The organism is Mesorhizobium sp. WSM4871 (assembly GCF_055811295.1).
This window is the reverse complement of the sequence record NZ_JBVVPU010000002.1, coordinates 405793-631679: the sequence shown is the minus strand read 5'-3', so window position 1 is coordinate 631679 and position 225887 is coordinate 405793. Positions and strand designations below refer to the sequence as shown.

At 63.7% G+C, this 225887-nt stretch carries 218 protein-coding genes and 2 tRNA genes (1 of these 220 running past the window's edge); 118 read left to right on the top strand and 102 right to left on the bottom strand.

Annotated features, from left to right (window positions below):
- From AC0L2H_RS06425 to AC0L2H_RS06380, 10 genes are all read right to left on the bottom strand, one after another.
- Positions 1–846, bottom strand: partial view of a zinc-dependent alcohol dehydrogenase gene (locus AC0L2H_RS06425; protein WP_473589412.1) — the 5' portion only. Its footprint begins 132 nt before the window's first position; 846 of the gene's 978 nt are visible here — the first part of the coding sequence; it begins with the start codon at positions 844–846; its stop codon lies off the left edge, out of view.
- Positions 847–865: 19 nt separating this feature from the next.
- Positions 866–1882, bottom strand: coding sequence for a Gfo/Idh/MocA family protein (locus tag AC0L2H_RS06420; protein WP_473589411.1), 1017 nt, complete (start codon positions 1880–1882; stop codon positions 866–868).
- Positions 1883–1930: 48 nt separating this feature from the next.
- Positions 1931–2710, bottom strand: coding sequence for an SDR family NAD(P)-dependent oxidoreductase (locus AC0L2H_RS06415; RefSeq protein ID WP_473589410.1), 780 nt, complete (start codon positions 2708–2710; stop codon positions 1931–1933).
- 56 nt (positions 2711–2766) lie between these two features.
- Positions 2767–3834: a 2,3-butanediol dehydrogenase gene (locus AC0L2H_RS06410; RefSeq protein ID WP_473589409.1), complete on the bottom strand. Its 1068-nt coding sequence runs from the start codon at positions 3832–3834 to the stop codon at positions 2767–2769.
- A gap of 22 nt (positions 3835–3856) precedes the next feature.
- Positions 3857–4624: an SDR family NAD(P)-dependent oxidoreductase gene (locus tag AC0L2H_RS06405; protein ID WP_473589408.1), complete on the bottom strand. Its 768-nt coding sequence runs from the start codon at positions 4622–4624 to the stop codon at positions 3857–3859.
- 57 nt (positions 4625–4681) lie between these two features.
- Positions 4682–5650 (bottom strand): ABC transporter permease, encoded by a 969-nt coding sequence (locus tag AC0L2H_RS06400; protein WP_473589407.1) that lies wholly within the window; start codon positions 5648–5650, stop codon positions 4682–4684.
- Complete coding sequence (locus tag AC0L2H_RS06395; RefSeq protein WP_473589406.1) at positions 5650–6612, bottom strand: ABC transporter permease; 963 nt, start codon at positions 6610–6612, stop codon at positions 5650–5652. The genes AC0L2H_RS06400 and AC0L2H_RS06395 overlap by 1 nt, the downstream gene beginning before the upstream one ends.
- The gene (locus AC0L2H_RS06390; protein ID WP_473589405.1) at positions 6609–8129 is read right to left on the bottom strand and encodes a sugar ABC transporter ATP-binding protein; all 1521 of its coding nucleotides are present in this window, start codon (positions 8127–8129) and stop codon (positions 6609–6611) included. The genes AC0L2H_RS06395 and AC0L2H_RS06390 overlap by 4 nt, the downstream gene beginning before the upstream one ends.
- 68 nt (positions 8130–8197) lie before the next feature.
- On the bottom strand, positions 8198–9352 hold the full coding sequence (locus AC0L2H_RS06385) for an ABC transporter substrate-binding protein (RefSeq protein ID WP_097574645.1): 1155 nt from the start codon (positions 9350–9352) through the stop codon (positions 8198–8200).
- A gap of 231 nt (positions 9353–9583) precedes the next feature.
- Positions 9584–11335, bottom strand: coding sequence for an extracellular solute-binding protein (locus tag AC0L2H_RS06380; RefSeq protein WP_473589404.1), 1752 nt, complete (start codon positions 11333–11335; stop codon positions 9584–9586).
- A gap of 478 nt (positions 11336–11813) precedes the next feature.
- On the opposite strand from AC0L2H_RS06380, the gene AC0L2H_RS06375 reads away from it, so the two are divergent.
- Genes AC0L2H_RS06375 through AC0L2H_RS06350 form a run of 6 tightly spaced genes read left to right on the top strand, consistent with a single transcriptional unit; the run spans position 11814 to position 18595 of the window.
- A complete protein-coding gene (locus AC0L2H_RS06375) occupies positions 11814–12842 on the top strand; it encodes a thiamine pyrophosphate-dependent dehydrogenase E1 component subunit alpha (protein WP_473589403.1) in 1029 nt (342 codons plus the stop codon).
- Positions 12830–13819, top strand: a complete 990-nt coding sequence (locus AC0L2H_RS06370) for an alpha-ketoacid dehydrogenase subunit beta (RefSeq protein WP_473589402.1) — start codon at positions 12830–12832, stop codon at positions 13817–13819. Before AC0L2H_RS06375 ends, AC0L2H_RS06370 begins: the two co-directional genes overlap by 13 nt.
- On the top strand, positions 13816–15159 hold the full coding sequence (locus AC0L2H_RS06365; RefSeq protein ID WP_473589401.1) for a dihydrolipoamide acetyltransferase family protein: 1344 nt from the start codon (positions 13816–13818) through the stop codon (positions 15157–15159). Before AC0L2H_RS06370 ends, AC0L2H_RS06365 begins: the two co-directional genes overlap by 4 nt.
- Before the next feature lie 38 nt (positions 15160–15197).
- Positions 15198–16451, top strand: coding sequence for a M24 family metallopeptidase (locus AC0L2H_RS06360; RefSeq protein ID WP_097574640.1), 1254 nt, complete (start codon positions 15198–15200; stop codon positions 16449–16451).
- 20 nt (positions 16452–16471) lie between these two features.
- Complete coding sequence (locus AC0L2H_RS06355; RefSeq protein WP_473589400.1) at positions 16472–17656, top strand: CobW family GTP-binding protein; 1185 nt, start codon at positions 16472–16474, stop codon at positions 17654–17656.
- A 51-nt stretch (positions 17657–17707) separates the two neighbouring features.
- Positions 17708–18595: an NAD(P)-dependent oxidoreductase gene (locus AC0L2H_RS06350; protein ID WP_473589399.1), complete on the top strand. Its 888-nt coding sequence runs from the start codon at positions 17708–17710 to the stop codon at positions 18593–18595.
- 13 nt (positions 18596–18608) lie between these two features.
- Here the strand turns inward: AC0L2H_RS06350 and AC0L2H_RS06345 are convergent, their stop codons facing one another.
- The 6 genes from AC0L2H_RS06345 to AC0L2H_RS06320 form a co-directional block, all read right to left on the bottom strand.
- Complete coding sequence (locus tag AC0L2H_RS06345) at positions 18609–19412, bottom strand: SDR family NAD(P)-dependent oxidoreductase (RefSeq protein WP_473589398.1); 804 nt, start codon at positions 19410–19412, stop codon at positions 18609–18611.
- Between the two features lie 74 nt (positions 19413–19486).
- Positions 19487–20503: an ABC transporter permease gene (locus AC0L2H_RS06340; RefSeq protein WP_473589397.1), complete on the bottom strand. Its 1017-nt coding sequence runs from the start codon at positions 20501–20503 to the stop codon at positions 19487–19489.
- A 1-nt stretch (position 20504) separates the two neighbouring features.
- The gene (locus AC0L2H_RS06335; protein WP_473589396.1) at positions 20505–22013 is read right to left on the bottom strand and encodes a sugar ABC transporter ATP-binding protein; all 1509 of its coding nucleotides are present in this window, start codon (positions 22011–22013) and stop codon (positions 20505–20507) included.
- An 83-nt stretch (positions 22014–22096) separates the two neighbouring features.
- Positions 22097–23140, bottom strand: a complete 1044-nt coding sequence (locus AC0L2H_RS06330) for a sugar ABC transporter substrate-binding protein (protein ID WP_473589395.1) — start codon at positions 23138–23140, stop codon at positions 22097–22099.
- Between the two features lie 232 nt (positions 23141–23372).
- Positions 23373–24173 carry an SDR family NAD(P)-dependent oxidoreductase gene (locus tag AC0L2H_RS06325; RefSeq protein ID WP_473589394.1) on the bottom strand — a complete coding sequence of 267 codons (801 nt, stop codon included), beginning with the start codon at positions 24171–24173 and terminating at the stop codon, positions 23373–23375.
- Positions 24174–24202: 29 nt separating this feature from the next.
- Positions 24203–25075, bottom strand: coding sequence for a sugar phosphate isomerase/epimerase family protein (locus AC0L2H_RS06320; RefSeq protein WP_473589393.1), 873 nt, complete (start codon positions 25073–25075; stop codon positions 24203–24205).
- A 283-nt stretch (positions 25076–25358) separates the two neighbouring features.
- On the opposite strand from AC0L2H_RS06320, the gene AC0L2H_RS06315 reads away from it, so the two are divergent.
- A complete protein-coding gene (locus tag AC0L2H_RS06315) occupies positions 25359–26429 on the top strand; it encodes an SDR family oxidoreductase (RefSeq protein ID WP_473589392.1) in 1071 nt (356 codons plus the stop codon).
- Positions 26430–26551: 122 nt separating this feature from the next.
- Positions 26552–27070, top strand: coding sequence for a GNAT family N-acetyltransferase (locus AC0L2H_RS06310; RefSeq protein WP_473589391.1), 519 nt, complete (start codon positions 26552–26554; stop codon positions 27068–27070).
- Here the strand turns inward: AC0L2H_RS06310 and nagA are convergent.
- Genes nagA through AC0L2H_RS06290 form a run of 4 tightly spaced genes read right to left on the bottom strand, consistent with a single transcriptional unit; the run spans position 27067 to position 30936 of the window.
- Positions 27067–28251 (bottom strand): N-acetylglucosamine-6-phosphate deacetylase, encoded by a 1185-nt coding sequence (nagA, locus tag AC0L2H_RS06305; protein WP_473589390.1) that lies wholly within the window; start codon positions 28249–28251, stop codon positions 27067–27069. The genes AC0L2H_RS06310 and nagA overlap by 4 nt on opposite strands.
- Positions 28248–29279 carry an SIS domain-containing protein gene (locus AC0L2H_RS06300; RefSeq protein WP_473589389.1) on the bottom strand — a complete coding sequence of 344 codons (1032 nt, stop codon included), beginning with the start codon at positions 29277–29279 and terminating at the stop codon, positions 28248–28250. Before AC0L2H_RS06300 ends, nagA begins: the two co-directional genes overlap by 4 nt.
- On the bottom strand, positions 29276–30058 hold the full coding sequence (locus AC0L2H_RS06295; protein WP_473589388.1) for a GntR family transcriptional regulator: 783 nt from the start codon (positions 30056–30058) through the stop codon (positions 29276–29278). The genes AC0L2H_RS06300 and AC0L2H_RS06295 overlap by 4 nt, the downstream gene beginning before the upstream one ends.
- Positions 30055–30936: a glucosamine kinase nucleotide-binding domain-containing protein gene (locus AC0L2H_RS06290; RefSeq protein WP_473589387.1), complete on the bottom strand. Its 882-nt coding sequence runs from the start codon at positions 30934–30936 to the stop codon at positions 30055–30057. Before AC0L2H_RS06290 ends, AC0L2H_RS06295 begins: the two co-directional genes overlap by 4 nt.
- A gap of 199 nt (positions 30937–31135) precedes the next feature.
- On the opposite strand from AC0L2H_RS06290, the gene AC0L2H_RS06285 reads away from it, so the two are divergent.
- The 7 genes from AC0L2H_RS06285 to AC0L2H_RS06255 all read left to right on the top strand — a co-directional run bounded on the left by AC0L2H_RS06285 (position 31136) and on the right by AC0L2H_RS06255 (position 38427).
- Entirely contained in the window at positions 31136–32086 is a 951-nt protein-coding gene (locus AC0L2H_RS06285; RefSeq protein ID WP_473589386.1) for an N-acetylmuramic acid 6-phosphate etherase, read from the top strand.
- A 117-nt stretch (positions 32087–32203) separates the two neighbouring features.
- A complete protein-coding gene (locus AC0L2H_RS06280; protein ID WP_473589385.1) occupies positions 32204–33463 on the top strand; it encodes an ABC transporter substrate-binding protein in 1260 nt (419 codons plus the stop codon).
- 245 nt (positions 33464–33708) lie between these two features.
- Entirely contained in the window at positions 33709–34632 is a 924-nt protein-coding gene (locus tag AC0L2H_RS06275; RefSeq protein WP_473589384.1) for a carbohydrate ABC transporter permease, read from the top strand.
- Between the two features lie 209 nt (positions 34633–34841).
- A complete protein-coding gene (locus AC0L2H_RS06270; protein WP_097577214.1) occupies positions 34842–35681 on the top strand; it encodes a carbohydrate ABC transporter permease in 840 nt (279 codons plus the stop codon).
- Positions 35678–36145: a DUF4304 domain-containing protein gene (locus tag AC0L2H_RS06265; protein WP_473589383.1), complete on the top strand. Its 468-nt coding sequence runs from the start codon at positions 35678–35680 to the stop codon at positions 36143–36145. Before AC0L2H_RS06270 ends, AC0L2H_RS06265 begins: the two co-directional genes overlap by 4 nt.
- Position 36146: 1 nt before the next feature.
- Positions 36147–37202: a Gfo/Idh/MocA family protein gene (locus tag AC0L2H_RS06260; RefSeq protein WP_473589382.1), complete on the top strand. Its 1056-nt coding sequence runs from the start codon at positions 36147–36149 to the stop codon at positions 37200–37202.
- A gap of 226 nt (positions 37203–37428) precedes the next feature.
- Positions 37429–38427 carry an ABC transporter ATP-binding protein gene (locus AC0L2H_RS06255; protein ID WP_473589381.1) on the top strand — a complete coding sequence of 333 codons (999 nt, stop codon included), beginning with the start codon at positions 37429–37431 and terminating at the stop codon, positions 38425–38427.
- 106 nt (positions 38428–38533) lie between these two features.
- On the opposite strand, the gene AC0L2H_RS06250 is transcribed toward AC0L2H_RS06255, so the two are convergent.
- The 5 genes from AC0L2H_RS06250 to AC0L2H_RS06230 form a co-directional block, all read right to left on the bottom strand.
- Positions 38534–39379, bottom strand: coding sequence for a fumarylacetoacetate hydrolase family protein (locus AC0L2H_RS06250; protein ID WP_473589380.1), 846 nt, complete (start codon positions 39377–39379; stop codon positions 38534–38536).
- Between the two features lie 165 nt (positions 39380–39544).
- A complete protein-coding gene (locus tag AC0L2H_RS06245; protein WP_473589379.1) occupies positions 39545–40276 on the bottom strand; it encodes an SDR family oxidoreductase in 732 nt (243 codons plus the stop codon).
- Between the two features lie 184 nt (positions 40277–40460).
- A complete protein-coding gene (locus AC0L2H_RS06240; RefSeq protein ID WP_473589378.1) occupies positions 40461–42833 on the bottom strand; it encodes an aldehyde dehydrogenase family protein in 2373 nt (790 codons plus the stop codon).
- 236 nt (positions 42834–43069) lie between these two features.
- A complete protein-coding gene (gene deoC / locus AC0L2H_RS06235) occupies positions 43070–44125 on the bottom strand; it encodes a deoxyribose-phosphate aldolase (protein WP_473589377.1) in 1056 nt (351 codons plus the stop codon).
- Positions 44126–44276: 151 nt separating this feature from the next.
- Positions 44277–45104, bottom strand: a complete 828-nt coding sequence (locus AC0L2H_RS06230) for a ferredoxin--NADP reductase (RefSeq protein ID WP_473589376.1) — start codon at positions 45102–45104, stop codon at positions 44277–44279.
- 210 nt (positions 45105–45314) lie between these two features.
- On the opposite strand from AC0L2H_RS06230, the gene AC0L2H_RS06225 reads away from it, so the two are divergent.
- The 5 genes from AC0L2H_RS06225 to AC0L2H_RS06205 all read left to right on the top strand — a co-directional run bounded on the left by AC0L2H_RS06225 (position 45315) and on the right by AC0L2H_RS06205 (position 51907).
- On the top strand, positions 45315–47399 hold the full coding sequence (locus AC0L2H_RS06225; RefSeq protein WP_473589375.1) for a hydantoinase/oxoprolinase family protein: 2085 nt from the start codon (positions 45315–45317) through the stop codon (positions 47397–47399).
- A gap of 2 nt (positions 47400–47401) precedes the next feature.
- Entirely contained in the window at positions 47402–49129 is a 1728-nt protein-coding gene (locus AC0L2H_RS06220; RefSeq protein ID WP_473589374.1) for a hydantoinase B/oxoprolinase family protein, read from the top strand.
- Positions 49101–49844 carry a hypothetical protein gene (locus AC0L2H_RS06215; protein ID WP_473589373.1) on the top strand — a complete coding sequence of 248 codons (744 nt, stop codon included), beginning with the start codon at positions 49101–49103 and terminating at the stop codon, positions 49842–49844. Before AC0L2H_RS06220 ends, AC0L2H_RS06215 begins: the two co-directional genes overlap by 29 nt.
- 104 nt (positions 49845–49948) lie before the next feature.
- Positions 49949–50725: an ABC transporter substrate-binding protein gene (locus AC0L2H_RS06210; RefSeq protein ID WP_473589372.1), complete on the top strand. Its 777-nt coding sequence runs from the start codon at positions 49949–49951 to the stop codon at positions 50723–50725.
- 66 nt (positions 50726–50791) lie between these two features.
- A complete protein-coding gene (locus AC0L2H_RS06205; RefSeq protein ID WP_473589371.1) occupies positions 50792–51907 on the top strand; it encodes an aminomethyl transferase family protein in 1116 nt (371 codons plus the stop codon).
- Between the two features lie 18 nt (positions 51908–51925).
- Here AC0L2H_RS06205 and AC0L2H_RS06200 read toward each other — a convergent pair whose 3' ends face one another.
- Positions 51926–53095, bottom strand: a complete 1170-nt coding sequence (locus tag AC0L2H_RS06200) for an ATP-NAD kinase family protein (protein ID WP_473589370.1) — start codon at positions 53093–53095, stop codon at positions 51926–51928.
- 176 nt (positions 53096–53271) lie between these two features.
- On the opposite strand from AC0L2H_RS06200, the gene gcvPA reads away from it, so the two are divergent.
- Positions 53272–54672 carry an aminomethyl-transferring glycine dehydrogenase subunit GcvPA gene (gene gcvPA / locus AC0L2H_RS06195; protein WP_473589369.1) on the top strand — a complete coding sequence of 467 codons (1401 nt, stop codon included), beginning with the start codon at positions 53272–53274 and terminating at the stop codon, positions 54670–54672.
- Positions 54669–56222: an aminomethyl-transferring glycine dehydrogenase subunit GcvPB gene (gcvPB, locus tag AC0L2H_RS06190; protein ID WP_473589368.1), complete on the top strand. Its 1554-nt coding sequence runs from the start codon at positions 54669–54671 to the stop codon at positions 56220–56222. Before gcvPA ends, gcvPB begins: the two co-directional genes overlap by 4 nt.
- 382 nt (positions 56223–56604) lie before the next feature.
- On the opposite strand, the gene AC0L2H_RS06185 is transcribed toward gcvPB, so the two are convergent.
- The 9 genes from AC0L2H_RS06185 to AC0L2H_RS06145 all read right to left on the bottom strand — a co-directional run bounded on the left by AC0L2H_RS06185 (position 56605) and on the right by AC0L2H_RS06145 (position 66298).
- The gene (locus AC0L2H_RS06185; RefSeq protein ID WP_473589367.1) at positions 56605–57348 is read right to left on the bottom strand and encodes an SDR family NAD(P)-dependent oxidoreductase; all 744 of its coding nucleotides are present in this window, start codon (positions 57346–57348) and stop codon (positions 56605–56607) included.
- 2 nt (positions 57349–57350) lie between these two features.
- A complete protein-coding gene (locus tag AC0L2H_RS06180) occupies positions 57351–58133 on the bottom strand; it encodes an SDR family oxidoreductase (RefSeq protein ID WP_473589366.1) in 783 nt (260 codons plus the stop codon).
- 9 nt (positions 58134–58142) lie between these two features.
- Positions 58143–59573, bottom strand: coding sequence for a diaminopimelate decarboxylase family protein (locus AC0L2H_RS06175; RefSeq protein ID WP_473589365.1), 1431 nt, complete (start codon positions 59571–59573; stop codon positions 58143–58145).
- 46 nt (positions 59574–59619) lie between these two features.
- On the bottom strand, positions 59620–60525 hold the full coding sequence (locus AC0L2H_RS06170; protein ID WP_107652519.1) for a dihydrodipicolinate synthase family protein: 906 nt from the start codon (positions 60523–60525) through the stop codon (positions 59620–59622).
- A 34-nt stretch (positions 60526–60559) separates the two neighbouring features.
- A complete protein-coding gene (locus AC0L2H_RS06165) occupies positions 60560–61966 on the bottom strand; it encodes an aminotransferase (RefSeq protein ID WP_473589364.1) in 1407 nt (468 codons plus the stop codon).
- Between the two features lie 20 nt (positions 61967–61986).
- On the bottom strand, positions 61987–63096 hold the full coding sequence (locus AC0L2H_RS06160) for an ABC transporter ATP-binding protein (RefSeq protein WP_473589478.1): 1110 nt from the start codon (positions 63094–63096) through the stop codon (positions 61987–61989).
- Between the two features lie 31 nt (positions 63097–63127).
- Positions 63128–63964: a carbohydrate ABC transporter permease gene (locus tag AC0L2H_RS06155; protein WP_473589363.1), complete on the bottom strand. Its 837-nt coding sequence runs from the start codon at positions 63962–63964 to the stop codon at positions 63128–63130.
- A complete protein-coding gene (locus AC0L2H_RS06150; RefSeq protein WP_473589362.1) occupies positions 63961–64872 on the bottom strand; it encodes a carbohydrate ABC transporter permease in 912 nt (303 codons plus the stop codon). The genes AC0L2H_RS06155 and AC0L2H_RS06150 overlap by 4 nt, the downstream gene beginning before the upstream one ends.
- A 97-nt stretch (positions 64873–64969) precedes the next feature.
- Positions 64970–66298, bottom strand: coding sequence for an ABC transporter substrate-binding protein (locus tag AC0L2H_RS06145; protein ID WP_473589361.1), 1329 nt, complete (start codon positions 66296–66298; stop codon positions 64970–64972).
- A gap of 322 nt (positions 66299–66620) precedes the next feature.
- Here AC0L2H_RS06145 and AC0L2H_RS06140 point away from each other — a divergent pair, with 322 nt between their 5' ends.
- The gene (locus AC0L2H_RS06140) at positions 66621–68075 is read left to right on the top strand and encodes an NAD-dependent succinate-semialdehyde dehydrogenase (protein WP_473589360.1); all 1455 of its coding nucleotides are present in this window, start codon (positions 66621–66623) and stop codon (positions 68073–68075) included.
- Positions 68075–68908, top strand: a complete 834-nt coding sequence (locus tag AC0L2H_RS06135; RefSeq protein WP_097575089.1) for an IclR family transcriptional regulator domain-containing protein — start codon at positions 68075–68077, stop codon at positions 68906–68908. The genes AC0L2H_RS06140 and AC0L2H_RS06135 overlap by 1 nt, the downstream gene beginning before the upstream one ends.
- Positions 68909–68925: 17 nt before the next feature.
- On the opposite strand, the gene AC0L2H_RS06130 is transcribed toward AC0L2H_RS06135, so the two are convergent.
- The 6 genes from AC0L2H_RS06130 to AC0L2H_RS06105 form a co-directional block, all read right to left on the bottom strand.
- Complete coding sequence (locus AC0L2H_RS06130) at positions 68926–69228, bottom strand: DUF6958 family protein (protein WP_473589359.1); 303 nt, start codon at positions 69226–69228, stop codon at positions 68926–68928.
- Positions 69221–69757: a GFA family protein gene (locus AC0L2H_RS06125; RefSeq protein WP_473589358.1), complete on the bottom strand. Its 537-nt coding sequence runs from the start codon at positions 69755–69757 to the stop codon at positions 69221–69223. Before AC0L2H_RS06125 ends, AC0L2H_RS06130 begins: the two co-directional genes overlap by 8 nt.
- Positions 69741–70388, bottom strand: a complete 648-nt coding sequence (locus tag AC0L2H_RS06120) for a TetR/AcrR family transcriptional regulator (protein ID WP_473589356.1) — start codon at positions 70386–70388, stop codon at positions 69741–69743. Before AC0L2H_RS06120 ends, AC0L2H_RS06125 begins: the two co-directional genes overlap by 17 nt.
- A gap of 78 nt (positions 70389–70466) precedes the next feature.
- Entirely contained in the window at positions 70467–71627 is a 1161-nt protein-coding gene (locus AC0L2H_RS06115; RefSeq protein ID WP_473589355.1) for an NAD(P)/FAD-dependent oxidoreductase, read from the bottom strand.
- Between the two features lie 6 nt (positions 71628–71633).
- On the bottom strand, positions 71634–73325 hold the full coding sequence (locus AC0L2H_RS06110) for a 2Fe-2S iron-sulfur cluster-binding protein (RefSeq protein ID WP_473589354.1): 1692 nt from the start codon (positions 73323–73325) through the stop codon (positions 71634–71636).
- Positions 73322–74290, bottom strand: coding sequence for a 3-hydroxyacyl-CoA dehydrogenase (locus tag AC0L2H_RS06105; RefSeq protein ID WP_473589353.1), 969 nt, complete (start codon positions 74288–74290; stop codon positions 73322–73324). Before AC0L2H_RS06105 ends, AC0L2H_RS06110 begins: the two co-directional genes overlap by 4 nt.
- A gap of 147 nt (positions 74291–74437) precedes the next feature.
- Here AC0L2H_RS06105 and AC0L2H_RS06100 point away from each other — a divergent pair, with 147 nt between their 5' ends.
- From AC0L2H_RS06100 to AC0L2H_RS06075, 6 genes are all read left to right on the top strand, one after another.
- Positions 74438–75196 (top strand): SDR family NAD(P)-dependent oxidoreductase, encoded by a 759-nt coding sequence (locus AC0L2H_RS06100; RefSeq protein WP_473589352.1) that lies wholly within the window; start codon positions 74438–74440, stop codon positions 75194–75196.
- Positions 75197–75236: 40 nt separating this feature from the next.
- Positions 75237–76004, top strand: a complete 768-nt coding sequence (locus AC0L2H_RS06095) for an SDR family NAD(P)-dependent oxidoreductase (RefSeq protein ID WP_473589351.1) — start codon at positions 75237–75239, stop codon at positions 76002–76004.
- A 288-nt stretch (positions 76005–76292) separates the two neighbouring features.
- Positions 76293–77102: a transporter substrate-binding domain-containing protein gene (locus AC0L2H_RS06090; protein WP_473589350.1), complete on the top strand. Its 810-nt coding sequence runs from the start codon at positions 76293–76295 to the stop codon at positions 77100–77102.
- A gap of 108 nt (positions 77103–77210) precedes the next feature.
- Complete coding sequence (locus AC0L2H_RS06085) at positions 77211–77885, top strand: amino acid ABC transporter permease (protein WP_473589349.1); 675 nt, start codon at positions 77211–77213, stop codon at positions 77883–77885.
- Positions 77885–78640 (top strand): amino acid ABC transporter permease, encoded by a 756-nt coding sequence (locus AC0L2H_RS06080; RefSeq protein WP_473589348.1) that lies wholly within the window; start codon positions 77885–77887, stop codon positions 78638–78640. The genes AC0L2H_RS06085 and AC0L2H_RS06080 overlap by 1 nt, the downstream gene beginning before the upstream one ends.
- Positions 78552–79289: an amino acid ABC transporter ATP-binding protein gene (locus AC0L2H_RS06075; RefSeq protein ID WP_107652496.1), complete on the top strand. Its 738-nt coding sequence runs from the start codon at positions 78552–78554 to the stop codon at positions 79287–79289. Before AC0L2H_RS06080 ends, AC0L2H_RS06075 begins: the two co-directional genes overlap by 89 nt.
- A gap of 60 nt (positions 79290–79349) precedes the next feature.
- On the opposite strand, the gene AC0L2H_RS06070 is transcribed toward AC0L2H_RS06075, so the two are convergent.
- Entirely contained in the window at positions 79350–80489 is a 1140-nt protein-coding gene (locus tag AC0L2H_RS06070; RefSeq protein ID WP_473589347.1) for an NAD(P)/FAD-dependent oxidoreductase, read from the bottom strand.
- A gap of 217 nt (positions 80490–80706) precedes the next feature.
- On the opposite strand from AC0L2H_RS06070, the gene AC0L2H_RS06065 reads away from it, so the two are divergent.
- The 12 genes from AC0L2H_RS06065 to AC0L2H_RS06010 all read left to right on the top strand — a co-directional run bounded on the left by AC0L2H_RS06065 (position 80707) and on the right by AC0L2H_RS06010 (position 93316).
- On the top strand, positions 80707–81648 hold the full coding sequence (locus AC0L2H_RS06065; RefSeq protein WP_473589346.1) for a dihydrodipicolinate synthase family protein: 942 nt from the start codon (positions 80707–80709) through the stop codon (positions 81646–81648).
- A 246-nt stretch (positions 81649–81894) separates the two neighbouring features.
- Positions 81895–82650, top strand: coding sequence for an IclR family transcriptional regulator domain-containing protein (locus AC0L2H_RS06060; protein ID WP_473589477.1), 756 nt, complete (start codon positions 81895–81897; stop codon positions 82648–82650).
- 325 nt (positions 82651–82975) lie between these two features.
- A complete protein-coding gene (locus AC0L2H_RS06055; RefSeq protein WP_473589345.1) occupies positions 82976–84619 on the top strand; it encodes an FAD-dependent oxidoreductase in 1644 nt (547 codons plus the stop codon).
- Between the two features lie 147 nt (positions 84620–84766).
- Complete coding sequence (locus AC0L2H_RS06050) at positions 84767–85075, top strand: UBP-type zinc finger domain-containing protein (RefSeq protein WP_473589344.1); 309 nt, start codon at positions 84767–84769, stop codon at positions 85073–85075.
- A 189-nt stretch (positions 85076–85264) separates the two neighbouring features.
- Positions 85265–85576, top strand: coding sequence for a helix-turn-helix domain-containing protein (locus tag AC0L2H_RS06045; RefSeq protein ID WP_473589343.1), 312 nt, complete (start codon positions 85265–85267; stop codon positions 85574–85576).
- The gene (hyfB, locus tag AC0L2H_RS06040; RefSeq protein WP_473589342.1) at positions 85573–87591 is read left to right on the top strand and encodes a hydrogenase 4 subunit B; all 2019 of its coding nucleotides are present in this window, start codon (positions 85573–85575) and stop codon (positions 87589–87591) included. Before AC0L2H_RS06045 ends, hyfB begins: the two co-directional genes overlap by 4 nt.
- Positions 87582–88538 carry a respiratory chain complex I subunit 1 family protein gene (locus tag AC0L2H_RS06035; RefSeq protein ID WP_473589341.1) on the top strand — a complete coding sequence of 319 codons (957 nt, stop codon included), beginning with the start codon at positions 87582–87584 and terminating at the stop codon, positions 88536–88538. The genes hyfB and AC0L2H_RS06035 overlap by 10 nt, the downstream gene beginning before the upstream one ends.
- Positions 88538–89200 (top strand): hydrogenase-4 component E, encoded by a 663-nt coding sequence (locus AC0L2H_RS06030; protein WP_107652491.1) that lies wholly within the window; start codon positions 88538–88540, stop codon positions 89198–89200. Before AC0L2H_RS06035 ends, AC0L2H_RS06030 begins: the two co-directional genes overlap by 1 nt.
- Positions 89197–90648 carry a hydrogenase 4 subunit F gene (locus AC0L2H_RS06025; RefSeq protein WP_473589340.1) on the top strand — a complete coding sequence of 484 codons (1452 nt, stop codon included), beginning with the start codon at positions 89197–89199 and terminating at the stop codon, positions 90646–90648. The genes AC0L2H_RS06030 and AC0L2H_RS06025 overlap by 4 nt, the downstream gene beginning before the upstream one ends.
- A gap of 20 nt (positions 90649–90668) precedes the next feature.
- Positions 90669–92177: a hydrogenase large subunit gene (locus tag AC0L2H_RS06020; RefSeq protein ID WP_473589476.1), complete on the top strand. Its 1509-nt coding sequence runs from the start codon at positions 90669–90671 to the stop codon at positions 92175–92177.
- 75 nt (positions 92178–92252) lie between these two features.
- Positions 92253–92783, top strand: a complete 531-nt coding sequence (locus AC0L2H_RS06015; RefSeq protein WP_473589339.1) for an NADH-quinone oxidoreductase subunit B family protein — start codon at positions 92253–92255, stop codon at positions 92781–92783.
- A gap of 140 nt (positions 92784–92923) precedes the next feature.
- On the top strand, positions 92924–93316 hold the full coding sequence (locus tag AC0L2H_RS06010; RefSeq protein ID WP_473589338.1) for a GFA family protein: 393 nt from the start codon (positions 92924–92926) through the stop codon (positions 93314–93316).
- A gap of 72 nt (positions 93317–93388) precedes the next feature.
- Here AC0L2H_RS06010 and AC0L2H_RS06005 read toward each other — a convergent pair whose 3' ends face one another.
- Positions 93389–94906: a winged helix-turn-helix domain-containing tetratricopeptide repeat protein gene (locus AC0L2H_RS06005; protein ID WP_473589337.1), complete on the bottom strand. Its 1518-nt coding sequence runs from the start codon at positions 94904–94906 to the stop codon at positions 93389–93391.
- 237 nt (positions 94907–95143) lie between these two features.
- On the opposite strand from AC0L2H_RS06005, the gene AC0L2H_RS06000 reads away from it, so the two are divergent.
- Complete coding sequence (locus AC0L2H_RS06000; protein ID WP_473589336.1) at positions 95144–95392, top strand: DUF1127 domain-containing protein; 249 nt, start codon at positions 95144–95146, stop codon at positions 95390–95392.
- A gap of 120 nt (positions 95393–95512) precedes the next feature.
- Here the strand turns inward: AC0L2H_RS06000 and AC0L2H_RS05995 are convergent, their stop codons facing one another.
- Positions 95513–98371 (bottom strand): ATP-binding protein, encoded by a 2859-nt coding sequence (locus AC0L2H_RS05995; RefSeq protein WP_473589335.1) that lies wholly within the window; start codon positions 98369–98371, stop codon positions 95513–95515.
- Positions 98372–98701: 330 nt separating this feature from the next.
- Here AC0L2H_RS05995 and AC0L2H_RS05990 point away from each other — a divergent pair, with 330 nt between their 5' ends.
- The 5 genes from AC0L2H_RS05990 (at position 98702) to AC0L2H_RS05970 (ending at position 103124) form a co-directional block, all read left to right on the top strand.
- Positions 98702–99130 carry a GlcG/HbpS family heme-binding protein gene (locus AC0L2H_RS05990; RefSeq protein WP_473589334.1) on the top strand — a complete coding sequence of 143 codons (429 nt, stop codon included), beginning with the start codon at positions 98702–98704 and terminating at the stop codon, positions 99128–99130.
- Between the two features lie 268 nt (positions 99131–99398).
- Positions 99399–99860, top strand: coding sequence for a (2Fe-2S)-binding protein (locus tag AC0L2H_RS05985; RefSeq protein WP_473589333.1), 462 nt, complete (start codon positions 99399–99401; stop codon positions 99858–99860).
- 1 nt (position 99861) lies between these two features.
- Positions 99862–102120, top strand: coding sequence for a xanthine dehydrogenase family protein molybdopterin-binding subunit (locus AC0L2H_RS05980; RefSeq protein WP_473589332.1), 2259 nt, complete (start codon positions 99862–99864; stop codon positions 102118–102120).
- 12 nt (positions 102121–102132) lie between these two features.
- Positions 102133–102765, top strand: coding sequence for a hypothetical protein (locus AC0L2H_RS05975; RefSeq protein ID WP_473589331.1), 633 nt, complete (start codon positions 102133–102135; stop codon positions 102763–102765).
- A gap of 179 nt (positions 102766–102944) precedes the next feature.
- Complete coding sequence (locus AC0L2H_RS05970) at positions 102945–103124, top strand: hypothetical protein (protein ID WP_473589330.1); 180 nt, start codon at positions 102945–102947, stop codon at positions 103122–103124.
- A gap of 19 nt (positions 103125–103143) precedes the next feature.
- Here AC0L2H_RS05970 and AC0L2H_RS05965 read toward each other — a convergent pair.
- Together AC0L2H_RS05965 and AC0L2H_RS05960 are read right to left on the bottom strand one after the other, a co-directional pair.
- Positions 103144–103220: transfer RNA gene (locus AC0L2H_RS05965), tRNA-Arg, on the bottom strand.
- A gap of 304 nt (positions 103221–103524) precedes the next feature.
- Complete coding sequence (locus tag AC0L2H_RS05960) at positions 103525–104466, bottom strand: D-alanyl-D-alanine carboxypeptidase family protein (RefSeq protein WP_473589329.1); 942 nt, start codon at positions 104464–104466, stop codon at positions 103525–103527.
- Positions 104467–104654: 188 nt separating this feature from the next.
- Between AC0L2H_RS05960 and AC0L2H_RS05955 the strand changes: the two genes are divergently transcribed.
- The 3 genes from AC0L2H_RS05955 (at position 104655) to AC0L2H_RS05945 (ending at position 106937) form a co-directional block, all read left to right on the top strand.
- Positions 104655–105779: a hypothetical protein gene (locus AC0L2H_RS05955; RefSeq protein WP_473589328.1), complete on the top strand. Its 1125-nt coding sequence runs from the start codon at positions 104655–104657 to the stop codon at positions 105777–105779.
- 81 nt (positions 105780–105860) lie between these two features.
- The gene (locus AC0L2H_RS05950; RefSeq protein ID WP_473589327.1) at positions 105861–106481 is read left to right on the top strand and encodes a nucleoside/nucleotide kinase family protein; all 621 of its coding nucleotides are present in this window, start codon (positions 105861–105863) and stop codon (positions 106479–106481) included.
- A gap of 84 nt (positions 106482–106565) precedes the next feature.
- The gene (locus tag AC0L2H_RS05945) at positions 106566–106937 is read left to right on the top strand and encodes a hypothetical protein (RefSeq protein ID WP_107648844.1); all 372 of its coding nucleotides are present in this window, start codon (positions 106566–106568) and stop codon (positions 106935–106937) included.
- 19 nt (positions 106938–106956) lie between these two features.
- Here AC0L2H_RS05945 and AC0L2H_RS05940 read toward each other — a convergent pair whose 3' ends face one another.
- From AC0L2H_RS05940 to AC0L2H_RS05930, 3 genes are all read right to left on the bottom strand, one after another.
- A complete protein-coding gene (locus tag AC0L2H_RS05940) occupies positions 106957–107661 on the bottom strand; it encodes a glutathione S-transferase family protein (RefSeq protein WP_473589326.1) in 705 nt (234 codons plus the stop codon).
- Between the two features lie 133 nt (positions 107662–107794).
- Complete coding sequence (locus tag AC0L2H_RS05935) at positions 107795–109003, bottom strand: beta-ketoacyl-[acyl-carrier-protein] synthase family protein (RefSeq protein WP_473589325.1); 1209 nt, start codon at positions 109001–109003, stop codon at positions 107795–107797.
- A 4-nt stretch (positions 109004–109007) separates the two neighbouring features.
- Positions 109008–109262: an acyl carrier protein gene (locus AC0L2H_RS05930; RefSeq protein WP_097571760.1), complete on the bottom strand. Its 255-nt coding sequence runs from the start codon at positions 109260–109262 to the stop codon at positions 109008–109010.
- Positions 109263–109522: 260 nt separating this feature from the next.
- On the opposite strand from AC0L2H_RS05930, the gene AC0L2H_RS05925 reads away from it, so the two are divergent.
- From AC0L2H_RS05925 to AC0L2H_RS05905, 5 genes are read left to right on the top strand one after another with little or no spacing between them, the layout of a single operon-like run.
- Positions 109523–110308, top strand: coding sequence for an urease accessory protein UreD (locus AC0L2H_RS05925; protein WP_473589475.1), 786 nt, complete (start codon positions 109523–109525; stop codon positions 110306–110308).
- 43 nt (positions 110309–110351) lie between these two features.
- The gene (locus AC0L2H_RS05920; RefSeq protein WP_006325996.1) at positions 110352–110654 is read left to right on the top strand and encodes an urease subunit gamma; all 303 of its coding nucleotides are present in this window, start codon (positions 110352–110354) and stop codon (positions 110652–110654) included.
- A gap of 28 nt (positions 110655–110682) precedes the next feature.
- Positions 110683–110937, top strand: a complete 255-nt coding sequence (locus AC0L2H_RS05915) for a DUF1272 domain-containing protein (RefSeq protein ID WP_107648848.1) — start codon at positions 110683–110685, stop codon at positions 110935–110937.
- Between the two features lie 31 nt (positions 110938–110968).
- Entirely contained in the window at positions 110969–111562 is a 594-nt protein-coding gene (locus tag AC0L2H_RS05910) for a HupE/UreJ family protein (RefSeq protein ID WP_473589324.1), read from the top strand.
- 8 nt (positions 111563–111570) lie between these two features.
- On the top strand, positions 111571–111876 hold the full coding sequence (locus tag AC0L2H_RS05905) for an urease subunit beta (RefSeq protein ID WP_473589323.1): 306 nt from the start codon (positions 111571–111573) through the stop codon (positions 111874–111876).
- A 14-nt stretch (positions 111877–111890) separates the two neighbouring features.
- Here AC0L2H_RS05905 and AC0L2H_RS05900 read toward each other — a convergent pair whose 3' ends face one another.
- On the bottom strand, positions 111891–112385 hold the full coding sequence (locus AC0L2H_RS05900) for a hypothetical protein (protein WP_473589322.1): 495 nt from the start codon (positions 112383–112385) through the stop codon (positions 111891–111893).
- A gap of 123 nt (positions 112386–112508) precedes the next feature.
- Positions 112509–112895 carry a hypothetical protein gene (locus AC0L2H_RS05895; protein ID WP_473589321.1) on the bottom strand — a complete coding sequence of 129 codons (387 nt, stop codon included), beginning with the start codon at positions 112893–112895 and terminating at the stop codon, positions 112509–112511.
- A gap of 191 nt (positions 112896–113086) precedes the next feature.
- On the opposite strand from AC0L2H_RS05895, the gene ureC reads away from it, so the two are divergent.
- The 7 genes from ureC (at position 113087) to AC0L2H_RS05860 (ending at position 118664) form a co-directional block, all read left to right on the top strand.
- Positions 113087–114799, top strand: a complete 1713-nt coding sequence (gene ureC / locus AC0L2H_RS05890; RefSeq protein ID WP_473589320.1) for an urease subunit alpha — start codon at positions 113087–113089, stop codon at positions 114797–114799.
- A 47-nt stretch (positions 114800–114846) separates the two neighbouring features.
- Positions 114847–115440 (top strand): hypothetical protein, encoded by a 594-nt coding sequence (locus AC0L2H_RS05885; protein WP_473589319.1) that lies wholly within the window; start codon positions 114847–114849, stop codon positions 115438–115440.
- A 55-nt stretch (positions 115441–115495) separates the two neighbouring features.
- On the top strand, positions 115496–116071 hold the full coding sequence (locus AC0L2H_RS05880; protein WP_473589318.1) for an urease accessory protein UreE: 576 nt from the start codon (positions 115496–115498) through the stop codon (positions 116069–116071).
- Complete coding sequence (locus AC0L2H_RS05875; protein WP_473589317.1) at positions 116064–116735, top strand: urease accessory protein UreF; 672 nt, start codon at positions 116064–116066, stop codon at positions 116733–116735. Before AC0L2H_RS05880 ends, AC0L2H_RS05875 begins: the two co-directional genes overlap by 8 nt.
- Positions 116732–117172: a DUF3995 domain-containing protein gene (locus AC0L2H_RS05870; protein ID WP_473589316.1), complete on the top strand. Its 441-nt coding sequence runs from the start codon at positions 116732–116734 to the stop codon at positions 117170–117172. The genes AC0L2H_RS05875 and AC0L2H_RS05870 overlap by 4 nt, the downstream gene beginning before the upstream one ends.
- Complete coding sequence (ureG, locus tag AC0L2H_RS05865) at positions 117169–117810, top strand: urease accessory protein UreG (protein WP_473589315.1); 642 nt, start codon at positions 117169–117171, stop codon at positions 117808–117810. Before AC0L2H_RS05870 ends, ureG begins: the two co-directional genes overlap by 4 nt.
- An 86-nt stretch (positions 117811–117896) precedes the next feature.
- The gene (locus AC0L2H_RS05860) at positions 117897–118664 is read left to right on the top strand and encodes a class II aldolase and adducin N-terminal domain-containing protein (protein ID WP_473589314.1); all 768 of its coding nucleotides are present in this window, start codon (positions 117897–117899) and stop codon (positions 118662–118664) included.
- Here the strand turns inward: AC0L2H_RS05860 and AC0L2H_RS05855 are convergent, their stop codons facing one another.
- Positions 118665–119300, bottom strand: a complete 636-nt coding sequence (locus AC0L2H_RS05855; protein ID WP_473589313.1) for an HAD family hydrolase — start codon at positions 119298–119300, stop codon at positions 118665–118667. It abuts the gene before it with no gap.
- 212 nt (positions 119301–119512) lie between these two features.
- Here AC0L2H_RS05855 and AC0L2H_RS05850 point away from each other — a divergent pair, with 212 nt between their 5' ends.
- Positions 119513–120466 (top strand): sugar-binding transcriptional regulator, encoded by a 954-nt coding sequence (locus tag AC0L2H_RS05850; RefSeq protein ID WP_473589312.1) that lies wholly within the window; start codon positions 119513–119515, stop codon positions 120464–120466.
- A gap of 21 nt (positions 120467–120487) precedes the next feature.
- Here AC0L2H_RS05850 and AC0L2H_RS05845 read toward each other — a convergent pair whose 3' ends face one another.
- Positions 120488–120673: a hypothetical protein gene (locus AC0L2H_RS05845; RefSeq protein WP_473589311.1), complete on the bottom strand. Its 186-nt coding sequence runs from the start codon at positions 120671–120673 to the stop codon at positions 120488–120490.
- Between the two features lie 100 nt (positions 120674–120773).
- Between AC0L2H_RS05845 and gcvA (AC0L2H_RS05840) the strand changes: the two genes are divergently transcribed.
- The 9 genes from gcvA (AC0L2H_RS05840) to AC0L2H_RS05800 all read left to right on the top strand — a co-directional run bounded on the left by gcvA (AC0L2H_RS05840) (position 120774) and on the right by AC0L2H_RS05800 (position 130800).
- Positions 120774–121691 (top strand): transcriptional regulator GcvA, encoded by a 918-nt coding sequence (gene gcvA / locus AC0L2H_RS05840; RefSeq protein ID WP_473589310.1) that lies wholly within the window; start codon positions 120774–120776, stop codon positions 121689–121691.
- A gap of 305 nt (positions 121692–121996) precedes the next feature.
- A complete protein-coding gene (locus AC0L2H_RS05835) occupies positions 121997–123307 on the top strand; it encodes an ABC transporter substrate-binding protein (protein WP_107648866.1) in 1311 nt (436 codons plus the stop codon).
- Positions 123308–123443: 136 nt separating this feature from the next.
- Entirely contained in the window at positions 123444–124316 is an 873-nt protein-coding gene (locus tag AC0L2H_RS05830) for a carbohydrate ABC transporter permease (RefSeq protein WP_473589309.1), read from the top strand.
- A 10-nt stretch (positions 124317–124326) separates the two neighbouring features.
- Positions 124327–125151 carry a carbohydrate ABC transporter permease gene (locus tag AC0L2H_RS05825; protein WP_107648868.1) on the top strand — a complete coding sequence of 275 codons (825 nt, stop codon included), beginning with the start codon at positions 124327–124329 and terminating at the stop codon, positions 125149–125151.
- A gap of 47 nt (positions 125152–125198) precedes the next feature.
- A complete protein-coding gene (locus AC0L2H_RS05820; protein WP_473589308.1) occupies positions 125199–126203 on the top strand; it encodes an ABC transporter ATP-binding protein in 1005 nt (334 codons plus the stop codon).
- Positions 126200–126970 (top strand): L-iditol 2-dehydrogenase, encoded by a 771-nt coding sequence (locus AC0L2H_RS05815; RefSeq protein WP_473589307.1) that lies wholly within the window; start codon positions 126200–126202, stop codon positions 126968–126970. Before AC0L2H_RS05820 ends, AC0L2H_RS05815 begins: the two co-directional genes overlap by 4 nt.
- 70 nt (positions 126971–127040) lie before the next feature.
- Positions 127041–128519, top strand: coding sequence for a mannitol dehydrogenase family protein (locus AC0L2H_RS05810; protein ID WP_473589306.1), 1479 nt, complete (start codon positions 127041–127043; stop codon positions 128517–128519).
- A gap of 14 nt (positions 128520–128533) precedes the next feature.
- Positions 128534–129217 (top strand): HAD family hydrolase, encoded by a 684-nt coding sequence (locus AC0L2H_RS05805; RefSeq protein WP_473589305.1) that lies wholly within the window; start codon positions 128534–128536, stop codon positions 129215–129217.
- Positions 129214–130800 carry an FGGY-family carbohydrate kinase gene (locus AC0L2H_RS05800; protein ID WP_473589304.1) on the top strand — a complete coding sequence of 529 codons (1587 nt, stop codon included), beginning with the start codon at positions 129214–129216 and terminating at the stop codon, positions 130798–130800. Before AC0L2H_RS05805 ends, AC0L2H_RS05800 begins: the two co-directional genes overlap by 4 nt.
- An 8-nt stretch (positions 130801–130808) precedes the next feature.
- On the opposite strand, the gene AC0L2H_RS05795 is transcribed toward AC0L2H_RS05800, so the two are convergent.
- A complete protein-coding gene (locus AC0L2H_RS05795) occupies positions 130809–131387 on the bottom strand; it encodes a histidine phosphatase family protein (protein ID WP_473589303.1) in 579 nt (192 codons plus the stop codon).
- Positions 131388–131649: 262 nt separating this feature from the next.
- Here AC0L2H_RS05795 and AC0L2H_RS05790 point away from each other — a divergent pair, with 262 nt between their 5' ends.
- The 3 genes from AC0L2H_RS05790 (at position 131650) to AC0L2H_RS05780 (ending at position 134720) form a co-directional block, all read left to right on the top strand.
- The gene (locus tag AC0L2H_RS05790; protein WP_473589302.1) at positions 131650–133053 is read left to right on the top strand and encodes an MATE family efflux transporter; all 1404 of its coding nucleotides are present in this window, start codon (positions 131650–131652) and stop codon (positions 133051–133053) included.
- Positions 133054–133302: 249 nt separating this feature from the next.
- A complete protein-coding gene (locus AC0L2H_RS05785) occupies positions 133303–133890 on the top strand; it encodes a DUF308 domain-containing protein (protein WP_473589301.1) in 588 nt (195 codons plus the stop codon).
- A gap of 248 nt (positions 133891–134138) precedes the next feature.
- Positions 134139–134720, top strand: coding sequence for a TetR/AcrR family transcriptional regulator (locus tag AC0L2H_RS05780; protein ID WP_473589300.1), 582 nt, complete (start codon positions 134139–134141; stop codon positions 134718–134720).
- Between the two features lie 66 nt (positions 134721–134786).
- On the opposite strand, the gene AC0L2H_RS05775 is transcribed toward AC0L2H_RS05780, so the two are convergent.
- The 4 genes from AC0L2H_RS05775 to speB all read right to left on the bottom strand — a co-directional run bounded on the left by AC0L2H_RS05775 (position 134787) and on the right by speB (position 138068).
- A complete protein-coding gene (locus AC0L2H_RS05775) occupies positions 134787–135434 on the bottom strand; it encodes an amino acid ABC transporter permease (RefSeq protein WP_473589299.1) in 648 nt (215 codons plus the stop codon).
- Positions 135431–136099 (bottom strand): amino acid ABC transporter permease, encoded by a 669-nt coding sequence (locus tag AC0L2H_RS05770; RefSeq protein ID WP_473589298.1) that lies wholly within the window; start codon positions 136097–136099, stop codon positions 135431–135433. The genes AC0L2H_RS05775 and AC0L2H_RS05770 overlap by 4 nt, the downstream gene beginning before the upstream one ends.
- 24 nt (positions 136100–136123) lie before the next feature.
- Positions 136124–136924, bottom strand: coding sequence for a transporter substrate-binding domain-containing protein (locus AC0L2H_RS05765; protein ID WP_473589297.1), 801 nt, complete (start codon positions 136922–136924; stop codon positions 136124–136126).
- 82 nt (positions 136925–137006) lie between these two features.
- A complete protein-coding gene (gene speB, locus AC0L2H_RS05760) occupies positions 137007–138068 on the bottom strand; it encodes an agmatinase (RefSeq protein ID WP_473589296.1) in 1062 nt (353 codons plus the stop codon).
- Positions 138069–138280: 212 nt separating this feature from the next.
- Here speB and gcvA (AC0L2H_RS05755) point away from each other — a divergent pair, with 212 nt between their 5' ends.
- From gcvA (AC0L2H_RS05755) to AC0L2H_RS05720, 8 genes are all read left to right on the top strand, one after another.
- Complete coding sequence (gene gcvA, locus AC0L2H_RS05755; RefSeq protein WP_473589295.1) at positions 138281–139255, top strand: transcriptional regulator GcvA; 975 nt, start codon at positions 138281–138283, stop codon at positions 139253–139255.
- A 175-nt stretch (positions 139256–139430) separates the two neighbouring features.
- Positions 139431–140735, top strand: coding sequence for a nicotinate phosphoribosyltransferase (pncB, locus tag AC0L2H_RS05750; protein WP_473589294.1), 1305 nt, complete (start codon positions 139431–139433; stop codon positions 140733–140735).
- 184 nt (positions 140736–140919) lie between these two features.
- On the top strand, positions 140920–142377 hold the full coding sequence (locus AC0L2H_RS05745) for a hypothetical protein (RefSeq protein WP_473589293.1): 1458 nt from the start codon (positions 140920–140922) through the stop codon (positions 142375–142377).
- A gap of 153 nt (positions 142378–142530) precedes the next feature.
- Entirely contained in the window at positions 142531–143835 is a 1305-nt protein-coding gene (locus tag AC0L2H_RS05740) for an ABC transporter substrate-binding protein (RefSeq protein WP_473589292.1), read from the top strand.
- Between the two features lie 218 nt (positions 143836–144053).
- Positions 144054–144935 carry a branched-chain amino acid ABC transporter permease gene (locus AC0L2H_RS05735; protein WP_473589290.1) on the top strand — a complete coding sequence of 294 codons (882 nt, stop codon included), beginning with the start codon at positions 144054–144056 and terminating at the stop codon, positions 144933–144935.
- Positions 144932–145894 (top strand): branched-chain amino acid ABC transporter permease, encoded by a 963-nt coding sequence (locus AC0L2H_RS05730; protein WP_473589289.1) that lies wholly within the window; start codon positions 144932–144934, stop codon positions 145892–145894. The genes AC0L2H_RS05735 and AC0L2H_RS05730 overlap by 4 nt, the downstream gene beginning before the upstream one ends.
- The gene (locus tag AC0L2H_RS05725; RefSeq protein ID WP_473589288.1) at positions 145891–146619 is read left to right on the top strand and encodes an ABC transporter ATP-binding protein; all 729 of its coding nucleotides are present in this window, start codon (positions 145891–145893) and stop codon (positions 146617–146619) included. Before AC0L2H_RS05730 ends, AC0L2H_RS05725 begins: the two co-directional genes overlap by 4 nt.
- Positions 146612–147319, top strand: coding sequence for an ABC transporter ATP-binding protein (locus AC0L2H_RS05720; protein ID WP_473589287.1), 708 nt, complete (start codon positions 146612–146614; stop codon positions 147317–147319). The genes AC0L2H_RS05725 and AC0L2H_RS05720 overlap by 8 nt, the downstream gene beginning before the upstream one ends.
- Here AC0L2H_RS05720 and AC0L2H_RS05715 read toward each other — a convergent pair whose 3' ends face one another.
- Together AC0L2H_RS05715 and pncA are read right to left on the bottom strand one after the other, a co-directional pair.
- Complete coding sequence (locus tag AC0L2H_RS05715; protein ID WP_473589474.1) at positions 147320–148645, bottom strand: sodium:proton antiporter; 1326 nt, start codon at positions 148643–148645, stop codon at positions 147320–147322.
- 127 nt (positions 148646–148772) lie between these two features.
- Positions 148773–149387: a bifunctional nicotinamidase/pyrazinamidase gene (gene pncA / locus AC0L2H_RS05710; RefSeq protein WP_473589286.1), complete on the bottom strand. Its 615-nt coding sequence runs from the start codon at positions 149385–149387 to the stop codon at positions 148773–148775.
- A 400-nt stretch (positions 149388–149787) separates the two neighbouring features.
- Between pncA and AC0L2H_RS05705 the strand changes: the two genes are divergently transcribed.
- The 5 genes from AC0L2H_RS05705 to AC0L2H_RS05685 all read left to right on the top strand — a co-directional run bounded on the left by AC0L2H_RS05705 (position 149788) and on the right by AC0L2H_RS05685 (position 156609).
- Positions 149788–150645: an FAD binding domain-containing protein gene (locus AC0L2H_RS05705; RefSeq protein WP_473589285.1), complete on the top strand. Its 858-nt coding sequence runs from the start codon at positions 149788–149790 to the stop codon at positions 150643–150645.
- A 59-nt stretch (positions 150646–150704) separates the two neighbouring features.
- Entirely contained in the window at positions 150705–153644 is a 2940-nt protein-coding gene (locus AC0L2H_RS05700) for a molybdopterin-dependent oxidoreductase (RefSeq protein WP_473589473.1), read from the top strand.
- Positions 153641–155182: a 6-hydroxynicotinate reductase gene (locus tag AC0L2H_RS05695; protein WP_473589284.1), complete on the top strand. Its 1542-nt coding sequence runs from the start codon at positions 153641–153643 to the stop codon at positions 155180–155182. Before AC0L2H_RS05700 ends, AC0L2H_RS05695 begins: the two co-directional genes overlap by 4 nt.
- Positions 155182–156063 (top strand): UPF0280 family protein, encoded by an 882-nt coding sequence (locus AC0L2H_RS05690; RefSeq protein WP_473589283.1) that lies wholly within the window; start codon positions 155182–155184, stop codon positions 156061–156063. The genes AC0L2H_RS05695 and AC0L2H_RS05690 overlap by 1 nt, the downstream gene beginning before the upstream one ends.
- An 87-nt stretch (positions 156064–156150) precedes the next feature.
- Positions 156151–156609 carry a MarR family winged helix-turn-helix transcriptional regulator gene (locus AC0L2H_RS05685; protein WP_473589282.1) on the top strand — a complete coding sequence of 153 codons (459 nt, stop codon included), beginning with the start codon at positions 156151–156153 and terminating at the stop codon, positions 156607–156609.
- A 53-nt stretch (positions 156610–156662) separates the two neighbouring features.
- Here AC0L2H_RS05685 and AC0L2H_RS05680 read toward each other — a convergent pair whose 3' ends face one another.
- The 3 genes from AC0L2H_RS05680 to AC0L2H_RS05670 are packed head-to-tail and all read right to left on the bottom strand — an operon-like array spanning position 156663 to position 160539.
- The gene (locus tag AC0L2H_RS05680; protein WP_473589281.1) at positions 156663–157631 is read right to left on the bottom strand and encodes a substrate-binding domain-containing protein; all 969 of its coding nucleotides are present in this window, start codon (positions 157629–157631) and stop codon (positions 156663–156665) included.
- Entirely contained in the window at positions 157628–158956 is a 1329-nt protein-coding gene (locus tag AC0L2H_RS05675) for an ABC transporter permease (RefSeq protein ID WP_473589280.1), read from the bottom strand. Before AC0L2H_RS05675 ends, AC0L2H_RS05680 begins: the two co-directional genes overlap by 4 nt.
- Positions 158953–160539, bottom strand: coding sequence for a sugar ABC transporter ATP-binding protein (locus AC0L2H_RS05670; RefSeq protein ID WP_473589279.1), 1587 nt, complete (start codon positions 160537–160539; stop codon positions 158953–158955). The genes AC0L2H_RS05675 and AC0L2H_RS05670 overlap by 4 nt, the downstream gene beginning before the upstream one ends.
- 219 nt (positions 160540–160758) lie before the next feature.
- On the opposite strand from AC0L2H_RS05670, the gene AC0L2H_RS05665 reads away from it, so the two are divergent.
- Complete coding sequence (locus AC0L2H_RS05665; RefSeq protein ID WP_473589278.1) at positions 160759–161778, top strand: LacI family DNA-binding transcriptional regulator; 1020 nt, start codon at positions 160759–160761, stop codon at positions 161776–161778.
- Between the two features lie 22 nt (positions 161779–161800).
- Here the strand turns inward: AC0L2H_RS05665 and AC0L2H_RS05660 are convergent, their stop codons facing one another.
- The 3 genes from AC0L2H_RS05660 to AC0L2H_RS05650 form a co-directional block, all read right to left on the bottom strand.
- Positions 161801–162802 carry an LLM class flavin-dependent oxidoreductase gene (locus AC0L2H_RS05660; protein WP_473589277.1) on the bottom strand — a complete coding sequence of 334 codons (1002 nt, stop codon included), beginning with the start codon at positions 162800–162802 and terminating at the stop codon, positions 161801–161803.
- A gap of 68 nt (positions 162803–162870) precedes the next feature.
- Positions 162871–164040: an AI-2E family transporter gene (locus tag AC0L2H_RS05655; RefSeq protein ID WP_473589276.1), complete on the bottom strand. Its 1170-nt coding sequence runs from the start codon at positions 164038–164040 to the stop codon at positions 162871–162873.
- A gap of 158 nt (positions 164041–164198) precedes the next feature.
- Positions 164199–165260 carry an LLM class flavin-dependent oxidoreductase gene (locus AC0L2H_RS05650; RefSeq protein WP_473589275.1) on the bottom strand — a complete coding sequence of 354 codons (1062 nt, stop codon included), beginning with the start codon at positions 165258–165260 and terminating at the stop codon, positions 164199–164201.
- A gap of 216 nt (positions 165261–165476) precedes the next feature.
- Between AC0L2H_RS05650 and AC0L2H_RS05645 the strand changes: the two genes are divergently transcribed.
- Positions 165477–165905 (top strand): DUF6481 family protein, encoded by a 429-nt coding sequence (locus tag AC0L2H_RS05645; protein WP_473589274.1) that lies wholly within the window; start codon positions 165477–165479, stop codon positions 165903–165905.
- 80 nt (positions 165906–165985) lie between these two features.
- Here AC0L2H_RS05645 and sugE read toward each other — a convergent pair whose 3' ends face one another.
- Both sugE and AC0L2H_RS05635 read right to left on the bottom strand, forming a co-directional pair.
- Positions 165986–166300, bottom strand: coding sequence for a quaternary ammonium compound efflux SMR transporter SugE (gene sugE, locus AC0L2H_RS05640; RefSeq protein WP_473589273.1), 315 nt, complete (start codon positions 166298–166300; stop codon positions 165986–165988).
- Between the two features lie 233 nt (positions 166301–166533).
- The gene (locus AC0L2H_RS05635; RefSeq protein WP_107648933.1) at positions 166534–166659 is read right to left on the bottom strand and encodes a hypothetical protein; all 126 of its coding nucleotides are present in this window, start codon (positions 166657–166659) and stop codon (positions 166534–166536) included.
- A gap of 214 nt (positions 166660–166873) precedes the next feature.
- Between AC0L2H_RS05635 and AC0L2H_RS05630 the strand changes: the two genes are divergently transcribed.
- The 3 genes from AC0L2H_RS05630 (at position 166874) to AC0L2H_RS05620 (ending at position 169209) form a co-directional block, all read left to right on the top strand.
- The gene (locus AC0L2H_RS05630) at positions 166874–167683 is read left to right on the top strand and encodes a transglutaminase-like domain-containing protein (protein ID WP_473589272.1); all 810 of its coding nucleotides are present in this window, start codon (positions 166874–166876) and stop codon (positions 167681–167683) included.
- 118 nt (positions 167684–167801) lie between these two features.
- A complete protein-coding gene (locus tag AC0L2H_RS05625) occupies positions 167802–168758 on the top strand; it encodes a cation diffusion facilitator family transporter (RefSeq protein WP_473589271.1) in 957 nt (318 codons plus the stop codon).
- 46 nt (positions 168759–168804) lie between these two features.
- The gene (locus tag AC0L2H_RS05620; protein ID WP_473589270.1) at positions 168805–169209 is read left to right on the top strand and encodes a GFA family protein; all 405 of its coding nucleotides are present in this window, start codon (positions 168805–168807) and stop codon (positions 169207–169209) included.
- 15 nt (positions 169210–169224) lie between these two features.
- Here AC0L2H_RS05620 and AC0L2H_RS05615 read toward each other — a convergent pair whose 3' ends face one another.
- A complete protein-coding gene (locus AC0L2H_RS05615) occupies positions 169225–170496 on the bottom strand; it encodes a DNA recombination protein RmuC (protein ID WP_473589269.1) in 1272 nt (423 codons plus the stop codon).
- Between the two features lie 103 nt (positions 170497–170599).
- Here AC0L2H_RS05615 and def point away from each other — a divergent pair, with 103 nt between their 5' ends.
- From def to truA, 5 genes are all read left to right on the top strand, one after another.
- Positions 170600–171145 (top strand): peptide deformylase, encoded by a 546-nt coding sequence (gene def, locus AC0L2H_RS05610; RefSeq protein WP_473589268.1) that lies wholly within the window; start codon positions 170600–170602, stop codon positions 171143–171145.
- 119 nt (positions 171146–171264) lie between these two features.
- Positions 171265–171573 (top strand): plasmid stabilization protein, encoded by a 309-nt coding sequence (locus AC0L2H_RS05605; RefSeq protein WP_473589267.1) that lies wholly within the window; start codon positions 171265–171267, stop codon positions 171571–171573.
- A gap of 37 nt (positions 171574–171610) precedes the next feature.
- On the top strand, positions 171611–172546 hold the full coding sequence (fmt, locus tag AC0L2H_RS05600) for a methionyl-tRNA formyltransferase (protein ID WP_473589266.1): 936 nt from the start codon (positions 171611–171613) through the stop codon (positions 172544–172546).
- A complete protein-coding gene (locus tag AC0L2H_RS05595; protein WP_473589265.1) occupies positions 172543–173049 on the top strand; it encodes a GNAT family N-acetyltransferase in 507 nt (168 codons plus the stop codon). The genes fmt and AC0L2H_RS05595 overlap by 4 nt, the downstream gene beginning before the upstream one ends.
- Before the next feature lie 22 nt (positions 173050–173071).
- Positions 173072–173824, top strand: coding sequence for a tRNA pseudouridine(38-40) synthase TruA (gene truA / locus AC0L2H_RS05590; protein WP_473589264.1), 753 nt, complete (start codon positions 173072–173074; stop codon positions 173822–173824).
- Here the strand turns inward: truA and AC0L2H_RS05585 are convergent.
- Positions 173821–174426, bottom strand: a complete 606-nt coding sequence (locus AC0L2H_RS05585) for a transporter (protein ID WP_473589263.1) — start codon at positions 174424–174426, stop codon at positions 173821–173823. The two genes, truA and AC0L2H_RS05585, sit on opposite strands and share 4 nt — an antisense overlap.
- A gap of 2 nt (positions 174427–174428) precedes the next feature.
- The gene (gene dapE, locus AC0L2H_RS05580) at positions 174429–175628 is read right to left on the bottom strand and encodes a succinyl-diaminopimelate desuccinylase (RefSeq protein ID WP_473589262.1); all 1200 of its coding nucleotides are present in this window, start codon (positions 175626–175628) and stop codon (positions 174429–174431) included.
- 116 nt (positions 175629–175744) lie between these two features.
- Here dapE and AC0L2H_RS05575 point away from each other — a divergent pair, with 116 nt between their 5' ends.
- Positions 175745–176785 (top strand): 2-dehydropantoate 2-reductase, encoded by a 1041-nt coding sequence (locus AC0L2H_RS05575; RefSeq protein WP_473589261.1) that lies wholly within the window; start codon positions 175745–175747, stop codon positions 176783–176785.
- 4 nt (positions 176786–176789) lie between these two features.
- Here the strand turns inward: AC0L2H_RS05575 and AC0L2H_RS05570 are convergent, their stop codons facing one another.
- The 3 genes from AC0L2H_RS05570 to dapD all read right to left on the bottom strand — a co-directional run bounded on the left by AC0L2H_RS05570 (position 176790) and on the right by dapD (position 179613).
- Positions 176790–177644: a GGDEF domain-containing protein gene (locus tag AC0L2H_RS05570; protein ID WP_473589260.1), complete on the bottom strand. Its 855-nt coding sequence runs from the start codon at positions 177642–177644 to the stop codon at positions 176790–176792.
- 619 nt (positions 177645–178263) lie between these two features.
- A complete protein-coding gene (locus AC0L2H_RS05565; protein WP_473589259.1) occupies positions 178264–178641 on the bottom strand; it encodes a DUF805 domain-containing protein in 378 nt (125 codons plus the stop codon).
- Between the two features lie 117 nt (positions 178642–178758).
- Positions 178759–179613, bottom strand: a complete 855-nt coding sequence (gene dapD, locus AC0L2H_RS05560; RefSeq protein WP_473589258.1) for a 2,3,4,5-tetrahydropyridine-2,6-dicarboxylate N-succinyltransferase — start codon at positions 179611–179613, stop codon at positions 178759–178761.
- Positions 179614–179848: 235 nt separating this feature from the next.
- On the opposite strand from dapD, the gene AC0L2H_RS05555 reads away from it, so the two are divergent.
- The gene (locus tag AC0L2H_RS05555; RefSeq protein ID WP_473589257.1) at positions 179849–180694 is read left to right on the top strand and encodes an LOG family protein; all 846 of its coding nucleotides are present in this window, start codon (positions 179849–179851) and stop codon (positions 180692–180694) included.
- Positions 180695–180763: 69 nt separating this feature from the next.
- Here AC0L2H_RS05555 and AC0L2H_RS05550 read toward each other — a convergent pair whose 3' ends face one another.
- The gene (locus tag AC0L2H_RS05550; protein WP_473589256.1) at positions 180764–181483 is read right to left on the bottom strand and encodes a pyrimidine 5'-nucleotidase; all 720 of its coding nucleotides are present in this window, start codon (positions 181481–181483) and stop codon (positions 180764–180766) included.
- 161 nt (positions 181484–181644) lie between these two features.
- Between AC0L2H_RS05550 and AC0L2H_RS05545 the strand changes: the two genes are divergently transcribed.
- From AC0L2H_RS05545 to AC0L2H_RS05535, 3 genes are all read left to right on the top strand, one after another.
- Entirely contained in the window at positions 181645–182406 is a 762-nt protein-coding gene (locus tag AC0L2H_RS05545) for a GGDEF domain-containing protein (RefSeq protein ID WP_473589255.1), read from the top strand.
- Positions 182407–182576: 170 nt separating this feature from the next.
- Positions 182577–182747: a hypothetical protein gene (locus AC0L2H_RS05540; protein WP_473589254.1), complete on the top strand. Its 171-nt coding sequence runs from the start codon at positions 182577–182579 to the stop codon at positions 182745–182747.
- Positions 182744–184183: a GMC oxidoreductase gene (locus AC0L2H_RS05535; RefSeq protein WP_473589253.1), complete on the top strand. Its 1440-nt coding sequence runs from the start codon at positions 182744–182746 to the stop codon at positions 184181–184183. The genes AC0L2H_RS05540 and AC0L2H_RS05535 overlap by 4 nt, the downstream gene beginning before the upstream one ends.
- 142 nt (positions 184184–184325) lie before the next feature.
- On the opposite strand, the gene phhA is transcribed toward AC0L2H_RS05535, so the two are convergent.
- The gene (gene phhA / locus AC0L2H_RS05530) at positions 184326–185159 is read right to left on the bottom strand and encodes a phenylalanine 4-monooxygenase (RefSeq protein WP_473589252.1); all 834 of its coding nucleotides are present in this window, start codon (positions 185157–185159) and stop codon (positions 184326–184328) included.
- A 138-nt stretch (positions 185160–185297) separates the two neighbouring features.
- Between phhA and AC0L2H_RS05525 the strand changes: the two genes are divergently transcribed.
- From AC0L2H_RS05525 to AC0L2H_RS05515, 3 genes are all read left to right on the top strand, one after another.
- Complete coding sequence (locus AC0L2H_RS05525; protein ID WP_107649228.1) at positions 185298–185774, top strand: Lrp/AsnC family transcriptional regulator; 477 nt, start codon at positions 185298–185300, stop codon at positions 185772–185774.
- A 251-nt stretch (positions 185775–186025) separates the two neighbouring features.
- Complete coding sequence (gene bla / locus AC0L2H_RS05520) at positions 186026–186985, top strand: subclass B3 metallo-beta-lactamase (RefSeq protein WP_473589251.1); 960 nt, start codon at positions 186026–186028, stop codon at positions 186983–186985.
- Positions 186986–187070: 85 nt separating this feature from the next.
- On the top strand, positions 187071–187940 hold the full coding sequence (locus tag AC0L2H_RS05515) for an efflux RND transporter periplasmic adaptor subunit (RefSeq protein ID WP_473589250.1): 870 nt from the start codon (positions 187071–187073) through the stop codon (positions 187938–187940).
- 48 nt (positions 187941–187988) lie between these two features.
- On the opposite strand, the gene argB is transcribed toward AC0L2H_RS05515, so the two are convergent.
- Together argB and AC0L2H_RS05505 are read right to left on the bottom strand one after the other, a co-directional pair.
- Positions 187989–188882: an acetylglutamate kinase gene (gene argB / locus AC0L2H_RS05510; RefSeq protein ID WP_008872872.1), complete on the bottom strand. Its 894-nt coding sequence runs from the start codon at positions 188880–188882 to the stop codon at positions 187989–187991.
- A gap of 106 nt (positions 188883–188988) precedes the next feature.
- Entirely contained in the window at positions 188989–190485 is a 1497-nt protein-coding gene (locus AC0L2H_RS05505) for an amidase (protein WP_473589249.1), read from the bottom strand.
- Between the two features lie 127 nt (positions 190486–190612).
- Here AC0L2H_RS05505 and AC0L2H_RS05500 point away from each other — a divergent pair, with 127 nt between their 5' ends.
- The 4 genes from AC0L2H_RS05500 to msrB all read left to right on the top strand — a co-directional run bounded on the left by AC0L2H_RS05500 (position 190613) and on the right by msrB (position 193336).
- Complete coding sequence (locus AC0L2H_RS05500) at positions 190613–191152, top strand: sigma-70 family RNA polymerase sigma factor (RefSeq protein WP_473589248.1); 540 nt, start codon at positions 190613–190615, stop codon at positions 191150–191152.
- Positions 191149–191853, top strand: coding sequence for an anti-sigma factor (locus AC0L2H_RS05495; protein WP_473589472.1), 705 nt, complete (start codon positions 191149–191151; stop codon positions 191851–191853). The genes AC0L2H_RS05500 and AC0L2H_RS05495 overlap by 4 nt, the downstream gene beginning before the upstream one ends.
- 210 nt (positions 191854–192063) lie before the next feature.
- On the top strand, positions 192064–192621 hold the full coding sequence (locus tag AC0L2H_RS05490; RefSeq protein ID WP_473589247.1) for a fasciclin domain-containing protein: 558 nt from the start codon (positions 192064–192066) through the stop codon (positions 192619–192621).
- A 211-nt stretch (positions 192622–192832) separates the two neighbouring features.
- Positions 192833–193336: a peptide-methionine (R)-S-oxide reductase MsrB gene (gene msrB / locus AC0L2H_RS05485; protein ID WP_473589246.1), complete on the top strand. Its 504-nt coding sequence runs from the start codon at positions 192833–192835 to the stop codon at positions 193334–193336.
- Between the two features lie 124 nt (positions 193337–193460).
- On the opposite strand, the gene AC0L2H_RS05480 is transcribed toward msrB, so the two are convergent.
- Positions 193461–194996 (bottom strand): DHA2 family efflux MFS transporter permease subunit, encoded by a 1536-nt coding sequence (locus AC0L2H_RS05480; protein ID WP_473589471.1) that lies wholly within the window; start codon positions 194994–194996, stop codon positions 193461–193463.
- Positions 194997–195186: 190 nt separating this feature from the next.
- On the bottom strand, positions 195187–196371 hold the full coding sequence (locus tag AC0L2H_RS05475) for an HlyD family secretion protein (RefSeq protein WP_473589245.1): 1185 nt from the start codon (positions 196369–196371) through the stop codon (positions 195187–195189).
- A gap of 148 nt (positions 196372–196519) precedes the next feature.
- On the opposite strand from AC0L2H_RS05475, the gene AC0L2H_RS05470 reads away from it, so the two are divergent.
- Entirely contained in the window at positions 196520–197251 is a 732-nt protein-coding gene (locus tag AC0L2H_RS05470; RefSeq protein WP_473589244.1) for a TetR/AcrR family transcriptional regulator, read from the top strand.
- Between the two features lie 12 nt (positions 197252–197263).
- Here AC0L2H_RS05470 and yihA read toward each other — a convergent pair whose 3' ends face one another.
- The 5 genes from yihA to rpmH form a co-directional block, all read right to left on the bottom strand.
- Positions 197264–197938 (bottom strand): ribosome biogenesis GTP-binding protein YihA/YsxC, encoded by a 675-nt coding sequence (yihA, locus tag AC0L2H_RS05465; RefSeq protein WP_473589243.1) that lies wholly within the window; start codon positions 197936–197938, stop codon positions 197264–197266.
- Entirely contained in the window at positions 197935–198573 is a 639-nt protein-coding gene (locus AC0L2H_RS05460; protein ID WP_473589242.1) for a CatB-related O-acetyltransferase, read from the bottom strand. The genes yihA and AC0L2H_RS05460 overlap by 4 nt, the downstream gene beginning before the upstream one ends.
- Before the next feature lie 294 nt (positions 198574–198867).
- Positions 198868–200682, bottom strand: coding sequence for a membrane protein insertase YidC (yidC, locus tag AC0L2H_RS05455; protein WP_473589241.1), 1815 nt, complete (start codon positions 200680–200682; stop codon positions 198868–198870).
- Positions 200683–200696: 14 nt separating this feature from the next.
- Positions 200697–201050 (bottom strand): ribonuclease P protein component, encoded by a 354-nt coding sequence (gene rnpA, locus AC0L2H_RS05450; RefSeq protein ID WP_473589240.1) that lies wholly within the window; start codon positions 201048–201050, stop codon positions 200697–200699.
- A 16-nt stretch (positions 201051–201066) separates the two neighbouring features.
- Entirely contained in the window at positions 201067–201201 is a 135-nt protein-coding gene (rpmH, locus tag AC0L2H_RS05445) for a 50S ribosomal protein L34 (RefSeq protein ID WP_008833937.1), read from the bottom strand.
- A gap of 279 nt (positions 201202–201480) precedes the next feature.
- On the opposite strand from rpmH, the gene AC0L2H_RS05440 reads away from it, so the two are divergent.
- Positions 201481–202995, top strand: coding sequence for an ATP-binding protein (locus AC0L2H_RS05440; protein WP_473589239.1), 1515 nt, complete (start codon positions 201481–201483; stop codon positions 202993–202995).
- 217 nt (positions 202996–203212) lie between these two features.
- Positions 203213–203289, top strand: a tRNA-Arg gene (locus tag AC0L2H_RS05435).
- Between the two features lie 370 nt (positions 203290–203659).
- Here the strand turns inward: AC0L2H_RS05435 and AC0L2H_RS05430 are convergent.
- The 7 genes from AC0L2H_RS05430 to AC0L2H_RS05400 all read right to left on the bottom strand — a co-directional run bounded on the left by AC0L2H_RS05430 (position 203660) and on the right by AC0L2H_RS05400 (position 209152).
- Positions 203660–204160 (bottom strand): SRPBCC family protein, encoded by a 501-nt coding sequence (locus AC0L2H_RS05430; protein WP_473589238.1) that lies wholly within the window; start codon positions 204158–204160, stop codon positions 203660–203662.
- Positions 204135–204500 (bottom strand): ArsR/SmtB family transcription factor, encoded by a 366-nt coding sequence (locus AC0L2H_RS05425; RefSeq protein ID WP_473589237.1) that lies wholly within the window; start codon positions 204498–204500, stop codon positions 204135–204137. Before AC0L2H_RS05425 ends, AC0L2H_RS05430 begins: the two co-directional genes overlap by 26 nt.
- 237 nt (positions 204501–204737) lie before the next feature.
- Complete coding sequence (locus AC0L2H_RS05420; RefSeq protein WP_473589236.1) at positions 204738–204983, bottom strand: hypothetical protein; 246 nt, start codon at positions 204981–204983, stop codon at positions 204738–204740.
- A gap of 1109 nt (positions 204984–206092) precedes the next feature.
- Positions 206093–207505 (bottom strand): dihydropyrimidinase, encoded by a 1413-nt coding sequence (gene hydA / locus AC0L2H_RS05415; protein WP_473589235.1) that lies wholly within the window; start codon positions 207503–207505, stop codon positions 206093–206095.
- Positions 207502–207672: a hypothetical protein gene (locus AC0L2H_RS05410; RefSeq protein WP_473589234.1), complete on the bottom strand. Its 171-nt coding sequence runs from the start codon at positions 207670–207672 to the stop codon at positions 207502–207504. Before AC0L2H_RS05410 ends, hydA begins: the two co-directional genes overlap by 4 nt.
- Positions 207669–207821 carry a hypothetical protein gene (locus AC0L2H_RS05405; RefSeq protein ID WP_473589233.1) on the bottom strand — a complete coding sequence of 51 codons (153 nt, stop codon included), beginning with the start codon at positions 207819–207821 and terminating at the stop codon, positions 207669–207671. The genes AC0L2H_RS05410 and AC0L2H_RS05405 overlap by 4 nt, the downstream gene beginning before the upstream one ends.
- A 230-nt stretch (positions 207822–208051) precedes the next feature.
- Positions 208052–209152, bottom strand: coding sequence for a LacI family DNA-binding transcriptional regulator (locus AC0L2H_RS05400; protein WP_473589232.1), 1101 nt, complete (start codon positions 209150–209152; stop codon positions 208052–208054).
- Between the two features lie 585 nt (positions 209153–209737).
- Here AC0L2H_RS05400 and AC0L2H_RS05395 point away from each other — a divergent pair.
- The 3 genes from AC0L2H_RS05395 to AC0L2H_RS05385 all read left to right on the top strand — a co-directional run bounded on the left by AC0L2H_RS05395 (position 209738) and on the right by AC0L2H_RS05385 (position 213418).
- On the top strand, positions 209738–210700 hold the full coding sequence (locus AC0L2H_RS05395; protein ID WP_473589231.1) for a sugar-binding protein: 963 nt from the start codon (positions 209738–209740) through the stop codon (positions 210698–210700).
- 105 nt (positions 210701–210805) lie between these two features.
- Positions 210806–212350, top strand: a complete 1545-nt coding sequence (locus tag AC0L2H_RS05390) for a sugar ABC transporter ATP-binding protein (protein ID WP_473589470.1) — start codon at positions 210806–210808, stop codon at positions 212348–212350.
- A gap of 72 nt (positions 212351–212422) precedes the next feature.
- Positions 212423–213418, top strand: a complete 996-nt coding sequence (locus AC0L2H_RS05385) for an ABC transporter permease (RefSeq protein WP_473589230.1) — start codon at positions 212423–212425, stop codon at positions 213416–213418.
- Positions 213419–213734: 316 nt separating this feature from the next.
- Here AC0L2H_RS05385 and phnN read toward each other — a convergent pair whose 3' ends face one another.
- The 9 genes from phnN to AC0L2H_RS05340 all read right to left on the bottom strand — a co-directional run bounded on the left by phnN (position 213735) and on the right by AC0L2H_RS05340 (position 223272).
- Positions 213735–214364 (bottom strand): phosphonate metabolism protein/1,5-bisphosphokinase (PRPP-forming) PhnN, encoded by a 630-nt coding sequence (gene phnN / locus AC0L2H_RS05380; RefSeq protein ID WP_473589229.1) that lies wholly within the window; start codon positions 214362–214364, stop codon positions 213735–213737.
- Positions 214361–215500: an alpha-D-ribose 1-methylphosphonate 5-triphosphate diphosphatase gene (locus AC0L2H_RS05375; RefSeq protein WP_473589228.1), complete on the bottom strand. Its 1140-nt coding sequence runs from the start codon at positions 215498–215500 to the stop codon at positions 214361–214363. The genes phnN and AC0L2H_RS05375 overlap by 4 nt, the downstream gene beginning before the upstream one ends.
- A gap of 16 nt (positions 215501–215516) precedes the next feature.
- The gene (locus AC0L2H_RS05370) at positions 215517–216224 is read right to left on the bottom strand and encodes a DUF1045 domain-containing protein (protein ID WP_473589227.1); all 708 of its coding nucleotides are present in this window, start codon (positions 216222–216224) and stop codon (positions 215517–215519) included.
- Positions 216225–216376: 152 nt separating this feature from the next.
- Positions 216377–217189 (bottom strand): 5-deoxy-glucuronate isomerase, encoded by an 813-nt coding sequence (iolB, locus tag AC0L2H_RS05365; protein ID WP_473589226.1) that lies wholly within the window; start codon positions 217187–217189, stop codon positions 216377–216379.
- Between the two features lie 4 nt (positions 217190–217193).
- Positions 217194–217436, bottom strand: coding sequence for a DUF3329 domain-containing protein (locus AC0L2H_RS05360; protein ID WP_107649002.1), 243 nt, complete (start codon positions 217434–217436; stop codon positions 217194–217196).
- Positions 217437–217480: 44 nt separating this feature from the next.
- On the bottom strand, positions 217481–218398 hold the full coding sequence (gene iolE, locus AC0L2H_RS05355) for a myo-inosose-2 dehydratase (protein WP_473589225.1): 918 nt from the start codon (positions 218396–218398) through the stop codon (positions 217481–217483).
- A 42-nt stretch (positions 218399–218440) separates the two neighbouring features.
- Positions 218441–220300, bottom strand: a complete 1860-nt coding sequence (gene iolD / locus AC0L2H_RS05350; RefSeq protein ID WP_473589224.1) for a 3D-(3,5/4)-trihydroxycyclohexane-1,2-dione acylhydrolase (decyclizing) — start codon at positions 220298–220300, stop codon at positions 218441–218443.
- 35 nt (positions 220301–220335) lie between these two features.
- Positions 220336–222270, bottom strand: coding sequence for a bifunctional 5-dehydro-2-deoxygluconokinase/5-dehydro-2-deoxyphosphogluconate aldolase (locus AC0L2H_RS05345; protein WP_473589223.1), 1935 nt, complete (start codon positions 222268–222270; stop codon positions 220336–220338).
- Positions 222271–222426: 156 nt separating this feature from the next.
- A complete protein-coding gene (locus tag AC0L2H_RS05340; RefSeq protein ID WP_473589469.1) occupies positions 222427–223272 on the bottom strand; it encodes a MurR/RpiR family transcriptional regulator in 846 nt (281 codons plus the stop codon).
- A gap of 159 nt (positions 223273–223431) precedes the next feature.
- Here AC0L2H_RS05340 and AC0L2H_RS05335 point away from each other — a divergent pair, with 159 nt between their 5' ends.
- A complete protein-coding gene (locus AC0L2H_RS05335) occupies positions 223432–224541 on the top strand; it encodes a Gfo/Idh/MocA family protein (RefSeq protein ID WP_473589222.1) in 1110 nt (369 codons plus the stop codon).
- Between the two features lie 9 nt (positions 224542–224550).
- Here AC0L2H_RS05335 and AC0L2H_RS05330 read toward each other — a convergent pair whose 3' ends face one another.
- Positions 224551–225642, bottom strand: a complete 1092-nt coding sequence (locus tag AC0L2H_RS05330) for a 3-deoxy-7-phosphoheptulonate synthase (RefSeq protein ID WP_473589221.1) — start codon at positions 225640–225642, stop codon at positions 224551–224553.
- Positions 225643–225887 lie beyond the last annotated feature (245 nt).

The following is a 225887-nucleotide window of genomic DNA, read 5'->3' as shown; positions in this document are numbered from 1 at the left end:
GATCGCCGCTGGCCACACGCCCGGCGAACCGATGCAGCCCTTCACCGTCAGGTTCTTGATCTGGATCTTGCCGAGCTCGACCGGAATCTTGCGGCCGATATTGATGCCGACCATCGACACTCTGCCGTCCTCGCGGGCGAATTCGAAAGTGTTGGCAAGCGAGGCGTCGTGGCCGGACGCCTCCACCACAAGATCGGCGCCCTTGCCGCCCGTCAGTTCCATGACCTGCGCTACGGCGTCCTGTGCCGGATCGACGGCCTCAGTCGCCCCCAGTCGCAGCGCCACTTCGCGGCGGCGGGCGATCGGGTCGACGACGATGACGCGCGCGCCCATGCCGATCGCAGCGGCCGCCGAGACCAGGCCGATCGTGCCGCCGCCCGAAATCACCACGGTCTCGCTGGCATTAGTGCCGCCCGAGCGCAGTACCGCGTAGAAGCCGCAGGTGAACGGCTCGATCAGCGAGGCGCGCTTGTCGTCGATGCCTTCGGGCAATTTGTGCAACCAGTCCGGATTGACCGAGAAATACTCACGGTCGGCGCCATCCATCGAGAAGCCGAAATGGTGCAGCCGCTCCGGCGTGCGCACCACGCATTCGCCGACGACCCGGTCGCCGACGCTCCAGCCCTTGACCCCGCGGCCGACCTCGATGATCTCGCCGCACCATTCGTGGCCGGGCGTCACCGGATAGGAGATCGGGATGATATAGCGTCCGGCCAGGAGCTCGTAATCCGAATGACAGATGCCGACGGTCCTGGTCTTGATCAGGACCTCGCCATCGCCGACGCCGGGCATCGGCCTGTCGACGATCACGGGCTTGTCGGGGGTTTCAAAGACCAGCGCTCGCATTTCGATATCTCCGTCTCGTTCAGCCGACCGTTTCGACCATTCCGGTCGCCGCCGACTTGATGATGCTTTCGAGGATGGCGATGTTGTTGATCATGTCCTCGCCGGTGATCGGATAGGCCTGGCGGCCGCGTACCGCCGCGGCGAAAGCCACCAGATTGTCGCGTACCGGTTCGGCCGGGCCGACCTCTTCCACTTCGATGGGCGTGCCGGTCGCGGCGCTGGTGACCACCCAGCCCGCCGGCGCCTCGACATGCGCCTTGTCGCGAACCTCGATCCAGCCCTTGGTGCCGAACACAGCAAAGCGCGAGACGAAGGGCGTGGCCAGCGTCGCCGAGACATAGGCCGTGCCGCCGCCATGGAAGCGGATATGCGCGCTCAGCGTGTCGCCTTGCGGGATCTGCGATGCGAGGTTCTCGCAGGCGACGCGGACATCGCGCGCCGGCCCGAGCAGCTTCGCCGACAGGTCGGTCAGATGGATGCCGGTCGCGGTCATGCCCGCCGCCGGCGCCTGGCTGGCGTTCAGCCGCCAGTTCGACGGATCGAGGCCGAGAAATTTGTCGTGGCTGAAATTCGCCTCGACCTGCAGGATGCGGCCGAGGCGGCCATCGGCGGCCGCCGCCAGCATGCCGGCGATCGGTGGCTCGAAGCGCCGCTCATGCCCCATGCCGAGAACGAGCCCCGCCTCCCTGCACAGCGCCACCGCCTTTTCCGCACCGGCCTTGGTCATCGCCAGCGGTTTTTCGCAAAAGACATGCTTGCCCGCCGCCACCGCCTCCTCGATCTGCTGTTCGTGCAGCGAATGCGGCGTCGCCAGGATGACGGCCTCGATGTCGGGGTTCCCCAGGGCGTCGGTATAATTCCCGATCAGCTTCAGGCCATGCTCGGCGCAGAATTCCTCGGCGCCGGGCACGGGTTCCACGGCGCAGACCACGTCGAGATGCGCCCCGGCGCCCTCCAGGACCGCCACCATCTTGCGGCCCCACCAGCCGAGGCCGACCATTGCTACCCTCACGGGCGTGTCCTGCGCTGCAGTCATTCTCGGTTCCGATTTCTGATGCTGTTCCTGCGGAATGCCTTGCCGGTCTTATGAAGCCGAGTAGCCGGCATCGGTCATCAGCACATGGCCGGTGATGCCGCTTGCCGCGTCCGAAGCCAGGAAGGCGACGGACGCCGCGATTTCGGCCGGCTGCAGCAGCCGCTTCATCGGCGTGTCGTTGATCCAGGTCGCCATCACGTCGGGCTGCGCGGCGCCGACCTTCTTCAGCATTTCGGTTTCGGTGTAGCCCGGCCCGACCGCATTGACGCGGACATTGTAGGGCGCCCATTCGACGCCGACGACACGGCAGAGATGGGCGACGCCGGCCTTGGAGACGTCATAGCCGGCATGCAGTTCCGGCCGCACCGCCTTGATGCCGGCGATCGAGGAAATGCACACGACGCTGCCGCGCTTGCGCTCGACCATGCGCTTGCCGAAGGAGCGCACGCAAAAAAAGATGCCGTCGAGGTTGATCGACATGCAGCGCCGCCAGTCCTCGTCGGAATGATCGGCGGTCGTGCTTTCGTAGGAGATGCCGGCATTGGCGACCAGTATGTCGATCGCACCGAACTCCTCGTTGAGGCGAGCCGCGGCTTTCTCGACATCGGCGCTGTTGGTGACGTCGACCTTGATGCCCTTGGTCTTGAAGCCTTTGTCCGACCATTCCCTGGCGGCGTCGATGACGCGGTCGGTAACGTCGGCAAGCACGACCGTCGCGCCGAGGCTGCCCAGCCGCTCGGTGATCGCGCTGCCAATGCCGCCGGCCGCACCGGTCACGATTGCCGTTTTTCCCTCGAGCGAATAGTTCGCGAATGCGTTGCTTGCCATTTCGATATTTCCTCCAGTCATTGCTTTTGGGTCACGGCAGCGGGGCGATCGCCCGCCTAGACGCTCACCAGGATTTTCAAATGCTTGCCGGCCTTGTCGAGCAGGGCTTCAAAACCTTTCTCCACCACGTCGTCGGCCGAGATCTTCGCGGTCACCACCTTCTCCAGCGGCAGGATGCCGGCCTCGACCATGCGGATGACGCGCGGCCACACCTGCACCGGGTAACACCAGGTCGCCTCAACCGTGATGTCCTTCAGCGCCCACAGCATCGCATCGATGCTGGCTGGCTTCATGTGCAGGCCGGTCTGCACCACCTTGCCCTGGCGGCGCACCGCCCGGGCGCAGGCGTTGAGGCTTGCTTCCAGTCCCACGCATTCAAGCGCGACGTCGACGCCGACGCCTTCCTCGGTCAAGTCGGCGATGATCTCGTCGAGATTGTCCTTGGTCGGGTCGATGGCGATGCAGCCGGGCACCAGCTCCCTGGCCTTGGCCAGGCGGTTGGGGTTCGGCTCGCTGACGAAGATCTGCGCAGCGCCCGCCGCCTTGGCCGCCAGCAGCGTCAGCGCGCCGATCGGTCCGGCGCCGGAGACCAGCACGGTCGAGCCAGACTGCACGCCGCCGCGGTCGGTCCCATAGATGGCGACGGCGGCCGGCTCGATCATCGCCGCCTGGATGTCGCTGACGCCGGCCGGCACCGGCACGACGTTGTAGTCGTTGACGATGGCGAGTTCGCTCATGCCGCCCCATTTCCAGCTCAGGCCGACACAGGCCATTTGCGGGCTGAGGTGATAGAGCCCGCGCCGGCCGAAATAGTCGTCGCGCGGCGAGATCAGCGGCTGGACCGACACGCGGTCGCCGGCCTTCACATTGGTCACCCCGGAGCCGATGTCGACGACGACGGCGCTGAATTCGTGGCCGAGGATCTGCGGGTTGGTCGCGCCGCTATAGACATGCGGGGTAACAGGCGTGACGATCGGCCCGGCGATATATTCGTGCAGGTCGGTGCCGCAGATTCCGGTGATGACCGGCTTGATCAGCACGTCATGCGCGCCGAGCCTGGCTGTCGGCTCGGCGACGTCCTCGACCCTGATGTCCCTGGCTGCGTGGAATCGGACGGCTTTCATGCTGTGGTCTCCGGAAATGCAATCACTGTGTCGTGTAGCCGCCATCGACGACGAGGCTGGCGCCGGTGACGAAACGCGCTTCCTCCGACGCGAGGAACAGCACGCAATTCGCCACATCCACCGGCTCGCCGAGGCGCAGCGGATGCTTCTCCTTCATCATGTCGAGATAGGCCTGTTTGCCCTTGGGATAGGTGTCGGCGCACTTCATGAATATCTCGGTCATGGTCGAGCCGGGATGCACCGCGTTGACGCGGATGCCGTAGGGCGCGTAGCAGATTGCGTCCGTCTTGCTCATCATCAGCGTCGCGCCCTTGGTGGCGTGGTAGGGCGGGATGTCGTCATTGCCGATGAGGCCGTAGATCGACGAGAAGTTCACGATGGCGCCGGACTTCTGCTCCATCATCGGCCGCACCGCATATTTGGTGCACAGGAACGTGCCTTTGACATTGACGTCGAAGACCTTGTCCCACTCCTCGACCGTCACCTCATGCGCGAATTTGTTGGCGCCGGTGATCGCCGCATTGTTGACGAGGATGTCGAGCCGGCCCCATTTCTTGACGACCGTGTCGACCGCTGCCTGCACCTCTTGCTCCTTGGTGATGTCCACCTTCAGGAAGATCGCCTCGGCGCCCCCATCGGAAAGCTTCTTCGCCAGCGCCTCGCCGTCAGCCTCGAGCACGTCGATGATCGCCACCTTGGCGCCTTCCTCGACGAAACGGCGAACCGTAGCACCGCCGATGCCACGGGCGCCGCCGGTGACGATGGCGACCTTGTCCTGAAGTCTGCCCATTTTTTGTTTCCTCCTGAACGATGTGTGCGAGCCGGCCGACGATTGCGCGTGCGGATGCTAGATGCGTCGCCGCACGTAGAAGGCGGCGGCCAAAACGATGACCAAGCCCTTGATGATGATCTGCAACTGCACCGGCAGCCCGAACAGCAGCACGGCGTTGAAGACGACGACCAGGATGGCGGCGCCGAACAGGCCGCCGAGGATGCCGCCCTGGCCGCCCGACAGCGATATACCGCCCATCACCGCAGCCACGATCGAATCCAGTTCGAAGCCGCGGCCCACCCAATTGTCGACGATCCCGACATAGCCGCTCAGCACCAGGCCGGCGATTGCCGCCAGCGCACCGGAAATGACATAGCCGATGATGGTGACGCGGTCGGCGTTGATGCCGAGCAGCCGCGCCGTCGTCGGGTTGCCGCCGGTGATATAGACCTCGCGGCCGAAGCGCGACTTGGCCAGCACGACGCCGAAGACGACCGCCAGCACGACAAGCAGCATCATGTTGTAGGGCACGCCATGCCAGGTCGCCGAGCCGATCAGGCGAAACAGCGGCGGCACGTTGCCCGATGGCGCGCCTTGCGTATAGGCAAACCGAAAACCCTGCAGCACGATCATCGTCGCCAGCGTGGCGAGGAAGGGCGAAACGCTGCGCTTGGTCACCAGCCAGCCATTGACGAGGCCGGTGGCGATGCCGATGCCGACGGCGATCAACAGGATCGAAAGCACGTCGGAGTTCTGGCCGGAGAACCCGGTCGCGATCACTGCGGCGGTGGCCATCACCGACGATACCGAAAGGTCGAGGCCGCGCAGGATGATGACGAAGGCCTGGCCGATGACGACGATGCCGAGCGGAGCGACCTGCAGCAGCATGTTGGAGATGTTGCTGGTCGATAGAAAGGCCGGCGAGACGATGCCCGAGACGGCGATCAGGGCGATCAGGAAGATCGGCAACGCATAGGAAGACAGCCGGCTTTTCATCGAAATCGCCGGACCCTCCGCGCCGCTTGCTTGAGAGACATCGACCATCAGACCCTCTTCTTCTTCTCGACATAGACCGACACCGCAGCGATCACGATCAGGCCCTGGGCGATGAGCTGGTAGTGCGTCGACACGTCCATGAAATTGAGGACGTTGTTCAGGAGCGAGATCAGATAGACGCCGAGCAGCGTGCCGAAGACGCCACCCTTGCCGCCGCTGAGCAGTGTGCCGCCGACGACCACCGGCGTGATCGAGGCGAGTGTGTAGTTGAGCCCGGTATAGGGCTGGCCGACGCTGAACCGGCTGGTCAGATAGATGGCAGTCAGCCCGCAGCAGAAGCCGGAAAATCCGTAGACGGTCAGCATCACCCGCGCCCGGGGCAGGCCCATCAGCCGCGCGCCGACCTCGTCGTCGCCGACGGCATAGATGTAGCGGCCGAGCCTGGCATAGCGCAGGAACAGCGCCACCAGCAGGAACAGGACCAGGATAAAGACGGCCCCAAGCGGCAGGCCGAGCACCTTGCCATAGGCGAGGAAGTTGAAGCCCGGCGGCACCGAGCCCGCCGGCCCCAGCGAATAGAGCAGGACGATGCCTTGCAGCACCGCGCTCATGCCCAGCGTGACGATCAGCGGATGGACGCGCAGCCAGATGATGAGCAGGCCGTTGCAGATGCCGATCAGCAGGCCAAGCAGAAGAATGCCGATGGCCACCGGCAGCACCATCGACACCTTGCCGGCGATCAGGCCGGAGGTCAGCGTCGACAGCAGGCTGATCATTGAGCCGACGGAAAGATCGATGCCGCCGGTCAGGATCGCCAAGGTCTGGCCGAGGCTGACCAGGGCCAGGCCGGTCGACTGTTCGAAGATGTTGAGGATGTTCGACGTGGTCCGGAACCGGTCTGAAATGAAGGCGCCGAAGATCAGCAGCATGACCAAAAGCATGGCGACGACCAGGACGCCCTGGTTCGCGCGCAGCCTTGACGACAGTCTGATGGGAGCCAGCGCGGTCATTGGGCAAGGACCTCCGCCGCTGGCGCCTTGCCGGTCGGATGCTGGGTCGCAAGGCTCATGATGGCTTCCTCGCTGATATTGGCTCCGGTCAACTCGCCGCTGATCGCGCCCTCGCGCATGACGACGACGCGGTCCGACATGCCGACCACTTCGGGCAGTTCGGAACTGATCATCAGGATGGCGATGCCTTCGCCGGCGAGGCCGCGCATGATGCGGTAGATCTCGGTCTTGGCGCCGACATCGACGCCGCGGGTCGGCTCGTCCAGGATCAGCACCTTGCGGCTGGTGCGCGCCCAGCGCGCCACGATCACCTTCTGCTGGTTACCACCCGACATCGTCGCCACGCTGGTCGCCGGACCGCGGCAGACGACCCGGTAATTGTCGATTTCCTTGCGGGCGATCTCGTTTTCCAGCCGCCGGTCGATCAAACCATTGCGGGTCACCGCCGAAAGGTTGGCGGCGCTGATATTGGCGGCGACGTCGAGGAACATCGCCAGCCCCTGTCCCTTGCGGTCTTCGGTGACGAAGCCGACGCCCTTGCTGATCGCCGTTGCCGGCGTGATCGCGTCGACCTTCTCACCGTCGATCCACACACTGCCGGACGACATCGGCAGGCCGCCGAATATGCCCATTGCCAGTTCCGTCCGGCCGGCGCCGACGAGGCCGGCCAGCGCCGTGATCTCGCCGGCCCGAACCTCTATGCCGGCATTCCTGACACGGCCCTCGACCGAGACGTTTTCCGCCTTCAGCACAATCTTGCCCGGTTCGCCTTTCGGCTTCTTCGGCGGGAAGATGTCCTTCAGGTCGCGCCCGACCATCATCGAGATCAGCCTGTTGCGGGTGACATCGCCGATGTCCTTCGTCGCGACATGCGCGCCGTCCTTGAAGACGGTGACGCGGTCGGCGATCTGGAAGATCTCCTCGAGCCGGTGCGACACATAGAGGATGGCGACGCCCTCGGCCTTGAGAGCCGCCAGCCTGGCGAACAGGAGATCGGCCTCCCGGCCGGAGATGACGGCGGTCGGCTCGTCGAGGATCAGGAGCTTGACCTTGTGGACCAGCGCCTTGGAGATTTCGACCATCTGCTGGTCCGCCACCGTCAGCTCCGAAACCAGGATCTGCGGATCGATATCGACGCCGAGCCTGCGCAAAAGGTCGGACGCGTCCTGGCGCGTGCGCGCGTGGTCGACGAAACCGAAACGATTGCGGCGCTCATGGCCGAGATAGATGTTCTCGGCCACGCTCAGATGCGGAAACAGCACGAATTCCTGATAGATGACATGGATGCCGGCGTTCTTGGCGTCGGCGGGCCTCGCCCACTGAACGGGCTTGCCTTCGAATTCCATCTGGCCGGCATCGGGCTTGTAGACGCCGGCCACGATCTTGATCGTGGTCGATTTGCCGGCGCCATTTTCGCCGACGAGCGCATGGATCTCGCCTGCGCGCACGTCGAGATTGATGCCCGACAGCGCCTGCACACCGATGAAGCTTTTTGAAATGCCCGAAAGATTCAACATTCGCTCTGTCCAATTTTGCGGGATGACCCGAGGCCACTTGCCCCGGGTCACCCTGGCGAAATCGAAGACTATTGCGGGTAGTCGACCTTGAAGGTCTTGGGATCGTAGTCCGGTCCCATGCCGCCGGTGATCAGCATGTCGGGCGCACCTTTCGGCACCACCAGGTCGGTCAGCCGCAGCGGCGTCTCGATCGACGGTGTATTGTCGCCTTCCGAGACCGCGATCTGCGAGTTGATCGTATAGATGCAAGGCACCGGCGCACCGGCCAGCACCTGCAGCGCGACATCGACCGAGATGCCACCCATCGCCGGCGGATAGCCGACTTCGAGCATCGGCACCTTGTGCTCGATCGCCATCTGCAACGGGCCGTTCACATCAGCCGTGGTGTGCGGCGGGATCTCGCCATCCTTGTAGCCGGCTTCGATGAAGGCCTCGATCGAACCCGGCGTCTGCAAGCCATGCGCCGACCAGACCGCGTTGATCTCCTTGCCGTATTTGGCGATCATCGCCTGCATCACCTGCTTGCCCTTGACCGGCGACCAGTCGGAATAGACGGTTTCGAGCACCTTGATGCCGGGATACTGCGCGAAGACCTCGCGCGCCGGCTTCTCGCGGTTTTCGGACGGGCTCGATCCTGCCTGGCCCGCCAGCATGATGACATTGCCCTTGCCGCCGAGCTTCTCGACGATCCATTGCGCGAACAGGCGGCCCATCATGGCGTCGGACGCCGTCACGAAGGTGACGAAATTATCCGAGGCGATGCGGCGGTCGACCATCACCACCGGAATCCCTGCCGCCATCGCCTGCGACACGGCCGGATCGAGCGCCTGCTGCGTGTTGGCGCTGACGATCAGGAGATCGACGCCGCGCGAGATCAAATCCTGGATGTCGGCGACCTGCTTGGCGTCGTCATGGCCGGCATCGGTTATGATCAGCTTCTTGATCTGGTCCTTGTGCTTGGCGGCGGAGGCCTCCATGGAATGCAGCATCACGACGCGCCAGGAATCGCCGAGGCCCGCGTTGGAGAAGCCGATCGTATAGGGGCCTTCCTTCTTGTACTGCGATGTGTCCTTGAAGCAGACGTCGGTGTCCGGATTGTAGAGATAGGTTCGCGGAGCGCCGTTGTAGAATTTCGCGTCCTGCGCCAGAACGGGGGCAGCCAAGGCGGCCAGACCGGCAGCGCCCACCAAAAGCATGGCAAAGCGTCTTGAGATGTTGCTCATTTAGAAGTTCCTCCACCTGCGTTTCAGCCGGGGCTGCGGCGCAGCCGACCCCGTCGCGCCCGGCGCATGGTTCCGGGGCGTTCCTGTTGCTTGGTCCGGTCGATTTGACTGGAGACGCCCTCCCTAGCGTCTAACAGGAGAGTTGCAGTTCTGATGTTCGGATCAAACTGCAAAATTTATCATTTTGAGACTTTGACCGGAGCGCTCGGCACCCGGTCCCGACGCCGGCGCTCAATAGTGGCCCGCCGCCCGCATCACTTTGTCGATGCCGTTCTGGCAGCGTTCGAGCGCCTCGCGATCGGTGAGTTCGCCATTGAGCGCGGCGAAGATCTCGTCCCCGATGATCTTCTCGATGAGCGTATATTCGGGGATCGGCGGCCGGTGCCAGCCATGCAGCTTGTTCTGCTTGGCCAGCCTGTCGACCATGCGCACGATCGGCGTCGTCGCTGCCGCCTCTGGATCGGCGGTGACGCTGAAGCGGGGCGCCACCGGTATGCCGTTCTTGACATGCTCCTTCATCGCGGCGGGCGACGCCATCCAGGATATCGCCTCGAAGGCAAGCTTGGTGCGTTCCGGCGGCAGGCCGGCGGGGATGGTCAGCAGGAAGCCGCCGACCGGACCGACGACGGCTCCGCCCGGCCCATGCGGATGCGGCAGGTATTCGACCTTGCGCTTGACCACCGAGCGGATGTCGTACTCGAAACGCGAGGCCCGCATCGTCCAGCAATAGATCATCGCCGACTGGCCGAGCATGAAGCAGTCGAGCGCCCGGTTCCAGTCCATGACCAGTATGTCCGGCGGCGAGAAGGCCAGCAGGCGGCGCATGTAGTCGAGCGTCTTCAGGCCTTGCTCGGTGTTGACGCGGGGCCGGTACATCTCGCCGGCCATGTGGCTGTAGTCGAAGGCGACGCGCGCCATCGGCACGTTGATGACAGGCGTGCCGCAGGCGCCCATGAAAAACATGAAGGAATGGGCGATCGGCATGCCGCGCGCCGCGTTCCAGACGATGCCGTGCATGCCGCGCTTGGGATTGTGTAGCTGGCGCGCCGCGTCCAGAACCTTCTCGAAGCTCGTCGGCATGTGCAAATCGTGGCCCTCGAACAGGTCCTTGCGCACCGCCAGCGTCTCGATGGTGCAGTAGATCGGCACGCCATACTGCACCGTGTCCCAGTTTCCGGTCGCCCAGATGTTGGGATGGAAGTCGAGCGAATTGATGCCACTGTCGACCAGGAAACTGTTCAGCGGCTGCACCAGCCCGTGTTTGACGACCTCGCCCAGCCACGGGATGTTGACGGCCATGACATCGTATTCACTGGCCGGGCGGCGCGCATTCTTGAAGATCTCCTTGTGCAGCTCCGGCAAAGCCAGCAGGCGGAAATTGCGCCGCGAGGACAATTTGCTGCGGAAGTCCGACCACATGTTGCGCATCGACGAGAAGTAGTTGTCGTCATGCAGCAAGAAACGCAGGTCCTGGCTCGGCGCCTGGCGGTTCTCCATCAGCTTGAGCGGCGGAATGATCTGGTCGGCTAGATAGGAGCCGCCGAAATAATACTCCTCCGCATTGGCGCTGCCGCCGCCGAGCCCGAAGGTCTCGGCGAGCAGCGCCTTCACCCGGATGGCGTAGGCGACGAAGTTGGACTTGAGCTTTCTGCTGGGAACCAGGAAATACGACTTTCCCGTCACGCTGCGGCTCAGCTGTTCGACATCGCCGTCGTCGATCAGCTTGTGGATGCGCCGCATGGCGCTCGGAAACGGGATCTGGGAAACCGACGCCAGCGACGACATAGTGACGGTGTCGCCGCGCAGATGGCTCTTCATGAGATAGAGGACGATGTTCCACACCGGATCGGGGATCGCGGCGTTCAGCTTCTCATCATAGGGCACGCGGATGCGCTCGAGGAAATTGATGATGCGAAGCAACTCGTAATCGGTCATTCGATCGGTTACCGGCCCTTCGTGCAGCTCTTCCACCAAACCTAACACCGGATCCTCCCATCGGCAAAAGCGATGCGCGGCGCGAGCGTACCGTCAAACGGCCTGAACCCGCATTCGCATCGCGCTTTTTCGCGGCTCGTTTCCCTTTCGCAATGCGCCGAAACGCCGGCACGTCAACAATGGCCCTGGCACCCAGGAAATCCTCGCCGGGCAAAGCCGCGCAAGGCGCTTTCCACGGCGCCGGGCAGTTCCAATATCGTTCTCATGGAGCAATTGTTGCGACGGATCACCCGGCCGATGCCGGAGGCCGACGCCTGCTCCTCCCAGTCCAGATGCTAGCACCGCGGCCCGACACTGCCCACACGCATTTTCTCAAAATGAGAATCCTTTGGGGCTGAATGCGGGCCCGGAGACGGGCATGCATTCAAGCCAGGTGTAACCAAGAGATTGTTCAATATGAGAATAATGCCCCATGCCCGGTCCGAACGATTTTGGCATGGTCTGGCATCTAGGGTGGAACCATAACATGCGAGAGAAACAGAAAGGGTCCCGCGCCGCGGGCCTGCCAAACGACGATATCGGCCCCGATATCCGTCTCGAGCTCTATCGGCTCCAGGTCGAGATCCGCGACTGCGAAAAGAGAGCCAACGACCTCTTTTTCCAGAACCTGATCAAGGGCACGAGCCATCTCTCGCTTGGTCAGGAAGGGATTGCGGCTGGCGTCGCGGTGGCGATGCAGCCGGGCGATAAATCCTTCTGCACCTATCGCGGCCACGCGCACACGCTGGCGCGTGGCGTGCCGATGGAGAAGGTGCTTGGCGAGCTGATGCTGCGCGACAATGGCTTGATGCGCGGCAAGGGCGGCTCGATGCACCTCACCTCCGTCGAACATGGCGTCATGGGTTCCTATGCCATCATCGGCGCGCATCTGCCGATCGCCTGCGGATCGGCCTGGCGGGCGCAATATCTCGGCCAGACGGACGTTTCCGTCTGCTTCTTCGGCGACGGCACGACCAATATCGGCGCCTTCCACGAGGCGCTGAACTTCGCCGCCATCTGGAAGCTGCCGGTCGTCTTCATCTGCGAGAACAACCTCTACATGGAATACACGCCGATCGCCGACGTGACGGCGGTCGAGCATCCGGCTGCCGACAGGGCCTCGGCTTACGGTCTGGAGCGGATCGTCATCGACGGCAACGATGCCGATATCGTCTACCGCACCGCGCAGACCGCCTTCGCCAAGGCGCGCAAGGGCGACGGCCCCTCGCTGATTGAATGCATGACCTACCGGCATTCCGGCCATTCGCGCGCCGACCCGGCCAAGTATCGTCCGGAGGGCGAGCTCGAGAAATGGCTCGAGCGCGACCCGATCAAGATCTACCGCGAGCGCCTGAAGGAATTCGGCATCTCCGACGCGCAGGTCGCCGCGATCGACGCCGAGAGCAAGCGCAAGGTCGATGCCGCCACCGAGGTCTGCAAGGCCTCGCCGCCGGCGCCTGTCGAACTGCTCACCACCGATGTTTATGCCGACGGAGGTTGGTCATGGCGGAATTGACCTATCGCGACGCGGTGGCCCGCGGCATTGCCCAGGAGATGGAGCGCGACAACAACGTCGTCTTACTCGGCGAGGACGTCGCCAAGGCCGGTGGCGTGTTCAAGTCGACGGTCGGGCTTTATGAGAAGTTCGGGCCGCTCAGGGTGCGCGACACGCCGATCTCCGAACAGGCGATCCTCGGTGCCGCGATGGGCGCGGCGATGACCGGCTTGCGGCCGATCGCCGAGATCATGTTCGCCGACTTCGCCGCGGTCTGCTTCGACTACATCGCCAACGAGTTCCCCAAGCTGCGCTACATGACCAACGGCCAGCTCGGCTGCCCGCTGGTGGTGCGCACCGGCAATGGCGGCGGCGCGCGCTTCGGCGCCCAGCATTCGCAATCGATCGAGAACTGGACGATGATGATCCCCGGCCTCAAGGTCGTGGCGCCGTCCTCGCCCATCGACGTCATCGGCTTGATGGCCGCGGCGGTTCGCGACGACAATCCGGTCATCTTCCACGAGCACAAGTCGCTCTACGCCGTGAAGGGCGAGGTGCCCGACGGCGAGATCCTCGACACGCTCGGCACCGCCAGGATCCTGCGTCCCGGCAAGGACGCCACCATCCTGGCGCTGGCGCTGATGGTGCCGCGCGCGCTGGCCGCGGCCGAGACGCTGGCCGCCGAGCACGGCATCGACTGCGAGGTCATCGACGTGCGCTCGCTGGTGCCGCTCGACACCAACACCATCCTGAATTCGGTCGCCAGGACCGGGCACCTGTTCACCGTCGAGGAGAATCCGCGCCTGTGCGGCTGGGGCGCCGAGATCGCCTCGATCGTCGCCGACGAGGCGTTCTGGGATCTGGACGGCCCGATCGTGCGCATCACCACGCCGCATATCCCGCTGCCGGCCGCCGATCATCTCGAGGACCTGGCGCTGCCCAATGCGCCGCGCATCGTCGAGAAGATTAGCCGGGTCATGAACGGATCGGTGCGATGAGCGCGGACGTCCTCATGCCCCAGCTCGGCGAGACAGTCGCCGAAGGCAAGATCCTCGCCTGGTTCAAGCAGGAGGGCGACGAGGTCAAGGAGGGCGACAACCTCTTCGAGATCGAGACCGACAAGGTGACGATGGAGGTCCAGTCGACCGTTGCCGGGCGGCTCGGCGAGATCAGGGTGAAATCGGGCGAAATCGCCAAGGTCGGCGCCGTGGTCGCCGTCATCGGCGGCGCGGCGACACCTGCCGCGGCATCCGCGCCCGCCCAATTGGAATCCGCGAAACCGGCGCCTGCCAGTGCTCCCGCGGCTGCACCTGCTTCAGCACAGACTGCCTCGGTCAATGGGTCCGCGCCTGCCAAGCTCCGCTCGCCGTTTGAAGAAGTGTCGACGCCGGTCGAATCCTTCGGGCCGGCGAAGGGTCCGTCCGGCATCAGGGTGACGCCGCTGGCACGCCGGCTGATCGCGCAGAACGGCCTCGACACCGAGGCGATCGCCCGCAGCGTTGTCGCTTCCGGCGCCACCAAGATCGGCGAGAAGGATGTCCGCGCCGCGCTTGCCGCGCCACGATCCCAGCTGCAAGGCTCGGCTGCCCCATCGCCGGCAGCGCCTCAAGCCGCCAGACCGGCAATGCCGGGCAGCGTTGTGACACTGAACACCATCCGCAAGCGCACCGGCGAGCGGCTGGCCGAGAACTGGCGCACCATCCCGCATGTCTTCCAGGCGATCGAAGTCGATTTCACCGGCGTTGAAGCGGTGCGTTCGAAGCGCAAGGAAAAGTTCAAGAGCGATTTCGGCCTGTCTCTGACCTATCTGCCCTTCATCGCCCGCGCCACCTGCCTGGCGCTGCGCGATTTTCCCGAGGTCAACGCCCAGTTCGACGGCGGCACGCTGGTGCTGGCATCGGAGATCAATCTCGGCATTGCCGTCGACCTCTCGCACAACGGGCTGGTCGTGCCGGTGGTCCGCAACGCCGACGACTTGACGCTGCTCGGTCTGGCGCGTGCCATCGGCCGCCAGGTCGACAAGGCGCGCACCGGCAAGCTGACCGCCGACGATTTTTCCGGCGGCACCTATTCGATCTCGAACAATGGCGCGTTCGGTACGGCCTTCACGGCGGCGATCATCAATGCACCGCAGGTCGCCATATTGTCGACCGATGCAATCCGCCTGCGCGCGAGTGTGGTGGAGACGCCGCAAGGGGCGTTCGTCGCGCCCAGGCTGACCGGCATGGTCGGCCAGAGTTTCGACCACCGTGCCTTCGACGGCGCCTATTCGGCGGCTTTCCTGTCGCGGCTGAAGGCCGTGCTCGAAGAGCGCGATTGGGGCGCGGAATTTGGATAACGAGACCCATCCGAGGTGATGGCGGAGGAGCATGATCAATGAAATACAACAGTCCCTATTCCACGGCCGCATGGGGCCAGATGGCGAAGGATTGGGAGCAGGGCGTCGATTACAGCCGGCTTTCGAAAGAGCGCCTTGCCCGCGCCCAGCGCGCGATACGCCATGCCGGCCTTGGCGCCGTGCTGTGCTTCAACTTCGACAATATCCGCTACGTCACCGCCACCCATATCGGCGAGTGGGCGCGCGACAAGTTCATCCGCTACGCGCTTTGTCCGGTGGAGGGTTCGCCCTTCCTGTGGGATCCGGCGCCGCCGGCCAAGCGTATCTCCTCGCCCTGGATCGCCGACAATGTCGCGGCGCCCGTTACCACCATGCAGGGCGCCATCCCGCCGCATATGAATGTGCAGCGTGACTTCGCCAGGCAGATCAAGAAAGCGCTGGTCCATTACGGCATCGAGAAGGAGCCGCTCGGCATCGACCTGATGGAGCTCGGCATGCTGCGGGCGCTCGAAGCCGAAGGCATCGAGGTGGTCGACGGCCAGCAGGCCCTGCTCGACGCCCGCGAGATCAAGACCGGCGACGAGATCGAACTGCTCAAGGTGGCGGCATCGATGGTCGACGCGACCTATGTCGATATCGCCCGCGCCATTCGTCCCGGCACCAGGGAGAACGAGCTCGTCGCCATCGCCAACGACCGGCTGTTCCGCATGGGATCGGAACGGGTCGAATGCGTGAACTCGGTTTCCGGCTCGCGCGGGCGGCCGCATTCGCACACCTTCTCCGACCGCATGATCCAGCCCGGCGACATGATCTTCCTGGACATCATGCATTCCTACAATGGCTATCGCACCTGCTACTATCGCACCTTCATCTGCGGCGAGCCGAACAAGCACCAAGTCGACGCCTACGAGGCGGCATCCAAATGGCTCAGCGCCTCGATAGACATGATCCGTCCGGGCATCACGCCTGACGAGGTCGCGGCGGTCTGGCCCGATGCACAGGATTTCGGCTATCGTGACGAGGCGGAAGCCTTCCTATTGCAATATGGCCACGGGGTCGGCCTGTCGCTGTGGGAACGACCGATCTTCTCCAAGCGTTTCCGTGGCCAGAACACGCCGCTGCGCGAAGGCATGGTCTTCGCGCTGGAGACGTGGAAGGGTGCCGAGGACGGCACCGGCGCTGCCCGGATCGAGGAAGAGGTGGTCGTCACCAAGGACGGCTGCGAGATCATCACCAACTTCCCGTCCGACCGGCTGATTTCCTGCGGCCTGCCCGGCTGCGAAGTGTTTTGAGGTAACGATTGGGGCGTGAGATGAGGACCGAGCCGAAAACTCCCGCCGCGCGCGGCTCGGGCCGCATTCCGGTCACGCTCGTCACCGGCTTTCTCGGCAGCGGCAAGACGACGCTGATCAATGCCGCCCTGCGGGCGCCGCAGATGGCGCGCACGGTGGTGGTGGTCAACGAGTTCGGCGAGGTCGGCCTCGATCACCAGCTCTTCGCCTCGAGCAGCGATTCCGTCGTCGTGCTGGAGAATGGCTGCCTCTGCTGTACGGTGCGCAGCGATCTGGTTGGTACGCTCAACTCGCTGTTCCACGACCGCGAGGCCGGTCGTATCCCACCTTTCGAGAATGTCGTCATCGAGAGTTCGGGCCTCGCCGAGCCGGGTGCCGTGCTGCAGGCGTTCCTGTCGGAGCCGACGCTCGACGGGCTCTACCGCGTCGCCTCCGTCGTCACGCTGGTCGATGCCGTCAACTGGCGCGACACGTCCGAGCGGCACGATGAAGCGCTGCGCCAGGTCGCCTTCGCCGACCAGATCCTGCTGACCAAGCTCGACCTCGCCAAGCGGGCCAACGCCGAGGCCCTGGTGCGCCGCGACATCGCCGACCTCAATCCCGGCGCCGAGATTGGCATCGTCGACTGGACGCCGGGACCGATCGCCGCGATGCTGACCGCTCCCGGCTTCGATGCCGCCGACGCCAAGGCCGACCCGAGGCCATGGCTGCGGCTCGCCGACCACGAGCACGATCACGACAAGCACGATCACGATGGACATGATCATGCGCATCATGATCACGACCACGCCGGCGATCACGATCACCACGAGCCGCACTATCATCTGCGCGGCAAGGGCATAGAGAGCTTCGTTCTGCTGCGCGAAAATCCCTTGTCGCGCGACGAGCTCCAGTTCCTGCTCGACGGCATCAGCCAGAATCTCGGACCGAGCCTGCTGCGCGTGAAGGGGCTGGTCAACATCGCCGAGGAGCCGGGACAGCCGGCGGTCATCCAGGGCGCCCAGCATCTGCTGCACACCATGACCTGGCTCGAAAAATGGCCCGACGACGACAGGCGCACGCGCATCGTCTTCATCACCCAGGGCATCGCCGGCGAGGAATTGCGCGAGATGATCGACCTTCTCGACCGTGTCAGCCAGCGCACGTTCAAGGCCCGCGAGCGCGGCAGCCGCTTGCGCCAGTCTTCGCCCGGTGGAAGGAATTAGAGCCGGCACACGAAGACGGCACGGCGGGGCGAAAAATAGCGAGGAACAGCCATGAGAATCGGGTGGATCGGCCTTGGCAAGATGGGCCTGCCCATGTCGCAGCGCCTGCACGAGGCGGGCCATACGATTACCGCCTATGCCCGCAACGATGCCGGCCGCAAGCGCGCCACGGATAATCGCTATCAGCCGGTATCGACGATGAGTGCACTTGCCGAGAATGCGGATATCGTCTTCACCGCGATTTCCGACGACGCGGCGCTGCTCGAAATCGCCGTCGGCGACGACGCGCTGGCGGCGCAGCTGCGCGCGGGACAGAGCTGGATCGACACCAGCACCGTTTCGCCATCGGCGTCGAACCTGGTGGCAAAGCGGCTGGAAGCCCGCAACGCCTCCTATCTGCGCGCGCCGATCTCCGGCTCCACCGCGCTTGCCGCGGCCGGCACGCTGACGACGATGGTCTCGGGACCGCGCGCCGATTTCGAGCGCCTGCAGCCGCTGCTTGAGGCCTACACGCGCAAGCAGTTCTATCTCGGCGACGGCGAGCAGTCGCGTTACATGAAGCTCGCCGTCAACGCCATGGTCGGCGCGACGGCAGCCCTCCTGGCCGAGTCGCTCGCCTTCAGCGGCAAGGGCGGCATCGAGCTCGAAGCGGCGATGGAGGTCTTCTGCGACAGCGCAGTCGCCTCGCCGCTCATCCAGTACAAGCGCGCCATGATCGTCGAAGGCAAATACGAGCCGGCCTTCGCGGTGTCACAGATGATGAAGGACCTCGACATCCTGCTCGATGTCGGTCGAGGGAACCACGCGCCGCAACCGCTCGCCGCGCAGATCCGCCAGCAATTCGAAAGCGCCTACCTGCACGGCCATGGCGAACGCGACCTGTTCGTGCTGGTCAAGGAGATGGCGGAATTGGCCGGCATAGGGAAAGATCCTGCTTGAAGCCAGACAATCATCAATCGATCGATGCCCCTTCCGCCCCAGTCCGGAAATCGAAGCTGGTCGACAGGCCGCCATCGGCCATCAGATCGGCGCCGATGAAGGCGCCTGACTGGTCGGACAAGAGATAGGCGACCGACAGCGCGATCTGCTTCGGGTCGAGGATGCTGCCACCAGGCTGGCGGTTGGCGCGCGTCGCCAGGAATTTCTGGCTGTCGGCGGCCGATTCCAGATGGCGCTTGAACAGGCCGGCCATCATCGGGCCGGGGCTGAGCACATTGACACGGATCCCCTGGCGGGCGTGGTCCATGGCGACGGTGCGGGCGAGTGCCCGGGCGGCGGCCTTGGAGGCCGAATAGGCGGCGAGTTGCTGTTCGGCAAAGGTCGCCGAGACGCTGCCGACGACGACGATCGGCCCGCCGTCATTCTCGATCATGCGCGGCAGCAGCGCCTTGATCGCCATCGCCGTGCCGACGACATTGACGTCCAGCGTGCGCGCCAGCATCTCCTTGCTCGTCTCGATGATGGTGCCGACATCGAGGATCGCAGCGGCCGTGACAAGGCCGAGCGATGTGGTGCCGGATTTCTCGAGCTCCGCCTCCACTGCTTGCCAGGTCGCCTCGTCGGAAACACTGCCCGCCACATGCCTGTAGTCGGCCTCGCCGGCAAGGTCGGCGACAGCCGCCGCCCGGTCGACCCCGATCGTGGCGACGCCGGCGTCGAGCAGCAATCGGCAAAGTTCATAGCCGAGCCCTGATGCCGCGCCGGTGACGACGACCGTCTGCGGCAGAGTGATGGCGAGGGTGGGTCTGGAGGTCATCGAAACTGTTCCTTGTTGAAAGACGGTGTCGCCGACGGCGCCGTCTGCCGTGCCGGCAGGCGAACACCGAGGTGTCAGGCGCGCGGCGTCTCGCCGCTGAGCCGGGTGATGACGAGCGCGAGCAGGATGATGGCGCCGTAGCAGGCGTCGATCCAGAAGGCCGCCACTTGCGAGAGCGTCAGCACATTCTGCAGCAGGCCGAGCAGGAGCACGCCGGTCAGCGCGCCGATGATCCGGCCCTGGCCGCCATTGAGGCTGATGCCGCCGATCACCGATGCGGCAAAGACGTAGAAGATCATGTTCTGCCCCTGGCTCGACACCACCGAGGCGATACGGCCGGTCAGCAGCAGACCGGCAAGCGAGGCGAGCAGGCTTCCCATGATGAAGACGCCGAGCGTGATGCGCTCGACCGGAATGCCGGCGACGCGCGCCGCTTCCGGATTGCCGCCGATGGCATAGACGGCGCGGCCGATGCGATGATAGCGCATCATCATTCCGAAGAAGAGGAACAGCAGCCCGGCGATCCAGATCGAGGCGGGGATTTCAAGCCATTTCGCATTGCCGAGATAGAGGAATTCCTCAGGCAGGTCGAACAGCGTCTGGCCGTTGGTGATGCCAAGCGTGATACCGCGCAGCAGGATCAGCATCGCCAACGTCGTGATGAAGGCATTGAGCCGGAGCTTGACCACCAGCAGCCCGTTGATCAGCCCGATCAGCAGGCCGGTGGCGAGCACGACAGCAATGCCGGCATAGCCGCTGATGCCGATGCCGGAGCCGCCGATCGAAACGTCGGAGATCATCAGCCAGGCGGCGAACATCGGCGCGATGCCGACGGTCGATTCCAGCGAGAGGTCGAATTTCCCGCAGATCAGGATCAGCGACTGCGCGATCACCAGGATCGACAGTTCGGAGGATTGCTGCAGGATGTTGAGCAGGTTCTCCGGCATGAGGAAGGATGAACTGACAAAGCTGCCGATCACGATGACAACGGCGATGACCGGGATCAGCACCAGTTCGCGCAGCCTGAAGCGGGCAAACAGGCTCTGGCTCGGGCGAACGATGGCGGCCTTTTCGAGGGAAGCGTTCGTCATCTCAGTACAGTCCTTCGATTGCCGCGACGACGTCCTGGTCATTCCATCCCCTGGCGAAGCTGCGCGTCAGCCGCCCGCGGAAGATCACTTCGACCCGGTCGCAGATCGCCAGTTCGTCGAGGTCGTCCGACACGACGAGAACCGCCATGCCGCGATCCCTGGCGGCGTTGATGATGCGGTAGAGCGCGTCCTTCGAGGCGATGTCGACGCCTTGCGTCGGCGCCGCCAGCACCAGCACCTTCGGGTCCGAGGCGAGCGCGCGGCCGACCATGGCCTTCTGCTGGTTGCCGCCGGAGAGCTCACCGATCGGCTGCGAGCCGGAGGTCGCGACGATGCCGAGTTCGGCGATCTGCCGGTCGACCATGTCGGACTGCCGGCTGGTCGAGACGAAACCGAACGGCCCGAGCTTCGGCAGCACGGTCGTCGTCAGATTGTCGCCGATCGACATCAGCGGGAACAGGCCGCTGACATGCCGGTCGCGCGCGACATAGCCGACGCCGGCCGCGCGCATTGCCCCGACATCGCCGAGCGGCGTCTTTCTGCCATGGATGGCGATCGTGCCGGCATCCGGAGCGAGCAGGCCGGCGACGGCCTCGGCGATCTTGTCCTTGCCCGAACCGGCGAGCCCTGCCAGTCCGACGCATTCGCCGCAACGGACGCTGAGGTTGATGTCCTCAAGGCTATCCTTCATCGTGAGTCCGCCGATGTCGAGGCCGGGCGCCATCTGCGCCTTGTTGGCTGCACCACTGCCGTTTCGGCCTGCGCCCGATGCCGCGAAATCGCCGACCATGGCGGCGACCAGCCGGTTCTTGGGCAGGTCGTCCAGCTTGGCGTCGGCAACGACCCGGCCGTCGCGCATCACCGTCACCGTGCGGCAGATCTCGTAGATCTCCTCCAGGTGGTGCGAGATGTAGAGGAAGGTGACGCCTTGCTCCTGCAGTCCGCGGATGCGTTCGAACAGGCGATTGACCTCGCGCCGCTCTAGCTCGGCGGTCGGCTCATCAAGGATGATGAAACGACTTCCCTGCAACAGCGCGCGCGCGATTTCGACGATCTGGCGCTGTTCGACGGTCAGCCGCCAGGCATCGAGATCGGGCGCGACGTCGAGGCCCCAATCGTCGAGCACGGCGATGGATTCCTCGCGCAGCCGGCGCCAGTCGAGCAACCCCAGACCGTTGCGCGGCTGGTTGTTCAGGAAAAGGTTTTCCGCCACCGTGAGGTGCGGAATGACCATCCAGCGCTGGTAGACGCACGCCACCCGCTCGCGCCAACCCTGCCGGTCGCCGAGCCCAGGCGCAGGTTTGCCGCCGAGCCGGATTTCACCGGCATTGGCGCCATAGAGGCCGGTCAGCAGCCCGACCAGCGTCGATTTGCCGGCGCCGTTGCGGCCGACCAAGGCGCGCGCGTCGCCGACCGGGATCGAAATCCCGACATCGTGCAGCACTTCTATCGGACCGAAGCGCTTGTTGATGCCGTGCGCTTCGGCTGCATAGGTTTCGACGGCGCTCATCGGTCGGTTCCGGGCATTCCTGGGTCAGTCAGAAACGATCGCTGCGCGGACTTTCGCTCCACGCTATGTCCGCGCATTGCAAATCATTTTTCCGTCTGGTTGCCCCACAGCGACGGATCGCTGGCATTGGCCTTGGTGACGACGGTCGCCGGCAGATAGTCCATCAGATTGTCGCCGACCGGCACGATCTCGCTGTTATGGTCCGTTGGGCCGGCGGCGAAGGTCTTTCCCTCCGCAGCCGCCTTGGCATAGAAGGCGCCATATTTGGCATAGAGGTCGAGCGGCTGCGCGACCGCCACGTCGAGCAGGTCCTCGCGGATCTTCTCCAGCGCGTAGGGCGTGCCGTCGACGGTTGCCAGGAAGATGTGGTTCGGCTCGCCGACCTTCGTCAGCTTGCCGGCGCTCTTCAAGACATTGAGCACGCCGGCGAGCATCACCGAGTCGCTCTGCATGTAGATCGCGACGAGATCGGGCGTCGTGGTGACCACGGTCTGCGCCGCCGACGTCGCCTTGTCGGTCTTCCAGTATGTCGGCTGCTCGATGATGGTCACATCGGGGTATTTCGCCTTCATGCATTCGTTGAAGCCGGTCGTGCGATCTCGGCCGTTGGTGGTCGCCTGGTCGCCCATAAGCGAAAGCACCTTGCCCTTGCCGCCGATGGCCGCACCAAGCGCCTCGCAGGCCTTGCCACCGATACCCTTGTTGTCGGCGCGCACGATCATCGCCGACTTGCCCTTGGCAGGCGCAATGTCGATCAGCACCGTCGGAACGTTCTTCGACGCCGCGAATTCCAGCACCGGCACGATGGCCTGGCTGTCGGTCGGATTGACGATCAGCACCTTGGCGCCGGCCGAGATCAGGTTGCGGATGTCGGTGGCCTGCTTGCCGGCATCGCCATTGGCGTTGGTTGCAGGCATCGCCTCCATCCCGGCATCCTTGACCGCCTTCAGCGTCTGGTTGGCCATGATCGCCTGGAACGGATCGGTCAGGAACGGTGCGGAATAGCCGAGCTTGATGCTTTCGGCATTGGCCGGCATCAGCATCGCCGCAAGAGTGATAGCGGCGCCTGAAACGATCATTGCAGCCACGCCAGAGCGGCGCGGTTTCGTCTTGAACACCCTTTGCATTTTCATTCCTCCCAATCGTCGGCGCCGACCTCTTCCCTCGGCGCCAATGTCAGGACAGTGTTCGCTGGCGTCCCCAGCGTTTCAACACGCAAGAATATCATTTTGATAGAATGGGGGGTCGGGCGCTTAGCGGGCCTTCATAAGCCGGCAAAGCGCGCGCCGGCTCAGCCGTTGCGCATGATCCCGGAAGCCGAAGGATCATGCGCAAATCTGGAAGCGCCGTGGCGGCGGATCAGATGATGCTGCGGATCGAGCCGCCGTCGACACCCCAGACGGCGGAGGTGACGAAGGAAGCTAGGTCGGAGGCCAGGAAGACCACGACATTGGCGACCTCTTCCGGCTCGCCGAGACGCCCGAGCGGCAGTTGCCGCAAGCTCATCTCGTGTTCCACGGCCTGCTTCGGCGGCATATTGTGGAACTTGCCCATTGTTTCGGCGAAGCCGCCCGGCTTCGACCAGAACGGCGTCCAGATCGGCCCTGGCGCAACCGCATTGACGCGGATCTTCGGCGCTTCGGCTCGCGCCAGGCCTTTGGTCAGCGCCAGCACGGCGGATTTGGACGCACTGTAGTCGACCGGTACCGGCTCCGGCTGGCGGGCGAGATCGGAGGCGTTGTTGATGATGACGCCGCCCTTCTGCCGCAGGATCGGCAGCGCCACGCGCGTCGCCCTGACATAGCTCATGAAGTTGAGCTGGAAGGTCTTGTCCCATTCCTCGTCGGTGAGCTGGTCGAAGGTTCGCACGGCGCCCGAACCGACATTGTTGACGAGAACGTCGAGCGAGCCGCCGAACGGCTTTAGCGCCTCGCCCATCGCACTGGTGACGCCGTCGCCGGTGCTGAGGTCGCCTATGCCGGCGCTGGCCTTGGCGCCGAGCGCCTTGATGTCGGCGATCACCGCATCGACCCCGGCGCGGTCGATGTCGATCAGCGCCACCTCTGCGCCTTCCCTGGCGAAGGCGAGCGCGGTGGCGCGGCCGATGCCGAGCGCCGCACCGGTGATCAGCACCGTTTTTCCAGCGAGATTGGTCTGCATTTTCTCTCTCCCGATCGTTTTTTGATTTATCAGCCGGCGACTTTTTCAGCCGGTTCGAACATCGCCATCGTCGTGTCGTAGGAGCGCTTCGCCTGCTCTTTGAGCGGCAGCAACCGGTGGGTCTCGCTGAGCACCTCGACCGAGAAGAAATCGTCGAAGCCGGTCGCCTGGACCGCCCTGATGAAGGCGCGAGGGTCGAGCGCGCCTTCGCCGCACAGCAGGCGATGATGGAGCGTGTCTTCCCACAGCGTGCCGTCGACCTCCGCCTTGGCGTCGTTGAGCTCGACCGATTTGAAATAGCTGGCTGGCAGTTCGCGAAGCTCGTCATAGTCCATGCCGCCGCGCGCCACGTGCCAGATGTCGATGCACAGCCCGCCATTGTCCTGGCCCGCCTGCCGCACCACTTCGCGCGCCGTCTTCAGGTCGCGTATGTTGGTAAAGGGCAGCATCTCGATGGCGACATTGGTGTTGGCCGCCCTGGCGTCCTCGCAGACCTCGGCAAAGGCCGCCGCATAGTGCGGAATGTCGATCGTCTCGGCATACATTTTCGGCGCGATCTTCAGGTCGCGCGCGCCAAGCACGGCCGCCGCCTCGAGCAGGTCGTGCTTGACCCTGTCGGAGGCGGCCTTCTTCTCGCCGGTTTCGAACCAGTCGCCGAGGAATTCGACCTCGACATGGACGATGCCGTTGTCGTCGAAGATCTGCTTGATGCCCTTGAGGCCGATCTTCACGGCATTCGCCATGATATCCTGATAGACCAGGCCCATGCCGGTATAGCCGGCGGCGGAAGCGGCCTCGGCCCGCTCGCGCAAGGAGAAGGGGCTGACTTCGCTCGGGCCCATCGGGTATCGGTCGCCGGAAATGGTCCAGTACGCCGCCAGCAGCTCCACCTTCTTGGCCATGCTATTTCCTCCTCAATGCTGTTGGGCAAAAGCCATTGCCTGCCGGATCGTCCAAAGCCGACCCGTTCCTCCAGTCGGGCATCTTCCGTTTGGCTTTTTGGGATGCAACAGGAAGAATTATCAAATCGAGCATTCCGCCGGCGCCTCGCAGCAGAGGTCGCCCCAAACTTTATCATTCTGAACAACACGACCGTTGCCGCTTTGGCGCGACGTTCTATCCTGCTGGCAACAAGCATAATGGCGGTTCTCGCGTCGCGCGGACCGGCCTCGGAGGAGACGACGCATGGCAAATCATACGGCATTGGTGGTTGGCGCGAGCGGCATCACCGGTGGCAATCTTGTCCGCGAACTGATCGGCCGTGGCTGGACGGTTTACGGCCTGTCACGCAACCCGGGTGGCGACGTGCCTGATATGCGGCCGGTTGCCGCCGATCTGCTCAACGCGGCCAGCGTCAAGGCAGCGCTGGCGGATGTCGCGCCGACGCATGTGTTCTTCACGACATGGTCGCGACGTTCGACCGAGGCGGAGAATATCGAGGTCAACGGCACCATGGTCAGGAATGTGCTGGATGCGCTGTCGCCGAAGAAATCCGTGCGCCATGTGGCGCTGGTCACCGGCCTGAAGCACTATCTCGGCCCGTTCGACGCCTATGTCTCGGGCGGTTTCCTGCCGGTGACGCCGCTGCGCGAGGAGCAGCCGAGGCTCGACCTGCCGAACTTTTACTATGCCCAGGAAGACGAGGTCTATGCCGCCGCCAGGCGCGACGGCTTCACCTGGTCGATCCACCGCCCGCACACCGTCATCGGCAAGGCCATCGGCAATGCGATGAACATGGGCAGCACGCTGGCCGTCTACGCCTCGATCTGCAAGGAAACCGGCCGCCCCTTCCGCTGGCCCGGCGCGGCCGGGCAGTGGAACGGCCTGTGCGACGTCACCGACGCCCGCATCCTGGCCAAGCACCTGGTCTGGGCGAGCACCACCGAGGCGGCGCGCAACGAAGCCTTCAATGTCGTCAATGGCGACTTCTTCCGCTGGAACTGGCTGTGGCCGCGCCTGGCGGCATGGTTCGGCGTCGAGCCGGCCGGCTTCGACGGTACTGTCCATCCGCTCGAAGCCGAAATGGCCGACGCGCCGGCGATCTGGAAAGGCATGGTGGCGAAGTACAAGCTCAAGGAGGCCGACCTCGACCGCCTGGCCTCGCCCTGGCACACCGATCTCGATCTTGGCCGCCCGATCGAGGTGATGACCGACATGACCAAGAGCCGCGAACTCGGCTTCACCGACTATCAGTCGACCGAGCGCTCCTTCCTCGATCTCTTTGCGCAGCTAAAGGCCGAACGGCTTATCCCCTGACCCGTGTTGCCCACCCGCTTGAGGTGTAAGGCAGACAGGCGCTTTTGATGGTGCTAGCGTGCCGACCATCGTAGGGAAAGCCTCACCGGTTTGTCTCTAAGCCTCATATCTTTTGGCGCGCGATGGTTGTCGTCACAAAGGCACGGACGCTTGCTGACTTCCATGAAGTCCACGCGCTGATCGCGGAGATGGGCCGATGGGACGTCGCACAATGCGATGCGCACGGTCTTCCGTCGGGCGACGTGATTTCCGCCTACTATTCCGATGATGCCGCGAGCCTGCTGGAAAAGTGTACGTCGCCGAACACAGGCATGTACCTGGCTAGGGTTGGCTCTGTCGGCTTGGGTTGCGCCGGTTACGTGAGTGATGGAGATGTTGCCGAGATCATCAAGCTCTTCGTGCGTCCGGAAGGACGGGGAGAAGGCGTGGGAGCCCGCCTCCTTGCAACCGCGCTCGATGCTATCGACCAGTCAAGGGTCGCAAAAGTGAAGCTGGTGACAGTTTCGTTCATGACGGATGCCATCACCCTTTACCGCAAGTTCGGCTTTCAGGAGTGCGAGCCATTCGAACAAGCACCCAAGGGACTGGAAGAGGCTACGCGGTACATGGAAAAGAGTCACCGGGTAGTCGACGTGCTTTAGGTGGGTTTTGAGTCGGATGGATCCGCCTCAAAGACCTTGTCGCCGCCAATCCAGACACCTTTGACCTCGAGATTGTCCGACAGCGCGACGATGTCGGCGGCGGTGCCGTTGGCGAAGCGCCCGAGCCGGTGCGCCTGGCCGATCGCCTCGGCCGGATAGAGCGAAGCCATGCGCAACGCTTCCGAAAGCTCCAGCCCGACGGCGCGGTGGACGTATCGCACGGCGGTGATCATGTCGAGATCGGCGCCGGCAAGCGTTCCGTCGGCCAGCCGCAGGCTGCCGTCCTTGCGGTAGATGGTGCGGCCGTTCAGCGTGAACGAGGTCATGTCGGTGCCGATCGTCGTCATGGCGTCGGTGACGAGGAAAATCCTGCCCGGCCCCTTCTTGGCGCGCAACGCGATCGCCATGGTAGCGGGATCGACATGGATGCCGTCGGCGATGATGCCGGCATAAAATGTGCCGACATCGATGGCAGCCCCCGCCAGCCCCGGCTCGCGATTGCCGATCTGGCTCATGGCGTTGAACAGATGCGTGGCCATCGTGGCGCCGGCCTCGGCAAAGGCGCGCGCCGTGGCATAGGAAGTGTCGGAATGGCCGAGGCTGACGACAAGGCCGGCCTCGGCCAGCGCTGAAACGCGGGCGGCTTCGACGGATTCGGGCGCGATCGTCGTAAGCAATACCGGCAGCTTCCGTCGCGTGGCGATCAGCGCCGCCTGGTCGGCATCCGTCATCGGCCGGATCAGCGCCGGGTCATGCGCGCCTTTGCGCGCGATCGACAGATGCGGTCCTTCGAGATGCAGGCCGAGAAACCCCGGCACTTTCCGCCGCGCCGCTTCGACCCCTGCGGCAACCGCCGCGGCGGTGATGTCGGGCGTATCGGTGATCAGCGTCGGCAGCAGCGCTGTCGTGCCGAAGGGCGCGTGCGCCCGGCAGATGGTTTCTAGGGTGGCGACATCGGGATGATCGTTGACCATGACGCCGCCGCCACCATTGACCTGCAGGTCGACGAACCCTGGCGCCAGAATGCCACCGTTAGTCTCGATGCGAGCAATACCGGATGGAATGGCTCCGGCCGGAAAGATGGCTTCGACCAGACCGTCGCGCACGATCAGGGCGGCGTCCTCGTGCCAGTCGTCGCCGTCGAAGATGCGGGCGCCAGTCAGGGCAAAACGGTCGCTCATACTGTTTCTGTTACCTTGCGCAGATTGGGTGGCATATCCGGGTCAAGGCCGCGATGGCGGGCAAAGGCCTCGACAAAGCCGTAGAAGGACACGATCAGTGTCAGCGGGTCGGTCAGTGGATGGCCGGTGGCGACATGCGGCAGGGGCAGGGCACGCTTCGCCTTGTCCGAGGTGACGAAGATGGCAGCGCCCTTGCCCGCCAAAGCGTCGGCGGCCTCGGCGACCGACGGCTCCGAAGCGTCGCGGGCGGCCAGCGCCAGCACTGGAAAGCCCGGCCCGACCAGCGCCAGCGGCCCATGCATGACTTCGGCGGCACTATAGGCCTCGGCATGCATGCCACAGGTCTCCTTGAACTTCAGCGCCGCTTCATAGGCAAACGCCGTGGAGGGCCCGCGGCCGAGGATGAAGAGCGATCTTGGCGTCTCCAACGCACCGGCCAGCGCCATCCAGTCACAGGCGATCGCCTTGCGGAAATGCTCAGGCAGGCGGGCAAGTGCGGCGAGAAGCTTGTCGTCGCCGGTACTGTGCGCCATCAAGGCGAGGCCGGCGACCGCCGAATTGACGAAGGTCTTGGTCGCCGCGACGCTGCGCTCCGGCCCCGCCAGGATATCGATGGCGTAATCCGAGGCTCGCGCCAGCGGCGAATCGGCGGTGTTGGTGATGGCCACGGTCAGCGCGCCGCCGTCTCTTGCCGCTTGCGCCATCGCCACGATGTCCGGGCTCTTGCCCGACTGCGAGATCGCGAGGCAGGCTGAGCCGGCTAACCTGAGTTTCGCTCCATAGATCGAGGCGATGGAAGGGCCAACCGAGGCGACGGCAAGGCCGGCGGTCAGCTCGACGGCATATTTCATGAAGGTGGCGGCATGGTCGGATGAGCCGCGTGCGACGGTAACGATGAAATGCGGGTCGCGCTCGCGAATGCCACGCCCGGCCTCGGTCAGCACGGCGCCCGAACCGTCGAGCAGGCGGGCTGTGGCCTCGGGGATCTCTTCGATCTCGCGCCGCATATGGGTTTTGGTTGCGCTCATGGCCTGCTCTCTTCTCCCGGCCCGCTCAGCCGGAGTTCGGCGACGAAATCATAGGCGTCGCCCCTGTAGATGGAGCGGGTGAACTCGATCACCTTGCCGCTCGCCAGATAGGAAATGCGTTCGATATGCAGGCCGGCAATGCCGGGCGGCACTTCCAGCAGGCGCGCGTCGTCGTCGCCGAGATTGGCGGCGGAGATGCGCTGCACCGCCCGCACCGGCCGGTTGCCGGTCATTTCCAGCGCCGCATAGAGGGAGGAGCCTATTCCCGCCGGATCGGGCAGCACGCTTGCCGACAAAGCGGCGCGTTCAATGGCCAGCGGCGTGTCGTTGGCGATGCGCAAGCGCGCCACGCGCGCCACCAGTTCGTTCGACGACAGGCCCAGCACCATCATCTCGTCGGGCGAGGGCGCATAGAGGCCGCGGTCGAGCCAGGCCGAACGGACAACCATGCCGCGACGAGCCATGTCCTCGGTGAAGGATGTCAGCCGCGACAGCGATTGCTCGACGCGCTCCATGCGCGGCGCCACGAAGGTGCCGGAGCCATGGCGCTGGACGAGGATGCCGCCCTTGACCAGGTCCTGCACCGCCTTGCGCACGGTGACGCGCGAAATATCGGCCTTGGTGGCGATGTCGCGCTCGGAAGGCAGCGCATCGCCTGGTCCGATCAGGCCGCGATTGACGGCGTCCTCGATGCTCTTCCTGAGCTGCAGATAGAGCGGCGCGCCGCTTTGCGAGGATTGCTTCAGCGTGGCGAAGATCTGGTCGGCGGCCTCGCTCATCGCGCCGCCTCCGCTGTCTTGGCGAAAATGCGGACAGCCATCTGCACCGCGCCGCCCAGCGCATCGTCGAGCGGCGGCTTCAGCAGCGCCTGGTAGCGCACTGACAGGCGCGGCGCGTAGAGTGGCGCCAGTCCGCCGAGCAGGCAAAGCGGAGCGTTGCCCGAGAGATCGAGCACACCGAGCGCTGCCTCGACATCGGCGACCGCCTTGTCAAGGATCCAGTTGGCGACGATGTCGCCTTTTTCGGCATGGTCGAAGACCTTGGGCGCGAAGCCGCCGAAATCGCCCGGCTTGGCATTGGTGGTGAACTCGACCACGTCTTCGGGATTGTTGCGGAAGATGGCGAGCATGGCCTCGGTCAGCGGCGATCCCTGGCGGATGCCGTCATAGGCGAGCAGCGTCTGTTCGAGCAGGTCGCGGCCGATGCGGGCGCCGCTGCCCTGGTCGCCGACCTGGAAGCCCCAGCCACCGACGGCGCGCGACCTGCCGTCCTTGCGCGCCATATAGGCGGTGCCGGTGCCGAGGATGGCCATGGCGCCATCGCCGGACCCGACGGCGCCTTCGAGCGCGATCTCGGCGTCTGTCTCGACGCGGCTGATGCTGAACGGCAGGATCGCTTCGAGCTGCTGCCTGTAGGTGCCGACATTGGCGCCGGCGAGGCCGAGAATGGCCGGCGTTTGCGGGATCAGCTCCGGATCCTCGCCGGCGGCGGCAAAAGCCTGCCTTGCCGCGTCGACGATGTTGGCCCTGGCGCCGGTGAGGTCGGTGCGGATGTTGGCCGCGCCACTCCTGGCGCGGCCGACGACGCTGCCGTCCGCTGTCGCAAGGGCCGCCCTGCAGCTGGTGCCGCCGCCATCGATGCCGAGCACGAAATTCACGCGATTTCTCCTCCGGGCGAATAATACCAATAAAATACCAATAGCCAAGAGTTAATTTCCGCTTCAAAAAGATTAAGGCGTATTTTATTGAAAAATCTGCATATTTCGTCGGCAAGCTAATTCCAAGACGTCGAATTCGTTAATGCGTGTGGACAAGTGGTATTTTTTTGGTATTGTTTTGTGGATTGGAGGGAACGGTATGGCCGAGAAGCGCACCGAAGCGCATCACCAGAATGCCGAGGGGCTGGATATCCAGGCCCCGGACGCCATCCTTTCCTCATTGGCCAATGCCCAGATCGAGGCCGCCAGGGCCGTGCGCGGCGCCATTCCGGCAATAGCCGAAGCGGCCGGGATCATCGCCGGCCGGCTGAACGGCGGCGGCAAGCTCGCCTATGCCGCGGCCGGCAGCTCGGGCCTGATGGCGCTGGCCGATGCGCTGGAACTGCCGGGCACTTTCGGCATCAAGCGCGACCGCATCGCCATCCTGATCGCCGGTGGCGACGAAGCCTTCAGGACGCTGGCCGGCGGTCCGGAAGACGACGCCGGCGAAGCCGCGGCCGCGGTCGCCGCTGCTGGAATCGGCAAGGATGATTGCCTGATCGCCGTTTCGGCCAGCGGCTCGACGCCTTATGCGGTCAGGGCGCTGGAGGAGGCGCGCAGGCGCGGCGCCGCCACCGTCGCCATCGCCAACAACAGCGACGCGCCGCTGTTGCGGCTGGCCGATATCGCCATCCTGCTCGAAACGCCGCCGGAGCTGATCGCCGGCTCGACGCGCATGGGCGCCGGCACCGCCCAGAAGATCGCGCTCAACATGCTGTCGACGCTCACCGCCATCCATCTCGGCCACGTTCACGACGGCTACATGGTCAATCTCATGGCCGACAACATCAAGCTGCGCGACCGCGCGGCGCGCATCGTCGCCGCCATCTCGGGGCGCGGCAGGGACGACGCGGCGCATCTGCTCGAAAAGAGCGGCGGCGCCGTCAAGACCGCCATTCTGCTCGCCGCCGGTGCCGCCAGCGCCGACGAGGCGCGGAAGATACTGGAAGGGACCGGCCAAAAGCTGCGACCGGCGCTTTCCGCGCTGGAGCATGATTCCGAAAAGTGGAAACCGCTTTTCGGAAAAGATCATGCTCGAACAAAGAAGTAGAGCCTGGTTCAATCCGATTTCCATCGGGGTGAAACGGGCTCGCGAGGGGAGCAAGGGGCGCAATGCCTCTGTTCTCATCAAAACCGAACCTGAAAAAGGTCAACAGGGAGACTGAGCATGACAACGAAACTACTGACGGCACTTCTTCTCGGCACCAGCATTCTCGGCTCCGCCGGGGCCGCTTATGCCGCCGACGTAACCCTCAACATCGAAAGCTGGCGCGGCGACGACCTTGCCATCTGGAAAGACAAGCTGATCCCGGCTTTCGAAGCCAAGAACCCCGGCATCAAGGTGGTGTTCGCGCCCTCGGCTCCGACCGAATATGACGCGGCGCTGGGCGCCAAGCTCGCCGCCGGCTCGGCTGGCGACCTGATCACCTGCCGCCCCTTCGACAAGTCGCTGGAACTCTACAAGAAGGGCAACCTCGCCGATCTCTCGTCGCTGCCCGGCATGGAGAATTTCTCCGACGTCGCCAAGGCCGCCTGGCAGACCGACGACGGCAAGGCGAGCTTCTGCGTGCCGATGGCCTCGGTCATCCACGGCTTCATCTACAACAAGGACGCTTTCGACAAGCTCGGCATCAAGGCACCGGAGACGCGTGACGAGTTCTTCGCCGCGCTCGACAAGATCAAGGCCGACGGCACCTACATCCCGATGGCGATGGGCACCAAGGACCTCTGGGAAGCCGCGACCATGGGCTACCAGAACATCGGTCCGAACTACTGGAAGGGCGAGGAAGGCCGCGCGGCGCTGATCAAGGGCGAGCAGAAGCTGACCGACAAGGACTGGGTCGCGCCCTATGAAGAGCTGGCCAAGTGGAAGCCTTATCTCGGCGACGGCTTCGAGGCGCAGACCTATCCGGACAGCCAGAACCTGTTCACGCTCGGCCGCGCCGCCATCTATCCGGCCGGCTCGTGGGAGATCGGCCTGTTCAACACCCAGGCGCAGTTCAAGATGGGCGCCTTCCCGCCGCCGGTCGAGAAGGCCGGCGACACCTGCTACATCTCCGACCACACCGACATCGGCATGGGTCTGAATGCGGCCTCGAAGAATGCCGATGCGGCCAAGACCTTCCTGTCCTGGGTCGCCTCGCCCGATTTCGCCTCCATCTACGCCAACGCGCTGCCGGGCTTCTTCAGCCTGAACAACACGCCGGTGAAGATGGAGGACCCGCTGGCGCAGGAATTCGTCTCCTGGCGCGGCAAGTGCAAGTCGACGATCCGCTCGACCTACCAGATCCTGTCGCGCGGCACGCCGAACCTCGAAAACGAGACCTGGGTCGAATCGGCCAACGTCATCAACGGCACCGATACGCCGGAAGCTGCCGCCAAGAAGCTGCAGGACGGCCTCGACAGCTGGTACAAGCCGGCGAAGTAAGGCTCGGATAACAAGCAGGCCGTGCAAGTGGACGGCCCTGCTTTTTTCGATAGCATCGACTGCAACCGACGGCGCCGCCCCTCATCCGCCTGCCGGCACCTTCTCCCCGTATAGTGACGGGGAGAAGGGACTAGCCGCAACGCTGGTGACCCCTCTCCCCGTCCTTCACGGGGAGAGGGTAAGGGTGAGGGGCAGCGCTGACGTCAAAAGCATTTGCCCAGACCTGATCGGCGGGGATCGAACTCATGGCCGCAGCACCCAAACGACCTTTCCGCTGGCACATCGGCATCTTCCTGGCGCCGGCGGTGCTCGTCTATACGGCGATCATGATCCTGCCGCTGGCCGGCACGCTGCAGCTGTCGCTGTTCCGCAACATCGACCAGTCCCAGGTCTTCGTCGGGCTGGAAAACTTTCGCACGCTGTTCGGCGACCCCAACTGGTCGGTCAATTTCTGGAACGCGCTGCGCAACAATGTCTGGTTCTTCATCATCCACATGCTGGTGCAGAACCCGATCGGCGTCATGCTGGCCGCACTTCTGTCCAGCCCGAAGCTGCGCTTCGCGGCCTTCTACCGCACGGCGATCTTCGTGCCGACCATCCTGTCCTTCGTCATAGTCGGCTTCGCCTGGAAGCTGATCCTGTCGCCGCTATGGGGCGTGGCGCCGAACCTGATGGATCTGGTCGGGCTGAAGAGCCTGTTCACGCCGTGGCTCGGCAAGGAAGAATATGCGCTGACCACGCTCAGCCTGATCTCGGTTTGGCAGTTCGTCGGCATCCCGATGATGCTGATCTATGCCGCATTGCTGTCCATCCCCGACGAGGTGATCGAGGCGGCCGAATGCGATGGCATCACCGGCATGTCGCAATTCTGGAAGATCAAGCTGCCGCTGATCCTGCCGTCGATTGGCATCATCTCGATCCTCACCTTCGTCGGCAATTTCAACGCCTTCGACCTGATCTACACCGCGCAAGGGGCGCTCGCCGGCCCGAACTATTCGACCGACATCCTCGGCACCTTCCTCTATCGCGCCTTCTTCGGCTTCCAGTTGCAGGTCGGCGATCCCAACATGGGTGCTGCGATCGCCACCATGATGTTCCTGATCATCCTCGGCGGCGTCTGCGTCTACCTCTTCCTCGTGCAGACGCGCCTGCGTCGCTATCAGTTCTAGAGGGGCGAGATGTCGAGCTTGAGCACCCCCCTCTGGCCTGCCGGCCATCTCCCCCTCAAGGGGGGAGATTGGATGTCATCACCGCTTTCGCCAATCACCGACGTCGCAGAAGGAACCCCTTGGGCGAAGCTGCCGATCTCCCCCCTTGAGGGGGAGATGTCCGGCAGGACAGAGGGGGGTGCCTTGGCGCAAAACCAGGAGACTCTGGGATGAGCACGGCAACCCGTTCGCTGCCCCGCACCATCGGCGCCCATGCGATCCTGTTGACCTACACGGTGATCGCGCTGTTCCCGGTGATCATCGTGATCATGAATTCGTTCAAGTCCCGCGCGGGTATCTTCGGCGCGCCGCTGACGCCGCCGACGCCAAAAACCTTCGACCTGATCGGCTACACCACGGTCATCGGCCAGGGCGATTTCATCCACTATTTCCAGAACAGTCTCGTCGTCACCGTCGCCTCGCTGTTCTTCGTGCTTCTGTTCGGCGCCATGGCCGCGTTCGCGCTGTCGGAATATCGCTTCCGCGGCAATACGATGATGGGGCTCTATCTCGCGCTCGGCATCATGATCCCGATCCGCCTCGGCACCGTCGCCATCCTGCAATTGATGGTGGCGAGCGGGCTGGTCAACACGCTGACGGCGTTGATCCTGGTCTACACCGCGCAAGGCCTGCCGCTGGCGGTGTTCATCCTGTCGGAATTCATGAAACAAGTGTCCGACGATTTGAAGAATGCCGGCCGCATCGACGGGCTGTCCGAATACACCATCTTCTTCCGGCTGGTGCTGCCGCTGGTCAGGCCGTCGATGGCAACCGTCGCCGTCTTCACCATGATCCCGATCTGGAACGATCTGTGGTTCCCGCTGATCCTGGCGCCATCGGAGGAGACCAAGACGGTGACGCTCGGCGCACAGCTCTTCCTCGGCCAGTTCGTCACCAACTGGAACGCGATCCTGGCGGCGCTGTCGCTGGCGATCATGCCGGTGTTGATCCTCTACGTCATCTTCTCGCGGCAGCTGATCCGCGGCATTACCTCCGGAGCCGTCAAGTGAGTGATGGTCGAGAGATTGTCGTACAGGCCCTTGTCGAGACAGCGAGACGCTATGGTTTTCGAGGCGTTCGCGCCATGAATTTCTATCGGGAGTGGCCGGAGACCATCTGCTTGCTAAACCTTCAGAAGTCTTCCTGGGGGCCGCAGTTCTATATCAATGCCGCTGTCTGGTTTACACGGCTCGGGGCGGAGCGTTGGCCGAAGGAATACAACTGCCACATTCGTTGGCGCGTCAATTCCCAGATGGAAGACGACCAGTCGAAGGCATTCACGCAGGCGCTCAATCTTGAGCATCCCTTGTCTGACGACCAGAGGCTTCCGATGATCACGGAAGGAGTCGATACCTACGGCTTCCGGCTTTTGTCCCGCTGTGACAGCGAAAAAGCGGCTTTGCAGGTCGCGGAAGAATGCGGGCCACACGTAATGGTGGCTCTCGCAGCCCGCAGTCAAGAAAAGGCGAATTGAAATGACCGAACATCTTCGCGTTATCGTCGCCGGCCTGGGCAATATGGGCCGCAGCCATGCGTTAGCCTACCACACCGATCCGGGTTTCGAGATCGCGGCGCTGATCAACCGTTCCGACGTGCCACTGCCGGATGGGCTTGCCGGCTATGGCATCAGGCGCTCCTTCGACGAGGCCCTGCGCGACGAAAAACCCGATGTCGCCTGCATCGCCACCTATTCCGACAGCCATGCCGACTATGCGGTGAAGGCGTTCGAGGCCGGCTGCCATGTCTTTGTCGAAAAGCCGCTGGCAACCACCGTCACTGACGCAAAGCGCGTCGTCGCGGCCGCCAAGGCCAACGGCAAAAAGCTGGTGATCGGCTATATCCTGCGCCATCACCCGTCCTGGATCAGGCTGATCGCTGAGGCGCGCAAGCTCGGCGGCCCCTACGTGCTCCGCATGAACCTCAACCAGCAATCCTCGGGCCACACCTGGGAGACGCACAAGCAATTGATGCAGACGACGTCGCCGATCGTCGATTGCGGTGTGCACTATCTCGACGTGATGCTGCAGATCACCGACGCCAGACCGGTCGAGGTGCGCGGCATGGGATTGCGGTTGACCGATGAGATCGCGCCCTCGATGTACAATTACGGCCATCTGCAGGTGCTGTTCGATGACGGTTCGGTCGGCTGGTACGAAGCCGGCTGGGGTCCGATGATTTCGGAAACGGCTTTCTTCGTGAAGGACGTCATCTCGCCGAATGGCTGCGTGTCGATCGTGATGAAGGAGGGTGTGAAATCCGACGACATCGACACCCACACCAAGACCTCGACCATCCGCCTGCACAGTGCCGTGACGGGCGCCGACGGCAAGTTCGCCAGGCCCGACGAAATGCTGTCGATGGACGGCGAACCCGGCCATCAGGATCTCTGCGATCTCGAACAGGCGTTTGTCCTGAAGGCCATCCGCGAGGATCTCGATCTGACCCGCCATATGGACGACGCGGTAAAATCGCTCGCCGTCTGCCTTGCCGCCGACGAGAGCGTGCGCAGTGGAAAGGCGGTGCGCCTATGACAAGAGAATTGTCGTCAGGGGTTGCGCTCTACGGCGCCCCCCTCTGGCCTGCCGGCCATCTCCCCCTCAAGGGGGGAGATCAGTTGTCGGCATTCCTTTCGCCAATTTCCAGCGCCGCAAGGTGGCGCGCGGCCGCGAAGCTGCCAATCTCCCCCCCTGAGGGGGAGATGGCCGGCAGGCCAGAGGGGGGTGCCTTGGCGCCCACTCATCAATCCGGAGGATCGAAGTGGGCTCGTTGAACATCGAGAACGTGAAGAAGGCTTTCGGGCCAGTCGAGGTGCTGAAGGGCATCAACCTCGAAGTGACGGATGGCGAGTTCGTCGTCTTCGTCGGACCCTCGGGCTGTGGCAAGTCGACCTTGCTGAGAGTCATTGCCGGCCTGGAGGATTCGACCTCGGGCCGCGTCGTCATCGACGGCGAGGATGTCTCGGCCACGCCGCCGGCCAAGCGCGGCATCGCCATGGTGTTCCAGACCTACGCGCTCTACCCGCATCTGACGGTGAAGAACAATATGGGCCTCGGCCTGAAGCAGGCCGGCACGCCGGCGGCCGAGATCGAGCGCCGCATCGGCATCGCCTCATCGATGCTGTCGCTGGAGCCTTATCTCTCGAGGCGGCCGGCCGAACTCTCCGGCGGACAGCGCCAGCGCGTCGCCATCGGCCGCGCCGTGGTGCGCGAGCCCAAGCTGTTTCTGTTCGATGAACCGCTTTCGAACCTTGATGCGGCTCTACGCGTCAACACGCGACTGGAGATCGCGCAGCTGCACCGCCGGCTGAAGGCGACGATGATCTACGTTACTCACGACCAGGTCGAGGCGATGACGCTGGCCGACAAGATCGTCGTGCTCAACGCCGGCAGGATCGAGCAGATCGGCGGTCCGATGGAGCTTTACAATTCGCCGGCCAATGAATTCGTTGCCGGCTTCATCGGCTCGCCGAAGATGAATTTCGTCGATGGCGCGAGACTCGGCGAGACCCCCAAGACCATCGGCGTCCGCCCGGAGCATCTCACCGTCGATCCGAAATCCGGCACCTGGAAGGGCACGGTGGTCCACGCCGAGCATCTTGGCGCCGACACCAATCTTTATCTCGATTGCGAGAAGGTCGGGCTGATCACCGTGCGCATCTTCGGCGTCTACAATGCCGAACCGGGAGCCACGCTCTACGCGACGCCGGATCCGGCGAAGACGTATAGGTTCGGGGCCGATGGGAAGGTGCTGAAGTAGCGGCGCCGGCGCGCCCTCTTTCCTCTCCCCCGATCGACGGGGGAGAGGAAAGGCGCGAACCGTCACCTCTCCTTCCGGAGCACCACAAGGAATGGAGAAGATGCGCCTACAAATCCGCCCTGAACGTCTGCTTCTGCGTGCCCATGCCTTCGATGCCGAGCTCAACCACGTCTCCCGCCTTCAGGAACACCGGCGGCTTCATGCCCAGCCCAACGCCGGGCGGCGTGCCGGTCGAGATGATGTCGCCCGGATGCAGCGACATGAACTGGCTGAGATAGGAAACGAGATAGGCGACGCCATAGACCATGGTCTTGGTCGAGCCGTTCTGCATCGTCTTGCCGTTGACCTTCAGCCACATCGGCAGGTTCTGCGGGTCCTTCACCTCGTCCTTGGTGACCAGCCACGGCCCGATCGGCCCGAATGTGTCGCAGCTCTTACCCTTGGTCCACTGGCCCTGCCGCTCGGCCTGGAAGGCGCGCTCGGACACGTCATGCGAGACGCAGTAGCCGGCGACATAGTCGAACGCATCCGCTTCGCTGACATATTTCGCGGTCTTGCCGATGACCACGCCAAGCTCGACCTCCCAGTCGGTCTTGACCGAGCCGCGCGGGATCAGCACGTCATCGTCAGGCCCGACAATGGCCGAGCTTGCCTTCATGAAGATGATCGGCTCCGGCGGCACGGTGGCGCCGGTTTCGGCGGCGTGGTCGGAATAGTTGAGCCCGATGCAGATGAACTTGCCGGTGCCGGCAACGCAGGCGCCGATGCGCGGGCTGCCGGAAACCGCCGGCAGCGACTTCGGATCGAGCTTTGACAGCATGTCCAGTGAGGCTGGATGAAGCGCCGTGCCGGCGATGTCGGCGACATGGGCGGAGAGGTCGCGGATAGTTCCATCCGCATCGATGAGGCCGGGGCGTTCGCTACCCGCCTCGCCATAGCGCAGCAGTTTCATTCTTTTTCTCCCAGTTGAGACCAGAGGCCGTTTGCAAACTCGCTCCGCTGCGGCGAATGGCGTGGTTTTTGAGCACCGGAGCGGAGCGTACTTAAAGTACGTGAGCACCGGAAGCGCAGAAAACCGCGCCAGGCGCCCGGCGGAGTAGAGTTTTCAAATGGCCTCTTATATCGACCAGCCACCGTCGATATTATAAGCCTGCCCCGACGTATAGGTGGCGCCGGCGAGATAGACGGCGAGATCGGCGATTTCCTCGGGCGTCCCCAGCCGGCCCATCGGCTGGCGGGCAATGAAGGCGGCGCGGGCCGCCTCATAGTCGCCCTGCGCATGCATGCGGTCCTGCAGCGACGGGCTCTCGACAGTGCCCGGGCAGATGGCGTTGCAGCGTATGCCCTTGCCGACATAGTCGGCCGCGACCGCCTTGGTCAGGCCGATGACCGCAGCCTTGGTGACGCCATAAGCGAAGCGGTTGGGCACACCCTTGCCGGCGCCGGCGACCGAAGACATGTTGATGATCGATCCGTCGCCACGCTCCAGCATTCCCGGCAGCACGGCGCGGATGGTGCGGATCATGGCGCGCACATTGAGGTTGAAGGCGAAGTCGAGATCGGCATCCTTCATCTCGAGGATCGAGCCTGAGTGGACGAAGCCGGCGCAGTTGAACAGCACGTCGACGACGCCGATCTCGGCGAAGGCGGCGCTGACGGCCTCATCGTTCAGCACGTCGAGCTTGCGGGGCTTGATCCCTGAGGTCTTACCGAGTTCGGCGAGCAGCGCCTCGTTGATGTCGGTGGCGTGCACCACGGCGCCTGCCTTGGCGAAAGCCAGCGCGCTCGCCCGGCCGATGCCTTGCGCCGCCGCCGTAACGACCACCACCTTGCCTGCCAAATCCGCCATGCTTTTCTCCTCGCCCGCTCGGGTCATCTGCATTTATCGGCCGGCGGCCAAGGCGTCATGTACCAGTCAGGCGCTATCATGCGGCCTGCGCCCGGCCGTTCACTGATAAAAATGTTTTTTCTCGTTAAAGAGCACGCATCCGGGCGTCAAGCCCGAACACGATCACCATTCAACTCGGAAACTCTCAATCGCCGTAGGGCACCCAGACGTTCTTGACCTCGACCGCACGGCGCAGCAAGGCATCGCCTGCCGCGTCAGCCGATGCCCAGTCGAGGCTGCGGCCGTTGCCGGTCCACACGCGTTTCAAATTGCCCACGGAGTCCGCTTCCGCCTTGGCGCAGGTCTCGGCATCGGCGAAGACCCAGAGCCCGTCGACATCGTCGTGCTTGGCCAGCACGCCGGCAAGCTCGGCGCTGCGGCCGGTGACGATGTTGATGGCGCCGGCCGGAACATCGGAATATTCGATGACCTGATAGAGATCGGTGGCGAGCAGCGGAAATTTCTCCGAAGGCACGGCCACCACCGTGTTGCCCATGGCTAGCGCCGGCGCCACCAGCGAGATCAACCCGAGCAGCGGCGCATTGCCCGGCGCCACGATGCCGACGACGCCGACCGGCTCGTGCAGCGCCAGCGTGACCGCCCGGGTCGGCGGCTGGTGCACCCGGCCTTCGAACTTGTCGGCAAGGCCGGCATAGAGGAACAGCCGCTCGATCGACTGCTCGACCTCTTCGCGCGCCACTTTCGCGGCGGCGCCGGTAAGTTCGCTGAGACGCGCCGCGAATTCATCGGTGCGGCCGGAGAGGTTCTCGGCCAGATAGTAGAGCACCTGGGATCTGTTATAGGCGGTAGCCTCCGGCCAGCCTTTGCAGGCCCGCGCGGCGGCGACGGCGTCGCGGATGTCCTTACGGTTGCCGAGACCGACTTCGCCGGCAAGTCTGCCCTTGGCAGTGGCTATATCAAGCGAATAATTGCCGTCCGGCCTGACCTGCTTGCCGCCGATGAACAGCTTTGCGGTGCGGTCGATGGCATCGCTTTCAGATCGCTCGACGGGCTGGGCCGACGTCGCCGCCGGCTTGATGGCTGGGTCGAGCGGCAGTTTTGCCGCGAGATATTCGAACATGCCCTCGCGTCCGCCTTCGCGGCCAAAGCCGCTCTCGCGGTAGCCGCCGAAGCCGCAGGCGGCGTCGAACATATTGGTGCCGTTGACCCAGACGACGCCGGCCTTCAATTGCGGCGCGACATGGAGCGCCAGGTTGACGTTCTCGCTCCACACCGAGGCAGCCAGCCCATACCGCGTGTTGTTGGCGAGTTCGATCGCTTCCTCGGTGTTGCGGAAGGTCATCGTCGCGAGGACCGGCCCGAATACCTCTTCCTGCGCGAGTATATTAGCCGGCGAAACACCGGTGGCGAGTGTTGGCAGATGGTAATAGCCGGAAGACGGCAGCGCCGCGTCCGGCTGCCAGCAGATCGCGCCCTGTTTCGCCCCTTCGGCGACCAGGCCCTTGACGCGGTCGAGCTGGCTTAGGTCGACCAGCGGGCCAATGTCGGTGTTCTTGTCGAGTGGGCTGCCGACGCGCAGCCGGCTCATCCTCACCTTGACCTTGGCGATGAAGGCGTCGGCGATGCCTTCCTGCACCAGCAGGCGCGAACCGGCGCAGCAGACCTGGCCCTGGTTGAACCATATCCCATCGACCAGGCCCTCGACGGCGCTGTCGAGGTCGGCGTCCTCGAAGACGATGAAGGCCGACTTGCCGCCAAGTTCCAGCGACAGTTTCTTGCCCGACCCCGCGGTGGCCTTGCGGATGATCTTGCCGACCTCGGACGAGCCGGTGAAGGCAATCTTCTGAATATCAGGATGATTGACGATTGCCGCGCCCGCCTCTGGCCCGCCCTGGACGATGTTGACGACGCCCTTCGGCACGCCCGCCCGTTCGCAGATCTCGGCGAACAGGATGGCGGTGAGGGGCGTGAACTCGGCCGGCTTCAGCACCACGGTGCAGCCGGCGGCAAGTGCGGGCGCGATCTTCCAGGCCAGCATCAAGAGCGGAAAGTTCCACGGGATGATCTGGCCGACGACGCCGACGCCCTTTTGATCAGGAAAATCCCTGTCCAGCGCCTGCGCCCAGCCGGCATGGTGGATGAAATGGCGGATGGCCAGGGGCACGTCGATGTCGCGGCTCTCGCGGATCGGCTTGCCATTGTCGATCGATTCCAGCACCGCAAACAGGCGCTGGTGGCGCTGCATGGCGCGGCCGATGGCATAGAGCACTTTGGCTCGGCTGTAGCCGGAGGACGCGGACCATTTCGGCAGCGCCTTGGCCGCGGCCGAGACCGCCGCGTCGATATCGGCCGCACCGGCATCCGACACCTTGGCCAGCAGTTTTCCGGAGGAGGGATCGCTGGTCTCGAAAGTCTTGCCGCTGCTGGCCGCTTTCCAATCGCCGCCGATGAACAGTGCCTTGCCGAAATCGCGTGCGGCCAGCCACGCATCGGCCTCGTTGCGCGCCTCTGGCGCCGGGCCGTATTCCATGGCGTGATAGCGTTCGAGAATGTTCATGGAGAACTCTTTCGCGAGGAAGATTTCGATTTTGGCAGGCGCTCTACGGCGCCCCCCTCGGTCCTGCCGGACATCTCCCGCTCAAGGGGGGAGATTGGCAGTTTCGACCGCATCGCCAATCTTACAACGTTGAAAATTGGCGAAAGCTGGGATGACATCCAATCTCCCCCCTGGAGGGGGAGATGTCCGGCAGGACAGAGGGGGGCGCGAAGGAACTCCACGTTCAAAACTCTGATCTAAGCCATCGCGTGGCGATGATTGGCCGAATAGTGACCTGTCAGATGGTGTTCGAGCTGGCGCTCGATGTCGGTCAAAAGGCTCGACGCGCCGAAGCGGAACAGTTCCGGCTCCAGCCATGGCCGTCCAAGCTCCTCCTTCATCAGCACCAGCCAGTCGAGCGAGGCTTTCGCCGTGGAAATGCCGCCGGCCGGCTTGAAGCCGATGAGATAGCCGGTCTCCTCGAAATAGGCGCGGATGGCGCGCACCATGGCGAGGCCGACGGGCAGTGTCGCGTTGACGCTTTCCTTGCCAGTCGAGGTCTTGATGAAATCGGCGCCTGCCATCATCGCCACCATGGACGCCAGCATGACATTGCGCAGCGTGGCGAGGTCGCCGGTGCCGAGAATGACCTTGAGATGCGCCTCGCCGCAGGCGGCGCGCATCGAGACGATCTCGTTGTAGAGTTCCTGCCATTTGGCGCCGAAAACCAGGCCGCGCGGAATGACGACGTCGATCTCGTCGGCGCCGTCGCGGACCGAGGCCTCGATCTCCTGCAGGCGCGTCGACAGCGGCGCCAGACCATGCGGGAAAGCCGTGGAAACGGCGGCGACATGGATGCCAGTGCCGCGCACGGCGTCGACAGCGGTGGCGACGAAGGGATGATAGACGCAGACCGCCGCCGGACGGATGGTTTCGCCCGTAATGCCAAGGCCCTCAACGATGTCGCGGCGGAACGGGTTGATCGCCTTGGCGCAGAGCCGGCGCACACGCTCCTCGGTGTCGTTGGAATTCAGCGTCGTCAGGTCCATGCAGGCCACGGCGCGCAGCAGCCAGGCGGCCTGGTTGTCGGCCTTGATCGAGCGCCGCTTGGTCAGGCTGGCGACGCGGCGTTCCAGCGCCGAGCGGTTGACGCTGCGCACCGATTCCATGAAGCCGAGATCGAGCCGCATGCCGGGATTTCGGGCAATGGCGTGGTCTGGCGGTACGGGTGTGTTGGCGGCGGCGCGCGCCGGCAGTGGCGTCACCTTGGATGCGCCGCCACCAAGGCCGGCCTCGCGGATTGTGCTGCTCATCTCCTGCCCCTTTGTTCAGCGATCATGCCGAAGATAGCCCGCGAAGTCGCACTTCACGAGTCTTTCACGCGGTCATAACGGAAAAAGGCGGCCGAAGCAGCCAGTTTTTGACCGAAAGGTCAAATCTGGCTTTGGAACGAAGCGTCTGCCCTCAGCCGACGAAGGCGCGCTCGACAACGAAGCTGGCCGGATGGCTCAGCGAGCCTTCCTGGAAACCGAGATTCTCGGCCAGTTCCTTGACGTCCTTCAGCATGTGCATCGAGCCGCAGATCATGATGCGGTCGGTCTCGGGATCGAGCTTGTCGATGCCGAGGTCGCTGTAGAACTTGCCGGAACCGATCAGCGCGGTGATGCGGCCCATGCGCTCGGACTCTTCGCGCGTCGTCGAGTTGTAGAGCGTGACGCGGCCGCCGGTCAGCTCTCCGATCAGCGGATCGTTCTCCAATGCCGCGACCAGTTCCTGGCCATAGGTGAGTTCGGCTTTGTCGCGGCAGGTATGCGTCAGGATCACCTGCTCGAACTTCTCGTAAGTGTCGGGGTCGCGCAGCAGGCTGGCGAAGGGCGCGATGCCGGTGCCGGTCGAGATCATGAACAGGCGCTTGGCCGGGGTCAGTGCGTCCAGCACCAGCGTGCCGGTCGACTTCTGGCGCATGATGATTGTGTCGCCGACCTGGATCTTCTGCAGCTCGGAAGTCAGCGGGCCGTCCGGCACCTTGATGGAGAAGAACTCCAGCTCGTCATCCCAGGCAGGACTGGCGATGGAATAGGCTCGGAACACCGGCTTCTCGGCATTGGGCAGGCCGATCATGACGAACTCGCCGGAACGGAAGCGCAGCGACTGCGGCCGGGTGATGCGGAAGGAAAACAGGCGGTCGGTGTAATGCTTCACCGAGACGACCGTTTCGGCATAGACATTGGCCGGTATGGGGAATTGCAGCGGGCGGGCGCCGGCGGTGTTGAACGCGGATGTGGTGTTCATCAAATCCAACCTTCTGGCGCGCTGACGCCAAACCTTCTCCTGCGCGCCCGAACCGGTCAGGTTCCAGCGTGCCGTTTGCACACTCCGAAGCGGTAAGCTCTTGTGTCCGGAATTTATTAGTATACAAACGATATTTGCGTCAAGAGACCGTCGTAAAACACCTTTCCAAACTAAGACATATCCATAGTCCGGGCATTTCGGGTTTCGACAATGAAAGAGAATTTTTCGGCGCGGGCGCTGGATTCCCTGGGCAGCGTCGTCGCCGGCATCGATGTCGGCGGAACCTTCACCGACCTGCTTTTGATCGACGGCCGGGATGGCGGCAGGGTGCATATCGCCAAGACCCCGACCACGGTCGACAACCAGGCCTTCGGCGTCGTTTCGGCGCTCGGTGTCACCGGCTTTCCCATCGACCGCATCGACCTCATCGTGCATGGCACGACCACCACCACCAATGCCGTGCTCGAACGCCGGCTGGCCAGGACCGGCATGATCACCACGCGCGGCTTTCGCGACGTGATCGAGCTTGGCCGGCGGACCCGGCCGCAGCCCTATGGCATGACGGGCACATTCGTGCCGATCATTCCCCGCAATCTGAGGCTCGAAGTGTCGGAGCGGGTCGAGGCCTCGGGCGCGATCCGCGAGCCGCTCGACGAGGCCGGAATGCGCGCAGCGGTTTCACAATTGATCGCCGCCGGTTGCGAATCCCTCGTCATCCATTTCCTGCACTCCTACGCCAACCCCGCGCATGAGCGGCGCGCCGCCGAAATCGCCGCCGAGCTCTGGCCGAACGGCTACATAACGACGGGCCATGCGCTGCTGTCGGAAGCGCGCGAATTCGAGCGCGGGGTGACGGCTTCGGTCAACGCCTCGGTGCAGCCGATCCTCGAACGCTATGTCGAAAGGCTGCGCAGGGAGCTGGCGGCCAAGGGTTACGCCCGCGACTTCCTGATCATGAACGGCAATGGCGGCATGATCTCGGCCCGCTTCGTCACACGTGAATCGGCCAAGACCGTCATGTCAGGCCCGGCCTCCGGCGTCATCGCAGCCGCCTATACGGGAAGACGCGCCGGCTTCGAAAACCTCGTCACCTACGACATGGGCGGCACCTCGACCGACGTGGCGCTGATCCGCAATGCCGAGCCCGCCGTCTCGAACGAGATCGAGATCGAATATGCCATGCCGATCCATGTGCCGATGGTGGCGGTGCACACGGTCGGCGCCGGCGGCGGCTCGATCGCCCGCGTCGATGCGGTCGGCCTGATCCAGATCGGCCCGGAAAGTGCGGGCGCCAATCCTGGCCCGATCTGCTACGGACGCGGCGGCAGCGAACCGACCATCACCGACGCCAATCTGATATTGGGCCGGCTGGCGCCGAAGAAGCTGCTGGCGGTCGAAAATCCGGTCACCGTCGAGCGCGTCACCGGTATTTTCGAGAACAGCATTGGCAAGCCGACCGGCCTGTCCGGCGTCGAGGCGGCCGGCGCGGTGCTCAGGCTGGGCAACATGAAGATGGCCGGCGCCATCCGCATGGTCTCGGTGTCGCGTGGCCACGATCCACGCGATTTCGCGCTGTTCGCCTTCGGCGGCGCCGGGCCGCTGCATGCGACCGCCCTGGCGCGCGAGCTCGGCCTGCCCAAAGTGCTGGTGCCGGCGCGGCCCGGCATCACCAACGCGCTCGGTTGCGTCGTCGCAGATCTCCGGCACGACTTCGTCAACACGGTCAACCAGCCTGTGGCGGGGCTCGATGAAACCCAGCTTCATTCGATATTGGAACGGCACCGAAACGAAGGCGATGAGCTGATCGGCAAGGAAGCGGTGAAGCCGGAGACGATCCGCGTCACCCACTCCGCCGACATGCAGTTCGTCGGCCAGACCCACATCATCAACGTGCCGCTGCCGTCGTCCTCGGTGACCCGGCACGAATTGCAGCAGCTGTTCGAAAAGGCATATTTTGCCCGCTTCAAGGTCGAACTCCCGGAGATCCGCGCCAATCTGGTCAATCTCAACACCTCGGTGACGGGTGTTCGGCCGGCAATCGATCTGTCGCGCCTGATCGACCCGGCGGGGCGTGCCAAGACGCTCGACGAGGCACGGCGCGAGATCCGGCCGGTCTGGTATGCCGGCACGTGGCACGACACGCCGGTCTATATCAGGGAAAAACTGCCGCTCGATGCCATCATCGAAGGCCCGGCGATTCTCGAACAGATGGACGCCACCACCGTGCTCGAGCCCGGCGACCGGGCGCGTTCGGACGCCGACGGCAACATCATCATCGACATTGGCGAGGCCTGACAATGCCAGCATCCAGGGCAAAGCTCGACGCCATCACGCTTTCGGTGCTTCAGGCGGCCCTGCAGCAGGTCTGCGACGAGATGGACCTGACCTTCTCGCGCGCCGCCTTCTCGCCGGTCATCGCCGAGGCCAACGACCGCTCCGACGGCATCTATTCGGCGGTCGACGGCTCGCTGATCGCGCAGGGCAGCCAGGGCCTGCCGGTGTTCGTCGGCGTCATGCAATATTCGACCCGGACGGTGATCGAGATGATCGCCGACGGCCGTTGCCTGCCGCCCGAGCCGGGCGATATCTACATCGTCAACGACCCCTATCTCGGCGGCACCCATCTGATGGACGTGCGCTTCGCCATGCCGGTCTACAGGGGTGGCAAGATTTTCTGCTGGCTGTCGAACACCGGCCACTGGCCCGACATTGGCGGCTCGGTACCCGGCGGCTTCTCGGCTTCCGCGACGGCGGTCGAGCAGGAAGGCCTGCGGTTGCCGCCGGTCAAACTGTTCAAGAAGGGCGTGCTCGATCCGGAGATCTACGCCATCATCTGCTCCAACATCCGCGTTGCCGACCAACGCATCGGCGACATCAGGGCGCAGGCGGCTGCCCTGCTGATCGGCCAGGATCGGCTCAATGGGATCCTGGATCGTTACGGTGACGAAACTGTTGTCGAGGCGATCGCCGAACTGCGCCGCCGCGCCGCTGAACAGATGCGCGCCAACATATCGGCCATCCCGGACGGCATCTACCGGTCCAAGGCCTTCGTCGATTCCGACGGGGTGGTGAACGAGCCGCTGACCATTGCGCTGGCGGTCGAGAAGCATGGCGACACGCTGAGCTTCGATTTTTCCGGGTCATCCAGGCCTTGCGCCGGGCCGATGAACAGCGTGCTGGCGACGACCTTGTCCTCGGTCTATCTCGCCATGCGCCATATTTTCCCGGACGTGCCGATCAGCGCCGGCGCCTTCGAGCCGCTTCACGTCAAGCGTCCCGAAGGCACTTTCCTCGACGCCAGATATCCGCGCCCGGTGTCGGGTTGCGCGGCCGAGGTGTCGCAACGCATCGCCGAGGCGGTGTTCGCCGCCATGGTCCAGGCGCTGCCGGACAGGGTGACGGCGGCGCCCGCCGGTTCCAGCGGCAATTTCGCACTTGGCGGCAACGACCCGGCGCGCGGCCGCGACTATGTCATGTACCAGATCTCCGGCGGCGGCTATGGCGGCAATGCCGGTCACGACGGCCTGACCAATGGTTGCTCGACCATCGGCATTTCCAAATCGCCGCCGGTCGAGATCATGGAACAGGCCTTTCCGGTGCTCTATCGCCACTATGCCCTGCGCGAGGGCTCGGGGGGCGCCGGCAAGCATCGCGGCGGCTTCGGCCTCGCCTACGAGGTCGAGATCCTGCGCGGCGACGCCCGCGCCTCCTTCGTCATGGACCATGGCCGTTTCGGCCCGCAAGGCGCGCTCGGCGGCAAGGATGGCGCGGTCAACACGGTGACCGTGTTCCGTAACGGCGAAGCGCACGTCCCGCCGCATCTCTCCAAGGAGCAGGACATCCCGTTGCAGGCCGGCGACCGCGTGCGCGTCGGCACGCCCGGCGGTGGCGGCTATGGCGATCCGTTACTGCGCGATCCGGAACTGGTCGCTCAGGATGTCAGGCTAGGGTACTATACAGCCGAGCAAGCTAGGGACATGTTCGGAGTCGTAATGGATGACCAATCCAAATCGCTTGGAAGCTGAGCCTGCGTCTGAACTGGCCCACGCGGTCGAGCGTGTCTATGACGTCTTCGCGTCTTATCCGCTGCCCCGGCTTCTCCACAGCTCGCCGATCGAAGATGCGGAGGCAATCTTTCGGGCAGTAGCCAGTGATAAGCTACGGCAACTCAGCGGCGAAAAACTCGGCACCTATGCCGGATCGGCCGTATGGACAGTCGGCGACGTCGATGATTACCGGCACTTTCTGCCGAGGGTGCTTGAACTTGCCATCCAAGGCGAACCTTCGATGGGGTTCGACGCCAACGTGATTGCCGCAAAGCTCGAAAGGGCCTCTTGGCGCGATTGGCCATCGGAAGAACAGCAGGCCGTCGAAGTCCTGTTTCAGGCTGCCTGGCAAAAGACGTTGAGCAAGCACCCCGATGAAGGGGATGCTGTTCCCTGGCTGGAGGGCATGGTGCTTGCCGGGATGGATGTGGCAGGCGCACTGGCCGCCTGGCGTGAAAGCCCTTACCCCGAAGCCATGCTGCACTGTGCGGACCTGATTACCAGCAACATCAAGAAACTCGACAAGGGGCGCATGATCGTTAGCGAACAGGTCACCGCATGGCTTTTGTCCGAAAGCCTCGCCCGGCATTTGTTCACCGTCGCGGTCGAGGCTCCGTTGCGCTCAGACGATCGCGAAAAACTCGCTTGGGCGAGCGAGACCATCGAGAATAATCTGAAGCGTCCCGGAAACTAAAGGCAATGCCTGGCCACGCCGTGATCGCCGCAGGGCATGTCGTTTCCGTCTCCGCCGGGGGCGCAGAACTCCGTAGACTTCTCCCGTCAACGGAGATCTGGATCATGCGTCTTTTCGGTCGTTTCGTGCTTTCCGCTTCGCTCGCTCTGGCGCTCGCCACGGGTGCTGCCTCTGCCCAGGACAAGAAACTCAAGCTCGGCACCGAGGGCGCCTATCCGCCCTTCAACTATGCCAACGCCGACGGCACGCTGGGTGGCTTCGACATCGATCTCGGCAAGGCGCTGTGCGCCGAGATGAAGACCGAATGCGAATTCGTCGTGCAGGATTTCGATGGCTCGATCCCGGCACTTCAGGCCGGCAAGTTCGACGCCATCATCAACATCACCATCACGCCCGAACGCGCCGAGAAGGTCGACTTCACCCACAAATACTACCAGACGCCGCCGGCCATCGCCGTGCCGAAGGATTCGACGGTGTCGGGCACGTCGCCCGAGGATCTGAAAGGCAAGACGCTGGGCGTGCAAAGCGCGACGATCCACCAGAATTTCGCCGAGCAGAAATACTCAGGCTCGACCGTCAAGGCCTATCCGACCGGCGACGATGCCCGCGCCGACATGGTCAACGGGCGCCTGGATGCGGTGATGGACGGCTCGATCATCCTCACCGAATGGCTGAAGAAGCCCGATGGCGCCTGCTGCAAGCTGCTTGGCACCCTGACCGCCGATCCCGCCATCCACGGCCCCGGCGTCGGCATCGCACTGCAGAAGGGCAACAAGGAATTGACGGACAAGCTCAACGCCGCCATCGACGCGCTGCGCGCCAATGGAAAGTACAAGGAAATCAACGACAAATATTTCTCGTTCGACGTCTACGGCAGCTGAGACCGGCAAGAAACGCCTTCGGCAGCGCTGTCCGGCGCTGCCGTTTTCATGAAGATGGAGACTTTCTTGGTTGAGCGGCGATCCCCTTTCTACAACAGCATCGTCGGGCTGGGCGCGACCATGGGCCGGGTCGGCGGCGATTTCATTTCGGCCAAGTACTATTCCGGCATTGCCGACGAGCACCTGAACACCCGTAGCAACGTCGGTGTCCAGGACCTCAGCACCATGGGCAAGATGGACATCAGGGGTCCGGAGGCCGAGGCCCTGGTCAACCATGTCATCGTCAACAATGCCGCGGCGATGAAACCGGGGCAGGTGCGTTATTCCACCATCTGCCGCGAGGATGGCGGCATCATGGACGACCTCACCGTGTTCAGGCTCGGGCCGGAGCATTTCATGCTGGTGACCGGCTCGGTCAATCGCCTCAAAATGCTGCCCTGGCTGTTGCATCATGCGCAGGGCAGAAAGGCCTATGTCACCGACATCACGGCGGCCATCGCCTTTCCGACCATACAGGGACCGCGCTCGCGCGCATTGTTGAAGGCGCTGGTCTCTGATGCCGATCTGGATGGCTTGAAGCGCTGGTCGTTCGCATCGGGGCGCGTCGGCGAGACGAAGGTGCTGATTTCACGCACCGGCGTGACCGGCGAGCTCGGTTTCGAGCTGTTCGTGCCGGCCGACGAGGCGACCTCCGTCTGGGACACGCTGATGCGGACGGGGGCGGATTTCGGCCTGAAACCCTATGGCGTGCTGGCGATGTTCACGCTCGGCCTGGAGAAGGCCTATCCCGCGCACGGCATCGACATGGACGAGACGCGCACGCCGTTCCATGTCGGGCTCGACCGCTGGATCAAGTTCGACAAGGGCGATTTCGTCGGCCGCGAAGCGCTGCTGAAGGTGCGCGACAAAGGCGTCGATGAACGCTGGACCGGGCTGATCCTCGACGGCGACACGCCTGCCGCAACCAATGCCCGGGTTCTGGCCGGCGGCGAGGACGCCGGCGTCGTCACCTACAGCGACCACGGCTATTCCCTCGGCAAGGTGCTGGCGACCGCGCATCTGCGGCTGCCTTTCACGGCCATTGGTACCGAACTCAGCATCGACATCGACGGCACGCCGACACGCGCGGTCGTGGCGCCGATGCCGTTCTTCGACCCGGACGGAGTCAGGCTGCGGGCTTAGCAAGACCGCGGGGACGCCTCAGCCGCGAATGCGCATCACCATCTCGCGTCTAGGCGCGGTGCGCACCTTGATATAGCCGCGGAGCATCCGGTCAACCTCGGCATCGCCGGTGTCGACAAAGAAGCCGGCCGGTCCCAGCAGCGCAAGCTTGGACGGCGGCGCGAGAATGGCGATGCGCTCGCTCCCGACGCGTTGCAGCACCTTGGCGCTGATCTGCTGGTTGCCGCGGCCAAACAGACAGCCGGTGCCGCCTATGACGCCGACATGGATACGCGCCGGCCATTGGTCGAGGCAGGCCAGGATGTCCGCCTCGCCGACATCCTTCGCCAGCAGCTTGCCGTTGGCGACCAGATCGACTCCGAGCAGGGAGCCTTCGAGCCCGGCCTCGGCCAGCAGACGCTGCATGGTCGAGCCCGGCCCTACGATGTGAACGCAGCCCGGTTCGAGATCAGCCGCCGCGGCGCGGCAGAGCGCTGCCACATCATGGTGTTCATTCCCTCCGGTCGAAGCCTTGGCGGCCTGGATCGCCGGATCGCGGGGCACCGGGCCATAGCCATAAAGGCGTGTGGCCGGCCTGTCCTGTCGCAGGCTCGCCTCGTCGACGTCAAGGATCTCGCGCTCGTCGGTTGGCGCGTCGGCGCCTTGCGCAAGATGGGTTCTGGCCAGCAGGCCGGCATGGACAGGCGACAGGGCAAAGACTCCGGAATACATCTTCACCCCGGCCGGGATGCCGACCATCGTCATGTCGCGACCGACGGCCGACAGGATGTCGCGCGCCGTGCCATCGCCGCCCGCGAAGAGAATGAGGCTCGCTCCTGCGATGAGAAAGGCCCGCGCGGCTTCGATCGTATCGTTAGCCGATGTCGCCGGTCCTGCCGGGGCAAAGGCGACATGGTGGTTGACGCCAGCGATCCGGCAGGCTGTCTCGCCCATCGCGCCGCCTGCCGTCAGGATCGCGATGCCGCTGTCAGCAAATTCCCGCAACGCAAGCGCCGCGCGTTCGGATGCCGCCGGTTGCGCCCCGAGCGCCAGGGCCGCCGCGACGGTGTCGGCGCCATCGGATCCTTTCAGGCCGACGCGGCCGCCAAGCCCGGCAAGCGGATTGACCAGAAAGCCGATCCGTAGCGGCTCAATGCCGCTCCCGCCATTTGCCAGCGTCCGGCTGTTCGCAAGATTCGATGTCGCCATCAGCCTTCTTACCAAATTGTCGGCAGATACGCGGCGGATCGTCTTTTTCTGCCCTGGTCGATCTAGCCGTTTCGTTCGATATAGTAACTTCCGTGCGCATTGCGTACAACCGATTGACAGATGCGGGTCAAGTTCGGCACAGTCTGCCAGTCAGTTGCACCGCCTTGCGAGACGTCATGACCTTCACTCACCCCTTCATGGCCAACTCCGTTCCGGCCATCAAAAAGGAGATGCTCGACGCCATCGGCGCCCCGTCGATCGAGGCGCTGTTCGAGCAGATTCCGGCCGATCATCGCATGACACGCGAGCTCACCTTGCCGCCGGCGCTGCGTTCAGAGGCCGAGCTTCGGCGGCATCTGCTTGCCATCCTCAGGAAGAACGAGGATTGCGAAGCCAATCTCAGCTTTCTCGGCGGCGGTTGCTGGCAGCACCATGTGCCGGCGATCTGCGACGAGATCGCCGGGCGCAGCGAATTCCTGACGCCTGTCTGGGGTACGCCGTCTTCGGACCATGGCCGCAACCAGGCATGGTTCGAGTTCACCAGCCAGCTTGGCGAACTGCTCGACATGGAGATCGTCGGCCTGCCCGTTTACAGCTGGGGCTGCGCCGCCGGCCACGCCATCCGCATGGCCTCGCGCCTGACCGGCAGGCACGAGGTGATCGTGCCGCGCATCATCGATCCCGAACGGCTTTCGGTGATCCGCAACTATTGCGAACCGCAGCAGATGCCGAGCCACATCGCCGTGGTCGAGATCGGCTTCGATGCCGCCACCGGCCTTCTCGATCTGGCCGAGCTGGAAGCAAAGTTGTCTTCGCGCACCGCCGCCGTCTATATCGAGACGCCGAACTATCTCGGTGTGATCGAGGCGCACGCAGGCGAGATCGCCGCACTCGCCCATCGCGCCGGCGCCGAATTCATCGTCGGCGTCGATCCGATCTCGCTTGGCGTGCTTGCCCCGCCAGCCGGCTTTGGCGCCGACATCGTCGTCGGCACCACGCAACCGCTCGGCGTCCACATGAATTGCGGCGGCGGCACCGGTGGGTTCATCGCAAGCCGTGACGAGGAGCGCTACGCCCGCGAATATCCGTCCCTGCTGGTGTCGATCGCCGAGACGGTTCGGCCCGGAGAACACGCTTTCGGCCTGTCGCTGCTGCACCAGTCCTCTTACGGTTCGCGCGAGAACGGCAAGGATTGGACCGGCAACTCCGTCTATCTCTGGGCGATTTCCAACGCCGTCTACATGTCGCTGATGGGTCCGCAAGGTTTTCGCGAGGTCGGCGAGCTTATCGTCCAGCAGGCGCATTACGCGGCAAAGGTGCTGGCTGAAGTGCCCGGCATCGACATCGTCTTTCCCGGCGGCTTCTTCAAGGAATTCGTTGTTCGGTTTGACGGATCGGGCAAAACCGTGCGCGACGTCAACCGGGCCTTGCGCGAGCGCGGGATTTTCGGCGGCCATCATCTGTCCGCAGCCTTCCCGGCTCTCGGCCAGTCCGCGCTCTATGCGGTGACGGAAGTCCACAGCCGCTCCGACATCGATCGCCTGGCGGCGAGCCTTGCGGAGATCCTGAGCCGATGAGCAACATGACCAAGCTGCGGCGCTATCACGCGGCCGTCTGGGACGAGCCGGTCGTCATGGAAATGGGTCGGCGCGGGCGGCGCGGCATCATGTTTCCGGCCGCCGATCAGGCGGTCACAGCTGCGGTGGGCTGCGCCGAAGCACTGATCCCCGAAGGCATGCGCCGCACGATGCCGCCGGCCTTGCCGGAAATGTCGGAGCCCGATGTGCTCCGGCACTATCTCCACCTTTCCCAGCAGACGCTCGGCATGATGGGCATCAGCCTGTTCGGCACCTGCACCATGAAATACAATGCCCGCCTCAACGAGGCGCTGGCGGCACGCCCCGAGCTCGCGGAAATCCATCCGCTGCAGGATGAGGAAACGCTGCAGGGCGTGCTCGAGATCATCCATCGCTTCGACTTGGCTTTGCGCGAACTCTCCGGCATGGATCAGTTCGTGTTCCAGCCTGCCGGCGGCGCCGATGCCGCCTATACCCATGCCTGCGTTACCCGCGCCTGGCTCGCTTCCCGCGGCGAACTCGGCAAGCGCGACGAGATCATCACCTCGCTTCAGGCGCATCCCTGCAACCCGGCCACCGCCGCGACAGCCGGCTTCAAGGTCATCACCTTGCCGCTGGAACAAGATGGCTATCCCTCGCTCGATGCGCTCAAGGCAGCAGTTTCAGACCGTACCGCGGCCCTGATGATCAACAATCCCGATGACATGGGCATCTACAACCCGCACATCAAGGAATGGGTGCGCGTCGTCCATGAGGCTGGCGGGCTCTGCTTCTACGACCACGCCAATTTCAACGGCGTGATGAGCCGGCTAAGGGCACGGGAACTCGGCTTCGACGCTTGCATGTATATGCTGCACAAGACCTTCGGCGCGCCGAAGGGCGGCGGCGGCCCTGCCGTCGGCGCCTATGGCTGCAGCGCCGAGCTTGCGCCTTTCCTGCCCAAACCGGTCGTGACCTTCGATGGCAAAAGCTACCATCTCGACAACGACCGTGATGACAGTATAGGCAAGATCCGCGAATTCCTTGGCAACATCCCCGTCGTGCTCAAGGCCTATGCCTGGGTCCGTTCGCTCGGCGCCGAGGGCATTCGCGAGGCGGCCGACCTGTCGGTGCTGGCCAACAATTACATGGACCACGAACTGCTGAAGCTGCGCGGCGTCTCGCGCTCGCATCCGCAGATCGATGCCTGGCGCATGGAGATGACGCGCTTCAGCCTCGGCAAATTGTTCGAGGACACCGGCGTCAGCGCCATGGATGTCCAGAACCGCATGGTCGATTACGGCATCGACGCCTTCTGGTTGTCGCACGAGCCGTGGATCGTTCCGCAACCCTTCACGCCGGAGGCTGGCGAGATGTGGTCGAAGGAGGATCTCGACACGTGGATCGCCGTCCTGGGGACGGTCATCGAGGAGGCCTATGCCGATCCCGACAAAGTACGCTCGGCGCCGCATAACCAGGCCGTCCATCAGATCAAGGGCGCGCCGCTCGAAGACCCGGCCCATTGGGCGATGACCTGGCGCGCTTATGTGCGCAAACGTGCGCGAGGTTGAAAACGCTGCCGTTAGGCGTGTTAAGATTCGAGGCCAAGCCGAGCCGGAGGTGGGCGCGCAATCAAGCAATGGATCGCTGCACTCCTCGGCCACTGTAACGGCATGGATTCTAGGGTCTCCGCGACGTCGCTTCGCTCCTGCTTCGCCCTAGAATGACGAAGCGAGGGTGGCTTCAGCTAATCTCGAAGGCATGCGATCCATCGGCAACCATCAGCTAAGCGGCGACGCAATCTCCGATGTCCGCGACTGGGCTTGAGCCCCCATGCCTTCGTCATCCTAGGGCGTAGCAAGGAGCGAAGCGACGCGGCGCAGACCCTAGGATCCATGCCGTGACCTTCGAACGCCGCTGCACTAAATAGCACGGCAGCACCTCGGCCCTTGGCTAAATCCAGCTCTCGAGCCTGGTATTGAGAACCATCTCGGCCACTGACGCCGTGTTCGGCAGGCGCAGCAGGAACGCCACCGTCTCCGCGATCGTTTCGGGAGCGATACGGTTTGCCGACGGCGCCACTCCCGGGACGGATGCAACGAGATCGGTGTCGACGGCGCCCGGGCAAAGTGCGGTGACGCGCACGCCCTTTTCCCAGCCGGCGAATTTGGCGGCATGGGTCAGGGCCATGATGGCGTGCTTGGTCATGGCATAGGCGACCGAGACGGTGTCGCGGTAGCGCTTGCCGTCGGTCGAGGCGACATTGATGATCCGTCCGTGCCCGCCCTTTTCCAGATGCGGCAAGGCAAGGCGGATCAGCCGGAACGGCGCCTTGACGTTGACCGCCCACATCTCGTCGAGCACGCTCTCGTCGCCCGAGCGCAGGTCCAGCGGGCGCAAGATACCGGCATTGTTGATGAGCGCGTCGATGCGGCCGAACCGGGCGACGGTGGCATCAACCCATTGCGGCGCCGTCTCGGCCTGCTCGGCATCGAAGCGCTGGACCAGGGTCCGCGCCGGATCGAACGCAGCAAAGGCCGCCACGGCTTCAGGATTCCGTACGCCGAGCGAAAGCGAATAGCCCTGCGCGTGCAGACGCCTGGCGATGGCCAGGCCGATGCCGCGCGAGGCGCCCGACAGCATCACCACGCGCCCAGTGGGGTAGAGCATTTCGGAGCTTGCCGAACGATCGGCCATGATCAGAATAATCCCTGGTAGACGCCGCCATCATTGACGATGTTCTGGCCCGTCATATAGCCGTTCTGCGCGCTGCACAGGAAGGCGATCAGGTCCCCGCATTCCTTCGGATCGGCAAAGCGGCCGGCCGGCGTCGTCTTGAGACGATCGGCGACGATCGCCTCATAGGTCGTGTTGCCGCGCGCGGCATGGCCGTGCAGATTGGTCTGCAGCGCATCCGTATCGAAGAAGCCGGGCAGCACGCTGTTGATGACGACATTGTGCGGCACCAGTTCACGCACCATCGAACCAATGGCGCCGGCGAGCGCCAGGCGCGCCGCATGCGAGTGGCCGAAATTGACTTGCGGGAACTTGATGAAGCTGACCGAGATGTTCACCACGCGGCCGAACTTGCGCTCGCTCATGCCCGGCACCACGGCGCGGATCAGTTCATAGGCCGTGAAGAAATGCGCCTCCATCCAGCCGTCGAGATCCGCCCGGCTCATCGTGCGGAAATTGTCCGGCGTCTGCCGCACCCCGGGATTGGTGACCAGTATGTCCGGGTCAGGGCAAGCGGACAGCACATCCGCGCGCCCTTGCGCCGTCGTCACATCGGCCGCGACCGTTTCGACATGCACGCCCGTGGCTGCCGCGATCTCGCGGGCCGCCGCTTCGAGCGGCCCGGCGGTGCGGGCGACCAGGGTCAGATCGACCCCTTCGCCGGCGAGTGAGGCGGCAGCCGCCTTGCCAAGGCCCTTGCTGCCGCCGGTGACGAGGGCATGCCGCCCCCTGATACCCAGATCCATTGTAAGGCCTTAGCTGCGCGGCGTGAAAGAGCCGGCGAGAAGCCGTGGCGGCACGCGAAAGCGTCCCATGACGTCCCGGAGCTGCTCGCGTTCCGTGGTGATTTCCGCCTTGTCGCCGGCAACCAGCACCGTTGCCGGCAGAAGCTGCGCATTGTAGCGGGCGGCGGAGGATTCGGTGTAGCCCCCGGCATCGAGAAACGCGACATAGTCGCCGCGCTGCAGCGCCGGCATCTTGCGGTGCGAGCCGACCTCGTCGGAATTGCAGAGCGGCCCGACCAGGTCCACCACCTCCGTGCCCTCGGCCTCGGCATTGGCCACCGCGACGGCGTGATAGTACCAGTCGAGCACCGCCGACCAGGAGAGATGGTTGGTCGAAAGGTCGAGGTTCACCCACTTCTTGGTGGCGCCGGTCTTCACCGCGCCGACGCGGCCGACCGCCACGCCCGAGGGACCCGACAGGGCGCGGCCGGGCTCGAGGCGCAGTTTGGGCAGCGGCAGGCCGAGCCGGGCCGCCTCCTCCTTGATCGCCGCCGCGCAGAGCCGCGCATAATCTTCGGCCGTCGGCGCGCTGGCGTCGTCGAGCTGGCTGTTTGGGCCGGTGCCGTACCATTTTCCGAAGGTCCAGCCGCCGCCGATATCGATGCAGGGCGGCGTCCAGCCGGTCTTGTCGCGCAGATAGCCCGACCAGGTGATCATCTCCTTCGCCATGACGGCGAAATCGGCGGCGTCGTTCGACATCCGGCTGAGGTGGAAATGCGTCTCCTTGAGCTTGATCCTCGGCATGGTCAGGGCGCGCTTGACGATCTCGGCGGTCTGCTCGCGGGTCATGCCCCATTTGGTCGAGTCGCTCTGCTGCTTCAGCGTGCCCGGCCCGTGCATGGCGACGCCCTTGCGTTCGCGCAGCGGTTCGAGGTCGAGCTTGAGGCGGATGCCGACATCGACATCGACGCCAAGCTGGTCGGCTATTGCCGCAATGCGGTCGAGCTCGTCCATGGCGTCGATGTTGACGCAAAGCCCGTTGGCGATCGCCATTTCGAGCTCTTCGTCCTGCTTGTTCGAGCCGTTGAGCACGAGCGTCTTGGCATCGGTGCCCGCAAGCAGCGCCATGTACATTTCCTGCGCCCCGAAACAGTCGCCGCCCGCACCTTCCTGGTTCATGATGTGGCGGATGGCGAGGCCGTTGTTCGACTTGTTGGCGAACAGGATCTCGACATCGGGATAGTGCCGGCGGAACGCATCGCGGAAGGCACGATAGGTGTAGCGGAGCTGGTTCTCCGAGATGATGTAGAGCGGCGTGCCGAATGTCTCGGCCAGCTCCTGCACGTCGCAGCCGTCGACGAACAGATGGCCGTTCGGGCCAATGCCGATGAATTCGCCGAACTTCACCTTGTAGTCGATCGGCGTGAGCTGCGGTGCCTGGCCGGAAGTCTTCTCTTTCATGGTCGTGACCCTCTCATCGGATAAATCGCTATTGGTTGCGGCTGCCTCACAGCAGGCCGAGATCTTTCAAGCCGCGTTCGAGACCCTTCAGCGGCTCGCCGGCGAGCGCCCTGAGCGGCGCCCGCGGTTTGCCGCCGCCGGGGAGCCCCAGCATGTCCATCGCCGCCTTCGTCGCCGGGTAGAGCGTGCGACCGCCGCTGGTGAAGAGATCGGTAAGCCGGCGCCCGAGCGCCTGCACGCGTTCGGCCTCGGCGCGGTTGCCGCTTTTGGGCGCGAAATAGAGATCGAGCCCGCCCGGTGACCAGACATTGGGGAAACAGTCGATGGTGCCGTCGGCGCCGAGATCCACCGCCGGTACGCCGAACACCGAGGAAGGGCCGCAAAACACCCGCAGCCGTTCGCGCACCGCAAGGCTGGTGCCGTAATAATTGTTCCAGTCGCCCGAGCTTTCCTTGACCGCCACGACACGGTCGAGATCTGCAAGCCTTGAGACCAGCGCCGGCGTCAGCGCGTTCACCGCATTGCCCGGAATGTTGTAGAGCACCACCGGCAGGCCGATGGCCGCGGTCACATCGGCATAGTGGGCGAAGATCTCGTCGTCCGAGAGCTTGACGAAATAGGGCGGCAGGATGAGCGCGCCGTCGCATCCCACCTTCTCGGCATGGCGGCTGAGCGCCACCGCCTCGTCGACAGTCACCGCGCCGGTGCCGACGATCAGCGTGCCACGGCCGGCCATTGCTTCCTTCGAGACCTCATAGAGGCGCTTGCGCTCGTCATGGCTCAGCGCCCAGAACTCACCGGTGCAGCCGCCGGCGACGACCCCGGTGGCGCCATCCTTCATCAGCCGCTCGATATTGGCGGCGAACTCCGCCTCGTCGATGCGGCCATCGTCGTGAAATGGGGTGGTGATCGCCGGCATCGGCCCGGTCCAGTCAACACTCGTCCTGTCCATGAAAATTCATTCCTCGTATGTTGCGGTTGCGGCCTCAGGCCGACCAGATCTTTTCGCGCACCAGCTCGTCCATCACCGCGTCCACCGCCTCGCGGGCGCGGGACACCATCTGCGTGATCTCGTCTTCCGATATGACGAAGGGCGGTGAGAACGAGATCGTGTCGGCATGCGGCAAAGCGCGGGTGATGAGGCCGCGCGCCAGCGCTGCCTTGACGATGCGGCCGGCGATCTTCAGCGACGGTTCGAACCGCGTCGCCGGCTGTTTTTTGGCGACGAATTCGACCGCGCCGACCAGGCCCATGCCCCTGATGTCGCCGACCAGCGGATGGTCGGCAAAGGCCCGTTGAAGCTGCCGGTGCATGAAGGCGCCACGGTCCGCCGCCTGCGCGACCAGTCCATCATTTTCGATGATGTCGAGATTGGCGAGCGCCGCGGCCGCCGCCAGCGGATGGGCGGAATAGGTATAGCCGTGACCGAAGGCGCCCAGCGTCGCCTGGCCGTCGACGATGCCGCGCCAGACCTTCTCCGAGACCATGCAGCCCGACAGCGGCACATAGGCGGAGGTGATGCCCTTGGCCACCGTGATCAGGTCCGGCTGCATCTCCATGGCCGTCGCGCCGAACATGGTGCCGAGCCGGCCGAAGCCGGAGATCACCTCGTCGGCGATCAAAAGCACGTCATGCCTGTCGAGCACCGCGCGGATTGCCTTGTAATAGCCCTTGGGCGGCACGATCACGCCGCCCGCTCCCATCACCGGCTCCATGATCACGGCGCCGACCGTGGCCGGTCCCTCGGCGACGATCAGGTCATCGAGATTCTTGGCGAGCTTGGCGGTGAAGGCCTCGTCCGACATGCCGGGTTCGGCTTCCCACAGGCGATAGGGCGCCGTCGTATGCCGCACGAAGGAAAGCGGCAGGTCGAAACCGGAATGCAGCGACGGCATTCCCGTCAGGCTGCCGGCGACCACTGTCACGCCGTGATAGCCGCGGTTGCGCGCGATGATCTTCTTCTTCTCACGCTTGCCGCGGGCATTGTTGTAGTACCAGACGAGCTTGACCTGAGTGTCGTTGGCATCCGAGCCCGACTGGCCGAAGAAGACCTTCGACATCGGCACCGGAGCCATCTCGATCAGCCTTTCGGCGAGCAGGATCGGCGTGTCCGTCGTCCAGGACGAGAAGGAGTGGAAATAGGGCAGGGTTACCGCCTGGTGCTGGATCGCGTCGGCGATCTCCTTGCGGCCATAACCGACATTGACGCACCACAGGCCAGCCATGCCGTCGATGTAGCGCTTGCCGTGGTTATCCTCGAGCCAGACGCCTTCGCCTTTGACGATGATCATCGGCCCATTGCGCTCATGGTCGGCGAGCGCTGTGAACGGATGAAAGAGATAGCGCTTGTCGAGCGTTTCGAGATCGGGCGTGTTGCGCAACACAGTGTTCATGCGGTCTTCTTCTCCAAAGGCTAAGCGCGAGAGCGGACAGGGTCGGCCGTCGCCGCGGCCAGATCGGCATTGAGCCGGCGCCCGGTTTCGCGGTCGAAGACGTGAATGCGCTCGCGCCTGAGATCGAGCGGGATGGTCTCGCCGGCCTTCAGCGCCGTGTCGCCGGCCACGCGAACGGTGAAGCCGACATCGCCGGCATTGACCAGCACGATGGATTCATGCCCCGTCGGCTCGACCAGGCGCACATTGGCCCGGAAGCTCCCCGTGCCGATGAGGATGTCTTCGGGCCGCACGGCAACGGTGACCCGCCTTGTTCCTTCTGGCCGTTCGCTCAGATGGTCGGCAGGCAGCTCCAGCGACAGCGTGCCGAGCTTCAGCACGGGCCGTCCTTGGTCCATGGTGATCTCGCCATCGGCCAGCGTCATCGACGGCGTGCCGATGAAACCGGCGACGAATGTGTTGGCGGGCCTGTGGTAGATCTCGGCCGGCGTCGCGAATTGTTGCAGCTCGCCGCCCTGCATCACTGCGATGCGCGTCGACATCGTCATGGCTTCGAGCTGGTCGTGGGTGACATAGACCATGGTCTTGCCGAGCCGGCGGTGCAGCTCGATCAGCTCCGCCCGCATATGGGCGCGCAATTTGGCGTCAAGATTGGACAGCGGCTCGTCGAGCAGGAACACTTTCGGCTCGCGCACCAGCGCCCGGCCAAGCGCCACGCGCTGCTGCTGTCCGCCGGAAAGCTGCCTTGGCTTGCGGTCGAGCAATGGGCCAAGTTGCAAAAGATCGGCGGCCGCCTGGACCATGGCCGGACGGTCCGCTTTCGGCACGCCGCGCTTCCTAAGCGGATAGGCGATGTTCTCGCGCACGCTCATATGCGGATAGAGCGCATAGGACTGGAACACCATGGCGATGTCGCGCTCGCTCGGGGCCAGATTGTTGACGGTGCGCTCGCCGATCATGATCTCGCCGGCGGTCGGCTGCTCCAGTCCGGCCAGCATGCGCAGCGTCGTGGTCTTGCCGCAGCCGGACGGGCCGAGCAGGGACACGAATTCGCCGGACGCTATTGCCAGGTCGAGGCTGGGGATCGCCACCGCCTCGCCAAACGCCTTGCGCACCTTGTCGAACGTCACTGTGACCAACTGGAAAATCTCCTTCGGGCGGTCAGCCCTTCACGCCGCCGGCGCCGAAGCCGCGGGTGAGGTAGCTCTGCAGGAATGCGAAGATGATGATCAGCGGGATGCTCATCATCACCGAGGCCGCCATCAGCAGCGACCATTCGATGTTGAAGGAGGTGATGAGCATGTTCATCACCCCGGTCGTCAGCGGCCGGGCCTGGTCGGAATTCACCATCACCAGCGCGTAGAGATATTCGTTCCAGGCCAGGATGAAGGTGAACAGCGCCGTCGAGATAATGCCCGGCAGCGCCTGGGGCAGGATCACGTCGATGAACGCGCCGATGCGGCTGGCGCCGTCCACCAAAGCGGCGGATTCGAGATCCTCCGGCACGCCCGCCATGAACGAGCGCAGCAGCCACAGTGCGTAGGGCAGCGCAAAGGTCGTATAGGCGATCACCAGGCTGGTCAGCGTGTTGGCCAGTCCGAGCTTCACCATCATCAGATAGAGCGGGATGATCAGCACGACCGATGGCAAGAGATAGGTGAACAGCACCAGCGCCGCCAGCGTCTCGCGGCCGCGATAGGAGAAGCGCACCAGGCTGTAGGCGCCGAGCGTGCCGACGACGATGACGACGATCGTCGTCGATGTCGCCAGTATCATCGAGTTCATGAAGTAGCGCAGAAACGGTGTTTCCTGGAGCAGCTTGATATAGTGCTCGAAGGTGATGGCGCGCGGGATGACTGTCGGCGGGATCTGGAAAAGCTCGGTCTGCGGCCGCACCGAGGTCACCACCATCCAGATCAGCGGGAAGGAGATGAGCAGGACGAGGCCCCAAGTCACCAGATTGGCGAGGATCGTCGTCGAACGCCTGGCTGGCATCATGGTGCCTGCCTCCGCGCCCGGTAGAGATAGATCAGCATGAAGGCGAGCATCACCAGCATCATCGCTACCGCATAGGTCGCCGCTATGCCCATCTGGTTGAGGCCGAACGCCTGCTGGTAGACGATCAGCGGCAATGTCCGCGTGTTGTTGACCGGTCCGCCTCCGGTCAGAAGGTAGATCAGGTCGAATTCCTTGAAGTCCCAGATGGTGCGCAAAAGGATGACGATGGTCAGCACCTCCTTGAGCTGCGGCAGGGTCACGTCGAAGAACCGTCCGAACACGCCGGCGCCGTCGATCGTGGCGGCCTCGTAGAGCTGCTCGGGGATGGTCTGCAGCCGCGCCAGCACGGCGATGACAACGAAGGGGAAGAATTTCCAGGCGCCGACGAAGATCACGCTCGCCATGGCGTTCGGCATCTTGCCCAGCCAGTCGACCGGCATGTCGACGACGCCGAACTGGATCAGCAGATGGCTGAGGATGCCGTAAAGGTCGTTGAACAGCCAGCGCCAGATCAGCACGGCCACGACCGTCGAGACGAAATAGGGAAACAGCACCAGGCTGCGGGCAAGCGATCGAAACAGGATGTTCTGGTTGAGCAGCAGGGCCATCGCCACGCCGAAGACGATCTGCAGGAAGAGTGTGCCGACGGTCCAGGTGACGGTGGTGCCGAGCGCGCTCCAGAACCCGGACGATCCGAACACCTGCGCATAATTGCCGAGGCCGACCCAGCTTCCCTTCAGCGTCGGCGTGTAGATCGAAAACAGCGACAGATAGATCGCCGAGATGAGCGGGTAGACGATCACCGCGCACAGGATGAGCACGGTCGGTGCGATCAACAGCACGCCGAGCAGCGCATAACGCCGCTCGAGCGGATTTTGCGTCCGGTGCTGGCTTGCGGAAATCGTCATGGCGGTTCCGGAATGAGGAGGCGGGGGGGGGGGGGGGGGGCCCCCCCCCCCCCCCCCCCCCCCCCCCCCCCCCCCCCCCCCCGCCTGTCGTCAGGGATCAGGCCTTCATCAGGCCTTCGAGCTTCTTGGCGATGTCGCCGACGGTCGCCTTGGCGTCCTCGCCGTTGAGGACGACGCGCTGCACCAGTTCGGCGATGACGTTGGAGGCGATGATCTCGTTCGCCTTCAGGTTCGGCTTGTGCTTGTCGGTCTCGTAGCCGAGGTTCTTGCCGGCCGCGGCCGCACCCGCCATCAGGGTCACTTCGGCCTTGTATTTCTGAATGATCGGATCGGCGAGGTAGGTCGGATCCTCGGCGATGGTCTTGAGCACCGGCAGCACATGGCCCGGCGCCGCGAGAAGCTGCGGGATATAGCCCTTCGGCTCGAACAGGAAGGCCGCGAAGGCCTTGGTCTCGGCCATGTTGGCGATGTCCTTGGGGATGAACACCGAGGGGAAGTCGTTGAAGGTCCAGCTCGCCACATCCTTGGAGATGGTCGGATAGGTCGCGCAGGTGACGCTGTCGGCGATGCCGGGATTCTGGCTGGTGACATTGGCCAGCACGCGCCCGGCATAGATGCCTGTCGCCGTGGCGCCCGAAACGAAGGCGGTCAGGCTTTCGCCCCAGCTGTAGTTGGTTGCGCCCGGCGGGCAGAATTCGCGCATCGACTTGTAGAATTCGAGCGCGTCATAGGTCGGCTGGCTGTCGATCGCCACGGCAAGATCGGGCGAGAAGATCTGCCCGCCGGCACGGTGGATGAAGCCGATGAAGATCAGTGAGGTCATCGAGTTGAGGCCGTAGGGCAGCGGCGCTCCGAAAATGCCGCCGCCCTGCATCTTCTGGCAGGCGGTGCGCAACTCGTCCCAGGTCGTCGGCGCCTTGTCGACGCCGGCCTTCTGCATCAGGTCCTTGCGCAGCCACAGCATGTCGGCGGCGGTGTTGCCGATTGGCGTGCCGCAATAATGGCCGTCGGCGGTCTTGTAGACGTCGTTGGCTCCCGGAAAATACTTGTCCTCGCCGATCGCCTTGATGACGTCGTCCATCGGCTCGAGCAGCCCTTGCCCGTAGTAGTTCTGCGCGGCGAAGGAGGGCAGGTGCGTGACGATGTTGGGCAGCTGCTTGGAGGCGAAAGCCGCCGCGAGCTGGGCCGGGTAGCCCTCGTCCGAGGTTGGTTCGAAGGCGATCTTCACGCCGGGGTGGGCGGCCTCGAATGTGGCGATCTGCGTCTGGTACATTTTGAGCTGGTCGGGGGAAGCCTGCGGCGACCACCAGCGCAGCGTGACCGGATCGGCGGCTTGGGCGCGGCCCGCCAGCGGCAGCGACAATCCCGCCGCCAGACCTGCCGTGCCCAGGCCCTGGAGGACCGAGCGGCGTGAAATGCCGGACATGAGCGTTCTGCGGAGCCAGATACTGTTCGAATCCATTGTATTCCCCTCTTGTTGGAGCGCGGTCATTTCATTCGCTATGCGCACGCATGTCCGCTATTGTGATACTCGTTTTCCAAACTTGGCAAGCGAAAAACTGGAAAAATCGGGCGCCGTCGTCATTTGGGCGGACGCTTCTCTCCTCCCGTCGTTCAGGCTGCGATCGGAGCGAGACAGCCTGCAGGGACAAGTCGACGAATTTTGCGAACATTTGTTCGCAAACGGTGACAAACAAAATTTCGCGAGATACCGTGCCCGGCGTTTCGCACCCGCCAAGGAAATAAACATGCATGCACTTCAGGATCCGTCGCTTCTTCGTCAGGCCTATTTCACCAACGGCCGCTGGGAGACGGAAGGCGAGGGCTCGATCCTTGTGACCAATCCCGCGACTGGCGCGGCGGTTGGCTCGGTGCCCAAGGCAAGCCGCGAGGCGACAAGGGCGGCGATCGTTGCCGCGCAGGCAGCACTTCCGGCCTGGTCCGCCCGCCCCGCGAAGGAGCGCGCCGCGGTCCTGCGCCGCTGGTACGACCTGATCGTCGCCAATGCCGACGATCTGGCGCACATACTCACCGCCGAACAGGGCAAGCCCTTCCTCGAGGCGCGCGGTGAGATCCTCTATGGCGCCGCCTTCTTCGAATGGTTCGCCGAAGAGGCCAAGCGCGTCGCCGGGGAGGTCTTTCCGGCTCCCACCGCCGACAAGCGCATGATGGCCATCCGCCAGCCGATCGGCGTCTGCGCGGCGATCACGCCGTGGAATTTCCCGATGGCCATGATCCCGCGCAAGGCCGGACCTGCCATCGCCGCCGGCTGCACCATGGTGCTGAAGCCGGCCAGCGCTACGCCGTTCTCGGCGCTTGCGCTGGCCGTGCTTGCCGAGCGGGCCGGGCTGCCGGCCGGTGTCTTCAGCGTCGTCACCGGTGCTGCGTCGGTCGTCGGCGAGGAGCTCGTCACCAGCCCCATCGTGCGCAAGATAACGTTCACCGGCTCCACTGAAGTCGGCCGCGAATTGATGGCCAAGGCCGCCGGCACCATCAAGAAGGTCTCGCTGGAGCTGGGCGGCAACGCGCCGCTGATCGTGTTCGACGACGCCTCGCTGGAGACGGCGGTGCAGGGGGCGCTTGCCTCGAAATTCCGCAATGCCGGCCAGACCTGCGTCTGCGCCAACCGGATCTATGTCCAGGACGGCATCTATGACGCCTTTGTCGAACGTTTCGCCGAGGTGGTCGCCGCCCTCAAGATCGGCGACGGCATGGAGCAAGGCATCGAGCAGGGCCCGCTGATCGACGACGCGGCCGTCGCCAAGGTCGAGGACCATGTCGCGGATGCTCTTGCCAAGGGTGCCCGCATCGTCACCGGCGGCAAGCGTCACCGGCTCGGCGGCAATTTCTACGAGCCGACAATTCTCGCCGACACAACGCCGCAAATGCGCATCTCGCGCGAAGAAACATTCGGTCCGGTCGCGCCGATCTTCCACTTTGCTGAGGAAAAGGAAGTAATAGCTCTGGCAAACGATACCGAATTCGGGCTTGCTGCCTACTTCTTCACGCGCGATCTGGCACGCGCTTGGCGTGTGGGTGAAGCGCTCGAATTCGGTATTGTTGGCATCAACGCCGGAATTACTGCATATGAGGGCGCGCCCTTCGGGGGCGTCAAGGCGTCGGGCATCGGTCGCGAGGGATCCCGGCACGGAATTGAAGAATTCCTCGAGCTTAAATATCTATGTCTGGGTGATATGAACTGATGAGCGCCTCCGACGTGAACGACGATCTTCTGGCACGGGACGAACCTGCCGGCTTTGCCGACGCCCCTGCCGATCTCAACGACCGCGACCATGTCAACTCGCTGGCCCGCGGCCTAGAGGTGATCAAGGTCTTTTCGCGGCGGACGCCCAAGATGACGCTCAGCGAAGTCGCGCAGGCGACGGGCATGACCCGCGCCACCGTCCGCAGGTTTCTGCTGACCCTGGTGCGGGAAGGATATGTCGAGACCAATGGCAAGCACTTCAACCTGCGCCCGAAGATCCTCGAACTCGGCTTTTCCGCGCTGTCCTCGATGGACATCTGGGACGTGGCGCAGCCGATCATGAACGCGCTTTCGGAGCGGCTGCAGGAATCCTGCTTTGCCGCCGTGCTCGATCATGATTCGGTGATCTATGTCGCGCGCGCCACTTCCAATCAGCGCGTCAGCGTCGGCATCAACATCGGCAGCCGTGTGCCGGCGCATTGCGTGTCGACCGGGCGGGTGCTGCTCTCCGCGCTGCCGCCCGACCTTCTGCATCAATATCTCGACGAGATGACGCTGACCAAATTCACACCCAACACCATCACCTCGAAGGTCCAGCTGCGCAGCCTGATCGACGAGGTCCGGCTCCAGGGCTGGTCGATCGTCGACCAGGAACTGGAGGTCGGGCTGCGCTCGCTCTCGGTGCCGATCCGCGACGGGCAGGGCAAGATCGTCGCCGCCCTCAATGTCTGCTGCCCGAGCATGCGCATCACGCCCGAGGATATGCGCACCCGTGTGCTTGCCGAAGCGCTGGAAGCCTCCAACAACATCACCCGGGCCTTGCAGATCTAATTTAGTATTCGTCGACTTCAGGCCGTTCCACGCCTGTAGAGATGAACGGGCTTGCGCGGCGCGCGTTTGATGACGCCTTTTGCCTCAAGGTCGAGCTGGACGGCTTTCAGCCACCATCCGGCCGTCTTGCCTTGCGGAAAGAGGTCGCCCGAAAGATGGGGCAGGAGCGCCTCTTTCGCTTCGGCCAACTTCAGCCCCGGCGTCTCGCCCGGCAAGGCGGCCAGAAGCGCGTCGCGCATCGCTCCGTATTTCGCGCGATCGACGCGATAGGTCCGTCCCGGAATGTTGACGTTCTCGATTTCGATCTTGTCGTCAGGCATCGATCTTCCCCGCCACTTCGATCTTCGGATTGCGCAATCCCATGGCCAGCCACGCCCCCAGAAGCTTCACGTAGAAGGACACCGTATGGCTTTTCAGATTGGGGATGTCCTTCGGCAGATTGGTAGCATCGGCCAGGTCGCCAGTCATCGTTCGCATCTCGGCTTTCGGCCGCGTCCCGTCCGGCCAGAGGTGCAGATAGACGCTCAGCCAGTGCGCGCCCTTCAATTCCAGGAAGACCGGCGTGCTGCAGCAGGTTGCGACGACACGGCGCGAGCCAGCATCGGCGGACAGCCGGAATTCGTGCAGGTATTCAGCGCCGGACAGGATGCGGATCCGATCCTTGCGATACTCCGCACAAGGCGTCGCGCCATAGGGTTTGAGGATATTCCTGGCGCCAGGCAGCGTCGCCAGGCGACCGGCGGCGGCCCTGCAGCTGTTGCACAGACATTCTGACACGAGAATCGGTGCTCCCCGCACCTCCAAGCGTGTCCGTCCGCAGGCGCATCCGATCTCAGTGGTTCCGCTCATTTACGTCCTCCTCCGTGACGTGAAACAGGTGCCGGATGTACCGGTCCAGATGATCGAGGCTCTCCCGCGCCAGCCCGGGGTCGTTTCCTGCCTTGGCCAGGACGAACCCGCCCTGGATGACAGCTTGCGTGTGCCGTGCGAGGCTTTCGGCCGTCCAGTCGCCGGCAATGCCGCGCTCCCGCCGCGCGGTCTCGATGTCGGCCTCAAGTGTCGCCGTATGGCCGAACATGCTGCGGCCACAGGCGTCGCGAATGTCGGGGGAGCTTGCGTAGACCTCCTGCGCCATGGTTCCGACCAGGCAGGTAAACTCAGCCAGATCGCCCACGATGATCGCCTTGCGGAAAGCCACATAGGCGAGAACGCGCTGCAGGGCATCGACCGGCTCGTGATACGGCGCGGCCGCGAAAAAACCTGATGTCGTCTCGGCCCAGAACTCGGCCGCGGCGACGCCGAGAGCCTCCTTGCTGCCGAAGTGATGAAAAAATGCCCCCTTGGTGACGGCGGCCGCGCCACAGAGGTCGTCGACCGAGGTGGCGGCAAAGCCCTTCGCGCGGATGACATCGCGCGCTGCTTCGAGGAGCCGGCTTCGTGCGGCGCCGCGTTCAGGGGACTGTTTGGTTGGTCTCGACATGCCACGAACATACCATACAGTCGGTATGTGTCAACAGGCTGGCCGGGAGCATTCTGCTGCCAGGCGGAACCACTTGGGTCAGGCGGCCTCGAAGCGGTCGGGCGAAAAGGGTGACACGTCCTCGTTCGGCTGGCGTCCGAGCATCATGTCGGCGACAAGCCTCGCCGAAAGCGGGCCGAGCGTGTAGCCGGCGTCGCCGGGTATGGCCGCGAACAGCCCCGGCACCTGCCCGATGGGCCCGAGCACCCCCTTGCCGTCGACGGACGTGTTGATGCCGGCCCAGGTGCGGATGATCCTGAGCGGCGCGATCCGCGGCACGATGTGCTGCGCCAGCGTAGCATTGGCGACGAGGCTGGCGAGTTCGACGGTCGGATGCAACTGTTCGCCGGCAACGTGGGCCGGCCAGCCGCCGCCGATGACGATCTGGCCGGTGCCGAACTGCTTGAGTGTGATCATGCGGTCGGCATGCTGGATGAGATGGCCGATCAGCGGCGCGGCTGCCTCGGTGATGTTCATGTGCAGCGGTTCGGGCTCCGCCGGGATCGCAACGCCGAGCCCCGCAGCCAGCGCTTTGCTGCCGGAAGCGGCCGCCAGCACCACGCGGCCGGCTTTTATCCGGCCATTTCCCGTCTCGACGATGAAGCCTTGGCGCTCGCGCCTGACCGGCCCGGCGCTCTCGCCCTCCACCAGCACGACGCCCTTTTCGATGATCCAGCGGCGGATTGCGGCGTTGGCGAGCAGTGGATTGAGCTTGCCCTCATTGGCGCAGATCTCGGCGCCGACCACATCGGGTCCGAAATAGGGCGCGATGCGATCGAGTTCCGCACGATCGAGAACATCGACATCGAGCCCCAGTTCGCGCTCGCGCCTGGCCTTGATCTTCAGGAAATCGAGCTGGTCGCGTCTTTCCGCGACCATCAGGCCGCCGGTCATCTTCAGGTCGAAATCCGCCCCGAGCCGCGCCTGCATGGCCTGCCAGAAGGCAACCGCCTTGGGATAGAGCGGAAGCTGGCGCTCCATGCCCGGCACGTTCTGGGGGTAGAGGCGCATGAAGCGGCTCTGCATCTGGACATGAAGACTGCCGGCATTGGCGTTCGAGCCGCCGATGCGCCCGTCATCGATCAAGGCGACGCCGACACCGTCCTCGGCCAGAAAGCCTGCAAGGCATGAGCCGACGATGCCGCCGCCGATCACAACGACGTCGATGTCGCCGACAAGCGGATGCGCGGCGCCGGTCATTTGCGGTCAGCCCAGACGCGCCAGATCTTCGATCGCCACCGGCTTCACCGGCACGCGCGGCGCAAAACCGGTGAACTCGTCGCGTGCGCGGCCGAAGCGCTCGGCCAGCAAGGCATCGAGCACCGGCGCGCAATAGCGCCCCTGGCAGCGCCCCATGCCGACGCGCGTGCGCCGCTTCACCGCGCCGATGAGTTGCATCTCCTCGGCTAACGCCTCCTCGATCTGGCCGAAAGTGACCTCCTCGCAGCGGCAGAGCAACGTCTCCGGTGTCGCCAGCGTCGCCGAATAGGCGGGCGCCACATAAAGCGTCCACAGCGCCTGCTGGAAACGCCTGTGCCTTGCCAGATCGGATCGGGCTCGCCGCGCCTCGGCATCGAGGCTGGCGGACGGCGAGTGTCCCAGCGCGCGTGCCGCGGCAATTCCGACCAGCGCGCCCTCGGCAAGTGCTGCACGCGCCCCGCCAAGGCCAGTGCAGTCGCCCAGCGCGTAGACACCAGCCACGTCCGTCAGTCCGTCCGCGTCGCGGCGCGTCACCAATTGGCGGCGGACCGGGTCGAAATCATGCCCGCAACCCAGCGCCCGCAACAGCTCGTTCGACGGTTCGAAACCATAGCCGAGACAGAGCGCGTCGACCTCATATCGCACCTCCTCGCCACGGCCCGCGGCTGGCTGAAGTCTCACGCTGAGGCCTGTTGGCGTCTTTTCGACCCCGGCGACGATGGTGCCGTAGAGCATCGCAGCACCGCCGGAGCGCCGGATGCCATGATAGCGCAGGCCATCGCGGATCAGCGCCGGCGATGCCAGCGCCATGCTGGCCAGCGCACCCACCTTGGCGACACTCGGCCGTTGCGCTGCTTCCACCACAGCCACAACCCTGGCGCCGCCTTCGATAAGCTCGGCTGCAAGCTGAAGATTGAGCGGCCCGTTGCCGGCGATGAGCACGGTCTTGCCCGGCAGGCGGCGCGCCGTTCGCCACAAGGTCTGCGCGGCGCCCGTGGTCATCACGCCCGGCAGCGTCCAGCCCGGCACCGGCCATCCCCGTTCATAGGCGCCGGTGGCGACGATCGCGGCCTTGGGCAGCAGGCGCAGCATCCGTCCTTCGGCGGTCGCCGCATATTCGTTCGGCTCGAAGGCGCCCCACACCGTGACGCCGGACTTGATTTCGACACCGAGCCGGACAGCCGCTTCGATCAGCGCCGCCCCCTCGCGATGCTGCGCGTCGGGCGCGGATACGCCCTTGGGGCCGACGCTCAATTGCTTGAAATACTGGCCGCCGGCCTGGCTGCGTTCGTCGACGACAAGAACCTCGGCTCCCGCCTTCCGGGCGGCAATCGCCGCCGAAAGACCGCCCGGCCCGGCGCCGATGACGAGCAGTTCGGGCGTGCTGACCACGACGTCACCGATGGTGACGGGCGGATGGCCCTGTCCGGCTGCTACCAGCGGGCGGGCATGGGCCTCGCGGCGGACGGTGAGCGGCCGGTCGACCTTGGTCATGCAGGCGCGCTGGTTGGGTTTGCCGTCAATCTCGACAAGGCAATCCTGGCAGACGCCCATGCCGCAGAACAGGCCGCGTTCGGCCGCGCACCGCGTCGTGCGAAAAACGTTGACGCCATGGGCTGTGAGGGCTGCCGCCAGGCTTTCACCCGGGCGGGCCTCCACGGGAGCGCCTTCGAAATCGATGGTGATGGTGCCGGTCATGCTCCAAGCTCGGTCTTGCGGTGGCGGACAAGGCTCATCAGGCGGCGATCGCGCCAGGCGACGCGCTCGGCCCAGCGGTCCAGCGGCAACAGCGCCCGGCGCTGTGCCGCGACCTTTTCGACGAGGTCCGGCGTCCACGGGTCGTTCTGCCCCCGCTCCGCCCCCATGCGCTGGTAGGCCGGTCCCATCTTCTGCGCATGCGAGGCAATGCCGCCCTGCGTGTTCAGGTCGACCGTCTCGAACGGCCCGATCACCGACCAGCGCAGGCCGAGCCCGTCGCGCACGATGCGATCGACGTCCTCGACGGAAACGACACCGTCGCGCACCAGGCAATAGGCCTCGCGCAGCAGCGCGCCCTGAAGACGGTTGAACACGAAACCCTCGACCTCCTTGCGCACGAGAACCGGTGTCAGGCCGGCGCCGGCGAGAAGGTTTTGCGTGAACGCAATGGTCGCCTCGCTCGTGAAGGGAGCGGGCACGACCTCCGCGACCGGAATGAGGAAAGGCGGATTGCCGGGATGAACGACCAGCATCCGCGCCCGGCCCGGCAGGTCGGCGGCGAAAGCCGAGGCGGTGATCGCGGAAGAAGCGCTGGCCAGCACGGCTCCCGCCGGCGCCAGCCGGTCGAGTTCGGCAAACAGCGTCTGCTTCAGGGCAAGCTGTTCTGGCGCGCATTCCTGCACATAGGCGGCGTCCGCGACAGCGTCGGAAACGGTGGCGGTGATGGCAATCCGGCTCAGGATGGCGTCAGCCGGCTCGTCAAGCAGGCCGTAGCCGCTGAGATCATCAAGCCTTGCCTGCAGGATCTGCGCGATGGACTGGCGTCTTGCCGCATCGGGCTCGTTGAGGCGAACGGCATGTCCGGCGCGAGCGAAGACGATTGCAAAGGCGACACCGATGCTGCCGCCACCGATAACCGCGACGGATGTCCTCTGAGGCGCGGAATCGGAAGCGGGTGCTGTCATCGAATAAACCGTGGGGCTATGAAAAGCGACGGGAGGGCGGAGCAATCGTTGCGTTCGCATTGCGAACTTGTGTACACAGATTTACACTGCCCCGGATATTCCGCAAGCCGTTGGGCCGCGAGTTCTACAACCAAGCGACGGGAAACCATGCCTCCACTCCTCGATGGCCGTATTGCCTTGATCACCGGCGGATCGCGTGGCCTCGGCCTCGCCATCGCCGAGCGCTTCGCCGCCGAAGGGGCAGTCGGCCATGCGCTCGATCTCGCGCAAACCAGCGCGGGCGCGCAATTGCCTGCCGGCTTCAGCGCCACCGCCGTCGATGTCGGCGATGAGACGACGATTGCAGCGGCCATGCAAGCGGCGCTGCGCCAACACGGCCGCCTCGATGTCGTCGTTGCCAATGCCGGCCTCGTCCCGCCCTGGCGGGAGACCGAAAGCCTCGACATGGCCGAATGGGACCGCGTCATGGCCGTCAATGTGCGCGGTGTCGCCGCCACGATCAAGCACGCGACGCCGGCGATGAAGGCGAGCGGCGGCGCCATCATCGTCATGGCCTCCATCAACGCCTACCTCGCCCATCCCCGGCAGATGCTCTACACCGCCTCCAAGCACGCCGTGCTCGGCATCATCCGGGCGGCGGCGCGCGACCTCGGCCGGTTCGGCATCAGGGTCAACGGCATCGCGCCCGGTCCGATCGCGACGGACGCGCTCCTTGAGCGAATCCGCACGCGGGCGCGAAATGGCGGCCCGCCGGAGCAGGAGGCTTTGGCGGCACTTGCCGCCGACAATGCGTTGGCGCGGCTGGCGACTGCCGACGAAGTCGCCAAGGCAGCACTTTTCCTGGCAAGCGACCTGGCCAGCGGCATCAGCGGGGAACTGCTTCCCGTCGATGCCGGCCTCGCCTGACCCAATCTGGACCAACGCGTCCCTGGAACTGGAGCCCCTCATGCCGGATCTCGATGGCAAGACCATTCTCGTCACAGGCGCCTCCAAGGGCATCGGGGCGTCCATCGCCCGCATTGCCGGCGAGGCCGGCGCCTTCGTCATCGCCCATTATGGCTCCGATCTCGCCGGCGCCGAGGCTGCCCTGGCCGCGGTGCCTGCCGAACGAAAGCGCTTCGTCCAGGCCGATCTGCACGATCTCGATGCCGCCGAGAGATTGTGGGACGAGGCGCAGGCCTGGCGCGGCCGTGTCGATGTCTTCGTCAACAATGCCGCCATCATGCGCTGGAACGGCGGCATCGACGAAGACGACGCGACCTGGGACGCGGTGTGGGCCGAAACCTTGCAGGTCAACGTGCTGGCGCCGGCCCGCCTCGTGCGCCGGGCGGTCAAGCACTATCTCGCCAGCGGCGGCGGCATCCTCGTCACCATTTCGAGCTGGGGCGCGCAGCGCGGCGTGACCAACCCGGCAACGATGGCCTATGCCGCCTCCAAGGCGGCGGTGAAGGCCATGGCCCAGACAATTGCCCGGGCACATGCCCGCGACAACATCCTCACCTACATCATCGCCCCCGGCGTGGTCGGCACGCAGATGTCGGAGGCGTTCGCGGCAACCCAGGGCGGCACGGAGAAGGTCTTCGCCGGCCTTGCCATGGGCGAATGGGTGCCGCCCGACGACATCGGCCATCTCGTCGCCTTCCTCGCCACCGGCAAGTCGCGGCACCTTTCCGGCGCCACTCTCGACGTCAATGGTGCGACCTACATCCGTTAAGACGCGCTGATGTTCAGGTGGGGCCGGCCTGCAAATGGCGGCTTCCTGCGCTTCGCCGCATTTATCCAGAACCTTTTTCGCCGTGACGTTGCGGTGAACGCCGCCGCACGCCTGTGCTCAAATGTGCTATTTGCGCACAAACGTTCGTATAACGTACATTTCTGTTGACCGGAAGCACGTGTTTTGCCAGCATATGGATCGAAGGCTGGAGACAGAAGCGCATCAGCGCCAGGCGGCCCGTCAGAGGGAAACCATATGCCGGCCACGCCGGCAGAAGAGGACGATTTCATGCTGCGCAAACTCCTTTCCATCGCTTCCGCGGCGCTGATCGGCGGCGTCATGCTGGCCCAGACTGCGGACGCCCGTACGCTCGACCAGATCATTCAGGCCGGCACCATCCGCATCGGCGTCAATCCGAATTTCCCGCCGATGAGCTCCTACGGCAAGACCAACGAATTCGAAGGCTTCGACATCGATGTCGGCAACAAGATCGCCACCGCGCTCGGCGTGAAGGCCGAGTTCGTGCCGACGGAGACGGCGCAGCGCGTTCCGTATCTCGTGGCCGACCAGATCGACATTTCGCTCGGCGCGCTCACCCGCTCGGCCGAACGCGCCAAGCTCATCGATTTCACCGCGCCGCTGCACACGGAATCGATGGCGGTGCTCACCACCGACAAGAACAAGGCCGAGAAGTGGACCGACTTCAACAGCGACCAGTTCACGCTCGTCAACATGCGCGGCAACTGGTCGGTCGACTTCCTGAAGGAGAAGCTGCCCAACGCCAAGGTCCTGCTTGTCGAGACCAATGCCGACACCGTCCGCGCCATTGCCCAGGGGCGAGGCGATGCGCTCATCGAGAATGTCGACTTCTTCCTCGCCTTCACCAAAAGCTATCCCGACATCAAATGGCGCACGCTCAACGACACGATCTTCGTCAATTACGATGCGATCGGCGTGTCGAAGGGCAATGACGGCTTGCGGCAGTTCCTCAATGTCCTGCTCTACGACCTTCATTCCAGCAACTACGTCAACGACACCTGGCAGAAATGGTATGGCCAGCCGATGCTGAAGCCGATCGTTGCCAATCCGTACTTCTGAAAGCAGACACCCGGCTCACTCTTTTGATAGAGTGAGCCGGGTAGAGGCGTTGCGCGGCGGCCTGCGCGGCAGCGTGGAATACCCCGAGAGAGATGGAGGCCGCGGCAGTTGAACTACACATTCCAATTCGGCGTCGTCTTCGCCCAACTGCCCTACCTGCTTGGCGGGGCGTTGCTGACGCTCGAAGTGGCGTTTCTGTCCTTTTGGCTGGGCGCCGTGATCGGCCTCTTCGGCGCGCTGGGCAAGATGTATGGCGGCCGTGCGATACGCTGGCTGATCAACGCCTATGTCGTGTTCTTCACCAACACGCCGGCCCTGGTTCAGATCTTCTTCCTGTTCTATGCGTTGCCCGATGTCGGCATCCTTTTGGCGCCGATGACGGCGGTGGTCATCGGCCTGACGCTGAATTCCGGCGCCTATCTCACCGACATCCTGCGCGCCGGCATCCTCTCCGTTCGCCGCGAGGAGATCGAGACCGCGCAGGTTCTGGGCATGTCAGGCCCGCAGATGGTGCGGTTCGTCATCCTGCCCCACATCGCCAAGACCATCTACGCGCCGCTCAGCAATTTCTTCATCTGGCTGGTGCTCGGCAGTTCGCTCGCGGCGATCTTCGGCGTCGAGGAACTCACCGGCCGGGCGATCAACATCTCGACCCAGAACCTTCGCACCATCGAGACCTTTTCGGTCATCGCCGTGATCTACATCGCGCTGACCTTCATCGCCTCGATCGCGCTGGCGCTGGTCGGGCGCTGGGCCTTCCGCGTCCGGGCGAGGATCTTCTGATGTGGGAGCGGATCGTCCAGGAAGCGCCCGACTTCTTCACCTATTACAACGCCATCTTCGTGCTCCAGGCGATGGGGCGCACGCTGGCCCTCACCGTCGTCGGCTGCGTCGCCGGCTTCATCTTCGGCTTCGCCATCGCCGCCATAAGGTCGACGCGGGCGCGCGCGCTGTTGCCTTTGCGGCTTCTCGTCACCGTCTATGTCGAGATTTTCAGGCGCATCCCTTTCCTGGTCATCCTGTTCATCGTCATGTTCGGCATCCAGGCTGTCAGCCGCGGCATATCGCTGTTCGCCATCGCGCTGATTTCGATCTGCATGGTGGCGACGGCCTTCATGTCCGAGATCATCCGCGCCGGCATGGAGTCCGTGCCGAAGATGCAGCGAGAAGCCGCGGAAGCCATGAATTTCGGTTTCATGCGCACGCTGCTTCTCGTCGTCCTGCCGCAGGCGTGGAAGGTGATCCTGCCGCCGGGCTTCGCCTTCATGGTGATGTTCATCAAGGACACCGCGCTCGTCTCGCAGATGGGTGTCGTCGAGCTTGCCTTCACCGGCAAGATGTTCGTCGGGCGTGGCTTTTCGCCCTTTCTTGTCTACGGAACCGTCCTTGCCGGCTATTTCGTGATGTCCTATCCGCTCAGCCGCCTCGGCGCCTATCTGGAGAACCGCCTTGCCACTTCTCGAAGCAGAGAATCTATCCAGCGCGTATGGACGGGTCCCGGTCCTGTCCAAAGTGAACCTGTCGGTGAACAAGGGTGAGGTGATCAGCCTTATCGGTCCCTCCGGTTCCGGCAAGAGCACCTTCCTGCGTGTGCTGATGGGGCTTTTGCCGCCGACGGCCGGCGAGGTGCGCATCGATGGCGGACGCATCGACTACCGCTCGCGAGCCCAGTTGCGGGCCATGCGCGACCGCATGGCGATCGTCTTCCAGCAGTATAATCTGTTCCAGAACATGGACGTGCTGCGCAACGTCACCATCGCGCCGATCAAGATCAAGAAACGCCCCAGGGCCGATGTCGAGCGCGAAGCCACCGCCCTTCTGCTGAAGGTCGGCTTGGCCGAGAAGCATCATGCCTATCCCGACGAGCTCTCGGGCGGCCAGCAGCAACGCGTCGCGATCGCGCGGGCGCTCGCGCTGAAACCCGAGATACTGCTGCTCGATGAAGTGACCGCAGCGCTCGATCCCGAGCTGGTCACCGAAGTGCTTGACACCATCCGCTCGCTGGCCAGCGAAGGCATCACCATGCTCATCGTCTCGCACGAAATGGCCTTCGTGCGCGAAGTCTCGACCCGCGTCGTCATGATGGACAAGGGGCAGGTCGTCGAGATCGGCTCGCCGGCCGAGATCTTCGGCAGCCCGAAGGAAGCGCGCACCAGGGAGTTCGTCGGCAAGATACTTCGTCATTGATGCATGTCGCCCAAAAGTGTGCAGCGGTTTTGGGGCAACGACATGCACAAAATAGAGACCCTATTGTTTGGGCAGGAACGGCCTCAGATCGACATCCACCGGCGGCGTCGCGCCTTGCACCAGGCTGGCGACGATCCGGGCCGCGATCGGTCCGGCGGTGAAGCCCATCCAGGGAAAGAAATTGACGAAGAAACCCGGCATTCCTTGTATCTCGCCGAGGATCGGCTTCCAGTCGTCCGTGCCGTTGACGGTCGCGGCCCAGGTGCGCACGATTCTGATGTCGGCAAGCGCCGGCACGACCTGGACTGCGACCGCGAGATTGCGTGCCAACGAGTCCGGATCGGCGACCGGGTTGCCATGGCGTCCGTAGCGCGCCGGCCAGCCGCCGCCGATGAGGATCGTGCCGGCGCCATTCTGCTTCAGCGTCAGCTTTTCGCCGGTGAAGTAGACGAGATGCGGCACCAGCGCGCCGACCTGTTCGGTCGCGCTGACCTGGATCGGAAAGCCCTGGACATCGGCGAGTTCGATGCCGAGCATCGCCGCAATGTCGCCGGTTTCGGCGCCGGCCGCGTCGACAATGCGCGCCGCTTTCAGAACGCCTCTGTTCGTCGCAACCGCAAAGCTGCCGTCACCCTCGCGCGTAATGGCCTTGACGGCGGTGTGGCGCAGGATCTTCGCGCCGGCGCGTTCCGCGGCCGCGGCGAAGGCTGGCGCCACCAGGAACGGGTTGGCCTTGCCCTCGTCGGGACAAAAGGCGCCGCCGACAATATGGTCGGCGAGATAGGGCGCAAGCTTGTGCAGCGCGGCGCGATCGAGGAGATCGACCTTGAGCCCCTGTTCTCGCTCGAACGCGACCTTGCGTTCGATGTCGCGCATCTGCTCCGCATTGGGTGCGACCAGCAGGCCGCCTTTCAGCGAGACTTCGAGATCGGCCCCGAGAAGCTCGGGCAGCTCGCGCCACATTTCGATGGAGCGGGCCAGCAAGCCGATCGTCGGCGAGAAAATGCGCGCCCAATCCTCGCCCTTGTTGATGAAGGGATCATGCGGGATCTGCGCATGCAGGCTGCCGGCATTGGACCCCGAAGCAAGCGTGTTGAGATCCGAGCGCTCGACCAGGGTGACCGGCACGCCATCGGTGGCCAGGTAATAGGCGGTCGCGCATCCGGTGAGCCCGCCGCCAATCACGATCACGTCCGACATAGAGGCCCCACAAGAGAAATCACGAACCGCTTGCCTACATTAATTCGTTCGCTATAGTAACAATCGTTCGCTGTGTGAACGCACCTTTTGCGGTGGAGCCTGATATTGGACGCACCGGCGGCGAGGTGCCGCCATCCGCGTTCAGCCTATGCCCATCGACCGATTTTCGTACCAACCATCAGCGTCCCAGCTCAACCTCCCAATTCGGAAGACCCTCATGGCCAAGCAGTTCCGCGGCAGTCACACCGTCACCGTCACGCCCTTTACGCCGGATGGCGATGGCATCGACGAAGCGGCGCTCAAGCGTTTTCTCGACTGGCAGATCGCCTGTGGCGTGCCAGGAGTTATCATCCTTGGCACGACGGGGGAATTCCTGACTGTCAGCGACGACGAGCGTCAACGCTATGTGGAAACCACGGTCAAGCATGTTGCCGGCCGTATGCAGGTCATGGTCGGCACGATGAATGCCTATACGCCAAACGCCGTGCGCTACAGCAAGGAGGCCGAGGCGCTCGGCGCCGACGGTCTGATGATCGCTCCGCCTTACTATTATACCCCCACGCATGACGAGATATTCAACTACTACAAGGCCATCTCGGAAGCGGTGACCATCCCGATCATGCTCTACAACAATCCGGTGACGACGAATGTCGATATGCCGGCCAAGCTCGTGGCCAAATTGACCAAGGCCTTCGAGAATGTGCGCTATATCAAGGAAGCGAGCATGAATGTCGGCCGCGTCTTCGACATCGTCGAACTGACCGAAGGCGTGATGAACGTCTTTGCCGGCGAGCGGATCGTCGAGAGCTACCGCCTCGGCGCCGTCGGTTATGTGAACCCTTATGGCAACTACATTCCGCGCGCCTCGTCGCGCATCTGGGATTTCCTCGTTGCCGGACGCCTTGAGGATGCCCAGGCCATCCAGGCCCTGATCAACAGGATGGACCACATCATCGCCGAGGGCCATCCGACCTATGGCCATCAATGCTACTCGAAGGCTTTGGCGGCGGCAGCCGGCTACCTCGTCGGCGACGTGCGCGCGCCGCTGACGAAATTCGCCGAGCTCGGCGCTGAAGGCGTATCGCGGCGCGAAAAGCTGGTGGCGATCATGGGCGAACTCGACGCGCTGATGGACCGGCTGCAGGCCAAGGCCGCCTGAAGAGATCCCTCGGCACTTGGCTCCTCAAAGCGGTCGTGGACTATCACGTCGGCGATCGCCCCATAACGATGCCGTCCTGGCCCTGATCGCCAAGGCGAAGGCCGTTTCGTGCCTGCCTCTTCAACCCAATCCGTCCGCATGGCGCACAAAAAGTCTTAAATCGAACCTTCTGCTGGCCAAGGGCGATAGGCGCATGTATGTTCGGATGTCGCACGTGGCGGAGGGTGTATGGATTCGGGACTGCGCATCCGTGATGGAGATCTGATCGCCGGCTTCGTCAAGGGTCTGTCGGTGATCGAGACCTTCGACCAGCAGCGGCACAAGCTCAGCATCGCCGATGTCGCCCGCCTGACCGGGCTCGAACGGGCGTCGGCGCGCCGTTGCCTTTTGACGCTCGTCCATGGCGGCTATGCCGAGTTCGACGGCAAGTTCTTCCGGCTGACGCCGCGCGTTCTCAAGCTGGGCTATGCCTATCTGTCCTCGACGCCCTTGCCCGGCATCATCCAGCCCTATCTCGAGCAGCTCTCCGAGGCGATCCACGAATCCTCGTCGGCATCCATTCTCGACGCCAGCGAGATCGTCTATGTCGCCCGTTCGGCACAGCGGCGCGTCATGCTCATCGGCCTGAATGTCGGCAGCCGCCTGCCAGCCTATTGCGCCTCGATGGGACGCGTCCTGCTGGCGGCGCTGCCCGAGGACCAGGCCCGCCGCCGGCTGGAAGCGACCAAACGCGAAAAGCTGACGCCCAAGACCCTGACCGGTATCGGCGACCTGATGAAGGAACTCGGCCGCGTCCGCAGCCAGGGCTATGCGCTGATGGACGAGGAACTCGAGATCGGCTTGCGCTCGATCGCGGTGCCGATCTTCGACAGCCGCGGCAGCGTCGTCGCCGCGGCCAATGTCGGCGTGCAGGCCTCGCGCATGTCGTCCGAGATGTTGATCAGCGACGTGCTGCCTCGCCTGCTCGCCCTGCAGGGCGAATTGAGGAAGCTGCTGGGCTGACAGGCGCTGAAAACGTGCGGCACGGGTGCCGAGACGCGGCTAACCTTCCGCGCGCGCGGTGGGGCGCGGTTCACCAAGAGTGCGGCCGCGCGCCCGGTCACGGGCATCGCGGGTTCCGCCAGATTGTTCCGCACCGCGTTCTGCCGCGCGCACACCTCCAATGCGAGATTTGTCACCGTTGCTACGGGCTTTCCCGCTATCTCCATGCCCTTCAGCCGCGCCCGGACGCGCAGCTGTTCGGCGACCCTGGGGTCGAGCAGCCCGCGGGCTTTTGGAGATTAGAAACCGCTTCAAACTGCGCCGCCGCCGCGATACGGTCGAAACCATGTCTCAATCCACAGCCTTCACGGCCCGCCGCGATCAGATGTTCCCCACGCTTGGTGAGGCCGACATCGAGCGCATGCGCCGTTTCGGGCAGGCCAGTTCCTATACCGCGGGCGAGCTCATCGTCAAAGCCGGCGACGTGGCGCCGGGCCTGGTCGTCGTCCTGTCGGGCAAGGTGGACATTACGCAGAGTGGCCTCGGCCGGCGCGAGATAATCGTCACCCACGAGGCGGGCAACTTCGTCGGCGAACTGGCGCAGCTTTCGGCCCGCCCCTCGCTGGTCAACGCGGAGGCGATCGAACCGGTGCAGGCGGTCGTCATCGCCTCGCAAAGGTTGCGCGATCTGATGGTGCAGGAGGCCAATCTCGGCGAGCGGATCATGCGGGCGTTGATCCTGCGCCGTGTCGGCCTGCTCGAGAGCGGTTCCAGCGGACCGGTCATTATCGGCTCTCTCGACAGTGGCGACGTCTTGCGGCTGCAGGGTTTCCTGGCCCGCAGCGGCCAGCCCTACCGCGCGCTCGATGCCGGCACCGATCCATGCGCCAGAACCCTGGTCGAGCGCTTCCAGGTCGATCCCCACCATTTGCCGATCGTGCTCTGTCCGAACGGCAAGCTGCTGCACAATCCCGGCGAGAATGAGCTCGCCCGCTGCATCGGCCTGTTGCGGCCGATCGATGCCGGCAAGCTCTACGACGTGGCCATTGTCGGCGCCGGCCCGGCGGGGCTGGCGGCTTCGGTCTATGCGGCGTCCGAAGGCCTGTCGACGATCGTGCTCGATTGCCGCGCCTTCGGCGGACAGGCGGGTGCCTCCTCGCGCATCGAGAACTATCTTGGCTTCCCGACCGGCATTTCGGGAATGGCGCTGATGGCGCGCGCCTACAACCAGGCGCAGAAGTTCGGCGTCGAAATGGTCATACCCGACGAGGCCAGGCTGCTGAATGGCGCGGCCGGCACGGCCGGTTACACGCTGGATGTCGGCGACGGCGAGACCGTGCGGGCGCGCACCGTCGTGATCGCCAGCGGCGCGCGCTATCGCCGCCTCGATATCGCCAATTTGGCTGAGTTCGAGGGAACGTCCGTGCATTATTGGGCCTCGCCCATCGAAGCGCGGTTGTGCGCGGGGCAGGAAGTGGCGCTGGTCGGCGCCGGCAATTCGGCCGGCCAGGCGGCAGTCTATCTGGCCAGCCATGTCGGCAAGGTGTGGCTGCTGGCGCGCGGCAGCAGTCTGGATGCCAGCATGTCGCGCTATCTGGTCGAGCGCATCCGGGCGCAGCCCAACATCGAGGTGCTGACCGGGACTGAGATCGAGGCGCTGGACGGCCACGAGGGCAATCTTGCCACAGTGCGCTGGCGCGACCGCGAAAGCGGCGTGGCGACGACCCACCCGATCCGCCATCTCTTCCTGTTCATCGGCGCCGACCCGAACACCGACTGGCTCGCCAACTGCAACGTGGCGCTGGACGCCAGGGGCTTCGTTCGTACCGGGCCGGATATAGGACCGACGCATACCTTGCAGGAGACCAGTCGCAGCGGCGTGTTCGCTATCGGCGACGTGCGCTCCGGCTCGGTCAAACGCGTCGCGGCCGCCGTCGGCGAAGGCGCCCAGGTGGTGGCGGCACTGCACGCATATCTGGCGCAAGGCTAATGCATGTCGCCCAAAAGCATGTCCTCAGGCTTGACCCGAGGGTGTGCAGCGGTTTGGGGCAACGAGATGCATAAGACAAAGACTTGAAGCGCATTGCGCGTATCACACGCGACGCACCACGGCACCCGAACCGGTCAGGAGATTGTGATGGCGGATGAATGCAGACATGCAGGCGATATCAGGGATGTGACGCCGAGCGCGCTCGGCTGCGAGGAGTGTCTGAAGAGCGGTTCGCAATGGGTGCATCTGCGGCTATGCCGCACTTGCGGCCATGTCGGCTGCTGCGACGACTCGCCCAACCGCCACGCCACAAAACACTTCCACGCCACCCGCCATCCGGTCATCGAAGGCTACGACCCGCCGGAAGGTTGGGGCTGGTGCTATATCGACGAGGTCTTTCTGGACCTCGGCGACCGCACCACCCCGCAGAACGGCCCGATCCCAAAGTTTTATTGAAGGTGCAGTCTACGCCATCAAAGAGGACGTCTGTTCTTGCGCGACACGTCAAGCAGCCGCCAGCCCGGGACGTCACGGGCATAGCGGCCAACATCAAAACAGATGTATCATACATCAGTTATTGACTTTAGCGCGTTTCAATGTACGCTGCAGCGCGTAGAGTTCATATCCTAAAATTGAGAGCGATTGGTGATAACCGCCCCACAGTTGCGTGCCGCCAGGGCGTTGCTCGGCATCGATCAGCGCAGGCTTGCTGAATTGTCCGGCCTGTCGGTGCCGACGATCCAGCGCATGGAAGCCAGCGAGTGGATGATCCGGGGCAATGTCGATTCCCTCATGAAGTTGATTGCAGCGCTTGAGGCCGCCGGCATCGAGTTGATCGGAGAAGGTGCGACAAGCCATGTCGGCGGGCGCGGGGTGCGGCTGAAAGAAGGCTCCGGTCAGGTCAGGATTTCCGGCGCCGACAATACGGAAGCCAGGTCCGGCGGGAACCTGTCGTGATTTCGATCGTTGCCCTTCTGCTGTGGGGCGTCGCCGCGCTTTTGGGAACCGCCATGCTGGCCATAGCGGCCAGCCGGCGCGATTCGGCGACACAACTGGTCTACTGTCTTGCTCTTGGCATCGCGGCCGTCATGTTCCTGGCTGCCTCAAGTCATCTGGTCGGCGATCCCGCCGGCGTGTCGGCCGTTACGCTGCCGCTCGGCCTGCCCTGGATCGGCGCCCATTTCCGCCTGGATGCGCTCTCGGCTTTTTTCCTGGTCGTGGTCAACCTCGGCGGCGCCTTCGCCAGCCTCTATGGACTTGGCTATGGCCGTCACGAGTCCGCGCCGCACCGCGTGCTGCCGTTCTTCCCGGCCTTCCTTGCCGGCATGAACCTCGTCGTCCTGGCCGACGATGCTTTCACTTTCCTGTTGTCCTGGGAATTCATGTCGCTCGCCTCATGGGCGCTTGTCATGGCGCACCACCGCGAACCCGATAACAGGCGGGCAGGTTACATCTACCTGGTGATGGCGAGCTTCGGCACGCTGGCGCTGCTGCTCGCCTTCGGTCTGCTGGCCGGACCGGCCGGAACCTATACATTCGACGCGATGCGCGCCGCCGAGCCAACCCGGTTCGTCGCCGCCGCCGTTCTGGCCCTGATGCTGCTCGGCGCCGGCTCCAAGGCCGGCCTTGTCCCTTTGCATGTCTGGCTGCCGCTCGCGCATTCGGCCGCGCCGAGCCACGTCTCGGCGCTGATGAGCGGCGTCATGACCAAAGTCGCCATCTATGGCTTCATACGCGTCATCTTCGACCTGCTCGGCGAGCCGGCGTGGTGGTCGGGCGTCGTCGTGCTTTTCCTCGGCGGCCTGACGGCGGTTCTCGGCATCCTCCACGCCTTGATGGAAAAGGACCTCAAGCGGCTGCTCGCCTACAGCACCATCGAAAACATCGGCGTGATCTTCGTGAGCCTTGGCCTCGCGCTCGCCTTCAAGGCCAACGCGATGCCGTCGGCCGCGGCACTGGCGCTCACCGCGGCGCTCTTCCACGTTCTCAACCATTCCTTTTTCAAGAGCCTGCTGTTCTTCGGCGCCGGCGCCGTGCTGACCGCAACCGGCGAACGCAACATGGAGAAATTGGGCGGCCTTATCCATCGCATGCCGCTGACCAGTTTTGTCTTTCTCGTCGGCTGCGTTTCAATCTCGGCACTTCCGCCCTTCAACGGCTTCGTTTCCGAATGGCTGGCCTTCCAGGCCATCCTGCAGAGCCCTGACCTGCCGCAATGGGGCCTGAAAGTCATGGTGCCCGCGGTCGGTGGCCTGCTGGCACTTTCGGCGGCGCTGGCCGCGGCCTGTTTCGTAAAGGCGTTCGGCATCACATTTCTCGGCCGACCACGCTCCGCGGCGATGGAGCAGGTACGGGAGGTCGATCGCTACTCACTGGCGGCAATGTTCGCTCTCGCGGCCCTTTGCCTGCTTGCCGGCATTCTGCCGGGCTTTGTCATAGACGGAATCTCACCGGTGACGCTGTCGCTCACCGGCAACCGCATGCCGGTGCAGATGGCGCAGCCCTGGTTGTCGATCGTGCCGATCGCCGAGAGCCGCAGCTCTTACAATGGCCTGCTGGTACTCGTGTTCGTCACGATCTCCGCCTCGCTCGCGGCCTTCGTGATCCACCGCTTCGCCTCGCACGCGCTGCGCCGCGGTCCTGCCTGGGGCTGCGGCTTCCCGGATATCAGCCCGGCCGCGCAATACACGGCCGTCAGTTTCGCCCAGCCCATTCGCCGCGTCTTCGGCGCCTTTGCATTCCGTGCCCGGGAAAAGGTGGAAATGCCGCCGCCGGGCGCCACCGGGCCGGCGCGCCTCACCGTGGAAATGCACGATGTGATCTGGGAGACTTTTTACCAGCCGATCGCTGGCGCGGTCGGCTATGCGGCCGAGAAGCTGAACCGTCTGCAGTTCCTCACCATCCGGCGCTATCTGACCTTGGTCTTTCTCTACCTCGTCACCTTGCTTCTGGTGCTCGCGCTATGGCCCTGATCCCTGAACTGGCCGTCCAGGGCGCGCAGATGGTGCTGGTGCTTTTGCTGGCACCGCTGCTGACCGGCTTCGTGCGCAAGGTGAAGGCGAGACTGCAGCGCCGCCGGGGGCCGTCGCTGATCCAGCCCTACCGCGATGTCCTGCGGCTGATGCGCAAGGAGGTCGTCCTGGCGGACAACGCATCCTGGCTGTTTCGCGTGACCCCCTACCTGATCTTTGCCGCCACCTGGGTCGCCGCCGCGCTCATTCCGACATTCGCCACCGGCCTCACCTTCAGTTGGACCGCCGATCTCATCGCCATTGTCGCGCTGCTTGGCAGCGCCCGGTTCTTCCTCGCATTGGCGGGCATGGATGTCGGCACGAGCTTTGGCGGCATCGGCGCAAGCCGCGAGGTGATGATCGCTTCGCTGGCCGAGCCCGCGATGCTTTTGATCGTGTTCAGCCTGGCGCTCGTCGCCGGCGCAACGCAACTCTCCACCGTCGCTGCCTTCATGGCTTCGCCGGATGTCGGTCTGCGGGTGTCGCTCGGCATGTCGCTGATCGCTCTCGTCATCGTGGCGATCGCCGAAAATGCCCGCATACCGGTGGACAACCCGGCGACCCATCTCGAACTCACGATGGTCCACGAGGCGATGGTCCTAGAATATTCCGGCCGCCATCTGGCAATGATCGAGATTGCCACCTTCCTGAAGCTTCTGCTCTATGCCTCGCTGATTTCATGCGTTTTCATGCCCTGGGGGCTGGTGACCTCAGGGGCCAGGCCGCAACTCCTCGTTCTGGGTGCCGTCACCTATGTCGGCAAGCTTGCCGTCTGTGGTATTCTGCTGGCCGTCTTCGAGACCGCCATCGCCAAGATGCGTGTCTTTCGCGTCCCGGATTTCCTGGGCGTGGCGCTGATGCTGGCCCTGCTCGGCACGCTCCTGCTGTTCGTCTCACGGAGCCTCTGATGAACGGCCTCACCTTCGATATCGCCCATCTGCTCGCCGGCGGTCTGGTGCTGGTCAGCTTCATGATGCTCTATCAGGATCGCCTGTTTGCGTTGATCAACGTCTTTGCGCTCCACGCGGTCGTGCTTGCCCTGTCCGTGGCCTGGCAGGCCTATGTCCAGGACGCTCACCATCTCTACGTCACCGCGGCGATCGCCCTGGTGTTCAAGGCGATCGTCATTCCCGTCGGGCTTCACCGCATCATCCAGCGGCTCGGCATCCACCGCGACATCGAGACCGCTGTCGGCATCGGTCCGACCATGCTGGCCGGAATAGGCCTGGTGACGCTGTCCATGGTGCTGATGCTGCGGGTCACCCCCGACGCCGATCCGCTGGCGCGCGAAGATCTGGCCTTCGCGCTGTCCATCATCCTGCTAGGCCTGCTGGTGATGGTCACCCGCCGGAATGCCGTCAGTCAGGTTGTCGGCTTCATGTCGCTGGAGAACGGCCTTGTGCTCGCCGCCACCGGCGCCAAGGGCATGCCGCTGGTGGTCGAGATCAGCGTCGCCTTCTCGATCCTGATCGCCTTCATCGTCATCGGTGTCTTCCTGTTCCGCATCCGCGAGCGGTTCGATTCGGTCGATGTCGGCGCGCTCGACGACTACAGGGGGGAACGCCGTTGACCGCGTTTTCCTTCGACGCCGTGGCCGCCATCCTGCTGATACCGCCCTTGGCGGCAGCGCTGATGGCCGCGTTGCCGAACTACAAGGTGACGGCCCGCCTGAATGTCGTCGCCAGCCTGCTGACCTTGCTTGCGGCACTCTCGCTTTTTGTCACCGACCGGCCGCAGCCGGGACAGTATCTCCTGGTCGACGATCTCAACATCGTCTTCATCGTGCTCAACACATTCGTCGGCTTCACGACCAGTATATTCAGCGCGACCTATATCGCCCACGAGCTGGAGACCGGCCGGCTGACCGCGCCGAACCTCAGATTCTATCACGCAATGTACCAGATCATGATGTTCGGCATGAACCTCGCCTTCGTGTCGAACAACATCGGCCTGATGTGGGTGGCGGTGGAGCTTGCCACGCTGACCACTGTGCTGATGGTCGGTATCTATCGCACGCACGAAGCGCTGGAGGCCGCCTGGAAGTATTTCATCCTGGGAAGCGTCGGCATCGCGCTTGCGCTGTTCGGCACCATCCTCGTCTACATGGCCGCGCAACCGGTCGTCGGCGAGGGCACCAATGCCATGGTCTGGACAGTGCTCATCGAACAGGCGGCGCGTTTCGACCCGGCTTTGCTCAACGTCGCCTTCGTCTTTCTGCTGCTCGGCTACGGCACCAAGGTCGGCCTTGCCCCCTTGCATGCCTGGCTGCCCGATGCGCATGCCGAAGGTCCGACGCCGATTTCGGCGGTGCTGTCGGGCCTGCTCTTGAACGTCGCGCTCTATGCCGTTCTGCGCTTCAAGATGTTGCTCGCCGCAAGCCCGCAGGCGATATCCCCAGGACCATTGATGGTGGCAATGGGGCTCACCTCGCTCATCTTCGCGGCCTTCATGCTCTACCGCCGCCGCGACATCAAGCGCCTGTTCGCATACTCCTCTATCGAGCACATGGGCATCATCGTGTTCGCGTTCGGCATGGGCGGCCCGTTGGCGAACTTTGCCGGCCTGCTGCACATGGTCATGCACAGCCTGACCAAGTCGGCGATCTTCTTCGCCGTCGGCCACATCGCGCAGGTCAAGGGCACCCAGAAGATCGACGACATCAAAGGGTTGACGGAAACGCATCCCGGGCTTGGCTGGGCGCTCGTCATCGGCGTCGTTGCCATTGCCGGCCTGCCGCCGCTCGGCATCTTCATGAGCGAATTCCTGATCGTGAGCTCGACATTTGCAAGACAGCCGCTTCTGGCGATCCCGTTGGTGTTCGGGCTTCTGCTCGCCTTCGGCGCCCTGCTGCTTCGGCTGACCGGCGTCGCCTTCGGCGAGCCGCGCGGCAGCACTGCGCCGGTCGAGGCATCCTATGTGCCGATGTATTCCCACCTGGCTTTGGTGTTTGCCGCCGGCATCTATCTGCCGGCGCCCCTGGTCGCCTGGTTCCAGCATGTCGCGACCATCCTGGGATGAAGCGGATGAGCAAAAGGAAGATGCCCGCGCTGACCGACCTCATCGAGGCCGGCCGTCCTGTTGAACGCCATGCCCCCTGGCGACGCGCCATGGTGGCTTCAAAAACCTGGAACCTTGCCGTCGAGCAGCTTGCCGAAGGCCGCTGGAGCCTGCTCGGCCTCTGGGGCGAGCCGGAGACCGTCCACATGGCGCTTCTCGACGCGGCTGATATCGGTGTCATCAGCCTGAAATGCCCCGGCGGCCGCTACCCGTCGGTCGGCCAGCGGCATCCGCCGGCACTGCGGCTCGAACGTGCAGCCTCGGATCTGTTCGGGCTCTCGCCGCAGGGCCTTCCGGACACCCGTCGCTGGCTTGACCATGGCCAGTGGGGAGTGAGCCATCCCCTGGCTGTGGCGCCCCAGCCTCCAGCCGCGGCGTCTTCCTACCGCTTCCTTGCCGCGGAGGGCGAGAGCCTGCACCAGATCCCGGTCGGACCTGTGCATGCCGGCATCATCGAGCCGGGGCATTTTCGATTTACCGCGAGCGGCGAAACGATCGTGCGGCTGGAGGAGCGTCTCGGCTATGTGCACAAGGGCATAGAAGGCCTGATGAAAGGCTCGCCTGTCGATCGCGCCGCCCGACTGGCGGGCAGGACCTCCGGCGACAGCACCGTGGCCTATTCGCTTGCCTTTGCCCGAGCCGCCGAAGCGGCTTTGGGCGTCGACGTGCCGCGGCGCGCCGTCTGGCTACGGGCGCTGATGGCCGAGTTGGAGCGCCTCGCCAACCATCTCGGCGATATAGGCGCCATCTGCAACGATGCTGCCTTCGCGATCATGCTTGCCCATTGTGGCGCGCTGCGCGAACGTGTGCTGCGCGCAAGCGACGCGGCTTTCGGCCATCGCCTGATGCGCGACCGTGTCGTGCCCGGCGGAGCGGCAAGCGACCTGAGCGAAGAAGGGACGGTCGCGATCCGGTCCGTGATCGCCGAGATCAGACAGCGCTTTCCTGATCTGGTCGAGCTCTACGACAACACCGCCTCGCTGCAGGACCGCACCGTCGCCACAGGTCGGCTCAAGGGGGAACTCGCCCGGCAATATGCAGCCGGCGGCTATGTCGGGCGGGCTTCGGGCCGCGACTTCGACGCGCGCCGCAGCCCAGGCTACCCGCCCTACGACGAACTCGCCTTCGATGTGCCTGTGCTGCAGGAAGGCGACGTCAATGCGCGCGTCTGGATACGCATCCGCGAGGTCGAGCAGAGCCTGTCGCTGGTGGAACAGATCCTTGAGCGCCTGCCGGGTGGCCCGATCCGTGTCGACGTCGCCGCGGCGAACGGGCCGCGCGAGGGCATGGCGCTGGTCGAGGGGTTCCGCGGCGACATCCTGGCTTGGCTGCGCATCGGCGAGGCCGGCATGGTCGAGCGCTGCCACCTGCGCGACCCCTCGTGGTTCCAATGGCCGCTTCTCGAGACAGCGATCGAGGGCAACATCGTCGCCGACTTTCCGCTCTGCAACAAGTCGTTCAACTGCTCCTATTCCGGCCATGATCTCTAGACCCGCAATCGCAAACCTTCGGTTCGGAAAAGATCACGGTCGAACAAGACCAACCCTGCTCTAAGGCATTCCGTCATGCGCAAGCTTCTCTTCGAAAGCCTGGTCAGACCCCCTCTCACCGAGCACCCGCCCTTGGCGAGCGATGCGGCGGTCGACGAACTGGCCCGCGCCCTCGACGGTGCCGCCCGCGAGCGGCTGGGCCGAAGCTTGTCGGTCCGAGCCGTCGATGCCGGTTCCTGCAACGGTTGCGAACTCGAAATGCACGCGCTGAACAACGTCTTCTACGACATCGAGCGCTTCGGCATCCGCTTCGTCGCCTCGCCGCGCCACGCCGATGTGCTGCTCGTCACCGGGCCGGTGACGAAGAACATGCGCGAGGCCTTGCTGCGGACCTGGGACGCGACCCCCAATCCCAAATGGCTGGTCGCACTCGGTGACTGCGCCAGGAACGGCGGCTGCTTCGCCGGCAGCTACGCCGTCGTTGGCGGCGTGTCGGAGGTGCTGCCCGTAGATCTCCACATCCCCGGCTGCCCGCCGCCACCGATCGAGATTTTGAAGGGCCTGCTCGCCTTGCTCGAAGGAGTGAATGCAATTCACCGAGGGTGAACCGTGAGCTATGCGCTTGAGGCTGGCTCGTCGATCGAAGTCCTTGGCACTACGAGCGAAGGCGGGACCACCGCGGCAATTGCAATGACAGTGCTGTTCGCTGTAGCCATTCTCAGCTTGATTTCAGAGGGAGACGCGGCATGGACCGATTCACCGGCGGTTGCCTGTGCGGCAATGTCCGAATTGCGGCGTCGGGACTCCCATATCGGGTCGGCATCTGTCACTGCCTCGACTGCCGCAAGCATCATGGAGGCCTTTTCTACGCTGCCGCGGTATTTCCTCAGGATGCGGTGACGATCGATGGCGAAACACGCGATTACGCCGGGCGGTTTTTCTGTCCCCGCTGCGGCTCGTCCGTTTTCGCGCGCAGCGCGGACGAGATTGAAGTGCACCTGGGATCCCTGGATGCCCCCGACCAGCTGATGCCGACCTATGAAAGCTGGACCGTCCGTCGCGAGTCCTGGTTGCCGCCGTTTCCGCTTACGAGGCGATACGAGCGCGATCGTGACGCCACGGGTCGCTCGGAGGAGTAAGTCGCACACATGAACGGTGCGGAGGCGGCGCTGCGAGCTGACCGAGATTCGCCTTCATCAAAACCTGACGCATCACTCCGGGAGGCCGGCCTTGCGGAAGCCATCAACGAAATGATCGAGCGTTGCGGCATCGCGGAATGGTTCCGTCGTGACCCAGAAGCGGGTCGTGAAATGCGGGTTGCTGACAAGAAACAGTTCGACCTCCGCGCGCGCCTCGTCGAGCCGGCCGAGTTGCGCGAGGCTTGCCGCCAGGAAACGGCGTGAGCTTGTGCGATAAGTCTCGTCCCTGCGCAGTGTCTCGACCGCGGCTTCGTATTCGCGCGCCGCATATTGCGCCTGGCCGAGCGTCAGATAGTACCAGCTTGCTGGAAACGGGTTCAGGCGGAACGCCTTGCGGATCTGCTCAAGGCCTTCCTCGACCCGCCCGGCCAATGTCGTGATGTCGGCCAGTGTCGCCCAGGCGTCGGCCTCGTTCGGGTCGAGCTCGAACGCCTTGGCGAATTCGGCATCCGCCTCGTCAAAGCTGCGCTCATAGGCAAGCAGATTGGCCAGCACCCAGTGGCAGCCGGCATCATTGGCATCGATCGCTACGGCTTTACGCGCCAGTTCCAAGGCAACGCTACGGTTGGGTTCAATGGGTTGGCCCCAATGCACCCATCCCATCCAGTGATTCATGGCAAGCCAGCGGTAGGCCTCGGCGTATGCCGGATCGAGCGAGACGGCGCGGGTGAGCATCAGATGCGCTTCCCGCGCCGTCTGCGGCGAATCGTCGATCAACTTGCGCGCCCGCACGCAGAGATCGTAAGCCTCGAGATTTTTGGGCCGACTGCGCGGTGGCGGTGCACGCAGCCGGCCGAGCAAGGCCTCCACGATCTTTGCCGTCACCTCGTCCTGAACGGCAAAGATATCTTCCAAACTGCGATCGAAGCGTTCCGCCCATAGATGTTCGCCGCTGGCCGCGTCGACCAGCTGTGCGTTGATGCGCACACGCCCAGCGGCACGTCTTGCACTACCCTCCAGCAAGTAGCGCACACCAAGATCCTCGGCGATCCCCCGCACGTCCATCGCCTTTCCTTTGTAGGCAAAGGTGGAGTTGCGAGCGATGACGAACAGGTCGGAGATCCTGGACAGGTCAGTGATCAGGTCTTCGGTCAACCCATCCGCGAAGGAGTCCTGCTCGGGATCGTTGCTGAAATTGACGAAGGGCAGCACCGCTATCGATGGTTTGTCGGGCAGCGGCAAAGGTTTTCGCTTCGCGCTGCCGAGCTGTTCGATGGCCCCGGTGAAGCGGTAGCCGACGCGCGGAACCGTCGCGATCCATTCACCGTCCCCATTGCCGGCATCACCGGCCGGACCGAGCAGCTTGCGCAGCTGTGAGATCTGGACGGTGAGGTTGCCTTCCTCGACGGCCGTGCCTGGCCACGCCGCGTCCATCAACTCGGCCTTCCCAAGGATTTCGCCGGGCCGTTCGACGAGCGCCGCAAGCAGCTTAAGCCCGCGGTAGCCAACGGCAACGGGGACATCGTTCCGAAGCAGCGTTCCCGCATCGGAATCAAGCACGAACGGACCAAAGGCAAAGCGCGATCCCATGGGCGCATCTATAGAGCAATTCCAGGAAAAGTGTGAGACGGTTTCCTGTCCGGAATTGCGTCAAAACAAAGAGTTAGAGCAGTTTGTCGGTTCCGGGAACCGGTGAGCTGCTCTAGCCCGTTTGGAAGTTTTGAGAACTATTTGGGAGAGCTTAATTACGACGCCGGTCGTATCCTGCAGAATTCAACCTCTTTCAGGTCGAGGGTCACCGGATCCTCAAACCATTAGGAGGTTGCCATGAACGATACCCTTGCGTCGGCTCCGCATCAGGCAGCGCGGCCGGGAACGCCCGGGGGCTTGGCGTCGCGTCGGCCCTACAGCCTGACCACTCTGCGAAGCACTATCGCGACCTGGCGGCAGCAGACACGCTTTCGCTGGGACCTCAAAAGAATGTCGAAGGACAATCCCCATTTGATCGACGACATCGGCCTGACGAGAGCGCAGGTCGAGGAAGAGATCGCCAAGCTGCCCTTCTGGCAACGATAGGGTGCGAATGCTGCAAAAGACATTGCGGGAAGGTGCGACGATACTGCACAACATAGCTTCGCTTATCGGAGGTTCAAGCCACAGACCAGTCCATCAGCGGCAAGCCTGCGGGCATGATCCCTAGGTTTGCGCTCGAGTTGGCAGATGCGCTTGAACTAGATTGCGTGCCGCCATCACATCTGCCGAGGAAAAGCTGTTGTCGAAGCGTCGCAAGATCGCGGCAAGTTGCGTCAGTGCGGCCTCACGCCGGCCCGTCACCACCCCTAGTTCAACCAAACTTGTTGTTGCGCGCAATTCGAAACTCAAAGCGCCGCTCTGTCGCGCCAGCCGAATGGCTTCGTGCAGTCGAGACTCAGCCCCTTCGATATCCCTCTCGCGCCAGTGCATGATGCCCTGGAGGCGCCTCAGCTCGGCGTCGCACCAGTGCTCATCCGTCCGATGGGCATGTTCCAGCGCCTGCTCGACTGAGGCTCGGGCAACGTCGAGTTGATCATGGGATAGCGCTACATCCGCATGCATCGCAAGGCGCATCGGCAAATGAACGAGGAGATTGCATCCGACGAGTTCGTCGATGGCTGCGCGCATTCTTTCGAGCGCGCCCGGAATTTGGTGCTTAGCGTCGATTGTAGCCTGATAGTAACGCGCGAATGGTGGCCAAATTTCATCCTGGATCAGGGCGATATAGCCGGACAGAGCCAATACCCCTCTCTGAGCGACATCGAGAAAACCACACAAAATCGCGACCGGGATTGCTCCCAAGCCTAAGACAAAGGTGCTCGAAACGGTATGCTCCAAACTTCTCGCGGCTTCCGTGGCTTCCAGCGAGGTTTCGAAAGCCTTTCGGGGTTCGCCCGCTGTCCATGCTGCCAAGGCCAAAAACGTTCGGATGGCGACAAAACGGTCGATCACAAACCGCGAGATTTGTGATCGACGAACCACTGTCCCATGTTCGCGAGCCAGTTTTGTCAAACCGTCATGCGCGTAGTTGAGGTCCCCGCAACAGAAACGGATCATCAACTCGTGCCACTGGATGTCTGGCGATGCGGATCCTGGACCGGCGACACCAACGATTGCGCGGAGCTCGGCGAGGGATAGCAGCGCCTCGCGATAACGGCCCGAGAAAAACTGGGCGCCGGCCGATATGCCGACCATGCGAGCGCGATATTCGACATCGCCCAATTCGTCGGCTAAGCGCACGCCCTTTCGCAGAATATCTATTGCGGCATTCAATTCGCGGGCATGGCAGAGGTTGATGCCCTGTACGGCAAATAGCTTCACTTTGAGCATGCGATCGCAACCTGGAAGCGCGTCAATGGCGTTCAACGCGGTCCCGATACGTGATCGATTTTCCACGAATGAAGACAGTTCGCGCCACAGAGGAATCCCCGCAACTGTAAGCCGCACGCCGAGCTGCGGGTCCTGTCCTGCGCCGAACGACCAGTCGATTGCCCGACGTAGATCATTTCCCCAATAGCCATAAAGCGCAGTCCAATCCTCTCTTGTGCGCCAGTTCCACTCGTCCTCGGCGTTCTCGAAGAGAGTCAGCAGATAACGTGAATAGCTGGCCATTGCGGCTGGCTGTTCCCCGCCGGAGCGAAGGCGTTCGCTCGCAAAGCTGCGCGTGCTGTCGAGTAACCGGTAGTGCCGGCGACCAGCATCGTAGCTGAGCGACAACAAAGATCGGGCGGCAAGGTTCTCCAGGCCGACAGCAAGGTGCTCCGCTGACGCCAAGTGCCCGCACACGCCGAGGACATTGTCCAGTGCGAATGTGCCACCGAATACGGATAGATGACGCAACAGACGGGCCTCGTGCTCCGAAAGCAGCCTATAGCTCCAGTCCAGTGTCGCCATCAGCGTGGTATGGCGGGGCGTCGCCCCGTCCGCCGGCGACGCCAGCAAGTCGAAGCTTTCCTCCAACAGGCCGAGCAGCATGGCAGGCCCCTTGACGGACAAACGTGGCGCCGCCAATTCAATAGCCAGCGGAATTCCATCCAAACGGCGGCTGATTGCGGCGAGCAAGTGTATGTCCGCCTCCTTCAACCGGTAGCCTTGCGCCGCAGCGCGGTGCACCAGCAGTTCCACTGCGGGGAAGCTCATCGCCGAGCCCGCCGCAGTCTCGCTCTCCCCGGGACAAAGGAGCGGTGCAAGTCGATAGACCGACTCCCGCCTGCACCGAAGGGGTTCACGGCTCGTCGCGACAATCATGAATTTGGGAAGCGCGTCGCTCAGGTAGTCTGCAATGGTCGCCGCAGCGCTCAGCACATGCTCGCAATTGTCGAGTACCAGCAACATCTCCCGGCCGCGCATCGACTCGACAAGCCCCGGAACAATATCGATACGATTGCTGCGCACCCCGAGCGCAAAAGCGATTGCCGGAGCGACGAGGTGTGGATCCTCGATCGCCGCGAGGTCGACGAAACAGACGCCATCCTGCAACGGCTCTCCAATCTGCCGCGCAATGGTTACCCCAATGCTCGTCTTGCCGACGCCCGCTGGTCCAACGATCGTCAGCAGCCTGGTCTTCAGGAGGTATTCAGCGAGTTCGACTATTGCATCATCGCGACCGATAAGGGCCGATGTGGCGGGCAGTTCGCCGGTGATCCTCCTGACCGAGTCCGGGACAGAGGTCTCGTCGGATGAGGCGAGGACGCGTAGCGGTGCGACAAAACGGTAGCCGCGGCCGGGAACGGTTGCGATATAGGAGTGCTCGGACGCGATAGTCGCAAGCGCACGCCGCAGAGCGGCTATGTTGACCTTTAGATTCTCCTCTTGGACGAATGTGTTCGGCCAGGCGAAGCGAATGAGTTCGTCCTTGGTGACTAATTGCCCGGACCTACCAACCAAGGCATGCAGAAGATCGAGCGCGCGCGAGCCTACTCGGATTCGAACATCGTGGTGAAGCAACAATTGGCGAGCTGGAATGAATCGGAAGTCGCCGAAGCAGTAAATGCCACCGTCAGCCTCGTCCGCCTGCTTCATGGCTTTTCATCTCGCGCCGCCAGGCATCTGCTTTTTTGTTCGCCGCGTAGTTAGTCCTTCTGCTCCCCACCCATAGGAAGCCGGATACACAACACTTCCTCTATCAAAATTACCTATTTTTACCATCAATTTCGTACGTTTGGTCATAACGTGCCTCGAAGGCGAAATCGCTCGCGCGCTATCGGTCATCCAAGCGCCCCGAAACAATCGCCTCAAACACGTCACAGTTGCTGGGGAGCAACTCCAACCGTATCCTGAGACGCGCGCAATCAGCTTACGACATATAGCCGAATTGACCTCCGAAAGAGCAATCCTAAAGCGAGCAGTCTGATGCCTTGTTCTCGTACCACCCTCACGCTGGCCGATGCGAAGCAGATGCTCGAGGCGGGTGAAGCCAAGGCCGTGAGCTTCGGAATTCCATATAATATTGCCGTTGTTGATTCTGGCGGTGCCCTCATGGCGTTTTCGCGTCAGGACGGCGCACTGATCGGAAGCATCGATCTTGCCATAGGCAAGGCGACGACGGCGCGTCTGTTCGATAAGACGACCGCCTACTTGAATCAACTCGCGCAGCCCGGCGCACCGCTTTTCGGCATCGAGCAAAGCAATGGCGGGAGGGTCGTTATCTTCGGCGGGGGAGTACCGGTCCGAGTTGATGGCGAAATCGTGGGCGCAGTTGGCGCGAGCGCCGGCACTGTCGAGCAGGACATTTCGGTCGCAGAGGCGGCCGTCGCAGCCATTACCCTAAGCAACGCCTAAAGAGACGTTGCGACGAAATCGGCGCGCATCGCATTCAACCGACGATATGAAGATTTATAGTCAAGCAACTTTCAGCGCGATGCGCGTACGAATCGTCCCGGAAGTCGATTTCACTCTTTTGAAGCCCAATGCAGCGCGGTGCCGTCCCGGCTACGGTTAAAAGAAGTAAATTCTGGGCAATCATCTTGCACGCGTTATTGGCAGCCTTGCGGGCCGCCATTACGGTTGCGCGCAATAGCCATGTACCGACAACCGAGGGAAGGCTTAGATGTTTGATATTACGGTCAATGGCGTTAAGCATCAGGTCGACGTAGTACCCGAGATGCCTTTGCTCTGGGTTTTGCGAGATGAGCTCGGCATCACGAGTCCAAAATATGGTTGCGGAATAGCCCTGTGCGGCGCCTGTACGGTGCAAGTCGATGGCGAGGCCGTCCGCTCCTGCCAGGCGCGCATGGCCGACGTCGCCGGCAAGGCGGTAACGACGATCGAAGGGGTTGGCAACGGCAAGCTGCACCCGGTGCAGGAGGCATGGATCGAGCACCAGGTTGCGCAGTGCGGCTACTGCCAGACGGGGCAGATGATCCAGGCGATCTCGCTGCTCAAAACGCATCCCAAGCCGACCGACAAGGACATCAACGAGGTCATGTCGGGCAATCTCTGCCGATGCGGAACGTATGAACGCATCCGCGTCGCGATCCACGCCGCCGCCGAGAAGATCGGAGGGGAGTGAGATGGGCGCTACGCCAGCACTTTCCCGCCGCGCCTTCGTATTTGGCTCCGCGGCCGTCGCCGGAGGTGTGGTTTTTGGGTCGTATGGTCGAGCCGAGGAAACGCCCGCTTCTCCGGCCGCGACGAACCCGCTGGCGGCGGATCTCGGACCGGACTCAGTCGCCTTCAATCCTTGGGTCGAGATCAGTCCGGACAGGATCACGCTCATTGCGCAGCATGCCGACATCGGACAGGGCATTGGTTCCATCCAGCCGGTGATGATCGCGGAGGAACTGGACCTGGAACTCGGCCAGTTCGAGGTTCGCTTCGCCGGGCCCAGCCCCGCCTATTTCAACACCGGCTTCGCGCACGAAATCGCCCCGTTCATGGCGGCGGACCAGAGCCCCGACGCCGAGAAGGGGCGGGCGGCTGCGCTGGAATGGCTGCGGCAGTCCGGCCTGCAGATGACCGGAGGCTCCAGCGCGATTCCGGATACCTACGAAAAGTTGCGCGTCGCCGGCGCCGTCGCGCGGGAGACGCTGAAGGCCGCGGCAGCCAAGCGCAGCGGCGTTGCTGTCGCAGATATCCGCACCGAGGCGGGCCATGTACTCCTGCCGGACGGGACCAAAATCCCCTACGTCGCGCTTTCAGCGGAGGCTGCGAAGATACCGCCGGTCACCGACGTCAAGCTGCGTGACCCGTCGCACTGGCGCTTGATCGGCAAGCCGATGGAGCGGCTCGACACCCGCGCCAAGGTTACCGGCGAAATCATGTTCGGCATCGATCGCAAGATGGACGGCATGGTCTATGCGGCCGTCAAACTCAATCCCAATAAGGGCCAACCGATTCGGTCGTACGATGCGAGCAAAGCACAGTCGATGCCCGGCGTCCGGCAGATCCTGAAGATGTCGAACGGCGTCGCGGTCATCGCGACGAACAGCTGGTACGCCATGCAGGCGGCCGAACGCATAGAGTGTGTGTGGGAACCGTCCAAATACCCGGCCGAGCAAGCCGGGCACTGGGACATCGTGCAATCCTCCTTCACCCCGGAATTCCTCGCCAAGCAGTGGCGCAACGATGGCGATATCGATGCCGGTCTAAAAGAGGGGACGTTGCTCGAGGCGGAGTACCGGGCGCCCTATGTCGGCCACCAGCCACTGGAACCACTCAACGGCATCGGCATCGTGAACGATGACGGGATGGAAATCTGGGTCGGCCACCAGACGCCGCAATCGGTGCAGTACATTGCGGCAAATGCGATCGGCATGAAGCCAGAACAGGTCACCTTCCACAATGAGTGGTCGGGTGGAAGCTTCGGCCACCGCCTCGAATTCGAAAACGTCAGGGCACTCGCCGAGATCGCGAACCAGCTACGCGGAACGCCGGTGAAGATCGTCTTCTCTCGCGAACAGGACTTCCTGCAGGATATCCCGCGGCAGATCGCGATGGGCAGGTATCGGGGCAGCGTCAAGGACGGCAAAATCGTCGCGGCTGATGTTCAGGTGGCGGCCACGCCTCCCTTCAAGGAACTGCTGGGGCGCATGGGCATGCCACCAAATGCCCCCGATGGCCAATTGGCCGTGGGTATCTGGAACATGTACTACGACATCCCCAACTATCGTGCGAGCAGCTTCGAGGTGCAGGGCGTGTCGCCATCCACCACCTGGCGGTCGGTGGGCGCGTCGGCCAACGGCTTCTTCACAGAAAGCTTCATCGACGAACTGATCCATGCGGCCGGGCTCGATCCGCTCCAGGCGCGCATCGACATGTGCAAGGTCCCGATCTACCGCACGCTGCTCGAAACGGTCGGCGAGATGGCCGACTGGAAGGGTCCGCTCGGCAACGGGAAGGGTCGCGGCGTCGCCTTCGTCGAGGCCTTCGGCACCGCGGTCGCCGAGATTGTCGAAGTGACCATGACGGATGCCGGCATCAAGATCGATAGGGTCTGGGTGGCTGCCGATGTCGGCAAGGTCCTCGATCCCGTCAATTTCGAGAACCAGGTCCAGGGCGGCGTCGTCTGGGGTCTTGGCCACGCCATGAACTGCGAACTCACCTATGCCAACGGAGCCGTCCAGCAGACCAACTACAACCACCACGAAGCGATGCGGATGTATCAGTGTCCGGTAATCGAGGTGCGCGGGCTGGAGAACGACTACACGGTGCGGGGCATCGGGGAGCCTCCCGTACCGCCGGCGGCGCCGGCGCTCGCCAATGCGATCTTCGCTGCGACGGGCAAGCGCATCCGCGAGATGCCGTTCAACAAATTCATCGACTTCGTTTGAGGGGGGGCAGTCATGGACAGATTCCTGATTGCCATTGCGCTCGCTGCTTCAACGTTGGCGCCTCTGACAGTGATGGTTTACGCGGAAGGGGAGGGTTCCAGGGATGCACTGCCGCCAGGCAGCGTCAGCCAAGCGGCAGGTCTGGAAGCATGGCAACGGATCGAGGCGGTTGTTACCCATCCGCGTTGCGCAAACTGCCATGTCGACGCCGGCGGGATTCCGATTTGGGCTCTTGCAGGTGAAAAGGAGGATCGTGTCCATGGCATGAATATCCATGGCGGCGTAAGCCGGATTGGTGCCGAAGCGATGCCCTGTTCGACATGCCACATGACATCCACTCTCCCGAACGACCCTGCTCCCGCGCCGCCGCGCGCGGGTATTCCTTGGCAGCTCGCTCCTGTGGAGTTTCTTTGGTACGGTCAAAGTGGCGCCGAAATCTGCAAGCAGCTCAGCGATCCAGCCCGCAACGGCGGTCGCGATGCCGTCGCCCTGCTCGATCATCTTCGGCATGATGCGTCACTAAGCGGGTTTATTCCGCGAGGGTGGGAGCCAGGGGAGGGTCGCAGCACGCCGCCGGGAACCTTCGAGGACCACGTGCGGGATATGGCGGAATGGGGAGCCGCTGGACAACCATGCCCGAAATGACGCTGTTTTTGACATTCAGGAGAACAACTGACCGCCGTCGCAGTAGGCATACGCATCGTGCTGGCGGCTGCGCCCGATATGCGCTGGGGGTTTGAGCACGGCGGCGTCCCACCGCCATCGTCGAGCGGGCATGCGGAACAAAACTTGAGCATGACCCGATAGTGCAGGCAAGAACAGGCATGGTCCTCGCAACAGGTCATCCCAGATACGACCAGATGTTCCCTGTCCTGGAGCCGCGCGACATCGAGCGGTTGAAGCGCTTCGGCAGGAGCGTGACGTATCTCGCCGGCACGCAGATCGCGAAGACCGGCAGCCTGGCCCCGGCTTCGTCGTGCCTAACCTACACCTCGTGCAATTGACTGGAAAATAAGAAGAAATTGGCGCACCCGACAGGATTCGAACCTGTGACCTCTGCCTTCGGAGGGCAGCGCTCTATCCAGCTGAGCTACGGGTGCTTTCAGGATCGGCGATCCGGAAAACGAACCGGTCGGTGAACCGGCCAGTCACGGCTTCTTAGCGGAAGCGGAAGCAGGCTTCAACGGTCAATTGGGATAGCTTCCTTAGGGCATGGCGCGACCCCAGCCAGCGCGTCACCCTTCGCCACCCGCCTCCGCCCCCGGCGTCGCCCGCTTCGGCTATCCGCCCCCGCCAGCTCGCGCATCGCTTTCAGTTGCATCTCTGCCGGCCGCGTCCATTGGCGCAAGATCAAATAGTCGAGCTTTTCGTGCAGGTGCCGCACTTCCAGCTTTTCCCGACTGTCTATGGATTCGGCAAACCCGGTGGCGGCAAACCGGGGAGTGGCGAAGCGGTCTGCTGCTGCCCTGCGTACATCAGCCGTGTCTTGGTATCCGCGCTCGTTGGCGAGAGGCTGCGCTGGATCAGCGTCTCGACATGGTCGTTGCGCTGGCGCGCGCTGTCGGCGCCCATCACCACGATGATGAGCCGGCGCCCGTCGGCGTCGTAGGAGGTGACGATGTTGAAGCCGGAGGCCCTGATATAGCCGGTCTTGATGCCGTTGACGCCGCGCACCCGGCCGAGCATGTCGTTATGGCCGCGCACCAGCCGGCCGCGGAACATGAAGTCGCTTTCGGAGAAATAGTGGAACTGCTGCGGGAAGCGGGCGCGCAGCGCCATGCCCAGCACCGCCATGTCGCGCGCCGTGGTGTGCTGGTCGCCGTCCGGCAGTCCCGAAGCGTTGCGGAAGACGGTGCTGCGCATGCCGATCTGCCGCGCCTTGGCCGTCATTGCGGCGGCGAATGCGTCTTCGCTGCCGCCGAGATATTCGGCGACGGCGACTGCCACGTCGTTCGCCGATTTGACGACGATCGCCCTGATCGCCGAATCGACATCGATCGTCTCGCCGCGCCTGAAGCGCAGCTTGGTCGGCGGCTGCCTGGCGGCATTGTCCGAGACCGGGATCCGCGTCTCTTTGCTGACGCGGCCTGAATCCAGCGCCTCGAACAGCAGGTAGAGCGTCATCATCTTGGTCAGCGACGCCGGATAGCGCGGCGCCGTCGAATTCACCTCGAACAGCGTCTGGCCGGTTCTGGCGTCGACCACGATCGCCGCATATTTCTGCGGCGCCGCCGGCACCGCCAGCATGGTCTCCGGCGGCGTCGTCGTGCAGCCGGCGACGAGCGCCAGCAGCGCGAACGCCGCGACAAATCTCTGGATAAGCGGAAAGGGACGCGGTTTGGACAAGATGGTCTATTCTGAAGGCAAGCTGTTGCTGAGACTGATGGAATCTAGCCTAACCCGGTTGCCGCGTCCATTTGGTTAATGCCGTCCCGCCCGGGATTGTCGGCCAGCCTGATGTGAAATGCTGGCCACGCAGCTTGCTTAACGGGCGCTGAGCGAGTTTGCTGATGCGGCAGAATCGGCGGGTGCGCATGGACATTGTCACGATCGAGGCAAAGGGTATATCGGTGTCGGTCGATCTTGCGGTTGGCCACCTCTCCGACATGGCGGTCGACATGGACGGCCGCAGGCTGAAACCGCTGCATCGCGCGCCCTGGGTCGAGGAGGCGCGCGAGACGCTGCCGCAAGACCTGCCCGAGGGTACCGTCCACCTTTCCGGCGATTTTCTCTGCGCGCCGTTTTCGCGCAGTGATGTGGAACAAGCACCCTTGCATGGCTGGACGGCGAACAGTCCCTGGGATGTCGTTGCCTCCGGGGCGACGGCCGATGGCTGGCAGGCCACCTTCAGGCTGCGCCGCAAAGTCATGGGCGCTGCGGTCGACAAGATCCTGACCTTGCGCGACGGCCATCCCTTTCTCTACCAGGAGCATACCTTTTCCGGCGGTTCGGGCGCCATTTCCGTCGCCCATCATCCGATGACGGCAATGAAGAATGGCGGCAGGCTCGCCTTCTCGCCGAAGCGGCTTGCCGCGACGCCGGATGATCCGCTGGAGCCCGATCCGGCCCGCGGCCGCTTCCGCCTGGCCTACCCCGCCCGTTCAGCCGACCTGACGCGGTTTCCCGCCGCCGATGGCGGCACGCTCGATCTCGGCGACTACCGCATGGACTTCGAGCGCGAGGACTTTCTCACGCTGGTCGAGGCCGACCATGGCGGGCCGGGCTGGACCGCGCTGACGCGGCATGCCGAGCAGGATCTGGTGCTGGTGCTGAAGAACCCGGCCGAACTGCCGGTCACCATGCTGTGGATCAGCAATGGCGGGCGCGATTACGCGCCGTGGAGCGGCCGCCATCGCGGCGTGCTCGGCATCGAGGATGGGCGCACGGCGCTCGGCCATGCCGCGTCGCTTGGCGACAACTGGCTGAAGCGGGAAGGCGTGGCGACTGCCTTTGCCCTTGCCGAGGGCCGCAGCCTCTCCTTCCGCCATGTCATCGGTGCCTTGCCGCAGTCCCGGGAAGGGTCTCGGAACACAGGCGAGCCGCCGCGCGACATCGCGACTGGACAGGGAAAGATGCGCATCATGGCTGCCGATGGCACGACGCGGGAAATTGCTTTCGACAGCGATTTCCTGCGGATCGGCCGGTCCGCTCCCGCCTGAAGGCGGGCCGATTTGAAATTTCCGCGAATTGTCGCCAAGATGCGGCCGAAATTGTCTCACGGATCCAGGCCAGAACCCCCGATGTCCGAGATCGCCCATCTTGCCGCCACCATCTTCAAGCGCGCTGGCAAGGCGAGCCGCTTCATTGTCGCCATCGCCGGCCCCCCGGGCGCCGGCAAGTCGACATTGTCGGCCAGCCTGCATGATCTGCTGCCCGAGGGCGCCTCGGAAGTCGTGCCGATGGACGGTTTCCACTACGACGACATCGTGCTCGAGCGGCGCGGCCTGCGCGCACGCAAGGGAGCACCTGAAACCTTCGACTTTGCCGGCTTCGAGACGCTGCTGAAACGCATCCGCGCCGGCGAGCCGGATATCGCGATTCCCGTGTTCGATCGCAGTATGGAACTGTCGCGCGCCGCCGCCTCGATCGTCGCCACCGGGACCAAGTTCATCCTGGTCGAAGGCAACTATCTCTTGCTTGACGAAGAACCCTGGTCACGGCTGGCGCCTTTGTTCGACTTCTCGATCTACGTCGATGTGCCGCGCGCCGAGCTCGAACGCCGGCTGCTCGAGCGATGGCACGGTCATGGCCGCTCCGACGAGGATGCCCGCGCCTGGATCGCTTCCAACGACATGCCGAACATCGATCGCGTGGTTGCCCGCCGCCGGCAAGCCGATTTGGTGATCGGCGATCACGCCTGATTCACAGAAGGCTCGGGCCGGAACCTTAAGACTTTCAGGCCGTTATGGTTGACACGGCGATTGTGCCCACGAGGGAACCGTCAGATGGCAACCAAGGCAAGGAAGCCTGCGCCCGCCAAGGGCAAGGTAGTTCAATCCAAATCAGTTCAGTCGAAGACGGGCGCCGGTCCCGCGATCGCCGCCCGCTCCAAGGATGCAAAGCCGGTTTTTGGCAAGGCGGCGCCCAAGAAGGTCATGCCAGCGGCCAAGGCAGCTGCAAAATCCGCCCCGAGACCCGCCAAGCCCAAAAAGCCGTCAACCAGCGGCGGCTCCATTGCGGGCAGCGCCATGCGCACGGTCAAGACGACAGCCAATGTTGCCGCCGGCGCCGTTGTCGCCACCGCCAGGGGCGCAGCCTCCCTGGCCGCTTCCGTCATGGGCAAGGGTGGCTCCAAAACCGGGGCCAAGGCAAAATAGGCGGCTACGGCCGGTTTACTCAGGCCCGCGCCGGGATGGTGAGGCCCCTTTGCACCGCCGGCCGGGCAAGGCCACGCTCCAGCCATGCCGCTACATCGGGAAAATCGTCGAAACCGACGAGTTCGCGCGCCTCATAGAAGCCGACCAGGTTTCGCACCCAGCCGAGCATCGAGATATCGGCGATGGTGTAATCGTCGTCCATGATCCATTTGCGGCCCTTCAGCCTGGTCTCGATCACGCCGATCAGCCGTCGCGATTCATCGCGGTAGCGCTCCAGCGGCCGCTTGTCGGCGATCTCGCGCCCGGCGAATTTGTTGAAAAAGCCGACTTGTCCGAAGATCGGCCCGATCGAGGCCATCTGGAAGAATACCCACTGGATCGTCTCGTAGCGCCGTACCGGGTCGGCGGGGATAAGCTTGCCGGTCTTGTCGGTGAGATAGAGCAGGATGGCGCCGGATTCGAACAGGCCGATCGGCTGGCCGCCGGGTCCGTCCGGATCGATCATCGCCGGTATCTTGCCGTTCGGGTTCAGCGACAGGAATTCCGGCGTCCAGCTTTCATTCTTGCCGATGTCCACAAAATGCGCCTCGTAAGGCAGGCCGAGTTCCTCCAGCGCGATCGAAATCTTGACGCCGTTCGGCGTCGGAGACGAATAGAGCTGGATGCGGTCGGGATGGCGGGCCGGCCAGCGCGTGGCGATCGGAAAGGCGGACAGGTCGGTCATCGGAACTCCTGGGCGGGGATTTGCGCCGGGCGGCACGGTCATGGCGAAGCAGAGCTAATACAGCGCCCGGCGCGATCAATATGCATGCGCACAAAAAGTTCGGCCTGTCGGGATCATGGCACGGTGCTTGCGGTCAGACCGCCTTGAACGCGAGCACCGCATTGGTGCCGCCGAATGCAAAACCGTTGCTGATCGCGGCGCGCACCTTGCGCTCGCGCGCCACATTAGGCGTGATGTCGAGATCGCAATCGGCGTCGGCTTCGCGAAAGTTGGCCGTTGGCGGCACGATACCTTCGCGAATCGCCATGACGCAGGCGATCAGTTCCAGCGCGCCCGACGCGCCAAGACAGTGGGCGTGCATCGATTTGGTCGACGAGATGGAAAGCCTGTGGGCATAGTCGCCAAAGACGCGTTTGATCGCCGCCGTCTCGATCTGGTCGTTGGCTTTGGTGCCGGTGCCATGCGCGTTGAGATAGTCGATATCTTCCGGATTGAGCCCGGCATCGACGAGGCAGAAGCGCATCGCCGCCTCCGGCCCTTCGATGGTCGGCGCGACGATGTCGGACGCATCGCCGGAAAGGCCGGCGCCGGCCACCTCGGCAAGGATTTCGGCGCCACGCGCCATGGCGTGCTCATAGGTTTCCAGCACCGCCATGCCGGCGCCTTCGCCGAGCACCAGGCCCTGGCGATCGGCCGAGAACGGCCGGCACGTATCGGGCGACAGCACCCTCAAAGCCTCCCAGCCCTTCAGGATGCCCCAGACCAGCGGCGCATCGGTGCCGCCGGCAACCATGACGTCGGCGCGGCCGAGCCTGATCTGGTCGACCGCCGAAGCGATGGCGTGATTGGACGAGGAGCAGGCCGAGGTTATGCCGAAGACCGGGCCGCGCAGGCCGAGATTCATGCTGACATGGCCGGCCGCCGCACCGGGCATCACCTTCGGCACGGTGAAGATGCCGGCGCGGCTCTTTCCTTCGAGCAGGATGGCACGATAGCTCTCTTCGATCGCCTCCCAGCCGCAGACGCCGACGCCGACGATGGTGCCCATCCGGAAGGTATTGGTCTCGTGCGGCGCCAATCCGGCTTGCTGCGCGGCTTCCCGCGCGGCGATCGTCGCCAGCAGGCTGAAGCGGTCCATCGACACCAGCTGCTTGCGGTCGATGCCATGCTCGGGCAGCGCCTTGATCTCGCAGCCGACCCTGACCTTGAGGTCATGCAGTTCCGAATTGACGATCGGGCCAATGGCCGAGCGGCCGGCGCGCATTTCGCCCCAGATCGCGGACGCATTGGTGCCGAGCCCGCAAATGCCGCCGATGCCGGTAATGACGACGCGCTTGTGCATTCGGTCAGGCTTTTTTCGCGATCAGCGCGCGAACCGCCTCGACCATGTCGCCCACATTCTTCAGATTGCTCCAGGCATCGACAGTGTTCATCTCGATCTCGATGCCGTACTCCTCCTCGAGATCGAAGATGATCTCGGTCAGCTCCAGCGAATGGATGCCCAGTGCAGTCAACTCGGTATTGGTGGTGATTTCTTCGCCGCTAGGCTCGGCGTGAGCCTTGATCTTCGAGATGATGTCCGTTGCCAGCTGATCAGCCATTCGGTTTCTTCCCCAACCTTGTCGTTTCCCGACGCCGACTGATCAGCGCCCCTTTTGTCCCCGGATTCGGATCGTCGTTGCCTTTTTACCCCATCAGGCGCTGCATGACCGCTCCAAGGTGGCTCCCTCTATAGAAACCGAAACGCTGTCAAGCAACAAGGTTATATATCGACAAAGCCGTGCGAGTGCTTAACGTTGGCTTCGTGGACACGATCGAACATGGCCAGATTTCGGTTCTGCCGAACCAGCGCGTCGCCGGAATGGCGCGGCTTGCCTGCGACAGGAATGGCGGCCGCACGCGCCTGCGGCGCCTCTATCAGGATGGTTCAGCCAAGATCCGCATGCCGGCCGTGTCGGCCGATCCGCTGGAAGCCGTGCTGATCAACACCGCCGGCGGACTGACCGGCGGCGACCGCCTCGGCTGGGAGGTCGATATCGGCGCCGGCGCTTGCGCCACCATAACCACCCAGGCCTGCGAGAAGATCTATCGGGCGGCATCCGGCCGCGCGGAGGTGCGTGTGAAGCTGAGCGTCGGCGAGCATGGCCGCATTGCCTGGCTGCCGCAGGAAACCATCGTCTTTGACCGGTCGGCCTTTGCCCGCCGGCTCGATGTGGAGCTTGCCGCCGGTGCCGAGGCGCTGTTGCTCGAGGCGACCGTCTTCGGCCGCCTCGCCATGGGTGAACGCGCTGCCCAGGGCAGTTTCCATGACCGCTGGCGGGTCAGCCAGGCAGGCGTGCTCGTTCATGCCGAGGATTTCCGCATCGGGCCCGGCATTGCGGCCACCCTTGGCCGTTCCGCGGTGGCCGGCGGCGCCATCGCCATGGCGACGCTGCTGATGGTCTCGCCGCGCGCCGAGGATTTGCTCGACCCGGCCAGGCAGATCATCGGCGGCGAGGGCGATGCCAGTGCCTGGGGCGTGAGGAAATCTGGCAAGCTTCTTGCGAGGCTGTTCGCTACGGACGGTTACCAGCTCCGTAAGCGGCTGGTTCCGCTCGTCGAATTGCTCAACGGACGGGCGGGTCTGCCCAAATTATGGTCACTCTGATTCCGATTATGCCGCTTTTTGTTGATGTCATCCGGGAAAACGCATGAACCTGACGCCGAGGGAAAAGGACAAGCTGCTCATCGCCATGGCGGCCATCGTGGCGCGCAAGCGGCTCGAACGCGGCGTCAAGCTCAACCATCCGGAGGCGATCGCGCTGATCAGCGACTTCGTCGTCGAGGGCGCCCGCGACGGCCGCCCGGTCGCCGAACTGATGGAGGCCGGCGCCCATGTCGTGACCCGCGCGCAGGTGATGGAAGGCATCGCCGAGATGATCCACGACGTTCAGGTCGAGGCGACGTTTCCCGACGGCACCAAGCTGGTGACCGTGCACGAGCCGATAAGGTGAGGGAGGGCTGATAAGGTGAGGAGAGAAAATGCTTGAGCTGCGCCCCAACTGCGAATGCTGCGACAAGGACCTGCCGCCGGAGGCGACGGACGCGCTGATCTGCACCTTCGAATGCACCTTCTGCGCAGAGTGCGTGGAACATGTACTGGGCGGCGTCTGTCCGAACTGCGGCGGTAATTTCGCACCGCGCCCGATCCGCCCGGCAGCGAAGCTGACGAAATATCCCGCCTCGACCAAGCGCGTGCTCAAGGCCGATGGCTGCGGCTCCAGCAAGGCCGCCTGACCGGCATCGTCCCTAAACGGAAGGCTTACAGATGATCCCCGCAACGATGAAACGCACCACCCTCTCGGCGATCCTGCTTCTGGCCGCGGCGATGCCCGCCTATGCCCATGTCGGTATCGGTACGACATCGTCCTTCACATCTGGCTTCAGTCACCCGCTTTCCGGCCTCGACCACATGACGGTGATGATCGCCGTTGGCCTGTGGGCTGCGCTCAAGGGCGGCAAGGCGGTTCTTGCCTGGCCACTGGCCTTCCTCGGCGTCATGCTGGCCGGCGGCGCGCTCGGCATGGCGCATGTGCCGGTGCCCTTCGTCGAGCCGGGCATATTGGCCTCGGTCGTGGCGCTCGGCCTGCTGGTCGCGCTGGCTGTCGATCTCCCTGTCTCTGCCGGCGTCGCCATCATCGGCATGTTCGCGCTGTTCCATGGCCATGCCCATGGCACCGAGGTGCCCGAAAATGCCGGCGGGCTTGACTATATGGCCGGCTTTGCCGTCGCCACGGCAGCGCTCCATGCCGTCGGCATCGCTGCCGGGCTCGGTCTTGGCGCGCGGTTTCGCAGCCTTGCCCGTGTCGCCGGCGGTGCCTGTGCCGCATTCGGCGTCGGCCTGGTCTTTGGCGTTCTGTGAGGCTGGCGATGATCCCGGGCGAAATCATCACAGCAGGCGGCGACATCGAGCTGAACAGGGGGCAGCCGACCGTCACCTTGAAAGTGGCCAACAGCGGCGACCGGCCGATCCAGGTCGGCAGCCACTACCATTTCTTCGAAACCAATGAGGGGCTGAAATTCGATCGCGAGAGGGCGCGGGGCATGCGTCTCGACATCGCCGCCGGCACGGCCATGCGTTTCGAACCGGGGCAGGAGCGCGACGTCACGCTGGTGCCATTCGGCGGTAAGCGCGAGGTCTACGGATTTCAGCAGAAAATCATGGGCGCCCTGTGAGATCGATGGACGGCCTAGTTGGATGGCTTGGCCGCGGCGTAGATGACGATCCTTCCCGGATCGTCGAATTCGACGGCGAGAACGTCTTCGGTCGTCACGCGGCGCGAGTCGATGGCGTTGAACAGCAGCGCATTCGCCTCGATCTCCTTGCGCAATTCCGCAATGTCGTCCTGATGTTGCTCGACCTTGCTCTCGATCGCCGGCGGCGGGCCGCCTTCCGTGCGCGCGGCGTCGGTCAGGAAAACGATATCGACCTTGTCGAGCTTGGATGTCTTGCGGACCGTGCCGATGTTCTCGCGCGTCCGGTCGATCGCGGTAGCGACCTTGCGGGCCTCCACGGCCGTGTTGGTCTCTTCCTGCCCGACCTCGGAGCCGACGATCCGGTCGACGGTATCGGGGCTCTCGAGACTTTGCGCATTGAGCGCGGTGTGGGGAACGCTCGCCGCCAGAAACACCGCCGCGGCAGTCGCATGAAGCCATTTGGCGTCAGGGAAAATGGTTATCGCCATGGCTTGCTCTCAGCCCTCTCGAGACTCGTTTTCACGCCAAAAAGTCGAAACGCATCCTCCCCTGTGAAGGTTCCCTGCTCGACGCGGCAGGCCGACCTTGTGCCGGCCCGCCACGGCCTGTCGTCAACTCGCTTTCTTGGTGATCAGGGTCAGCGCGCCATCGTTGCTCATGCTGGCGGCGATCACCTGCGCCGAGGTCAGCCCCTTGGCTTCAAGCGCGGACTTGACCTGCGGTGTCGCGTCGATCGAGCTGCGCAGTTTCTGCAGACCTTCGTCGCCGCGCTGGGCGATCACCTGGTTGACCTGCGTCTGGGTGGCCGCGGGCAGCTCCTTGATGTCGACGATGTTGACGCTCTGGATCGTTGGCGCGGCCGGCTGAGCTCCAGGCGCCGCCGGAGCGGGTGCTGCGGGCGGCTGAGCCGGCGCGGACTGCGCCGGCTGTTGCTGGGCGTAGGCGGCGCTCGCGAGCATCAGCGTTGCAGCGGCTGCGGGAAGTATCGTTTTGCGCATGGATCTTCCTTTCCATCGATTGGCAAACGGTCGGTTTGGGGCGGCCCAGCCACCTCAAAGGGTAAATGGGATCGCAAGGTGTCGCCGAGCGGGTCATTGCGTGACCATAGGGTGGCGACAATGTGGGCCGGGCTTCGACAAACCACATCTTCCGGCCGCATCTTCGGGCCGTATTTCGGGAGCAATTGCTGATGGCTAGAATCACCCGCGCTGCCTACGCCCAGATGTATGGCCCGACGGTCGGTGATAGAGTTCGGCTTGCCGACACCGAATTGTTCATCGAGGTCGAAAAGGATTTCACCCTGCATGGCGAGGAGGTGAAATTCGGCGGCGGCAAGGTGATTCGCGACGGCATGGGCCAGAGCCAGGTGTCGCGCGCGCAAGGCGCGGTCGACACCGTCATCACCAACGCCCTGATCGTCGACGCCGTGGCCGGCATCGTCAAGGCCGATATCGGCCTCAGGGATGGCCGCATCGCCGCGATAGGCAAGGCCGGCAATCCGGATACGCAGTCGGGCGTCACCATCGTCATCGGCCCCGGCACGGAGATCATCGCCGGCGAGGGCAAGATCCTGACCGCCGGCGGCTTCGACGCGCATATCCATTTCATCTGCCCGCAGCAGATCGAGGAAGCGCTGATGTCCGGCATCACCACCATGCTCGGCGGCGGCACCGGCCCGGCGCATGGCACGCTGGCCACCACCTGCACGCCGGGGCCGTGGCACATGGCGCGCATGATTCAGTCCTTCGACGCCTTCCCGATGAATATCGGCCTGTCGGGCAAGGGCAACGCCTCGCTGCCGGCGGCCCTCGAGGAGATGGTGCTCGCCGGCGCCTGCTCGCTGAAGCTGCACGAGGATTGGGGCACGACGCCGGCGGCCATCGACTGCTGCCTGTCGGTCGCCGACGATTATGACGTTCAGGTGATGATCCACACCGACACGCTGAACGAATCGGGTTTTGTCGAAAACACCGTCGCGGCGATCAAGGGCCGCACCATCCATGCCTTCCACACCGAAGGCGCCGGCGGTGGCCACGCGCCTGACATCATCAAGGTTTGCGGCCTGCCCAACGTCATCCCGTCCTCGACCAATCCGACGCGGCCCTACACGGTCAACACGCTGGCCGAGCATCTCGATATGCTGATGGTCTGCCATCATCTGTCGCCGTCGATCCCCGAGGACATCGCCTTTGCCGAAAGCCGCATCCGCAAGGAGACCATCGCGGCGGAAGACATCCTGCACGACCTCGGCGCCTTCTCGATCATCTCGTCGGACAGCCAAGCCATGGGCCGCGTCGGCGAGGTGGCGATCCGCTGCTGGCAGACCGCCGACAAGATGAAGCGCCAGCGTGGTTCGCTGCCGCAGGAGACCGGTGACAACGACAATTTCCGCGTCCGCCGCTACATCGCCAAATACACCATCAATCCGGCCATCGCGCACGGCCTGTCGAAGGAGATCGGCTCGGTGGCGGTGGGAAAACGCGCCGACCTCGTGCTGTGGAACCCGGCGTTCTTTGGCGTCAAGCCGGAGATGGTGCTGGTCGGCGGCTCGATCGCCGCCGCTCCGATGGGCGATCCCAATGCTTCGATCCCGACGCCGCAGCCGATGCATTACCGGCCGATGTTCGGCGCCTATGGCAAGGCGCTTACCAATTCGTCGGTAACCTTCGTCTCCAAGGCTGCTTTCGACTCAGGACTGCAAGGCCGGCTCGGCGTCGACAAGGCCATGGTCGCGGTCGAAAACACCCGTGGCGGCATCGGCAAGCATTCGATGGTGCTCAACGACGCCACACCGCATGTCGAGGTCGACCCCGAAACCTACGAGGTCCGGGCCGACGGCGAGCTGCTCACCTGCGAGCCGGCCACGGTGCTGCCGATGGCGCAAAGGTACTTTCTGTTTTAGCGCGATGGCGCTAGAACGCCTGATGCAGAACAGGCCGCGATAAATCCATGGAACAGCAGCTCGTTTCTGCCCATGACGTCTTCCCACATATCCGCATCGTCATGGGCATGGTGATCGGTCTCGGCGTGACGCGCCTTCTGTCGGGGCTGGCCCGCATCGTCCAGCACCCTGCCCAGTACAAGCTCTATCCCGTGCATCTGGCCTGGGTCGGCTCCATGCTGTTGTTGCTGGTGCATTTCTGGTGGTGGGAATTCGACCTCTTCGCCATTCAGACCTGGACATTTGGCAAATACCTGTTCCTCATCTTCTACGCCGTCATCCTGTTCATGCTGTGCGCGCTGCTGTTCCCGGATTCCATGCTCGACTACACCAGCTACGAGGATTTCTTCTATTCGCGCCGCGCCTGGTTCTTCGGCCTGCTGGCCACGACCTATCTGCTCGACGTGATCGACACGCTGCTGAAAGGGCCGGAGCATTTCGCCCATTTCGGTATCGAATATCTGATCCGAACGCCGGTTTTCGTCGTGCTCTGCATTGTCGCGATCCTGGTGCGCGACCGCCGCTTTCATATCGCCTTTGTCGCCGGCACGCTGATCTACCAGATATCGTTCATCCTGCGGCTCTTCGACACGATCGCTTGAGCCCCGTTGGGCCGACGGGCAGGATGGTCTAGGTTCTCACGGAAGGCAGATTTACATGAAGCTCGACATCCGCACCGACTTCACCAAATTCCCGCGCGCCATCTCCGTGCTGGCCGCCAGCGAGGCCGGAACGACCGCACCCTATGATCGTGTCGTGCTTGCCCATGACGAGCGGCATCTGCGCCGCCGCGCCATCGAGACGTCAGGCGGCGACAAGGTGCTGGTCGACCTGCCCGAGCCGGTTGCCTTGGGCGACCGCGATCGGCTGGTGCTCGAGGATGGCCGCCATGTCGAGATCATCGCCGCCGAGGAACCACTCTACGACATCCGCGCCTTGAGCGCTGCCCATCTCACCGAGCTCGCCTGGCATATCGGCAACCGTCACCTTGCAGCAAACATCGGGACGAGCCGCATCCTCATCCTGCGCGACCATGTCATCAAGGCGATGCTGGAAGGGCTGGGCGCCACGGTCACCGATGTCCTGGAACCGTTCGTGCCGGTGCGCGGCGCCTATTCCGGCCATGGTCATGCCCATGCCGAGGCGCACAGCCATGCCGAAGCGCGTTCGCATGCCGATGGCCAGTCGCATTCTCATTCGCACAGCCATTCGCATGACCATCACCATGACTGACCAGCCTTCGGGCATCGCCCTGTTGCGGCTGATGGCGTGGCTGTCGCCGGCTTTTCCGGTTGGCGGCTTTTCCTACAGCCATGGCCTCGAACGCACGGTGCATGACGGGTTGGTGGCCGACCGCCAGGACCTTGCCGCGTGGCTGGAGACGCTGGTCGAGATGGGCTCGGGCTGGAACGACGCGGTGCTGTTCGCCGAAAGCTGGCGGCGCGCCCGCGAGGGCGGCGATCTCGACGGGATCGCCGCACTTGCCGAGGCCCTGGCCGGCTCGCGTGAGCGCCACACCGAGACAATGCTGCAAGGCGCGGCTTTCCTGAAGGCGGCCTCGGCCTGGCCGTGCCACGTGCTGGAACGTCTGCCGGCCGAATGCCCCTATTGCGTCGCTGTCGGCGCGGTGGCCGGCGGCAACGGCATCGCCTTGCCAGACGCGCTGTCGGCCTTCCTGCAGGCCTTCTTCTCCAATCTCGTCCAGGCCGCGATCAGGCTCGGCGTCGTCGGCCAGACGGAAGCCATGGCGCTGCTCGCCGGCTTCGAGCCGCTGGCGTTGGAAACGGCATCCCGCGCCACCAATTCGACGCTTGACGATCTCGGCGGCTGCGCCTTTGTCTCCGACATCATGGCGATGAAGCACGAAACCCAGTATTCCCGGCTGTTTCGTTCATGATCGTGCTTGCCTTCATTCTTTCCTTCGTCCTGCTGCTGATCACCACGCTTCATGTCTACTGGGGCATTGGCGGCATCTGGCCGGGCAGGGATGCTGCCTCCTGCGCCCACGCCGTGGTCGGCTTTCGCGGCGTCGACGAGATGCCGGCGCCCTTCGCCTGCTTTGCCGTCGCCGCTTGCCTCGGCCTGGCGACGCTATGGCCGATGGCGCTGGAGGGTGTTTTCGCCACACCCTTTCCCAAGGCCGGGCTTGCCGCCGCATCGCTGCTCATTGCACTGGTTTTCCTCGGCCGTGGCGTTGCCGGCTTCACGCCCTGGTGGCGGCGGCTGGCGTCCGAACAGCCTTTCGCGCGGCTTGATGTCAGCTATTATTCGCCGCTCTGCCTGTTGATCGGGGCAGGCTTCGCCATCCTTGCCATCACGAGGTTTTCCGCATGACACAGACCAATGGTCCTCTTCGCATCGGCATCGGCGGCCCCGTCGGCTCCGGCAAGACGACGCTCACCGAAAAGCTCTGCAAGGCACTGCGCGACGAGTTCTCCATCGCCGTCGTCACCAACGACATCTACACCAGGGAGGACGCCATGATGCTGGCGCGCCTCCAGGCGCTGCCGGAGGACCGTATCGTCGGTGTCGAGACCGGCGGCTGCCCGCACACCGCCATCCGCGAAGATGCCTCGATCAATCTGCAGGCGATCGCCGAGATGAACAAAAAATTCCCGGATCTCGACATCGTCTTCATCGAATCCGGAGGCGACAACCTTGCAGCCACCTTCTCGCCCGATCTCGCCGATCTGACGCTTTATGTCATCTCGGTCTGCCAGGGCGAGGAGATCCCGCGCAAGGGCGGCCCGGCGATCACGCGCTCCGACTTCCTGGTCATCAACAAGAGCGATCTCGCGCCCTATGTGAACGTCAATCTCGATGTCATGGAGGCCGATGCGGCCCGCATGCGCGGCAAGCGGCCGTTCGGCTTTACCGACCTGTCGCGCGGCAAGGGCTTGCAGGAGGTGATCGATTTCATCGCCGAACAGGGCGGGCTGCGGGTCGGCGCCGCCACAAGCACCGCCGCGTAAGCTAACGACGCTCGCCTGCACCAAACGAAACCGGTTGCGCGCGTCGTCAGTGCGCGGCATCCTTCATTCTTTGACGGAGGTTTTCAATGAGCATCGCCCGCCTGCAGAAGGAACCGCTGACCAATCTGCCCTTCTATGAGGAGCGCGTTGATCTTGCTTGCGCCTTCCGCTGGACGGCGCGGCTCAACATGCATGAGGCGGTGGCTAATCATTTCTCGCTGGCCGTCAACGAAGACGGCTCGCAATTCCTGATGAATCCCAACCAGGTGCATTTCTCGCGCATCAAGGCGAGCGACCTGCTTTTGATCGACGCCAACGATCCCGACACGCTCTCCGGCCCCAATGCGCCCGACCCGACGGCATGGGGCCTGCACGGCGCCATCCATCGCAATGTGCGCCATGCGCGCTGCGTCATGCATGTGCACTCGATCCACGCCACCGTGCTCGCCTCGCTGGCCGACTCGACCTTGCCGCCAATCGACCAGAACTCGGCGATCTTCTTCAACCGCCATGTCGTCGACGGCCATTATGGCGGGCTGGCGTTCGAGGAGGAGGGCGAACGCTGCTCGCAGCTTCTCGTCGATCCGAAGGTCAAGGTGATGGTCATGGGCAATCACGGCGTGCTGGTCATCGGCGACAGCGTCGCCGACACTTTCAACCGCATGTTCTATTTCGAGCGCGCCGCCGAGACCTACATCAAGGCGCTGTGGACCGGCCGGCCGCTGCGCGTGCTTTCCGACGAGATCGCCGAAAAAGCGGCGCGCGAGCAGGAAGACTATCCCGGCCAGGCCGAAAGGCATCTTTCGGAGCTGAAAGCGATTCTCGACGAGCAGGAGCCGGTCTACCGGAACTGACTATTTAAGCCCCAGTTCGGCCCGTAATTCCTCGGCGCTGTTGATGACGATGGCGCCGGGCGGTCCTTCCATCGGCGCCTCCGGCCAGAACATCGTCTTCATCCCTGCCGCCAGCCCGGCCATAGCGCCTGTGCGGCTGTCGTCGACCGCAATCGCTTGCGTGGGATCGACGCCGGCCAGCCAGGCGGCGCGCAGGAACGGCTCGGGATGCGGCTTGCCCTCGCGCACATCGTTGCGGCTGATGGTTTTCATGCCGGGATAGGAAAGGCCGACCGCCCGCAGATTGGCGTCGACGATAAGCCGGTCGGAATTGGACACCACCGCCTGTTCCACGCCAAGCGCGCGCAGTTCGTTGAAGATCTCGATGGCGCCCGGACGCGGCACCAGCGTCTCGGCCATCGGCAGGTAGTGATCGTATTTGCGCACGATCCAGGCGTCGAAAGGCAGGTCGAGACCGAACTCCTCGCGCAGCATCTCATAGACCGGCCATGCGGCGACACCGAGCACCCGCTGATGCAGGTTGCTTGGAGGCGGGATGCCGACACTGTGCAGCGCCGCCACCAAGGCCGCCTCGTGCAGCGGCTCGCTGTCGACCAGCGTTCCGTCCATGTCCCAGAAAACCGCTTTCGGTGTCATGCGAGAATCCTCTTTCGATCCCCTTAACGGGTTTGCACCGGGAGATAAACCGTCGAGCCCGTCGATCCGCGATGTAGATGGGGCGATTGCATCGTTGGAACCAGCCCTAACGGTGCAAGCAATTGCTCTGGCGATAGACAATTGCGCACGGGGCAATTCCCTGCAAGACTATGGCATCCGTCCTGTGATGGGTGGAGGCGGGAGGACTGAAATTGAATTCGCGGCAGGAAGGCAGCAGCAGGCTGGACGACGCGGCGCGCGCCGGCTGGCTCTACTATGTTGCCGGCAACACGCAGGACCAGATCGCCGCCACGCTCGGCATTTCCAGGCAGACCGCGCAACGGCTGGTGTCGCTGGCGGTGTCGGAAGGGTTGATCAAGGTGCGTGTCGATCATCCGATCGCCAATTGCCTCGACCTCGCGGCACGGCTGAAATCGCGCTTCGCGCTCGACCTGGTCGAAGTGGTGCCGAGCGATCCCGCTTCGTCCTCCACCATCATCGGCATCGCCGAGGCGGCGGCGGCCGAGATCGAGCGGCGGCTGAGGTCACCGGAGCCGATCGTCATGGCCATCGGCACCGGCCGCACGCTGAAGGCGGCGATCGAGCAGCTACCGCCAATGGAATGCCCGCAGCACAAGGTGGTGTCGCTGACCGGCAACATCTCGCCCGACGGTTCGGCCGCTTTCTACAATGTCATCTTCACCATGGCCGACCGGGTCAAGGCGCGCTCCTTCCCGATGCCGCTGCCGGTCATCGCCTCTTCGCCGGAGGAACGCGAGATGCTGCTCAACCAGCCGATGATCCAGCCGACGTTGGCGCTTGCGGCGGAGGCCGACGTCACCTTCGTCGGCATTGGCGATCTCGGCCCCAGGGCGCCGCTTTACGAGGACGGCTTCATTTCCGAAAGCGAGCTGAAAGCGCTGCAAAAGGCAGGCGGTGTCGCCGAAATCGTCGGCTGGGTGTTCGACCGCGAAGGCCGGATGATCGAGGGCATCACCAATGAACGGGTGTCGTCGGCGGCATTGCCGTCGCGTGAAAAGTCGCTGGTGATCGCGCTCGCCATGGGCGAGCGCAAACTGCCGGGCATCCTTGCGGCGGTGAACCGGCGGCTGGTCAACGGCCTCATCACCGATGAGAAAACCGCAGCCGCGCTGCTGGCAGGCTGATTGGGGATAAATCCAGCAAGGCTACTGGCGCGGGCCGTATGGGTCGTTGCCGTCGAGAAAACCCATGTCGCGTTGCAAATGCGGCGGCAATTCCCTGATGTCGAGATAGGCCCGTTTCCGCGCCACGTGCCGAGCAAATCCGCGCACCAACCGCGAAAACCAGCCGTGGCCTGGAGCGAGAAGCAGTTTTTCCTGGACCGTGGTCATGATCGTCAGCCTTCGCTATGAGGGATCGTCGACCACGAATATCGGCCTGGCGGCGCCTTGCCGCCAATCAAACGTCGATTACGGCCCATAAGGAGTCCTTATGCCCGAGCTCAGTTCACGGCAGATATCACAGCTCCCGCCGCTCGCCGCGATCCGGGTGTTCGAGGCGGTGGCGCGGCATCTGTCCTTCACCAAGGCAGCCGAGGAGCTCGGCATGACGCAGGCGGCGGCAAGCTACCAGATCAAGCTCCTGGAAGAGCGTGTCGGCGCGCCTTTGTTCCTGCGCCGCCCCAAGCAGATCGTATTGACCGAGGCGGGGCAACGCCTGGCGCCGGCGGTCAGCGAGGCATTCGCTCTGCTGAGCGGCGCCTATGCCGCCGCGCGCAGCGGCGCCGACGGCGTGCTGTGCGTTTCGACGCTGCTGACCTTTGCCTCTAACTGGCTGGCCCGGCATCTTGGCTCGTTCCAGGTCGCGCATCCGTCGCTGGCGGTGCGTCTCGATACCTCGAACCGCCTTGTCGATTTCGCCCGCGAGGACATCGATATCGCCATCCGCTCCGGAGGCGGCGCCTGGCCGGGCGTCGAGGTGCACAAGCTTTTCAATGCGGATTTCACGCCGGTTCTGAGCCCGGCGCTGGCGGCCAGCATCGGCGGCGTCAAGGAGCCGGCCGACCTGTTGCGCCTGCCGATCCTCGACCCCGGCGACATCTGGTGGCGGGACTGGTTTGTCGCCGCCGGCCTGCCGGTCGAGGAACTGGCAAAGCGCCCCGGCACCAGCATGGGAGCGCAGGCCTATGAGGCGAACGCCGCCATCGCCGGCCAGGGCGTGGCGATTGTGACCAGGGCGCTGTTCAAGGCCGAGCTTGCCGATGGCCGCCTGATCCAGCCTTTCGACCTGGTCGGCGACGATGGCCACTCTTATTGGCTGGTCTATCCCCAGGCGCGGCGCAACGTACCGAAGATCCGGGCCTTCCGCGACTGGATCCTGGCCGAGATCGCCCGGCAACAGGCAGGCTAGAGCCGGATGATTTCAGGGCAAGTCGACCTGAAGTCTGAATCCGGGTCTAAATCAAAGAGATAGAGCATGATGCCGTCCGAAAACCGCTTCACGCTTTTCGGCATCATCCTCAAGGCCAGACGATCGCCGAAGTCCGACCTTTCGCGGCCGGCACAGCTTCCGATAGCCCCAAAACGTCAGGCGCGAGCTGCCGTCGCCTCTTCGTGCTGCGCTGCAGCAACGAATCCGGCTTGACATAATTAACGGAGAGTGAGTAATTGCCCAAAGCCAAGGCAAATGCTCATCTTGGTTTATGGGAGGAATTGATGAAACTTCGCACGCTCACCCTGGGCCTGTTGTCGGCCAGCGCCCTTGCATTCGCCGCGCATGCCGAATCCATCACCATCGCCACGGTCAACAATGGCGACATGGTCCGCATGCAGAAGCTGACCGACGACTTCACCAAGGCGAATCCCGACATTCAGCTCAACTGGGTCACGCTTGAGGAAAACGTCTTGCGCGAGCGCGTCACCACCGACATCGCCACCAAGGGCGGTCAGTATGACGTGATGACCATCGGCACCTACGAAGTGCCGATCTGGGCCAAGCAGAGCTGGCTGTTGGCGCTCGACAAGCTCGGCGACGACTATGACGCCAAGGACATCATCCCGGCCATTGCCGGCGGCCTTTCGGTCGACGGCAAACTCTATGCCGCGCCTTTTTACGGCGAAAGCTCCTTCGTCATGTACCGCAAGGACCTGATGGAGAAGGCCGGGCTGACCATGCCCGACGCGCCGACCTGGGACTTCATCAAGCAGGCCGCCGACAAGATGACCGACCGCGCCAATGGCGTGAACGGCGTCTGCCTGCGCGGCAAGGCCGGCTGGGGCGAGAACATGGCCTTCCTGACCGCCATGTCGAACTCCTTCGGCGCTCGCTGGTTCGACGAGAACTGGAAGCCGCAGTTCGACCAGCCGGAATGGAAGAACACGCTTCAGTTCTATGTCGACCTGATGAAGGCCGACGGCCCCGAGGGCGCCTCGTCCAACGGCTTCAACGAGAACCTGGCGCTGTTCCAGCAAGGCAAATGCGGCATGTGGATCGATGCCACGGTCGCCGCCTCCTTCGTCTCCGACCCGAAGAACTCGACGGTCGCCGACAAGGTCGGTTATGCGCTGGCGCCCGACAATGGGCTCGGCAAGCGCGGCAACTGGCTGTGGGCCTGGTCACTGGCCATCCCCGCCGGCACGCAGAAGGCTGAAGCGGCGGAGAAGTTCGTCGCCTGGGCAACGAGCAAGCACTATGCCGAACTCGTCGCTTCGAAGGAAGGCTGGGCCAATGCCCCGCCCGGAACGCGCTCCTCGCTCTACGCCAATCCCGAGTACCAGAAGGCAGCGCCCTTCGCCAAGATGACGCTGGACTCCATCAATGCCGCCGATCCGACGCACCCGACTGTCAAGCCGGTGCCCTATGTCGGCGTCCAGTTCGTCGCCATCCCCGAATTCCAGGGACTTGGCACCACTGTCGGCCAGCTCTTCTCGGCGGCACTCGCCGGCCAGTCGAGCGTCGACGATGCGTTGAAGCAGGCTCAGGACGCCGCCACCGCGACGATGACCGAGGGCGGTTATATCCAGTAAGGCTCCTCCCGGTGCCGAGCAGGTAGCGCATCGCGACCGGCTCCACCGTGACCAGCAGGGCGGCCGCCCGAGTCCCAGTTCGGGCGGCCACCTTCCCACTTGAAAAATTGTGGCTGACCTTTGAAGGGTGACCGTCATGGCTACTCAGCAGACCCGTTCGCTTGCCCGCTTCATGATGGCGCCATCCGTGGTGCTGCTGTTCGTCTGGATGATTGTGCCGCTGGTCATCACCATTTGGTTCTCCTTCCAGCAATACAATCCGCTGAACCCGATCCGCGACGGCTTCATCGGCTTTTCCAACTACGCGCTGTTCTATTCCAACCCGGCCTTCCTGCAGTCGATCATCAACACGCTTGTCCTCGTGGGCAGCGTTCTGTTGATCACGGTGATCGGCGGCATCGCGCTCGCGCTGCTGATCGACCAGCCGATGTGGGGACAAGGCATCGTCCGCATCCTCGTCATCTCGCCGTTCTTCGTCATGCCGCCGGTCGCGGCCCTGGTATGGAAGAACATGATCATGCATCCGCAATACGGCGTCTTTGCCGACATTGCGCGCTTCTTCGGCGGGCAGCCGATCGACTGGTTCGGGCAATATCCGCTGACCGCCATCATCATCATCGTCGCCTGGCAGTGGCTGCCATTTGCGACGCTGATCCTGCTGACCTCCCTTCAATCACTTGATGGCGAGCAGAAGGAAGCCGCCGAGATGGACGGCGCCGGCTTCGTCAGCCGCTTCATCTACCTGACGCTGCCGCACATGTCGCGCGCCATCACGGTGGTGATCCTGATCCAGACGATCTTCCTGCTGTCGGTCTATGCCGAAATCCTCGTCACCACCAATGGCGGCCCGGGCTACGCTTCCACCAACCTGCCCTTCCTCGTCTACCAGAAGGCGCTGCTCGAGTTCAAAATCGGCCAGGCATCTGCCGGCGGCGTGATCGCCGTCATTCTCGCCAACATCGTTGCCTTCTTCGCCATGCGCGCCGTCGGCAAGAACCTGGACAAATAGGGAGGATAAGATGGCACGTGCAGTCACCACCCAGCACAAGACGATCGCGACCGCGGCCGCCTGGATCGTCGCCCTGCTGATCTTCTTCCCGATCCTCTATACGGTCATCACTTCGTTCAAGTCGGAACAGGAGGCGATCCAGGGCTTCAACCTGTTCCCGTCGGGGACCACGGAAAGCTATTCCGAGGTCCAGGCGCAGAGCGGCTATTTCAAGTTCTTCCTCAACTCGGTGCTGTTGTCGGTCGGCTCGACCATCCTGGCTTTGCTTGTCGCCATACCGGCGGCATGGTCGATGGCCTTCTCGCCGACCAAGCGCACCAAGGACATATTGATGTGGATGCTGTCCACCAAGATGATGCCGGCGGTCGCCGTGCTGTTCCCGATCTACCTGATCTTCCGCGATACCGGATTGCTCGACAGCCGCATCGGCCTGATGATCATGCTGATGCTGATCAACCTGCCGATCGTGGTGTGGATGCTCTACACCTACTTCCGCGAAATCCCGGGCGAGATCCTGGAGGCAGCGCGCATGGACGGCGCCTCGCTGTGGAACGAGATCGTCTATGTGCTGACGCCGATGGCGGTGCCCGGCATCGCCTCGACGATGCTCCTCAACATCATCCTGGCCTGGAACGAGGCGTTCTGGACCATCCGGCTGACCACCACCGAAGCCGCACCGCTCACCGCCTTCATCAGCTCCTTCTCCAGCCCGCAAGGCCTGTTCTGGGCGAAGCTGTCGGCGGCCTCGACGCTGGCGATCGCGCCGATCCTGATCATGGGCTGGTTCAGCCAGAAGCAGCTGGTGCGCGGCTTGACATTTGGTGCCGTGAAATAGGGACGTTGCCCGAAGCATCTGGCGAAAAATAATCTCGGGAGGAAACCATGGGAAACATCACGCTCAAGAACGTCTCAAAGTCCTTCGGCTCGACGGTCATCATCCCGGGCATCGATCTGGTGATCGAGAATGGCGAGTTCGTCGTCTTCGTCGGGCCGTCGGGCTGTGGCAAGTCCACGCTGCTCAGGCTGATCGCCGGGCTCGAAGACACCAGCGGCGGCACCATCAACATCGACGGCCGTGACGTGACCGGCGAAGCGCCGGCCAAGCGCAAGCTCGCCATGGTGTTCCAGTCCTATGCGCTCTACCCGCATATGACGGTGGCCAAGAACATCGCCTTCCCGCTGAAGATGGCCGGCGAGGACCAGGCGACGATCGACAGGAAGGTGAAGGACGCCGCGCGTGTGCTGAACCTCACCAACTATCTCGAGCGTCGTCCCGGCCAGCTTTCCGGTGGCCAGCGCCAGCGCGTCGCCATCGGCCGCGCCATCGTACGCCAGCCTTCGGCCTTCCTGTTCGACGAGCCGCTTTCCAACCTCGACGCGGCTTTGCGGGGCACCATGCGCCTCGAGATCAGCGAATTGCATCATCAGCTCAAGACGACGATGATCTACGTCACCCACGATCAGGTCGAGGCGATGACCATGGCCGACAAGATCGTCGTGCTCAACGCCGGCAACATCGAGCAGGTCGGCTCGCCGATGGAGCTTTACAAGACGCCGCGCAATCTGTTTGTCGCCGGCTTCATAGGCTCACCCAAGATGAACCTGATCGAAGGTGCGCCGGCGGCCAAATATGGCGCCAAGACCGTCGGCATCAGGCCCGAGCACATGAACATCTCGACGGCGTCGGGCGACTGGAAAGCCACGGTCGGCGTAGCCGAGCACCTCGGTTCCGACACCTTCCTGCACGTGCAGGCAGACGGTGTCGGGCCGCTGACGGTGCGTGCCGACGGCGAACTGGCCGTCCATCACGGCGACACGATCTATCTGACACCCGACAAAGCGAAGTTGCACCGCTTCGGTGCCGACGGAAAGGCGCTGGCACAGTGAGACTGAAGGGCAAATCGGCGCTGATCACTGGGTCGGCGCGCGGCATCGGCAAGGCTTTCGCCGAAGCCTATGTTCGCGAAGGCGCCACGGTGGCAATTGCCGACATCAACCTCGAAGCGGCGGAAAAGACCGCGTCCGAGATCGGCAAAAATGCCTATGCGCTCAGGCTCGACGTCGCCGACCTGTCCTCGATCGAGGCGGCGGTCGAGGCGGTCGAGGCGAGGACCGGCGGGTTGGACATACTGATCAATAACGCCGCGCTTTTCGACCTGGCGCCGATCGTCGAGATCACCAAGGCGAGCTACGAAAAGCTGTTTTCCGTCAATGTCGCCGGCACGCTGTTCATGCTGCAGGCAGCGAGCCGTGCAATGATCGCCAGGGGCAAGGGCGGCAAGATCATCAACATGGCGAGCCAGGCCGGCCGGCGTGGCGAGCCGCTGGTCGCTGTCTATTGCGCCACCAAGGCCGCCGTCATTTCGCTCACCCAGTCAGCCGGGCTCGCCCTGATCAAGCACCGCATCAATGTCAATGGCATCGCGCCCGGCGTCGTCGACAGCGACATGTGGGACGAGGTCGATGCGCTGTTCGCCAAATACGAGAACCGGCCGAAGGGCGAGAAGCGGAGGCTGGTGGGCGAAGGCGTGCCTTACGGCCGCATGGGTAAGCCGGAAGACCTGACAGGCATGGCCGTGTTCCTGGCCAGCGACGAGGCCGACTACATCGTTGCCCAGACCTACAATGTCGACGGCGGCCAGTGGATGAGTTGAGGGGGTGAGGGCGCTCTTCTCTTCGTCCCTCCACGGGGAGAAGAGTAGTCCCGCCAAAGGGTAAAAGCAGATGACCGTAAAGCTCTCTTCGTCAAGCCTCGCCAATCTACCTGCCAAGGTTGCTGGCCCGAAATACGATCGCGCTGCGCTGAAGGCCGGTATCGTGCATTTCGGCGTCGGCAATTTCCATCGCTCGCATCAGGCCGTCTATCTCGACGATCTGTTCAATTCGGGTGCCGGCCATGACTGGGCGGTTGTCGGCGCCGGCGTATTCGCCGGCGAGAAGGTCGGCCGCAGCAAGCTTGAAGAGCAGGATTGGCTGACCACTGTCGTCGAGCAGGACTCAGGCCATATGAGCGCCCGCGTCACCGGCGTCATGATCGACTTCCTGATGCCGGGCGATGCCGAGGCGATCATCGAGCAGCTTGCCGATCCGGCAATCAGGATCGTCTCGCTGACCATCACCGAGGGCGGTTATTTCATCGACCCGGCGTCGGGCCTGTTCAATCCCTCCCATCCCGACATCGTCGCCGATGCCCAACCGGGCGCTGTACCGAAGACGGTCTTCGGCATCATCCTTGCCGGCCTGCTGCGCCGCCGCGATGACGGCATCGTGCCGTTCACGGTCATGTCCTGCGACAACATCCCTCACAATGGCCACGTCACCTCCGATGGCGTTATCGGCCTCGCCCGCTTGATCGACGAGGATCTCGCCGACTGGATCGGCCAGAACGTCGCCTTCCCGAATGGCATGGTCGACCGCATCACCCCGGCCACCACCGATCGGGAGCGCGGCATATTGGCCAACGAGTTCGGCCTTGAGGACAACTGGCCGGTGTTCTGCGAGCCGTTCCGGCAATGGGTGCTGGAGGATCATTTCACCGACGGCAGGCCACCGCTGGAAAAGGTCGGCGTGCAGTTCGTCAGGGATGTCGCGCCCTATGAGCTGATGAAGATCCGCATCCTCAATGGCGGCCATGCCACCATTGCCTATCCGGCTGGGCTGATGGACATCCATTTCGTCCATGAGGCGATGCAGGAGCCGCTGGTGCGCGACTTTCTTGCCAAGCTGGAGCACGATGAGATCATCCCGACGGTGCCGCCGGTGCCGGACACGAAGCTGGAAGACTATTACCAGCTGATCGAGAGCCGCTTCTCCAACCCGAAGATCGGCGACACCATCCGCAGGCTTTGTCTCGACGGCTCCAACCGCCAGCCGAAATTCATCATTCCCACCATCGCCGACCGGCTGAAGGCGGGAAAGAGTATCACCGGCCTCGCGCTGGAATCGGCTCTCTGGTGCCGTTATTGCTTCGGCACGACCGATAGCGGCGCTGTCATCGAGCCCAACGATCCGAGCTGGGACCGGCTGCAGACGACCGCAAAGGCGGCAAAGGATGCGCCGGCCGCCTGGCTTGCCATGGAGGACATCTATGGCGATGTCGGCCGCTCGGCGACATTCGCCGAGGCCTTCGCGCGTGCGCTCAAGCTGCTCTGGGCGAATGGCGCGCGCGCGACGCTGACGCAGTACCTCGCCGGCAAGCTCTGAGATCGGCCACTGCTATGACGCCCGAGCTGGTCATTTTCGACTGTGACGGCGTGCTGGTCGACAGCGAGGCGCTGTCGGTCGCCGCACTGCTCGGCATGATCGCGCTCGCCGGCGGTACGGTCGGCGAGGATGCGGCCTACGAGCATTTCCTCGGCAGGAGCATGAAGAGCGTCCGCGAAATCCTCGGCCGCGACTTCGGGCTCGACATCACCGACGGGCATCTCACTGCGATGCGCGTCGAGCTGATGCGCAAATTTCGCGAGGAGCTGAAGCCGATGCCTGGCATCACGGAAGTGTTGCCCAGGCTCGGCGTGCCATATTGCGTCGCCTCGTCCGGTACGCTCGATCGCATCCGCTATGCGCTCGACGTCACCGGGCTGCTCGGGCTCATGGAGCCGCATCTGTTCAGCGCCACCATGGTTGCTCGCGGCAAACCCGCGCCCGACCTCTTCCTCCACGCCGCAGCCAGCATGCGGGCACATCCGAGCAAATGCCTCGTCGTCGAGGACAGTCCGGCCGGCATCGCGGCGGCGCGGGAGGCGGGCATGCGCGTGGCTGCGTTCACCGGCGGCTCGCATGCCGGCAACCCGGCCTTGAAAGCGCGGCTTGCGTCGAGTGAGCCGGACTTTATATTCGCTGACATGCTGCAATTGCCCGATCTGATTGCAGGCCTGGGAGCGAGAGTAAAAGCATCTTGACCAACAGTTTCGTTTGCGCGGTCGACGTCGGCACCGGGAGCGCCCGTGCGGGCATTCTCGACACCAAAGGCACCTTGCTCGGCCGCGCGGAGCATCCGATCGCCATGAATCGGCCCAAGGCCGATCACGCCGAGCACAATTCCGAGGACATCTGGTCGGCGGTCTGTATTGCCGTGCGCGCCGCGCGCGAAAAATCGGGCGCGACGGCGAACGACATCGTCGGCATCTCCTTCGACGCCACCTGCTCGCTGGTGGTGCGCGACAGGGATGGCGGCCAGCTCAGTGTGTCCGTCACCGGCGAAAGGCGCTGGGACACTATCGTCTGGCTCGATCACCGCGCCATTGCCGAGGCCGACGAATGCACCGAAAGCGGCCATGCCGTGCTCGACTATATCGGCGGCGTCATGTCGCCGGAGATGGCGACGCCGAAACTGATGTGGCTGAAGCGTAACCTGCCCGGCACATGGAATGAAGCCGGCTACCTTTTTGACCTCACCGATTTCCTTACCTGGAAGTCGACGGGATCGCTGGCGCGCTCGCAATGCACGCTGACCGCCAAATGGACCTACCTGGCGCATGAGGAAACCGGCTGGCGGCGCGACTTCTTCGAGACGGTGGGGCTCGCGGATCTCTTCCAGCACGGCAATCTGCCGGAGAAGGCAAGCCCGGTAGGGACCGATATAGGCGCTCTCTCCGCCGAAGCGGCGGCGGAGCTTGGCCTAACCGAAAAGTGCCGGGTGGGAGCCGGCGTCATCGACGCCTATGCCGGCGCGCTCGGCGTGCTCGGCGGCTTCGCCGGTGATGACAAGAATATCGGCCGGCACCTGGCGTTGATCGCCGGCACATCGTCTTGCGTCATGGCGATGTCGCCCGACCCGCAGCCTTTCGCCGGCGTCTGGGGCCCGTATTATGGCGCGGCGCTTCCCGGCCTCTGGCTGTCGGAAGGCGGCCAGTCGGCTACCGGCGCGCTGCTCGACCATATCATCCGCTGGCACGGCGCCGGCGGCGAGCCGGACGCCGCCATGCATGCCAGGATCGCCCGGCGTGTCGCCGAACTGCGCGCCGCCGACGGCGAAAACCTGGCGGCAAGGCTGCATGTGCTGCCCGATTTCCACGGCAACCGCTCGCCGCTCGCCGACCCGCATGCGGTCGGCGTCATCAGCGGGCTGACGCTCGATTCCTCCTTCGACAGCCTGTGCAAGCTCTATTGGCGCACCGCCGTCGGCATCGCGCTCGGCGTGCGCCATGTGCTGGAGGCGCTGAACGAGAACGGCTATCTGATCGACACGCTGCATGTCACCGGCGGCCACACCAAGAACCCGCTGCTGATGGAGCTTTATGCCGACGCCACCGGCTGCACGGTGGTCGAGCCGCTCGCCGACGAGGCGGTGCTGCTCGGCACCGGCATGGTGGCTGCCACCGCCGCCGGGCTTTTTCCCGATCTGAATGCGGCTTGCGTCGCCATGCAGCAGGGCGGCAAGAAGCGGCTGTCGAATTCGGCAGCCAGCGGCCGGTTCGATCGAGACTACCGCGTGTTCCTCGAGATGCATCGGCAGAGGCAGGCGCTGGACGAAATCAGGTAGTTTCGCCGCTATCTCTGGTTCCAGCGCCGGACGACCGGTTCGCCAAGGTCGTGCTCGTAGCCGAGCACGCTTATGCCAGCGGTATCCAGAACGAAGAGGGCACCGTCCTGCGGCGGCAGGCCGAGCCAGCGCGCCGCCAGCACGCGTAGGAAATGCGCGCTTGAAAACACCAGGACATTGCCGTTGACGGCGCGCAATTCGCTGACGATCCGGTCCGCCCTCGCGCCGGCATCCTCAGCCATCTCGCCGTCCGGACAGCCGTCGCGGAAAAGCTGCCAGCCGGGACGCTCGGCGAGGATCTGCTTCGTGGTCAGTCCTTCATAGGCGCCATAGTCCCATTCCGCCAGGTCAGCCTTCTTCAGGCCGGTCGAGCCGAAGCCGGCCAGCGCACAGGTCTCGAAGGCACGCTGCGACGGGCTCGACCACACGGCTTGGAACGACAGGCCCTGCAGGCGCTCACCGACCCGCCGGGCGGCCTCCTCGCCGGCAAGCGTCAACGGTATGTCGGTCCGTCCGGTGTGCTTTCCCGACGCGCTCCATTCGGTCTCGCCGTGCCGAACCAGGGTGATTTCCGCAAATGCGCTCATTCGCATGCCTTTCGATGGCAGTTTCGGCAGGACTGCCGGTGGCACAAACCATAGCGGCTTCCGCGGCGCCGCCAAAGTGAGTTTGAAGACTGCTCCGCATTCTGGCTTAACCCTTGCCGGTACCAGCCTCTTGCCATGGCGGCTCATTTCGTGGACAAGCCATGCCGTTAATGCGGAATCCGGACCGACCACGGTCATTTTCCGCGCTGAGACGCGGCTTCCGGCTTTTTGGCCGACGCGCCGCAATCGGATAGGCGAAACAATGTCTGTGATGGAAGCCGGCGCTCGCGCGCCGGAAAATCTTTGGCGTCAGGAAATCAGGGCGATGCTGGCGCTCGCCTGGCCGATGGTGCTGACCAATCTCGGCCAGACCGCGATGACCGCCACCGACGTCATGATGATGGGGCGGCTGGGGCCGGACACGCTGGCCAGCGGCGCGCTCGGCGCCAATCTCTATTTCATGCCGATGATCTTCGGGCTCGGCCTGATGCTGGCGACCTCGCCGATGATGGCGACCGAGCTTGGCCGCCGCCGCCATTCCGTGCGCGACCTGCGCCGCACCGTGCGGCAGGGCCTGTGGCTGGCGATCCTCATCTCGATTCCGATCTGGATCGTGCTTTGGTACGGCGAGGCAATTTTGCTCGCCATGGGCCAGGAACCGACGCTGGCGCATCAGGCCGGCATCTACCTGCGTTGGCTGGAATGGGCGGTGCTGCCCTTCTACGGCTATATCGTGCTGCGTTCGTTCATTTCGGCGCTGGAGCGGCCGGGCTGGGCACTGGTCATCGTCTTCGTTGCCGTCGCCTGCAATGTCCTCTTCAACTGGATGTTCATGTTCGGCAACCTCGGCGTGCCGGCGATGGGCATTGCCGGGTCCGGCCTCGCCACCACGCTGTCCAGCATGCTGATGTTCGCCGGCATGGCGGCGGTGCTGATGCTCGAGCCGAAGTTTCGCCGCTACCGCCTGTTCGGACGTTTCTGGCGGTCCGATTGGCCGCGCTTCAAGGGGTTGCTGCGGCTCGGCCTGCCGATCGCCGGCATCCTTGCCTTCGAGGTGACGATCTTCAACGCGGCGGCTCTGCTCATGGGCCTGATCGATGCGGACTCGCTTGCCGCGCATGCCATCGCCATCCAGATCGCCTCGATCTCCTTCATGGTGCCGCTCGGCCTCAACCAGGCGGCAACGGTGCGCGTCGGACTTGCCCATGGCGCGGGCAACCCGGAAGGCGTTTCCCGCGCCGGCTGGACCGCCTTCGTCATCGGCGTGTCCTTCATGGCGCTGACGGGACTGGTGATGATCCTGTGGCCGCACCTTCTGATCAGTGCCTTCATCGATCTAGGCAATCCGGCCAATACGAGAGTGATCGCGCTTGCCGTGTCGTTCCTGGCGTTTGCAGCACTTTTCCAGATTTTCGACGGCGCGCAGGCCGTGGCCGCCGGCATGCTGCGCGGCCTGCACGACACCAAGGTGCCGATGATCTACGCCGCGATCGGCTATTGGGGCGTCGGCCTGCCGCTCGGCGTGCTGCTGGCGTTCGATTTCGGGTTCAACGGTGTCGGCATCTGGATCGGTCTGTCGTCGGGATTGGCCGCGGTGGCGGCGCTGCTCATGGTCCGCTGGCTGCGGCGCGACCGCATTGCGCCGCCGCTGGCGTTTGGTCATTGAAACGGATGGCCGCCGGCTCGCCCGGTGCCGTCATCTCATCTCCTGACATTGCGACTAATTAAGCGGCGCGCCTTCAGCCCACGAATATTCACCAAGCACCAAAAGCACATCAGGTTGCCTCGGCCGGCGCTAGTCATGGCGCGCGGTCCGCACTCAGCCAACCCTATTTGATGGATCGGCGAACGTTGACCACAAGCTGCCTACCTGCTAGTAGGTAGGCATCCTACCAAACCAACGTGGAAAACAGGCATGCTTTCTCAAAACACTGACAACCTCGCTCAAGCTTCAAACACATGGCTCAAAAGCTATTACCTTGTGCGGTTCGCCGTCTCCGCGGCATGGGTCGCACTAGCCTTTACCGTCGCCAAGACCATGCCGCCATTGGCTGTGATCATGCTGGTGGCGTATCCTGCTTGGGACGCCCTGGCGAACTTCGTCGACGCCCGGCGCACAGGCGGGATGAGCCGCAATAAGTCGCAGCTGCTGAACTTTGTCATCAGCGTGCTTGCCACTCTGGCGGTCGCTGTCGCGCTGACCAGCAGCATGAATGCGGTGCTCGCGGTTTATGGCGTCTGGGCTGTTCTATCTGGGCTGTTTCAACTGACCACTGCCGTGCGGCGCTGGAAGACCAGTGGCGCGCAGTGGGCAATGATCTTGAGCGGCGCTCAATCGGCGCTGGCCGGAATCTTCTTTGTGAAGATGGCTGGTGGCGTTGAAGATATCGGCATCACGAATGTCGCGCCATACGCTGCGTTTGGCGCATTCTACTTCCTGGTGTCGGCTGTGTGGCTGACGGTCAGCGACATCCTTCGGAAGTCACCGCGGATCGCCAGCTAGAGCATTTTGCAGCCAAGTGGTTACACTTGGCGTCGCACAAATGCGGCTAAAACAAACAGATAGAGCGGGATGCCCCGTCCCAAATGCATCCCGCTCTAGGTGCTGACGACTGGTGCGCTGTCTTCCTGGGACGGCGCATCTCTTTTTCGAAACAGACTGGCAGTTAAGCCGGACTCTGGCCCGCCGGCTCGGCCAAAACTTGCAAGGACCGGCAGAATTTCCTACCTCAACCTATCAGAAGGTAGACAATGAACACTGCACTGAGTGACACTGCGGGCAAATTGGTTGGCGGAGCCGCCCAGCTCATCATGCGTGTCGGCTACAACGGCTTCAGCTATGCCGACCTGTCGGAGCGCTTTGGCATCCGCAAGGCCAGCATCCATCACCACTTCCCCTCGAAAGTCGATTTGGTCGTGGCAGTTGTCGAACAAGCGCGTGCCGGTATCCAAGCCCAGATGGCGGCGCTGGAAGAAGGCTCGCCGGTCGCAATAGATCAGCTGCGGTTTTATACAGGGTATTGGGAACGCTGTATCAAGGATCAGTCCGCTCCCTTCTGCCTGGCTGCCGTGCTGGCGGCAGAATTACCCGGCCTGCCCGAAGAGGTGGCAGTTTCCGTCCGCGGCCATTTCGCCGACCTCGGCAAATGGCTGGAGCGGCTGCTGGAACTCGGCGCAAAGCAGGGATCAGTGCGTCTCGAGGCGTCCCCCGAGGTCGAGGCGCAAGCTTTCATGGCAGCCGTATACGGAGCCATGCTCGCCGCCCGGGCGTTCGACGACCCGGAGCGGTTTAACGTGATCGTGGAAACTCTTTTTCGTCGCATTCGCGCCTGACGCTTTCGAACGAGGCGTTCGAACACCAACCGCCATCGATGCAGGTCGGTGCAACATGCTCTCAACTCACCGGCCAGCCGCCCGCTGTTCGAGCGAGCGTGCGTATTGCGTCAGCGGAAAGCACATGACGAAGAAGATCAGCGCGACCAGCCCGTAGACCTTGAAAGGCTCGAAGGTCGCGTTGTTGATCGCGTTGGAGGTTCTCACCAGTTCCTCGAAGCCGATGATCGAGGTCAGCGCCGTCGACTTGATCAACTGCACCAGGAAGCCGACGGTCGGCGCGCGGGTGATCGAGAACGCCTGCGGCAGGATGATCAGCCTCAGTTCCTGGAGATAGTGAAGGCCGAGGCTGGCGCCGGCGTCCCACTGGCCGCGCGGCAACGAGTCGACGCCGCTGCGCCAGATCTCGGCCAGATAGGCGCTGGCGAAGAAGGTCAGGCCAAGTGCTGCCGCCGTCCATGGCTCGATGCGCAGGCCGAGCATCGGCAGGCCGAAGAACATCAGGAAGAGCTGCATCAACAGCGGCGTTCCCTGGAACAGCGCGATGTAGCCCGAGGCGATCCGCCGGCTCCATTTATTCTTGGCGATGCGGAAGAACAGCACGATCATGCCGACCACGCCGCCGCCGACGAAGGCGGCCAGCGACAGAAGCACGGTCCAGCGCGCCGCCAGCAGCAGGTTGCGCAAAATGTCCCAGAAGGTGAACTCGATCATGACACGCCGGCTCCCAGGAACCGGCGCCCGACTGATACCAGCAGCCGGCGCAGCCCCATCGCCAGGACGAGATAGACCATCGTCACCACCAGATAGGTCTCGAAGGCGCGGAAGGTGCGTGCCTGCAGCATGTCGGCCTCATAGGTCAGTTCCCGCACCGCGATCTGCGAGACGACCGCCGATTCCAGCATCATGATGATGATCTGGCTGGTCAGCGCCGGGTAGATGACCTTCAGCGCTTGCGGCAGCACGATCTTGACGAACACCTGGCGTGGCCTGAGCCCAAGCGCGAGCGCGGCTTCCGTCTGCCCGCGCGGCACCGCATCGAGCCCCGCGCCAACGATCTCGATCGTGTAGGCCGCCATGTTGAGCGTCATCGCCAGCATGGCGGCCAGGATCGGATCGAGTCTTATGCCGATGCTGGGCAGCCCGAAGAAAATGAAGAAGAGCTGCACCAGGAACGGCGTGTTGCGCATCACCTCGACGTAGATGCCGATAGCCCGCTTGAGCAGCACGGGTCCGTTTCGCCGCCCCGCCGCGCCGAGGATGCTGAGGAACGTGCCGGCCAGCGTGGTCACGACGATCAGCAGGATCGTCGTGGCCGCACCGCGCGCAATCGCGCCCGTCGCACCGGCAAGCCAGCCGAAATCGAGGCCGTAGCCCATGAGGATGGGGTCCTGACCCTGAGGTCAGTCCTTCAGATTGTCGGGATTGAGCGGCGTCTTCAGCCAGGTCTTCGAGCTCTCGTCCAGTCTGCCGTCGGCCAGCATCTTGGCGACCGCGTCATTGACCGCCGTCTTCAGCCGGTCCTCGTTCTTGTTGAGGCCGATATGCGAGGGTGAGGTCAGCAGCTGGAACTTCTGTTCCGGCTTCAGCGCCTCCTGGCGAGCCAGCACCTGGGCGCCGACATCGTTGCCGACCACCATCAACTGCGTCTGGCCCGAGATGAAGGCCTGGATGACGGAATTGTAATTATCGAAGCGACGGATGTCGGCTGAAGCCGGTGCGGCCTCGGTCAGCGAAGTATCCTCCAGCGTGCCGCGGTTGACGGCGATCGACTTGTCGGCAAGGTCTTCCTTGCCTTTGACCGCCAGTGCGGCCGGTCCGATGACGGCGATGTAGTAGGGCGCGTAGGCGGCGGCGAAGTCGATCACCTGCTCGCGCTCCTTGGAGTAGCCGACGCTCATCAGGATGTCGACGCGCTTGTCGGTGAGATAGGGGATGCGGTTCTGGCCGGTGACGCTGACCAGGTTGAGCTTCACCTTCAGGGAATCGGCGATGGCCTGCGCCACGTCGACGTCATAGCCCTTGATGCTCATATCGGCGCTGGCCGAGGAGAAGGGCGGAAAGTCCGAGAAGATGCCGACATTGATGGCGCCGGCCTTGGTAATGTCGTCGACCGCGTCGGCACTGGCCTGGCTGGTGAAACCAAGGCCGGTAAGCATCAGTGCGGCGGCTATGGAAGATTTGAGCTTCATGTGAAGTGTCATTGTCGTTCCCCTGCTGGAAGCTTGTTTGTTTGAGGTTGGCCGCCGGCTCCAGCGCGGCAGCCACCTTCGATATGTCAGTGGGTCAGGCTCCCTTGCCTGTGATAGCCGGGCTGAACACCATCAGGCTGAGGATTTCGAACAGCACCTGCGCCCCGGCATGGGCGGTGTTGGTGGTCGCGTCATATTGCGGCGCCACCTCGACGACATCGCCACCGACGATGTTGAGGCCCTTGAGACCGCGCAGCAGTTCGAGCACTTCGCGCGTCGTCAGGCCGCCGACTTCCGGCGTGCCGGTGCCCGGCGCAAAGGCCGGATCGACGCTGTCGATGTCGAAGGAGACATAGGTCGGACCGTCGCCGACAATCTTTCGCGCCTTCTCGATAATGGCGGGGATGCCGAGGCCGGTCACCTCCTCGGCATGCACCACGGTCATGCCGGATTCATAGGTGAACTCCCATAGGTATTCCGCCGAGCCGCGGATGCCGATCTGGATGGTACGGGTCGGGTCGAGCACGCCGTCCAGCACCGCGTTGCGGAATGGCCCGCCATGGTGGAACTTGGTCATGTCGAACAAGCCGCTGGTGTCGCAATGGGCGTCGATATGGATCATGCCGACCGGCGCTTTCTTTCCGACCGCCTTCAGGATCGGATGGCTGATCGAATGATCGCCGCCGACGGACAAGGGCAGCACGCCGGCATCGACGATCTGGTTGGTGCGGCGCTCGATGTCATCATGACTGGTCTCCAGCCGGTAGCGGCTCTGGAAAGGCGTGTCGCCGATGTCGGCGACCCGAAGCTCATGCGTCGGCGCGCATTCCAGCACATGGTTGTAGGGGCCGATCCGCTCGATGGCGCGCAGCGCCCTCGGTCCGAAGCGTGCGCCCGGCCGGTTGGTGACGCCGAGATCCATCGGTACGCCGATCATCGCCACCTGCAGGTCGCCGAAATCCGGATTGTCGGCGGCAATCTGCCGGTAGGGCGCGGCGAGGAAGGTCGGGATACCGGAATACGGCGCCAGCCTTGTGCCGCTCTTGGAGAAGATCTTGTCGGCGACCTTGCGGAATTTCGGGTCGAACATCTCGCCGCCATGGCTTTCGCCATATTTGCGACGCAACGCTTCGAGCTTGCCGCTGTTATAACCCATATCCGCTCCTCCTCGATGGCTGATCCGGTGAAGGCCGCCGGCGACGCTTGGCGATGACCGTCATCCGGCCGGGTCGCTGTCCCGCTGGCTGCCTGCAGATTTCACGTCTAGATGCTGTTTCCAGGTAAAGTGTCCGGCAGCCGCATTGAAAAATCAATTGATATTGTTAGGGTGCCGGCTGTGAGAAAATCTCACAATGTTTCCGGGTTTCCATGGTCAAGCGTCTGACTCCGCTGAATCCGCTGCGCGCCTTCGAGGCGACGGCCCGGCACGCCTCGCTGACCAAGGCTGCCGCCGAACTCAACGTCACCCATGGCGCCATCAGCCACCAGATCAAGGCGCTCGAACAGTCGCTGGGCGTCAAGCTGTTCGAACGCACTGGCCAGCGGGTGAAGCTGACGCCGCACGGCGCCGAACTCTTGCCGGCGGTGTCGACCGCCTTCGACGGCATCGCCGCCGCCACCCAGCGCATGACCAGGCCGGCCAGCGCCGGCACGCTTTCGGTGTCCTGCGTGCCGGCGCTGCTGTTGCTCTGGATGACGCCGCGGCTGGGCAGCTTCATGGCGCAATATCCCGATATCAGGCTGACGCTGATCCCTTCCAACGACGCCAGGGACGTTCGCGCGCCTGAGATCGACGTCTGCGTGCATTATGGCGATGGCAGCTGGACCGACTGCTGGATGCGCAAATGGTCGGGCCTCGAACTGTTCCCTGTGGTCAGCCCGACGCTGATCAACAACCGGCCGATCCGCACCGTGCGCGATCTTGCCGACCACGTCTTCCTGCATGGCGACGACGGCCGCGAGTGGCACACCTGGCTGGCGGCCGCCGACGGGCTGGATCTGGAGCGTGGCCGCCGCCACCATCTCGGCGACGCCCGCACGGCGACAGAAGCCGCGGTCCATGGCCACGGCGTGGCGCTTGGCGATTCCGTCACCGCAAGCACGCTGCTCGCCAGGGGCATGCTCGTCGCGCCGTTCAGCCTGTCGGTGCCGGCGATCGATGATTTCTACGTCGTCTGCCGCAACGAGATGCGATCGACTCCGATCGTGCAACTGTTCATCGACTGGCTGTTCGCCGAGAAGGAACAGGCCGACAGCCGCGCCGACGCGCCGGTGGCGGGCCGCACCGGCAGCCGCCGCAAGCGCCCGGCGCTAAAGGTGATCGGCGCCAGGCAGGCCTCCTGAGGCCGTTTCGGATGAAACGCGGTGCATGCCGCAGGGTTTTCTTTTTGTCGGGCCAGCCCGCAAAGCGGGCAGCGCTTTCGAAAATTCAATGCTAATAGGCATTTGCGCAGCGGCTTCCCCAGGGAATTGCGCTAAACAACAGAGCTAGAGCGAGCAGCGAAGGCGGCATCGAGATATGGCTAAGACCGATATAGCGCGGCGCGTCTACAACCACACCTGGAAGCTCGACCCGATCGTCCGCAGTCTGCTCGACACCGATTTCTACAAGCTTTTGATGCTGCAGATGATCTGGGGCATGTATCCCAAGGTCGACGCCACCTTCTCGCTGATCAACCGCACCACCTCGGTTCGTCTTGCCGACGAGATCGACGAGGAGGAACTGCGTGACCAGCTCGACCATGCTCGCACCTTGCGCTTTTCCAAGAAAGAGATGATCTGGCTCGGCGGCAACAATTTCTACGGCCGCAAGCAGATCTTCGAGCCGGAATTCCTTGCCTGGCTGGAGAATTTCCGCCTGCCCGACTATGAGCTCTCCAGGCGCGACGGCCAGTACGAGCTCTCCTTCAGTGGCCCGTGGATGTACACGACGCTGTGGGAGATCCCGGCGCTCGCCATCATCAACGAATTGCGTTCGCGTGCCGCCATGCGGGCCTTTGGGCCGTTCGCGCTCGACGTGCTCTACGCCCGCGCCAAGGCCAAGATGTGGGCCAAGACCGAGCGGCTTAAGGCCTTGCCCGGCATCCGCATTTCCGACTTCGGCACCCGCCGCCGCCATTCCTTCCTGTGGCAGCGCTGGTGCGTCGAGGCGCTGAAGGAGGGCATCGGCGAAGCCTTCACCGGCACCTCCAACGTGCTGCTTGCCATGGACAACGACCTTGAGGCGCTGGGCACCAACGCGCATGAACTGCCGATGGTGTTCGCAGCCCTCGCCAAGTCGGAAAAGGAACTGAAACAGTCGCCCTACAAGGTGCTGCAGGACTGGCAGCGCTATTATGGCGGCAATCTGCTGATCGTGCTGCCCGACGCCTTCGGCACCGCTTCCTTCCTGCGCGACGCGCCGGACTGGGTCGCCGACTGGACCGGCTTTCGCCCCGACAGCGCGCCGCCGATCGAGGGCGGCGAGAAGATCATTTCCTGGTGGCGCGAGAAGGGCAAGGACCCCAAGCAGAAGCTGCTCATCTTCTCCGACGGGCTCGAGGTCGAGACCATCGAGGAAACCTACCGCCACTTCCGCGGCAAGGTACGCATGTCCTTCGGCTGGGGCACCAACCTGACCAATGATTTCGAGGGCTGCGCGCCGACCGAAACCAACAGCCTCGACGCGATCTCGCTGGTCTGCAAGGTCACCGAGGCCAATGGCCGGCCGGCGGTCAAGCTGTCCGACAACCCTGCCAAGGCGACGGGCGATCTGAAGGAGATCGAGCGGTATCTCAGAATATTCGGCGCCAAGGACCGCGTGGAGCAGCTGGTCAAGGTGTGAGGCCGCGGGCGGATTCGCGAATGACATGATCGCTAAGTCGCATTCCCTCGCGCCCCCCTCTGTCCTGCCGGACATCTCCCCCTCAAGGGGGGAGATCGGCAGCTTCAGCCCCCGCGCTTCATTTTATAATGCTGGAAACTGGCGAAGGCCGAGGCGAAATCCAATCTCCCCCCTCGAGGGGGAGATGTCCGGCAGGACAGAGGGGGGCGCCGTAGAGCCCCATCGTCAGTGGTTGGCCCTTGTCACTCCTGCCCTCGTAATTCTTCCCACCCCCGCTTTCGCCCACGCCTCCGATCGCGGTCACGTGCTTCTGCTCCCGACCGGCTACTACGTCGCGGGCGGCGCGTTCGCCGTGGCCGTCAGCTTCCTCGTTCTGGCCTTGCTGCCGCCCGACGCGCTCGACCGCTTCTGGCGCCGGCGGCTACCGCTTTTCACCTTCGGCGACGGCCCCCGCACGATCATCAGCCTGCTATCCTTTGCCGGCTTTGCAATTCTTATAGCGGCGGGACTGTTCGGCAGCCGCGATCCGCTTTCCAACCCGTTGCCGCTGGTCACATGGACGCTGCTCTGGGTCGGCTTGGCTCTCCTGCAAGGCCTGCTCGGCGATCTCTGGTCCTGGCTGAATCCCTGTTACGGGCCTTGGCGCCTCGCAATCCGCCTGATCGGCAGGCGCAGCGACGAAACGCTGCAATCGCGCCTGCCTGCGTGGCTCGGCTGCTGGCCGGCTGTCATATTGTTCTTCGCCTTTGCCTGGTTCGAACTGATCGATCCGGCGCCCGACGATCCGGCACGTCTGGCCTGGGCCGCCGGCCTCTATTGGCTGCTGAGCTTTGCCGGAATGCTTGTCTTCGGTTATCCCGACTGGAGCCGGCGTGGCGAATTCCTGACGATCTTCTTCGCCATGGTGGGGCGGTTCGCTTTCCTTGAGCGCAAAGAAGACGAACGCAGTAACAAAGGCCGGCTCAGTCTCTGCTGGCCGGGCGCCAAGCTGCTCGATTCTACGCCGTTGCCGTCGAGCGGCATCGCCTTCCTTCTGCTTGCCTTGTCTTCGGTGTCCTTCGACGGCCTGTCGAGGACCTTCTTCTGGCTGGGCTGGTTCGGCGTCAATCCGCTGGAGTTTCCGGGCCGCACGGCGGTGATCGGCATTGGCAGTCTTGGGCTCGTTCTGACATTCGTCCTGCTTGCGGCAGCGTTCATGGCTGCAATTGGCCTTGGCCAGCGTCTTGCCGGCGGCAAGCATACCTTCACTCAGGCTGCGGGACTGCTGGTCTGGTCGATCGTGCCGATCGCGCTCGCTTATCATTTTGCGCACTATCTGACGGTGCTGCTCGTCGACGGCCAATATGCGGTTGCTGCTCTTTCCGACCCGTTTGCGCTTGGCTGGAACCTGTTCGGAACCGCCGGCATGGAGATCGAAGCCGGTGTGGTCGCCGGCGCCGGCTCGGCCTGGTGGCTGTGGAATCTGCAGGCCGGCGTCATCATCGCCGGTCACATGCTCGCCGTGCTTGTCGCGCATGGCCTCGCCTGGCGGTTGCACCCAGTTCCCGCCCGGGCCGCGCTCAGCCAATTGCCGCTCACCGTGCTGATGATCGCCTACACGGTCTTCGGCCTGTGGCTGCTTGCCACGCCGACGGTTGGATGAAACAAGGACGCCCTCGATGCCCCAGGGGAAAGCTCGCTTGCCACGCCAGGGCTTTGGTGATTTAGTTTGTACACATGCAATTTTTGCATCCTCTGACCGAGGGTGCTCAAACCGCCTTATCGTTGGTCAAGACTGAAAAACAGGGGAACGAACATGGCTGACAAGAATAGATTCTTCGACCTCTCCAAGACCAATCTTACCCGCCGCACGGCGCTGAAAGGTCTGGCCGCCGGCGCCGGCCTTGCGGTGGCGCCCGGCTTCGTGCGTTACAGCCAGGCGCAGAGCTCGGCACCGATAAAGATCGGCTTCCAGTCGCACCGCACAGGCATCGGCGCTGCCTATGGCCGCTGGTATGAGAAGACCACGGCGGCAGCGATTAAGGCGATCAACGACGCTGGCGGCATCAACGGCCGCCCGGTCGAGGTGATCATCGAGGATGACGGCACCGATCCCGGCCGTGGCGCCGAAGTGGTCGGCAAATTCGCCACCCAGCACAAGACCGACATCGTCTTCGGCACGCTGTTCTCGCATGTCGTCATCGGTTCGGCGCCGGCCGCCGGCGAGGCCAAGATGCCCTACTTTGTCGTCAGCGAAGGTCACCACGTCGCCTCGACCAAGCTCAACCGCTACGTCTTCCAGCCGGGCATCACCGACGTGAAGAGCCAGATCCAGTCGATGGCGCCGTGGATCGCCGCCAATGCCGGCAAGAAGGTGACGCAGATATTCCCCGACTTTGCCTTCGGCTACGACCACCGCGACTACCTGCCGCCGGCGCTGAAGGCGCAAGGCGCCGAGGTCATTGCCCAGATCGCCATCCCGCCGACGGAATCCTCCTTCACCAAGTATTTTCCGCAGATCCCGGCCGAGACCGAGGTGATCTACCACGTCATGGTCGGCCCGGCGGTGCTCACCTTCGTCAAGGAACTCGGCGAATTCTACGGCTCGAACCGGCCGCAGCTGTTCGGCTTCATCGACTCGCTCGAAGCCACCGACATCAACAGCCCCGGCCTCGAATTCCTCGATGGCAGCCATTTCTGGGAAGGCTCACCGCGTTATGCCCAACCTGACGATTCCGCCGCGCAGAAGGCCTACCGCGCCGCCGTAGGCATCGACGACAATGGCGCCGCCGTCGACGATCCGAAGGACGTCTCCACCGCCGCGCATATGTTCGGCTGCTGGGAAACGCTCTACGTCGTCAAGAAGGCCATGGAAGACGCCGGCTACAAGGGGCCGGAAGACCGCGCCAAGCTGGTCGAGGCGACCGAGGCCTTGACCGAATTCGCCGAGGGACCCGAGCATCCGCAGGGCCCCAAGACCTTCAACGGTAAGATCCACCAGTGCTTCGGCATCCAGAACATCTCCAAGGTCGAAGGCGGCCGGCTGAATGTCGTCCACAAGACCAAGATCGAGGACGGCCTCTACGAGCCGGAAGGGGATTATACCACGCAGGCGCTCTAGACACGGCTTTGTCTGTAAGCGTGGGAGCCAAGTCACCCCCCTCTGTCCTGCCGGACATCTCCCCCTCAAGGGGGGAGATTGGCAGTTTTTGCGTAGGCGGCTCCCTACCAACCTTGGCGTTTGGCGAAAGCGGTGATGACAGCCAATCTCCCCCCTTGAGGGGGAGATGTCCGGCAGGACAGAGGGGGGTGCCTCGCGCATCCGCCGGTGCTTAGCCGATGCACTTTGGACCCCACCTCCTCCTCGCCGCCCTCGAGGGCCTCGTCACCTCCGCCGTGCTGGCGCTGACGGCGCTTGGCCTGTCGCTGGTGTTCGGCGTCATGCGCGTCGTCAATGTCGCCCATGGCGAGTTCTTCATGCTGGGGGCGGTGCTGGCCTGGGCAATCTCGACGGCGATATCGGGCCATCCGGCGCTCGGCTTCCTCGCCGCTCTCGTGCTGGCGCCGCTGATCGTCGGCGCCATCGCGCTCGTCGCCGAGCGGCTGGTGCTGCGCCGGCTGAATTACAATCCCGAAGCCACCATCGTCGCCACCATCGGCATGCTCTACATCATCCAGCAACTGGCGCTGACCTTCTACGGGCCCGAGGCGCGGCCGGTCGAGCCGCCCTTCAGCTATCGCATCCTGCTGCCCTGGTTCGGCTATTCCGGCTACAAGCTGTCGATTATCGCTGCCTCGGCGCTGCTGCTTGCCGCGACATGGCTGGTGCTGACCCACACCAAGATCGGCCTCGTCATGCGCGCCACGCAATATGACAGCGAGACGGCGCAGGCCTTCGGCATTCCGGTCGACCGCGTCTATGCCGGCGTCTTCGCACTCGGCGCAATGCTGGCGGCGGTGGCCGCGGTGCTGATCGTGCCGATCAGCCAGGCGCATTATCTAATGGGGCAGGATCCGCTGCTGCTCTCCTTCATCGTCGTCATCATCGGCGGTCTCGGCTCGCTGCGCGGCACCCTTGTCGCCGCCGTGCTCATCGGCCTGTCGGACGGCATCATCTCGGTGTTCTTCTCGCCGACCTTGGCCAAGATCATCGCCACGCTCCTGGTCGCCATGGTGCTGGTGTTCCGGCCGCAAGGCTTGTTCGGAACGGCATCGCGATGAAGGATGCTTCGCCGGCAAAACCTTATTCGCTGCATCTCGGCCTCATCGCTTTGCTCTTCGCATTGAGCTTCGTCCTGCCGGATTATCACCATGGCCTGCTCGCCCGCATCATGGTTCTGGCGGTCTTCGCCATGGGCTACAACATGCTGTTCGGCTATGTCGGTCTGCTCAGCCTCGGCCACGCCATGTTCTTTGCCGCCGGGCTCTATGGCGCGGGTCTCGCCGTCATCCATCTCGGCTGGAGCGTTCCGGCCGCCTTCGCCGTCGGCATCCTCTGCGGCGCGGTCCTCTCCCTCGTGATCGGCGTGCTCGCGCTGCGCACCTCCGGCGTCGCCTTCATGATCGTCACCATGATGTTCGCGCAGGTCTTTTACCTCGTCATACTCTATTTCGCCTCATGGACCGGCGGCGACCAGGGCATGGTGGTGCCGCAGCCGGCGCGGGTGCTCAGCTTCGGTGCGACATCGTTGGAACTCACCAATCCGACCGTTCGCTACATGAGCGCGCTGGCACTGTTTTCGATCGTCCTGCTCATAACCCTCGCCATCGTCCGCTCCAGATACGGCCGCGTTCTGGTCGCCATCCGCGAGAACGAGGAACGCACCAAAATGCTGGGCTACGACACGTTTTCGAACAAGCTCGCCGCAGTCGTCGTCTCCGGCACCATCTGCGCGGCGTCGGGTGCCGCCTACGCACTGCTGTTCGGCTATGTCGGCTCGAGCTTCGCTTCGGTGCAATATTCCATCCTGCCGCTGCTCTGGGTGCTGCTCGGCGGCGCGGCCACGACGCTCGGTCCGCTGATCGGCACGCTGTTCATGTACTACGTCGTCGACATCACCAGCGGCTACACCTCGGCCTATCTCTTGATCGTCGGCATCGCGCTCATTCTTTTGGTGCTGTTCTTCCCCAAAGGCATTCTCGGCACCATCCGTCACCGCTGGCTCGGGTGGCTGCCGTGATGCCGCTGCTGACTACCAAGGACCTGTCCCGAAACTTTGGCGGCCTGCGCGCTGTCGACAATGTCGACTTCGCGCTGATGCCGGGCGAGATCCGCGCCGTCATCGGTCCAAACGGCGCCGGCAAGACTACCTTCGTCAGCCTGGTCAGCGGCCGCATCCAACCATCCCAGGGGACGGTCGTCTTCGACGGCGCCGACATCACCGGCCTGCCGGCCTATGCCAGAGTGCGGCTTGGCGTTGCCTACACGTTCCAGATCACCAGTGTCTTTGCCAATCTCAGCGTCTACGACAATGTCGCGCTGCCGGTGCAGCGCACGCTGACCGACGGCCGCTCGAAAGGCGCGGTACGCACCGGCGTCATGGCGGCGCTCGAACGCACCGGCCTTGCCGACCGCACGCATATGCTGGCCGGGCAATTGTCCTACGGTCACCAGCGCCTGCTCGAAGTGGCGATGGGGCTGGCGCTGAAACCGCGCCTGCTGATCCTCGACGAGCCGACGCAAGGGCTGGCCGACAGCGAGATCGACAATTTCATCGATCTCGTGCGCGACATCGCCAAGAACGCTACCGTGCTTCTGATCGAACACAACATGCCTGTCGTCATGCAGCTTGCCGACCGCATCACCGTCCTCAACGCCGGCAGGATCCTGGCCGAAGGCACGCCCGAGCAGATCCGCGCCAATACCGAGGTCCAGGACGCCTATTTGGGGACGACTCATGGCTGAGGCGTTGACGATCTCCGGGCTCGACTGCTTCTACGGCGAGGTCCAGGTGCTCTACGGCCTCGACCTCGCGCTGAACAGGGGTGAGGTGCTTTGCCTGTTCGGCCGCAACGGCGCCGGCAAGACGACGACGCTGAAGGCGATCATGGGCCTAATCCCCTCAAGCGCCGGTTCGATCAGGCTCGACGGCAAGGAATTGACCGGCCTGCCGGCGCACGAAGTGCCCAAGGCCGGCGTCGCCTATGTGCCGCAGGGCAGGCGGCTGTTCGCCGAGATGACGGTCGCGGAAAACATCGACATCGGCCTGATGACGCGCAACAAGGGCAAGGCGACGCGCGAAAACGTGCTCGATCTTTTCCCGCTGCTGCGCCAACGGTTGCGGCAGCGCTCCGGCACGCTGTCCGGCGGCGAGCAGCAGATGCTGGCCATGGCCCGGGCACTGTGCCTCGAACCGCAAGTGCTGCTGCTTGACGAGCCGACCGAAGGGCTGATGCCGTCGATGATCGCCAAGATCCGCGAAACGGTGGCGAAGCTGCGCGATCTTGGTGTTTCGACCATCCTCGTCGAGCAGCGGGTCGATGCCGTGCTGTCGGTCGCCGACCGCGTCTCATTCATCGAAAACGGTCGCAATCGCGAGACCGTCGACGTCGAGCAACTGCGCGCCGATCCGTCGGCCGTTCGCCGCTATGTCGGCGTCGGTTGATCACCTGAAGAACAGAAAGCCGGCGATCAAGAAGGTCGGGATCAGCACCGCGCCCGACCACGCCATGTAGCCGAAGAAGCCGGGCATCTTCACGCCGCGATGCCTGGCGATGGCGTAGACCATGAAGTTCGGCGCGTTGCCGATATAGGTGTTGGCGCCCATGAACACCGCGCCGGCCGAGATCGCCGCCAGTGTCGAGGCGAAGCTGGTCATCAGATGCTGCGGGTCGCCGCCGGCGAGCTCGAAGAACACCAGATAGGTCGGCGCATTGTCGAGGAAGGACGACAGCGCCCCGGTCAGCCAGAAATAGGCGAGGTCGTTGGGCTGGCCCGAGGACGAGGTGACCAGCGAGACCAGCGGCGCCAGCGCCCCGTCATGACCGGCTTTCAGGATGGCGACCACCGGCACGATGCAGATGAAGATGCCGGCAAACAGCTTTGCCACCTCAGCGATCGGCCCCCAGCTGAAGCCGTTAGCCTCGCGATGGCTCTTGTACGAGACGCGAAGCGACAGCAAGGCGAGCGCCAGGATGATGGCGTCACGCACGAGATTCTGCAGTTCGAGACTGACGCCGGAGATGGAGAAGCTCACGCCCGGTTTCCATAGGGCGGACAGCAGGATCGCGCCGATAACGCCGGCCAGCAGCGGAATGTTGGCCAGGCCGCGGATGCGCACTTTCGTATCGGGTGTCGGATCCTTGATCTTCGGCGCGCCAGCCTCACGCCGATGCAGCACCATGTCGATCGCCAGGAACACGGCCAGCACGATGCCGCCGACGAACAATGTCTCGCGCCAGAGATTACCCGCGGTCCAGAAGAAATCGACACCGCGCAGGAAGCCGACGAACAGCGGCGGGTCGCCGAGCGGCGTCAGCGAGCCGCCGATGTTGGAGACCAGAAAGATGAAGAAGATGGCGACATGGGCATTGAATGGCCGATTGTCGTTGGCGCGCAGGATCGGCCGGATCAGGATCATCGAGGCGCCGGTCGTGCCGATGACGGAGGCGAGGACCGCGCCGATCAGCAGCAATCCGGCATTGACCAGCGGCGTGCCATGGATGTTGCCGGCCACGAGGATGCCGCCCGAAATGGTGAACAGCGCAAACAGCAGGATGATGAACGACATGTATTCGGTGAGCAGCGCGTGCAGCACCGCTACCATGGCTGAAGGCATGCCGAAGGCGATTGCCAGTGGCACAATCACCAGTGCCGCCCAAAAGGCGGTGATCTTGCCGTAGTGATGCTCCCAGGCGTGATGGAAGAGCAGAGGTCCGGTGGCGATCGACAGCAGCAGGCCGGCGAAGGGCAATGCCCACCACAGCGACATTGTTTGGCCCGGCAGCGCGTGGTTTTCGGCAGCGACAGCCAGGTCCGGAAACACGGCTGAGGCCAGGATGCCTGCCGCCAAAACCGTTACGAACTGTGAGAAGCCCCCTCGACGCCTCACGATCCGGTCAATCCGACAAATGGTCTTCGAGCGTGACGCCTGCCTCGCGCATCCGCTTCAGCGTCGCCTCGACCGAGCCGTTGAGATCGATGCCGCGGCAGGCGTCGAGCCGCACCGTCGTCTTGAAACCCTGCTTGACCGCATCGAGCGCCGAAAAGGCGACGCAGAAATCGGTGGCAAGACCAACCAGGGTCAGCGTGTCGATGCCACGCTCCCTAAGATGGCCGGCGAGGCCGGTCGGCGTCGTATGGTCGTTCTCGAAGAAGGCCGAATAGCTGTCGATCGCCGGCCGGAACCCCTTGCGGATCACCAGTTCGGCCTTGGTCCAGGCAAGCCCCGAATGAAAGTCCGAGCCGAGGCTGCCCTGGATGCAATGGTCCGGCCACAGCGTCTGATGGCCGTAAGGCATCTCGATCGTCTCGAAGGGCTGCTTGCCCGGATGACTGGAAGCAAAGCTGGAATGGCCGGCGGGATGCCAGTCCTGCGTCAGCACGACATGCTCGCTCCGCCGGATCAGGTCGTTGACGAGCGGCACGATCTCATCGCCGCCGGCCACCGCCAGCGCGCCGCCGGGGCAGAAATCGTTCTGTAGGTCGATGACAACAAGCGCTTCGTCGGCCATGGGGCCTCCTTCTCGTCAGTCTCGGGCGCGGGCTCCGGTGGGGTTCCGGCGGAAGAAAGGCCGCTGGCGCGACCGGATGCAGAAACTTGACCAGATGGCCGCCTGCGTCAACCTCTACAGCGCCGTGCGTCCGTTGGACGCGAAAAGGACGCTGTAGCACTTTGAGTTTGCGCATGATCCTTTCCGAAAATCGGTTCCGATTTTCAGGGTCATGCGCGGGCGTAACAAATGCGTGCCGTGGCACGGATGGCGATGCCGCCGCAAAACTCTGGCTTTGACAATTCCTGCCGGCTTGATATCATTTGCATACGAATGAATTTTTCCGAGTTTGGACGCTTAGGAATCCATCGGAATCCATCGGCAAGGCCCTTCGAAGGCTGCTCTTGTTGGAAGGCAAAGCGTGATCCGTTACGCCAAACCCACCACGGTCGACGAAGCACTCGCTTTGCTTGGCGAGGCTTCGTGGCGCATTCTTGCCGGCGGCACCGATTTCTACCCGGCGCAGGGCAGCAAGCCTTTTCGAGAGAATGTCCTCGACATCAACGGCCTTGCCGCGCTGCGCGGTATCGCCGAAACAGGCGCCCATTGGGTCATCGGCGCACGCACGACCTGGACCGATCTGGTCCGCCATCCGCTGCCTGTGGCTTTCGATGCGCTGAAGCAGGCGGCCCGCGAAGTCGGCTCCGTGCAGATCCAGAATGTCGCTTCCATCGCCGGCAATCTCTGCAATGCCTCTCCGGCCGCCGACGGCGTGCCGGCGCTGCTCGTGCTCGACGCCGAAGTCGAACTGCGTTCGGCGATGACGGTCCGCACTTTGCCGCTGCAAGAATTCATCCTCGGCAACCGCCGCACGGATTTGCAGCTAGGCGAGATGGTCACGGCCATTCGCATTCCGAAACCCGCTGCTGCCGGTACATCTTGCTTCGTGAAGCTTGGCGCGCGGCGCTATCTCGTCATCTCCATTGCCATGGTGGCGGCGCGCCTCGTTATCGAGGATGGCATCGTAGGTGATGCCGCCATCGCCGTCGGCTCCTGCTCGGCTGTCGCCCAGCGCCTCGCGGGCGTCGAAGCAGCTTTGCGGGGCCTTCCGGTTGACCATGCATTGGCCGCTGCAATCCAGTCGGCGCCGATGGACGAGCTGTCGCCGATCGGCGATGTGCGTGGCAGCGCCGAATACCGGATTGATGCGGCACGCGAGATTGTTGCCTGCGCCGTGCTTGGCGCAGCGACTCAGGACGACAAGGTGGCGGCGGCATGAGCAAAGCTCAGCCTGACATGAGCAAAGGCCAGCCCGGCATGAGCGGAGCTCAGCCTGGCATGAGCGGAGCTCAGCCTGGCATGAGCATGGAATGCGCCGATATCGCTTTCGAGGTCAACGGCGCCGCTGTTTCCGCGTGCGTACCACCGCTGCGCCGGCTCTCCTCGGTGCTGCGCGATGAACTGCATCTCACCGGCACCAAGGTCGGCTGCGACGCCGGCGATTGCGGCGCCTGCACCGTGCTGGTCGACGGCGAACCCGTCTGCGCCTGCCTGATGCCGGCGGCCTCAGTGGCCGGCGCGGCGGTGACGACCGTCGAAGGCCTTGCCAATGGCCGGCTGTCGGCGCTGCAGGTGTCGTTCCTCGACCATGGCGCAGCGCAATGCGGCGCCTGCACGCCTGGCCTTCTCGTCGCCGCGACCGCACTTCTCGACAGGCAGCCGTGCCCGAGCGAAACCGAAGTGCAGGATGCGCTGGGGGGCATCCTTTGCCGCTGCACCGGCTACCGCAAGATCATCGCCGCGGTGATGGATGCAAGACGGTTCGCGAGCGAACCATCGAACGGCGGCACCGCCCCTCATCCGCCTGCCGGCACCTTCTCCCCGTATAGCGACGGGGAGAAGGGACAAGCTCCAGCGCTGGCGACCCCCTCTCCCCGTTCTTCACGGGGAGAGGGTAAGGGTGAGGGGCAGCGCCAACTTGGCCAATTCGATCACGACCTGGACCGCAGAATGCCAGTCTCCGGCGGCGCCGTGGGCTCTTCGCCGATCCGCCTCGACGGCCTGCCCAAGGTCACCGGTGGCGAAAAATTCGGTGGCGATTCCTTTCCGGCCGATGCGCTTGCCGTACTGGTGGTCCGCTCGCCGCATTATCACGCGCGTTTTACATTCGGCGATCTCGACGCCTGGACGAAGAAACACCCTGGCATCGTCGGCATCTTCACCGCCGCCGACATTCCGGGAGAGAACTGCTTCGGTGTCATCGGTCCGTTTGCCGACCAGCCGGCCCTGGCCCAGAGCTTCGCGCGCTTTCGCGGCGAGGCGGTGGCGCTGGTCGCTGGCGAACGCGAGGCCATCCTCGATCTCGACCTTACGGATTTCCCCATTGCATGGACCGAGTTGCCGCATTTTCTGCAGCCCGGCGAAGCGCAGGCTAACGGCGCGGTATTGGTCCACGAGAACCGGCCGGCGAACCTGCTCACCTCCGGCTTTGTCGAGCGCGGCGACCCCGAAGCCGCCCTTGCCGGCGCCGCTTTCACCGTCTCCGGCGCCATCGACACATCCTATGTCGAGCACGCCTATATCGAGCCGGAAGCCGGCTATGCCTATATGGATGGCGACACGCTCGTCGTCGTCGCCTGCACCCAGGCGCCCTACATGGACCGCGACGACACGGCAAAGGTACTTGGCCTTGCCGTCGACAAGGTGCGCATTGTGCCGACCGCCACCGGCGGCGGCTTCGGCTCGAAGCTCGATGTCTCGTTGCAGCCGCTGATCGGCCTCGTCGCCATGAAAACCGGACGGCCGGCCGCACTCGCCTACACCCGTAACGAATCGATGATCTCGACCACCAAGCGTCATCCGGCCGAGATGAGCGCGACCATAGGCGCCGATGCCGATGGGCTTGTCACCTGCATGGTCTTTTCAGGCGATTTCAACACCGGCGCCTATGCGAGCTGGGGGCCGACAGTCGCCAATCGCGTACCGGTGCACGCCTCTGGCCCCTATCTGACGCCGAATTACCGCGCCGAAGGCCGCGCCATCCACACGCACGGTCCGATCTCCGGCGCCTTCCGTGGCTTCGGCGTGCCACAGGCGACGATCATGCAGGAAACCCTCTATGACGAGCTGGCCGAGAAACTAGGGCTGGATCGGCTCGATTTTCGTTTGAAAAACTGCCTTCGGAACGGATCCGAAACGGTTACTGGCCAGAAACTGGACTCCGGGGTCGGCATTGCCGAATGCCTTGAAGCGCTGCGGCCGCATTGGTCACACGCGCTCGCCGATGCCGAGGCGTTCAATGCCACGAACGGGGCAAAAAAGCGCGGCGTCGGTGTCGCCTCCTGCTGGTATGGCTGCGGCAACACCTCGCTGCCCAATCCATCGACCATAAAGGTTGGCATCTCGGCTGAAGGCGATGTCGTGCTGCATCAAGGCGCCGTCGATATCGGGCAAGGCTCGAACACCGTGATTAGCCAGATATGCGCCGACGCGCTTGGGCTGCCGTTGGAGAAGTTCCGGCTGAAAAGCGCCGACACCGCGATCACGCCCGACGCCGGCAAGACCTCGGCCTCACGCCAGACCTTCGTCACCGGCAAGGCCGCCGAAAAGGCCGGCCGCGCCTTGCGCGACGCGATCCTGCGCTTCGCCAACGTGTCGGAGAGGGCGGCGATCGCCCTCGATGGGACAAGCCTGATCATCCGTGAGGGCGAAGCGATGCGGCATATCGATCTTTCCACGCTGAAAACCGACGCCGACGGCTTCGTCTTCCGTGCCGAGGAAACCTATGACCCGCCGACACTGCCGCTCGATGCCAAGGGCCAGGGCAAGCCGTACGCCGTCTATGGCTATGGCGCGCAGATCGCCGAACTCGAAGTCGACCTCAGGCTCGGCACCGTGAAGCTCATGAAAATCACCGCCGCGCACGATGTCGGCAAGGCAATCAACCCGCTGCTGGTCGAAGGCCAGATCGAGGGCGGCATTGCGCAAGGCATCGGCATGGCGCTGATGGAAGAATACATCCCCGGCCGCACCGAGAACCTGCACGACTATCTCATCCCGACCATCGGCGACGTGCCGCCGATCGAGACCATCCTGATCGAAGTTCCGGACCCGGAAGGACCCTTTGGCGCCAAGGGTCTGGGCGAGCACGTGCTGATCCCGACAGCGCCGGCGATCCTCAACGCCATCCGCCATGCCACCGGCGTCCTGGTCACCAAGGTGCCGGCGACGCCGAGCCGCATTCGCGCGGCGATCCGCGACAAGGAGGCACGCCGATGAGCGAGCTTGCCGAACGTTTCGAAACGCACGACCCCGGCGAAAAGCAGGTGGCGGAGAAGATCCGCTGCGATGCCTGTCCGGTCATGTGCTACATCGCTGACGGCCGTACCGGCGCCTGCGACCGCTACGGCAATGTCGGCGGCCGCATCGTGCGCATGGATCCGCTGACCATCCTCGACCATGCGGCTGAGGCCGGCGGCACGGTCGTCCCCTTTGTCGCCGAGGGCGAACAATGGAACGGTGAACTGGTCAATACCGGCCGCCGCTTCGTTACCGCGATCGGCGCCGGCACCACTTATCCCGACTACAAACCGGCTCCGTTCATCGTCAGCCAGCAGGTCGAGGGCGTCGATCTCGTCACCGTGGTCACCGAGGGCATCTTCTCCTATTGCGGCGTCAAGGTGAAGATCGACACCGACCGCCATTTAGGCCCGGAAACCGCGACCGTTCGCGCCGGAGGCGAGGCCATCGGCCATGTCACCACGGGCGAATACGGCTCGCAGATGCTGTCGCTTGGCGGCGTGCATCATTTCACCGGCGGCTCCAAGGCTGAGGGCCGCGCCACATGTGACGCGCTGCTCAATTTGTGCAACCGCAAGCCCGTAGAACTGACCATCGACGGCGGCGCTGCGGTCATTGTCGAAGCCGGCAAACCGCCGGTCATCGACGGCAAGGTCGAACACCGCATGCGGGTCGGCTGCGGCTCGGCCACCATCGGCATGTTCGCCACCCAGTGGCGCGGCCTGGTCGACGAAGTGGTGGTGGTCGACGACCACATCACCGGCGTCGTCTCCGAGCATCAGGCCGGCAAGGTGCTGGGCTGGCAGGACACCGGGATCAAGATCATCGGCCGACGCTCGACGCCTGGCCGCTATTTCAAGGTGTCGGAGCCCGGCCTCGGCTGGGGCGGCACCAGCATTTCCGACCCGCTGTCGATCCTTGGCGAGTGGAACGCCAAGAAGGGCGCGCGCCCCGGCCTGTCGCTGCTGATGGTTTCGACCACCGGCGAGCAGTTCGCCTATTACGAACTCGACGACGAGCTGAAGCCGGTCGAAAAGCCGTTCCCGGAGCGGCTGCAAAAGTCGGTCGGCCTGATCGAGGACAATTGCGAGCCGGCTTTGTGCACGGTGCTGTTCATCGGTGGCGCCGGCGGTTCGCTGCGCGCCGGCGTCACCGAGAACCCGGTCAACCTGACCCGTTCGGTGCAAGGCCTGAAGACTTACGTGACGGTCGGCGGCGCGCCGGTCTATGTCTGGCCGGGCGGCGGCATCACGCTGATGGTCGATGTTGTCAGAGTGCCGGAAGGCGCCTTCGGCTATGTGCCGACGCCGGCGCTGGTGGCGCCGATCGAGTTCACCTTGCGCCGCGATGACTATGTCAGGCTGGGTGGCTACGAGGCCGAGATCCGCAGCGTCGAGGACATCCTTGCCAAGGGCGGCGAGTATCTCAACCCGCGTCGCGGCACCGGTGCGCCGGCGAACAATCCCTGGCCGCCGCTGGCGCAATTGCGGCGCGCCGCCGCCAATGGTGCCGGGTGATGAATGGCCCGCAGGCGCACTGGCTGGAGGGCGGCAAGCGGCTGCACCTCAATCATGGCCCGATCGACCTGATCGTAGAAGCCTTTGGTGATGCCAGCGAATGTGCTGCTGCCTATCGGCAGGCGGCAACACGCTTCCAGACCATTCTTGTGGAGCTGGTCGGCGAAGTTGCCGAACTGCGCAAGCCGGCGAGCCTTGATCCGCGCGCTTTCGCTGGTCCAACGGCGCAGCGCATGGAGGCGGCAGTCTACCCGCTCGCCGAAAGTTTCATCACGCCGATGGCCGCGGTCGCCGGTTCCGTAGCCGACGAAATTCTCGCCGCTTTGCTTGCCGGAAGAAAGCTCGACCGCGCCTATGTCAACAATGGCGGTGACAGCGCGATCCATCTCGCGAGCGGTCGTTCCATGACCCTTGCTATCGCCGGGACGGGGCATGGCTTGGCGGACCGCATCACCATTCGTGCCGAGGACGGGATTCACGGCATCGCAACCAGCGGCTGGCGTGGACGTTCGTTTTCGCTGGGCATCGCCGATGCCGTCACCGTGCTGGCGCGGACGGGGGCCGAAGCCGATGCCGCTGCCACCTTGATCGCCAACGCTGTCAACCTGCCCGGCCACCCCGCCGTCAAACGCATGCCGGCGCGCGCGCTGGCACCGGATAGCGACCTGGGTGACCGGCTGGTCACAACTTCTGTCGGCCCGCTTTCACCAGCTGACATCGCCACTGCACTGGACAGCGGCCTTGCTGTCGCCGATGATTTTCGCCGAAATGGCCTGATTGCCGCCGCGGCGCTTTTCCTGGCCGGCCAAAGCCGCGTCGTTGGTTCCATGGCGCTCGCCGCGCCCAAAAAAATCCCTGGGAAGGAAGTTGCCCATGCCTGAGTTTCCGATCTTTCACCAAGGCAGGCGTGTCGCGGAGGCGTCGTGCAGACACGGCGCGATAGACATCAGGGCGCGGGGTTGGCTGCCGTGAGCGAGGAAAACCTGCTCAAGCTGGTCGAGGTCGAGGAGCCCGATGAGAACGACTACCACCTGCAGGAGCAGGTCGGCTTCATCCTGCGCAAGGCACATCAGCGCCATGTCTCGATCTTCGCCGCGCATATCGCCGACCTGACGCCGCCGCAGTTCGCCGCTCTGGCCAAATTGCGCGACGTCGGCGAGACCTCGCAGAATCAGCTTGGCACTTTAATCGCCATGGACGCCGCGACGGTCAAGGGCGTCATCGACCGGCTGAAGGCGCGTGGCCTGGTAGAACTTTCCAAGCATGAGGTCGACAAGCGGCGTCTGCTGGTCAATCTGACCGCGCAAGGCCGCGACGCAATCGAGCGCCTGATCCCGCTCGCCCGCGACATCACCGAGGAAACACTGGCGCCGCTTTCGCCCAAGGAGGTCGCCACCTTCATGAAGCTCTTGGCCAAGCTGGCCTGAGCCTGCTTGAGAAAAGCACTCCTGCCGGGCAGGCCCGACAGGAGTGCCTCGTTTCAGAGGCCGTTGTCCTTCAGGATCTGCGCGGAATTCTCCTTGGTGATCTTTTCCGTCGGCAGCGTGATGGTCTTCTCGACCTTCTCGCCGTTCAGGAACTTGATCGCCTGCCGCAACCCTTCGGCGCCCGGAGTGACGTAGGTGAAGGTCGCGGTCAGCTCGCCATTGTTGACCAGCGTCACGCCTTCGCCGGGCAGCCCGTCAATGCCGATGAACTTGATGTCCTTCTCTCGGCCGACATCCTTGGCGGCAAGATAGGCGCCATAGGCCATCGGGTCGTTGTGGCCGTAGACGAGATCGATCTTCTCGTTGTTGCGCAGCGCAGTCGCCATGATGTTGTAGGCCTGGTCCTGCTTCCAGTCGCCCGACTGCTGGTCGAGCAGATATTTGATGCCCGGCTCCTTGTCGGTGAATTCGTGGAAGCCGTCATGCCGGTCATGCGCCGGTTGTGTGCCCATGCCGCCCCAGATCTCGACGACATTGCCCGATGCCTTGCCCTTGCCGCCCAGAAGCTCGACGGCATATTCGCCGGCGGCCTTGCCGATCAGCTTGTTGTCGCCGCCGACGAACTGCGTGTAGTCCTGGGTGTCGACGTTGCGATCGAGCACGAAGACCGGGATCTTGGCGTCGACCGCCTGCTGCACGACGCCGGTCAGGCCCGCCGATTCCTTCGGCGACACCAGCAGCGCGTCGACTTCCTGGCGGATCAGGTTCTCGACATCGGCAACCTGCTTTTCGGTCTTGTCCTCGCCGTCGGTGACGATCAGCTCGACATCCGGATGCTTGGCGGCTTCCGCCAGGATGTCCTTGTTGAACTGGGCGCGCCACGGCTCGATGGTGGTCACCTGCGAGAAGCCGATCTTCCACTTCTTGTCCTGGGCAAAGGCGCTGCCGGTGGTCAGTAGCGCGGTGGTGGTCAGCAGGGCCGCGCTGACGGCGGCAAGTTTCAGCATGTCACGTCGTTTCATTTCTTGTTTCCTCCAAGATTTAGAGACGGGGTCTCTTTTGACGGCCGCTTTGCCGCGGCCGTTTCCTTGTGCGTCTGCCCGCCCCACAAGGGAGCAAACAGCAGGCGCAGATAGAAGAGAAGATCAGCGGCATTGCGCTCCTGCACGAGCACGGTGCCGATGATAATCATCCCTTTCAGCACGAGCTGAAGGTTCGAATTGATGTTGTGCAATTGCAGGATGTTCGACAGCAGTCCGAAGATCAGCACGCCGCAGAATGTGCCGATCAGGCTGCCGCGTCCACCCATCAGGCTGGTGCCGCCGATGACCACCGCGGCAATGGCGTCGAGTTCCAGCCCGGCGCCGGCATCCGGCTTGCCTTGCCGATATTGCGCGACATAAAGCACCGCCGCGATGCCCGCGAGCAGCCCTGAGACCGCATAGGTGGCGATCTTGACGCGCCCGGCGGCGATGCCGGAAAGCCGCGCCGCCTCTTCATTGCCGCCGATGGCGTAGACATAGCGGCCGAACGGCGTGAAGCGCAGCACCGCGCCATAGATCAGGATCGCGCCGAGGAAGAACAGGCCCGGCATCGGGATGACGCCGAACACCAGCGAGCGCAGCATCTCGAATTCGGCGGTGGCGTTCGATCCCGTATAGACCGGGAGAACCGCATTGTTCTGGCCGGCGGTCAGCCGCGCGATGCCGAGCGCCGTCACCATCATCGCCAGCGTGACGATGAACGGTTGCAGCCGGCCGGCAACGATGATGAAGCCGTTGAGCGCGCCGAACAAAAGGCCGACGCAAGGCGCCACCAGCAGCACCCCGAGCACGCCGAACTTCGTGCTGATCTGCGGCAGCAGGAACCATAGTGCGAGGCAACAGAGGATCACCCCGACAATGCCGGGCGCGACCAGTCCGCGGACGCTGTCCAGCCTGACGTCGCGCATGGCCTCCGCGCCGGCGCGCGACTTTGCCAGGTTCAGCAGGATGAAACGGGTGACGAGGATGCCCAGGCAAAGCGCCACCAAGGCGACGGTCGGGACGCCCAGTACCACGCCCGGCGTCACGCCCGGCACCGTCAGCAGCATGGCGCAGACCACGGTGCAGATCGCCATCAGCGAACCGACGGAGAGGTCGATGCCGCCGGTGATGATCACCGCCGTCATGCCGGTGGCGATCAGCCCGGTGGTCGATACCTGGCGCAGCACATCGAGCAGATTGCCGTAAGACAGGAAGATGTTGTTGCCCTTCGAGCTGATCGGCGAACCGAGCACACCGATCAGGAAGATGGCGATCAGGCCCCAATAGAGCTTGGTCCGGGACAGCACGCTCAACAGGCTCATGCGGCTGGCCTCGCTATCGTCCGGCGTGGTGCCGCAAGCCGCATGATCGCCTCCTCGCTGGCCTGTTCGCGTGAGAGGATCCCGGTCTGGCGGCCGTCGGCCATGACCAGGATACGGTCGGAAAGATGCAAAAGTTCCGGCAATTCCGAGCTGATGACGGCGATGGCGAGCCCATCCCGCGCCAGCTTGAAGATGAGATCGTAGATTTCCCGCTTGGCGCCGACATCGATGCCGCGCGTCGGCTCGTCCAGCAAAAGCACCCGCGGCCTTGTCGCCAGCCATTTGCCGATGACGACCTTCTGCTGGTTGCCGCCGGACAGCGTGCCGGCCGGTTGTTCGATATCCTCGCAGCGTATGCCGAGCGCCCGGACCGCATGCCGGGCCAGCCCCTGTTCGCCGGCAATCGAGCGGATGCCGAACCGCGCCAGCGCGCCGACCAGCGGTAGCGCCACATTGTCTGATATCGATGCCTTGAGATGCAGCCCTTGCGTCTTGCGGTCCTCGGTCACCAGTGCGATGCCGAGCCTGCGGGCATCACGCGGCGAACGGATAGCCACCGGCTCGCCGTCGAGCCTGATGTCGCCGCCTGCGCGCCCGCCGCTGGAGCCGAAGATCGTTTCCAGGATTTCGGTTCGGCCCGAGCCCAGCAGCCCGCCTATGCCCAGGATCTCGCCTTCGGCAAGTTCGAAGCTGACGCCGTCGAGCACCGTGCGCCAGCCATGGCGCTCCGGTTTCGACAACGACAAGGCGCTGACGGACAACACGGTCTTGCCGCTGGCGCTGCGTTCGTGCTGCGAGGAGGCAAGCAGGTCCCGCCCGACCATCGCCGAAATGATGGCGTTTTCGTCGAGCCTTGCCATATCGTCGGTCAGCACATGGCGTCCGTCGCGAAACACCGTGACGCGACTCGCCAGATGCATGACCTCGTCGATCCGGTGCGAGATATAGACGATCGCCACGCCACTGTCGGCGAGCTGGCGGATGATGCGGAACAGCCTCTGGCATTCCGCCGGCGAAAGCGCGGAGGTCGGCTCGTCCATGATCAGGATGCGCGCCGACATCGACAGCGCCTTGGCAATTTCGACCAGTTGCTGCTCGCCGACGCGCAAGGCGCCGACACGCGCTTCCGGGTTGAGTTCGATGCCGAGCCGCTGCAACAGCGCGCCGGCGGCGCGGCTGCTTGCCTTGCGGTCGACGACCAGCCCGGCAATCAGCTTTTCGCGCCCCAGGAAGATATTGTCGGCAACGCTGAGTTCGGGGACCAGGTTGAGTTCCTGGTGGATGATGGCGATGCCGGCATCCTCGGCGTCGCGGACACGGGCAAAACGAATCGCGTGGCCATCGACGCTAACCGTGCCGTCGTAGTCGGTGTAGACGCCGGACAGGATTTTCATCAGCGTCGACTTGCCGGCACCGTTTTCTCCCATCAGCGCATGGACCTCGCCGCTTCTCAGCTCGAAGTCGACATCGACGAGGGCGGCGATGCCGCCGAATGTCTTGGAGATATGCTCGGCGCTCAGAACGACGTCCGGGCGATCGGCCGCCACAACGTCCCCGGACAGGATGGGATTAGCGTGCTCCATGACAAGAACGGCCTCCCTCCGTCGTCGTCGAACCTTCCGAACGCTAATCTAAACGTTTCGATCGTGTCAAGCCGATATGTGATGGTGCGGGATCACCGCATTTCAATTCTTGCGCAAATACGTAAGATTCCGTAGGTGTTACAGCCAAAGGGCGGTGAAACGTTTCGAAAAATGACGGCGTCAGGGCGAAAGAAGCAGCGAAAGTCCACGGCTCCGACCATGCTGCACGTGGCCGAGGCAGCGCGCGTTTCGGTGGCCACCGTCTCGGCGCTGATCAACGGTACCGCGACCGTCAGCCCCGAGCTTAGCCAGCGCATCGAACAGGCGATCCGCGACATCGGCTACAAGCGCAACGCGATCGCCCGCAGCCTGAAGATGGGCACGACCCGCACCATCGGGCTGACCGTTCCGCATATCACCAATCCGTTCTTCACCGACGTCGTTTCGGTCATCCAGCAGGCATTCGATCGCGCCGGCTATGCGGTCATGCTGTGCTGCACGGACGAGGATCTGAACACGCAGGACGACCAGATCAGGCTGCTGCTCGACCGCATGGTTGACGGGCTGATCGTCGCGCGCGTCGGCGACGGCGCGATCCTGAAGGGAATTGTCGACGACGCCAACGTGCCGGTGGTGCTGCTCGACCGTGTTTGCGAAGGCGTCGACACCGACAGTGTCGTTCTCGACAACCAGCGCGCGGTGTTCGACGCCATCACCTATCTGATCGATCTCGGCCACCGGCGCATCGGTTACATCTCCGGATCGTTCGACATCTCGCCCATGCATGACCGCATGTCGGGCTATCGCGAGGCACTCCAGGCGGCCGGCCTGCCGGTCGAGAACGAACTGGTCCGTTTCGGCAACTTCCACGAAGTCGACGGCTATAATGCCACGATGCAGCTTCTGTCGTTGCACGACCGTCCGAGCGCCATCTTTTCGGCCAATAACCCGATGGTGATCGGCACCATGAAGGCGATCCGCGATATCGGGCTGTCCTGCCCGCAGGATATTTCGGTTGCCTGTTTCGATGATTTCCCCTGGTCGGATGTGTTCCAGCCCCAGTTGACCACGGTTTCCCAGCCGGTGCAGGCGATCGGCGAACAGACGGCCAACCTGCTGCTCGACCGGCTCGCCGGCAACAGGGACGCACCGCCGCGCAAGCTGACGCTCAAAGGCCGCCTGATGATCCGCAATTCATGCCGGCCGCTCGGAGCGGTCGCGCAGAGCGTCAACGCGTAACGCGCCAGTTTCGAGAAGAACGTCAGGCCGCTTGCGAGAGCGATTTGTGGGCTTCGGCCAGGATCTCGAAGGAGCGCAGCCGCGCGCCATGGTCGAAAATCTGCGCGGTGACCATCAGCTCGTCGGCGCCGGTACGGCGCACGAAGGCGTCAATGCCCTGCCGGACCGTTTCGGGAGCGCCGACCACCGCGCAGGACAGCGCCTGGCCAAGCATGGTTTTGGCCATCGGGTCGAGGTCGCGGTCATAATTTTCGACTGGCCGCGGCAAGCGGCCAGCGCGGCCGGTGCGCAGGTTGACGAACGCCTGCTGCAGCGAGGTGAACAACAGCCGCGCCTCGGCGTCGGTGGGTGCGGCAAAGACGTTGAGCCCGAGCATGACATAGGGCTTGTCGAGCTGCTCCGACGGCTTGAAGCGCGAGCGATAGATCTCCAGCGCATGGTCGAGCTCGGCTGGTGCGAAATGCGAGGCGAAGGCGTAGGGCAGGCCGAGCAAGGCCGCGAGTTGCGCGCCATAAAGGCTGGAGCCCAGGATCCAGACCGGCACTTTTTGGCCCTCGCCAGGCACGGCGCGGATGCGCTGGCCCTCTTCGGCCGGCTGAAAATAGCCCATCAGCTCGACGACATCCTGCGGGAAATTGTCGGCGCCAGCATCGAGATTGCGGCGCAATGCGCGCGCGGTCGCCATATCGGTGCCGGGCGCGCGGCCGAGGCCAAGGTCGATGCGGCCCGGATACAACGCGTTAAGCGTGCCGAACTGCTCGGCGATGACCAGCGGCGAATGGTTTGGCAACATGATGCCGCCGGCGCCGACGCGGATCGTCTTGGTGCCGCCGGCGACATGGGCGATGACGACGGATGTGGCCGCACTTGCGATGCCCGGCATGTTGTGGTGCTCGGCCAGCCAGTAGCGCTTGTAGCCCAGCCGCTCGGCATGGCGAGCGAGATCGAGCGAATTGGCGAGCGATTGCGAAGCGTTGCTGCCTTCGACGATCGGCGACAGGTCGAGAACGGAAAGAGCGGTCATGGGCGCGGATCCTGTGTAGGGATCGGATGTAGGGAGCGACCGGCGACGCCGCAAATTCAAAATATTGATCAGCCCTTTGCAGGTCCGGTGCCGGCGATGTCGTCCTCCTCGACCACTGCCATATGTTGCGCCGCCAGGAAATTGCCGACATGGCTGAGGCCGTCGAAATGGTCGCAGAACACCTTGATGACGACCAGCAGGGGCACAGCCATCAGCGCGCCGACGAAACCCCATAGCCAGGACCAGAAGGCGATGGCGATGAAGATCGCCACCGCGTTGATCTCGAGGCGTCGGCCAACCACCATCGGCGTCACGAACTGGCCTTCGACGATGTCGCACAACAGCACGAAGGCTGGCGCCAGCAACGCGTAGGGGATGGTGTCGAAACTGATCAGCGCGATGATCGAGACAAGTGTGATGGTGATCAGCGGTCCGACATAGGGCAGGAAATTGAGCAGGGCGGCAGCCGCGCCCCAGACCATCGGATTGGGCATGCCGAGCGCCCAGAGGCCGAGGCCGGTCACCGTGCCGAGACCCGCATTGATCACCGAGACGGTGAGCAGATAATGCGAAATCTCTTGCTCGACGTCGTAGACGACCCGCAATGCCCGTTTCTTCTCGCTGAGGCTGGCGAAGGACTGGATGATCTTTTCATAAAACATCGTGCCCGAGGCGAGCAGGAACAGCGACAGCACGAAGACGATGGTGATGCTCGTGGCCGCCGACAGCACATTGTCCGCCGCTTGCGAGAGAATGCCCGATGGCGCGAGCGCCACCCGCTGCACGCCGGCGTCCTGCGACGGTGTCATCATACCTTCCAGCTGATGGGAAATCTCCATGATCCTTTCGAACGGGCGCCGCAGCTGTTCGAGGCGCTCGGTGAGCTGCAGGCCGATCGAAGAGGAGTTGTTGATGAGGTCGATGACCGGACCGCTGAGCAGATAGCCTGCAATCGCGACAAAACAGACGGACAGCAGCACCAAGAAACTCGCTGACAGCACGTCAGGCACCCCATGCTTGCGTAGGAAGCGCACGATGGGGGTCAGCGTCAGCGCCAGCAGAAAGGCCAGGATGACCGGCATGAAGAAGGCGCGGCCGAAATAGAGCGCATAGACGACCATCAGAACAAAGATGCCGACGAGCAGCGAGCGCATCAGACGCGTATCCGCCCGCGCCTCGACGCGCGGGTCCGGGCTCTCGCCAACGCCAGCGCCCGAAGCGGTCGGTTCGGCTTTCATCATTTCCCCTCGGGCACACCGGATCGGAGCGGCTCCTCGGCCCAAAACGCCCTTGTCGCGCCAAAGTTCCGTTAGCCGGCGATGACGCAAGGTATTGCATGGCTGATCCCGATCCTGTCGGGATGATCTGGCGTCATGCCTTGCGGGACTGCCGGGAATCAGGCGACTGGCGCGGTCGTCGTGGAAACGCTCTTCGCCGTCTCCTTGCGCACGAGCGGCGCCACCTTGGTACCGTAGAGTTCGATTGCCTTCATGACCTTGGCATGCGGCATGATGCCGATCGCCATCTGCAGCAGGAAGCGGTCGTTGCCGAATATCCTGTGCTGGGCAACGATCTTCTCGGCCACCTGTTCGGGATTGCCGACGAACAACGCGCCGTTCGGGCCGCGCGACTGGTCGAAATGCGCCCGCGATGTCGGACCCCAGCCGCGCTCACGGCCGATGCGGTTCATCACCTCTGCCTGCGGCCCATAGAAATCGTCGGCAGCTTGGTCCGTCGTTTCGGCGATGAAACCATGCACGTTCAGGCTGGTGGCCAGGTCTCCCAGGTCATTGCCGGCCCGCCTGGCCGCATCCCGGTAGATGTCGAACAGCGGCGCGAACCGGGCCGGCTCGCCACCGATGATCGCCAGCGCCAGCGGCAGGCCGAGCACGCCCGCGCGGGCGGCGGATTGCGGCGTACCGCCGATGGCGATCCAGATCGGCAATCTGTCCTGCAAGGGCCGGGGATAGATACCGCGATCATTGATCGGCGCGCGCAGCCTGCCCGACCATGTCACGTTGACGCTGTCACGGATCGCGAGCAGCAGGTCGAGTTTTTCGGCAAAGAGCTCGTCATAATCCTCGAGATTGTAGCCGAACAGCGGGAAGGATTCGATGAACGAGCCGCGCCCGGCCATGATCTCGGCGCGACCGCCGGACAAAAGGTCGAGTGTCGCAAACTGCTGGAAGACGCGAACCGGATCGTCGGAAGACAGGACGGTCACCGCGCTGGTCAGCTTGATGCGCTTCGTGCGCTCCGCCGCCGCCGCTAGGGCGACGACCGGCGCCGAGGCGGCATAATCGGGGCGATGATGCTCGCCCAGCCCGAACACGTCGAGGCCGATCTGGTCGGCCAGCTCGATTTCCTCGATCAGATTGCGCAGCCGCTCATGCGGACCGATTGCGCCGGGACCCGGCTCCGGGCTGACGTCGGCGAATGTATAGAGACCAAGTTCCATTTGATGTCATCCCGGTGACTTCATTGTCGCGATAGAGGTAGCGATCAGCCTGCCGCGCCGCCAGAGGGCCGGACTGTGAACAGTGAATGTCTGGTGCAGCGAACGTCTCCCGGCTGCAACAGCTCACAATTTCATGGCTGGTATACTGTTTTGGCGCTTGAACTCTCGGCATTCGCGCGTATGTAAGCGTCGCAAATTGACTTCAGGGAAGTGGAATTGGCTATCTACAGGGAAAAAGACATTTTCGAGCGGCGCAATGCCGCAAACGAGGCAAAGAAGGCGCTTCTGGAGCGCTTCAAGTCAAAGCCGGCGGCAGATGATCCTGCGGTGCTGGCACGACAGGCCGAGCGCAAGGCAATCCTCGAGGCGCGTGCGATACGCGAGGCTGAAAAGGCCAGGCTGAAGCAGGAAAAGCTCGCGCGCGAGGCGGCCGAAAGGGCCGAGCGCGAGGCAGCGGCTGAAGCGGCGCGGATCGCAGCGGAAGAAGCGGCACAGGCGGAAGCAAAGATTCGCGAAGCCGAAGAGAACGAGCGTATCGCTCGTTTGCTCGCTGACGAGGCCGAACGCAAGGCCAAGCGCGACGCGCGTTATGCGGCGCGCAAGCAGCGCACCGGCCGGACGCCTCCGGGCTTCTCCGCCCGCTAGCGTTCAAGGCGCCATCGGCACAATCACGATCAGGGTCGCCCCACAGCGGCCCTGAAGGCGTTTGTCTGCGAGCCTGAAAGTCAGGCCGCCAGTTTCAGCCCCATGATGCCGCAGACGATCAGCGCGATGCAGCCCAACCGGATCGCCGTCGCCGGCTCGCCAAGCAGCCAGATGCCGAGCAGCGCGGTGCCGACCGTGCCGATGCCGGTCCACACTGCATAGGCGGTGCCGACGGGCAATGCCTTCAGCGCCAGGCCGAGCAGGCCCAGGCTGACGATCATCGAGGCGACAGTCAGGATGGTCGGCAACGGTTTGGAGAAACCGTCGGTGTATTTGAGACCGATCGCCCAGCCGATCTCGAACAGGCCGGCGAAAAACAGAAAAATCCACGACATCGGATACGCTCCACTGCTGCGTGTCGCCCAAAAGTGCGCAGCGGTTTTGGGAATAACGACTCGCACAGAGCAACACTTGATGGCGGGGCGTCCCGTCCGATTTTTCAGGGAAGGCGCGAGGTCGTCCTCGCGGCTTCGATTTAGGGAGCTTCGCCCGTCCAATCGACAAAACGCCGGCAGCATATGTTCATGCCGCCGGTTTGAAATCCGCGCCGAAACAGATTGGAGCCGGCCTACTTGTCCTTGAGCCTCGTCGCCTTGACCGGCGGCGCCTTGAGCGCCGGGGCCGCGACGGGCTTCTTCGCGTCCTTCTTCGGCTTGCGGGCTTCCTTGCCCGCCTTCATCGCACCTTTAGCCATGATTCGTTCCTCCAATGGGTGGCGCGCCAAGTGAAACAAGAGATTGGCCCGACCGCAAGGGGCTGTTGCGTCCCGGTGCGCCAGTTGAGGGGCTGTCAACGCTTTTTCCATTTTCCTCGTCAACGGCTCCAGTCCATGCCATGGTCTTGCCTGCACTGCGGCATCTATTCGGTTTTTCTTCGGATGATGATCAGGCAGGCCGGTCAGGACGACAATGCGAATCCACATCGGCTGCGAGATGAGCTTCGACTTCCCGCAGGAAACACCGCTGATCGCGATGCTCAATGTCCACTATTCCAGGGCATCCGATCTCGAACGGCCGGATTTCCTGACCTCGAACCCACCGGTGCCGATCGAAAGCTACCGCGACACCTTCGGCAACTGGTGCAACCGTTTCGTGGCGCCGCCTGGCCGCTTCACATTCGGTACCGACGCGGTGATCCGCGACCCCGGCACTTTCGAAATGGGCGACCTGATGGCGTGGCAGCACGAGGTGCGCGACCTGCCGTCGGAGACGCTGCTGTTCCTGCTGCCCAGTCGCTTTTGCGAGAGCGATCTGCTGGCAGATGACGCATGGCGGCTGTTTGGCCACACGCCCCTTGGTATTCCGCGTGTGCAAGCGGTCTGCGACTTCGTCCACAACCACATCGCCTTCAACTACGGCAATGCGCGGCCGACACGCACCGCCGCCGAAGCCTATCGTGAGCAGAGCGGCGTCTGCCGCGACTTCGCCCACCTCGCTGTCGCCTTCTGCCGGGCGCTCAACATTCCGACCCGCTACTGCACCGGCTACATCAGCGACATCGGCCTGCCGAAGCCGTGGGCGAGCATGGATTTCTGCGCCTGGATGGAGGTCTACCTCGGCGGCCGCTGGCACGCTTTCGATCCGCGCAACAACGCTCCGCGCATCGGCCGCATCCTGATCGCTTCCGGCCGCGATGCGGCCGATGTGCCGCTCACCCATATTTTCGGGCCGGGCACGCTTGCCAGCTTCAAGGTGTGGACCGACGAAGTCATCGAATAGGGTGCTCTCGGCGCCCCGCCTTCCACATTGAACGACTGCACATTTCCCGCGTTGTGAAAGGCGGTGGAGCTTCGACGGGTTGACCGCTAAGCTCGGGCATCGAACGGGACAGCACACCATGGCGGCGCATGGCGGGTCGAAAAAGGTCATCTACGCGGCGCTCGCCGGCAATCTGGCGATCGCGTTGACCAAATTCGCCGCCGCATTCTTCACCGGCAGCTCGGCGATGCTGTCGGAAGGCGTGCACTCGCTTGTCGACACCGGCAATGGCGGACTGCTGCTCTACGGCATGCACCGCGCCGCCCGCCCGCCGGACCACACGCATCCGCTCGGCCATGGCCGCGAACTCTATTTCTGGAGCTTCATCGTCGCCCTCCTCGTCTTTGCCTTGGGCGCCGGGGTGTCATTCTACGAAGGCGTGATCCACATCATGGCGCCCGAGCCGGTCGCCAACGTCAAGGTCAACTACATCGTGCTTGGCATCGCCTTCCTGTTCGAAGGCGGCTCGTGGTGGGTGGCGCTGAAGGAATTCCGCAAGCAGAAGGGCAGGCTCGGTTGGTTCGAGGCGGTGCGGGTCAGCAAGGATCCCAGCGTCTACACCGTGCTATTCGAGGACAGCGCGGCGCTTCTCGGCCTGATCGTCGCCTTCGCCGGCATATTGGCGGCGGAAGTGCTGGAGGTGCCGGAACTCGACGGCGCCGCCTCGATCGGCATCGGCCTCATTCTCGGCGCGACCGCGATCTTCCTGGCGCGCGAAAGCAAGGGCCTGCTCATGGGCGAGCCGGCATCGCCCGAAGTGCAGGAGAAGGTGCTGGCCATCGCCCAGCAGGACCCGGCGGTGCAGCGCGCAAACGGCATATTGAGCGTCCATATCGGTCCGAAGGAAATCGTCGCCGGCTTGAGCATCGAGTTCGAGGATCATCTGACCGCGCCCGAGATCGAGGCCTGCGTTGAGCGCATCGAGGCGCGGCTGAAGATGGATGTGCCGGAAGTCACGCGCCTGTTTGTCAAACCGCAGACAACTGGTACCTGGGAGCAGCGGCATAAGATTGTTGAAGCTGCGTCGGGAGAGTAGCCGGATTGTGCCGGCTAAAATACCAGCGAAGCAAGGAGGAGCGAAGATGAAAATCGACGGCGGCTGCCATTGTGGAGCCATCACCTATGAGGCGGAGGTCGATCCGGAAAAGACCGCGATCTGCCACTGCACAGACTGCCAGCAACTGACCGGCACGGCCTTTCGCGTCACCGTTCCCGCGCCTGAGGATCACTACCGGATCACCCGGGGCGCGCCGAAGGTCTACATCAAGACAGTGGCGAGTGGCGCTAAGCGCACCCAGGCCTTCTGCGCCGACTGCGGTTCGCATCTTTACGCAACGTCGGTCGGCGATGGCCCGAAAATCTATGGGATCAGGGTGGGCACCGCGCGGCAACGCCAGGATTTGATCCCGAGACACCAGAAGTGGCACAGATCGGCTCTGCGCTGGCTTCCGGAATTTCAGGATATGACAACCGTGGAAGAGCAGTAGCCGCTCTCTCGCTTGTCAGTCGTCGCCTTCGACAACCCGCAGCCTGAGCTGGCCGGTCTTCGAATCAGCGACACGCGGGCCGGTTTCCACTTTCGCGCCGGGAACCCGTGAGGCTGCGTCCGGGCCGGCATCGCCATCCGGCTGGGTTCCAAACTCCAGCGCCTCGATCTTCTGCCCGCGCTTCGTCACCTTCGAGGTGGAGACGAGGATGTCGTCGATGTCCTTGGCCGCTTGGCCGAAATGGGTCTGCAGCCGGCGCACCCGGTCGTCGACACGCGCAACATCCTCCATCAGCCGGACGACTTCGCCCTGGATCAGATGCGCCTGCTCGCGCATGCGTGCATCCTTGAGGATCGCCTGGATGACCTGGATCGACAGCATCAGCAATGATGGCGAGACGATAATGATGCGGGACCGGTGAGAGCGTTGCACCACCCCCTCGAAATTCTCATGGATCTCGGCGAACACCGATTCCGACGGCACGAACATGAAGGCGATGTCCTGGGTCTCGCCCTGGATCAGGTATTTTTCTGATATATCGCGAACATGGATCTCGATGTCGCGGCGGAAGGCTTGCGCGGCGACCTTCTGCAAATCAGCGCCATCGGCGGCGCGGATGGCGTTCCAGGCCTCCAGCGGAAACTTGGCGTCGATGGCAAGCGCCGGCGCGCCGTTCGGCATCTTGACCAGGCAGTCGGGCCGGCTGCCATTCGACAAGGTCGGCTGGAATTCGTAGGCGCCATGCGGCAGGCCGTCGGCGACGATGGCCTCCATGCGCGACTGGCCGAAGGCGCCGCGCGTCTGCTTGTTGGAAAGGATCGCCTGCAACTGCACGACCTGGCCGGCGAGCGACTGGATATTGCCTTGCGCCGTATCGATGACCGCCAGCCGCTCCTGCAGTCTGGCAAGGCTCTCATGCGTCGATTTGGTTTGCTCGGTCATGGTCTGGCCGAGCCGGCCGGTCATCGCGTCAAGCCTCTGGCCGATCGACTGCGTGAGTTCGGCCTGCCGCGCCCCGAACACATCGGCGATGGCGCCCATGCGGCCTTGCATCTCGGCCTGGCTTGCCAGGATGCCGGCCATCCGCGCCTCGGCGTCGCGGGCATGGTCGGCGGCTTCCGCGGCTGCCACAGCACGCGCCCTGGCCGACCGCCACAGCGCGATGACCAGCGCCAGGAACAGGCCAAGAAACAGGACCGCGCCGAACGCCAGAGCCTGGCCGAGCGTGATCGTGGTGGCGCCGAGCCGGGCAACGGGTTCGGACAGGATCGATGTCAGGTCATTCATGCGGCCAGCATAGCCGATTCGGCCCTCGGGCACAGATCAAAACGTGAACGATCCCAAACCGCCCCGGTTGACGCTTTTCACATGACGTCTTAGGTGAGACGCCATGTCGATCAAGCCGCTCATCATCCTTCCCGATCCCGTTCTGCGCCAGGTTTCGAAACCCGTCGAGCGCGTCGACGCCTCCTTGCGCAAACTGGCCGGCGACATGCTGGACACCATGTACGATGCGCCCGGCATCGGCCTGGCGGCGATCCAGATCGGTGAGCCGCTGCGCATGCTGGTCATCGACCTTGCCAAGGAGGACGAGACGCCGGCGCCGCATGTCTTCATCAATCCGGAGGTCCTCGAGAGCTCCGACCAGCGCTCGGTCTACGAGGAAGGCTGCCTGTCGATCCCGGATTACTATGCCGAGGTCGAGCGCCCCGCCGCCGTCCGCGTCAAATATCTCGATCGCGACGGCAAGTTGCAGGAGATCGAGGCCGAAGGGCTGATGGCGACCTGCCTGCAGCATGAGATCGACCATCTCAACGGCGTGCTGTTCATCGACCACATCTCGAAGCTGAAGCGCGACATGGTGGTGAAGAAGTTCAAGAAGCTCGCCAAGGACAAGGTCCCGGGCAATAAGACGCCCGGCAGGCTGGTGGGATAAGCATTATTCGGCCAATTCGCAGAAGCCCCCAGGCGAAACGACGGCAAGACATAGGCGCGCGCAAAGGATTGCCAGCCTTTGCTCTTATGGCGATTTTATGATGTCAGATGGAGACGCCGATGGCCGATATGCTGATCAGGCACATTCCCGAACCTTTGAAGCGCGAAATCGAACTGGCCGCCCGCAGATGCGGCCAGAGCTTGTCGGGCAAGGCGATCGATCTTTTGCACAAAGGCATGATCGCGGAAAGAGAAGCCGAGCCAGAACCGGGTCCCTCAGCGTGGGACGCGATTCGCTCGGCATTCGCCGCGGAAAATGCGATTGACGATGAGTTCGCAAAGATAATGGACGAGATCGAGGCGGAACGGAAACGCGATTTCGACGGGCTTGACCTGAAGCTCGTAAACCCGTTTGAAGCGGGTGCCTGAGCCGACTTGACGGGGCAAGGGCCTGGATCAAGGAAAAATGCCCCTGCGCGTCATCTTCATGGGTACCCCCGAATTTTCCGTGCCGACGCTGCGGGCGATCGCCGAGGCCGGGCACGAGATTATTGCCGTCTATACGCAGCCGCCGCGCGCCGCCGGCCGGCGCGGACTGGAGCTGACGCCGTCGCCGGTGCAGCGCGAGGCCGAGCGGCTTGGCATCACGGTGCGGACGCCGGTGTCGCTGAAGAGCGAGGCCGAGCAGGACGCATTCCGCGCCTTGCAGGCCGATATCGCGGTGGTCGTCGCCTATGGATTGCTGTTGCCCAGACCCATTCTGGAAGCGCCACGGTCCGGCTGCCTCAATGGTCACGCCTCGCTATTGCCGCGTTGGCGCGGTGCCGCCCCTATCCAACGCGCCATCATGGCTGGCGATGCCGAGACAGGCATGATGGTGATGCGCATGGAGGAAGGTCTGGACACCGGCCCGGTGGCGATGGTTGAAAAATGCGCCATCGGACCCGATATGACGGCCGGCGATCTGCACGACACGCTGATGGGCATGGGTGCGGCGCTGATGGTGGACGCGCTGGCGCAGCTTGAAGGAAACACCCTGACATTTACCACGCAGGCGACGGAAGGGGTGACCTACGCCAAAAAGATCGATAAAGCGGAGACGCGCGTAGACTGGACGCGGCCTGCTGGCGAGGTCCACAACCACATTCGCGGCCTGTCGCCCTTTCCCGGCGCATGGTGCGAGACCGAAATTGGCGGCCGCAGGGAGCGGCTGAAACTGCTTCGCTCGACGCTTGCAGAAGGCGCCGGCGAGCCGGGAGGAATTCTCGACGACCGGCTGACGGTCGCCTGCGGGTCGGGCGCAATCAGGCTGGTCGAAGTTCAACGGGCGGGCGGAAAGCCTGCCGGCGCGCAGGAGTTTCTGCGTGGAGCCAAGGTCGAAAAAGGAATGAAATTCTCATGAGCATGATGTCGATACGCGCGGCGACGCCGCGGGACCGCGAGGCGATCCGCCTCGTCGAGGAACATGCATTCGGTCAGCAGGCGGAAGCCGGGCTGGTCGACGCGCTGGTCACCGGCGGCGATGCCGTCGTCGAACTGGTGGCGGATGAAGATGGGCAAGTGGTCGGCCATATCCTGTTTTCCAGGCTTTTCGTGCAGAACGGCGGCAAGAGTTTCCCGGCGGTGGCGTTGGCGCCCCTGGCGGTCGAACCGTCCTTCCACGGCACCGGCATTGGCGGCGCGTTGATCCGCGAGGCGCATATCCGCCTGAAGGATGCCGGTGAGACTCTGGCCGTGGTGCTCGGCGACCCCGCCTATTATGGGCGCTTCGGCTACAGCCACGCGCGTGCGCAGAACTTCGAAAGCGAATACCAGGGCGAGGCACTGCAGGCGTTGGCTTGGGGCGAGGCGCCCGAGGCCGGCAAGCTTGTCTACGCCTCGGCCTTCACCGCGCTCGCCGCTTAGGCGGGACAAGTAATCGCCAGGCATGCCGCGTTTTCGCCTCGATATCGAATATGACGGCAGTCTCTACGCAGGCTGGCAACGCCAGGCCGACCAGCCCTCGGTGCAGCAGGCGATCGAACAGGCGATCGAGAAGTTCTGCGGCGAGAAAGTCTCGCTGCGCGGCGCCGGCCGCACCGATGCCGGCGTGCATGCGACCGGCCAGGTGGCGCATGTCGATCTGACCAAGGCATGGCCCGACGACAAGGTGCGCGACGCCGTCAACGCCCATCTGCAGGCTGCCGGCGCGCGCATTGCCGTCCTGAAAGCGGCCGCCGTCGCCGATGGCTTCGACGCGCGTTTCTCGGCCACCGGCCGCCACTATCTCTACCGCATCGTCAACCGGCGCGCGCCGGCGGCGCTCGACAAGGGCAAGATCTGGTGGGTGCCGAAGCGCCTCGACGCCGCCGCCATGCACGAGGCGGCGAAGGTGCTGCTGGGGCGGCATGACTTCACCACCTTCCGCTCGACCCAATGCCAGGCCGACAGCCCGGTGCGCACACTCGATCGGCTGGATGTCGGCCGCTCTGGCGACCTGATCGAAGTGAAGGCCTCGGCGCGTTCCTTCCTGCACAATCAGGTGCGCTCGATGGTCGGCTCGCTGAAACGCGTCGGCGAAGGCGGCTGGACCATTGCCGACCTGAAGGCGGCGCTCGATGCGCGCGATCGCGCAGCCTGCGGCCAGGTGGCGCCGCCCGATGGGCTTTTTCTCGTTGGCGTCGATTATCCCGAAAGTTAGCTCCCGGCGGCAGGCGTCACGATGATACCGAGCACCGTCGCCAGGCTGTAAAGGACGACGAACGACGCAACGAGCATACCTGCGAACACGGCGGCGCCGACAGCCACACCCTTGCCGATCACGGCGATGGTCATTCGCCAGGTCAGCACCAGCGACAGTGCCAACAGAGACAGCCAAACCAGGTCGGAAAATTCGTTGGGTGGCGGCAACACGAGCTGGATCAGCGCTGACGGCAGCATGATCCATGCAGTGATCGCCGACGCCCAGTTGCTGGCAACGACGTAGTGAACGAACCGGTCGCCTATGCCGACGCGCGGGGCGACCAGGGCGAGGGCGAATAGCGGCAGCATCCACGAGCTCAGATCCACGGTGGCCAAGCGTATCAACATACCCAGGCGCCCCGCGAAAGCAGCGGGATCGCCGATCTGGTTGGCCGTGCCGACCCAGCCGACGATCAGGGCCGGCGCCGCGACGACAATGGCGAAAAAGGAATTCCAGAACCCGTCGGCCGAAAGGTCGAGCAGGCGCAGCCCGTCGGCCTTGCCGAGCATCAGCCGCCAGGCGCCGGCCAGCGAAGCATAGGTTTCATCTGACGAAAGCATGATCAGCGCAGGCCTCGTTCGAACCAGTCTTCGATGAAACGCTGATAGATCTGCGTCAGGGTCTCGAGGTCGGCAAGTGCGACGCGTTCGTCGACCATGTGCATGGTCTTGCCGACCAGCCCGAATTCGACCACCGGACAATAGTCCTTGATGAAGCGCGCATCGGAGGTGCCACCGGAGGTCGAAAGCACCGGCTTCCTGCCGGTCACCGCCTTGACCGAACCGCTGAGCGCTTCGACCAGCCGATCGTCGCGGGTCAGGAAGACATGGCTCGGCCTGTCGCGCCAGACCAGTTCGTAGTCGACCGGCGTCTTCTTGCCTGTCCGGTATTTCTTGCGCTTCGCCGCCTGGTCGAGACGGTTGTGGATCTCCGCCTGGATCGTCTCGGCCGTCCATGTGTCGTTGAAGCGGATGTTGAAGGTGGCGGTCGCCTTCGCCGGAATGACATTGGTGGCCGGATTGCCGACGTCGATGGAGGTGACCTCCAGATTGGTCGGCTGGAAATCCGTCGTTCCCTTGTCGAAGACGGGATGCAGCAAGCCGTCGACCAGGCTGACCAGCCCGCGCACCGGATTGTCGGCCAACTGCGGATAGGCAGCATGGCCTTGCCGGCCGTTGACGATGACGCTGCCGGACAGCGAGCCGCGCCGGCCGATCTTGATCATGTCGCCGAGCGCCTCGGGATTGGTCGGCTCGCCGACGATCGAGGCATCCCATTTCTCGCCCTTGGCCGCCGCCCATTCGAGCAGCTTTGTCGTGCCGTTGATTGCCGGCCCTTCCTCGTCGCCGGTGATCAGCAGCGAGACCGAGCCCTTCGGGCCGCCCGTCTTGTCGACATGGCGCGCCACCGCCGCGATGAAACAGGCGATGCCGCCTTTCATGTCGACGGCGCCGCGGCCGAACATCTCGCCCTTGGCGATCTCGGCGGCGAAAGGCGGATGCGTCCAGGAGGATTCATCGCCAACCGGCACCACGTCGGTGTGCCCGGCGAACATCAAATGCGGGCCGTTGCCGGAGCGCCGCGCATAAAGGTTCTCGATGTCCGGCGTGCCGGCTTCCGAAAACACCGGACGCTCGACGGAAAAGCCGAGCGGCTTCAGCATGTCTTCCAGCGCGCTCAGCGCACCGTCCTCGGCGGGCGTCACGGAGGCGCAGCGGATGAGGGCGGCGAGATTTGCAACGGGATCGGTCGGCAACGTCATGGGCAAAGCGATAGTCGAAAGCGAAAGGCCTGTCACGGCTAGACATGAAGGCGAGCGATACCGCCGACATTATGGTTTTCATGTCGTATAGTTACAGGCCAAGGTGAGCTTATCGCATGGCCAGGCAAGAAAAAACGATAGTCATCGCCGGCGCAGGCAGTATCGGCTGCTATGTCGGTGGTCGTCTGGCGCTCGCCGGGCGCAAGGCGATTCTTCTGGCGCGGCCACGCATCGAGGCGGCGTTGCGCAAGGCTGGCTTGCGGGTCAGCGACCTCGATGGCCGCGACCGTCGCATAGCGCCGGGGGCACTCGCCATCACCACCGATCCGGCCGCGGCCTTGTCCGGCGCCGATATCGTCCTGGTGACGGTCAAGAGCGGTGCGACCGAAGAGATGGCGGCGCTCATTGCCGCTCATGCCCGCCTGGTTGCGATGGTGGTCAGCCTGCAGAACGGCGTCGACAATGCCGAGAGGCTGCGGGCCGGGCTCCCTGGGCGGCGCGTATTCGCCGGCATGGTGCCGTTCAACGTGGTCCAGTCGCCGGGCGGTGAAGCGCCGCCGCGTGTGCATCGCGCCAGCGAGGGCAAGGTGCTGCTCGAAGACGGGGCGGCGGACCTTGCCGGTCAGCTTGCGGTCGAGGGGCTGGCAGTCGAAACCCACCGCGACATGAAGTCGGTGCTGTGGGGCAAGCTTTTGATGAACCTCAACAACGCTCTCGTGGCGCTGTCAGGCCTGCCGCTGGCGACGGAACTTGCCGACCGGCGCTGGCGCTTGATCCTGGCCGGCCAGATGGAAGAGGCATTGGCGGCGATGAAGGCCTCAGGCATCGAGCCGGCACGGATCGCCGGTCTGCGCCCTGCACTGCTGCCGAAGGTGCTGCGCCTGCCCGACTGGCTGTTCAAGGTCCTGGCGCGCCGCATGCTTGCCATCGATCCCGCAGCACGCTCGTCGATGTGGGACGATTTGCAGCACGGCCGGCCGACGGAGATTGGCGAATTGCAGGGTGCAATCCTGCGCCTGGCCGACAAGACGGGCACGCGGGCGCCGTTGCTAGAGCAGGTCACCGCGCTGGTGCGTGAGGCAGAGCGGGAAAAACAGGGATCGCCCGGCTTGACACCGGACGCCATCATGCCGGCGAAGGCTGCCCAATCTCGGTAGGCCGTCAGTTCGCGGCCCGCGCATGCGCCCAGTACCGTCCCTTGCCAGTGCGCTTGGCTTCGTACAGCGCGTGATCGGAGCAGCTGAGAAGAATTTCCGGATCGCTGCCGTCGACAGGCGCGAAGGCGCTGCCAATGCTCAATCCGATGCGTATGGCGGCACCAACGCCAAGGTCGAACGGCACCGAAATCTTCTCGATGACGCGTTTTGCCAGATATGTGGCCTCGATTTCGGATGTCGCGGGCAGCAGGATGACGAATTCGTCACCTCCAATGCGAAAGACCATATCGTCCGGCCGGAAAGCCCGTTTCAATCGTTCGGCGACCTTGCGCAGCAACATGTCGCCGATCGCGTGGCCGAAGCGGTCGTTGACCTGTTTGAAGCCATCAAGGTCCATGCTGAGAACGGCAAACGGGTTGCCGCCATTCGCCGCCGGCGCGGCCAGCTCGCTGCACATGTCGCGCAGTCTTTCCTGGAGGAAGATGCGATTTGGCAGGCCGGTCAGCGCGTCCTTGATCGCGAGATCGCGATTGTCCAGTTCGGCACGGATCATGCGCGCGTTGATCGTGTGATTTTGAAGCAACACGATGATCACGCCGGCCACGTAGAACGGCATCTGAATCCCGACGACGAACATCCCTAGCGCCGGCGAAAACAGCGCGCCGGCCACGTAAGGGAGGCTTACGGCCAGCATCACGAATATGGCGTAGCGTGGGGTCGCTGCGTTGCGTGACGACACCACTCCGACGACGCCTGCGACATTCAGGGCGGCAAGCACGGCCAGCGCCGTGTGGCCGCTGGCAATGCAGCCATAGCAGCCGAGGCCGAAAATGACCGACCATGCGCCGCCGACGGCCATGAGGGCCGCCAGCGGCCCCGTTGTCCCGCGCCCGCGCGCCTGCTCGCATTGCCGCATCAACAGGAAGCGGAAGGCAAAAAGGACGAGGTCAGCCGCGATCCAGGCGTGAGGCCACCAGTCGCCAGTGGCGACAGCGGCGCTGAGGGCCAGCACCAGGACGCTGATGGTGCCGAACAGGACGGCGAATTTGCGGTCGAAGGTGGTGTCGAGAAGCCGCGCACGGACCGCGACCGGTTCCACGCTCATCGGCGAAGAGAACCAGCCGAACAGTCGGGCGCCGGCGCTTCGCTCGTCGCGCGTCCTAGGCTTGGGCAGGGCTTCGTCGTGTGCCAGTCCAGCGCTCCGTGTCGGTCGACACAGTCTCCACGGGCCATGCTGGGCCAGGCTGATTAAGATTCGCTTAGGGTCTGTTCGCGCGACCGGAACGTGTCCGTTGTCCGGGAGGGCTTTCGATCAAGGTCATCTTCTGCCAGATACCGGATCGGTGTTCAGGTTTCGGCGATGCTAGAGCATGATGCCGAAAAGTGTGAAGCGGTTTTCGGCCCGACATCATGCTCTATCTCTTTGATTTAGAGCCGGATTCAGATTTCAGGTCGACTTGACCTGAAGTCATCCGGCTCTAGGATTCGGCCGGTGCATTGGTGCGTTTGCCATAACGGTTGGGTCCCGGCTGCCCGGGAAACAGGCAGAGCACGAGGAAGGCGACAATCGAGACGACCGGTACGAACAGCACCAGCGCCGCTACCCCCGGCTTGTCGAGGTCGTGCAGCCGCTTCACCGCCAGCGCCACGTTCGACCATAGCGAGGCGATGAAGGCGATGAAGAATATGAACGACCACATGTTGCTCTCCGTCGTGCCTTCCGGCACCAGTGTGAAGCGATAGAGCGGGAAGGCCTGGATGATGGCGACGAGCAGCCCTCCGAGAAAATAGGCCGCGCGGCTGACACGGCCCGATATTCTGAAGAAAAGCCAAATGAGATCTGATCTGTCAGGCAAGCGGGTCCGGTCCATATTGGTTAGTGCCGTTGCTGCCGTCGGGCGTGCCAAGCTTCACCAGCAGCCAGCGCGACGGATTGCGGCGCCGGCAGAAAGTGCGTTTGTTTGCGACAAAGATCAATCGCGCAGCAATTCGTTGATCGAGGTCTTCGAGCGGGTCCTGGCGTCGACCCGCTTGACGATGACTGCGCAGTAGAGGCTGGGGCCGGGCTCGTTGTTTGGAAAGGGCTTGCCCGGCAGCGAGCCGGCGACGACGACGGAATTGGCCGGCACTTCGCCATAGAAGATCTCGCCGGTGGCGCGGTCGACGATCTTGGTCGACTGGCCGATGAAGACGCCCATGCCGAGCACCGAGCCTTCGCGCACGATGCAGCCCTCGACCACTTCGGAGCGCGCGCCGATGAAGCAATTGTCCTCGATGATGGTTGGTCCGGCCTGCATCGGCTCCAGCACGCCGCCGATGCCGACGCCACCCGACAGATGCACGTTCTTGCCGATCTGGGCACAGGAGCCGACCGAGGCCCATGTGTCGACCATGGTGCCGCTGTCGACATAGGCGCCGACATTGACGAAGGACGGCATCAGCACGGCGCCCGGCGCGACATAGGCCGAGCGGCGCACGACCGACGAGGGCACGGCGCGGAAGCCGGCCTTCTCGAAATCGACGGCGCTCCAGCCATCGAATTTCGACGGCACCTTGTCCCACCACACAGCCTGGCCGGGGCCGCCCTTGATGATCTCCATCGGGTTGAGCCGGAAGGACAACAGCACCGCCTTCTTCAGCCATTGGTTGACATGCCATCTGCCGTCGGCTTGGCGCTCGGCGACGCGCACGGTGCCGCGGTCGAGCAGGTCAAGCGCCGACTGGATGGCGTCGCGCGTCGCGCCACGGGTTGCGGTCGAAATCGCATCGCGTTCCTCGAAGGCTGTCTCGATGGTCTTTTCGAGGCTCGAGAGATCCGGCTTCGACATGAATTCGCTCCATTACCACGCTGTTAAGGGGCCACGCCTTAACCTGTTTTGAAAGTCGCGCGGACCCTAGACAGACTTCGCGAGCTTCGTCTGCCTAGGTCTTTGCTTATCGCAGGTTCTTGTCGCAAAACCGTGGGACACTTTTGCGGAACCTGCTTAAGTGATGGTCGGGTAGGGGTCAATCGCGGCTGCGTCATGGGACCCCGCAAGTGAAGAGTTGGACGGGTAGAACAATATGAATCCAATGGAAAAAGCGGGATGGACGCCGCTGCCGCATTCGGATGAGGATCTGGAGCGGTCGAAAAGCGTTCCGGACACGCCGCAGACGCGCGCCGATACCTACCGGCTGGCCTGGAACGACCCCGACTTCATGACGCGGCGCGAATTGCGCGCGGTCAGGCTGCAGCTTGAACTCCTGAAGCCGGAGATGATCCTGGCCGAACGCGGCATCCGCTCGACCGTCATCCTGTTCGGCGGCGCGCGTATCCCCGAACCGGGCGGCGAAGCCTGGGCGGCCAAGAACGAGACGCAGAAGAAGAACCTCGAGAAAAACAGCAAGTACTACGAGGAGGCGCGCAAGTTCGCCCGTCTCTGCTCGCGGCAGTCGGCCACCTCATACTACCGCGAATTCGTCGTGGTGACCGGCGGCGGGCCTGGCGTCATGGAAGCCGGCAACCGTGGCGCCGACGATGTCGGGGCACCGTCGATCGGCCTCAACATCGTATTGCCGCACGAGCAGGCGCCGAACGCCTATGTGACACCCGAACTCTGCTTCAACTTCCACTATTTCGCCGTCCGCAAGATGCATTTCGTCATGCGCGCCAAGGCGGTTGCGGTCTTTCCGGGCGGCTTTGGCACGATGGACGAATTCTTCGAGACGCTGACGCTGATCCAGACCGGCCGCATGGAGCGCGTGCCGGTGATCCTGTTCGGCAAGGCGTTCTGGAAGAAGGCCATCGACCTCGATTTCCTCGCCGAGCAAGGAACGATCACGCCCGGCGACCAGGACATCATCGATTTCGTCGATACCGCCGACGAGGCCTGGGGGATTATCAGCCGCTTCTACAAGTTAGGGGAGTAGGTTGGGGGACTGGGGAATTGAAGAACTGAGGAATTGAAGAACTGAGGAAAAAGAGGTACGGTTCGTTCCTCAGTTCCTCAGTTCCTCAACCCCCTCCACAATCGCCGTGAGAAACGTTGCGAGATCGTCGGTGACGAAATCCACATCGTCCTCATTGGCCGGGTCGCGTTCCCAGATTTCCGAGAAGGTCGGCTCGAAATTGCGCGGCACCACCAGCACCGTGGTCATGCCCAGCGATTTCGGCACGGACAGGTTGCGGGAGAGATCCTCGAACATCACCGCATTGTGGCCGGTAATGGCGTGGAGTTCCGCGAATTTCTCATAGCTCTGCCGCGCCGGCTTTGGCGTGAGTCCGGCGGCGATGATATCGAAGATGTCGTCGAAATGTTCGAGAATGCCGAGTTGCCGCGCGGTGCGTTCGGCATGCCTGCGATCGCCATTGGTGAAAATGAACTTGCGGCCGGGCAGCTGGCGGATAGCAGTGCCGAGAACGGGATCGGGCACCAGCCAGGAATAGTCGATGTCGTGGACCTTCTCGAGAAAGTCGTCGGGGTCGATGCCGTGGCGCGTCATCAGCCCGTTCAGCGTCGTGCCGTATTCCTGATAGAGTTCCTTCTGCAGCTTGCGTGCATCCTCGCGCGGCAGGGTCAGCAATTCTCCGACATAGGCTGTCATCTTCACGTCGATCTGCGAGAACAGATTCGAATGATGCGGATAGAGTGTGTTGTCGAGGTCAAACACCCAGTCGGTCACATGGGCAAAACGGGCGGGGTCGGGGAGCGTGGTCATGCGATCCTTATGGCACGAAACGATGCCTTTGGCAGAGGCTTTATCCACAACTTATGCGCGTCTGGGACGGTGAAAGTGGCGCCACGATTCAAATTTTAGCTATCGCCGAAAGATGGCGTTCAGGGCTTGCTGGCACAGAGACGGTCCAGTGGGAGCCAGCGATGAGTCGCATATTTCTGAAGTCCGCCGCCGTCGCTTTCGCTTCCCTCGCGGCCTCGCTCTTGCTGACGTTGATCGTCGTTCCGGCCATGGGCTTTTCAATCAACCGCACCATCTGGCTGACATCCACGGTCTGTCCACTGGCTCTCGCCTGGATCGCCGGCGCCTACACATTCTGGCAGGGCGAGAGGCTGAAAAGCGCGCACCGCGAACTCGCCCGCGCTCATGCCCAGCTCGCCGCCGCGCACCGACGCCTCTCGGAGAAAGCGAGCCGCGATGACATGACCGGCATGCTCAACCGCGAGAGCTTCTTTGCCGCGCTCGACGGCTCGCGGCGCAAATCCGATCGCGGTGCGTTGCTGATCATCGATGCCGACCACTTCAAGAAGATCAACGACAGCTTCGGTCACCTGACCGGCGATGAGGCGCTGCTTCTGATCGCTGCCGCCATCGAACGGGGCGTGCGCGGCGGCGACCTGCTCGGCCGCATCGGCGGCGAGGAATTCGCCGCGTTCCTGGTCGGCGCCACCGACCAGGAAGCCAAACGCGTCGCCGAACGCATCCGCCGTGAGGTCGAGCTGATCCGCTTCCGGCCGATCGACGAGCGGGTCATACCCCTCACCGTCAGCATCGGCGGCACCTTGTGCGGCGAGGATGCCGTCGTGTCGGAATTGATGCGCGCCGCCGACCGGCGCCTCTATGAGGCCAAGCACCGCGGCCGCAATCTGACGATTCTCGACAACGACATTTCAGAGGCCGCCTGAGCAATTCCGGCCGTTAGCACAACCCTAACCCTGTTTGAATTCATCCCGCCCGTTCACATGCCTGAAGCAGGTTTCCAGCTAGGTTTGGCATGGGCTTGGCTTCTCCTGGCGAGCATGTGCCGTTGAGGGAAAGCCATGCGTGGATCGAAGACCCAATCGAGAGACGTATCATGAGTTTCTTCAGCAAAAAAATATCGCGCCGCACGGTCATGCAGGCGCTGATCGCGTTGCCGGCCCTGTCGCTGTTCCGTGGACTGCCCAAGGCTGATCGTCCCGATCCCGATCCGGACGCGATCGTCGAGATCAATGGCTGGATCCTGAAGCGGAGCGATCTCGCATGATCTTCGACAGCTACGAGGCATTCCGCGCGGCCAATTTCACTCCCAAGGTCTGCATCCTGGGCTCCGGGCCGGCCGGCACCACGATCGCCAGGAAGCTTGGCGCCGCCGGCATTCCAGTTGTGGTGCTTGAGGCCGGCTCCCGCGAATTCAGCGACGATTCGCAGGATTTCTACCGTGGCAGCACGGTCGGCGATCCCTATTTCGATCTCGACGTCACCCGGTTGCGCTTCCTCGGCGGCAGCTCCAATCACTGGGCCGGCTGGTGCCGGGTGCTCGACAAACAGGATTTCGAGCCGAAAGCCTGGGCGCCCGATACCGGCTGGCCGATCAGCCGCGCCGATATCGAACCCTATCTGAACGAAGTCCACGACATCCTCGAACTTCCCGACTTCCGCCCGGATGTGTCGATCTCGGACGACATTCGCTGGGTGCAACTGATCAAGAGCCCGGCCGTGCGCTTCGGCGAAAAATTCGCCGACGAACTCGATAGGAGCAAGAACATCGCCGTCGTGCTCAACACCTACGCCACCGAGCTGGCCGGCGACGGCAGGCGAGTGACCGGCGCCAGACTGTGGTCGAGCGGGCAGGATGCCGGATCCTTCACAGCCGATTATTTCGTCGTCTGCACCGGCGGGCTGGAGAATTCACGGCTGCTTTTGTGGTCGAACCAGCGCTCGAACGGCGGCGTCGTGCCGAATGCCGCGGCTCTCGGCCGCTATTGGATGGAGCATCCGACCTTTGAAGGCGGCAATGCCATTCTCGCCGACTACAGCGAGTTCGAGGTCGATGCCACCAACGAGGCCTTCTTCTCGCCGACGCTCGCCGCCATGGAGCGACTGAAGATCATGAATTTCGGCATCCGGCTGATCGAGACGCCCTATGCCGGCATCAAAAGCCTGGTTGCCGACCTCGCTTGCACCGCACCCGACATGGCCGAATGGGTGGCCTATCAGCTCAGCCAGAATTTGCGCTGCGCCGCTCAGCTCTATGTCGCCTGGGAGCAGGCGCCGCAGGCGTCGAACCAGATCGAACTGTCGAAAACCGATGTCGACCACGCCGGCGTGCCCCGCATCGAACTGCACTGGAAGAAGTCGGAGATGGAACACCGCACACTGCTGGAGGGATTGAGGTTGTTCGGTACGACGCTTGTCGAGAAGAATCTCGGCCGTGTGCGTATCGCCGACTGGATCGTCAATGGCGGCGACTATCCGACGAATGAGGAATTGGCCGGCCACCACCATATGGGCGGCACGCGCATGGGCATCGACGTGACCAAGAGCGTGGTCGACGCCAACTCGAAGGTACACGGCATGGACAATCTCTATGTCGGCGGCTCCTCGGTGTTCTGCACGTCGGGCGAATGCAACCCGACGACCACGATCACCGCATTGGCCTGCCGGTTGGGCGAGCATCTCAGCAAGGTGATTACGGTGTGACGAAGTCATCACAGTCTGATGGTTCCGCTCAAATCGTATTGCAGCGACGCCGAGCTGGCCACGATCTTGCGGTACACGACAGCGGCGCTCGACCTTCAGCGCGAGCAGCTTGCCCGGCTGAAGGCAGAAACCGGCTGAACCGTCAGACGGTTGCCGGGTCGAGCGCCGGCTTGCCCTTGTTACGTCCGACGATGCCGGCCATGTCGGCGGTCTGGAACGCGTCGTGCAAGGCGTCGAAGGACGGCAGCACGAAATAGGCGCGCTGGAACTTGTCGATCTCGTAGCCGGTGCGCATCACCGTTTCCAGATCGAAGGCGACATGGTGCGCATCCCTGCTTTCGACGGCGAATTGCAGTTCGGTGAAGGATGACATCAGTCCGGCGCCGAACGCTTTCAGCGGTTGGCCGGCCTCCTGCATCAGCCCGTACTCGGCCGTATACCAGTAGAGCCGGGTGATCATCTCGTCGCCGCCAAGCGCGATCACGTCCTCGGCCTTCTCGCCATACATCTGCATGAAGTCGGCGAAGACCGGCTGCGTCAGCGCCGGCACATGGCCGAAGAAGTCGTGGAACATGTCCGGCTCGACGATGTAGTCGAGCTCCTGGCGCGTCCGCAGCCAGTTGGTGACCGGGAAGCGGCGGTGGGCGAGGTGGTCGAAAAACGGCGCGGCGGGGATAAGACCCGGCACGGCGACGATCACCCAGCCTGTCAGTTTGCGCAGCTTTTCACTGACCGCGCCGAAATCCGGGATCCGGTCGAGAAGACCAAGTTCGGCGACGCCGTCGAGATAGGAATGATGCGCCAGCTTGCGTGTCAGTTTCGTCTGGCAGTCGCACAGCGTGCGCCACACCGCCTGTTCGTCGGCGCTGTAGTCGTACCCCTGCGCCACCGTGAAATCGGCGCGACAGACCGAATAGTCGCCGCGCAGCCCTTGCGCGGCACACTCCCTGGCGTAGTCGGCGACGCTCATAGTCATGGCTGTTCTCCTCGCAATCGTGACCAGTGGCTTCTGTCGAAGACTACGCAAATCCGGCGAGGCAAATCCGCTTTGATGATGGCTAGAACGCGGGATTTGAGGTAAAAACCACCACCAAAGAGTTCAGGGAGAGTGAAGATGCCTCAATTCGACGATTTCGAGATCAAAATGCTCGATATCCTGCAGCGCGACGGCCGCAAGCCGGTATCCGAACTGGCCGAGCAGATCGGCCTGTCGACGACGCCATGTGCCCGCCGCTTCGAGGCACTGCAAAGCGCCGGCATCATCAAGGGCTTTGCCGCCGTGCTCAGCCGCCGCGCCGTCGGCCTGATGGTCGAGGTGTTCATCCAGGTGCGCCTGGTCAGCCACAGCGACGGTTCGCCCGAAAGCTTCATCGCCGCCGTGCAGCGCATGGACGAGGTCTCGTCTTGCTGGACGATGACCGGCGACCACGATTTCCTGCTGCATGTGATGGTGCCGTCGGTCGACGAACTCAACGCCTTTGTCATGCACCGGCTGATGCGGCTCGCCGGCGTGCGCGACGTCCACACGCAGCTTGTGCTGCAGAACATCAAGGGGCCGGGCCATGTGCCGCTGGGGCATCTTAGGAAGTAGAAGGTCCGGTCGAAGGCGAAGATAGAGCCCGCTCGCGCGGAAGCGCGGCTGCCCCGGACACGTCAAAATTGTCGTTCGCCTCGGTTGGCGGAATGACATGGTCGCGCCAGTTTCGGACATTGACGGCAAGATTAAAGCTCACGTCGGCAAGCAATAGACCTCGCCGATTTGGTTCTCAAGTGCTATATTCCGCCAGGACAGTTGGGTTGACGGCCGGAAGGGCCCCAGTCGAATCCTCTGAGGAGGACGGGATGCTCGCCTCTGCTTTGAAGTTCGGCGGTCTATTCCTTGCAGGAGCGCTTGCTGTCGGCTTTGCGACGCAGGCTTTTTCGCAGACATTGCCGGAAAAAATTCCAACCCAGGAACAGCTCGCCAACGACAACAATCTTTTCCTCAAGCTCGCGAGGAAGGCCCTGAAATGGGAAGAGCCGGAGGAGCCGGTCCAGATCCTCGGGCCGATCTACTTCGTCGGCACCAAGGGGCTCGGCGTGTTCCTGTTCACTACGCCTGAAGGCCACATCCTGATGAACACCGGCATGCCGTCTTCCGGGCCAATGATCGAGGAGTCGATCAAAAAGCTCGGTTTCAAGCCGGAAGACATCAAGGTCATGATCAACGCCCATGCGCATATCGATCACGCAGGCGCTTACGCTTACCTCAAGGAGAAGTACGGGGCCGAGATGGCGGTGATGCGCGAAGATGTCCCGGCGATGGAGAGCGGCGACAAGGGCGACTTCAAATACGCCGACGATTTTCTCTATCCACCGGTCAAGGTCGACCGCATCCTGCGCGACGGGGACACGGTCAGGTTGGGTGATGTATTGCTCACGGCCTACCTGACGCCCGGCCATACGCGCGGGGCCACGACCTGGATCGCCAACCTCATGGTTGACGGCAAGGCCTATGTCGTGGCGTTCCCCGATGGATCGGGGTTCAACCCCGGCTACCGGCTGGTGAAGGACCCTTCATATCCCGGCATCGCCGACGATTACCGGCGGACGCACCACATGCTGGAAATGCTGAAGCCCGACATCTGGCTGGCGCAGCACAACGAATATTACGACCTCGCTGGCAAGCGCGACCGGGCCAAGACCGAAGGTGTTGCCGCCTGGATCGATCCGGAAGGGTATCGCCGCTTCATCGCCGGCAAGAAGCGCGCCTTCGAGAACGAGGTCGACAAGGAACTCGGAGTCGCAAAGGCCGCCAACTGATGGGACCTCGCCGTGGCGGGGCGCCACTCCTTCTCAGGGGTTCTTCCGAACAGCGGGCAATGGTGCGAAACCCGGGAGGGGTCTAATGGTCGGAAACAGCTTTCTCGCGCGAGCGCTTAGTTTGGCTGCATCGTGCATCTTTGTCGCTGTCTGCTGCCTTGCGGCGCAGACAGCCTCGGCGCAGGATTCACTTGAGAGCAAAGTATACGAATTCAAGGGCAAAGTCATTGCAGCCCGTGAAGCCGAAATCGCCGCACGCGTCGACGGACGGCTGGCCAAGATCAACTTCACCACCGGCCAGATCGTGAAAAAGGGCGATTTGCTCTTTGAGTTCGACGTGAAGTTCAGACAGCTCACTCTTGATACCGCTCAAGCGCAACAGAAGGTGATGGAGGCTCAACTTCAGCTTGCCGACGTGAAGCTGAAAAATGCGGAAGCACTGCAGGCTCGCAACGTCTCGTCTGAGATGCAAGTGCTTGAAGCGCAAGCGCAGCGAGGTATCGCTGCGGCCAACGTCGACGCGGCAAAAGCCAACGTAGGGATTGCGCAGCTACAATTGGGTCAGACGAAACTGTTTGCTCCGATTGACGGAATGATCAGCCAACCTTTTGTCCGGGAAGGCGCCTACCTAACGCTGGAAGCGCTCGACCCAAACCGGTTGGCTGTCATCATTCAGTTGGATCCGATCAAGGTCGTTGGCGAAGTACCTTTCGACACCTACGCCCAGCGCCGGGAACTGTTTGATATCCGCAAGACGGGGGGCGAAATGCTGGAGTATACGCTCGTCCTGCCGAACGGCGAAAAGTATCCCCACACAGGACGCCTGGTAGAAGGGACCGGCGAATTCGACCCGCAAACGCAGGCTATGGCGGTCGTGGTGGAGTTCGGGAATCCGGAGTTCTTGTTGAGGCCCGGCCTCACGGTGACCCTGCAATCTGCCGTCCGCCGCAGGTAGACGTGCCGCCTGGGTCGACTGGCGGCGAGCGACAAGGGCCTGCGCCGCTTATGGCACGATCAGCGTGCCGGCGCCGTGTTCGGTGAACAGTTCGAGCAGCACCGAATGCGGCGTCTTGCCGTTCAGGATGACGACGCCTTCGACGCCACGCTCGATCGCCTCGATGCAGGTCTCGACCTTGGGGATCATGCCGCCGGACACCGTGCCGTCCTTGATCAGCGCTTTCGCCTCGGCCACCGTCAATTCGTCGATCAGCTTCTTGTTCTTGTCGAGCACGCCGGGCACGTCGGTCAGGAACAACAGGCGTGTCGCCTGACAGGCGCCGGCGATGGCGCCGGCAAAGGTGTCGGCGTTGATGTTATAGGTGTGGCCGTCGCGGCCGGGCGCCACCGGCGCCAGCACCGGGATCATTTCGGAACGCGCCAAAAGGTCGAGCAGCGTGCGGTCGACCTCGACCGGCTCGCCGACGAAGCCGAGATCGAGCACGCGCTCGATGTTGGAGTCCGGGTCGATCATGGTCTTGCGTGCCTTCTCGGCGAAAACCATGTTGCCGTCCTTGCCGCACAGGCCGATCGCCCATTCGCCCTCGGCGTTGATCAGCGCCACGATCTCCTTGTTGATCGAGCCCGCCAGCACCATCTCGACGATCTCGACCGTCTTTTGGTCGGTGACGCGCAGGCCGCCCTCGAATTTCGATTCGATGCCCATCTTGGTCAGCATCGCGCCGATCTGCGGGCCGCCGCCATGCACGACGATCGGATTGACACCGGATTGCTTCAACAGCGCGATGTCGCGGGCAAAGGCCTTGCCGAGTTCAATGTCGCCCATGGCATGGCCGCCATATTTCACCACCACCGTCTTGTTCTCGTAACGCTGCATATAAGGCAGCGCCCTCGAAAGCAGCGCGGCCTGCATTTCGGCGGTGGCGGCAATGTCCGTCATCGTATGTTCCCGGCTAGCTGGAAAGGACGGCGGCGTCTTAGCGGGAATTGCGACCGGCCGCAAACGGCTTTGCTGTCACAATCTCGAAATCGCGGGCGGCGGGTTCTTACGCCGGCACCTTGAGCGGCGCCCGCCGCGTCAGCCACCCGGAAATCTTCTCCATCTGCGCGGCAAGCGACAAAAGCGTCTCTTCATCGCCCGGCCGGCCGGCGGCCTGGACGCCGAGTGGCAGGCCGGCCTCGGTGACATGGACAGGCAACGCGATCGACGGCTGGCCGCTGACATTCTGGATCGCCGGCCAGTGGGTGAACCACAGGCTCTTGTCCATCAACTGGCCAAGCAGTGGCTTGAACCGCAGCAGGCGGGTGAGATGCAGCCGGTCCAGCATGTTCTCGATGAACTCATCGGCGCCCTTCGGGTCCATGGCGCCGCAGGCCAGCGGCGGGTGCGCGATGATGGGCATCAGCACCGCGTCATATTGCGCGGTCTCGGCTATCAGCCGGCGCGATGTGGCGTGCAGTCGCTGCAGGCCGGCATAGATCTCTCCGGCCGAGGCGATTTCGCCGAAGCGGCCGATGACCCGCGTGGCGCGCTCCAGGTCACCGGAAACGGAGCGACCTAAGCGCGCGCCCTCAAGACGCATCATGCCGGCAACTGCCGCCGCGACGGTCTTGCAGAAATCCGCCATGAAATCGCGATCAATATAGGGCAGGTCGATCTCTTCGACGGTGTGGCCGCCTTCGCGCGCCAGCGCCACGGCCGTGTCCAGCGCCGTCTGTGTCTCGGCCGATATGGGCAGGCCAAGCGGCGATTTCCGGTATACGGCGAGTTTGAGCTTGCCGGCGTCTCGCGCTGCCGCGGCGGCAAAGGCGCCTTTCGGCGGTGGCGCCGCATAGGGCGACATCGGGTCGGGTCCGTGGGTGAGGTCAAGCAGCAAGGCCGAATCCCGGACCGAGCGGGTCAGCGCGTGGTCGACGACCAGGCCGTACCAGCTTTCGGTGACCAGCGGCGTCAGCGGCACGCGGCCGCGCGCGGTTTTCAAGCCCACCAGCCCAGTGCAGGCGGCGGGAACGCGGATCGAGCCGCCGCCGTCCGAGGCATGCGCCACCGGCACGACGCCGGCCGCGACCAGCGCCGCCGCACCTCCCGACGAGCCGCCGCTGGTGTGCGCCGTGTTCCACGGATTTCGGGTAACGCCGAAAGCGGCAGATTCGGTCATCAGCCTCAGCCCATGTTCGGGCGAGGTGCTGGTGGCGATAGGGATCAGGCCGGCGGCCAGATGACGCTCGGTCATCACCGAGTTGAAGTCGGCGGTGAAGGCGGGAATGCGGCTGCCCGAATGCGACGGCACGCCCTTCATGGCGATGCCGAGATCCTTGACCGCAAAGGGCACGCCGGCAAGCGGCAGATTGCGGTCGACGGTTTTCGCCCGCGTTCGCGCTGCCTCGTAAAGCGGCTCGGCAATGGCGTTGATATCGGGACGCGTGGCCTCGGCCCGGGCAATGGCTGCATCGACAAGCTCCGGCGCCGAGATTTCTCCCTCGCGCACCAGGCTGGCCAGGCCGGTTGCATCATGCTCCCACAGAGCTCGTTCGACCGACATTCCTGCGTCCCCCCGCTATTGGCAAAGCTAGCTTGCGGCAGTCTCGTTGGCAATTGAAGTGCAAATGCCGGCGTATGGAAGCGTTCGGCCGTTGCAAATACATTGCAATCTTCTAATTTGGCGGCCGATGACGCCGCGGGACATCAGCGACCTGATCGTCCGGACTTCGATGAAGGATCGGGCTGCGTTCGATCTGCTCTACCGGCAGACCAGCGCGAAACTTTTCGGCGTCTGCCTTCGTGTATTGAATGACCGGGGAGAGGCTGAAGAGGCGCTGCAAGAGGTCTTCGTCAAGATATGGACGAAGGCGGACCGTTTCGCCGTCTCGGATCTGAGCCCGATTTCCTGGCTGGTGGCCATTGCGCGCAACCATGCGATCGACCGCATCAGGGCGCGGCGAGAGCCTGCCGCTTATATCGATGCCGCGCTGGACGTGGCCGATCCGGCGCCGGGACCGGAGGCCATGGCCGTGGCGGGCGGTGAGACCGAACGCATCTACCATTGTCTCGATGAATTGGAGAAGGATCGGGCGGCGGCCGTCAGGGGCGCCTATTTGAACGGCGAAAGCTATGCCGAGCTGGCGGAACGCCATGGCGTGCCGCTGAACACGATGCGGACCTGGCTGCGGCGCAGCCTGCTGAAACTGAGAGAATGCCTGGAAAGATGACGCTGGCAGAGGATAACGGACCGGAACGTGGGGGCGACGACTTGTTCGCCGCCGAATACGTTCTTGGCGTGCTGGCTGCGGACGAGCGCCAGATCGCGTCGCGTCGCATCGACGCCGACGCCGCCTTCGCCCACCTTGTCGATGCCTGGGAGGTGCACCTTTCGCCGATGACTGCCGCCTATCCGGAGGCAGAGCCTCCGATCAGGGTCAAGGAGGCAATCGATCGCCGGCTGTTCGCGCCACAGTCTCGCGGCGGTCTTTGGTCGAGCCTTGTCTTCTGGCGCGGCCTTGCCGCCGCCGCCATTGCCGCGCTGGCAATCTATATTGCCCTGCCTTATGTCAATCCGCCGCTCGTCGAGCCGCAGGAGCGGCTTGTCGCCTCGCTGGCCGCCGACGGTAGCGATGTCAAATATCTCGTCGTCTATGATGCGGCCACGCACGATGTCGGCCTCTCCCACGTTTCGGGCGAGCGTGCCGCCGGCAAGGATTTCGAACTGTGGATGATCGAGGGCAAGAATGCGCCGGTCTCGATGGGCATCATCCCGGCCGGTGCCACCACGCACCTCACAGTGTCGCCGGCCGTGCAGCAGAAGCTTGCGCAAGGCGCCGTGCTCGCGGTGAGCCTCGAGCCGACGGGCGGTTCGCCGACCGGCCAGCCGACCGGACCGGTTGTCGCCGCGGGCGATCTCAAGGGCGTCTGACGGCCCAGCGCCGGATCCACCAGGAAGAAGAGCTGAAATCTATCTCTCGCGAAGGAGAGGGTTGCAAATTCGTTGTCCGGATAGCGGATGGCTCCAATAATTTTCAGTAAGACAAGTTTTTTTCTCAGAGGGCGAAACTCTCGTATTTCTGCCCCCGTATCTCCTTGCGTTCCCGAAAGAGGTGAACGATAACCCCAGGAGATTGATTTCATGCGTAAACTCGCCACCCTTTTGCTTGCCGGCACGGTCGCCGTCTCCGCCCTCGCAGGCGCCGCTTATGCCCAGAATCCGATGGTCGGCGGCGCCGCCATGTATGCCACCAAGAACATCGTGGAGAACGCCGTCAATTCTAAGGATCACACGACGCTGGTCGCGGCCGTCACGGCTGGCGGCCTGGTCGAGACGTTGCAGAGCGCCGGTCCCTTCACCGTGTTCGCGCCGACCAACGAGGCCTTTGCGGCATTTCCGGCAGGCACCGTCGAGACTTTGCTCAAGCCCGAAAACAAGGACAAGCTGGTCAATATCCTGACCTGCCACGTCGTCGGCGCCAAGGCGCTTGCCGCCGATGTGACCAAGATGGTCAAGGACGATGGCGGCGCGCACAAGGTCAAGACGGCCGGCGGTTGCGAGTTGACGCTCAAGACCGACGGCGGCAAGGTCACCGTGACCGACGAGAACGGCAATGTCGCCAACGTCACCATCGCCGATGTCGAGCAGTCGAACGGCGTCATCCATGTCATCGACAAGGTTCTTCTGCCGAAGATGTAACGAAAGGCCCGCTGCCGGCGAAGTTGCAGCAAGAGCTCCCGTCGATTGCAGTGTCTCGCTCCCGTGATCCGGCAATTGACCCGCGCGCTCCGCGCCGTCCACCTGTCGATGTGTGGAAGGCGCGGAGTGTTCGTTTGAGGGCAACCGTCACCGGCTTTTGATTTCCCCATGGCGGCATTGTTTGGCATAGAGACAACAGAAGGATCTGGTCATGAACCGTCGCGATTTTCTTTTGAGCGGTGCGGCCGCCATCGGCGTCGTCGGGGCCGCGGCAATGGTGCTGCGCATGGGCAATCCGCAGGTCGCGCAGGCTGCAGAGAAGTTTGAGGTCACCAAGACCGAGGCCGAATGGCGCGCCACCCTGTCCGACGCGGCGTTCAACGTGCTGCGCAAGGAAGGCACCGAATATCCCGGCACCAGCCCGCTACTCAACGAACACCGCAAGGGCATCTTCGCCTGCGCCGGCTGCGAATTGCCGGTCTATTCCTCGGAAACCAAGTTCGATTCCGGCACCGGCTGGCCGAGCTTCTGGCAGGAAATTGCCAACGCCGTAGGCACGACGCAGGACAGGTCGCTCGGCATGACCCGCACCGAGGTCCATTGCCGGCGCTGCGGCGGCCATCTCGGCCATGTCTTCGACGACGGCCCGCCGCCGACCGGCCTGCGCCATTGCATCAACGGTGTCGCCCTGACCTTCAAGCCGGCCACGGCCTGAGGACAACCGCGACCCGACTTTGTCGGAGCGCGCGAGAACATCATGACGGTAGATTTTGCACATGACCCCGAAAATTGCTTTTCGGGGTCATGCTTGAGGAGCGCCAGGGGGGTTCCGGCGCTCCTCAGTGCCCGCCACCGCCGCCGCCACCGGCCGCGGCCGGTTTGCGGATGAACAGGGTGAACAGCCCGAGCGTGGCGAACAACACCGTCAGCATGAAGAACACGTCCATGAAGGACAGCAGCGATGCCTGCTGCTGGACCATGCCCGACAGTTTGGAGATCGCCGCCTTGGACGCGTCGAGGCCTGCGGTCTGCTCGAAGGTGAGCGTCATGTTCTGCAGCTTTTCCTGTGCGGCGGCACTGCCCCATTGCACATGCTCGGAGAGCCTCGCGTAGTGGAAGGCATTGCGGTCGATCAGCACCGTGTTGATAACGGCCAAGCCAACTGCGCCGCCGAGGTTGCGCGTCAGGTTGAACAGGCCGGACGCATTCTTCAGCCGCTCGGGTGGCAAGGTGCCGAGCGCGATGTTGTTGATCGGCACCATGCACAGCATCATCGAACAGCCGCGCAGGATCTGCGGGATCAGCAGCTCATGGAAATCCCAGTCGGCGGTGAGATGCGTCATCCACCAGGTTCCCGTGGCGAAGCCGAAAAAGCCGATCATCATCATGATGCGCGGGTCCATCTTGTTCGACAGGATGCCGGAGACCGGCGCGGTGAGGAACATAGCCAGGCCGCTGACGAACAGCGCCTCGCCGATCATCAGGGAATCGTAGCCGCGGATGCGCCCGAGGAACACCGGGTAGAGATAGGTCAGGCCGTAGAGGCCGATGCCGACGACGAAGGAGAACAGCGAGCCGAAGGCGAAGTTGACGTTGGTGAAGGCCTTCAGGTCGACAATCGGCTCCTCGGCTGTGAAAGCGCGCCAGAAGAACAGCACCGCGCCGACGGTCATGATGATGGCGCAGATGAACACCGCCTGATCCTGCAGCCAGTCGTTGTTCGGACCTTCCTCCAGCACATATTCCATGCAGCCCAGGAAGGCCGCCATGCCGGCAAGGCCCCACCAGTCGAACTTGCTGAACAGCTTGAGATTGGGCTTGTCGAAGTCGATCAGCGACCATGCCGCAGCGGTGACCAGGATGCCGGGCACGACATTGATCAGGAACAGCCAGTGCCAGGACATGGCATGGCTTATATAGCCGCCGACGGTCGGGCCGATGGTCGGCGCCAGCGTCGCCACCAGGCCGATCATCGGCGACACCATGGCGCGGCGCGACGGCGGGAAGATGGTGAAGGCAGCAGCGAATACGCTCGGGATCATGCCGCCGCCGATGAAGCCCTGCACGGCGCGGTAGACGATCATCTGGTCGATATTGGTGGCGGTCGCCGCAAGAGCGCTGGCCGCCGTGAAGCCCGCCGCCGAAATCGTGAACAGCACCCGCGTCGATAGCATCCGGCTGAGGAAACCCGACAGCGGGATCATGACCACTTCGGCGATCAGATAGGCGGTCTGCACCCACGGGATCTCGTCGGAGCTGGCGCTCAAGCCAGCCTGGATCTCGGCCAGCGAGGCCGAGACGATCTGGATGTCGAGGATCGCCATGAACATGCCGAACACCATTGCCAGGAAGGCGATGACGCGGCGGATCGGCATGTGGTCGGTCTGGGCCGGAGTGGCCGGCGCCGATCCGGCGGTAATGGTTGCGGTTGCCATGTCATGGCCTCCCTAAGCATTCCAGGAAAAGTGCGTGGTGGTCTTTTCCGTCCGGAATTGCGTCAAACGAATCCTTGGCGGGCAGGGCGGCTCAGCGCTCAACAGGCCACTGAGCCGCCCCCCAAAGTGCTCAGTTGGTCGTCGCGATGGGCGCCGTGCGGCTGTCGACGGCGACGACGACACTCAGGCCGGCGCGCAGCCTGCCGGTCTTCAGCACATCCGCCGGCACGTCGATACGGACCGGCACGCGCTGCACCACCTTGGTGAAATTGCCGGTGGCGTTTTCCGGCGGCAGCAGCGAAAACACCGCACCCGAGGCCGGCGCCAGCGAAGAGACCGTGCCTTCGAAGTCATGGCCGTCGATCGCGTCGACCGAAATCCTGACCTTCTCTCCGGGCACCAGCCGGCCAAGCTGCGTCTCCTTGAAATTGGCGACGATATAAAGCTTGTCCATCGGCACGATGACGGCCAGCTTCTGTCCGGGGCTGACAAGGTCGCCTTGCTCGACCGAGCGGTTGCCGACCACACCGTCATAGGGCGCGCGCAGCACGGTGAAGGACAGATCGCGCGCGGCCTTGTCGTGGCTGAGCTGCAGCGAGGCCAGCGTGCTCGCCGATTCCGCGCGCTGCGCCTGCAGCACGCCGATATTGGCCTCGGCCGCCGCGATCTGCGCGTCCGCGCCGACAAGCGCCGCCTTGGCCTGATCGAGGGCGGTCTGGGCGTCATCGAGCTGCGCCTGCGTGCCGACATGCGTCTTGAGCAGTTGTGCGGCGCGCTGCTGGGCGCGCGCGGCATTGTTCGCGGCAGCCTCGTCGGCGGTCTTTTGCGCCTGCGCCTGCCGCAGCGACGCGCGCGCCGCCTCTGTCTGCGCGTCGATGCGGTCGAGCGTCTTGGTCAGGGTAGCGATCTGCGCCTCTGCCTGGGCGACTGCGATCTTGTAGTCGCCGTCATCGACGGTCAGCAGTGGGTCGCCGGCCTTCACCCGCTGGTTCTCGCTCACCTCGACCTGGTCGACATAGCCCGAAATTTTCGGCGAGATGAACGCCATGTCGGCCTGGACATAGGCATCGTCGGTTGAGATCATGAAGCGGCCGTCGGTCCAGTAATCGTAGCCGTACCAGGCGCCGGCGCCGAGCAGCCCAAGCCCGATGATGGGCAGCAGAAGCGAGCGTACCGAGCGCTTCTTCTTGGCCGGCGCCTCGGCGGGGGGGCTGATTGCGGGCTGCACAGGTATTTCCGGCGCTTCGGTCGCCGGAGCGACCTTGGCATTGGGGAATGGGCGGACTTCAGCGGTGACGGGCGCGTTCGAGGACATGATATCTCTCTATCCAAGTCTATGCAGGGAAAATCTGTTATACTGAACCGTTCGGTTCGATATGGACGTTGACTTAGCGTCAAAACGGGCCCATATCAAGGGCAATCGAACCGATTGGTTCGAATTATTTTTGCGAGGTGTGACTTTTATGGGCGAAACACCATCCGACACGGGCAAGGACCAGTGCGACGTGCTGGACAGCCTGCGTCGCGGCCGCCCGGCGGCCGGGCAGGACCCGGTCAAACGTAGCCAGATCATCGACGGCGCCCGCCGCGTCTTCATCGACAAGGGTTTTGAGGCGGCGTCGATGAACGACATCACGCGCGAGGCCGGCGTCTCCAAGGGCACGATCTACGTCTACTTCGCCAACAAGGAAGAGCTGTTCGAGGCGCTGATCGAGGAAGAGCGCGGCACGATCTTCAAGAACATGTACGATATGCTCGACCGCGCCGACGACCTTCGCGAGACGCTGGTGAAGTTCGGCAAGGTGCTGTCGCTCAAGATCACCTCGGCCAAGGTCATTCAGGCGCAGCGCACGGTGATCGGCGCGTCCGACAGGATACCCGACATGGGCGCGCGTTTTTACGAGCGTGGCCCCAAACGCGGCCACGACAGGATGGTGACCTTTCTCAATGCCGCCATCGAGCGTGGCATGCTCAAGATCGACGATGTCGATCTTGCCGCCTATCAGTTCACCGAACTGTGCCTTGCCGGTCTTTTTCGCCAGTGCATATTCGCCTACCGCACCAAGGCGCCGAGCCAGGATGAAATCGACCACATCGTCAGGTCGGGCGTCGGCATGTTCCTGAAAGCCTACGGCACCAAGAAGCTTGCCGAGGAAGAAAGCCACCAAATGATTGCGCTGGAGGCCAAGCGCTAACCAGTTTTTGCTCTACCCGCCATTGGCCGCAAGCACGATCGCCGCGCGCAGCTCGTCGAGGCCCTCGTTTCTTTCCGAGGAGGTCGCCAGAACGAACGGAAACGCGGCCGGCCGCTTCTTGATTTTCGCCAACGTCTCCTCGATCAATCGCGGCACGCCGGCGGCCTTGATCTTGTCGGTCTTGGTCAGCACGATCTGATAGGACACCGCCGCCTTGTCGAGCAGCGACAGCACCTCGTCGTCCTTGGCCTTGATGCCGTGGCGGGCGTCGATCAGCACGTAGACCCGCTTCAGCGTCACGCGGCCCTTGAGATAGTCGAAGACCAGCTTCGTCCAGTCGTCGACCTTTTCCTTGGGCGCGCTCGCATAGCCGTAGCCCGGCATGTCGACCAGCGCCATCGGCGGCAGGTCGGCGCCTTCGCCCGAAAATCCATCCGGCACGAAATAATTGAGCTCCTGCGTCCGCCCCGGCGTGTTGGAGGTGCGCGCCAGCCCCTTCTGGTTGACCAGCGCGTTGATCAGCGACGATTTGCCGACATTCGAACGGCCTGCAAAGGCGATCTCCGGCGGCCCTTCCGGCGGCAGGAACTTCATCGACGGCACACCGCGGATGAAGATCCACGCTTGCGTGAACAGTTCGGGAGCGATCACGGTCCTGACACTTGTCGTTCTGTCCGGCGCGCTCAAACCGCGGCCTCCAGGCGAGCAATGTCGGCGCCTCTGATGGCATTGAGGTTGCGGCTGATCTTGTCTACCGGCCAGTCCCACCAGGCCGCCATCAACAGCCGCCGGATCGTCTTGTCGTCGAAGCGCATTTTCACCACCTTGGCCGCATTGCCGGCGACGATCGCATAGGGCGGAACGTCGTGCGTGACCACCGATTTCGCCGCCACGATGGCGCCATGGCCGATCTTGACGCCGGGCAGGATCACCGCCTCCATGCCGATCCATACATCATTGCCGAGCACCGTGTCGCCGCGTATTTCCTTCGACCACGTCTTCGGGTCGAAACCCTGTTCCCAGCCATGGCCGAAGATGTTGAACGGGTAGGTCGAGAAGCCGGACATGGCATGGTTGGCGCCGTTCATGATGAAGCGGGCGCCTTCGGCGATGGCGCAGAATTTGCCGATGATCAGCCTGTCGCCGATGAACGGATAATGATGCAGCACGCAGCGCTCGACGAATTTGTCCGGCCCGTCCGGGTCGTCGTAATAGGTGTAGTCGCCGATCTCGATGTTCGGCGCGTCGACCAGTCCCTTGAGGAAGCCGACGCGCGTGTGCATCGGGATCGGGTGCTTGATGTTGGGGTTGGGTCCGTCCATAGGCTGGCTCCGTGGATTCTCGGGCCAAAATAGCGCGATTTGGAGCGAGATAAACCGGGGTCCCGTGAAGGACGACAGGACCCCGGTCGCCGGACGACCTCCCAAACACCGGCGTCGTTGCGCCGGAAGCCGTTACGGCCTTGACGAGAAAGTTACGAGGCACTGGGCACCGGAGTTTCACCGGCTTAATGCATGTCGCCCAAAGGTGCGCATCGGCTTTGGGATAAAGGCCGACAGCAAAAACCCCGGACGAGCCGGGGCTTCGCAAATTCGATAAGGGGATCGGAGCGCCCGCTATTCCGCGGGCGAGGGTTTCTTGCGGAACATCGCCACCAGATTGTCCCACAGCTCGATCTTGGCGCCCTGACGCTTCATGATCACGCCCTGCTGGATGATCGACAGCAGATTGTTCCAGGCCCAGTAGATGACCAGGCCGGCGGGAAAGCCCGCCATCATGAAGGTGAAGATGACCGGCATCCAGGTGAAGATCGCGGCTTGCGTCGGGTCCGGCGGCGTCGGGTTCATGCGCATCTGCAGGAACATCGTCACGCCCATGACCAGCGGCCAGACGCCGATCATCAGCATGTGCGGCAAGGTGATTGGAATGAGGCCGAACAGGTTGAAGATCGAGGTCGGATCGGGTGCGGCCAGATCCTGGATCCAGCCGAAGAACGGTGCGTGCCGCATCTCGATGGTGATGTAGAGCACCTTGTAGAGCGCGAAGAAGACCGGGATCTGCAGCGCCACCGGCCAGCAGCCGGCGATCGGGTTGATCTTCTCGGTCTTGTAGAGCTCCATCATCGCCTGCTGCTGCTTCATCTTGTCGTCCGCGTATTTCTCGCGGATTTCGAGCATCTTGGGCTGCACCTTCTTCATATTCGCCATCGACGCGTAGGACTTGTTGGCGAGCGGGAAGAAGATGGCCTTGACGATGACGGTGGTGGCGAGGATCGCCAGGCCGAAATTGCCGAAGAATTTGTACAGCGTGTCGATCAGCCAGAACATCGGCTTGGTGATGAAGTGGAACCAGCCCCAGTCGATCAACAGGTCAAACCGCTTGATGTGGCGGTCCTCGGCATAGGCATTGATCTTGCCGACTTCCTTGGCGCCGGCGAAGACCTCGGTCTCGACGGTCGCCGACTGGCCGGCGTCGATATTGATCGGGTCGGTCAGGAAGTCGGACTGATAGCGGTGCCGGCCATCCTCGAAATAGGCATAGCGCGGCTGGAACGGCTGCTTCTCGCTCGGCACCAGCGTCACCGCCCAGTACTTGTCGGTGATGCCAAGCCAGCCGTCGGTCGACTTGCCCGGCTTGAATTCCCTGTCCTCTTCGATGGCCGCGTATTTGTGTTCCTGCAGGCCTTCCTCGCCGGTGAAGCCGATCAGGCCTTCAAACAGCACATAAATGCTGGCAACGGCCGGCTTGTCGAAACGGGTGACGCGTCCATAGTTGAACAATGAGACAGCGGTGGCGCCTGAATTCTGCACCGTATCGGAAACCGTGAACATATAGTCGTTGTCGACCGAGAAGGTGCGCTTGAAGGTCAGGCCCTTGTCGTTCGAATAGGTAAGCGTCACCGGGCTGGACGGCGTCAGTGTCGCGTTGCCGTCGACGGTCCACACCGTGTCCGAACCTGGCACCGCTCCGGTCTTATCATTGCCGACAAAGCCGATCTCGGCAAAATAGCCATTGGGCAGCGCCGACGGATTGAGCAGTTCGATCTCGGGCGAATTCTTGTCGACCGTCTCCGTGTAGTGCTTGAGCTTTATATCGTCGAGACGCGCGCCGGTAAGGTTGATCGAGCCTTCCAGGCTTGGCGTGTCGATCTTGACGCGGCTGGTCGCCGCCAGCGCCTGGTCGCGGCCGGCCGCCGTCGCCACGTCGCCGCCGGGCGCGTTGGGAATGGCGCCTTGCGGCGGCGCCGGCGTTCCCGCACCGCCGGGATTGGCGCCTTCGGCCGCCTTCTTCTGCTCCGCCACCCGCTGCTCCTCGATGCGGGCCGCCTCGCGCTGGGCTTCGACGCGCGGGTTCATGTAGAACACTTGCCACAGCGTCAGGATCAGCACCGACAGCGCGATGGTGATGAAGAAGTTCCGGTTGTTTTCCATCGAAAGCCCTTGGCCTATCGTGTTCCGCGCAATCGGCGGGAGAGTTCGGCCTTCAACTGGCCGAACGGAATGGCAAGCACGTCTTCGCGCCCGACGATGACATAGTCATTGCCAGGCGCCATGTCATCGGCCGCATGCATGCGCACGGCTTCCCTGAGCCGCCGCCTTATGCGGTTGCGCACCACGGCGTTGCCGACCTTCTTGGTGACGGTATAGCCGACGCGCGGCGACAGTTCGTCGCCGCGGTCGAGAACCTCGACGAGAAAAAGCCGCCCGCGGCGCTTTTCACCACGCCGGACGGCCAGGAATTCCGCGCGCTTCAGAAGCCGCTTGGGATTTGGTCCCACTGGCTTGCCGGTGGCGGGCAACGATCTCGTCTTCCGTTCAGGCGCTGAGCCGCTTGCGGCCGCGGTTGCGGCGGGCTGCGACGACGCCGCGACCACCCTTGGTGGCCATGCGGGCACGGAAACCGTGCCGGCGCTTGCGGACGAGTTTGGACGGTTGGTAGGTACGCTTCATTTGTTTTAATACCGCGGGGTGCGGCCCTTCTTGATTCTGTCACTCTGTAACAGGAGCTCTGCCGGGCCGGTTTTGGCGCGATCGAAACCGCGCCGGGACGAATGGCCCGAGCGTGAGCGGGCTTATAGAAAGAAGGATTTTGGAAGTCAATCCGGTGCCGTCAGGCCGACGGTCGAAGTCTTGACGTCCGGCGCGATGTTTCGACGAAGGATGAATTTGGCAAAAAAGCCGCAATCGCCTAATCTCGACGGATCAAGCGATCGTGAAGACAAGACCAGCATGAGTGAAGTTCCCGCCACGGATGAAAGGGTCGATCCGGCGAAGACCGCCGCCGGAACGGCGGCGCGTGCCGTGCCTCCCCGCACGGTGCCCTTGTCGCGTGGCCTGTCGACAAAGCTGCTGCTGCTCACCATCGTCTTCGTGCTGCTGGCCGAAGTGCTCATTTTTCTGCCCTGGATCGCCAGCTACCGGGTGAGCTGGCTGAAGGAGAGGCTGGGCACCGCCGCCGCCGTGTCGATCGTGCTGGTGCAGGGCGACCCCGCCTCGCTGTCGCGCGCCGCCCAGAACGATGTGCTGATGGCGATCGGCGCCAAGGCGATCGCCGTGCGCGACGGCGGCGTCTCGCGGCTTCTGGTCGTTGCCGAGATGCCGCCGCATGTCGACGAGCATATCGATATCGCCAATGTCGGCATGCTCAGCGGCATGACCGGCGCCCTCGACACGCTGTTTTTCGGCGGCGACCGCATGCTGCGCGTATTCGGGCCGGTGGGCGAGAGCGACAAGGAGTTCGAGCTGATCATGCCCGATCACAGCCTGCGCAAGGCCATGCTGATCTATTCGCGCAACGTCGCCTTCGTCTCCCTGCTGATCTCGCTGTTCACCGCCATGCTGGTCTATGCCGCCATCGACCTGATCATGATCGGCCCGATCCGCACGATGACGCGCTCGATGCTGTCCTTCTCCGAGGCGCCGGACGATCCCGGCCGGATCATTCGCCCCGCCGAGCGCTCCGACGAGATCGGTGTCGCCGAGCGCGAGCTTTCGCAGATGCAGGAGCGGCTGCAAAAGATGCTCTCCGAGCAGAAGCATCTCGCCGACCTTGGCCTCGCCGTGTCGAAGATCAACCACGACATGCGCAACATCCTGGCCTCGGCGCAACTGATATCCGACCGGCTGCGCCAGGTCAGGGACCCGACGGTGCAGGCCTTCGCGCCGAAACTGCTGCGCGCGCTCGATCGCGCCGTGTCCTATTCGGAAGGCGTGCTCGCCTATGGCCGCACGCAGGAGCCGCCGCCTTCGCGCCGCCGCGTCAGGCTGCGCCAGCTGGTCGAGGACGTGCAGGGCCTGCTTGACATCGAAGAGGGCATCGAATTCGTCAACGCCGTCGAGCTCGCCTTCGAGGTCGACGCCGATTCCGACCAGCTTTTTCGCGTGCTCACCAATCTGTGCCGCAACGCCGTGCAGGCGATGGCGGCGGACCAGGAGAGCGCCCTGGTGCGCCGGCTGGCGGTGTCGGCCGAGCGCCTGGGCAGCGTCAGCCGCATCATCGTCACCGACACCGGCCCCGGACTGCCGCCGAAGGCGCGCGAAAACCTGTTCGCCGCATTCCGCGGCTCGGCCCGCAGCGGCGGCACCGGTCTTGGCCTGGCCATCGCCCATGAATTGATCCGCGCCCATGGCGGCACGGTGGAGCTTGTCGAAAGCGTCGGCGGCCGCACCACCTTTGCGGTCACCATTCCCGACCAGCCGGTCCGGCTCGACCAGGCCCGCAGCGGCCTGCGCCGCCCCGCTTGATCCCTAGCGCTCCCTGATCCGGACCAATTTCGGGAAAGATGCATAAACGGTTTTCCGTCGGGAATTGCGCCGGACAAAGAACAGGCCCATTGCGCGAACGGCAAAACTTTTGCCGGATCGGCTTGCTTTTCGGAAATTCAGTCGCTAGGGAACACTCCACATTCGCGGCCGGTCGTTAAGGATCGGATCGCGGGCCATGCAAAGCATGGCCTGTTGCGCGCCCGTAGCTCAGCTGGATAGAGCACCAGACTACGAATCTGGGGGTCAGGAGTTCGAATCTCTTCGGGCGCGCCATTTTCCATCGAATGCCGCCGTCTTCTCCGCCCTGAGGCGACGATGATTCAAGCCCGTCGGAGACAAGTCGGCTCTCGGCGCTTGGCGGCGTTCGTGCGATGACGTCGCCGGTCCGGCGATGGAACCCCGGATCGGCGGCGTCAATGGCGCGCGACCTGCCGTGGCCCGTTCGCTATCCGCCCGCTGCATAAGTCAGGATCACCCCGCCGATCTTGGGCGGGCGCGCGCTTTCGAGGCGCATCTTGACCTGCTGGTCCTGCGGCTTGAAGAGGGTATTGCCCCAGTATTCGTCGACGAGCCCGGCGAAAAGGAGCGGGCGAGCAGAAGATCGGAGCGGAGCGCGTGGTCGGTCCACGGTAGATGGCCCAGTTCAGCCCTTCAGACCCTCGACATGTCTGGCGAGCTTGTCGAGGGTCTGATAGCCGAACTCGACGGCCCCAAATCCGATCCCGCGATCGCGATGCGCCTTGGTCGGATGCAGCTGACGCAATGTGACGACAGTCTTCCCGTTGCTCTGCTCGTCGAAGGTAACGATAGTTCTGAATTGGTTTGGATCGTCATCCTTATCGGCGCCGTGGTTCATTTCGAGCAGGTGTGGCGGTTCGATCTTCAGGAACACCATGCGGTTGTCATAGCGCGTGCCGTCGGGACCGACGAAGACGAATCTCCACTGGCCGCCGACGCGAACATCGATCTCGTGAGTTTCGACCTTGAAGCCTTCCGGCCCGAACCATATCGGCAAGTGCTGCGGATCGGTCCATACCTTGAACACCAGTTCGCGCGGTGCGGCGATGACGCGTGAGAGAACGATCTCGCGATCGAGTTCCCACGAATCGAGGGGCGAATTACTTCCGATGCGCTCGCTTGCCACGCTTTTTCTCCGTTGTTTGCAACCCGAGGACATAGTCCTCCATCCGATCGAGCCGTGCTTCCCAGATCTCCCGGCGCGCGCTGAGCCACTGCTCGGCGCGTCCGATCGCTTCGGCGGAGACGCAGCACGTCCGCGTTCGGCCAATCTTCTCGGTAGAGATGAGGCCGCTGGCCTCAAGGACCTGCACGTGCTGGACGATCGCCGCCAGCGTCGTCTCGAAAGGCGCGGCCAATTCGCTCACTGACGCGGGACCTTGCGTGAGCCGATCAAGAACAGCCCGCCGCGTAGGGTCGGAAAGCGCGTGGAAGACGCGGTCGAGCTGCGGCGATTGGTCAAGCATATGCTTTAGTATCGCAGGCGTGCGAAAAGTCAAGCAATTCCTTTAGTATTGTGCCGGACACCAGCCAACCTGCCGGGCCGGCCGCCCCATTGGCGTGCAAACAATCGCAGTGCCTTTGGCAGCCCCCGGTGCTCGCGGCGGCATTCGCGGGCGGCGGCTCGAATATCAGGGTGTTCCAGCGGAGACGTGGTTATCGGTTTCGTCTACGCTGGGCGCTATCGATTTCAATTGGCCAGCTCACTTGACCTGTTCAATTTGTGGAGCGGACTCAGTCGGCGGAGCTGGCGTGCAATCTTGCCCGGTGCATTCCTCGACAGGATCATCTGCCGGTGGGAGGCAGTTCTGCCCCTCGCAATGAACTGGCGGCTGCTCTTTCGTGGTTTCGCTGTCCTGTGCAACAGGCTGATCCTCGGCGCGAACGGCCGGCATCCCTGCCAGGCCGATCATGGCCGTGCACAGGAGCGCAATCCGAAGGAAACTCATTTTCGCCTCCGCGGCTGACAGCTGGCGGCATCCTACACTTTGGAACTGCGGCCGGCATCCTGTCACCCGCAAACGGTGTTAACAGCGCGTTTCGGCGGGCCGACCGGTTTCGGATGCTCCTGGCTCGAGCCGCCGGCGGAACAGTTCGTCAACTCGAGGTAAGCGCGGGGCTTCGCCATCCTTCATTCGAATGCTTCGCAGATATTAGCATTAACGCATACATTTTCGCCAGCCGGAGCCCCCCGCAAAGCCCCTCCGGTAAGGCCCGGCTCCATACCGTTTGGCAGGAGCCGGGCCGCTGCTTCGCCCTTGGGTCCACAAGCCCGTGGAACGAGTGTTTGTCTTTCGCGACTACATCATGAAATAGGGGGAGAGACTCTGAGACCTGAAGATCGCGCGATGTGCAAAAGGGTAAAATCGACCAGGTAGCCGCTGACGCCAAATGGTACAGCACCTCAATAGATGGTGAGATTTTGGCCTCGACGACGCTGACCCTCTTTCAGACCGGGGTCATCAACGAAACGAATTTGCTGGCACATGTTCGTGCACGCCGCCACGATTTCATGAAGTCGGCCGGCTAATTCAGCCCGCCCATCCTTGGCGCTGCGCCCGCCGTCCACGCTTCGCGGCCCACTGCGCCGGCCACGGGCTGGCAGGCCGCGGCGCTGCCCGGCCAGCGAGAAATTGATAGGCCGCCGCAAGTTTTTAACAGACGGCGGCCTTTGCGTGTCTGCCCCAAATACCCCCGTCCGTCAGGCACGCAATGGATGTTAGATTAGCGACAGCGAAAATACTGAATCAATACTGTTGGCTGTGGATAAGCTGATCTTAATCGACCTGTGACAAAAATGCCGTTGGGGAAGGTTCTGGCAAGTGAGGCCAGACCGAGCGTTATTTGGAGCCTTCAGACCTGCCATCGCCGTGCCCGGGGCGCGAACTCGCGCCGGTGACGAAAGCGATTTCGCTGCAACAGAAAAATTCACCTTTCCGCCGTGACGGCAACACCTCGCGCCTTGCCGGCGAGACCGGATTTCCCTGATACTTCGTGCTCTGAGGGCGAGATCCAGTCGCTGGATGCCGTCGGCGACGCCCCTACGGGGCAAGCCGGTTCATGAGGCAACCCGTGCCCTTGATGGAACGAAGCGGCCGCGCCCGGCTGTGCCAAGCACGCGCCCGTCGTCGACGATGACCTCGCCGCGCGCGATGGTGGTGACCGGCCAACCCCGGATCCGCATGCCCTCATAGGGCGTGTGACCGGTATTGTCGTGCAGCATCTGCGTTGTGACGGTCGTTTCCCGGTCCTGGTCCCAGATCGCGAGATCGCCGTCGGCGCCGATGGCGATCGAACCCTTCTGCGGCGCGATGCCGTGCAGTTCGGCGGCATTCGTGGAGCTCAGCGCGATGAACTGGGCGAGGCTGATGCGGCCTTTGAGATACCCTTCGCTGAACAACAGCGGCTGCCGCAGCTCCAGTCCAGGCATGCCATTCGCAATCTGGTCGAAGCGCGATTGCGGACCGTGCTGCAGCTTGCCGCCTGGTCCCGTCAGCCGGTAGGGCGAATGATCGGAGGAATAAATGGTAAGGTTGCCCCGCGCCATGCCGGCCCACAGCGCCTCCTGGTCGGCGACGGTCCGCAGCGGCGGGCTGCACATGAATTTCGCGCCTTCGACAATTTCGCGATCGAGGTCGGCTTCTGTCAGAAGCAGATATTGCGGACAGGTCTCGGCATGGATCCTGACACCCCGGGAGCGTGCGCGTGTAACTTCTTCGAGGCCGACATGGCTGGAGACGTGGACGATCAGCACCTCGGCGCCGGTCAGTCCGGCAAAGCTGGCGATGCGGTGGATCGCCTCGCTTTCAACGATCGGCGGTCGCGCCTCGGCGTGGAAGCGGGGAGCGACAAGGCCCTTGCTCAAAAGGTCTTTTTTCAGCATCGCGATGATTGCGTCGTTTTCCGCATGCACCATGACCAGCGCGCCATACCGTGCCGCCACTTTGAAGATCGCCAGGGTCTCGGTGTCGCCGAGCCGGAAATCGTCATAGGTCGTGAAGATCTTGAGCGAGGCATAGCCGTTGCGGATGAGTTCGGGCAGGTCTTGTTCCAGCGTCCGGGCGGTCGCCGCCTGGATCGTCGGGTGAATGGCGTAATCGATCAGAGCTTGACCATCGGCTTTACGGCGGTAGGCGGCGACCGTTTCGGCCAGCGGATCCGAGGCGTGGGCCATGGCGAACGGCACGATCGTCGTCGTTCCGCCGCAGGCCGCCGACAGCGTGCCGCTGCGGAAATCGTCGGCGCACACCGCGCCATAGTTGGGCTGGTCCAGATGGCAATGCGCATCGACACCGCCGGGCAGCACAAGGCGTCCCTTGGCCTCGACCATCTGTGTGGCGTCCTCGATCCGCTCCGCAATCGCCTGGATGCATCCGTCACGAATGCCGATATCGGCCCGCCTGGTGGCGTCGCCTGACGCCACCAGGCCATCGCGCACGACGAGGTCGAATCGACCGGACAGGGTGATCATGGCGCCTCGCCCTCGGCTGGAAACAGCGGCAGCCAGTACCGGGCGATTTCGTTGCGGCGCATGAAGCCGGCCTCCGGCCTCGACAGAACCGCCTCGGTCACGCCCTCCAGTGCGGCGGCCCTGTTGGGCTGGCCGGTCCACCGCGCATGGACAGCTATCGTCATCATGCGCCCTCGAACAGCGAATATTCCGAACCTTCCCCGTGGCGGACCACGAGATCGACGGCGACCAGACGTCCGTCCGGCCAGGCGATTTGCGGCCGCCGGCCGTAACCGACGAAATCGCGGGGCGGGCCAAGGCGATGCTGAGAAGTCATTGCAATCTGCTCCTGGTGAACTGCCGATGCGAAAATAGGGAAGGTTCCACGGTGATTGTTTGGATTATTCGCTGGGATTCAAGGTTTTAACACAGCCAGAGCGAGGCGAACCGTATGCCAATCCGCAAAATTTTGCACGCACGAGTGGCCGCTAGAGCCGGATGATTTCAGGATCAACTCGACCTGAAATATCGGCCCTAAAATCAAAGAGATAGATCATGAATGCGCGGTCAGTCCGCCGCAGCGCCAACCGATTCCCGTTCGACCAGCGGGCATTCGAGCTTGGTGATGGGATAGCGGCCCCGGCCGGGCGGCGCGGGGATCTCGAGCTGTTCGATCGCCCATTGCCCCATCGCCATATGCGGCAGGATCGACGTCGTCAAAGGCGGGAACAGATGGCGGGCGATCTCCTCGTCGTCATAGCCGACGACCGAGATATCCCCGGGGATGTGCAGGCCGGCTTCTTTCAGCGCCTCATAGCAGCCGATGGCGGTGCGGTCGTTCTGGCAGAAGATGGCGGTCGGCCGGTCCTTCAGCGCGAGCAGCTTGACGGTCGCCGCATAGCCGGCACTTGCCGACCAGTCGCCTTCGACCACCAGTTCCGGATCGAACGGGATGTCGGCCGTCGCCAGCGCCCGGCGGTAGCCCTTCAGCCGGTCTTGCGCCGCCTGCATCCAGGGCTCGCCGGTGATGGTGGCGATGCGGCGGTGGCCATGGCCGATCAGATGCCGGGTCGAGTTTTGCCCGCCGGCGATCTCGCTCGGCACCACGGCGGGGAAGGCATAGTCCGACGTATAGCAGTTCAGCAGGATGACCGGGATGTCGAGGCCGTAGAGATAGTCGGGGGCCGATATCTCGCGAGTGAAGATGGTCATGTAAATCAGCGCCGAAATCCCCCGCCTGGTCAGCGCCGCGATGGCGCGCGGTTCCATGACGGCATCGCCCATCGTCTGCGCAACCAGCAATACGTTGCCGGCGTTCCATGAAGCCTGGCGCGCGCCCTCGATGGCGACCACCGCCTCGGGGCTGGTGGCAAGCTGGTCGACGGCGAAACCGATAACCCCATCCAGTCCTTCGAACGGCGCGACGGGGGCACGCAGGGCGGAAAAGGCGGGCGGCGCATAGCCGAGAGCCCGCGCGGCCTCGATCACCCGCTCGCGGGTCTGCTGCGACAGCCTGATGCCCGGCGTGTTGTTGAGAACGAAGGAGACCGTCGCCTGCGAGCAGCCGGCGGCCCTGGCGATGTCGGTCATGGTGACGCGGCCCTTCGGGTTTTTGCCCGCCGGCTTTCGGCGCCTGGTGGCTTCGAGGGCATCCGTCGGTTCGCTCATGGCAGCATGGTTCCCAGTCCCGGCCTGTTCTTGGCCACGCGCGGCGGCAAGATGGCCCGGCGTGACGCATTTATGGAAAATGGCAGTGCGCTGATCGTTATTAGCAGGTGGCGCTGACGGTGCGACGACCGCCACGCGGTAAACAAATCCGCGCGGTTTTCCCCGGTTTTGCTGCGCTGCAACAGCGCAGTCGATCGCCGATGCCCTCCTGCCCTATGATTCCGCTGCTCGCGCCTCCTCACGCCCGGCGGACGATTTCCAACTGCATAACTAATAGTTATTTACTAATAGCCGCAAGCGATCTAGTGTCAATCCGCCGTGTCCGTCTCGGGTCGAGCCGGACGCTGTGAAACCACCGTGCGACGTGCCGAAGCGGCCGGAAGAAGGCCGGGAAGGGACGCCGTACAATCACGAAAATGTCAGACAAATCGGACTATTTACGAACGTCGAATGTGTGTCTAGAGTTCGGTTTGCGGCTTGGGGTGGCGCCGTTCTTGCGCTGCCGCAACCCTTGAGGAGGAGGCGTCCAGGCCGCAATCGACAAATTTCAGATCAGAAATGACTGTGCCAAATGGGAGGTTGAACATGAAATCTGTAATGCGAACTGCATCCGTAGCCGCGGCGGCTCTGCTGCTCGGCCTGTCGGCGAGCGCAATCGCGCGCGCCCAGGACAAGCCGACGCTGGCCTTTGTCGTCAACGGCGCGTCCGACTTCTGGAAGGCGGCGGAAGCCGGCGTGAAGAAGGCGCAGGGCGAATTGCCCGACTATAATCTTGAGCTGAAATATCCCGAGCAGTCGTCGGTCGCCATCCAGCAACGGCTGATGGACGATCTGGTCACCGCGGGCGTCAAGGGGATCATGGTGTCGGCCGTCGATCCCAAGACCTCGACCGACGGGCTGAACAAGATCGCCTCGGAAACGGCGCTGTTCACCACCGACAGCGACGCCCCGCAGACCAAGCGCGTCGCCTATATCGGCTCGTCCAACGTCGATGCCGGCAAGCAGGCGGCCGAGATCGCCAAGAAGGCGATGCCCGATGGCGGCAAATGCCTCGGCTTCGTCGGCCTGCTTGGCGCCGACAATGCCAAGGAACGCATCCAGGGCATGAAGGACGGGCTCGCCGGCACCAAGATCGAACTGATCGACGTGCGCGGCGACGATATCGACCAGGCCCGCGCCAAGAAGAATGTCGAGGACGCGCTGGTCGCCAGCCCCGACGTGACCTGCATGGTCGGCTTCTATTCCTACAACACGCCGCGCATCTATGAAGCGCTGCGCGATGCCGGCAAGCTCGGCCAGATCACCGTCGTCGGCTTCGACGACGATCCGATCACGCTGGGCGGCGTCAAGGAAGGCACGGTGGCTGCCACCGTCGTGCAGCAGCCCTTCGAATGGGCCTATCAGGGCATGAAACTGATGGCCGCCTATCTCAAGGGCGACAAGTCGGGCATTCCGGCCGACGGGCTGATCATCATCCCGACCAAGATCATCGGCAAGGACGATGTCGACGCCTACGCCGCCGACCTGGCGAAGATGGCGGGCAAGTAAGACAAAGCAGTTGCGCCGGCTCACGGTCCGCCCTGAGCCGGCATTCGTATTGACGGGCCTCGCGAGGCCCGTCAGTCTGTGGCCAACCGGCTGCTGTCAGGCGTGATGAATTATTCCGACACATCCATCGTTGCATCGACGACCGCTCCGTTCCTGAGCCTGGAGGGCGTGCGCAAGACCTATCCGGGCGTGGTCGCGCTGGACGGGTTTTCGATGGAAGTCAGGCCAGGCGAGATCATCGGCCTGGTCGGCGAAAACGGCGCCGGCAAATCGACGCTGATGAAGATACTCGGTGGCGTGACCAGGCCGGACAGCGGCACCATCACGGTCGACGGCGTCGCGCATGACGGTCTCACCGTGGAAGGCAGCCTCGGTTCGGGCATTGCCTTCGTCCACCAGGAACTCAATCTGTTCGAAAACCTCGACGTCGCCGCCAATATCTTCTTCGGTCGCGAGCCATTGCGCGGCGGTCCGCTCAAGCTGGTGGATCGCGCCAGATTGCGCTCGCAGGTGGCGCCTTTGCTCAAACGCGTCGGCGCCAATTTCTCGGCCGACACGCCGGTATCGGCCCTGTCGCTTGCCCAACAACAGATGGTCGAGATCGCCAAGGCGCTGTCGATCAAGGCGCGGCTGGTCATCCTCGACGAGCCGACCTCTAGCCTGCCGCTTGCCGAGACCGACAAGCTGCTCGACGTCATCAAGGCGCTGAAGACCGAGGGCATCAGCGTCATCTTCATCTCGCACCGCCTGCACGAGGTCGAGCGGGTCGCCGACCGCGTCGTGGTGCTGAGGGACGGCATGTTGGCCGGTACCTTGCCGAAGAGCGCCATCAATCACGACCAGATGGTCAAGCTGATGATCGGGCGCATGCTGAAGGAGCGCGAGAAGGCCTCGGAAGCGGCGCGCGCGCCCGGCTCCGTCGCGCTGTCGGCCAAGGCGGTGCGCACCGGCGCCTATCCCGACCGGCCGGTCGATCTCGACGTCAGGCACGGCGAAATCCTCGGCCTGGCCGGCCTGGTCGGCTCCGGCCGCACCGAACTGGCGCGCGTTCTGTTCGGCATCGACGAGCGCTTCGGCGGCAGCGTTGAGCTGGACGGACAGGAATTGGCGCTGAAATCGGCCGCCGACGCCGTGGCCAACGGCATCTTCCTCGTCCCCGAGGATCGCAAGCTGACCGGTATCCTGCTCGACCTGTCGATCGCCCAGAACATCTCTCTGCCCAATCTGCCGGCGCATGCAAGACATCAGCTGGTCTCGGCCAGCGCCGAGGTCGCCACCGCCGAGAAGCAGAAGAACAATCTCGGCATCAAGGCGCCCTCTGTCGCGACGCGCACCGGCACGCTGTCGGGCGGCAACCAGCAGAAGGTTGTGCTCGCCAAATGGCTGGCGATGAACCCCAAGGTCATGATCCTCGACGAGCCGACGCGCGGCATCGACATCGGCGCCAAGGCCGAGATCTACGGGCTGATGCGGGCGCTGGCCGACGCCGGCGTCGCCGTGCTGATGATCTCCAGCGACATGGAGGAGGTGATCGGCGTCTCGGACCGCATCGCCGTCATGCATGAGGGCCAGATCTCGGGCATTCTCGACAAGGACGACTTCAGCCAGGAAAATGTGCTGCTGCTGGCCGTGGGCAAGAAGCCGAGATAGGTTTTTGGTTTGCCGCAGGTTCCGCAAAACCGCGGAACACTTTTGCGGAACCTGCTTAGGGGAGGGATAACGATGAGCAAAAAAGATCTCGGTCTGTTGATCCTGATCCTGGTGGTGGGAGCGGTGGTGGCGATCATCAACCCGCGCTTCCTCTTGCCGATCAACCTTGCCAACACCTCGAACCTGATCGGCCTGTTCGGCATACTGTCGATCGGCCAGGCCTTCGTCATCATCACTGGCGGCATCGAATTGTCGGTGGGATCGGTGGTCGCGCTGCTCGGCACGCTGTTCATCGACTTCATCGCCGTGCGCGAGATGGAGTGGCCGCTGGCCTTCGTGCTGATCATCGTGCTAGGCGCCATCATCGGCCTGGCGCATGGCTGGCTGATCACCCGGCTGAAATTGCAGCCTTTCGTCGTCACGCTGTGCGGCCTCTTGATCTATCGCGGCGTGGCGCGCTTCTACACCGGCGACGGCACCGCGGGTTTCGCCTTCGGCCAGAATTTCCCCGAACTGGAATTCCTCACTGCTGGTCGCAGCTATGGCGTGCCGAACTCCTTTATCGCGCTCATCGTCATCTCCATCGTCATGTGGGTGGTGCTGCATCGCTCGGTGTTCGGGCGCTATCTCTATGCCATCGGCAAGAACGAGGAGGCGGCGAAATATTCCGGCATCCGCACCGGCCGCGTCGTCATCGCGGCCTATGTCATCTGCGGCGTGCTGACGGCGCTGTCGGCGATCTATTTCGCCATGTACACGCGCTCGATCTCGCCGGCCAGCCATGGCCAGTTCTACGAACTCTACGCCATTGCCGCCGCCGTGCTCGGCGGCTTCTCGCTGCGCGGCGGCGAAGGCTCGCTGATCGGCGTCCTCCTCGGCACGGTGCTGCTGCAGGAGCTGCAGAACCTCGTCAATCTGCTCGGCATCCCCTCCTCGCTCAACTTCGCGGTGATGGGCGGGGTGATCCTGATCGGCGTGCTGGTCGACCAGCAATGGGGTGTATTCCGCGAGCGCCGCCTGATGCTCGACGCCACCCGCAAGGGCACGGCCGGAGCGCCGGCGGAGTAGCGGCTCACGTCGTCAATCCCTGGGTGCAGCGAGCCAAGCACCCTCCGTCGAGTTCCTTCGCACCCCCTCTGTCCTGCCGGACATCTCCCCCGCAAGGGGGGAGATCAGCAGCTTCCGCCTTGGCGCCTCGTCTTTGATGCTGGAGGTTTGCGAAAGCATTCGCGACATCCAATCTCCCCCTTGCGGGGGAGATGTCCGGCAGGACAGAGGGGGGTGCTGTCCCTCCAGCGTTCCGAAAGGTTCCGCACCGCAGGTCACGGCATGAATCCTATGGTCTCTGCGACGGAGCTTCGCCCTGGGATAGCGAAGGTTCCGTTCAAATAAGCCCTGACATGTCCGAGAACGCCATCGCCTTGCGCAGCACCTCGGCGAAACGCTCGCCTGCCGCTTCGCGTGGGCCGCCATTGTCGATCGAGGTGACACCGGGCCCGGACAGCGCGACATTGGCGCTGCGCGAAAGCCGCGCCAGCACTTCGCCGCGCGACTCGCGGCCGCGCATGGCCAGCCGCTCAGCCAGGATTTCCGGCGATGCGGTGATCTCGACGACCGCCAGATTGGCGTAGCGTTCGCGCAGCTTCGGGATGATCGCGCGGGACACGTTCGCCACAGCCACGCGCCCGTTGGCGACCGAACTGTCAACTTCCGCCGGGATACCATAGTGCAGGCCATGCGCTTCCCAGGAAATGGCGAAGGCGCCGTCGGCCTCGGCCTCGGCAAAGGCCGCGTCGGCCAGCGTGTCGTGCTCCTCGCTCGCGGCGTCGCTCGGCCGGGTGATGACCCGGCGCACGAACTCCAACCGGCTTTCCTCGGCAAACAGGGCGCGGGCATAGCCGATCACCGTGTCCTTGCCGGCGCCGCTCGGCCCGACGACAGCGACGAAGACGCCTTCGCGGATCGGAAACGCCTCAGCCGACAACTCGCGCTCGATCAACGCCGACACCATCATGCGACGCGCCGACCCTGCCGCCAGACGGTGCGCACGACAGGCACATGGTCATCGACGCGCACGCGCACCAGATCGGCGCGCCGGCCCTGCTCGATGACGCCGCGATCGGCAAGGCCGACCGCCTCGGCCGGGTTCTTCGACACCATCGCCACCGCCTGCGGCAGTGAGATGCCTTCGACCACATCGCCGAGGAAGAAGGCCGACTGGATCAGGCTGAAGGGAATGTAGTCGGACGACAATATGTCGAGCAGCCCGTCGCCGGCCAGCGTGCGGGCCGACACATTGCCCGAATGCGAGGCGCCGCGCATGACGTTCGGCGCCCCCATCAGCACACCGAGCCCGGCCTGCTTGGAGGCCCTTGCCGCTTCCTCGGTGGTCGGGAATTCGGCGACGCGGACGCCTTGCTCGACCGCCTCGTCGACATGGCCTGTCGTGGCGTCGTCATGGCTGGCCAGCACGATGCCGCGCTCATGGCAGGCGGCGGCGATGAAGACGCGGTTCGGGCCTGAATTCATCGCCGATTCCGCCATCCGCTTTTCGCAGAACTTCTGGAAGTCGCTATCCGTCAGCTTCAGCTTGCGCTGGTAATAATAGGCATAGGTGTCGAGATCGACGAACTGGCGCTGGCCCGGCGCATGGTCCATCAGCGATGCCAGCCTCACCCTGTCGTCGTGCTCGAAATTGGTGAAAGCCCTGAGGCAGTCCGGCGCCGAAACCTCGCAGCGCAGATGGATGAAATGGTCGGCTCTGAGCCGGTCCTGCGCGACGCTGTCCTCGATCGCGTCGGCCAGCTTGCGGATGTCGTCTGCGTTCAGGTCGGCATCCTCGTCCATGCCGACGCGCAGCGCGTCGAGCACCGTGGTGATGCCGGCGGTCGCCACCTGTGCGTCGTGGGCGAGCACGGCGGCGATGGGGTTCCAGCGCACCTTCGGCCGCGGCGCGTAATGGCCTTCGAGATGGTCGGTGTGCAGTTCGACCAGCCCTGGGATGATGTAGTCGCCACCCATGTCCTCGCCCGAACGGGCGGCGCCCGGATCGATGGCGGCGATCAGGCCGTCGCGCAGCACCAGCGAGCCTTCGACGATCTCGTCGGCAAGCACGATGCGGGCGTTGGTAAGAACGGTCTCGGCGGTCATTTCAGGCAGTCCTATCTCAAGCAGTTTTTCTGGCCGGGCGACGCCCGAGCGCATGATGGGATAGCACCATGAACGGGGCGCCGGGTTCGGTTTCGACAAACAGCGTCAACGCGTCCACCGGCACCGGCCGCAGCAGGACCTCGGCAAACAGGCTCTCGATTGCTGCACGAAGACGAAGGCTTTCCTGTGGCCCGGCGCGGCCGGACAGCGTCATGTGGAAACGAAAAGTCTCGAAGACGTAAGGGTAGCCCCACTGGCAGAGGTTGCGGAACTCGTCCGGCTTCAGCGAATCGGGGCTGCGCCGTTCGATTTCGGCCTCGGTCAGCGGCGCGCGGAAGCGGTCGAAGGCGAGTACGACATCGCCGGCGAAGCGATTGAGCGCCGGCAGCGGCGCCTCGGGCACCAGCGCGAAGAAGCCGTCAATCTGGCTGACGACAAGGCGCGGGATCATCACCACGGGCGTCGCTTCGGCAAAGCTGTCGAGTGCGGCGCGCAGCGAGGCTTCCGTCTCGCTCGCAGCCAGCCGGAAAGGCGCCTTCAGCGTCGCGTGAAAACCGTAGCGGCGTGCCGAAGCGGTGTGAAAGGCGACTTCCGCCGCCGACAAATCACCCACCGCCTCGACCGGCCGGGTCGCGGCGCCGAACGGGTCACGGCCGAGCCAGTTGGCGGCGATCCGCGCCAGCGGCTCGTCCTGCCTGGGGGTGAAATAGATCGCGTAGCGCATCGAAAATCCTCGTCAGTACCGCTGCCATAGGCGATTTGCATGACGAATTGACGAAGCTTTGCGGCATTTTCGATGGCAAACCGGCCGGGTCGGATCATTAGCCGACGTTTTTTTCGTTCTGGACCAATCAATGCAGCCGTGGGAACGATCGATCAGGCCTTCATCAGCCATTCGTGCTCCGGCGCGTTGTGGAATTTCCACGTCCGCTTCGGCCCGGCCATGACGTTGAGATAATAAAGGTCATAACCGTGGCAGGCGGCACATGGATGGTAGCCCTCGGGCACCAGCACGACATCACCATCCTCGATCGCCATCGCCTCGTCCAGCGCACGGGCGCCGTTCCCGTCGGCATCGGTATAGACGCGCTGGAAGGCAAAGCCCTGCGGCGGGTTGAGCCGATGGTAGTAGGTCTCCTCGAGATAGGATTCATCAGGCAGATTGTCCCGGTCGTGCTTGTGCGGCGGATAGCTCGACGTATGGCCGCCCGGGGTAATGACTTCGACCACCAGCAGCGAGTCGGCCGGCCTGCCCTCCGGCAGGATGTTGGTGACGTAGCGCGTGTTGGTGCCCTTGCCGCGCACCTCCTGGCCGAGATCGTCCGGCGCGATGACACGGACCGGCAGGCCGCCGCCAAGTCCGGGCGCCGAGCAGACGGCGAGTTCGAGATCGGTATCGGCGGTAACCGACCAGTCGGAATCCTGGGGAATGTAGACGGACCAGGGCTTGCTCTCGAAAGGCGACATGCGTTCACCCAGCAGGCCGAGATCCTTGCCGCCGGCCATCGCCTTGCCCTTGCCGGTGACGAACACCAGGCAGACCTCGCGGTCGATGGTTTGCCCGGACGCCGTCTCGCCGGGCTTCAGCCGGTGCAGGTCGAAGCCGACATAGGTCCAGCCGGCGCTTCTGGGCGTGACATGGGCGACGCGGCCATGGCCCTTGTTGGCCTTTACCAGCAGTTTCGACATCGGGTCATTCCTTCGGTTCGGCTTCAGCCGATGCCTCAGGCTCGGCGCCAGCCGATGGCCTGCTCTCGTCCGCCGGCTTGTAAAGATAGAAGAACTGCCAGACGGCGTAGCCGGCGAAGCCGAGCGCAATCATGCCCCAGAACGGCGTGCCGGAGGCGAATTCGATCACCGCCCACACCAGGCAGACCGCGACGATGGCGACACGCCGCCAGAGCGGCCGGAAGAATGGGTGTTCTGAATCCTTCATCGGACCAACCTATAGCAAGCCTGCTTCACCGGAAACCACCGCAATCAGGCATTGGGGAAGCCCTGTGTTTCAACTGTGTAGCCTGCGGCCGTCATCACCCGCATCAGCTCCTTGTAGCCGACTTCAGCCATCCTGAGCGGCGGGTTCTTCTTCGGGTCCTGCTCGGCCTCGACCACGAACCAGCCTTCGTAGCCATGATCCGCCAGCCTTTGCACGATGGCGCCGAAATCGAGCGAGCCGTCGCCCGGCACGGTGAAGGCGCCCAGCGCGACCGCATCGAGGAAGGATTGCCTGGTACGGTCGAGCCTGTCGATCACACCCATTCGCACATCCTTGACATGGACATGATTGATGCGCCGGTGGTGATTGTCGATGGCGCGCAGCACATCGCCACCGGCAAAGGCCAGATGGCCGGCATCGAGCAGCAGCGGAATGCCTTCGCCCGAATGGCGCATGAAGGCATCGAGCTCCGGCTCGGTCTCGACCACCGCCGCCATGTGATGGTGGTAGGAGAGCGGCATGCCTTGCTCGGCGCACCACTCGCCGAATTCGGTCAGGCGCCGGGCATAGGCCTTCATCTCGTCGCCGGAAAGTTTTGGCTTGGTGGCGAGCGGCTTCGAACGGTCGCCCTGGATCGAGCGGCCGACCTCGCCATAGACGATGCAAGGCGCGTTCACCGCCTTGAACAGATCGATCATCGGCTGGATGCGATCCTTGTTACCTGCCATTTCCTCATCGACCAGCGTGCCGGAGAACCAGCCGCCGCAGAGCGTCACGTCGGCCTCCTTCAGGATAGGCAGCATGATCTTGGGGTCGTTGGGGAAGCGGCGGCCCATCTCCATGCCGGTGAAGCCCGCCGAGCGCGACTGGCGCAGACATTCCTCCAGCGAGACATCATCGCTCAGTTCCGCAAGGTCGTCGTTCCACCACGCGATGGGGGACATGCCCAGTTTGGCTTTCAAGTCGTCACTCCACTGTCAGATCGTTGCCAGGCGAAGCCGGATTCAGCCCTGCCGGCTGCCCACAGCTTCCTCATATTTCTTGCGCGCGGCGTTGACCTGCGGCCGCACTGAGACTTCCGGCACGGCGACATCCCACCAATGGCCGCCGGCATCGGTCGACACCAGCGGGTCGGTGTCGATGACCAGCACCGTCGTCCTGTTGTTGCCTTTCGCCTTTGCCAGCGCCGTCTCCAGCCCGGCGATCGACGGCACTTTCTCGGCAACCGCGCCAAGGCTTGCCGCATGCGCGGCAAAGTCGATGTCGGGCATCACCTCGTGGCGGGCGTCCTTCAGGAGATTGTTGAAATTGGCGCCGCCGGTCGCCATCTGCAGCCGGTTGATGCAGCCATAACCCCTGTTGTCGAGCAGCACGATGGTGAGCTTGAGGCCGAGCATCACCGATGTGGCGATTTCGGAATTCATCATCAGATAGGAGCCATCGCCGATCATGACGACGACCTCCTGGTCGGGCTTCGCCATCTTGGCGCCGAGCCCGCCGGCTATTTCATAGCCCATGGTCGAGAAGCCGTATTCGCCGTGGTACGAACCGGGCGCCCCCGCCTGCCAGAGCTTGTGCAGTTCGCCCGGCAGCCCGCCCGACGCATTCAGCAAGATCACGCCGGAACCCATGGCGCGCTGGACGGCGCCGATCACCTGCGCGTCCGAGGGATAGGCGGCATTGGTCGAGGCTGTCACCTTGGCGGCCTCGGCCTGCCATGCCGTCTTGCCCTTCATCGCATTGTCGGTCCAGGCGGCGGGCGCCTTCCAGCCTTTCAGCGCCGCGCCGAGTTCGGCGAGCCCTTCGGCCGCGTCGGCGACCAGCGGCAGCGCCCAGTGCTTGCCGGCGTCGAAGACCTGGGCGTTGAGACCGATGATGGTCTTGCCGGAAGTCTTGAACAGCGCCCAGGAACCGGTGGTGAAATCCTGCAGCCTGGTGCCGACGGCAAGCACCACGTCGGCCTCTTCCGCCAGCCGGTTGGCTGCCGAGGTGCCGGTGACGCCGACCGCCGCCATGTTGAGCGGATGATCGTCCGGCAGCGAGGATTTGCCGCCTTGCGTCTCGCAGACCGGAATGCCGGCGCCCTGCACGAGCTTGGCCAGTTCTCCGGAAGCCTGCGAATAGAGCACGCCGCCGCCGGCGATCACCAGCGGCTTCTTGGCACCCTTCAGCGCCGTCACCGCGGCGGCCAATTCGCCACGGTCCGGGCGCGGCCGGCGCTGATGCCAGACCCGTTCGGCAAAGAAGCTTTCAGGATAGTCATAGGCCTCGGCCTGCACGTCCTGGCAAAGCGACAGCGTCACCGGGCCGCATTCGGCCGGGTCGGTCAGCACCTGCATGGCGCGATTGAGCGCAGGGATGATCTGCTCCGGCCTGGTGATGCGGTCGAAATAGCGCGACACCGGCCTGAAGCAGTCATTGACCGTCGCCGTGCCGTCGGAAAAATCCTCGGCCTGCTGCAGCACGGGATCGGGCAAGCGGTTGGCGAAGACGTCGCCGGGCAGAAACAGGACGGGCAACCTGTTTACATGCGCAAGCGCCGCCGCCGTCACCATATTGAGCGCGCCGGGGCCGATCGAACTGGTCGCCGCCATGAAGCGGCGGCGGAAATTGGCCTTGGCATAGGCGATCGCGGCATGCGCCATCGCCTGCTCGTTATGGGCGCGGAAGGTGGGCAGTTCGTCGCGCACCTGGTACAGCGCCTCGCCGACGCCGGCGACATTGCCATGGCCGAAGATCGCCCAGACACCGCCGAAGATCGGCATCCTCTTGCCGTCGATCTCGGTCATCTGGCGGGACAGGAAACGCGTCAGCGCCTGCGCCATCGTCAGGCGGGCCATCTTCGGGCGGATCGTCTTGGTCATGCTGTTTTCCTCCGCAGTCCTCTTGCCGCGCCTTCTTATGCTGCTTTGCGGCCACGCGCGGCAAGCCATGCGTCGGTCAGTTTCTCGAAGCGCGACGCCATGTCGGCGATAGCCTCGTCGTCCGACATCCTGCCGGCGAGCCATTGTTCGGCGGCATTGATGAAAATGGTGCGGCCAACGGCAAAGCCCCTGACGATGGGCGCCTTGGCGGTGGCGGCAAAGGCCGCTTCCAGCTCGTCCTGCGGCGCCTCCAGCCCGAGCAGCACGACGCCGCGGCACCATTGGTCGTGCTTCAGGATTACCGCCTCGATTCTGGCCCAGGCGTTTGCCGAGGCCTGCGGTTCGAGCTTCCACCAGTCGGGCTTGATGCCGAGCCCATAGAGTTCCTCCAGCGCGCGCGGAATCGTCTTGTCGTCGAGCTTGCCATGCTTGCCGGCGATGATCTCGATGAGAAGTTCTCTACCCACTTTCCGCGCGGCCTCGAACAGACTCCTGAGCTTCTGTTGCTGCTCCTCCTTCAGCGCTGGCGGATCGTCGGGATGATAGAAGCACAGGCATTTGATGCAATGGTCGACCGGCCATTCGACCAGTTGTGAGCCGATGTCCTGCGAGAATTCGAAGCGCAGCGGCCGCGACCCCGGCAGTTCTACCGGCCGGCCGAGCCAGGCAAAGGAATGGCGGGCGAACTCGAACATCGCGTCGCGGCCATATTTCTCGTCGAGCAGCATGCCGTAGCCGGCGCGGCCGGCGGCGACCTTTGCCGCTGCCTTGACCGTCAGCACCTTGAAGGCGGGGATGCGCGAGGCATCGGCGCCGGCTTTGGCGGCGACGTCCTCGAGCTGCACGCGATGGTCGCAGGCCAGCGCCATCAACGCGGGGATGTCGCGCCGGCGCGTCGTCGCCCAGTGGATGTGGTTGATCGCCTCGTCCTTGCGCAGCGCCAGATGCTTGCTGCCGTTCTTGAGGAAGAACTGCAATTCCTCGAAGGTCGGATATTCCGGCGCGCAGAGCAGCCGCGATACGGCGAAGGCGCCGCAGGCATTGGCCCAGGTCGCCGCCGTGGCAAGGCTTTCGCCGCCGAGCCAGCCGCGCAGGAAGCCTGACATGAAGGCATCGCCGGCGCCGAGCACATTGTAGACCTCAATCGGGAAACCCTTGCCGACGACGCCGTCCTCGAGATCGTCGCTGATCGGCCCGTCATAGGCGATGCAGCCCATGGCGCCGCGCTTCAGCACGATGGTCGCCGAGGACAGTGAGCGGATGGTCTTCAGCGCGCTCAGGCAATCGTCGGCGCCCGACGCGATCATGATCTCCTCTTCGGTGCCGACGATGAGGTCGCAGTCGGGCAGCACCGTCTTCAACTGGGCCGAGACCCGGTCCGATTTGACATAGCGCTCGAACCCTTCGGCATGGCCGGCGAGTCCCCAGAGGTTGGGGCGGTAGTCGATGTCGAACACCACCTTGCCACCCCTGGCCTTCATGATGCGGATGGCCTTGCGCTGCGCGGCATCGCTGTTGGGACGGGAGAAGTGTGTGCCGGTGACGACAATGGCGCGCGCCGAGGCGATGAACGCCTCGTCGATATCGTCCTCCGAAAGCGCCATATCGGCGCAGTCGGTGCGATAGAAGATCATCGGCGAGACGCCTTCCTCCTCGACCGACAACAGCACCAGTGCGGTCAGCCGGTCGGGATCTGTCTTCAGGCCGTCGACGGATACACCTTCGCGTTTCAGCTGCTCGCGGATGAAGCGGCCCATCTGCTCGTCGCCGACGCGGGTGAGCAGCGCCGAGCGCAGGCCGAGCCGCGCGGTGCCGACCGAAATGTTGGCCGGACAGCCGCCGACCGATTTGGCGAAGGAGGTGATATCCTCCAGGCGCGAGCCGATCTGCTGGCCATAGAGGTCGACCGAGGCGCGACCGATGGTGATGATGTCGAGCGGCGCATGTTTCGCGTCCACGGCTTCGCCCATTCGAACCTCCCATCGGCCTTGTTGTCTTGGCAACACGTTGTTTTGGGTAACACGCGCGAGCGGCAGCGTGGCGCCGGCAATATGAAATAATAATTCCAATCCATAGTCAATATGGAACGAGCATTCCTTTGCCGAAAAGTGCTGACGCGATGGCCGCTAAGCCTTGCGCTTGCGCCCGGCATCGCGCCGCTTCTCGCCGACGGCAACGGTCAGCGCCATGGCCAGCGCCATCGTCGCCGACAGCGAGCGAAAGCCGCCGAAATCGGCCTCGGCGACCTCGAACCACACCTTGGCGAATTGGGCGAGCGGCGAGAACGAGCTGTCGGTGATGGCCACGATCGGCACGCCCTGGTCCGAGATGGTGCGCGTTTCCTCGATGGTCGCCGGCGCATAGGGTGAAAAACTGATGGCGATGACGGCATCCGCGGGCGTCGCAAAGCCGATCATCTCGGCGTTCAGGCCAGCGGCCGACTCGATCAACTGGTTGCGGATCTTGAGCTTGCCAAGTGCATAGGCGATGTAGGAGGCGACCGGATAGGAGCGGCGCTTGGCCAGCACATAGATGGTCTCGGCCTTTGCCAGAAGGGCGATCGCCTCTTCGAAATGCTCTTCGTTCAGCGTGCGCGAAATGTCGCTGAGCGAGGTGCTGGCGGCGGCGACGAAACCGTCGAAGATCGCCCGGTGGCCGGCGCCTTCCTCGGCCTTGGCGCGCAGTGCCGCAAGTCTTTCGTCATAGGAGGAATTGCGTTCGCGCAGGCGCTCGCGAAACACCTGCTGCAGGCTGGTAAAGCCGTCAAAGCCAAGCTGCTGGGCAAAGCGGATCAGCGTCGAGGGCTGGACACCCGCCGAAGCGGCGATGCTGGCGGCGGTGCCGAAGGCAATGTCATCAGGGTTATCGAGCGCATAGGCGGCGATCTGCGCGATACGCTTGGGCAGGCTCTGGCGCCGCTCCAGGATTGTCGCGCGCAGCGTTTCGAAATCGCGGGGCACCCGTTCGTCCATCGTCGCTCCGCCCAAGGCCATGTCGGTATTCCCTCTCCTGCCTCATCATAGCGGGCTTGTGCAAGAAGACCATAAAAAATGAGCCACACGTTCCATTTGCGAGGAAAATGGATTAATTCATCCACATCAGTTTTTCCTTTGCATTTGGAGATGACGGAAATGGTCGGAGTGGGCCTCATCGGCACGGGCTTCATGGGCAAGTGCCATGCCATCGCCTGGAACGCCGTCGGCGCCGTCTTTCCCGACGTGGCCAAGCCGCGGCTGGTCCATCTCGGCGAGATCAATGACGAGCTTGCCAAACGCAAGGCGGGCGAATTCGGCTTCGCCAGGGGTTCCGGCGACTGGCGCGCCGTCGTCAACGACCCCGAGGTCGACATCGTCTCGTTGACCACGCCAAACCAGTTTCATCCGGAAATGGCCATCGCCATCCTCGAAGCCGGCAAGCATCTATGGTGCGAAAAACCGATGGCGCCGGGCTTCGCCGAAGCGCAAGCCATGGCGGCGGCAGCGAAAAAGTCCGGCAAGGTGGCAGCGCTCGGCTACAACTACATCCAGAACCCGGCCATCCGCCATATCGGCGCGCTGCTCGACGAGAAGATCATCGGCGAGGTCAACCTTCTGCGCATCGAGATGGACGAGGATTTCATGGCCGATCCGGAGGCGCTGTTCTTTTGGAAGCATGAGGCTGCGTCCGGCTACGGTGCGCTCGATGATTTCGCCGTGCATCCGCTGTCGCTGGTCTCGGTGCTGTTCGGTCATGTCGCACGCGTCATGTGCGACATGACCAAGCCCTATGCCGACCGCAAACTCGCTTCCGGCGGACGTCGCGCGGTCGAGACCTACGACATCGCCAGCGTGCTCATGCATCTCGAAAACGGCGTCGCCGGCACGCTTTTGGTCAACCGTTCGGCCTGGGGCCGCAAGGGCCGGATCGCCATCCAGATATTCGGCTCGAAGGGCTCGATCCTCTACGACCAGGAGCGAATGAACGAATTCCAGCTCTATCTCACATCGGACCGCCCGACCGAGCAGGGCTACCGCACCATCCTCGTGGCGCCGCACCACAAGCCTTACGACGCCTTCGTGCCGGCGCCCGGCCACGGCCTCGGCTTCAACGACCTCAAGATGATCGAATGCCGGGAACTCCTGACCAGGCTGGCCGGCAAGCCGGCGCGCATCATCGATTTCGACGAGGGCCTGGAGATCGAGCGCACCGTGCATGCGATGGCGCGCTCGTTCGAGGAAAAGCGCTGGGTGGATGTGCGGTAATCTTCCGCGTCAGGCCGCTCCCGGACGCCCGGCGATCATGGCGCGGCGCGCCGACCGACGCCGTTCGACCGCCTCGGCAAAGCCATGCAGCACTGTCTCGGTTGTAGCCCAGTCGATGCAGCCGTCGGTGATGCTCTGGCCGTAGACGAGCGGCTTGCCCGATACAACATCCTGGCGGCCGGCGACGAGATTGCTCTCGATCATGACGCCGATGATGCGCTCGTCGCCCGCCGCCACCTGGCCGGCCACGTCGGCGACCACTTTCGGCTGGTTCTCCGGCTTTTTCGAGCTGTTGGCGTGGCTGACATCGACCATCAGCCGCTGCGCGACACCGGTTCGCCCGAGCTCCGCGCTCGCCGCCGCGATGCTCGCCGCGTCATAATTGGGCTGGATACCACCGCGCAGGATGACGTGGCAGTCCTCGTTGCCGGTGGTTGTCGCAATGGCGCTGCGCCCGCCCTTCGTCACCGCCATGAAATGATGCGGCTGGGCGGCGGATTTCACCGCCTCGGCGGCGATCCGCACATTGCCGTCTGTGCCGTTCTTGAAGCCGACCGGGCAGGACAGGCCGGAGGCGAGTTCGCGATGGATCTGGCTCTCGGTCGTGCGCGCGCCGATGGCGCCCCAGGCGACGAGGTCGGCGATGTATTGCGGCGTCGCCATGTCGAGGAATTCGGTCGCCGCCGGCAGGCCGAGATTGTTGACCGCCGAGAGCACGTTGCGCGCCATCCGCAATCCCTTGTCGATGTTGAAGCTGCCGTCGAGGTCGGGATCGTTGATCAGGCCCTTCCAGCCGACCGTCGTGCGCGGCTTCTCGAAATAGACGCGCATCACGATCTCCAGCCGGTCGGCCAAGGCCTCGCGCAGCGCCGCCAGACGGCTGGCATAGTCCACGGCGGCGACCGGATCGTGAATGGAACAAGGGCCGACGATGACAACAAGTCGATCATCGGCGCCGGTCAGGATGGAATGGATGGCGTTGCGTGAGGCGGCAACGGTGCGCGTCGCCGTCAGCGTGCGCGGTATCTCCCGCATCACCTGGTCCGGCGTACTCAGTTCTCGGATTTCCCTGACCCGAAGATCGTCTGTGGTGGTCAACACGGCTTTCTGCTCCTGATTGGGAGACCTGCCGGCTGAAACAAAAAAGCCGCCAGGTCTGGCGGCTGTTCGGATTTTGATGCTGCAATCTTCAGATCGAGCGCAATCCTCCCGCCGCCAGCGAGCTCCTAAAGTACCAATACGTGGCGGTCAGGTTGATCATGAGGGGTGATATAGTCGAAGCCGAGGCGCTTGTCACGTGTCTGATGAGGAGGAGGTCTGCTCCAGCCTATTCGCGATTGGCTGAA

Coding starts and splice junctions, on each gene's coding strand:
- AC0L2H_RS06360 (WP_097574640.1), top strand. CDS start 15,198: ATGAAATACAACAGTCCCTATTCCACGGCCGCATGGGGCCAGATGGCG.
- AC0L2H_RS05790 (WP_473589302.1), top strand. CDS start 131,650: ATGTCTGTGATGGAAGCCGGCGCTCGCGCGCCGGAAAATCTTTGGCGT.
- dapD (WP_473589258.1), bottom strand. CDS start 179,613: ATGTCGAAGCCGGATCTCTCGAGCCTCGAAAAGACCATCGAGACAGCC.
- phnN (WP_473589229.1), bottom strand. CDS start 214,364: ATGATGGTGTCGGCGTTGATCGAGCGCGAGTTGTCGGCTGAGGCGTTT.
- rpmH (WP_008833937.1), bottom strand. CDS start 201,201: ATGAAGCGTACCTACCAACCGTCCAAACTCGTCCGCAAGCGCCGGCAC.
- AC0L2H_RS06165 (WP_473589364.1), bottom strand. CDS start 61,966: ATGAACACTGTGTTGCGCAACACGCCCGATCTCGAAACGCTCGACAAG.
- AC0L2H_RS06230 (WP_473589376.1), bottom strand. CDS start 45,104: ATGAACACCACATCCGCGTTCAACACCGCCGGCGCCCGCCCGCTGCAA.
- deoC (WP_473589377.1), bottom strand. CDS start 44,125: ATGAGCAGCACAATCCGCGAGGCCGGCCTTGGTGGCGGCGCATCCAAG.
- AC0L2H_RS05410 (WP_473589234.1), bottom strand. CDS start 207,672: ATGATGACGATAGCTGTCCATGCGCGGTGGACCGGCCAGCCCAACAGG.
- AC0L2H_RS05480 (WP_473589471.1), bottom strand. CDS start 194,996: ATGCCGATCCGCCGCGTCATCGCCTTCCTGGCAATGGTGTTCGGCATG.
- AC0L2H_RS05690 (WP_473589283.1), top strand. CDS start 155,182: ATGAATGGCCCGCAGGCGCACTGGCTGGAGGGCGGCAAGCGGCTGCAC.
- AC0L2H_RS06020 (WP_473589476.1), top strand. CDS start 90,669: ATGCCCGCGCTGACCGACCTCATCGAGGCCGGCCGTCCTGTTGAACGC.
- AC0L2H_RS05870 (WP_473589316.1), top strand. CDS start 116,732: ATGATCGTGCTTGCCTTCATTCTTTCCTTCGTCCTGCTGCTGATCACC.
- AC0L2H_RS06090 (WP_473589350.1), top strand. CDS start 76,293: ATGCTGCGCAAACTCCTTTCCATCGCTTCCGCGGCGCTGATCGGCGGC.
- AC0L2H_RS05845 (WP_473589311.1), bottom strand. CDS start 120,673: ATGACCACGGTCCAGGAAAAACTGCTTCTCGCTCCAGGCCACGGCTGG.
- def (WP_473589268.1), top strand. CDS start 170,600: ATGTCGATCAAGCCGCTCATCATCCTTCCCGATCCCGTTCTGCGCCAG.
- AC0L2H_RS06345 (WP_473589398.1), bottom strand. CDS start 19,412: ATGACCTCCAGACCCACCCTCGCCATCACTCTGCCGCAGACGGTCGTC.
- AC0L2H_RS05475 (WP_473589245.1), bottom strand. CDS start 196,371: ATGTCCTCGAACGCGCCCGTCACCGCTGAAGTCCGCCCATTCCCCAAT.
- AC0L2H_RS06120 (WP_473589356.1), bottom strand. CDS start 70,388: ATGTCGAGACCAACCAAACAGTCCCCTGAACGCGGCGCCGCACGAAGC.
- AC0L2H_RS06150 (WP_473589362.1), bottom strand. CDS start 64,872: ATGACGATTTCCGCAAGCCAGCACCGGACGCAAAATCCGCTCGAGCGG.
- AC0L2H_RS06375 (WP_473589403.1), top strand. CDS start 11,814: ATGCGAGAGAAACAGAAAGGGTCCCGCGCCGCGGGCCTGCCAAACGAC.
- AC0L2H_RS05820 (WP_473589308.1), top strand. CDS start 125,199: ATGGGAAACATCACGCTCAAGAACGTCTCAAAGTCCTTCGGCTCGACG.
- AC0L2H_RS06095 (WP_473589351.1), top strand. CDS start 75,237: ATGCCGGATCTCGATGGCAAGACCATTCTCGTCACAGGCGCCTCCAAG.
- AC0L2H_RS06400 (WP_473589407.1), bottom strand. CDS start 5,650: ATGGTCGATGTCTCTCAAGCAAGCGGCGCGGAGGGTCCGGCGATTTCG.
- AC0L2H_RS06185 (WP_473589367.1), bottom strand. CDS start 57,348: ATGGCCGATCGTTCGGCAAGCTCCGAAATGCTCTACCCCACTGGGCGC.
- AC0L2H_RS06335 (WP_473589396.1), bottom strand. CDS start 22,013: ATGAGCGCCGTCGAAACCTATGCAGCCGAAGCGCACGGCATCAACAAG.
- AC0L2H_RS06055 (WP_473589345.1), top strand. CDS start 82,976: ATGTCTCAATCCACAGCCTTCACGGCCCGCCGCGATCAGATGTTCCCC.
- AC0L2H_RS06050 (WP_473589344.1), top strand. CDS start 84,767: ATGGCGGATGAATGCAGACATGCAGGCGATATCAGGGATGTGACGCCG.
- AC0L2H_RS05735 (WP_473589290.1), top strand. CDS start 144,054: ATGCACTTTGGACCCCACCTCCTCCTCGCCGCCCTCGAGGGCCTCGTC.
- AC0L2H_RS05895 (WP_473589321.1), bottom strand. CDS start 112,895: ATGCGCAAAACGATACTTCCCGCAGCCGCTGCAACGCTGATGCTCGCG.
- pncB (WP_473589294.1), top strand. CDS start 139,431: ATGGCTAAGACCGATATAGCGCGGCGCGTCTACAACCACACCTGGAAG.
- AC0L2H_RS06110 (WP_473589354.1), bottom strand. CDS start 73,325: ATGACCGGCACCATCACCATCGATTTCGAAGGCGCTCCCGTGGAGGCC.
- AC0L2H_RS05775 (WP_473589299.1), bottom strand. CDS start 135,434: ATGATCGAGTTCACCTTCTGGGACATTTTGCGCAACCTGCTGCTGGCG.
- AC0L2H_RS05835 (WP_107648866.1), top strand. CDS start 121,997: ATGAAACTTCGCACGCTCACCCTGGGCCTGTTGTCGGCCAGCGCCCTT.
- AC0L2H_RS05375 (WP_473589228.1), bottom strand. CDS start 215,500: ATGACCGCCGAGACCGTTCTTACCAACGCCCGCATCGTGCTTGCCGAC.
- AC0L2H_RS05990 (WP_473589334.1), top strand. CDS start 98,702: ATGCCTTGTTCTCGTACCACCCTCACGCTGGCCGATGCGAAGCAGATG.
- AC0L2H_RS05360 (WP_107649002.1), bottom strand. CDS start 217,436: ATGAAGGATTCAGAACACCCATTCTTCCGGCCGCTCTGGCGGCGTGTC.
- gcvA (WP_473589295.1), top strand. CDS start 138,281: ATGGTCAAGCGTCTGACTCCGCTGAATCCGCTGCGCGCCTTCGAGGCG.
- AC0L2H_RS05340 (WP_473589469.1), bottom strand. CDS start 223,272: ATGGACGAACGGGTGCCCCGCGATTTCGAAACGCTGCGCGCGACAATC.
- AC0L2H_RS05345 (WP_473589223.1), bottom strand. CDS start 222,270: ATGGGCGAAGCCGTGGACGCGAAACATGCGCCGCTCGACATCATCACC.
- AC0L2H_RS05880 (WP_473589318.1), top strand. CDS start 115,496: ATGAAGCTCGACATCCGCACCGACTTCACCAAATTCCCGCGCGCCATC.
- AC0L2H_RS06140 (WP_473589360.1), top strand. CDS start 66,621: ATGCATGCACTTCAGGATCCGTCGCTTCTTCGTCAGGCCTATTTCACC.
- speB (WP_473589296.1), bottom strand. CDS start 138,068: ATGGGTTATAACAGCGGCAAGCTCGAAGCGTTGCGTCGCAAATATGGC.
- AC0L2H_RS06010 (WP_473589338.1), top strand. CDS start 92,924: ATGGACCGATTCACCGGCGGTTGCCTGTGCGGCAATGTCCGAATTGCG.
- iolD (WP_473589224.1), bottom strand. CDS start 220,300: ATGACCAAGACGATCCGCCCGAAGATGGCCCGCCTGACGATGGCGCAG.
- AC0L2H_RS05655 (WP_473589276.1), bottom strand. CDS start 164,040: ATGAAAGCCGAACCGACCGCTTCGGGCGCTGGCGTTGGCGAGAGCCCG.
- AC0L2H_RS06370 (WP_473589402.1), top strand. CDS start 12,830: ATGGCGGAATTGACCTATCGCGACGCGGTGGCCCGCGGCATTGCCCAG.
- AC0L2H_RS05420 (WP_473589236.1), bottom strand. CDS start 204,983: ATGAGTTTCCTTCGGATTGCGCTCCTGTGCACGGCCATGATCGGCCTG.
- AC0L2H_RS06070 (WP_473589347.1), bottom strand. CDS start 80,489: ATGTCGGACGTGATCGTGATTGGCGGCGGGCTCACCGGATGCGCGACC.
- AC0L2H_RS05500 (WP_473589248.1), top strand. CDS start 190,613: ATGACGCCGCGGGACATCAGCGACCTGATCGTCCGGACTTCGATGAAG.
- AC0L2H_RS06220 (WP_473589374.1), top strand. CDS start 47,402: ATGCCAGCATCCAGGGCAAAGCTCGACGCCATCACGCTTTCGGTGCTT.
- AC0L2H_RS06420 (WP_473589411.1), bottom strand. CDS start 1,882: ATGACTGCAGCGCAGGACACGCCCGTGAGGGTAGCAATGGTCGGCCTC.
- AC0L2H_RS06080 (WP_473589348.1), top strand. CDS start 77,885: ATGTGGGAGCGGATCGTCCAGGAAGCGCCCGACTTCTTCACCTATTAC.
- AC0L2H_RS06065 (WP_473589346.1), top strand. CDS start 80,707: ATGGCCAAGCAGTTCCGCGGCAGTCACACCGTCACCGTCACGCCCTTT.
- gcvA (WP_473589310.1), top strand. CDS start 120,774: ATGCCCGAGCTCAGTTCACGGCAGATATCACAGCTCCCGCCGCTCGCC.
- nagA (WP_473589390.1), bottom strand. CDS start 28,251: ATGAGCGACCGTTTTGCCCTGACTGGCGCCCGCATCTTCGACGGCGAC.
- AC0L2H_RS05405 (WP_473589233.1), bottom strand. CDS start 207,821: ATGACTTCTCAGCATCGCCTTGGCCCGCCCCGCGATTTCGTCGGTTAC.
- AC0L2H_RS06280 (WP_473589385.1), top strand. CDS start 32,204: ATGACAACGAAACTACTGACGGCACTTCTTCTCGGCACCAGCATTCTC.
- AC0L2H_RS05995 (WP_473589335.1), bottom strand. CDS start 98,371: ATGAAGCAGGCGGACGAGGCTGACGGTGGCATTTACTGCTTCGGCGAC.
- AC0L2H_RS05670 (WP_473589279.1), bottom strand. CDS start 160,539: ATGGAGCACGCTAATCCCATCCTGTCCGGGGACGTTGTGGCGGCCGAT.
- argB (WP_008872872.1), bottom strand. CDS start 188,882: ATGACGGACATTGCCGCCACCGCCGAAATGCAGGCCGCGCTGCTTTCG.
- AC0L2H_RS06005 (WP_473589337.1), bottom strand. CDS start 94,906: ATGGGATCGCGCTTTGCCTTTGGTCCGTTCGTGCTTGATTCCGATGCG.
- sugE (WP_473589273.1), bottom strand. CDS start 166,300: ATGTCGTGGATTTTTCTGTTTTTCGCCGGCCTGTTCGAGATCGGCTGG.
- iolB (WP_473589226.1), bottom strand. CDS start 217,189: ATGTCGAAACTGCTGGTAAAGGCCAACAAGGGCCATGGCCGCGTCGCC.
- AC0L2H_RS06175 (WP_473589365.1), bottom strand. CDS start 59,573: ATGAAAGAGAAGACTTCCGGCCAGGCACCGCAGCTCACGCCGATCGAC.
- AC0L2H_RS05545 (WP_473589255.1), top strand. CDS start 181,645: ATGAGTCGCATATTTCTGAAGTCCGCCGCCGTCGCTTTCGCTTCCCTC.
- AC0L2H_RS06000 (WP_473589336.1), top strand. CDS start 95,144: ATGAACGATACCCTTGCGTCGGCTCCGCATCAGGCAGCGCGGCCGGGA.
- AC0L2H_RS06115 (WP_473589355.1), bottom strand. CDS start 71,627: ATGACCGGCGCCGCGCATCCGCTTGTCGGCGACATCGACGTCGTTGTG.
- yidC (WP_473589241.1), bottom strand. CDS start 200,682: ATGGAAAACAACCGGAACTTCTTCATCACCATCGCGCTGTCGGTGCTG.
- AC0L2H_RS05925 (WP_473589475.1), top strand. CDS start 109,523: ATGGCGCGGCTTGCCTGCGACAGGAATGGCGGCCGCACGCGCCTGCGG.
- AC0L2H_RS05980 (WP_473589332.1), top strand. CDS start 99,862: ATGGGCGCTACGCCAGCACTTTCCCGCCGCGCCTTCGTATTTGGCTCC.
- AC0L2H_RS05440 (WP_473589239.1), top strand. CDS start 201,481: ATGAGTGAAGTTCCCGCCACGGATGAAAGGGTCGATCCGGCGAAGACC.
- AC0L2H_RS06325 (WP_473589394.1), bottom strand. CDS start 24,173: ATGCAGACCAATCTCGCTGGAAAAACGGTGCTGATCACCGGTGCGGCG.
- AC0L2H_RS06015 (WP_473589339.1), top strand. CDS start 92,253: ATGCGCAAGCTTCTCTTCGAAAGCCTGGTCAGACCCCCTCTCACCGAG.
- phhA (WP_473589252.1), bottom strand. CDS start 185,159: ATGACTATGAGCGTCGCCGACTACGCCAGGGAGTGTGCCGCGCAAGGG.
- AC0L2H_RS05715 (WP_473589474.1), bottom strand. CDS start 148,645: ATGTCGCTGTGGTGGGCATTGCCCTTCGCCGGCCTGCTGCTGTCGATC.
- gcvPA (WP_473589369.1), top strand. CDS start 53,272: ATGACCTTCACTCACCCCTTCATGGCCAACTCCGTTCCGGCCATCAAA.
- truA (WP_473589264.1), top strand. CDS start 173,072: ATGCCGCGTTTTCGCCTCGATATCGAATATGACGGCAGTCTCTACGCA.
- AC0L2H_RS05940 (WP_473589326.1), bottom strand. CDS start 107,661: ATGACCGACCTGTCCGCCTTTCCGATCGCCACGCGCTGGCCGGCCCGC.
- AC0L2H_RS06415 (WP_473589410.1), bottom strand. CDS start 2,710: ATGGCAAGCAACGCATTCGCGAACTATTCGCTCGAGGGAAAAACGGCA.
- AC0L2H_RS06180 (WP_473589366.1), bottom strand. CDS start 58,133: ATGGATCTGGGTATCAGGGGGCGGCATGCCCTCGTCACCGGCGGCAGC.
- AC0L2H_RS06100 (WP_473589352.1), top strand. CDS start 74,438: ATGCCTCCACTCCTCGATGGCCGTATTGCCTTGATCACCGGCGGATCG.
- AC0L2H_RS05630 (WP_473589272.1), top strand. CDS start 166,874: ATGCGAATCCACATCGGCTGCGAGATGAGCTTCGACTTCCCGCAGGAA.
- AC0L2H_RS06365 (WP_473589401.1), top strand. CDS start 13,816: ATGAGCGCGGACGTCCTCATGCCCCAGCTCGGCGAGACAGTCGCCGAA.
- AC0L2H_RS06215 (WP_473589373.1), top strand. CDS start 49,101: ATGACCAATCCAAATCGCTTGGAAGCTGAGCCTGCGTCTGAACTGGCC.
- AC0L2H_RS06295 (WP_473589388.1), bottom strand. CDS start 30,058: ATGAGCGAGGCCGCCGACCAGATCTTCGCCACGCTGAAGCAATCCTCG.
- ureC (WP_473589320.1), top strand. CDS start 113,087: ATGGCTAGAATCACCCGCGCTGCCTACGCCCAGATGTATGGCCCGACG.
- AC0L2H_RS05920 (WP_006325996.1), top strand. CDS start 110,352: ATGAACCTGACGCCGAGGGAAAAGGACAAGCTGCTCATCGCCATGGCG.
- fmt (WP_473589266.1), top strand. CDS start 171,611: ATGCCCCTGCGCGTCATCTTCATGGGTACCCCCGAATTTTCCGTGCCG.
- pncA (WP_473589286.1), bottom strand. CDS start 149,387: ATGGCCGACGAAGCGCTTGTTGTCATCGACCTACAGAACGATTTCTGC.
- AC0L2H_RS05395 (WP_473589231.1), top strand. CDS start 209,738: ATGAAATCTGTAATGCGAACTGCATCCGTAGCCGCGGCGGCTCTGCTG.
- AC0L2H_RS06200 (WP_473589370.1), bottom strand. CDS start 53,095: ATGGCGACATCGAATCTTGCGAACAGCCGGACGCTGGCAAATGGCGGG.
- AC0L2H_RS06245 (WP_473589379.1), bottom strand. CDS start 40,276: ATGGCGGATTTGGCAGGCAAGGTGGTGGTCGTTACGGCGGCGGCGCAA.
- AC0L2H_RS06385 (WP_097574645.1), bottom strand. CDS start 9,352: ATGAGCAACATCTCAAGACGCTTTGCCATGCTTTTGGTGGGCGCTGCC.
- AC0L2H_RS05615 (WP_473589269.1), bottom strand. CDS start 170,496: ATGAATGACCTGACATCGATCCTGTCCGAACCCGTTGCCCGGCTCGGC.
- AC0L2H_RS06330 (WP_473589395.1), bottom strand. CDS start 23,140: ATGCAAAGGGTGTTCAAGACGAAACCGCGCCGCTCTGGCGTGGCTGCA.
- AC0L2H_RS05875 (WP_473589317.1), top strand. CDS start 116,064: ATGACTGACCAGCCTTCGGGCATCGCCCTGTTGCGGCTGATGGCGTGG.
- AC0L2H_RS06240 (WP_473589378.1), bottom strand. CDS start 42,833: ATGAACATTCTCGAACGCTATCACGCCATGGAATACGGCCCGGCGCCA.
- AC0L2H_RS05955 (WP_473589328.1), top strand. CDS start 104,655: ATGGACATTGTCACGATCGAGGCAAAGGGTATATCGGTGTCGGTCGAT.
- AC0L2H_RS05525 (WP_107649228.1), top strand. CDS start 185,298: ATGCCTCAATTCGACGATTTCGAGATCAAAATGCTCGATATCCTGCAG.
- AC0L2H_RS05505 (WP_473589249.1), bottom strand. CDS start 190,485: ATGTCGGTCGAACGAGCTCTGTGGGAGCATGATGCAACCGGCCTGGCC.
- AC0L2H_RS05855 (WP_473589313.1), bottom strand. CDS start 119,300: ATGACACCGAAAGCGGTTTTCTGGGACATGGACGGAACGCTGGTCGAC.
- AC0L2H_RS05495 (WP_473589472.1), top strand. CDS start 191,149: ATGACGCTGGCAGAGGATAACGGACCGGAACGTGGGGGCGACGACTTG.
- AC0L2H_RS05780 (WP_473589300.1), top strand. CDS start 134,139: ATGAACACTGCACTGAGTGACACTGCGGGCAAATTGGTTGGCGGAGCC.
- AC0L2H_RS05730 (WP_473589289.1), top strand. CDS start 144,932: ATGAAGGATGCTTCGCCGGCAAAACCTTATTCGCTGCATCTCGGCCTC.
- AC0L2H_RS06390 (WP_473589405.1), bottom strand. CDS start 8,129: ATGTTGAATCTTTCGGGCATTTCAAAAAGCTTCATCGGTGTGCAGGCG.
- AC0L2H_RS05785 (WP_473589301.1), top strand. CDS start 133,303: ATGCTTTCTCAAAACACTGACAACCTCGCTCAAGCTTCAAACACATGG.
- AC0L2H_RS05595 (WP_473589265.1), top strand. CDS start 172,543: ATGAGCATGATGTCGATACGCGCGGCGACGCCGCGGGACCGCGAGGCG.
- AC0L2H_RS05745 (WP_473589293.1), top strand. CDS start 140,920: ATGTCCGGCAGGACAGAGGGGGGCGCCGTAGAGCCCCATCGTCAGTGG.
- AC0L2H_RS06130 (WP_473589359.1), bottom strand. CDS start 69,228: ATGCCTGACGACAAGATCGAAATCGAGAACGTCAACATTCCGGGACGG.
- AC0L2H_RS05910 (WP_473589324.1), top strand. CDS start 110,969: ATGATCCCCGCAACGATGAAACGCACCACCCTCTCGGCGATCCTGCTT.
- AC0L2H_RS05975 (WP_473589331.1), top strand. CDS start 102,133: ATGGACAGATTCCTGATTGCCATTGCGCTCGCTGCTTCAACGTTGGCG.
- AC0L2H_RS05555 (WP_473589257.1), top strand. CDS start 179,849: ATGAATCCAATGGAAAAAGCGGGATGGACGCCGCTGCCGCATTCGGAT.
- AC0L2H_RS05660 (WP_473589277.1), bottom strand. CDS start 162,802: ATGACCGCTCTTTCCGTTCTCGACCTGTCGCCGATCGTCGAAGGCAGC.
- hydA (WP_473589235.1), bottom strand. CDS start 207,505: ATGATCACCCTGTCCGGTCGATTCGACCTCGTCGTGCGCGATGGCCTG.
- AC0L2H_RS05950 (WP_473589327.1), top strand. CDS start 105,861: ATGTCCGAGATCGCCCATCTTGCCGCCACCATCTTCAAGCGCGCTGGC.
- AC0L2H_RS05390 (WP_473589470.1), top strand. CDS start 210,806: ATGAATTATTCCGACACATCCATCGTTGCATCGACGACCGCTCCGTTC.
- AC0L2H_RS05770 (WP_473589298.1), bottom strand. CDS start 136,099: ATGGGCTACGGCCTCGATTTCGGCTGGCTTGCCGGTGCGACGGGCGCG.
- AC0L2H_RS05945 (WP_107648844.1), top strand. CDS start 106,566: ATGGCAACCAAGGCAAGGAAGCCTGCGCCCGCCAAGGGCAAGGTAGTT.
- AC0L2H_RS05620 (WP_473589270.1), top strand. CDS start 168,805: ATGAAAATCGACGGCGGCTGCCATTGTGGAGCCATCACCTATGAGGCG.
- AC0L2H_RS05970 (WP_473589330.1), top strand. CDS start 102,945: ATGGTCCTCGCAACAGGTCATCCCAGATACGACCAGATGTTCCCTGTC.
- AC0L2H_RS05605 (WP_473589267.1), top strand. CDS start 171,265: ATGGCCGATATGCTGATCAGGCACATTCCCGAACCTTTGAAGCGCGAA.
- AC0L2H_RS05535 (WP_473589253.1), top strand. CDS start 182,744: ATGATCTTCGACAGCTACGAGGCATTCCGCGCGGCCAATTTCACTCCC.
- AC0L2H_RS05935 (WP_473589325.1), bottom strand. CDS start 109,003: ATGCACAAGCGCGTCGTCATTACCGGCATCGGCGGCATTTGCGGGCTC.
- AC0L2H_RS05830 (WP_473589309.1), top strand. CDS start 123,444: ATGGCTACTCAGCAGACCCGTTCGCTTGCCCGCTTCATGATGGCGCCA.
- AC0L2H_RS05625 (WP_473589271.1), top strand. CDS start 167,802: ATGGCGGCGCATGGCGGGTCGAAAAAGGTCATCTACGCGGCGCTCGCC.
- AC0L2H_RS06410 (WP_473589409.1), bottom strand. CDS start 3,834: ATGAAAGCCGTCCGATTCCACGCAGCCAGGGACATCAGGGTCGAGGAC.
- AC0L2H_RS06270 (WP_097577214.1), top strand. CDS start 34,842: ATGAGCACGGCAACCCGTTCGCTGCCCCGCACCATCGGCGCCCATGCG.
- AC0L2H_RS06145 (WP_473589361.1), bottom strand. CDS start 66,298: ATGTCCGGCATTTCACGCCGCTCGGTCCTCCAGGGCCTGGGCACGGCA.
- AC0L2H_RS05860 (WP_473589314.1), top strand. CDS start 117,897: ATGAGCATCGCCCGCCTGCAGAAGGAACCGCTGACCAATCTGCCCTTC.
- AC0L2H_RS06155 (WP_473589363.1), bottom strand. CDS start 63,964: ATGATGCCAGCCAGGCGTTCGACGACGATCCTCGCCAATCTGGTGACT.
- AC0L2H_RS06035 (WP_473589341.1), top strand. CDS start 87,582: ATGGCCCTGATCCCTGAACTGGCCGTCCAGGGCGCGCAGATGGTGCTG.
- AC0L2H_RS05400 (WP_473589232.1), bottom strand. CDS start 209,152: ATGAGCGAACCGACGGATGCCCTCGAAGCCACCAGGCGCCGAAAGCCG.
- AC0L2H_RS05765 (WP_473589297.1), bottom strand. CDS start 136,924: ATGACACTTCACATGAAGCTCAAATCTTCCATAGCCGCCGCACTGATG.
- AC0L2H_RS05795 (WP_473589303.1), bottom strand. CDS start 131,387: ATGAGCGCATTTGCGGAAATCACCCTGGTTCGGCACGGCGAGACCGAA.
- AC0L2H_RS05900 (WP_473589322.1), bottom strand. CDS start 112,385: ATGGCGATAACCATTTTCCCTGACGCCAAATGGCTTCATGCGACTGCC.
- AC0L2H_RS05470 (WP_473589244.1), top strand. CDS start 196,520: ATGGGCGAAACACCATCCGACACGGGCAAGGACCAGTGCGACGTGCTG.
- AC0L2H_RS06285 (WP_473589386.1), top strand. CDS start 31,136: ATGGCCGAGAAGCGCACCGAAGCGCATCACCAGAATGCCGAGGGGCTG.
- AC0L2H_RS05425 (WP_473589237.1), bottom strand. CDS start 204,500: ATGCTTGACCAATCGCCGCAGCTCGACCGCGTCTTCCACGCGCTTTCC.
- AC0L2H_RS06135 (WP_097575089.1), top strand. CDS start 68,075: ATGAGCGCCTCCGACGTGAACGACGATCTTCTGGCACGGGACGAACCT.
- msrB (WP_473589246.1), top strand. CDS start 192,833: ATGAACCGTCGCGATTTTCTTTTGAGCGGTGCGGCCGCCATCGGCGTC.
- AC0L2H_RS06395 (WP_473589406.1), bottom strand. CDS start 6,612: ATGACCGCGCTGGCTCCCATCAGACTGTCGTCAAGGCTGCGCGCGAAC.
- AC0L2H_RS05635 (WP_107648933.1), bottom strand. CDS start 166,659: ATGGCTAAAGGTGCGATGAAGGCGGGCAAGGAAGCCCGCAAGCCGAAG.
- AC0L2H_RS05585 (WP_473589263.1), bottom strand. CDS start 174,426: ATGCTTTCGTCAGATGAAACCTATGCTTCGCTGGCCGGCGCCTGGCGG.
- AC0L2H_RS05695 (WP_473589284.1), top strand. CDS start 153,641: ATGAGCGAGCTTGCCGAACGTTTCGAAACGCACGACCCCGGCGAAAAG.
- AC0L2H_RS05930 (WP_097571760.1), bottom strand. CDS start 109,262: ATGGCTGATCAGCTGGCAACGGACATCATCTCGAAGATCAAGGCTCAC.
- AC0L2H_RS05825 (WP_107648868.1), top strand. CDS start 124,327: ATGGCACGTGCAGTCACCACCCAGCACAAGACGATCGCGACCGCGGCC.
- AC0L2H_RS05335 (WP_473589222.1), top strand. CDS start 223,432: ATGGTCGGAGTGGGCCTCATCGGCACGGGCTTCATGGGCAAGTGCCAT.
- gcvPB (WP_473589368.1), top strand. CDS start 54,669: ATGAGCAACATGACCAAGCTGCGGCGCTATCACGCGGCCGTCTGGGAC.
- AC0L2H_RS05550 (WP_473589256.1), bottom strand. CDS start 181,483: ATGACCACGCTCCCCGACCCCGCCCGTTTTGCCCATGTGACCGACTGG.
- AC0L2H_RS06125 (WP_473589358.1), bottom strand. CDS start 69,757: ATGAGCGGAACCACTGAGATCGGATGCGCCTGCGGACGGACACGCTTG.
- AC0L2H_RS06405 (WP_473589408.1), bottom strand. CDS start 4,624: ATGGGCAGACTTCAGGACAAGGTCGCCATCGTCACCGGCGGCGCCCGT.
- AC0L2H_RS05720 (WP_473589287.1), top strand. CDS start 146,612: ATGGCTGAGGCGTTGACGATCTCCGGGCTCGACTGCTTCTACGGCGAG.
- AC0L2H_RS05680 (WP_473589281.1), bottom strand. CDS start 157,631: ATGAAACGACGTGACATGCTGAAACTTGCCGCCGTCAGCGCGGCCCTG.
- AC0L2H_RS06315 (WP_473589392.1), top strand. CDS start 25,359: ATGGCAAATCATACGGCATTGGTGGTTGGCGCGAGCGGCATCACCGGT.
- ureG (WP_473589315.1), top strand. CDS start 117,169: ATGACACAGACCAATGGTCCTCTTCGCATCGGCATCGGCGGCCCCGTC.
- AC0L2H_RS05490 (WP_473589247.1), top strand. CDS start 192,064: ATGCGTAAACTCGCCACCCTTTTGCTTGCCGGCACGGTCGCCGTCTCC.
- AC0L2H_RS05385 (WP_473589230.1), top strand. CDS start 212,423: ATGAGCAAAAAAGATCTCGGTCTGTTGATCCTGATCCTGGTGGTGGGA.
- AC0L2H_RS05675 (WP_473589280.1), bottom strand. CDS start 158,956: ATGAGCCTGTTGAGCGTGCTGTCCCGGACCAAGCTCTATTGGGGCCTG.
- AC0L2H_RS06210 (WP_473589372.1), top strand. CDS start 49,949: ATGCGTCTTTTCGGTCGTTTCGTGCTTTCCGCTTCGCTCGCTCTGGCG.
- AC0L2H_RS06105 (WP_473589353.1), bottom strand. CDS start 74,290: ATGACAGCACCCGCTTCCGATTCCGCGCCTCAGAGGACATCCGTCGCG.
- AC0L2H_RS05985 (WP_473589333.1), top strand. CDS start 99,399: ATGTTTGATATTACGGTCAATGGCGTTAAGCATCAGGTCGACGTAGTA.
- AC0L2H_RS05570 (WP_473589260.1), bottom strand. CDS start 177,644: ATGGCCGTCGGCGGCGCATGGTCGGTCATTTTCGGCCTCGGCTGCTAT.
- AC0L2H_RS06030 (WP_107652491.1), top strand. CDS start 88,538: ATGAACGGCCTCACCTTCGATATCGCCCATCTGCTCGCCGGCGGTCTG.
- bla (WP_473589251.1), top strand. CDS start 186,026: ATGCTCGCCTCTGCTTTGAAGTTCGGCGGTCTATTCCTTGCAGGAGCG.
- AC0L2H_RS06355 (WP_473589400.1), top strand. CDS start 16,472: ATGAGGACCGAGCCGAAAACTCCCGCCGCGCGCGGCTCGGGCCGCATT.
- AC0L2H_RS05540 (WP_473589254.1), top strand. CDS start 182,577: ATGAGTTTCTTCAGCAAAAAAATATCGCGCCGCACGGTCATGCAGGCG.
- AC0L2H_RS05650 (WP_473589275.1), bottom strand. CDS start 165,260: ATGGAACTTGGTCTCTATACATTCGCCGACGTCAGCCCGGAGCCGGGT.
- dapE (WP_473589262.1), bottom strand. CDS start 175,628: ATGACGTTGCCGACCGATCCCGTTGCAAATCTCGCCGCCCTCATCCGC.
- AC0L2H_RS05810 (WP_473589306.1), top strand. CDS start 127,041: ATGACCGTAAAGCTCTCTTCGTCAAGCCTCGCCAATCTACCTGCCAAG.
- AC0L2H_RS05740 (WP_473589292.1), top strand. CDS start 142,531: ATGGCTGACAAGAATAGATTCTTCGACCTCTCCAAGACCAATCTTACC.
- AC0L2H_RS06275 (WP_473589384.1), top strand. CDS start 33,709: ATGGCCGCAGCACCCAAACGACCTTTCCGCTGGCACATCGGCATCTTC.
- AC0L2H_RS06170 (WP_107652519.1), bottom strand. CDS start 60,525: ATGGACAGGACGAGTGTTGACTGGACCGGGCCGATGCCGGCGATCACC.
- AC0L2H_RS06310 (WP_473589391.1), top strand. CDS start 26,552: ATGGTTGTCGTCACAAAGGCACGGACGCTTGCTGACTTCCATGAAGTC.
- AC0L2H_RS06350 (WP_473589399.1), top strand. CDS start 17,708: ATGAGAATCGGGTGGATCGGCCTTGGCAAGATGGGCCTGCCCATGTCG.
- AC0L2H_RS05905 (WP_473589323.1), top strand. CDS start 111,571: ATGATCCCGGGCGAAATCATCACAGCAGGCGGCGACATCGAGCTGAAC.
- AC0L2H_RS06300 (WP_473589389.1), bottom strand. CDS start 29,279: ATGAGCGCAACCAAAACCCATATGCGGCGCGAGATCGAAGAGATCCCC.
- AC0L2H_RS05885 (WP_473589319.1), top strand. CDS start 114,847: ATGGAACAGCAGCTCGTTTCTGCCCATGACGTCTTCCCACATATCCGC.
- AC0L2H_RS06340 (WP_473589397.1), bottom strand. CDS start 20,503: ATGACGAACGCTTCCCTCGAAAAGGCCGCCATCGTTCGCCCGAGCCAG.
- AC0L2H_RS05700 (WP_473589473.1), top strand. CDS start 150,705: ATGAGCGGAGCTCAGCCTGGCATGAGCATGGAATGCGCCGATATCGCT.
- AC0L2H_RS05515 (WP_473589250.1), top strand. CDS start 187,071: ATGGTCGGAAACAGCTTTCTCGCGCGAGCGCTTAGTTTGGCTGCATCG.
- AC0L2H_RS06260 (WP_473589382.1), top strand. CDS start 36,147: ATGACCGAACATCTTCGCGTTATCGTCGCCGGCCTGGGCAATATGGGC.
- AC0L2H_RS05665 (WP_473589278.1), top strand. CDS start 160,759: ATGCTGCACGTGGCCGAGGCAGCGCGCGTTTCGGTGGCCACCGTCTCG.
- AC0L2H_RS06250 (WP_473589380.1), bottom strand. CDS start 39,379: ATGAAACTGCTGCGCTATGGCGAGGCGGGTAGCGAACGCCCCGGCCTC.
- AC0L2H_RS05915 (WP_107648848.1), top strand. CDS start 110,683: ATGCTTGAGCTGCGCCCCAACTGCGAATGCTGCGACAAGGACCTGCCG.
- AC0L2H_RS05805 (WP_473589305.1), top strand. CDS start 128,534: ATGACGCCCGAGCTGGTCATTTTCGACTGTGACGGCGTGCTGGTCGAC.
- AC0L2H_RS05460 (WP_473589242.1), bottom strand. CDS start 198,573: ATGGACGGACCCAACCCCAACATCAAGCACCCGATCCCGATGCACACG.
- AC0L2H_RS05575 (WP_473589261.1), top strand. CDS start 175,745: ATGGCCAGGCAAGAAAAAACGATAGTCATCGCCGGCGCAGGCAGTATC.
- AC0L2H_RS06225 (WP_473589375.1), top strand. CDS start 45,315: ATGAAAGAGAATTTTTCGGCGCGGGCGCTGGATTCCCTGGGCAGCGTC.
- AC0L2H_RS05370 (WP_473589227.1), bottom strand. CDS start 216,224: ATGCGCTACGCGATCTATTTCACCCCCAGGCAGGACGAGCCGCTGGCG.
- AC0L2H_RS06320 (WP_473589393.1), bottom strand. CDS start 25,075: ATGGCCAAGAAGGTGGAGCTGCTGGCGGCGTACTGGACCATTTCCGGC.